This window comes from Pseudarthrobacter sp. LMD1-1-1.1 (assembly GCF_040676255.1).
GTDB lineage: Bacteria > Actinomycetota > Actinomycetes > Actinomycetales > Micrococcaceae > Arthrobacter.
Genome location: NZ_JBEGHP010000001.1, coordinates 1 through 226,473, shown reverse-complemented (window position 1 = coordinate 226,473; position 226,473 = coordinate 1). Strand labels below are relative to the sequence as shown.

The window sequence follows — 226,473 nt, the reverse complement described above, 5'->3', positions numbered from 1 at the left end:
ACCAGCGGTCGGCGTCCAGTTCCTCCTCGTCCACGATGGCGGTGACGCCGTGCACCAGCGGGGCGATAATGCCGTAGGACGTGCCGGTCACCCAGCCCGGATCGGCGGTGCACCAGTAGATGTCGTCCGGGTGCAGGTCCAGCGCGAAGCGGCCGGTGGCGTAGTGGGCGGCGACAGCGTCGTGGACGTGGATGGCGCCCTTGGGCGTGCCGGTGGTGCCGCTGGTGAAGTGCAGCAGGGCCATGTCCTCGGGCTGGGTGTCTGCGATCTCCCCGATGGGGTCAGCCTGGGCCAGGAGTTCGGCCAGGTCCAGGGTTTCCGGTTCGGGGCTGCCGTCGGCGTCCACCAGCAGGACGTGGCGGAGGTCGGGCAGGGAGTCCCGGACCGGCGCCACCTTCCTGCGGTACAGCGCCCGGGTGGTCAGCAGTACCCGGCCGGCCCCGAGGTGCAGCCGCTGCCGGACCGGCTCGGGGCCGAAGGCTGAAAAGAGCGGGCAGAAGACGCTGCCGTTCTTGAAGGTGCCCAGCACGGCGGTGTACAGCCCGGGGCTGCGGCCCAGGAGCGAAAAGACCCGGTCGCCGCGCCCCACCCCCAGGCCCTGCAGCACCGCCGCGAACCTGCCGGACCCGTCCGCAAGGCCGCCGTAGGTCAGGGACCGGGTGCCGCCGTCGGCCATCACGAACCGCAGGGCCTCCTTGCCGCCGCGGCCTTCCGCCACGTGCCGGTCCACGGCCTCGTAGGCGATGTTCAGGCCCCGGCCTCCGGGCAGCCCGGCCAGCGCCTGCCGTGCCTGGTCCCAGCTGAAGTCCCGCCGGGCGGCATCGTAATCCAGCAGGTTGGGCCGGACCGGGAAGGCGGCCACGTCCTTGGTGATGGCAGACCAGCGCGTGGCACCCTCAACTCCGGCGGTCATGGTGCTCCTCTGGTCCATCATGTTCCTTTGGTTGGGGCTAGAACCCCGTGGGCTCGGTCTCGAACTCGGGTTCCCCCGGCTGGTATTCGTGGTGCAGCGGCCGCAGCGCCTCGGTCCGCGGATGCCAGAACAGGGCGTCGTAGCGGTCCCCCATCCGGGTGGGCACGTCGTCGGGCGTGGCCAGGGAGTGGGCCAGGCCGCGGATCTGGGCGGCTTCCGCCGCGCGTTCCGCCCCCCGTTCCTCCCAGCGGCCGGTGCCGGTGTTGCCGGTGGAAGCGTTCATTCCTTGGCCTCCGGCGCGTGCCGCCCCACCGGGGAGGGCAGGAGGTAGTGCCGGAACCAGTCCGAGGCAAGCGTGGCCGCCATGGCAAGGGTGCCGGGTTCCTCGAAGAGGTGTGTGGCGCCCGGGACGATCTCCAGCCGGGTGGGCGCCTGCAGGAGCGCCATGGCCTGCCGGTTGAGGGCCAGCACCTGGGTGTCGGCGCCGCCAACAATCAGGAGGGTGGGGGCTTTTACGGCGGCGAGGCGGGGTCCGGCCAGGTCCGGCCTGCCGCCGCGGGAGACGACGGCGGCAACCTGGGCGCCGGGTTCGGCTGCGGCCCACAGTGCAGCCGCCGCGCCGGTGCTGGCGCCGAAGTAGCCGATCCTGCCCGCGGAGCCATCGTGCCGCGCCTCCAGCCAGTGGGTGGCGGAGGACAGTCGGCGGGCCAGCAGGGCGATATCGAACACGTTGGCCCGGTTGACCTCCTCCTCGGGCGTCAGGAGGTCAAGGAGCAGCGTGCCCAGGCCGGCGCCGTGCAGCACCGAGGCGACGAAGCGGTTGCGGGGGCTGTGCCTGCTGCTGCCGCTGCCGTGGGCAAAGAGGACCGTGCCGTCGCACCGGGCCGGCAGGTAGAGGCTGCCGCGCAGGACCGCCCTTCCGTCAGGGATTTCGACGTCGTCCTCCAGGCTGCCGTCTCCCCGGTAGCCGTCGCCGTGGTGTGCCGGGGCGGCAGCGGCGTCCAGCAGCTGCACCACCTCGCTGTCCTCGGTGGGTGAGAAGTCCCGGTAGTAGTAGCCCACGGCCTGGAAGTCCTGGGGCGAAAGGAGGCAGACGACGTCGTCCGGTTCCTTGAGCTCCACAATGGCGCGGGCGGGGGCAACGGGAACGGCAAGGATGACCCTGGCAGCGCCGAGATGCCGGGCCACCTGGCAGGCCGCGCGGGCGGTGGAACCGGTGGCGATGCCGTCGTCGACAATGACCACCGTGCGCCCGGCAAGGTCGATCCGCCGGCGCCCCTGCCGGAACCTGGCCACCCTGCTTTCCAGCAGGGCGCGTTCCTGGCGCTCCACCTGCTGCAGGTCTTCCTGGGAGACGCGGGCCATGGAGATGGTGCGCGGATCAAGGACGCGGACGTTGCCCTCCCCGATGGCCCCCATGGCCACCTCGGGCTGGAACGGAACCCCCAGTTTCCGCACCACGATCACGTCCAGCGGCGCTTCGAGGGCTTTGGCTACCTCGAACGCCACGGGGACGCCGCCCCTGGGCAGGCCCAGCACCACGACGTTCCGGCCGCGCAGGGCGGCCAGCCGCTTGCCCAGCCGCCGCCCGGCGTCGGACCTGTCATGAAACGAAGCCATCGCCGTCACCCGTTGTGTGTGATTTCTTCCCCGGGCAGCGCGGCCACCGCGGGGTTCCATGTCATCCGGAGGACGAAATGGGCGTCGGAACTGCTCTTGGCAATCACCGCCCCTGCGTCCCCCGCGAGCTTCACGCCGAACTCGATCTGGATCTGTTCGGGGGTGAGTTCCGCCATGGCCTCCAGTGCTGCGCGGGCAGCGGGGCGGACGCTGGCAAGTGCATCTTCCAGGCGCCTGCCCGTGTCCAGGATCCCCTGTTCGTTGCGCGCGGGATGATCCACGCCGTAGCTGTTGTCCGCAGCCTCAACGAGCACGGTTCCGGATCCTACTTCGTAGCGCAGCACTTCGGTCATGGCGGATTCCTCCTGCTAATGCGAGACGCGGTAGGTGTGGCGGAGGTCGGTGCTGGGCTTAATGGCCACTGCTGTTACCACCAGTGCCACCGCCCCTGCGATCCATGACGTCCAGGCTGCGCCCGTTGCGCCCGTGTATGTCCCGAGCCATGGCGAGAGGACCAGTCCTGCGGCGAGGACGGCCTGCACGTATTCCATGGCCGGAGTTCCCGGCATGGCCAGGTTGATAATGCCGCTGACCACCAGGAGCCCGCCGAAGACGAGCATCAGGGTGGTGGACATGTTTAGCTGCCGCGTGAACAGGACCGCCACCGCGGTGAAGAGTCCGGCGGCGACCGCTACATAGTCCTGCCACCGATACCACTTTTTCACTGAACTTTCCTTTCTGATGTGGGCGGGACGCGTTGTGCGTTTCCAGCCCGCGGGCCTCAGCTTCCCGCGATTTAAGTCAACGCCTGCCGGTCATCCGCTTGTAGGGCAGAAAGACCTAGGGCGGTCCGGCACCTGCCGGTGCACCTGCGCGCACCCCGATTCCCTGCCAACTCACAGCAATTGCCCGTGCAAAACGCGGTTACGGTGTGCAAGAGTGGCGGCAGCGCTGGGGCGCAAGGTGAAGAACAGACCGCGGAGGCCGCCCGTGAACCGAAGATCAGCCCATCCCTCCGCTCCCCTGCGGCCTCCTTCGCCCGCGCTGCTGCCCGTGCTGGCGCTGGTCCTGTCCGCGCTGGTGGCATGCCAGGCGCCCACTCCGGCACCGGCTCCGCAGACTGCCACTCCATCCGGCGGCGCCACCCCGTCATCCAGTACGTCGGCACCACCGAGTGCGTCGGCAGCACCCACGGCAGGCGCAGACTCCACGGCACAGCCGGGGGACGCGGCAAAGCCCGCCGGAATGCCCCGGCACATCTTCGTGATCAACCTGGAAAACAAGGGGTACGGCACTACCTGGGGCGACAATTCCCCCGCGCCGTACCTGTCCGGAACGCTCCGGAAGAAGGGCGTGCTGCTGAAGAACTACTACGGGATCGCCCACAACTCGCTGCCCAACTACCTGGCCCAGATCTCCGGACAACGGCCCAACGACAGCACGGAACTGGACTGCCACACGTACACCGAGTTCAACGCCACCGGCACTGATCCGGACGGGACGTTGCAGGGCGACGGCTGCGTCTACCCGGAGGACACCCAAACCGTGGCCGGGCAGCTGGCCGCGCAGGGCAAGACGTGGAAGGGCTACATGGAGGACATGCAGCAGCCGTGCGAGCACCCGGTCCTGGGCGGGGCGGACAACCACATCAAGGCCACGCCGGAGGAGCAGTACTCCACCCACCACAACCCCTTCATGTACTTCCGCTCCATCACGTCGTCCCCGGACTGCGCCAAAAACGTGGTCAACTTTTCCGCGCTCAAGGACGACCTGAAATCCGTGGACACCACCCCCAACCTGGCCTACATCACGCCCAACCTGTGCCACGACGGGCATGACGGCACCTGCGCCGACGGCTCTGACGGCGGCCTGGGGACAGCGGACGACTGGCTCAAGAAGCAGGTCCCGGCCATCCTGGCGTCACCGGCGTACAAGCAGGACGGCATGCTGGTGATCACCTTCGACGAGGCCGAGGGCGACACCACCGGCCCCTCTGAGGGCGACCCGGGAGTCCCCGCCGGGGGGACGGCCGGAGGACGGGTGGGGGCCCTGGTCCTCTCCCCTTTCGCGGCTGCGGGCACCTCCTCGGACCGGCCCTACAACCACTACAGCCTGCTGGCCACCATCGAGGACCTCTTCCATCTCCCGCGCCTGGGGCTGGCCGGTGATCCCGGCGTCAGGACGTTCGGGGACGACGTCTACCGGAAGGAATCCTAAGGTGGCGCTTTCAGGAAGCGGACGACGCCGGGCCGTCCTGGCAGGTGCCGCGGCGGTGGCTTTGGTGATCGTCGCCGTCGTCCTTTCCCTGGCGTTGCGCGGCGGCCCACCGGCCGCAGACCCGCCGGCGTCGGACGCGCCCGCAACAGCCGCGCCCACCGCCGGCGCCCCGGCCACCGCGGCTGCGGTACCGGGAACTGCTGCCGCCGACCCCAACGGGATCGGCAAGATCAAGCACGTAGTGATCATCACCCAGGAGAACAGGTCCTTCGACAGCTACTTCGGGACGTACCCCGGGGCCGACGGGATTCCCATGAAGGACGGCAAGCCCACGGTGTGCGTTCCGGATCCCGCCGAGGGTGGCTGCGTAAGGCCCTTCTACAACTCGGCGGACAGCAACGCCGGCGGCCCGCACAGCCACGCCGATGCCACCGCCGACATCAACGGCGGGGCGATGGACGGATTCGTGGCGCAGGCGGAGAAGGGCCTGTCCGGCTGCGGCGCCGCCAGCACCAAGTGCCAGTACAGCACCACCATGCCCACCGATGTGATGGGCTACCACGACGGACGGGACCTGCCCAACTACTGGGCCTATGCGCAGAACTTCACGCTGGAGGACCACCTGTTCGCCTCCGCCGCCTCCTGGAGCCTGCCGGCGCACCTGTACCTTGTCTCGGAATGGTCGGCCAAATGCACCAAGGCCGGGGACCCGTCGTCGTGCGTGAATGCCCTGCAGGACCCGGACCCCGAACCGGAGCCGCAGATCATCAAGGACACGCTGATCGGCAAGTGCCAGGCCGGGATGGACCTGGATCCTTGCCGCGAGGCCCTGGAGGCTGCCGGCATCGACCCGGGCCTCGCCGCACAGATTGACCAGCTCATCGGCACCAGCTGCAAGCCCACCGATTCCTACGCCATCTGCCAGGCGGCGGTGGATGCCGCCCCCATGTCCGATGACCTGAAGAAGAAGCTCACCGAGGCGGCCAAGAAACTGGAACTGCCGGACTACGCCTGGACCGACCTGACGTTCCTGCTGCACAAGCACAACGTCCCGTGGGCCTACTACGTGTTCAACGGCACCGAACCGGACTGCCGCAATGACGCCGCCACCTGCGATCCGGTGAAGCAGGACGCCAAGACCCCCGGCCTGTGGAATCCGCTGCTGTACTTCGACACGGTCAAGGAGGACGGCGAGCAGGGCAACATCAAGCCGCTCAGCGGTTTCTACGATGCCGCCAGAAAGGGGACGCTGCCGGCAGTCACCTGGGTGGCGCCCACGGACAAAGTCAGCGAACACGCGCCTGCGAAGATCAGCACCGGGCAGGCCTACGTTGCCGGGCTCATCAACGCCGTGATGAGCGGCCCTGACTGGGACAGCACCGCCATCTTCCTCAACTGGGACGACTGGGGCGGCTTCTATGACCACGAAAACCCGCCGGTGGTGGACAACAACGGCTATGGGCTGCGCGTCCCGGGCCTGGTGATCAGCCCCTATGCGAAGAAGGGGTTCGTCGACCACCAGGTCCTCAGCCAGGACGCCTACTTCAAGTTCATCGAGGACGATTTCCTGGGCGGCGAGCGCATCGATCCCGCCACGGACGGCAGGCCGGACGCCCGCCCTGATGTCCGCGAGAACAACCCCCAGCTGGGCGACCTGGCACAGTCCTTCGACTTCACCCAGGCGCCGCTGCCGCCGCTCATCCTGCCCAACGCCACCACCTACTGACGCCGGGCCTTCCGTCCGGACGCGGCCGGGTTACGTGGCAGCCCCCTCTGCGGGATTTGCCGTGCGCGGCTCGGTGTCAGGTTGGCGCGCTTCCTCCGGTACTGCCTCAGCCTGGAGCACGGCCGGGCGCTCTGCCGGAACGGCGGCGGCCGCGGTGCCGGCGGGGGCGGGCTTGATGTTCTGGTTGACATGGAAGAAGTTGTCGGGGTCGTACTTTGCCTTGAGTACGGCAAGCCGCGCGTAGTTCGAGCCGAGGGTGTCCTCGATCCTGGCCTGGTCATCTGCGTCCTGGAAGTTAAGGTAGCCGCCGGCCTCCGAGAATTCGTGGAGCGCGGTCCAGTACTCCCGGACCCAGGCGATGTTCCTGTCGTTCTCGGACGGATCGGGCCACTGCGCCGCGATAACAGGCGCGAAGTCCACGTCACGGTAGGCGAAGGCGGTGGCCTCGGGAGCTACGCGCCTCACGGCGCCGTCGATCGGATAGAAGTGGTTGGCGGAGTGGACGCTGGGAATGCCAGGAGCATATGCGACGGCGGTGCGGAGGGCGTCATCGCTGAGGGTGCGGAGGAAATCGGCCTTCCAGTAGCCCTGCAGCCCGGGGACGCCGCTGAGGCCGTCGAACATGATGTTCAGTGCCGGGTACGGCATCGGGGCGAAGAAGCTTCCCAGCACCTGCCCGGCGTCAAGCATTGCCTGCCAGTGCGCGGGGCCGGCGTCAAGGTCGCCGGTCCACATTCCTGCGATCACCGCAACGGGCTTCCCATGCCATTCCTCGGGAAGGAACGGCACCGGAGGACCTTGGTGGAATCCCAGGAAGGCGCCCATTTCGTCCGGTTCGGCAGCAATCCACTCGCGGTAGGCCGCCCCAACTTCGGCTCCGGTCGCTGCATCGAAGAACATGATTCCCACATGGACCATGTCCACGGGGTGCAGGCGGAACTCCATCGACGTGACCACGCCGAAGTTGCCGCTGCCGCCGCGGAGCGCCCAGAACAGGTCGACGTTTTCGGCTTCGCTGGCAGTGACAAAGGTTCCGTCAGCAAGGACGACGTCGGCGGAAACGAGGTTGTCGCAGGACAACCCGTACTTGCGGGACAGGTACCCGATGCCGCCGCCGAGGGTCAGGCCGGCGACGCCGGTTGAGCCGATGATGCCCCCTGTGCTTGCCAGCCCGAATGCATGCGTGGCGTGGTTGTAGTCTGCCCACGTTGCGCCGGGTTCCACCCGGGCCAGCCGCGCCGCGGGGTCAACGCGCACTCCCCGGCGGGCCGAGAAGTCAAGGACCAGGCCGTCGTCGACCGTTCCAAATCCTGGCGCACTGTGCCCGCCGCCGCGTACGGCAACTTCAATTCCCAGGCCACGGGCGAAGCGTACGGCCGCCAGAACGTCCGCGACCTGGGACACCTGGAGGACCGCTGCGGGACGACGGTCGATCATCCCGTTGTAAACATGGCGTGCGGCCTCGTACTCGGCGTCGCCGTCTTCGATAACCTGCCCGCGGACCTGTTCGCGGAGCACGTCGAAACGATCGCTACCCATCACAACTCCATTTTTGCGTCGGAGACCAAGGGCAGCCGGCTCCATCCGAGGCCCAGCGGGCGCCAGCATGATGATGCTTTCGGTATACGCCCGGGCCCGAAGAGGGTCAAGAGCGATCCGGTGCGCCCGGCCGGGGAGATCGTAGGGGCGGTGAGGGCGCTAGGGCGTGGCGATCGTGCAGTCCGCCGCGTCCTCCACCACGCGCTCCAGGTCACCGGTGCGGTGCAGGACCTCCATCTGCCGCATGGCGCCGGTGCCGTCGGCCAGCAGCCTGTCCATCAGTTCCTCCACCCGCTGCAGGTCACCCGTGTCCTCCAGCGCCCGCCGGATGTGGTGCAGCAGTGAATTCACGACGGCGAGCGCGGGCGCCGGGCGGTGCGTTTGGGGATCCAGCAGCTCACCCCGCAGGCCCCACCGGCTTGCCTTCCAGCCTGCCAGCCTCAGCAGGGCCGACGGGACGGATACGGGGTCGGTCCCCTCCCGCCATTCCCTGGCAGCGGTTTCCACCAGGCCCCGGGCTATTCCCGCCAGCAACACCGTGTTTTCCGGGCGCAGGCAGACGTCTGCCACGCGGATCTCCACCGTGGGATAGTGCCGGGAGAGCCGGGCATCGAAGTAGACCATGCCCTCGTCCATGGCGACGCCGGTGCTCACCATGTCATGGACCAGTTGGTGGTAGGCGTCCGGGGTGCGCAGGAGTTCCAGCGGCCCGGCGGACGGCCAGCGGTTCCACACCTGGGAGCGGTAGCTGGCGTAGCCGCTGTCCTCGCCGTGCCAGAACGGGGAATTGGCGCTCAGCGCCACGAGCACCGGCAGCCAGTTCCGCATCCGGTCCAGCACGGCCACGGCTTCCTCCGGCGACTCCACCGAGACGTGGATGTGGCAGCCGCAGGTGAGCTGCTCCCTGGCGGTCAGCCCGTACTCCTCCATCATGGCCCGGAACCTGGGCAGCTGCACCGGATGGGGATCGGCCGGGAGCGGGGAGGTTCCCAGCGCTGCCACCCTGACGCCCACGTCCTCGGCCGCCTGCTGGGCAAGGGCGCGGCCGGCCACGATGTCCTGCTCGAGTTTTGCCAGGGTGGCGTGCGGCGGGCTCACCACCTCGATCATTTCCTGCTGGAACTCGGCCGTCAGTACCGGCCCGGACGCGGCCTCCAGCGGACGGACGTAAAGGTCCAGGAGGGCGCCTGCCATCGGGACGGCTTCCCCCGTTGCGGGGTCCACCAGGAGCAACTCCTCTTCGATGCCGAACGTCCGCCTGCCTGCGCCCGCGCCGCCGGTGCCGTCATTGCCGTAGGTGTCCATCGCCGTCGTCCCTGTCCCCTGCGTCGTTGCAAGTTCCTTCCCGGAGCATGGCAGCGTGACCGCCCCGTTCACCAGGACGTCCATGCCCGCCATACGCCGTCGGAAGGAAACAATAATAAGCACCCTTATCAATAAGGGGGAAGGGGTGCCGCCGGGGTCTCCGCTGTACTTCAGACCTACCCCCGGGTAGATTTGGACTGTGACGGGCGCCATACCCGTCCTCCCGGGCCCTTCTGCAAAGGCCCAGCGGGAGCAGCTGCTGTAGCCCAACGGCAGCGCCTTATGCAAGAGCGAAAGAGCCAAGCATGTCGGCCTCGCATTTCCAGCAGTTCCTTGATGAAGCAACCACGCCCGATCCCTCCGGCGATTCCCCCCTTGGCCCCGATTGCCTTTACGGCCTCTATGTCAGCTGGGCGGCGCTGCACGGCCTGAGCCCCAAGCCGGACCAGGCATTCCGCGCCGGGATGCTGCGCTGCGGCGTGGACGTCCGGAACTCCCGGCTCAGGATGACCGGCCCTGCCGCGGCCGACTACATCCTCAGCAGCTACCCGGCCGTCGCGTAATGGGCGGTACTTGGGAAGCCGGGTCAGGGTGATGCCCGCAAAGCCCTGACGAAGGGCGCTTTGCCCAGGGGTGTGCGTTCGAGCCGGTCCACCGCCTGCACGTCCACGGAAAGGCCGGCCACCCCTGCCGCCTCCAGTGCTGACGCCACGGCCGTGCGCACCCCCTCAAGGGAGGCTCCGGGCAACAGGCCTGTGACCAGGACGCGTAGTCCCGCGGCCTCCTGGACTACCTGCCACCCTGAAGCTGCCACGTCGTCGAGCACCAGATGGAAGACGTTGGGATGGATGCTGACGGCGCCTTTCCTGCCCGGCAGCCGGAGGACGTCCTCAAGGCGTCCTTCAACGTCCTCAAGCAGCTGGAAGGACCGGCCGCAGGGGCAGCCGCGCCCGTCCAGCCTGATGGTGTCCGACATTTCGTAGCGGATCAGCGGCAGGGTGCGGGAGAACAGCACGGTCACCAGCAGCTTCGCCCCGGTGGTTCCCGGCGGCACCGGGTTGCCTGCGGGGTCCACCGGTTCCACGATGACCAGGTCCTCGTACACGTGGCGGTTCCGGTAAGTGCAGGGGGAAGCGATCCCGGCTGTTTCGGTGGCGGCATAGACATCGAACGGGGCGGTTCCCCACGCCGCCTGCATCTCGGCCGCAGCCTGGGCGGTAAGCACTTCGGAGGCCGACATGATCCCTTGCGGTGCAATATGCAGCCGCCCCTCCCGCTGCTCGGCCGCCAGCGGCCCCAGGGCTGAGGCGTATCCCACCAGCACCCTGGGCTGGAACCGGTTGAGCGCGGCCACTGTCTGCTCCATGGGTGCCGTGACGTCCAACCGGAGCGTGGGGACCAGTCGGGACCGGACAGAAGCGCCCACGACGGCGGACTGGTGCGTGGGAACCCGTGAGCTGACCAGTGCCGTCTTCAGTGGCCGCCTCGGATTGAGGGCGATCCCGGCCCAGTCGTTGGCCCGCGCATAGGATGCCAGGACCGATGCCCACTCGGAGCGGTTCCAGGCGAATATCCCCCGCCTCCCAGTGGTCCCGGCCGTGGCCGCAATCCACCAGCGCCCCCTGAACGGCCGGCCGGGATCACCACAGCTTGCGGTGGGGCCACGCACGTGGTCTTCTAGGTCGGCGAGGCTTAGGTCCGGGGTGGTTATCGCTTCATCAAAGTGCTCCATGAGGTCCGCTTTGGTGACGGACGGCAGTTCCTGCAAGGGTGCGTCGTGCAGTCCCGCGTGCCGGTGCCGGTAGAACTCCGAGCCGGCATAGGTTGCCGCGCGCAGCCGGTGCAGCGCCTGTTCCTGGTGGGCGGCGATCCGCGCTGGATCCCACCCGTCCCTCCGGCGCCATGCCGCCCGCAGGGACAGCACCTGCGAGAGGAGGCGGACGTTCATGGCAGGCTGCCGCATCGAAGCACGGGCGGCCCGGCGCCCTCGCCTAACTCCCCGTGGCCCGTGTCGTCGTCCCAATACATCATGGCCCTGCCCCTTCCGGCCTTGAAGTCGCAACACTCCCAGTGTTGATCTTCCGCTGCCCGCCCCTGCAGCGTCAGGGTCATAGGTCCCCGCACATCGGCGAACCAGGGACGCACCTCCGACGTGCCTCTTCAAGCCTTTCGGTAAGGGGATGCAAACCTTTGTGGCGCAGGGGGCGCTGCGGTGTTTTACTGCCAGCATGTCTGAAACCCTCAAGCTCAACCGCAACGAGCCCCACGACAGCAGCGTCGCAGCACGCCTGAACTGGCTGCGTGCCGGTGTACTGGGCGCGAACGACGGTATTGTCTCGGTCGCGGCTACCGTGGTGGGCGTCGCGGGTGTGACCAACGACCTCGCCCCCATCCTGGTGGCGGGCACGGCCGCGGTGGTGGGCGGTGCCGTGTCCATGGCCCTGGGCGAATACGTTTCCGTGAGCAGCCAGAGTGACAGCCAGCGCGCGCTGATCGAAAAGGAACGCCAGGAGCTCAGGGACGATCCCGAGGGCGAACTGGACGAACTCGCCCACATCTACCAGGCCAAGGGGCTGAGCGAGGCCACCGCCAGGACCGTTGCCGAGGAGTTGACGGCAAAGGACGCCCTGAAAGCGCACCTGTCCGCCGAACTGAACATCGACGAAGAAGAAGTGGTCAGCCCCTGGCATGCCGCGTTCGCCTCCGCCATCGCATTCACCGTCGGCGCCATCCTCCCCATGCTGGCCATCATTTTCCCGCCGGAAGAAGCCCGGATCCCGGTCACGTTCGTCGCCGTCATCCTGGCACTGGCCCTCACCGGGACCGTCAGCGCCAAGATCGGCGGAAGCTCCAAGCGCAAGGCCACCATCAGGCTGGTGGTGGGCGGTGCGCTGGCCATGGCCTTCACCTTCGCGGTGGGCAGCCTGCTGGGCACCACCGGCATCGCCTAGCAGCCCGTCACTCCACCCGTCCCGCTGCCAGTCCGTACGGCCCCAAAACCCCTTCACATCAGCAACCTCCGCGCGTAGGGTGAACCACACAGCCACTGGTCCTTTGGGGCCTGCGGTGGGCTCATGCAGTTGGGCTTCGGGAGCATGCCGGAGGGACCACAGGTGGGTAAAAGACCATTGAAGAACCGCATGCGGCGCTTCGCGGCACTGGCCGCGGGCCTTCTGGCCCTGCCCGCGCTGACCTCCTGCTCCGACCTGGTTTCCCGCGGCTTCCTCCCCGGCGCCCGTGACACCACCAACAACACGGAACTGATCACCGACCTGTGGGTCAACTCCTGGATCGCTGCGCTGGTGGTTGGCATCATCACCTGGGGGCTGATGATCTGGGTCATCGTGGCGTACCGGCGCAGGAAGAACACCGTCGGATTTCCGCCGCAACTGAGCTACAACCTCCCCCTTGAAGTCTTCTACCTGGCCATTCCATTGATCGTCATCGGGGTCCTGTTCGTCTTCACGGACCGGGAGCAGCGGGCCATCGACGAGCGCTACCCCAACCCGGACGTAGTGATCGACGTCTTCGGCAAACAGTGGTCCTGGGATTTCAACTACGTCAAGGAGCAGGTCCACGAGGACGCCGGACAACAAGCCCACCTGACCGGTGGCTATGGCGCCCCGGACCGGCTGCCCACGCTCTACCTTCCGGTGGGCAAGAAGGTGGAACTGCACCTCCAGTCCCGTGACGTGCAGCATTCCTTCTGGGTGGTGGATTTCCTGCAGAAGCGCGACCTCTACCCGGGCCACGAACAGTACAACCCCTACATCAGCATCACCCCCAACCGCACCGGCGAATACATGGGCAAGTGCGCCGAACTCTGCGGCGAATACCACTCGGAAATGCTTTTCAAGGTCAGGGTGGTCACCCAGCAGGAGTACGACAGCCACATCGCCGACCTCAAGGCAAAGGGCAACACCGGAAACCTGGGCACCGACTTCGACAGGGCGCCGATATCAGCCCCTGCACCGCAGGCCCTGGAACCAGCACAGTAAAGGACGGCACTGTAATGACCACCACAGGGCAGAGAATGGGCGGAACCGCGGCCACGGCTGCGCCGGCAGTGGTCCGGCGCCCCAAGGGCACCATTGTGGTCAACTGGATCACCTCCACTGACCACAAGACCATCGGGTACATGTACCTGATCTCGTCCTTCGTGTTCTTCTGCGCGGGCGGTGTCATGGCGCTGCTCATCCGCGCCGAACTGTTCGAACCCGGAATGCAGATCCTGCAGACCAAGGAGCAGTACAACCAACTGTTCACCATGCACGGCACCATCATGCTGCTGATGTTCGCCACCCCGCTGTTCGCCGGGTTCGCCAACGTGATCATGCCGCTGCAGATCGGCGCGCCGGACGTCGCGTTCCCCCGCCTCAACGCGCTGGCGTTCTGGTTCTTCCTGTTCGGCTCCACCATCGCCGTCTCCGGCTTCATCACCCCGCAGGGCGCCGCGTCCTTCGGCTGGTTCGCCTACGCGCCGCTGTCAAACACCACGTTCACCCCGGGCATCGGCGGTGACTTGTGGGTCTTCGGCCTGGCACTGTCCGGCTTCGGCACCATCCTGGGCTCGGTCAACTTCATCACCACCATCATCTGCATGCGTGCCCCCGGCCTTACCATGTGGCGGATGCCGATCTTCACCTGGAACACCCTGGTGACCGCGATCCTGGTCCTGATGGCCTTCCCGCCGCTGGCCGCCGCCCTGTTCGCCCTGGGCGCGGACCGGAAGTTCGGTGCCCACATCTTTGATCCCTCCAACGGCGGCGCCATCCTTTGGCAGCACCTGTTCTGGTTCTTCGGACACCCCGAGGTGTACATCATCGCGCTGCCGTTCTTCGGGATCGTCTCGGAGATCTTCCCGGTGTTCAGCCGCAAGCCCCTGTTCGGCTACAAGGGCATCGTGTACGCCACCATCGCCATCGCGGCCCTCTCGGTGACGGTCTGGGCCCACCACATGTACGTCACGGGCGCGGTGTTCCTGCCGTTCTTCGCGTTCATGACCATGCTCATCGCAGTGCCCACCGGCGTGAAGTTCTTCAACTGGATCGGCACGATGTGGGGCGGCTCCCTGACCTTCGAGACGCCCATGCTGTGGAGCATGGGATTCCTGGCCACGTTCCTCTTCGGCGGCCTCACAGGCATCATCCTGGCCTCACCGCCCATGGACTTCCACGTCTCGGACTCCTACTTCGTGGTGGCGCACTTCCACTACGTGGTGTTCGGCACCGTGGTGTTCGCCATGTTCGCCGGGTTTTATTTCTGGTGGCCCAAGTTCACCGGCACAATGCTCAACGAGCGTCTGGGCAAGATCCACTTCTGGATGCTGTTCCTGGGCTTCCACGCCACGTTCCTGATCCAGCACTGGCTGGGCGTCCTGGGCATGCCCCGCCGGTACGCGGATTACATGCCGGAGGACAACTTCACCTTCATGAACCAGTTCTCCACCATTGGGTCCTACCTGCTGGGCGCCTCCCTCATCCCGTTCTTCTGGAACGTCTTCATCACCTGGCGGGCCGGGAAGAAGGTCACTGTGGACGATCCCTGGGGCTTTGGCGCGTCCCTTGAGTGGGCCACGTCCTGCCCGCCGCCGCGCCACAACTTCACCTCGCTCCCCCGCATCCGGTCCGAGCGCCCCGCCCTGGACCTGCACCATCCCGAGCTGAGCATCCGGCTCCATCCCTCAGAGAACGCACCGGCGGAGAGCATCCTGGGGGCGGCCGATATCGGGGAACGCGACGTCCACGATCCCAACCCGAACAAATAGCGGGGCCTCTGCCGCAGCCGGCAGAACCTCGATAATTACGTCACGTAGTGTTTTCGTAATTGATGTGAACCTCGTCACTTAAAGCGCTTTCCGGCTTGGTGCTTAGGTTTGCCTACCCTACAGTTTCCTGACATAGGCAACATTCGTGTTGCCTAATAGGACTTAGGTTCAGCAGACTTTTTTCCCCACCGAAAGCAGCCTCAATGAAGATCCGCAACAGCGCGCTGGCCGGCATCGCACTCGCCGCCACCGCAGCTCTCGGCCTGACCGCCTGCGGCGGCGGCACTCCTGCCGGCGGCACCTCGTCGTCCGCGTCCAACGGCGCCGCCTCCGGCGAGATCACCGTGTACAACGCCCAGCACGAAAGCCTCACCAAGGAATGGGTGGATGCCTTCACGGCGGAAACCGGCATCAAGGTGACCATGCGCCAGGGCTCGGACACTGAGCTCTCCAACCAGATCATCCAGGAAGGCCAGGCCTCCCCCGCGGATGTGTTCCTCACGGAAAACTCCCCCGCGATGACGCAGGTTGAGAACGCCGGCCTGTTCGCGGACGTCAACAAGGACACCCTGGCCCAGGTTCCCGCCGAGTTCGCACCGTCCACCGGCAAATGGACGGGCATCGCCGCCCGCTCCACCGTCCTGGTGTACAACAAGACCAAGCTCACCGAGGACCAGCTCCCCAAGTCCATGCTTGACCTGGCCAAGCCTGAATGGAAGGGCAAGTGGGCCGCATCCCCCACGGGCGCAGACTTCCAGGCCATCGTTTCAGCGCTGCTGGAGCTGAAGGGCGAGTCCGCCACCGAGGAGTGGCTGAAGGGCATGAAGGAAAACTCCAAGGCCTACAAGGGCAACAGCACGGCCATGAAGGCGGTCAACGCCGGTGAAGTGGACGCCGCCCTGATCTACCACTACTACTACTACGGCGACCAGGCCAAGACCGGCGAGAACTCCAACAACGTCACCCCGTACTACTTCAAGAACCAGGACCCGGGCGCGTTCCTGTCCGTATCCGGCGGCGGCGTGCTCAAGTCCTCCAAGAACGCTGCCGCTGCGCAGGAGTTCCTGAAGTTCATCACCGGCAAGAAGGGCCAGGAAGTCCTCAAGAACGGTACGTCCTTCGAGTACGCCATCGGCTCCGACGTTCCCGCCAACGACAAGCTGGTTCCGATCAAGGACCTGCAGGCTCCCAAGGTTGACGCCGCCAAGCTCAACTCCGAAAAGGTCACCGATCTGATGACCCAGGCAGGACTACTGTAATTCCGTGACCTCCGATCTATCGGCTCCCCCCAGGGCGGGCACGACGACGGCGGGCCGGGGCACCAGCCCCCGCCCGCCTTTCGGCGTTTCCGCGGTGTCCGTCCTGGCGGTGCTGATCGCCCTCTTCTCCCTCGTCCCGCTGGGGTACGTGGCCTACATGACGGTGGCAACCGGGTGGGATACCGCCGTCGGCCTCATCCTGCGGCCCCGCGTGGGCGAACTGCTGCTGAATACCCTGCTCCTGATGGCCGCCACCATCCCGCTGTGCCTGCTGCTTGGCGTGGCGGGTGCCTGGCTGGTGGAACGGACCAGGCTGCGTGGCCACCGGGTGTGGGCCGTGCTGCTGGCCGCCCCGCTGGCCGTCCCGGCGTTCGTCAACAGCTACGCCTGGGTCTCGGCCATCCCGTCGCTGGGCGGCCTGGGTTCGGGAATCCTGATCTCCACGCTGTCCTACTTCCCGCTGGTGTACATCCCGGCCGCAGCCACCTTGAGCCGGCTGGACCCCGCCATTGAGCAGTCCGCCGCGGCCCTGGGGCTCGGTGCCTGGCGGACCTTCTTCCGCGTGGTGCTCCCCCAGCTCAGGATCGCCCTGACCGGCGGGGCGCTGCTGGTGGGGCTGCACCTGCTCGCCGAATACGGCGCATTTGCCATGATCCGGTTCGATACCTTCACCACCGCGATCATGACCCAGTACCAGTCCACGTTCAATGGCGCGGCCGGAAACATGCTGGCCAGCGTGCTGGTGTTCTTCTGCCTGCTCCTGCTGCTTGCCGAGGTCCGCAGCCGCGGCTCCGCGCGCTACGCCCGTATCGGGTCCGGCGTGCAGGCCAAGGCGCTGCGCCTTCCCCTGCACGCGTACCAGGTCCCGGCCCAGCTCTTCCTGCTGGCGCTGACCGCCCTGGCCTTCGGACTCCCGCTGTACTTCGTGCTGCGCTGGATCCTGGCCGGCGGAGCGGACGTCTGGACAGCATCCGAATTCCTCCCGGCGCTGGTCACCACGTTCACCTACGGGCTCGCCGGCGCCGCTGCCACCACCGTGGTGGCCTTCCCCATGGCGTACCTCGCCGTGCGCCACCCCGGCTGGTTCAGCAAGTCCCTGGAACTGTCCAACTACGTCACCAGCTCCATGCCCGGAATCGTGGTGGCGCTGGCGTTCGTTACCGTCAGCATCCGCATGGTGCCCGGGATGTACCAGACGGCGGGGCTGCTGGTTGCGGCGTACGTCCTCCTGTTCCTCCCCCGGGCCCTGGTGAACCTGCGGGCCGGACTGGCACAGGCCCCCAAGGAACTGGACGAGGCCGCCCAGGCGCTCGGGAAGCCGCCGCTACTGGCCTTCATCCGCGTCACCCTGCGGCTCACCGCCCCTGCAGCAGCCGGCGGGGCAGCCCTGGTGTTCCTGGCCATCGCCAACGAGCTCACTGCCACCTTGCTCCTGTCCCCCAACGGCACCAGGACGCTGGCCACCGAGTTCTGGAGCAAGAGCAGCGAGATCGACTACGCCGGCGCCGCGCCCTACGCGCTGCTGATGATCCTGCTTTCCGCCCCCATGACCTACCTCCTCTTCCAACAGTCCAAGAAAGTAGCCGGACAGTGACAGCACCATCAACCCGCAGGCTGCCCGAGCCACGGGTGGCACCCTCGGTGGCCGCAACCACCAACAGCCATCTGCAGATCACGGACGTCACCAAGAACTTCGGATCACAGGCGGTCCTGAGGGGCGTCAACCTGTCAGTGGCCAAGGGCGGAACCACCGCCATCGTTGGCCCCTCCGGTTCGGGCAAGACCACCCTCCTGCGGCTGATCGCCGGGTTCGAGCACCCGGACACCGGGACCATCTCGCTCAACGGCACCACCGTGGCCGGTGACGGCGCGTGGCTTCCGGCGCACAAGCGGCAGATCGGGTACGTGGCCCAGGACGGCGCCCTGTTCCCGCACCTGACCGTGGGCCAGAACGTGGCCTTCGGCCTCAACGCGGCCAAGCGCGAGGGCGGCCGCCGCGCGGTCAACGCCCGCGTGGCGGAGCTGCTGGAGATGGTGTCGCTGGATGCTTCCATGGCCAAGCGCCGGCCGCACCAACTCTCCGGCGGCCAGCAGCAGCGGGTTGCCCTGGCCCGGGCCCTGGCCCGCGAACCGGAGCTGATGCTCCTGGACGAGCCGTTCTCCGCCCTGGACGCGGGCCTGCGCGTCGCCACCCGCCGCGCCGTGGCCAAGGTCCTGGCCGAGGCCGGCGTCACCACCATCCTGGTAACCCACGACCAGGCCGAGGCCCTCTCCTTTGCGGACCAGGTGGCCGTGATGCGCGGCGGCAAACTGGCCCAGATCGGCAACCCCTTTGTGGTCTACACCCGCCCCGCGGACCGGGCCACCGCGGAGTTCCTGGGCGACGCCGTCATCCTGGACGCATGGCTGGAAGGGACGCTGGCCACCTGCTCGCTGGGCGCGATTCCCGTGCGCCGGCCCCCGGCACAGGGACGCGTGCAGCTGATGCTGCGGCCCGAACAGATCCGCATTGCCGAGGACGGCCCCATCCGCGGAGTGGTGGTGGACACCGACTACTTCGGCCCTGAGACCACCGTGCGGCTGAAGCTGAACGTGCCCAAGGAAGTGGCGGAGCACGCCGACCACCGCTACCCGGGCGGCGGCGAAGTGATCACCATCAGGCACTGGAACGCCTCGATCGCCCGTCCGGGCATGGAGCTGTGCCTGCGGGTGGTGGGCGAAGCCGTTGCGTTCCCCACGGACGAGTAGTCCTCCTCAGCCTCAGGCGTCACAGAAAAAACACCGGGCGGAAACACTGCCGCAACCTGTCCACGGCAAGCTGTGCTTACGGGGATTCAACAGCAGGAGGCAGCCATGGAGGCACAAGGAATACGCACCGCCCAGCTCCGCATCGGCGACCAGATCGAGGCATGGCACCGGGGCAGGCTTTTCCACAAGGGCCGGGTGACCGACGTCGTCCCGGCCCTGGAACTCTTCTGGATCCTGGACGCCCGGACCGGCGCGCGCAAACTGCTGGACCCGGAGGCCCTGGAGATCCGCCACGTGGACCCTCCGGTCAAGCTGGAGGTTTCCGCCAAACCGCAGCCGCCGGCCAAGCCCCTCGCCACCGCCTAGCGCGGGAGCGTCAGGTGCGCTCCTGGTAGACGTCCGGGACGCCGTCGTGATCGGAATCCACCTGCTCCAGCTCTTCAGCGAGCCGGTACTGGCGGTTGCGGGTGCGCAGGACAACCGTTGCCAGCAGCGCAGCAACCAGCGACGCGGCCAGGATTCCCACCTTGGCATGGTCGTCGTGGAGGCTGCCGTGGCCGAAGCTGAGCTCTGCCACCAGCAGGGAGACGGTGAATCCGATCCCTGCCAGCAACGCAACGCCGAACACGTCGATCCACTTGAAGGAGCTGTCCAGGCTTGCCCTGGTGGCTTTGGTCAGGACCCAGGTGGTGCCCATGATCCCGATCGGCTTGCCCAGGACCAGGCCCAGGATGATGCCCAGCGCCACGGGATCGGACAGGGCCGACCCCAGGCCCTCCCAGCCGCCAACGGCCACGCCTGCGGAAAAGAAGGCGAAGATGGGGACGGCCACGCCGGCGGAGATGGGCCGGAACCGGTGCTCGAAAATCTCTGCAAGCCCGGGGCCGGCTTCGGGGCCGCCGGAGGCCTGCGACCGGATCACGGGAACGGCGAAGCCCAGGAGTACGCCGGCCACGGTGGCGTGGATGCCCGACGCGTGCACCAGGGCCCAGGTCACGGCACCCAGCGGCAGCAGGATCAGCCAGGCAGCGGCTGCGTGGCGGCCGAAGAACCGGCGGTATTTCTGGGCCAGGAAAGCGTAGATGGCCAGCGGGATGAGCGCCAGGAGCAGCGGCACGGCCTGGATATCGCTGGAGTAGAAGACCGCGATGATGGTGATGGCAATGAGGTCATCCACCACGGCCAGGGTCAGCAGGAAGATCCGCAGGGCGCTGGGCAGGTGCGAGCCGATGATGGCCAGGACCGCGACGGCAAACGCAATGTCCGTTGCCGTGGGAATGGCCCAGCCGCGGAGCGTTTCCGGACTTGAAAGATTGACGACGGCGTAAATCACCGCCGGGACCGCCACGCCTCCCACGGCGGCCGCCACCGGCACAATCGATTTGCTCAGCTGCCGCAGGTCGCCGGCCACGAATTCGCGCTTGAGCTCCAGCCCCACCAGGAAGAAGAAGATGGCCAGCAGCCCGTCCGCTGCCCACGCCCCCAGGCTCAATTCAAGGTGCCACGGTGCGTAGCCCACCTTGAAGTCCCGGAGGGAGAAGTAGCTGTCCGACGCCGGGGAGTTGGCCCAGATGAGCGCGATGACCGCAGCAGCCACCAGGAGGGCGCCGCCCACCGTCTCCTTGCGGAGGATCTCACCGATCCGCAGCGCTTCGGCGTAGCTGCCGCGCGAAAAGACGGTGGAGCCAAAGAACGTGTTCCGGCGTGGGGTGGGCGGGGTGGAGTTCATGCGGGCGTCCTTAAATCCGGGTTCGACAAATCCATGCCGACCAGACTTCCCGGCGCACCTCCATCCATCCTACGGGGAACGGCACTAACCCGCGCGGCGCCCCCCGGTGTGGACCGGCCGGCCGTGCAGCTGGATGGCCCGCACGGCCCGGTCCAGGTAGGTGCGCGCCTCAGGGGAATTGGCAAGTTGTACCAGCTCCGCCGCCACCACCACGAGCTTGACGTTGCGGTGGCTGCTGGTGCTCACCAGCATCTGGAACGCGTCATCGGAGCCAAGCTTCAGCTGGCCCATGAGGATTCCCCGGGCCTGGTCGATCACCGTACGGGTGGCCGTGGCACCTGCTACTGCCTCCCGTGCTGTTTGTTCAGTTTCGCGCTGCAGCGTCCGGCTGAGGTCCACCATCACGCCTTCGAGCGCCACCACCGACCCGTCCGGGCCGAGGACTGCCTCTCCGGAGGTCAGCACGCGCCGGGTCCTGCCCTGGGCATCGACGAGCCGGTGGTACATGCAGAAGAACCCGCCGGTGGTGGAAACCTGCGCCACGATTTCCTCGCACCGCTCACGGTCATCCGGGTGTTTATGCGCGAAGAGCAGTTCCATGGTGGGCACCACCTCGCCGCGGTGGTAACCGTGCAGCCGGTACATCCCGTCCGACCAGTGGAAGGTCGGCCCCGCCGGTTCGATGTCCACCCTGAAGGTGCCGGCGTCACTTTCGCTGTCCCCGAGGGCACTCGAATACGTGTACAGGTCGCTGAGCTCCGTCACAGGTCCACCTCCCGCGGATACGCCAAACCCCCAGCGGGCCGGCTCTGTCCTCGCTCCTTCCAGTATGGTCGCCCGCGGCAACAGAAGGTAGTGCGGTAGGTCCTATGGAAGTCCCGGGGGAAATGCCCTATGGTGCTTGACCCAATATACCCCCAGGGGGTATATTGTGGGTGTTGTCAGTGAAGTGGTATGTCCCGGCCGGTGCCTGCACCGGACTTTCACAGCCGTTCAACCCCAGCACCCCTTGATTCCCTCAACGGATTGGAACTGACATGAACACCGGGAACCGTCCCCAGCTCCCCCTCGCCTCCTCCGGCTGCAGCTGCTGCGCCCCCGCCAGCGCTGCGCAGCCGTCCGGCACCCTGACTGCGCCTGCCACGCAGGTCTCCCCTGTCGGCGTCGTCAATGCCCACGCCGAATCCTCCACGCCACGGACTTACGCGGTGGCGGGCATGACCTGCGGGCACTGCGTCCGCTCCGTCGAAACCGCAGTTTCCGCCGTCCCGGGCGTCACCTCGGCCTCGGTGGACCTGGTGCCTGGCGGCAGCTCCCCGCTGGCCGTCATCGGATCGGCGCCCGACGCCGACGTGCGCGCCGCCATAGAGTCCGCCGGCTACGCCCTCGCCTGAGACAGCCAGCGTCCCGGAACGCCCCCACATTCCCCAGCCCCCGGACCAGGTCCGGGCAGCGCTTGCCTCCAAGGAGGACCAATGCAGGACCAGCAGCACACGCAGCATTCCACCGGCGGCCATGAGCACCACTCGCCGCCCAGCGGAACGCTAACGCAGCCGCCGGCGCACGGTGCCGGTCACGCCCAGCACGGCGCCCACAACGACGACGACCACACCGTCCATACCCACGGCCAGCACGCCGGACACAGCACCGCCATGTTCAAGAACAGGTTCTGGCTGACCCTGGCCCTCGCTGTTCCCGTGGTCTACTTCAGCCCCATGATGGGCCACCTCCTGGGCTACATGCCGCCGGAGTTCCCCGGCTCGGCCTGGATCCCGCCAGTCCTGGGCACCGTCATCTTCCTCTACGGCGGCCAGCCGTTCCTCAAGGGCGGCCTGCAAGAGCTGAAAGACCGCACGCCGGGAATGATGCTGCTGATCGCCATGGCCATCACCGTGGCGTTCGCTGCGTCCTGGGTCACCAGCCTGGGGATCGGCGGCTTCGACCTGGACTTCTGGTGGGAGCTGGCACTGCTGGTTGCCATCATGCTGCTGGGCCATTGGATCGAGATGCGCGCGCTCGGGTCCGCGCAGGGCGCACTCGATGCCCTGGCCGCGCTGCTGCCCGACGAGGCCGAACGCATCACGGACAACGGCACTGAAACCGTTCCCGTGTCTGAACTCAGCCCCGGGGACCTGGTCCTGGTCCGGCCCGGCGCCCGCATGCCGGCCGATGGCAGCGTGGTGGAGGGGCAGGCCGAATTCGACGAGTCCATGATCACCGGTGAATCCAAAACCGTGGCCCGCGGCGCAGGGGACACGGTGGTGGCGGGAACGGTGGCCACGGACAGCAGTGTCCGGGTCCGGGTCACGGCGGTTGGGGACCAGACCGCCCTGGCCGGGATCCAGCGCCTGGTGGAGGAAGCACAGGCCTCCTCCTCACGCGCCCAGGCCCTGGCGGACCGCGCCGCGGCGTTCCTCTTCTACTTTGCCGCCGGCGCCGGTGTCCTGACCTTCATCGCGTGGACGCTGCTGGGCAGCGTTCCGGAGGCCGTCACCCGCACCGTCACTGTGCTGGTGATCGCCTGCCCGCACGCCCTTGGGCTGGCGATCCCGCTGGTGATCGCCATTTCCACGGAACAGGCCGCCCGTGCCGGGGTGCTGATCAAGAACCGGATGGCCCTGGAGCGCATGCGCACCATCGACGTGGTCCTGTTCGACAAGACCGGCACGCTGACCACCGGCGAGCCGGAACTGAAGGATGTTGCCGTAGCTGGCGGAGCGGATGCCGACGCCGTACTCGCACTTGCTGCCGCGGTGGAGTCCGACAGCGAGCACCCTGTCGCCAGGGCCATCGTGCGGGCCGCGAAGGCACGGAACCTGGCACTGCCCGAAGCCACCGGCTTCACCTCGCTGACCGGCCGCGGCGTGCGGGCCAGCGTGGACGGCCGCACGGTGCACGTGGGCGGGCCGGCGCTCCTGCGCGAGCTCGGCGTCGTCGAACCTGACTCTTTGGCCGCCAGTACGCGCACGTGGATGGACCGCGGCGCCGCCGTGCTGCACGTGGTGGACGACGGCGGCATCCTGGGTGCGGTGAGCATGGAGGATGCGGTGCGGCCGGAGTCGCGGCAGGCCGTCTCGGCCCTGCAGCGCCGCGGCATCAAGGTGGCCATGGTCACCGGGGACGCCCACCAGGTGGCGCAGGCCGTGGCCGCGGACCTGGACATCGACGAGGTGTTCGCCGAGGTCCTGCCCGCCGACAAGGACAAGAAGGTGGCCGAGCTGCAGTCCCGCGGGCTGAAGGTGGCCATGGTGGGCGACGGCGTCAACGACTCCCCGGCCCTGGCCCGGGCCGAGGTGGGCATCGCCATCGGCGCCGGAACCGACGTCGCGGTGGAATCCGCCGGCGTGGTGCTGGCCGGAAACGATCCCCGTGCCGTGCTGTCCATGGTGGACCTGTCCCGCGCCAGCTACCGGAAGATGTGGCAGAACCTGGTGTGGGCCACCGGATACAACGTCCTGTCCGTGCCGCTGGCCGCCGGCGTCCTGGCCTTCGCCGGGGTGGTCCTCTCGCCTGCGGCCGGGGCTGTGCTGATGTCCGCGTCCACCGTGGTGGTGGCCCTGAACGCACAGCTCCTCCGTCGCCTGAAACTGAACCCGTCCGAGGTACGTTGAGCACTGCAGACCGAATGGAAGGAGGGACGGCCATGACCACCCGCGCCGTGGCGTCCCTCTTCCGCCGTGCCTGGCTGTTCGCCGCCGCCCTGGCCGTCATCGCAGGGCTGCTGGGCATGCACGTGCTGACGTCCGGGCATGCCTCGCACGGGGCCGCTTCCCAGGGCAGCATGTCCGGGCATTCTGCCGGGCACAGCGCCGTCGCGCATTCTGATCCTGGAAGCCATGCCGGCCACGCGCTGCCGGCAGCCGGCACAGACGAACCTCAGCTTGCCTCGGCGGCCTGCGGTGATTCCTGCCCGGGTGCGCAGGAATCGGGGGCGCCCTGCATCCCGTCGGCCCCCAGCGGCCCTGTCACCCTTTCCCCGCCACAGGCCACCCTGGCCGTCCTGCCGCTGCTGCCGGCAGCCAGCCGGCCCGGCGCTGCTTACGACTACCTGCCGCCCAGCCCCACGCCCTGCGACCTGTCCATCAGCCGGACGTAAACCGGACTGCGCCTCCCATCACGGCCCAGTTCCACTACATCCCTGAAGGACAACCATGAAGACCACTTTCAAGACCCTTTCCATTGCCGCTGCCCTGGCAGCTTCTCTCGGCCTCGCCGGGTGCGCCGCCAACGCCGGCTCCGGCAGCAGCATGCCCATGGACCACGGCAGCTCCGGCGCCATGTCCAGCAGCATGCCCAGCGCCAGCAGCATGCCCAGCGCCGGCGCCGACCATAACCAGGCGGACATCATGTTTGCCCAGATGATGATCCCCCACCACTCGCAGGCGGTGGAGATGAGCGACATCATCCTGGCCAAGTCGGATGTGCCGGCGGAGGTGACCGCGCTTGCCACCAAGATCAAGGGGGCGCAGGCACCGGAGATCGAGCAGATGACCGGCTGGCTGTCGGGCTGGGGCGCGCCCACCGCCATGAGTGACCATTCCGGCCACGGCATGTCCGGGATGGTCGACGACGCCGGCATCGACAAGCTCAAGTCCGCCACCGGGACCGAGGCCGCGAAGCTGTTCCTGGAGCAGATGATCGGCCACCACGAGGGCGCCATCGACATGGCACAGCAGGAGATCGGCGCCGGCAAGTCTCCCGAAGCGGTGAAGCTGGGCCACGACATCGTGGATGCCCAGCAGGCGGAGATCACGCAGATGAAGCAGCTGCTGGCCATGCTGTAGCCGCACGTCCGCGTTCTAGCGGATATACACGGCGCGACGGCGGTCCCCGGCTTCGGGAGGCTGCCGCCGCGCCGTTGCGTGTTAAGTTGAAAGGCACGGGCCTGAGCGGGTCCGGCACCAGCTGGGAAAAGAGAACATCTCCTTGGACACTTCCGCGCCAGTACGAATCCTGACTGTCTGTACCGGGAACATCTGCCGGTCACCCGTGGCCGAGAGGCTGCTGCAGGCGGGGCTGGACCAGGTAGTGCCGGGTGGTTTCCAGGTGGCCAGTGCCGGGACCCGGGCCCTGGTGGGCGAGCCCATGCAGCCCATTTCGGCGGACATTGTGCGGACCTTTGGCGGCGACCCTGAAGGGTTCGCGGCGCGGCAGCTCACACCAAAGATCCTGCGCGGCGTGGACCTGGTGCTCACCATGACCTCAGGGCACCGCGGAGAAGTCCTCCAGCTGGATGCCTCCCTGCTCAAGCGGACGTTCACCATCCGCGAGTTCGCCCGGATGCTCGACGTCCTCGACCAGCGGGCGGCCGGTGCGGACAGCCAGCCCGCCGCCGTCGTATCCTCCCGGGACGCGTCTTCCCGGGACCCGTCTTCCGGGGACGCCGGGTCCCGCACGCACGGGTCCGACGCCGAGGGTGGGCTCGCTGCCACCGCGGCCCTGTGGCGGGGGCTGGCTGCGCGGGCCGCCGGGGTACGTCATCTCTCGCTCCCGGCGGACGCATCGGATAACGACATCGTGGACCCGTACCGCCGTGCACCGGAGGTCTACCGGGAGATGGAAGACCAGCTGGCCCCCGCGATCGTCTCCATCCTGCGGCACGCGCGCCTCAACTTCCCGGCCGGCGGGCAATAATCCCTGCGGCGGAAGAGCATCAACGCAGCATCACGGCGGCCGGGCAGGCCATTTCCCAGGTGACAGTTTGGATACTCCTGTAGCCAATTGGGGCCTGCGGGACGGACACTGATCCCACCAGTCACAATGAGGTGGAGGCGGCATGAGCATCCCAGGCGGTTCTGATCCATCCGGGCCCGGCGCCGGAAATCCCGGCCCCCGGCAACCGGGCCCAGCCGGTTCCCACCGTCCTGCCTGGATCGTTGCCCTGGGCCGGCGCCGCTGGATCGCAGCCCTGCTGGCGCTGGTGCTGGTGGTGGCCGCCGGCATCGCGGTCTTCAGCCTGAACCGGGCCGGCCAGGAAGCGCAGCCTGCAGCCACCCAGACCCAGTCGCCCAGCCCGACTCCCACACCCACACCGACTCCCACGCCGTCCGAAACTCCCCCGCCGGCCCCTGCTCCACCGCCGCCGCCTGCCCCGATCCCTGACCTGCCCGCGGCCCCGATGAACATCCTGGTCATCGGCAGCGATACCCGCGATGTCCCGGCACGCGAGGCCGCAGCGCATACGGCAGCCACCGGTGAACCCCAGGACCAGCGGGCGGACACGCTCATGGTGGTCCACGTCCCTGCCGACCGGCGGAGCCTCTACCTCATCTCCATCAACCGCGACAACTGGGTGGACATCCCCGGGTTCGGCAGCGCCAAGATCAACGCCGCGCTGCAGTACGGCGGCATTGACATGCAGACGGCAACGGTCCAGCAGCTGCTGGGAATCACCATCGACCACACCCTGATGCTCGATTTCGGCGGGTTCAAGATCCTGGTGGACGGCCTGGGCGGGATCGACGTCAATGTCCCGATTCCCTTCCAGTCCACCATCGACACCGAGCATGTCTTCAGCGCCGGCGTGAACCACCTCGATGGCCAGGCTGCGCTGGAGTTCTCCCGCGAGCGCCATGCCTTCACCGACGGCGACCTCCAGCGTGTCCGTGACCAGCAGATCATGCTCCGCGCGATCCTGGGCCGCCTCACGGCAGGCGGCGCCCTCAATGACGTGAACGCGGTGCGGTCGCTGGTTGATTTCGCTTCCTGCTGCCTCACGGTGGACAGGGGCTTCGATCCCCTTCAGGCCGCAATGCTGGCGTACAGCCTGCGGAACCTCGATGTGAACGCCATCGGCACCATGACCCTTCCCACGTTGGGCTCCGGCTTCGTGGCCGGGCAGTCCGTGCTGTTCCCGGACTACGGAGGCATCGCCGCGGTGGGCGCGGCCTTGCGGGAGGGCCGGATCGCCGACTTCGCGAAGCCCTAGCCCGGGTGGGGCGCTGCGGCCGCCTGCTGTTCAGCCGCGCCTCACCCCGGGTTCACCCGACCGCCAGAATTTGTGTGCCGCCCCGGGAAAGCCTGAGGACATGACTGAGTCTTCCCAGGCAGGGGTTTCCCGCCGCACCATCGTCAAGAGTTCCGTCCTCGCCGCCGCGCTGGCCTCCGTTCCCGCAGCCAACGCAACGGCCGCCACCCAGACTCCCGCCGGCGTCGCGCTGGTCCGCAACCGGCTCACCGTGCCCAGCGGCATCGCCACCGGCGACGTCACCTCCGATTCCGCCGTCCTCTGGTCCCGTGCCTCGGGCGCCGGGCGGATGACGGCGGTCCTGCGGGCAGTGGACGACGCCGGCCAGGTCCTGCGCGGGCGCGGCGCCTTTGAGCGGGTCCTCCGCGGGCCCCGCGCCACCCAGGCGTCCGACTTCACCGCCAAGATCCACGCCGGGAACCTGCCGTCCAACACCCGGTTCGCGCTGGAAATCAGCTTCGAGGACGACGGCGGCGCGGCCGGCGAGGCGGTCAGCGGCAGCTTCCGCACGGCACCGGACGCCGGGACGGTCAACGGCAAGGGCCGCACCGGCGGGACGAGCAACGGGGGCGAGGTCCCGGCGTCGTCCGCGCAAAGCTTTGTGTGGACCGGTGACACGGCCGGCCAGGGATGGGGCATCAACGAGGAGATCGGCGGCATGCGCGGCTACCGTGCCATGCACCAGACCCGCCCGGACTTCTTCATCCACTCCGGCGACACCATCTACGCCGACGGCCCCATCGCCGAAACCGTGGTGGAAAAGGATGGGCAGGTGTGGCGGAACCTGGTGACGGAAGAGGTGTCCAAGGTTGCCGAGACGCTCACCGAGTTCCGCGGCCGTCACCGCTACAACTCCATGGACGCCAACATGCGCGCCCTGTTCGCGGACGTGCCGGTGATCGCCCAGTGGGATGACCACGAGACGCACAACAACTGGTACCCCGGCCAGATCCTGGACGACTCCCGCTACACGGTGGGGGGCGTCAACACCCTCGCCGCCCGCGGACGACAGGCCTGGCAGGAGAACATGCCCATCGCGGACAGTTCGGCCCTTTGGCGTCCAGGAACTTTCGACGACGCCGGCACGTACCAGCCGGCCCGCATCTACCGGAAGATCTCCCGCGGCCCGCAGCTGGACATCTTCTGCCTGGACATGCGGACCTACAAGTCTCCCAACACCGACGGCAAGGAACCGTACGCCACCGCCATCCTGGGCCAGGAGCAGGTGGACTGGCTGGTCAGCGAGGTCTCCAAGTCCAAGGCCACCTGGAAGGTGATCGCCAACGACCTCCCGCTGGGAGTGGTGGTCCCGGACGGCCCGGTGAACCAGGAGAGCCTGTCCAACCGCGACGCCGGAGCCCCGCTGGGCCGTGAGCTGGAAATCGCCGGGGTGCTGAGTGCCTTCAAGCGCAACGGCGTGAAGAACACGGTGTGGCTTACCGCGGACGTGCACTACTGCGCCGCCCACCACTACTCGCCCGAACGGGCCGCCTTCACCGACTTCGATCCGTTCTGGGAGTTCGTGGCCGGCCCCATCGCGGCAGGTTCCTTTGGCCCCAACTCCATGGACGCCACGTTTGGCCCCGAGGTGGTGTTCTCCAAGACCGGACGCTTTGCCGGCGAGTCCCCGCGCGACGGCGAGAACCAGTTCTTCGGGCACGTCCAGCTCGGTGAGGACAACAGCTTCACCGTGAGCCTCCGCAACGCCAACGGCGGCACCGTGTTCTCCAAGGTCCTGACGCCCGAGCGGTAACGCCGGTTCCATCCCGTTCTGATGCGATGGCGACGGCGGCGCGCGCACCCACGGTGCCCTGCCGCCGTCGTCCGTTATTTTCCGCCGCCCCCGGGTACGCCGTTGGTAGTGTTCCTGAATTCGGCACGGCATGAGGCACGGTTTTGCACGGCGAGGATGGGGTGGTTTTGTGAACGGTGGATCTTCGAACGACGACGGCCTGACGGAGGCGGTCCAGGAGGCCGGGGCGGTGGAGCTGCTGCTGATCCGGCATGGCGAGAGCGAAGGCAACGTTGCGGCCACCGAGGCGCGTGAGGCCGGCGTGGAGGTCATCCAGGTTCCTGCCCGGGACGCGGACGTGGACCTGTCCGGAACGGGAAGGGACCAGGCCGAGGCGCTGGGCACCGCGCTGGGACGGATTGCCGGGGAGTTCCGCCCGGACGCAGTGGTTTCCTCCCCCTATGCGCGTGCCCGGCAGACGGCCGAGATTGCGGTGGAAACCGCCGGCTGGCCGTTGGAGGTGCGCATCGACGAGCGGCTCCGCGACCGCGAGCTCGGCATCCTGGACCGGCTCACCCGGCTGGGCGTCGAGAACCGCTACCCCGAGGAATCCGAGCGCCGGGAATGGCTGGGCAAGCTGTACTACCGGCCGCCGGGAGGGGAATCCTGGGCCGACGTAGCGCTGCGGCTGCGGTCGGTGCTGGCGGAACTGAACAACCTGGGCACCGGCCACCGGGTGATGCTGGTGTGCCACGACGCCGTGATCATGCTGTTCCGGTATGTCCTCGAAGGACTCAGCGAGAAGGAACTGCTGGACCTCGCGGCCACGGAAGCCATCCTTAACGCCTCGATCACCCGGTTCGTCCGGCCCTCAGGGGTGGGCCCGTGGACGCTGGAAAGCTTCAACGTGGCCGACCACCTGGCGGAGCAGGGCGTCACTGTCACCGAGCACGCGGGAGACACCAGTGTCCGGCCGCGGTGACTCCTCCGGCGCCACACTGGTAGCGCCGTCACTCCTGCGCGAATGGCCGCTGCCGGCGCCGGGCGCGGACAAGTACTCTCGCGGGTCCGTGCTGGTGGTGGGCGGCGCCCGGGCCACTCCCGGTGCTGCGCTGCTGGCCGGGGTTTCGGCCCTGCGCGCGGGGGCCGGGAAGCTCACACTGGCGGTGGCGGAATCGGTGGCCGTGCAGCTGGGGGTTGCCTTGCCGGAGTGCGGCGCCATTGGCCTGCCGGAAACTCCGGGGGGATCCGTCAAGCCGGAGCTGGCGCCGATAGCCTCCTACCTGGACCGGGCGGACGCCGTGCTGGTGGGGCCGGGGCTGGATGATCCGGACCTGGCCCGCGGACTGCTCGAGGCGCTGCTGGAACGCGAGGCAGGCCGTGACGGAGCCCCCGACTCTGACGGCACGGAACGGGCCGCCGTCGTCCTCGATGCCTACGCACTGGGCGCCCTGGTGCAGCTCGAGGACCAGCTGGACCCCTGGCGCGGCCGGCTGATCCTCACCCCGAACCCCACCGAAGCCGGCATCCTGCTGGGACGGGACGTGGCGGACCTCGAAAAGGACCTCGCCGAGATCTCCGCCCGGTACGGCGCCGTGGTCAGCTGCCAGGGACTGATCGCCCGGCCGCCCGGCCCGGACCCGGACGAACCCGAACTCTGGAAGATCACCACAGGCTACGGCGGCCTGGGGACCTCCGGCAGCGGCGACGTCCTGGCAGGGGCGATTGCCGGGCTCCGGGCCCGCGGAACCACCGGCGCCCAGGCGGCCTGCTGGGGTACCCACCTGCACGCGGCGGCAGCGGACCGGCTGGCCAGCAGGCTGGGGCCGCTGGGATTCCTGGCCCGCGAACTCGCCGATGAACTGCCCGCCCTGATGCTGGAGCTCAGCGTCTGACGCAAGTCCCCGGACGCGTGGATGGCCCCCGGCCGAAGCCGGGGGCCACCGTGGCGGGAGGTTAAGGCCTACGCTGCCGGTGCGCTGTCTGGCGCTGTGGCGTGCACAGAATGGCGATTCGCCCCAAAAAGGCAGTCAACAGATGAGCCCGTCTCCCGGTCCTGTGTGAAACTAAGCGGCGATTTCCTGCTTTGCCCCCTTCGTTTCGATCTCGATCTTGCGCGGCTTGGCCTTTTCGGCGACCGGGATGCGCAGCGTCAGGACACCTGCGTCGTAGCTGGCCTTGACATGTTCGGTGTCCAGGGTGTCGCCCAGGATCAGTTGGCGGCTGAAGACGCCGCGCGGCCGTTCAGAGGCGACCAGCTCGATGTCCTTGCCCGCCGGGTCCGGGCGTTCGGCCCGCACCGTCAGGACATTCCGTTCAACATCCAGGTCCACCGAGTCCACCGAAACACCGGGCAAATCGAAGGCCACGACGAATTCCTGGTCCTCGCGCCATGCATCCATCGGCATCGCCGCCGGGCGTGCAGCCGTGCCGAGGACCTGCTGGGCCAGCCTGTCCAGCTCGCGGAACGGATCGGTTCGCATCAACATGGCTTCCCTCCTCGTAAGAGATGGTCCAACACAGTTTCCGTATCAGCCGATCTGTAGTGGCTGATATAGATTTTTTAGCACTGGAGGAGTAAGTCTGCAAGAGTTTGCGGCAGCGGATTCCGGTGGTTTTCCGGCCCTTGCCCAGGCACGGAAAAGGGGCCTTCCACCTGCGCATACGCAGCCGGCGGAAGCCCCCTTCCAAGGTTTGCGGTCAGTCCCTGGTGGGGTCCGGACGGAGCGGAGCGGGGCCCGGGTCCGGGACGGGCAGCGGCCCCGGTGACGGTGGTGCGGGGAACGGGTTCGGGGACGGCGGGCCGGGCGGGCGCGGCTGGGTGGGGTCCGGGGACGTGGGCTCCGGGCCAGGTTCGGGCGGAAACGGCTCTGGTTCGTGCACTGGCGGGATGGTCATGGAACTTCCCCTCTCACACTGGGCGGATCATACTGGCAAATCACGCATAGGGCGGACCTGCCTTGAACTGACCAGACTACGCTTGCCATCCCCCCGCAACCACCCTTCCCCTCCCCCCCCCTTGCTCCATCAGTTGTGGGTTCCTAAACACCGGTTTTGGAAGCCATAAGTGATGGAGCATCACGACGGCGGGTGGTTGCCACCGTGTGCAGCCTTCAGTCCGCGGCACCCACCAGCCGCAGCCACGACCCAAGCTCGCCAGGGTCGGCCTCACCGCAGCGGTAGCCGACGTACCCGTCCGGGCGGACCGCCACCACGCCCCGCCCAGGGTGGCTGGTGAGCCGGTGGACGTGGACCAGTGGCGAACCGGGACCCGCAGGGAAAGCGGGCCCGGCACCCAGTGTGCCCGGCGCGGCGTCGCGCTCGAACAACAGGTGGATGCCCGGCACCGCGGTCAGGTCGTGAAGACGGGCCACCCGTCCGCCCACGGAAGCGGGCCCGTCCGGCAGCCGCTCCCCAGGCCTCGGCCATCCGCCGGCCCCGGGCATACGGTCTCGTGATATCGCACTGCCGCGGTAGTTCACGAACGGCTGGGCCAGCAACCTGATGCCCTTGGAAGTGAGCCACCGCCGGCGCAGCAGCAGCGGCAGCACCGGCGCGAAGACGGGCAGGGCGCTCCGGACCAGCCGGGCCACCGGATGCGGCGAGGCTTCGCCGAAGAAGATCACGTGCGTCAGCGCCAGTACGCGCCGGGCCGCCAGCCGCCGCTCCTGCCCGTAGCTGTCCAGCAGTTCCGGAAGCGGCGTACCCGCGGACGAGGCGAAGCCCAGCTTCCAGCCGAGGTTGAGGGCATCCAGGATGCCGTTGTTCATGCCCTGGCCGCCGGCGGGTGAGTGGGCGTGCGCGGAATCACCGGCCAGGAAGACAGGACTGGCGCCGAAGGTGCTGGCAATCCGGTGCTGCAGCGGAATCTGCGCCGACCAGCGCACCTCGCTGACCGCAGCACCCAGGCCGGATCCACTCAGTCCCGATTCCCCCACCAGCCGGGCCACCTCCTCTGCGGAAACGGGCGGACCCAGCTGGCCGAACCGGGCTCCCGGCGCCGGGGCTGCCGGACGGGTTGCCAGCATTCGCCAGGTGGCACCCTCGCCCAGCGCGAACAGGAATACCAGCCCGGCGGCGCCGACGGCCACGTGCAGCAACCCCTCGTCGAGGGAGCCATCAAGTTCAAGGTCGGCCATGACCGCTTCCACTCCGTACGGGCCCCCGCGCCACTGCGCACCGGTCAGGCCCCGGACAGTGCTGGACTGCCCGTCGCAGCCGGCCAGGAACCGGGACACGTGGTGCTCCGCCAGGTTGCGCCCCAGGCCGCCGGCGGGATGCAGCTCCGCGCGCACCAGGCTTTGCGTGGACGCCAGGGCTGGCTCCCGCTCGAACCCGTGGAACTCAACGCCCCAGTCCACGTGGATCCCCCGGGCCTGAAGCGCCAGGCAGAGGACGTCCTCGACGTCGGCCTGCCGGACCAGGGTGAGGTGTGGGAAGGCCGTGTCCGGGAGGTCCGCGTGGCCCAGCCGGGCTTCGACAACGTGCCGGCCCAGGTGGATGCGTGCCTCGGGAGTGGTGTCGGCGCGGTTGAGCAGCTCATCGGTCACCCCCAGCGGGCGCAGGCCCTCGAGCGCCCTGGCGTGCAGCATCATGGCGCGGGACGGACGCGCCCTGTTCGCGCGCCGGTCCACCACCCGCACTGTTGCGCCGTGGGCGTGGGCCTGGAGGGCAGTGGTGAGTCCGGCGGGACCAGCGCCCACCACCAGGACGTCGCTGTCCGCCGTCGTACCTTGACCGGGTGGCATGGGCGGCGGATGTTAGTCGGGGTTGAGGAGCCGCCACCAGGCGTGGTCCGCCTGGGCAGCGGCCGGCATCGCGGCGGGATTGGCGAGCACCTCGTCGCGGCGCAGTCCGGGAAGCACCTTGTAGCTGATGGACCCGGGGACGCTGACCAGTTCCAGGACGCGCCACAGGGCTGCGGCGTACTTGCGGGCGCGTTCGGGACCGTCCCATTCGTACAGCCCGCGGTAGGCGCCGAAGGTGTCGTGGGCGCACCAAAGCTTGGAGACAAACCCCGGGAACCCCACAAAGAGCGGGGTGTTCATCAGGCTCTCCGCCTCGAACAGGCGGTGCGCCCTGCCGCGGACCAGCCGGAGGGTGAAGGCCACCACCAGGACGCAGGGCTCGGCGGGCCGGCGGTCGACGGCGGTCTCCCGGTAGACCCGCGCGGTGCTTCCGTCGGCGAACCGCAGCACCCTGCCAACATTGTGTTTCGGAAGATGGACCTGCCGGCGGACCAGCATGGCACAGGACGCCGCCACGCAGCGGGCCACCGCCAGCCATGCCTGGGCCCGGGGAGCGGGTCCGGATTCCACGGTCATGGTGCCTCCTGTCCTCGCAACGCCCTTCCAGCCTGCCGGGCCGCGGGGCAGGCACCCAGAGTCTTTCGCCCCTTTCGGCTCCCCCGGTAGCGAACGCCCTGCGGGGTTGCCGGAGGGGGTCTATATATTGAATCCATGACCTCCACTTCCCTGCAGGATTCCACCGGTACTGCGATCCCAGCGCCCCCGGTTGCCAAGAAGATCCCCACCGAGCGCACCCACCACGGGGAGACGTTCGTGGACAACTACGAGTGGCTGCGGGACAAGGAGTCGCCGGAGGTAGTGGAGCATCTCCGGGCCGAAAACGCCTACCAGGAAGCCGTCACGGCGCACCAGGAACCGCTCCGCGAGGCCATCTTCCAGGAGATCAAGGGCCGCACCCAGGAAACCGACCTGTCCGTCCCGCACCGCAAGGACGGCTGGTGGTACTTCAGCCGTTCCGCGGAGGGCAAGGAGTACGGCATCCACTGCCGGGTGAAGGCGCAGGACACCGGGGACAAAGTGGCCGACTGGACTCCGCCGGCAGTGGAGGCAGGGGTAGGGATTCCCGGCGAAGAGATCCTCCTCGATGGCAACGTGGAGGCCGAGGGCAAGCCGTTCTTCTCCGTGGGCGGTACCGCCGTCACCATTGACGGCAACCTGTACGCCTACGCGGTGGACAACTCCGGCGATGAGCGGTTCACCTTACGGATCAAGGACCTCCGCACCGGCGAACTGCTGCCGGATGTCATCGAGAACATCTTCTACGGGGTTGCCTTCTCCCCGGACGGCACCCGCCTGTTCTACACCGTGGTGGACGAGTCCTGGCGCCCCTACCAGGTGAAGGCGCACGTCCTGGGCACCCCGGTGTCCGACGACGTGGTGGTGTACCAGGAGGACGACGCCGCCATGTGGCTGGGCTTCGAGCTGTCCGCGGACCGGCGCTACCTGATGCTGGGCATCGGCTGCTCGGAGTACAGCGAAACCCGGCTGCTGCGTTTCGACGATCCCACTGCCGCCGTCACCACTGTCATTTCGCGCAACGAACGCGTCCTGTACGAGGCCGAGCCCTTCCTGCTCGACGGGCAGGAAAAGATCCTGCTCACGCACAACCGCGGCGCCATCAACTCCATGGTCTCCCTGGCTGACCCCGCCGAGCTGGAAAAGCCGCTCTCGGAGCAGACCTGGCGGACCGTCGTCGGGCATTCCGATGACGTCCGCGTCAACGGCGCGGGCGTCACCGCCACGCACCTGATCGTGTCTATCCGCAAGGACACCATCGAACGCGTCCAGGTGATGGGGCTGCCCGGCCTGGGCACCCCCGCCCAGCAGGCACCGGTGGAACCGGCCTTCGACGAGGAGCTCTACACTGCGGGCGTCGGCGGCTCGGACTACGAAGCCCCCGTGATCCGGCTGGGCTACACGTCCTACTTCACGCCGTCGCGCATCTACGACTTCGTGCTTCCCACGCCGGAGCAGCCGGCCGGCGAGCTGCTGCTGCGCAAGGAAAGCCCGGTGCTGGGTGGTTACGACGGCAGCGACTACGTGGCCACCCGGGAGTGGGCCACTGCCGGCGACGGCACGCGGATCCCGCTGTCGGTGCTGCGGCACAAGTCCGTCAAGCAGGATTCGACGGCGGCGGGCCTGGTGTACGGGTACGGCTCCTACGAGATGAGCATGGATCCAGGCTTCGGCATCGCACGGCTGTCGCTGCTGGACCGCGGCGTGGTGTTCGTGATCGCCCACATCCGCGGCGGCGGGGAACTGGGCCGGCACTGGTACGAGGACGGCAAGAAGCTCACCAAGAAGAACACCTTCACCGACTTCGTGGACGCCACCGACTGGCTGGCAAACTCCGGCTGGGTGGACCCTGCACGGATCGCGGCGCTGGGCGGCTCGGCCGGCGGCCTGCTGATGGGCGCCATCGCCAACATGGCGCCGGAGAAGTATGCGGCGATCGTGGCGCAGGTGCCGTTCGTGGATCCGCTCACCAGCATCCTGGATCCCGACCTGCCGCTGTCCGCGCTGGAGTGGGAGGAATGGGGCAACCCCATCACGGATCCGCAGGCCTACGCCTACATGAAGTCCTACTCGCCCTACGAGAACGTGCGGGAGGTGGCCTATCCCAGGATCGCCGCCGTGACGTCCTTCAACGACACCCGCGTCCTTTACGTCGAGCCGGCCAAATGGGTGCAGGAGCTGCGGAACAAGACCACGGGGTCCCAGCCGGTTGTCATGAAGATCGAGATGGATGGCGGCCACGGCGGCGCGTCCGGCCGCTATGTGCAGTGGCGTGAGCGGGCCTGGGACTACGCGTTCATCGCCGATGCCCTGGGTGCCACCGAGCTGATTCCCGGGGCCGGCCCCAGGTAGGCCCGGGCTGAGCCAGGCGGAGGCTTCCAGCCGCCGTCGAACGCTGGCCGCTGCCGGGTGATCAGGGCTGCGGGTGTTCGGCCATCCATTCCGCCAGGGTTTCGAGGTTGGCCCGGACAGTCCGGCCCTGGGCCCTCTCCACCAGCGGGTCGGCCAGCTTGCCGAAGATGCCCCCGAGGCCGGACGCAGCATCGATCCGCTGGGTGACGCGCGTCCCGCCGTCGGCAGGCTCCAGGGTGAACGTCACCGTGAAGTCCAGCTTCCCTTCCACCGATTTGGACACCATGCGCCGGGGCGGATCAAACTCCTTGACCTCAACGGTCCAGTCGAAGTGCCGTCCCATGACTTTGCTGGTTCCCCGGCCGTGGGTGCCCACTCCCACGGGCCCTTCGCCGACCCGTTCCGACGAGGTCACCGAGGAATCGTAGACAGCGACATTGTCGAAGTTCGACAGGAAATCGAAGACCTCCTGCGGTGGCCGGGCAATGACGACGCTTTCTTCTACAACAGGCACAGCATTCTCCTTTGAGAGCACCTGATGCCGGCCGGGCGTGGCCGGCAGGGACAGCATGGCCCTGGACGCGGCCGGTGTCAATGCCGCCATCCCGTGGTGCAGGCGGCCGGGCCCGGGGTTCGGACACGTAGCTGCCAAAACAACGTAATCATGCTTACGATTGGCTCCGGGGACGCCCGCCGGGGCGGCAGCCGGGCCGCAGAGCGGCACAGACCCACCGCATCACCCAGCCAAGGAGTGCAGATGTCGCTGAGCAAGGGAACGCATGTGGAGTGGAACACTTCACAGGGCAAGACGCACGGCAGGATTGTCGAAAAGAAAACCAGCGACTTCGAGCTCGACGGCAACACGCACCGCGCCAGCGAGGATGAGCCGCAGTACGTGGTCGAATCGGACAAGACGGGCGCCCGGGCAGCGCACAAGGCATCTGCGCTGACCGAGAAGAAGTAGTCCCGTGGCTGCCCAGCATGAGGTAGTGATTATTGGCGGCGGCAATGCCGGCATCTCCCTGGCGGCGCGGCTGCAGCGCTACGGCGTCAAGGACGTGGCCGTGATCGAACCCCGGGACCACCACCTCTACCAGCCGCTCTTCTCGCACATTGCCGGCGGCCGGGCGCAGGCCCAGGAGGCCATCCGGCCGCAGCAATCCGTCATCCCCCAGGGCGTCACCTGGATCCGGGATGCCGCCGTCGGGGTGGACGCGATGGCCAACACCGTCAGCCTGGAATCAGGGGCCCGGGTGGCTTACGGGCAACTGGTGGTGTGCCCGGGACTGCAGTACGACTGGGACGCGGTGCCGGGGCTGGCCGAGGCCGTGCATTCGCCGCACGGCGCATCCCATTACGAGTTCGACCTTGCTCCCAAGGCTTGGACGCTGCTCAGCGCCATGACCTCCGGGACAGCTGTCTTCACCATGCCGGCGGGGCCCATCAAATGCGGCGGCGCCGCCCAGAAACCCATGTACCTGGCCTGCGACTACTGGCGGGAACAGGGGGTCCTGGACAAGATCAGGGTGGTGATGGTGCAGCCCTACCCCACCGTGTTCGGGGTACCGGAGGTGGACCGGGAACTGGACCGCAAGATCGCCGAGTACGGGATCGAGCTGCGGACCAACAGTGAGCTGGTGGCGGTAAGCCCGGCCGGCCGCCGCGCCACCATCCGGGACCACGCCGCGCACACCACGGAGGACCTGACGTACGACGTCCTCAACGCCGTCCCGCCGCAGTCGGCCCCGGACTGGCTCAAGGCCACGGACCTGCCGGCTCCCGGGGACGCGGGCGGCTTCGTGGAGGTGGACCGGCAGACGCTGCGGCATCTCCGGTACCCCAACGTATGGTCCCTGGGCGACGCCGCGGGTACCACAAATTCCAAGTCCGGCGGGGCGCTGCGCAAGCAGACCAAGGTGCTGGCGAAGAACCTGGTGGCGGCCCGCAAGGGCAAACCGCTGCGCGCCAGGTACAACGGCTACTCGGTGTGCCCGTTCACCGTGTCGCGGGACACCGTGGTGTTCGCCGAATTCGATGACCGCTACCGGCCCATGCCCACCATCCCGCGGGTACCCACCTGGAACGAAAGCAAGCTGTCCTGGGTGGTGGACCGGGACCTGTTCCCCAAGATCTACTGGAACCTGATCCTCAAGGGCCGGGCGTAGGGGCTAGCTGCGTGAACCGATCCGCCACTCATCGGCAAGGATGGCGTAGACCAGTTCGGTGGCCCACTGTCCCTTGTAGTGCCATTTGTCGATGTGCCGCGCCTCCAGCCGCATGCCCAGCCGGTCGCACAGCGACGCGGACACCCCGTTGAGCTCGTCGAGCCGGGCCTCGATCCGGTGCAGGCCCAGTTCCTCGAAGCCCAGCCGCAGCACCGCATTGGCCGCCTCGGTGCCGTAGCCCCTGCCGCGGGCCGCGGGCGCCAGCGTCCATCCCACTTCGGCCTGCCCCCGGCCCGGGAGCCATTTAAGCACCACCTCGCCCAGCAGGCCCGGCTGATCAGCGGCCTCGATGGCGAGCGCAACCCAGTCGCCTTCCTTTTCGAAGACAAAGTTGGCGTACCGGCCCACCCGCTCCATGGATTGGGTGTACGTCTTGGCGGGGCCGGGGAGGAACCGGGCGGTCTCCGGCAGCGAGTGGTAGGCGTGGAAGGCGTCCAGGTCGCCGCCATCGAACCGGCGCAGGACAAGGCGCCCGGTGCGGATGGGCAGGTGGATCTCAGGCATGGTGGCGGCTAGCTGCCGGAACCTACGACGGCGGCAGTCGCCTCCGCGATGGCGCGCTCCTCGTCAGTGGGAACCACCAGGACGGGGATCGCGGAGGACGGCGTGGAAATGACGCGCGGTTCCTTGGACCGGCGGGCGTTCAGGCCGGCGTCGAGCTCGATTCCCAAGGCGCCCAGCCGGTCCGCCACGTGTGCCCGGAACTGCTGCGAGTTCTCGCCGATCCCGGCGGTGAATACCAGCGCCTTGGCGCCGCCGACGGCAACGTGGTAGCCGCCGATGTACTTGGCCAGCCGGTAGGACGCCACCGCGAGTGCCATCCTGGCCTTCTCATCGCCGGACTCGGAGGCCTCCACCACGGAGCGCATGTCATTATTGCCGGCCAGGCCCTTCAGCCCCGATTCCCGGTTCAGCATGGTGTCGATGTCCTCCGGCGACCACCCGGCCCGGCCCAGGAACACCAGGATGGAGGGGTCCAGGTCGCCGGAGCGGGTGCCCATCACCAGGCCCTCGAGCGGAGTGAAGCCCATGGAGGTGTCCACGGAGCGTCCGCCGCGGATGGCCGTCACTGAGGCGCCGTTGCCCAGGTGGGCGATGACGCCGTCGAACTCCTCGATGGGAAGGTCCAGCAGCACCGCCGACCGGCGCGCGACGTACTCGTGCGAGGTGCCGTGGAAGCCGTACCGGCGGATGCCGTGGTTGGTGTAGAGCTCGTCCGGGACGGCGTAGCGCCAGGCGTGCTCGGGCAGGGTGCGGTGGAAGGCGGTGTCGAACACAGCCACCTGCGGCATCTTGGGCCATTTCTTGGTGATGGCCCTGATGCCCAGCACGTTGGCCGGGTTGTGCAGCGGCGCCAGCGGGTTGAGCCGCTCGATGGCGCGGGTGATCTCGTTGTCCACCAGGACGGGTTCAGCAAACCGCTCGCCGCCGTGGACCACGCGGTGGCCCACCGCCGCCAGCTCGAGGCCGCCCAGTTCGCGGTGGATGGCGGCGTCCACCTGTTCCAGCGCCTCCGCATGGTCCCGCGGGCCCTCAATCTCGCCGTCCCCGCCGCCGCCGTTGCCCATGCCGATCTTCTCGATCAGTCCCTCGGTGAGCACCGTCCCGGCGGCCACGTCCCGGACCTGGTACTTCAACGACGACGAACCGGAGTTGATGACGAGCACGAGCATGCGGGGCCTCCTCAGCCTGGCGTCTGCAGTTCAACCCCACTATATGTGGCGCGGCTAACGGTCAGTCAGCAGCAGCGTGTTGCCGTCCGGGTCCTCCGCGGTGAAGAAGCGGCAGACGTCCGGGGAACCCCCAACGGGACCCACCGGAACACCGTCTTCCGCAAGCCTTGCGCGCGTTCCCTCCAGGTCATCGACCAGGAAGTTGCAGGTTGCCCACGCCAGGCCGGGCTCGGCCTTGATGCCGCTGTCCGGGCCCATCAGGGTCACCGATGCCTTTCCTTCCCCGTTCAGCACGGCGGAAAAGGTGTTGGCCTCTGCGATAGTGAGGCCCAGCGTGCGGCTGTACCAACCGGCCGCTGATTCGGGGTTCCGGACGGGGATGAACGCTGTGGAGATGGCTGTACCAGGCATGACTGCGATGCTAGCGCTACTTCGCCGAACGTCCCTGGACGAGCGTGAAATCCTCGTCTTCACCATTTCGGACGGGAAGATCAGGGAAGCGCAGGGTTTCGGAAGGCTTGCCAAAAATATCATCAGCATGCTTACTATAGATGCAGTCGATCGGAAACGGCTGCGAACGGAAAATCGAGAAGGGTGCGCTCAGCGAACGGGGCGCACCGTTTTCGTGACCGCGGGGTTCCTTGCGGAGTGGCGCAGCCTGTGCATAGAGTCGGCAAACAAGGCTGGACCACGCCGAGAGGACAATTCCATGACGAACGAGCCCAATTCGATCGACGAGAACGACCCCACCAACACGGGATCCAGCAGCACCGCCCCGCTCGACGCGCAACCCGATTCCGGAAGCAAGAGCGATCCCACCGGGGTGGAGGGCGCCAACCCGGCACTGGACGACACGGGCAACCTCAAGGCCGCCGAAACCGGGGAAGCACCGGAGGCTCCCGAAGACCGGGAAGGACTGGACCTCACGCCGCAGGGCCTCTCCGACGAGCCGGCCAAGCAGGAAGACCCGGACAGCGTGGCCAAGCCGGACAACAGCTGACAGCACCACACGCAAAAGGACGACGCCGGCACCCACCAGGGTGCCGGCGTCGTCCTTTGCCACTAACGGGCCAGACGGGCGCCCTGCCCCTGCCCTAGCTCCTGGCCCTGCGTCGCCAGGTAGTCGAAAAGCTGGCGGAGGCCAAACGTCCAGGCCGGGAGTTCCTCGCACGGGCCCACCCGGTTGACCAGGGCACCGAGGTGGCGGCTGCGGATGGTGACGGTGTCGCCGTGCTTGTGGGTGAAGCCCTGGCCCGGTTCGTCCCGGTCCTGCGTGGGCGCAAAGAGGGTCCCCGTGAACAGCGCGAAGCCGTCCGGATACTGGTGGTGCTTCCCGTAGGTGGCGGCCACGAGTTCCTCGAAGGGCCTGCTGATCCGGGACACACTGTTCCGCCCCTCCAGCAGGTACCCCTCCGGGCCGTCCACGCGGAGCAGGATCTCCTCATCGCGCAGCGTGTCCAGGGTGAAATTCCGGTCGAACAGCCGGATGAACGGCCCCAGGGCGCTGGAGGCGTTGTTGTCCTTTGCCTTGCCCAGCAGCAGGGCGCTCCTGCCTTCCACATCGCGCAGGTTCACGTCGTTACCCAGCGTCGCGCCCACCACGCGCCCGCCGGACGTGGCAATGAGCACCAGCTCCGGCTCCGGGTTGTTCCAGGACGAAAACGACGGGATGCCGATCTCCGCCCCCAGTCCCACTGATGACAGGACCGGCGCCTTGGTGAAGACCTCCGGGTCCGGACCGATCCCCACCTCCAGGTACTGCGACCACAGCCCTTCGGCAAGGAGGACCCGCTTGGCTTCGGCCGCCTCCGCCGATCCGGGCCGCAGGTCGGCGAGGCTTCCGCCCAGGGCCCGGCCCACCAGCTCACGCACTTCAGCAGCCCGTGCGGCGTCGCCCGCGCAGCGTTCCTCGATGACCCGTTCGATCATGCTGTCCACGAACGTGACGCCGCAGGCCTTGATGACCTGGAGGTCGATGGGTGCCAGGAGCCTGGTTTCGGCGGCATCCACCGTCCTGCCGTCCCCGGCCAGGGAGGCATTGACGACGTCGGCCGTCGCCCAGCGGGGTTCGGCCAGGTCTGGATCCAGGAGGGCAGAGCGGACGGCGGCGGCGGGGTCCGGCAGTTCGAGCAGGCCGGAGACCGTGGTGGCCAGACGGTGCAGGTCGAAGACGGTCCCTCCGCTGACGGCCACCACGCGCGGACCGCCCGTTTCACCATCCCAGACCCGGCCGATGAGCAGCGCGGCGTCGGCGTCCTCGGGTAGCACGGAACGGACTGCCGCGGGTTTCGGACTCACTGGTACACCCCCGTCCCGGCCCCGTCACGGGAGGCGTCCGGCGCAGGGTGCCGCCAGACGCCGTCGACCCTTTGCGGGACCTGCCACGGATTGCTGTCCTGCAGGGGTTCGGGCAGCCGCGTTGCGGGGAACGACTGGTACGCCACCGGGCGGAGGAAGCGGCGGATGGCCGCCGTCCCCACGGAGGTGGTGTTCGAGGTGGTGGCCGGGTAGGGGCCGCCGTGGTGCTGGGCGTAACTGACCGTCACACCGGTGGGCCAGCCGTTCCAGAGGACCCTCCCGCTGAGGTCCGCCAGCCGGGCAGCGAGTTCGGAGACGTCGTCGTCCTCTTCTGCCTGCAGCGTGGTGGTCAGCTGACCTTCGAGCAGCGCCGCCAGCTCCGGCAGCTCCGCCTGGTCCTGGTACTCCACCACCAGGCTGGCGGGGCCGAACATTTCCTCTCGCAGCAGCGCGGGGTTCTTTCGGACCTCCTCCGCCGTGGTGCGCAGGACCGTGGGCGCGGGGTGCTCCGCAAAGTCCCCTTCCAGCAGGACTTCCACTCCCCCGCTGTCCCGGAGCGTGGTGACGGCGTCGGTGTAGCCGGCGTGCAGGCGGTCGCTGAGGAGCCGGGCGGGACTGAATCCTGCCAGCGCCTCCCCCAGCTGGTTGCGGAGCTCCTCCGTGTCCCCGGCGGGGACGAACAGCAGCCCGGGCTTGGTGCAGAACTGGCCCATGCCCAGGGTGAAGGAACCGGCATAGCCCTTGATGATCTCCGACCACCGGGCTGACCACGCGCCGGGCGCCACGAAGACGGCATTGATCCCGCCCAGTTCCCCGAAGAATGGGATGGGCTCGGGGCGCGCCGCAATCCTGGTGAGCAGGGCACGGCCGCCGGCGGTGGAGCCGGTGAACCCGATGGCTTTGACCAGGGGGTGGTCAACAAGGGCCTCCCCTGCCTGCCGGCCGGTCACCATGGAGAACAGGCCCGACGGCGCCCCGGCAGCTTCCAGGGCATCGGTCACCACCTGGGCGGTGCGGGCCGCAAGTTCGCGGTGGGCGTCATGGGCCTTGTGCACCACGGAGCAGCCCGCCGCCAGGGCCGAGGCACTGTCCCCGCCCATCACGCTGAACGCGAAGGGGAAATTGGAGGCACCAAATACCCCCACCACGCCGAGGGGCACGTTGTACCGCCGGAGGTCCGGCCGCGGCCCCATGCCCCACGCGGGGTCGTCGTGGTCGATGGTGGCATCGAAGTGCTCGCCGCGGCGGATCTCGTCCGCGAACAGCCGCAGCTGGAAAACGGTGCGCTTGAGCTCGCCCTCCAGCCGCGGGGTGCCCAGGTGGGTTTCCCGGACGGCCGTTTCCACCAGCCCGGAAGCATCCTGCTCCAGCCCGGCGGCGATGGCTTCGAGCCAACCCGCGCGGGTGTTGGGGTCCACGGTCCGGCCCTTTTCAAAGGCGGATGCTGCGGCTTCGACGGCGGCGTTCACTCCTTCGCTCATTGGACCGCTCCGGCAGGGGCCAGGGCTGCACCGGTGACGGCGGCGCGGTCGCCCACTTCTTGCCATCCGGCGCCGTTGGGGAATTCCCAGCGGGTGCGGGAGGCGCTGAGCATCTCCGCGCCGGTGCCGGGCAGTTCCGGTGCGGCATAGCGGCCGTCGACGATCCTGACGGGTTCCGCGAAGTGCTCGTGCAGGTGGTCCACGAATTCGATCATGCGGTTTTCCTGGCTGCGGCCCACCACGGCGTAGTCGAAGAAGGAGAAGTGCTGGACCAGCTCGCACAGGCCAACGCCGCCGGCGTGCGGGCAGACGGGCACCCCGAATTTGGCGGCCAGCAGCAGGATGGCGATGTTCTCGTTGACGCCGGCAACGCGGGTTGAGTCGAGCTGGAGCACGTCGATGGCGCCGGCCTGGAGCAGCTGCTTGAAGACGATGCGGCTCTGCACTGCTTCACCGGTGGCCACCCGGACCGGTGCAACGCCCCTGCGGATCTCGGCGTGGCCCAGGACGTCGTCGGTGCTGGTGGGTTCCTCGATCCAGTAGGGGTTGAATTCTGCCAGCTGATTGACCCACTCGACCGCTTCGGACACCTCCCACCGCTGGTTGGCATCAATGGCAATGGGCAGGCCGCCTACGGCTTCGCGGGCCAGGGCCATGCGCCGGCGGTCGTCATTGATGTCCCCGCCCACCTTGAGCTTGATCATGGAGAACCCGTCGGCTGCGGCCTCCTTGCTGAGCCGGACCAGTTTCTCGTCGCTGTAGCCCAGCCACCCCGGAGAGGTGGTGTAGGCGGGGAAGCCGTCGGCCTTGAGTTCGGCGGTGCGCTGTTCCTTGCCGTCCTGGCCGGCACGGAGGATCTCCAGTGCCTCCTCCGGGCTGAGGGCATCGCGGATATGGGTGAAGTCCACCACGCTGACCAGTTCCTCGGGTGTCATCTCACTGAGGAGGAGCCAGAGGGGCTTGTTTTCCCGGCGGGCACGGATGTCCCACAGGGCGCTGACCAGGGCGCCGCAGGCCATCTGCGTCACGCCCTTTTCGGGGCCCAGCCAGCGGAGCTGGGAGTCATGGATGAGGAGCCGGGAGGCCGCGCCCAGGTCACCGATGAGCTCGTCGATCTCGCGGCCCACCAGCAGACGGGCGTAGGCGTCGATGGCTGAGGTCAGGATTTCGTTGCCGCGGCCGCAGCTGAAAACGAAGCCGTGGCCCTCGTCGCCCGCATCGGTGCGGATTACCACATAGGCGGCCGAGTAATCAGGGTCTACGTTGACCGCGTCGGAACCGTCGAGCTCAAGGGACGTGGGGAAGCGGACGTCCTGGGTGTTGATGGACGTGATGGAAGGCATGGATCTCAACTTTCGGAGCGGAACTGGAGAAGGGAAAGATTCGATTCCTATACGAATTTATAAAATCATATAGGACACGTGATCTACGTCAACCCCCGACCGCGCCGGCCTGCCCCGCCAACGCAGCAGCCCCGGCCGTCCGGGGCCGGGGCAGTTCGTCGAGAGCTAGGTGATGATGTGCGTGCGCGGCGGTCCGCTGTCCTCCAGCGGGGCGAGCTCGACCTCAAAGGCCTGAGCAAAGCGGTCAAAGGAATTGCGGATATGCGTCGTCATGGCCGCCTCCGCCCCCTCCGGATCACACGCCTCGATAGCCTGCCTCACCGCCGTATGCTCAGCCACCGTAATGGCCCCGTCCACATCCGCCGGGTACAGCCGGAAGGTGTGCAGGTGGCAGTGGGTCTGGGCAAAGGCATGCCGGACCACGGGGTTTCCGGAGGCGGCAAGGATGGTGTCGTGGAAACGGGTGTCATGGGCCACCAGGTCCTGCCGGAGGTCCTTGCTCCGCTTCATGGCGCTCCGGAAGCTGCCCAGTTCCTTCTCCAGGGCGCCGGCCGGATTGGCGAGGCGGTCAACAGCGGCCGCGCGGGCCGCCCACGGTTCCACGAGGAGCCGGAATTCAAACAGCGAGCGCAGTTCCGGCAGGTCCAGCAGCGGGGTGGTGCTGTATCCCCGGCCGGGGTTGTAGACCACCAGGTTGTCGCCTTCGAGCCGCTGCAGCACCTCGCGGACGGGAGTCTGGGACACCCCCAGGCTGCGGGCGACGGCGTCAATGTTGATCCGGGTGCCGGGCGCTATCTCGCCTTCCAGGATTGAGGCACGCATCGCCGAATAGACGTCGGGCACGGCGGCCTTGCCGCGGGAGGTTTCGGACGGTTGACGTGGGGGCACGCGGTTACCTCTTGCATTGGTTTGGACTTGCTGCGGAGCGTGGACATGGCCTTTTCGGCCGGGAGTCGCTTGGGGGAATCATAAGCCACACCCCGCCACAGGCTTCATGGAAGGGCTTTTTTGGAAGGGCACTTGATCCCGGTCACACTTTCTATATGATTAACCCGATTCCTATACGATTTTGGCGCTGAGATCTTCCGCGTCTCCCCCTCCCGCCCGTGCGCCCCGCACCCGAAGCCATGTATAAGTCGAAGGAGACCGCATGACTACGCTCGGAAGTAAGACCTCCGTTACCAATCCATCCCGGCAGCCCCGCCTCATGACCCGCAAGCGCTGGGTCATCATCTGGCTTGCCTTCATCGGCCTCAGCATCAACTACCTTGACCGGTCCAGCCTCAGCGTCGCCCTGCCCTTCATGGGCAAGGACTTCGAGCTCAGCGCCACCCAGCAGGGGCTGATCTTCGCTGCCTTCTTCTGGGCCTATGACTTCTTCCAGCTCGCCGCCGGCTGGTACGTGGACAAGGTGGGTCCCCGCCGCTCCTTCTCCCTGGCCGCACTGTGGTGGTCCGTCTTCACCATGGTGACGGCGGCAGCCTCCAGCTTCTGGTCCCTGTTCGCCGCACGGTTCCTCCTGGGCGTCGGCGAAAGCCCCGCACCCAGCACCGCCGCCAAGGTGGTGGCCACCTGGTTCCCCGTCCGGGAACGCGCCTTCGCCACCAGCATCTGGGACTCCGGGTCACGGGTCGGGGCCGTCATCGCACTGCCCATCGTTACCCTGATTGTCGCCTTCACCTCCTGGCATGCGGTCTTCATCATCATCGGCATCCTTGGAATCATCTGGGCCGCCGTCTGGTGGAAGTACTACCGCAGCCCGGAGGAGCACACCGGCGCGAACGCGGCAGAGATCAGCTATATCCAGGAAGGCGGCGCCCGCGGCGCGGCCAGTGATGACGAAAGCGCAGCCAAGCTGCCCTGGCGTTCGCTCTTCAAGTACCGCACCATCCTCAGCATGATGTTCGGCTTCTTCTGCCTGAACAGCGCCATCTACTTCTTCATCACGTTCTTCCCCAGCTACCTGGTCAAGGAACGCGGCTTCGACCTCCTCAAGCTCGGCTTCTTCGGCGCCATCCCCGGCATCTGCGCGGTCCTGTTCGGCTGGCTCGGCGGATACCTGGCCGACCGTGCCGTCCGCGCAGGTTCACCGGTCAGCAAGGTCCGCAAGACAGCCATCGCCGGCGGCCTGGCCGGCGGCTCGGTCATCATGTTCGCCGCATTGGTTCCGGAAGCCTGGATGGCCTTGGCCCTGCTGTCCGTCGCCTACTCCAGCCTTACGGTGGCCGCGACCGGCATCTGGTCGCTGCCGGCCGACGTCGCCCCCAGCTCGCGCCACGTCGGCTCGATCGGCGGCCTCCAGAACTTCGCTTCGAACCTGGCCGGCATCTTCACGCCCATCCTGATCGGCGTGCTGGTGGACCAGACCGGATCCTTCGTGGCACCGCTGGCTGTGATTGGCGCAATCTCCCTTATCGGCGCGGCCAACTACCTGTTCGTTATCGGCAGGATCGAGCCGCTGAAGGTCAAGGCAGCCGCCTAGGGATCCACTTCCCAGCCCACTAAATGGACGACGCCGGCACCCGCCAAGGTGCCGGCGTCGTCCTATTTGCCTGGTCTCCTATGAGGCCGGTGCCTCCGCCGTGGCTTCCGCCTGCGCTGGGGACTGTATTTGCGCTGGAGCCTGCGCTGGGGCCTGTGTTTGCGCTGGGGACTGGGCCTGGATGGCCGTGATGGCCACCGTGTTCACGATGTCCTCAACCGTGCAGCCGCGGGAGAGGTCGTTGACCGGTTTCCGCAGCCCCTGCAGGACCGGCCCCACCGCCACGGCCCCGGAGCTCTGCTGCACGGCCTTGTACGTGTTGTTGCCGGTGTTCAGGTCCGGGAAGATGAACACCGTGGCCTGGCCGGCCACGGAGGAACCCGGCATCTTGGACGCGGCGATGGAGGCGTCCACGGCGGCGTCGTACTGGATGGGGCCTTCCACGGCGAGGTCCGGGCGGCGCTCGCGCACCAGTTCGGTGGCCTGCCGCACCTCGTCCACGGCCTCGCCCGCGCCGGAGCCGCCGGTGGAGTAGGACAGCATGGCCACCCGCGGTTCCACCCCAAATTGGGCGGCCGTCTCGGCCGAGGCCAGGGCAATGTCGGCCAGCTGCTCCACGTTCGGGTCCGGATTGACGGCGCAGTCGCCGTAAACCAGCACCCGGTCCGGCATCAGCATCAGGAACACCGAGGACACGATCTTCACGCCCTCGCGCGTCTTCACGAACTCCAGGGCCGGCCGGATGGTGTGCGCGGTGGTGTGGGCGGCGCCGGACACCATCCCGTCCACCACACCCAGCTGGACCATCATGGTGCCGAAGTAGCTGACGTCCTGCATGATCTCCAGCGCCTTGGGCAGGTCCACGCCCTTGTGCGCCCTCAGCTCCGCGTACTTCTCGGCGAACTTCAGCCGCAGGTCGGAGGTGGCGGGGTCGATGACAGTGATGCCGGACAGGTCGATGCCGTTGGCGGCTGCCAGCTCCCGGACGTCGGACTCCGGGCCCAGGAGCGTCAGGTCGCAGACGTCGCGGCGGTGCAGGATCTCGGCGGCCCGCAGGATCCTTACGTCCGTCCCCTCCGGGAGCACCACGTGGCGGCGCTGGGCCCGGGCCCGCTCGATCAGGTCGTGCAGGAACCGCAGCGGCGTCATCCGTTCCGCCCGCGGCAAATGCAGCCGCTCCACCAGTTCGGCCTCGTCCACCCGGCGGGACCAGAGGCCCAGCGCGGAGGCCACCTTGCGCCGGTGCCCCGACCAGATTTCGCTGCGCACCTCTGACACCCGGCGGGCCGTCTGGTAGGTGTCCTCGTCCGCGGCAAAGACAGGGAACGGCGCCTGCGCCAGGAGCGGGTAGATGTTGGCGTCCGGGGCCAGGCCACCGGTGAGGATAAGCGCCGACGCCACCGGAAATTCGCGCGAGAAGGACGAGGCCAGGCACGCCACCATCACGTCCGCCCGGTCCCCCGGCACGATCACCAGGGCGCCCTCGTCCAGCACGTTCAGGAAGTTGCCCACGTTCATCGCGGCAACCTTGATGTCCTTGACGTCCCGCTCCATGTCCGGCGTTCCCGCGATCTGGCGGACGCCCAGCGCCGCAGCCACTTCCCCGGTGGTGGGGCGGGCGATCTCCTCCAGCTCCGGCAGGATGTACACCGGGCGGCCGGAAGCGCCGGGTTTCAGGGCAGCCGCGATGGCGTCCAGGTCGCTGGCGCTGGCCCTGTTCACCATGATGGCCAGCAGCGCACACCGTTCGGCGGCCAGTTCCTTGCGGGCAACTTCAACGGCGGCAGCGGTCTCAGGGACGGTCCGCCCCTTGGCGCCCACCACGGCCACAACGGGCGTGGCCAAGTTGTTCGCCAGTCGGGCGTTGAGGTCGAACTCGACGGCGGAGTCCTGGCCCACCAGGTCAGTGCCCTCCACGATCACCACGTCGCAGTGGCGCGCGATGTCGGCGAAAATCTCCACGCACCGGGCATCAATTTCCGCCCGGTTTCCTTCCGCGAGGAGAGTGCGGACCTCGTCGTAGGTCAGGCCGCCGCGGCATCGCTCGTCATCCAGGGCGAACCGGGCCTTCATCAGGGCCACCATGGGGTCATCGGCAGCCGAGGGCCCGTGGACCACCGGTTTGAAGAAGCCGATCCTGTCCGCGTGCCGGTGCAGGGTGTCCGCCAGGCCAAGGGCCACAAGGGACTTGCCCGAGCCGGGGGTGGTTGCGCTGACATAGATGCCTTTGGCCATGGTCCGCCCTTTGCTGTTCTTGCTGGTGCCGGTACCCCCATCCTTGCACCTCGCGGCTCTGCGCGGGGCGCCTGACCCGGCGTCGACTGCTCCGTAACTGCCGTTTTGAGCGCTGAAAAAGGCAGTTACGGAGCAATCGATGAAGGGGCGCCCCGGCCGCGCAAAGTGTGTCCCGGCGTCGCGCCTTATCCCGCCTCCCCTTGACACCGGACCCCCTCATGGGATTACCTAATGAACATTCGGTAAATAAAGCTGGAGGCAATGACGCATGGCTGAAACGACACTTTCCGGGGCCACCCACCCCATCCTGGAAAACGACTACGCCTCCGAATGGATGGGGATTGAGGTCCTCGCCCTCAGCGACGGCCACGCCACCATCCGGATGACGCTCCGGCAGGAAATGCTCAACGGCTTCGGCATGGCCCACGGCGGAATGATCTTCGCCTTCGGCGACACCGCCTTCGCTCTCGCGTGCAACCCCATCCACCCTGCACCCGGCGAGGAAGGCACCATCACCGTCGCTTCCGGCGTCGACATCAACTTCCTCAAGCCCGCCTTCCGGGGCCAGGTGCTCACCGCAGTGGCCGACCGCCGCTCCAGCGCCGGCCGCAGCGGCCTGTACGACATCCAGATCTTCGCCGCCGACGCCGCTGCGCCGGCCGCCGAAGGCCAGCCCAGTTCCAGCACCCCGGGCGAGCTCATCGCCGAGTTCCGCGGACGCAGCCGCACCATCCCCAAGAAGTAGGAAAATCATGACCCTGCATGCCCCCGAAACCCCCGCCGCTGCCGTTTCCACCCAGGACACCGCTGCCGGAATCGACCCTGGCCTGGACCGCGAGGAAACCATCTCCCGCGACGAGCTCGAAGCCCTCCAGCTCAGCCGGCTGCAACACACCGTGGCCTACGCCTACGAGCGGGTCCCGCTGTACAAGCGCAAGTTCGACGAGGCCGGCATCCACCCCAACGACCTGCGTGAACTCGAGGACCTGGGCAACTTCCCCTTCACCACCAAGGACGACCTGCGGGAGGAATACCCGTTCGGCATGTTCGCGGTGCCGCAGAATGAAGTGGCCCGGATCCACGCCAGCTCCGGCACCACCGGCCGGCCCACCGTCGTCGGCTACACCAAGCAGGACCTGGCCGACTGGGCCAAGCTGGTGGCCCGCAGCTTCCGCGCCTCCGGCATCCGCCCCGGCATGAAGGTCCACAACGCCTACGGCTATGGCCTGTTCACCGGCGGCCTGGGCGCCCACGCCGGCGCGGAAGCCCTGGGCTGCACCGTGATCCCCATGTCTGGCGGCCAGACCGAACGCCAGATCCAGCTGATCCAGGACTTCAAGCCGGACGCCATCCTGGCCACACCCACCTACCTGCTCACCATCGCCGACGCCATGGCGCACATGGGCATCGACCCCGCCTCCACCTCCCTGAAGTTCGCCGTGCTCGGCGCCGAGCCGTGGACCCAGGAGATGCGGCACGAGCTCGAGGTCATGATGAACATCAAGGCGTGCGACATCTACGGCCTGTCCGAGGTCATGGGCCCGGGTGTCGCCGGCGAGTCCGTGGAAACCCAGGACGGCAGCCACATCTGGGAGGACCACTTCCGCCCCGAAATCATCGACGCCTTCAACCCCGTGGCGGGCAAGGAGAACGTCCTGCGCGACGGCGAGCACGGCGAGCTGGTCTTCACCTCGCTCACCAAGGAAGCGCTGCCGATCATCCGCTACCGCACCAAGGACCTCACCCGCCTGCTGCCCGGCAGCGCCCGTCCGGCGCACCGCCGGATGGGCCGCATCACCGGCCGCAGCGACGACATGATCATCCTGCGCGGCGTGAACCTGTTCCCGTCCCAGATCGAGGAAATCGCCCTCCGCATCCCCGAGCTGAGCCCGCACTTCCAACTCGAACTGACCCGCCCGGAAGGGCAGCGGATGGACCAGCTGACGGTCCGGATCGAACGGCGCGACGCGGTCACCGTTGAGCAGAGCACGACGGCGGCACGCACCCTGAAGGAGCAGATCAAGATCCACGTGGGTTCTTCGTGCACCGTGAACGTGGTGGAGCCGGGCTCGCTGGAGCGGTCCAACGGCAAACTGCGCCGCATCTACGACATGCGGCCGAAGGCATAACGGAAGATGCCGCCGGGCACAGCCGATGCCGGCCGGGCTGCGGCCCGGCCGGCGCCGGCTCCCGGACCGACCGACCGTTCGTGAGAAACTAGCCACTATGCCCAGCACCACCGAAACTTCCAGCCCCGGCTCAGCCAACGGAACAGCAAAGCGCGGCCGCCCCGGCTACGACCAGCAGTCCGTGCTGCGCATCGCCGTCGACGTCTTCAACCGCCATGGCTACGACGCCACCTCGATGGGGATCCTGGCGGACAACCTGGGCATCTCCAAGTCCGCCATCTACCACCACGTGCCGTCCAAGGGCGACCTCCTCAAGCTTGCCCTTGACCACGCCCTGGGCGGCCTTGAGGCCATCCTCGAGCAGCCGGAGGCCACTTCAGGGGCTGCCGACGCCCGACTGGAGTTCGTGCTCCGGCAGACGGTGGCCGTGCTGGTGGACCGCCTGCCATTCGTCACCCTGCTGCTGCGACTGCGGGGCAACACGGAAATTGAACGGGACGCCCTGGAACGCCGCCGGACCTTCGACCACAAAGTGGCCGTACTGATTTCCGCCGCGCGCGATGAGGGCTCGCTCCGCCAGGACATCGATCCCCGGACCGTCACCCGTCTCCTGTTCGGCATGATCAACTCGATCGTGGAGTGGTACAAACCGGGCGGCTCCCTCTCCCCGCAGCGACTGGCCGACGACGTCATCACCATGGCGTTCGACGGCCTCCATGCGGACGTGTAGGCCGCGCATCCACGGGCCCGCGGGCAACTAATAAGCGTGCTTGGTATTTGGCGGGCTCCCCGGCTACGGTGGTAGAAAGCCATCGTCCGCAGGGAGGTCCTGAATGAGCCAGGCCAATGATCCACGGCGTTCATGCCGGCCCCCGACAGTACTCGCGGGCGGACTCCTGACCGCAGCCCTGGCACTTAGCGGCTGCACCGGCTCGCCTGCTCCCCCAACCCCTGGCACCTCCTCCCCAGGCCAGCCATCGCCGTCGGCCCCGGCCTCCGGGACTTCCGCTTCGGCAGCGCCAACCGCCGGCGCAGGCCCGGACTCCGGAACCGCAGCCGGCAACCTGCCCCAGCTCGTGGAAAACCTCTCCCCATCAGTGGTCACCATCTTCACCCAGGGCGGCCTGGGCAGCGGCGTGGTCTACTCCGCCGACGGACTGATCCTCACCAACGAGCACGTGGTCCGGGGCGCAACCACCGTGGAGGTCGGATTTGCCGACGGGCAGCGCGTGGAAGGGACAGTCAAAGCAAGCGACGCCGTGACGGATCTGGCCCTGGTGCAGGCCAAGCGCACCGGCCTGCCGAAACCCACGTACCAAAGCACCCTGCCCAAGGTAGGCGAAGGCGCACTGGTCCTGGGTTCCCCGCTCGGATTCGAGAACACGGCCACCGCAGGCATCATTTCCGGGCTGCACCGTTCCATTCCAGGCTCCGCATCCAACAGCCTCTCCCTGGTGGACCTCATCCAGACGGACGCACCCATCAGCCCCGGCAACTCCGGCGGTGCCGTGATCAACATGCGCGGCGAGGTGATCGGCATCAGCGAGGCGTACATCCCGCCGTCAGCCGGGGCGGTCTCCCTTGGCTTCGCCATCCCGGCCGCCACCGCAGTAGACGTGGCGGAGGAACTGCTGGCCAACGGCACCGCCAAGCACGCCTACCTGGGCCTCACCCCGGGCGAACTGACGGCCCAGATCGCCGCCCAGCTGGGCATCCAGGGAGGATCCGGAGTGGTGGTCCTCGCCGCGGACACGGACGGCCCGGCAGGCAAGGCAGGAATCCGCCCCGGGGACGTCCTGCAGTCCATGGAGGGCGTTGAGCTCACCACGCCCGAAAAGCTCCTGGCGGAACTGCGCAAGCGTAACCCCGGCGACACCGTAGGCTTCAAGGTCAAGCGGGGCGACCAAAACCTGGATATCAAGGTTGACCTCACCGACCGGCCTGCCACTACAACCACCCGATAGGAAGGAAGAAACATGAGCCACCCCAAGGAAGAACCGGACCCAGGATACATCGTCCCAGACCCGTCCAAGCTCCGTGAGGACATTCCCGGCGACGCCGGCGACGAGGCCAACGCGATCCGCTTCAGCGAGGAGCAGGCCCTGATCGAGGAACAGTCGCACGGCATCCGCCCCGACACCTACAGCGTTCCGGCAGGCGGCCCCACCATGGACGAGGCCCGCGGCAACATGGACCTCTCCGACCGCAGCGAAGACGGCCGCGGCACCGGACGCGAGGATGACAGCAGCGACGACGGCCTGCACGGCGGCGCCGAAAGCTGACCTCCGGACAGAGACAAGCAGCAGGGGTGCCCCGATCCGACCCGGGCACCCCTGCTGCTGTGTTTAACGGCGGAGCCGCGTTTGCCGACAGGCCTAGACCTGGTACTCCAGCTTCCCGCTCAGGTTCTCGTGGACGCACAGAATGTTGTGCTCGGTGTCCATGAACCACGCGCACTTTTCCGAGCCGGTAGTGCAGATATGGTTCTCCGTCTTGAGGTTGGGCAGGTCGTAGTCCTGGAAAATGACGCCCCGTGCCTCCATGTCACGGACGGTTTCCTCGATATCGGCGACCTCAAAGCTCAGCGCGGTATGGTACGAGTGCCTGCCATCCGAGACCGGCATCAGCTGCAGCAGCGGACCGCCGTCGGCGCCGAGCAGTTCGCTTCCGTCCTCCGTTTTGCCACGGTGCGGGAGTCCCAGCTTTTCCGTGTAGAAACTGCGGGCGCGGGCTGGGTCATCAACCGGCAGGATGGTTGTGGCTGTGTTCATTCTCAGGGTCATTGGGCCACCTCCTACGGGCAGAATCTTACGCCCGGCAGGCCCAAAAAGAACCGCCCTCAAACGCCCCATCACTTCCCGCCCACCAAACCCAAACGCCCCATCACTTCCCGCCCACCAAACCCAAATGCCCCATCACTTTCCTCAGGGAAGTGATGGGGCGTTTGGGAAAAACCGGCAGGAAGTGATGGGGCGTTAGGGGTTTACTTCTCGACCAGGGTGAGGACGTCGTAGGTGGCCACGATCTCGTCGTTCTGGTTGGTGAGGACGGCGTCCCAGGCCACCTCGCCGTATTCGTCGGTTTCGCGCGGGGTGATCTTCTTGGCGGTGAGGGTCACCCGGATGGAATCGCCGGCGGCAACCGGGTTGATGAAGCGAAGGTTCTCCAGGCCGTAGTTGGCCAGGACAGGGCCCGGTGCAGGCTCCACGAACAACCCGGCGGCCCAGCTCAGCAGCAGGTAGCCGTGCGCCACGATGCCCGGGAAGAACGGATTGGCTTCCGCTGCTTCCTGGTTGGTGTGGGCGTAGAACGTGTCCCCGGTGGAGTTGGCGAACGCGCTGATGTCCTCCAGGGTGACCTGCCGCAGGTCGGAACGGACGGCGTCGCCGATCCGCAGGGTGGACAGGTGCTTCCGGAACGGATGCGCGCCCTCGGTCTCCACGGTGAAGTTGCGGTCGGCCCCGGTGTGCCACACACCGGTGACCGCGGTGAGCATGTTCGGGGAGCCCTGGATGGCGGTCCGCTGCATGTGGTGCAGCACGGACCGGATGCCGCCCAGTTCCTCGCCGCCGCCCGCGCGTCCGGGGCCGCCGTGGACCAGGTGGGGAACGGGTGAGCCGTGGCCGGTGGAGGACCGGGCGTCCTCGCGGTTCAGCATCAGCACGCGGCCGTGGTGCGCGGCGATGCCGGTGACCAGTTCACGGGCAACGTCCGGATCGTTGGTGCAGACGGAGGCCACCAGCGATCCGCCACCGCGGGCGGCGAGGCGGACGGCGTCCGCCAGGTCCTTGTAGCCGATGACGGAGGACACCGGCCCGAATGCCTCCAGCGAGTGGATGGCTTCAGCTTCGGGGTTGTCCCAGTTCAGGACCACGGGAGCCATGAAGGCCCCACCGTCCACTACCCCGGTGGTTCCGTCGGCGGAGGTGACCGACGGCGAATCGAGCGTTCCGTACGCCAGCTCACCGCCGGCGTCGAGCATTGACTGCACGGCAGCGCGGACGTCCTCCAGCTGTTCCACCGACGCAAGGGCGCCCATGGTGACGCCTTCGCCGCGGGGGTCACCCAGGACCACGCGCTCGGCGATGCGCTTGCCGATGGCTGCTGAGACGGCGGACACCAGCTGCTGCGGCACGATGGCCCGGCGGATGGCGGTGCATTTCTGTCCTGCCTTGACGGTCATCTCGGTGACCACGGACTTGACGAAGGCGTCGAATTCCGGGGTCCCCTCCACGGCGTCAGGGCCCAGGATGGCGGCGTTCAGGGAGTCGGTCTCGGACGTGAACCGGACGCCGCCCTCCACCACGTTCGGGTGGGACTTGAGGGACTTGGCCGTGGAGGCGGACCCGGTGAACGCCACCAGGTCGCGGTAATCCAGTACATCCAGGAGCCCGCGGACGGAACCGGAGATGAGCTGCAGCGACCCCTTGGGCAGGATGTTGGACTCAACGATGGCCTTGACCACGGCGGCGGCAACATAGCCAGTGGGGGTGGCCGGCTTGACGATGGTGGGGACGCCTGCCAGGAAGGCGGGGGCAAACTTCTCCAGCATGCCCCAGACCGGAAAGTTGAAGGCGTTGATCTGAACCGCGACGCCGGGGATGCGGGTGTAAATGTGTTCGCCGGCGAAGGAACCGTCCTTGGACAGCACCTCCATGGGGCCGTCCACCACCACCTGGGAGTTGGGCAGCTCGCGCCGGCCCTTGGAGCCGAAGGTGAAGAGGACGCCGATGCCGCCGTCGATGTCCACCATGGAGTCGATCTTGGTGGCGCCGGTCTGGAATGAGAAGTTGTAGAAGTGCTCACGGCGGGCGTTGAGGTACTGCGCCAGCTCCTTGAGCTTGAGGGCGCGCTGGTGGAAGGTCAGCTTGCCGAGTTCAGTCTGGCCGGTGGTGCGGCCGTACTCCACGACGGCGGCGAGGTCCAGGCCTTCCGTGCTCACCTTGGCCAGGACCTCCCCCGTGCTCGCATCCCGGACGGGGACCGCGGAAGCCGAGGAGCCGGCGTCGGGCGTCCACCATGCGTCCATGACGAAGCTGGGCACTGTCTCCACGGTGTCGACCGTGGCCTGGGGAGCTGTGGCTGTGGTGGTCATCGTTGACGGTCCTTCCAACAAGGGGGCAGGCAAACAGGGCGGCCATTACTGACCGTCCGTTCGGTAATATATTCACCATACATGAAGTGCCGTGCTGCACACTAGAAGGCCAGGACCGAATTGGCCACCCAAAGGAGAACGCATGAACGCCCCGTCGCCCCAGGATGCTTCCGATAACCAGCATGAGCTCTGGAAAATCACCCTCGGGGAGCTGGACGAGAAGATGGGCGTAAAAATCCTGGAGGAGTCGGTGGAGCGCGTGGTGGCCACCATGCCCGTGGAGGGCAACCGGCAGTCGTTTGGGCTGCTGCACGGCGGCGCCTCGCTGGCCGTGGGCGAGGCGGTGGGGTCCTGGGCGGCCGTCATCCACGCGAGCACCATGGGCAAGACGGCGGTGGGCGTTGACGTTTCCGCCACGCACCACCGTTCCGCACGCGAGGGCCAGGTGACCATTACCGCCACGCCCATCCACCTGGGCGGGACGCTGACCACGCACGAGGTGCTCATCACCAACGAGGCCGGCCAGCGGCTGTGCACGCTGCGCATCACCAACCTGCTGATGAAGCGAAAAAACTGAAAAAAATCCCCGGCTGTGCATCCATGGGCGGCCTTCCAGAGGTATTAAGCGTGTCAGCATCACCAGCCCGGATACCGGGCATCCCCCAAGGAGTTCGACATGCGCAAAATAACCTACGCCGCCGGAGCACTTTCCCTAGCTGCTTCACTGGCCTTCGCCGCTCCCGCCCAGGCCGGCAACTGGCACCACGATGACGACCCCGCCCTGCTGTCCGTCCTGCACGGGGTACCCGGCCTGACTGTGGATGTCTGGGTGAACGGCGAGCTCACCCTTGATGACTTCACGCCCGGCACCCTGGCCGGACCGCTGGAACTGGCCGCCGGCGATTACCAGATCGCCATCACCGCTTCGGACGCCACCAGCGCCGACAATCCGGTGATCGGCCCGGTGGATGTGCAGCTCGACGAGGGCCGCAATTACACGGCAGTGGCGCACCTTGACGCCGGCGGAGCCCCCACGGCGACCCTCTTCACCAACGACACCAAGGCCCCCGGCAATGACACGAAGGGCAAGCTGACGGTCCGGCACGTCGCCGCAGCGCCCGCGGTGGACGTACTGGCCGGCGGAACCGCCGTAATTGAAGGCCTCAGCAACCCGGACGAGGCAACCCTGAAGCTGAAGGCCGGCACGGTTTCAGCCTCGGTGGCAGCGGCAGGGACCACCGACCCCGTGATCGGCCCTGCTGACATCACCGTCGAAGCCGGGAAGAACACCATCGTCTACGCCTGGGGAAGCCTGGCGGACGGCACGCTGGACGTGGCTGTCCAGGTGGTTGACGGCAAAGAGAGGTGCGGCGGGCGCCACTGAGGCTACCGCAACCGGGAGGCGCGAAGCGCCATTTCCTCGGCATCGCTACGGGCCGGTCCTTGTAGGCCGGCCCGTAGCGGCTACCGCGAAGGCCGCCGGTTCCGCCGGCGAACAAGCACCGTCAGCAGAATCCCGACGGCGAGGACGCCCTCGGCAGCAGCCGCTGCGGGGATGAGCCCGGCTGATCCCGTGTAGGCCAGGCCGCCGCCGGCGCGATCACCGTTTCCGCCCGTGTTGGCAAGGCCCGCAGGAGCGCTGGGAGCGGGGCTGGTTGCCGGCGGAAGTACGACGACGGGACTCGCCGACGGCGGGGCAGGCGACGGGTCTGCGGGGGCCGGGTCGGTCGCGGCCGGGGTGATCGGGTCGGTCGCGGCCGGGGCGGGTGTGGCCGGGGCAATGTTGCCTGGTGCGGGGCTTGCCGGTGGCTCAGTCGGTGCCGGGCTTGCCGGCGGGGCGGCCGGTGCCGCTGCAGCGGACGCAAACTCAAAGCTGTTGGCACCCGACCGGCTGTACCCGTTCACGGTTTCTGCCGTGAAGCGCAGCGTGTCCGTACCCTGCGGCGCCGTGAAACTCCATGTCCCGTCATTATGCACGGGCACCTCGAACGGTTCCTTAGCCTGGAACGTGACCCGGACCGTGGATCCGGCGGCGACCGCAGATGCCGGAGCAGCGGGAACCTGGCCGCTGATCACCTGGCCCGGCTGGTAGGCCTTCCCGGGTGCGGGGGCCGTGACGGCAGGCTTGTTGAGGAATACTTCCAGCTGGTAGCCGGGCAGCACGGCAAGGGCATCCTCCAGGGTGGCTGCAATGGCCCGCGTCTGGACGCCGTTCTGGCTTTCGGCACCGGTGTGCGTACCAACGGCAAAGTTGCCGCTGATCCACGGGCCGCCGGAGTCGCCGCCCGCCGACGTGACCGTCGATGAATCGAAGGCACGGACCGGCCGGAGGTCGTTATCGTAGTTGGGCGGAACACTCTTTTGGCCCGGCATCATCCAGATGCCCACCGCATCCACCGTGCCGCACTTCCAGCCGGACGTCCGTCCGGACCTGCAGACGTCCTGGCCCTGGAAGGGCGCTATGGTTCCCACGATCCTGACAGGATCGGGCGTCCTGGAGTTGCCCCAGGTAGTGGTGGAAGGCTCAGGGTTCACGGAAGGCGCGATGTCCTGGATGACGGCGATGTCGGTCCCAGCCACGGATCCGTCTGCCGCTGCCGAGTTCCCGGGGCCGCCGAACTGGCTGAACCCGAAGCTGCCCAGGGGTGACAGCGGAGGCAACGGCTGAGGCGTCAGGGCGCCGGGCCCGCTCGCGGGCGCCCACCCGGGAGGTTCCACTGACGCCTGCCGCGCCAATCCATCCCTGGCACAGTGTCCGGCGGTCAGGACGAGCGGCAGCCCGGCCGGACTGAACGCGCTGAAACCGGCTGAACAGATGGCGGCGCTGTCCACGTAGTATCCCTGGCCGCCGAGGAGGTCCCCCTCGGTCTTGAGGGAAGCACCCTTCTCCAGTTTCACGTTGGCGTACCGCGCAACGAACTGTGCCGGCGTCATTTTGCCGGTTCCGAACGGCTGGCCGGCGGAAGGAACCGGGTCCGGCTGGTTGCCCGGGGTCCCGGACTCTGCGATGTTGACGGACCCGGCCCGGATGACGAAATGACCGTCGGTGTAGGCAACCGCCTGGAGGCCCTGGGTGCCAACGTCGCGGACGTAGGCCTTGTACAGCTGGTCGAGGTCGGCTGCGACCAGCCCGTTCGCCGGCGGAGGTGTGTCCTTGACCGCCGGGGAGGCGGTGGGGACAGCCGGCGTGGCCGGGAGGGTGACCGTCGGGGGAACCAGTACAAAGGCGGCCGGGCCGGAGCGGTTCAGTTCATCCACCGCGGCCTGAAGCTCCGGACCGTCGCCTTCCACCCTGATGTTGCCGGCTTTCAGGCTGATGCCAACGAAGCCAGGCAAAGCCCGAAGGGTGGGCGCGGCGCCGGCGGCCCGCCGGCCGAGTTCACCGGCAGCATTGAATTCGGCCACGCTGATGCCAAGATCCCGGCGAAGCGCTTCAGCAAGGCCTGCCTCGGAGGGTCCACCCGCGTTGACAGGAGCAGTCGGGGCGCCGGAAACCGCCTCGTTGCCCGTAGCCGTGCCGGCGGCGCCGGAGCCCTGGGGCGCAGGAGCCACCATGGGGCTGCTAGTTGTGGCCGGCGCCGGAACAGCCACTGCGGGGCCGGCAGCCAACCCGGACGACAGCACTACGGCGGCTATGGCTCCTGTCGCGGAGATTCTCTTCATGGGGGTTCGCCGTTCCACTCATCCGCGCCTGCGTGCAGGCGCCCTGCGACCGCGGCCGCCGACATCAAATATCAACAGCCACATCAGTAACTTAGGTCACAAGGGTATCTTTCGGCATGCCAAGGCGGAAACGGAATCCAGCTCCGCTTCCCGCAACCCGTGCGCCAGGAGATAGCCACGGGTTCCGAGGTCACGGACAAATGACACCACCGCGAGCCCGCGCCGTTCCAGCAGGGGCTCAAGCTCCGGCCCGGTCAGGTACCGCTCCCGGCCGTGCGGCGGACCATGGGTGCGGTAGCGCTCGTTGATCCCGCGGGCCGCCCGCCGGTAGCCCTCGGCAATAGCCTCGTCCGAGTCACCAGCCAGGTCCTGGACCATGGCCGCGATCAAACCGCTCCGGTCACGGCCGGCGGCGCAGTGCAGCACCACATCCCCTTTGGGCGCGGCGAGGGCAATGGCCCGGAAGACGCCCACCAGTTTTTCCGGGAAAAGGCGCGCATTCTCGGCGTAGTGCGCGGGGTCGTTCAGGTAGGGACCGGTGACGGCGGTAAACCGCGGATCCTCCGGTTCCTCCGTGGGTGCCTGCACCACGTCGATGCCCGCCCAGGCCGCGGCCGGCACCTCGGGGTCATTGCTCCGGCGCCGCGCCTCAACTGCGTTGCGGAGATCGACGACGGTGCGGACGCCGTCGTCGAACGCCTCTTTCCACCCCGCTGCGGTGAGCCATTCGCGGCGTCCCATCCGGTAAATGCCGCCCGAAATGCGCCATGCGTTTACAGCTCCATCCCAGTCCACGGACGTGCCCTTCTTGCTCATCCGCACAGCTAACCACACGCCCCTGAACGGCGCACTGCACAGCAACGGACATTTCACCAGGGCACAAAGGCCTGCTGACCGCCGCGCAGGGTGGCAATACTGTGGCACCTACGTACCTGCTCGCGGTGTCCAATGAGGTCATTGTTCAAAGAGGTAACTGTTCAAAGGGGAAATTCATGGCAAGTCCAGCATTACAGCGGCGCCGTCCGGCTTTCGCAGCCGCCCTCGCAGCCCTGGCAATCACCGCCGGCATGGCAGCGGCCCCGGCCCAGGCTGTGGACAAAGAGAAATACATTGCCCTGGGGGATTCCTATGCCGCCGGACAAGGGGCCGGTCCCTACCTGGACAGCTGCTATCGCAGCGACAACGCCTATTCCGAGCTGGCAGACGTGGATAAAACCGTCCAGCTGGTGGTCAATGCTGCGTGCAGCGGGAAGACCACCTGGGATGTGGTGAACACCCAGCTTCGCCAGCTGAACAAGAGCACGGAACTGGTGACCATTACGGCGGGAGGCAACAACCTGGGCTTCGGCCAGATCATTACCTCCTGCGGTGCTGCGCTTTCTGATCCCGCGGCCGCCCCTGCCTGCGACGCGGCTACGTCCGCCGCCGCGGCAATGATCGGGAGCGGGCAGCTCACCCGCGATGTCATCTCGATGATCCAGAGTGTCAAGGCCGCAGCCCCCAATGCCCGGATCGTTGTCACGGGATACCCGTACCTCTACGATCCGGTGGCCCCGAACCCCGCGGATCCACTGTCCCTGTTCATCAACCAGGCCACCCTTCTGGCGGACGGCCTGGACGCCTCCATCGCAGCGGCCGCCGCTGCCACCGGGGCGCAATACGTCGATGTCAGGGCCGCGTTTGCCGGGCACGGCGTCAACTCCGCAGATCCCTGGATCAACCTGGACCTTGCCAACCCCGCAAGTCCGGACAACTTCCATCCCAACGCCGCGGGCTACCAGGCCTACTTCGCTGCGCTGAGCAGTTCGGGCGTCTACTCCGCTCCCTGAGCACGGTCAGCGCCCGGGGTGCGTTCCGCATCCTGGGCGCGGCGGCCCAGCCGGTATTCCAGCCCGGCGCGGACGGCAGGCCATTCGTGCTCCAGGATGGAGAACACCACCGTGTCCCGGAGGGTTCCATCGCTGGTCCGTGAATGGCTGCGGAGCACACCGTCCTGCTTGGCGCCCAACCGGGCAATGGCTTCCCGCGACTGGTGGTTCAGCCAGTGCGTGCGGAACTCCACGGCGGGGCAGCCCAGCGCCTCGAAGGCATGCCGGAGCAGCAGGAGCTTGGAGTCGGGGTTGGTCCCTGTCCCCTGCACCGAGGCCGCATTCCACGTGGATCCGATTTCCACGCGGGGTGTGGCGGCGTCGATATTCATGTACGTGGTCATGCCGATGATGCGGCCCGGGCCACCTGTGCCCGGATCAATCAGCCGGGTGGTGAAGGGCAGCATGGATCCCTGCTCCTGCAGGGTGAGGCGGCGCCTGATCTCCGCCGCCATGGCGTCCGGCGCGGGCACGGACGTGTACCAGAGCTTCCAGAGTTCGCCGTCGCTGGCTGCGGCCAGCAGGCCGTCGTGGTGTTCCTCCGCGAGCGGCTGCAGGATTACGTGGCGGCCGGTCAGGGTAAGGGGTTCAAGGAAAGTCACTGCACCAGCCTAGGCCCGCGGGCCGCGCGGGTTACGCTGGGGCAAGCACCACGACGTCGAGCGAGGGAGTTATTGTGTCAGGAACCAACCCGGATCCCGAGGACGACAAGATCACCGGCCTGGAGCCTGGCGGCGGGGTTCCGCCGGGCGAAACCCCGCCGGGGGAAGCCTCCACCGCCGGCCCTCAGGGCCACGAGGAGCGCGGCACCGGGAAGGGCACCCAGTTCCTGTGGATCGGCATCATCGGCGTCGTAGTCGTGCTGTGCCTGCTGTATTTCATCGGCTACATCGTGGGCTTCTTCGACTAGGCCCGCTTCCGGACGGCAGGCAGCCTAGCTGGGCCAGTCGAAGAAGCCCTTGCCGGTTTTGCGTCCGAGTTCTCCGCGGGCCACTTTGTCCTTGAGGATCTGCGGGGGTGCAAACCTATCGCCAAGGGTGGAGTGGAGGTATTCGGCGATTCCCAGGCGTACGTCCAGGCCCACAATATCCGTGGTTTTGAGCGGGCCGGTCGGGTGTTTGTAGCCCAGGACCATGGCATTGTCGATGTCCTCAGCGGAGGCCACTCCTTCCTCCACCATCCGCATGGCTTCCAGTGCGATGGCCACGCCCAGGCGTGAGGAGGCAAAGCCGGGGGCGTCATTGACCACGACGGCGGTCTTGCCGAGTGCCTCCACCCAGGTTTTCGCCGAGGCAGCAAGTTCGGGAGACGTGCGCTCCCCCAGCACCACCTCGATAAGGGTGGATGCCGGCACGGGGTTGAAGAAGTGCAGGCCCAGGAAGTTCTCCGGCCGCTTCAGTTCACGGGCCAGGCCGTTGACGGACAGCGATGACGTGTTGGACGCCATGAAGGCATCCTCCGCCAGCCGTTCCTCGATGCCGCGCAGCGCGGTGACTTTCAGGTCCCAGTCTTCGGGCACTGCTTCCACCACCAGCTGGCGGTCCTTGAACGCGTCGTAGTCGGTGCTGACGGTCAGCCGGGTCACCAGTTCTTCGAAGTTGGCATCCACCGCCCCGCGTTCAATGCTTTTCAAGGCTGCGGACTCCACCCGTTCCTGGGCAGCTTCGGCGGAGACGTCGTCGCGCTCCACCACCAACACGTTGGCGCCCTTGATCAGGAAGGCGTGGGCGATGCCCGCGCCCATGCGGCCGCCGCCCAGCACGCCGACGAGGGAGGGAAGGCCGGGGGCTACTGATGAATTACTCATGGTCTACTTTCCATCGGCGGGGTTGGCGGAGGCGGCTGCCTTCTTCGCTGCATTGCGGTCCAGGAACGCCTGCATCCGGTCGAATTTGGCCTGCGACTCGAAGAGGATGCCCTGGGCCAGCTGGTCGATCAGCGGGTGCGCTTCCGCGGGGGCGTGGAATACGGATTTGGTGATGCGGACGGCCAGCGGGTCCTGCCGCCCGATCCTGTTGGCCAGGCTGTGGGCAGCCTCCAGGAGTTCTGCCGGATCGTGGATTTCCGTGATGAGGTTGGCCGCTTTGGCTTCTTCGGCGCCAAGGACCAGCCCGGCCAGCAGGATCTGCTTGGCCAGCGGCTCGCCGACGAGTTCCCTGAGCCGCCAGCTGGCACCGGCCGCCGCAAGGATTCCGAGCCCTGTTTCCGGGTTGCCGATCCGCACGTTGGGGGTGCCGATGCGGAAGTCCGCGGCGTAGGCGAGTTCCGCGCCGCCGCCCAGGCAGTAGCCGTCCAGGGCCGCGATGACCGGCATGGGCAGCTTGGCGATCCGGACGAAGATGGTGGAGTTGATGCCCTGCAGTGCATCGTCGCGGCGGCGTTCGCGCAGCTGGGCAATATCGGCGCCGGAAGCGAAGACCCCGTCCACGCCGGCGATGATCAGTACCTTGGGGTTCTGTTCCAGGGCCGCGCAGACAGTGTGGAGTTCGTCCACCATCTGCTGGTCGATCGCGTTCTTCACCTGGGGACGGTTGAGCAGCACCACCACCCGGTCCTCGCGCTCCTCCACCAGGAGCGCGGAGAAGTTTTCTGCCGCCAGGTCCACCGCGGCCGCCATCAGATTTTCTCCAGCAGCATCGCCGTGCCCTGGCCTACGCCAATGCACATGGTGGCCAGGCCGATTTTCGCGTCTTCGCGTTCCATCCGTCCCAGCAGGGTGATGGCGATCCGTGATCCGCTGGAACCCAGCGGGTGCCCCAGGGCGATCGCGCCGCCGTCGCGGTTCACGATCTCCGGTTCCAGTCCAAGCCGGCGGATGCAGGCCAGGGACTGCGTGGCAAAGGCTTCATTGAGTTCGACGGCGGACAGGTCGCCGACGCTCAGGCCGCTCCGCTTGAGCACCTTCTGGGTGGCGGGGACCGGGCCGATGCCCATGATCTCGGGCTCGCAGCCGGCAGAGACGCCGTCGATGATGCGGGCACGGGGGGTAAGGCCCAGCCGCTCGATGGCTGCTTCCGAGGCGATGATGATGGCGGAGGCGCCATCATTCAGGGACGAGGAGTTCCCGGCCGTCACCACGGAACCGCCGTGCGCCACGGGCTTGAGCTTGGCGAGCACGTCCATGCTGGTACCGGCGCGCGGGCCCTCGTCGGTGTCCACCACGGTCTCTGACTTGCGGGTCTTGACCGTGACGGGCACGATTTCGTCCTTGAACCGGCCGGCCTCGATGGCGTCCAGGGCAAGCTGGTGGGACCGGACGGCGAATGCGTCAGCGTCCTCACGGGAGATGCCGTCCACCCGGGCTACTTCCTCCGCCGTTTCCGGCATGGAGTAGGTCATCTTGCCGTCCCGGGACAGGCCGCCGTGCTGGAAGTGGGGATTGGTGAACCGCCAGCCGATGGAGGTGTCGAAGATCTGGCCCGGCTTGGCGAACGCAGCAGTAGGCTTCTCCTGGACCCAAGGGGCGCGGCTCATGGACTCCACGCCGCCGGCGATGACGATGTCAGCGGCTCCGGCCTTGATCATGTGGCTGGCCTGAATGATGGCACTGAGGCCGGAAGCGCAGAGCCGGTTGACCGTGATTCCCGGAATATGCAGGGGCAGCCCGGCCAGCAGGGTGGCCATGCGGGCCACGTTCCGGTTTTCCTCCCCCGCGCCGTTCGCGTTGCCCAGGATGACTTCGTCGATGCTCTCAGGATCCAGGCCGGCGCGTTCCACGGCTTCCCGGACGACAAGGGCCGCAAGATCATCCGGCCGGACGGAGGACAAGGCGCCCCCATACCTGCCTACGGGCGTTCGGACCCCACCAACAAGGAAAGCCTGCGGACCTGCGGTTGCAGCCATGGAAACACCCTTCACGCGATAAACAGCAGTGTCATCGGCGGCCGGCGCAGCGACATTTCCCACTTACCGACCGTTCGTTCTGTAAATGGTACACGGGCAGCCCCGGCCGCGCATCCGGTTACAGGACCCTCACCCCAAGATGCGCAGCGATCAGCGGCGCCAGGAGCCCCAACTGATACTCATCGATCACGAGCCCGGACAGGCTGCCAAGGCCGCTGACCCGGCGGAACTCCGTGCCCCTGATGTCGAAGTCCTTCAGCCTGGCACCCGTGAGGTCAAGTGATCCAACGGTGCAGTCTTCCAACCGCACGCGGGTGGCGCCGGCACCCCCCAGGTCCAGTTCGTTGATGATGCACCCACTGATGAGCACGTCCGCGAGCTTGGCGCCGCGGAGGTTGAGGTAGTCCAGCTTGCCGCCATCGATCCGAACGGACTGCCAGCCGCTTTCATACAGTTCAGCCGAGCCCAGGCGCGGGTTGCGAAGCTCCACGTCGCGCCAGATACTGCGGGCACCCTGGAAGACCGGCGCATACGCCTCCGCCAGGAGGCAGTCACGGAACGAGGTGCCGCGGAGCTGCGCCTCATTGAAAGAGGCAGCATCGAACCGGCACTCGGCGAATACGGCCTCACCCAGGTCAAGGCCATCCAGGGCGGCGCGGTTGAACCGCAGGTTTTCGTACCGGTCCCCGCGGCGGAATACCGGATCCTGCAGTTCTTCGAGATCCTGCAGTTCCACGGCGGAAAGCCGGGGCGGGGCCACCTTGGCCGCCGCCGTGCCACGTCCTTTATCCATAGGCCGAGCCTAGTGCCGCTGCAGCCAGCCGGCCGCAACTGCAACAGGGTACTTGAAATAGTAAGCAAGCTTTGTTTATGGTGAAAGGGCACGGTTGATCGACGGAAACGAAAGGAGGCCGGAACCATGGGCCTCGGAGACAAGATCAGTAACGCGGCAGAGGACCTTGGCGGCAAGGCCAAGGAAGCTGCAGGCAACGCGACCGACAACGACCACCTGAAGGCAGAAGGCCAGGCCGACCAGGTCAAGGCAGACGCCAAGAAGGTGGGCGAAAGCGTGAAGGACGAGTTCAAGCGCAACTAGTCCTTGCTGCTGCAGCCGCAGCGAACGGCGTGCTGCAACAGCCCAAAACGGCGGCGGATCCAATGGATCTGCCGCCGTTTCGCTGTCCACCCACCATCGATTGCTGAGTAGATGCCGTTTTGGGGCCTCAAAACGGCAGTTACTCAGCAATCGATGGGGTTCACCAGCCGCTGCGGGTTGGGGTGTGCCCCTTCCGGGAATCTTCGGGCATGGCCATCTCGGCCCGGACACCCAACAGCCGGACAGCGTTGCCGGGTTCGATCTTTGAGACCAGGCCAAGCACCCCTGCCAGCACCAACGCGGGATCGGAGGTCTCGGGGATCTTCCGCGCGTAAGTCCTGGTGGTGAAGGGAACGTAGCGGACCTTCAACGTCAGGCCGATCACCGGCCTGCCTTCGGCGGCAACATCCTCCAGGACGTGCGCAGCCAGCTCCCGGACGGCGTCCTCAATCTGCGCCCCGTCGGTCAGGTCCCGCTGGAAAGTGGTTTCGCGGCTGTGCCCGCGCGCCACCCACGGGGTGTCATCGACGGTCCGGGAACCGTCACCCCGTCCCAGTTGCGCGTACCAGGGCCCCATTTTTGGACCGAATTCGGGAACCAGGTCATCGGGGTTGGCCGCTGCCAGTTCGGCAACGGTCGTGATCCCCAGGGTGGCGAGCCGGCGGGACACTGCTTTTCCCACACCCCAGAGGTCGATGGTGGGCCGCTCCCCCATGACCTCAAGCCAATTCCCTTGCGTGAGGCGGAAAACGCCCGCGGGCTTGCCGAACGTCGTCGCGACCTTGGCACGGACCAGGGTGTCCCCGATGCCGACGCTGCAGTGCAGCTGGGTTTCCGCCAGGACTGCCTCCTGCAACCGGCGGGCGAAGGCTTCGGGATCGGCCGTCTCAAGCCCGACGAATGCCTCGTCCCAGCCGAGCACCTGGACGGTGGTTCCCGGCTGGGCACGCAGGACCGCCATCACCTTGTCAGATGCTTCCAGGTAGGCCTCGTGGTCCACCGGCAGGATGACCGCATCGGGCACTTTCCGCGCGGCGATGCGCAGCGGCATTCCGGAGCCCACGCCGTAGGCCCGTGCTTCGTAGGACGCAGTTGACACCACTGCCCGCTCCGTGGGGTCGCCCCGGCCGCCCACGATCACCGGCCTGCCCGCAAGCTCGGGACGGCGCAGAACCTCGACGGCGGCGATGAACTGGTCCAGGTCCACATGCAGCACCCACTGTTCGCTCACAAGCCCCAGTCTGCCCCCGCCATGCAGCGTGCACCACCCCGCCTCCCGCCGTCGAATACCCCGGGGCACAAACGCGGGACATCCCGGGCACCGCCGGTTAGCCTTGGCCCATGACGAACGTAGACCTCAGCGCTGCGGGCGCGGCTGCCGGCGGCTCCCCCTCCCTGCACGGCTACCTCGCCGTGCCTGTTGGACAGGGGCCGTTTCCCGGCGTCGTGATGATCCATGAAGCGTTCGGCCTGGACGACCAGACCCGGCGGCACGCGGACCGGCTGGCCCGGGCCGGGTACCTCACCCTGGCCGTGGACCTGTACAGCGACGGCGGTCCGCGGCGTTGCCTGGTGGGAACCATGCGCGCCATGGCGGCCCGTACGGGGCGTCCCTTCACCGACATCGCCACGGCCCGTACCTGGCTCGCGGAGTCTGAACTGTGCAACGGCAAAACCGGGGTGATCGGCTTCTGCATGGGCGGCGGGTTCGCCCTGCTGGTGGCGCGTGACGGGTTCGACGCCGCTTCCGTCAACTACGGCCGGCTCCCGGGCAAGCAGCAGCAGGAACTGGAAGACGCACTGCGCGGTTCCTGCCCTATCGTGGCCAACTACGGCGGCGCGGACAGGTCCCTGAAGGGGGCTGCGGCGCGCCTCGAAACTGCGCTGGACCAGTTGGGCATCGAGCACAGCGTGAAGGAGTTTCCCGGCGCCGGGCATGCCTTCCTCAACGACGAAGAAATCGGGCCGGTTCTCCTCAGGCCGCTGATGCGGGTCATGGGCGTGGGGCCGGACCCCAAGTCAGCCCCGGAGGCCTGGCAGCGCATCGAGGACCACTTCGCCAGGTACCTGAAGGACTAAGCAACAGCAGAGGGGCTGGACCTGTCCGGCACTCCGTGGAAACGCCGACGGCGGGCCACCCACTGAAGGGGCGGCCCGCCGTCGAACATTGTCCGGAAAGCGTTAGCTGAAGAGCTCGCTCTTAGGCTCGTTATTCTTGACCTTCTGCCAGCCGAGCCACAGGAGCACGGCGAAGAACGGGATGGTGCCCAGGGTCCAGAGGCCCAGGTAGAACACCTCGCCGGTGGCCTTGTCCGTCATGGTGTCGAAGCCGATGAGGATGGTGATGGCGAGCAGGCCCAGCAGTCCGGCCCAGCTGGTCCACGGCGAGCCGGGCATCGGCAGGGTGGAGGTGATGCCCTTGCGGCGGCGCAGCACGATCTGGCTGGCGAAGATGGCACCCCAGCAGAAGATCACGCCGATCGAGGCGCTGTTGAGCGCCAGGTCGAAGGCGTGCGAACCGCCCAGCCAGATATTCAGCAGGATGCCCACCAGGTAGAAGGCCGCGATGGCCAGGATGGCGGCATACGGGACGTGCCGCTTGGACATTTTGGTAAGCCACTGCGGGGCGTGGCCGTTGTTGGCCATGGTGCGGAAGACCCGGCCAATGGAGTACAGGCCGGAGTTGCACGAGGACAGCGCGGCGGTGATGACGATCATGTTCATCACATCGCCCACCCAGCCCAGGCCCATCTGGCCGAAAACGGTCACGAACGGCGACGTGCCGGCCTTGTACTGGTCGGACGGCAGCAGCATGGCCAGCAGCAGCACGGAACCGACATAGAACACCACGATGCGCAGGACGACGGCTCGGATCGCCTTGGGCACTTCGCGCTCCGGCTTTTGCATCTCGCCGGCAGTGACTCCGACCAGCTCGATGCCGTTGTAGGCGAAGATCACGGCGTTAAGGACCAGGACCATCACCAGCGCACCCTTGGGGAACATGCCGCCGTCGGCTGCGAAGAGGTTGGCCACCGAGGCATGCCCGGTGCCCACCTGGGCATTGGTGACCACCATGAAGGTGCCCACGGCCAGGAAGATGACGATGGCGCCGACCTTGAGGCAGGACGCCCAGAACTCGAATTCGCCAAACGCCTTAACGCTCAGCAGGTTGACCGCCACCAGCAGAGCCAGGGCCGCGATGGCCGAGGCTTCCACGGGGACGTTGGGGAAGAAGAACTGGAAGTACAGACCGATGGCGATGAGCTCCGCGATGCCCGTCATGCCCCAGTTGATGAAGTACATCCAACCGGACAGGTAGGCGCCCTTTTTGCCGAACATCTCCCCCGAATAGCTCACCAGGGAGCCGGAGGTCTGGCGGTACATGATGAGTTCGCCCAGGGCCCGCATGAGCAGGTAGGCGATGACGCCGGCAATGGCGTAGGAGAAAATCAGGGCCGGCCCGGTGGAGGCCAGGCGTCCGCCGGCTCCCATGAAGAGGCCCACGCCGATGGCGCCGCCCATGGCGATCATGGTGACGTGGCGGCGGCCCAGGGTCTTGCTGTAGCCCTCTGCGCTGAGGGACGGGTCGACGGCGGAGGATGGCGCCGTGCTGTTCTTGAGGTCTGTGGGGGTACTTTGAGGCACAACTGTTCCTTGTGGGTTGGGGGTTGGCCGCATCCGGTCTTCGTATGATCGAGCTCACAAAATTCGGCCTTTAGGCCTTGGGGCCAGCAGATGTGAGGGTGGATCGGCCGAACTGCCGAAGCTTCACGCGACCTGACCATCTTACAAGACGGTCCGGGGTGGTACGTGACGCGCACTACACCCCGGCGCCCGGCGCTAGGCTGGGGGCATGGCAACAGCCCACCGCTTACCGCCCGCCCCGCAACCCCAGCTGTACCGGTTTTCACCCCTGGACCTGGCCACACTGTGCCTCTACGTTGCCATTGCCGGGTTCTTCGCGGTGGCCGGCAATGTGCTGGCCCCACTGCTCCGGCTGGTGGCCCCGTCCCCGGCAGCAGCCTCTTATGCCGTGAACCTGCTGTTCTATGCCTCCGTGGGAATACTCGCGCTCCTGGCCGCCCGCCGGGTGGTGGCGCGGGACCTTAGAGTGCTGGGGACCCGGCCCTGGTTCACCCTGCTGATGGTGCCGGCAGCCGTGATCGCGATGATGATCCTGACCGCCGTCGTGGTGGCCGCGAACGGGCAGGTTCAAACCTCCGCCAACCAGGCCGGGCTGCAGGCGCTGATGCAGCAGGTCCCCGCGTGGCTCATGGTGCCTTTGCTGGTGGTGGTGGGTCCGTTCGTGGAGGAGTACATCTTCCGCCACCTGCTCATCGGCAAGATGTCCAGGCGCGTGAACGTCTGGATCTGCTGCGCCCTGTCCGTGGTGCTGTTCGCCGCGCTGCACATCGTGGGGCAGGAGGCGCTGACCCTGACTGCCCTGCTCCCCTACCTGGCCATGGGTGCCACCCTGGTGTCCGTCTACATGTGGACCGGGAAGAACCTCATGTTTTCCTACTTCGTGCACGCCGCCAAGAACCTGCTGGCCGTGATCCTGGTTTACGCCATCCCGCCGGAACTGTTCAACCAGATGCAGAACGTCCAGGCCTAGGCGCGCGCACAGGACCTTCCGCAACGCCCCGGCCGCCCTTACCGTGGACGGATGGGACTAAACATCCAGATCGTTGTCGATTGCGCCAGCCCGCATGAGCTGGCCGACTGGTGGGCCGAAACCCTGCAGTGGGCGGTGGAACCGCAGGACGCAGGCTTTATCCGCTCCATGATTGAGCAGGGCTACGCCACCGAAAACCAGACCACGACGCACCGCGGAAACCTGGTGTGGAAGGACGGCGCCGCCATCCGGCCACCGGAGGAGATCGAGGCCAAGGATCCGCAGCGGCGCATCCTGTTCCAGACCGCACCCGAGGGAAAAACGGTGAAGAACCGGGTGCACTGGGACGTCCGGCTGGACGGCAGGGACAAGGATGAGGTGCGGCGCGAACTCGAGGCACGCGGGGCTTCCTTCCTTTGGTCTGCTCGGCAGGGACCGCATTCCTGGCACACCATGGCGGACCCCGAGGGCAACGAGTTCTGCATCAGCTAAGCACGATTACTAGACTTGGACGGTGAGCAACCAGATCCCCGCCCCGGTGTCCGATGTCTTCGATCCCACGCGCTGGCGGGTGGTTTCCGGCTTCGAGGACTTCCAGGACATGACCTACCACCGGCAGGTGGAGCGGGATTCCGGGGGCGGCTGGGTGCGTGACCTGCCCACGGTCCGGATCGCGTTCAACCGCCCGGAGGTCCGTAACGCGTTCCGGCCCGGCACCGTGGACGAGCTCTACCGCGCCATGGACCACGCCCGGATGACGCCGGACGTCGCCACCGTCCTGCTGACCGGCAACGGCCCCTCCCCCAAGGACGGTGGCCACTCCTTCTGCTCCGGCGGCGACCAGCGGATCCGGGGCCGGGACGGCTACCGGTACGCCGACGGCGAGACCCAGGAAACCATCGACCCCGCCCGGGCCGGCAGGCTGCACATCCTTGAAGTCCAGCGCCTGATGCGCACCATGCCCAAGGTGGTCATCGCCGTCGTCAACGGCTGGGCGGCCGGCGGCGGACACTCGCTTCACGTGGTTTCAGACCTCACCATCGCGTCCCGGCAGCACGGAAAGTTCAAGCAAACGGACGCCACGGTGGGAAGCTTCGACGCCGGCTACGGCTCGGCGCTCCTGGCCCGGCAGGTGGGCCAAAAGACCGCCCGCGAGATCTTCTTCCTGGCCCGCGAATATTCCGCAGAAGACATGGTCCGCATGGGCGCGGTCAACGAGGCCGTGGACCACGAACGCCTGGAGGAGGTGGCGCTCGAGTACGCAGCTGACATCGCCCGGCAGTCCCCGCAGGCCATCCGCATGCTGAAGTTCGCGTTCAACCTTGCCGATGACGGCCTGGCCGGCCAGCAGGTGTTCGCCGGTGAAGCCACCCGGCTGGCCTACATGACGGACGAGGCTGTGGAGGGCAAGGAGGCCTTCCTGCAAAAACGCGACCCCGACTGGTCACGCTTCCCGTACTACTTCTAAGGCAGGACGGCAATGAACAGCGAAGCCTCACCCAGCACCGCCCACGGCGGCCCGCTCAACATCGAACCGGCCCTGAAAGCCCTCGCGGCCGCCCTCCACGGCGAGGGCCCCGCCGTCGAACTGTCCGTTGGACCGGACGGCGAACTGGTGGTGGGCCACGTGGAGACCCCCGGTTGCGACGACGCCGTGGCCGTGGTCCGCACCTCCGGTTCCACCGGCACGCCCAAGGCAACCCTGCTGACCGTGGAGTCCCTGGCGGCATCCTCGATGGCCACCGCGCTGCGGCTCAAGGGCGAGGGCCAGTGGCTGCTGGCCCTGCCCGTGCAGTTCGTGGCCGGCATCCAGGTGCTGGTGCGGTCCCTCTTTGCCGGGACCCGGCCATGGGTGATGGACATGTCCGGCGGCTTCACCCCGGAGGCCTTCACGGCGGCCGCGCTGGAACTCACGGACAAGATCCGCTTCACTTCCCTGGTTCCCACGCAGCTCCAGCGGCTCCTGGACGATCCTTCGCCGGACACGCTTGCCGTGCTCCGCCGTTTCAACGCCATCCTGCTGGGCGGGGCCCCTGCATCCCCGGCCCTGCTGGACGCCGCCCGCGACGCCGGAGTCCGGGTGGTCACCACGTACGGTTCCGCGGAAACCTCGGGTGGGTGCGTGTACGACGGCTACCCCCTGGAAGGCGTCTCGGTCCGGGTGGCGGAGGACGGCCGGATTCTGCTGGGCGGGGACACCGTGGCTGCCGGGTACATCGAGGCCCCGGACGAGGAAACCGGAACATTCTTCGAGGAGGACGGGGTTCGCTGGTACCGCACCAGCGACCTCGGCACCATTGACGACGACGGCCGGCTCACCGTGCTGGGCCGGGCGGACGACGTCATCATCACCGGCGGCGTCAAGGTCTCGGCCGGCCACGTGCAGGAGCAGCTGGAAAAGTCCGACGCCGTCGCAGCGGCTTTCGTGGCGGGCGTCCCTTCCGCGGAATGGGGCCAGGCGGTGGCGGCCTACGTGGCGCTGGCACCCCATGGTGCCGCCGGGATCGGTACCGCCGGTGAAGCCGGACCCGGGCAGGAGGCCGGGGACCCCGGCGTCGTGCTTCAACAGCACTGGCAGCGGCAGCTGGGGGTGCTGGCGCCCAAAACGGTCCTCACCGCGCCTGCCCTGCGGATGCTGCCCAATGGAAAACCGGACCGGCTCGCCATGGCCGCCGAACTCAGCTCCCGGCACGGGGGAAAGTAGAGTGGACCTGCACCACCGCGGCCGGTGCACACGTTCCATCCAGCCGTCTTACCGAAACAACACGAGGTACTAACCGTGGCAACAGCCGCCCAATGGATCCAAGGCGCCCGACTCCGGACGCTGCCGGCAGCGATCGCGCCGGTGCTGATCGGCACCGCCGCCGCCTACGAAATGGACTCGTTCCTCCTGCCCAATGCGATCCTCGCGGCGCTGGTGGCGCTCCTGCTCCAAGTGGGCGTGAACTTCGCCAACGACTACTCGGACGGCATCCGCGGGACGGACGATGACCGGGTGGGTCCGCTGCGGCTGGTGGGCTCCGGTGCCGCCAAGCCCGAACACGTCAAGTGGGCGGCGTTCGGCGCCTTCGCCCTGGCCATGGTGTTTGGCCTGGTCCTGGTGGTCCTCACCCAGGCATGGTGGCTGATCCTGGTGGGCCTGGGCTGCGTCATGGCCGCGTGGGGCTACACCGGCGGCAAGAACCCCTACGGCTACATGGGCCTGGGCGACCTGTTCGTGTTCGTCTTCTTCGGCCTGGTGGCCACCCTGGGCACCACCTTCACCCAGGCAGGGCACATCAGCCTGTCCGCGGTCATCGGCGCAATCGGCACCGGGCTGATCGCCACCGCACTGCTCATGGCCAACAACGTCCGGGACATTCCCACCGACATGCAGGCCGGCAAGAAAACCCTGGCCGTGCGGCTTGGGGACAAGCACGCGCGCGAAAGCTACGTCCTGATGCTTGCCGTAGCCATCCTGCTGGTGGTGATCCTGGCGCCGGGACGGCCGTGGATCCTGATCGTGCTGCTGCTCATTCCGGCCTGCCTGATGCCGGCCTGGCTGATGATCAACGGCCGCAAGCGCAAGAGCCTGATCCCGGTCCTGAAGCAGACCGGCCTGATCAACCTCGGCTACAGCGTGCTGTTCTCACTGGGGCTGGTCCTCAGCCACGGGTTCTAGCGCTTCTTGCCGCTGCCCTTGGCGTTGTTGATGGTGATGTCCGGGTTGGCGTCCAGCAGGGCGTCCTCGGCGTTGGCGTCCTGGACCTCGCCGGCGGAACGCATCGGCTTGGCCTTCCCGGAGAAGCGGTGCTGCAGGGCTGCCGAGGCGGCGTCGCGCTGCTTCTGGAAGAACAGGTAGCTGATGGCAAAGGCAATGAGTGCGGCGCAGATAACCGCCATCAGCGCCCCGACCTGCAGGAGCGCGAACAGGACAAACAGGGGCACGAAGATTGCCAGGCGGATCAGGGAGTATTTCAAAAAGGCCACTATTCAAGTTTAGCCGCCCCGGCCAGCAGCCCCTGCGCGTCCTGACGATAGACTTAATGGCATGCTCTTCCGTGTGGCTTTGGCCGTCGCAGTCCTCGTCATCTTTGTGTATGGCCTGGTGGACGTGATCCGCACTGAAGGCCGCCTGACCCGGGGCATTTCGAAACCCGCGTGGATCATCGTGCAGATCGTCCTCCCCCTCCTCGGCGCCGTGCTGTGGCTGCTGATCGGCCGGCCGCGCGGCACTGCGCAGCCGCGGCCCAGCTACCCGCACCCCACCGCCCCGGATGACGACCCGGACTTCCTGCGCAACCTGGAGGCACGCCGCCGCAACCAGGCCGAGGCCGAGCGGCTGAAGAAGCTGCGTGACGAGCTGGAGTCCAAGGCCAAGGAGGACGGCGGGAAGCACCCGCGCGGCACGGACGAACACGATACCGACGGACTGAAATAACGCCCATGGCGTCCCCGTCCGGAGGAGAAGAGCGGCGGCTGTCCGCTCCCCCACCGAGGCCCGGCCTGTCCTACTCAGCGCCACCGCCCATCCCGGTCACTCCCCCTGTGCCGCGGACTGTCCGCACCGCCCGGTCGCTGTGGCTCTTCAGCTTCGCCGCCGGGCTGGCAGTCCTGCTGGGCTCCTTCGTGGCCCGTGACTCCAACCTGCAGCGGCTTCGCGGAGTGGTGGCGGACATGGCCTCGGGAAGCGACGCCGGATCGGTGGGAACCGCAGCGAACATCGTGTTCTGGGGCAGCATCGGCGCCCTGCTCCTGGTGACCCTGCTGGAGGCCGCTGTACTGGCCGCAGTAATGGGCCGCCGGACCTGGGGCCGCTGGGCCCTGGTGCTGCTGCTGGCCGGCCATCTGCCCGTCATGGTCCTTGCGTCCGCGTTCCTGGTCCCCAGTGGCGCCGCGGGCAGTTACGTGGTGATGCTGTGGGGCGCCGAACTTCTCCTGGCCTTCGCCGGGCTGGTGCTCCTGTTCCTGCCGCCAGCGGGAGCCTGGCTAAAGCGTCAGCGTCCGCGGGGCTGAGCCGCCCGTCCTTGCCTTGCCGGCCGCACTATGCCGATTGCGGCTGCCGCGTCCTGCCGGTGCAATCGGCCAGCACGCCCTCGCAGCTGCGGATCACCACCCGGCAGGCCTCCACGGCTGACCGTGCAGTCAGGGGGCTTTCAGCGACCGCGCGCCAGCGGCCCAGCACCTGGCGGGCCTGCGCCGCCAGGACCTCCGGAGGCGAATCGGAGGGCACGCCCAGCCGCTGTGACGCCGCGGCGCCCTGGCCTCCGATGAGCCGTTCAGCTTCCGCCGCCAGTTCCGGAGCAAGTTCCACCCCTGTGGTCCGCAACGCCGCCAGCAGCCGGAGCTCGCGGAATTCGTGCGCGCCGGCCTGCAGCCGCTCGAGGGATGCCGCCAGCTGCTCCGTTCCCTGCCGCGGCCGGCTGGCCAGGAGGTCTTCCACCGCTGCCAGCGCGGTCCTGGCCTTCAGCGCCCCCGCCCTCGCCTGGAACTGGCGGTCCAGCAGCTCCAGCAGCGGGTCCAGGCCGCTGCGCCGGGCGAGTTCATGGGCCAGGGCTGTTGGCTCCCCGAATCCGTTGCGGACCAGGACCATGGCGAGCCGGATGCCGAAGAGCCCGTAGCGCTCCAGCAGTGATGTCCGGGCCTCTTCCGTCAGTCCGTCCGGTTCAGCGGAGCGGCGGAACCTGTCGGCGGAAAGCAGCATCCGTTCGCGCGCGGCGCGGTCCAGGGTGGCAAGCAGCTGGAGGGCCTCGAAGTCCGCCTGGCGCAGGGTGCGGGCGCTTTGCGCCAGGAGCCCTGCCACCGGGACAACGCCCAGGGCCAGCTTCCGTAGGTTGGGGTCCCGGCTGTACCGTTCCGCGATGGTGCCGGCGGACAGCAGGGAGTCGATGCGGCCGGCTCCCACCTCATCGGCCCGGGACAGCACCGCGATGGCGTTGACGGTGCCCGAGCGTCCCGCCCCGATGTCTCGGAAGGATTCCAGGAACCGGAAATCGGATTCGTGCAGGTGCCGCATCAGGTAGATCACGGCATCGGCCTCCGACGGCGTATCCTCCGGGGTCAGGAACCGAATAGACCGTGCCGACACATCCTGGGAAAGGGAAGCGATGCCGGGGGTGTCGATCAGCGTCATGGCCTTCAGCGCCGGCGACGGCCATTCGACGTCGAGGCGCTCCACCTCCTCCGCACGCACGCCGTCCAGGACGAAGACCAGGCGCCCGTCCACGCGCTTCAACGGGAGGTTCCGGGGCAGGCCGTCCGTGGGGTGCAGGGTGATGCGGGGGGTGCGTCCATGCCGGTACCAGGTGACAATCCGGGTGCATTCGCCGGTGTCCGTGGGCGCGATCTCCTCGCCGATGATGGCGTTCAGGAGGGTTGATTTCCCTGCTTTCACCATGCCGGCAACGGCAATCCGCAGGGGCTCGGCCAACCGCTGCGCGTAGCCTTTCAGTGCCTGGACGGCGTCCGGGTCATCCGCATAGGCCTCCAGCGCTTCGCGGATCAGTGCCGCCGCTCCGGCTGTGGTGGACGCCGTCATCCCACCCCTGCCGCGGTACGGGTTCCGGCGGCGGCAACCTCCGCTGCCACCGCTTCCGCCGCGCGGTGCAGCGCGTCCACCCGCTTGAGCTCGGCCCTGATGTCCCGGATGCGGCCTTCCTTCTCCTGGGCATACGAGTTGGCTGCCTTTTGGGCTGCTGCCACCGAGTCCGACAGCGACCGGTGGTATTCATCGGCGATCTCGGTGAAATGGTCCCTGATGGTCCGCTGGACCAGGCGCAGCCTGTCCTTCAGCTGCTTGCCCACCTGGAAGGTGACATCGTCCAGTTGGCGCCTGACCAGCGCTTTCGCTTCGCCCTGACGGCGCTTCAGCCGCGTTTCCTTGTCCTCACGGTAGGCCTTGCGACCCAGCAGCAGCCCGGCACCCACGGACAGCGGATTGATCAGGGCCATCCCGAAAATCCCGGTCAGGAGGCCAAACATCAGGACGCCGCCATAGGATCCCCGCATGCCGATGAGGACTTTTTGGATCGGGTTCACGCGGCCGGGATCCAGCCCGGGCATCTGGTCCACCGGGTCCAGGGCGTCCCCGGAGTCGGACACGTGCAGGACGGGCAGTGACACCTCGTCTGCGGCGAAGTGCTCAGCCACCTGCGCGGCCAGCCATTGCGACCGCTCGCTGGTCCAGACAAAGGTGTCCGAGACCGCCGCGGCAACGCACTCTTCGAGCCACGCGGAAAACTGCGTCCAGACAGGACCGGGGTCGCCCTGGTCGATGGCGTTCTCGGCTTCCCGTTGGATCCGGCGCAGGCGGTCGCGGAGGTCGTATTCCATGTCGGCGATGAGATCGTTGATGCCGTCGCTGAGCGTCAGCTGCCAGCGCGCGGACCGTTTCCGCAGCTCGTCCGCCTCCGTTTTGGCCTGCTCCAGGGCTGCGAGCATCTGCGGCGTGCCGTCGGGGTTCTCCAATGCGTCCAGTTCGGACTGCAGGGACAGGCGCAGGTTTTCGGTGACGGAGAGCAGGTCCTGGCTGACGGAGCGGCGCTGGATGCGCTGCGCCTTGCCCACAATGTCGTTGCGCAGGTGGGACACCAGGGCTGGGAAGCCTGATTCGGCGTTGAGCTCGGCGTCCTGGAGGCGTGAGGCCTCGAGGCGGAGGTCTGCGGACAACGCGAACAAGGGGATGTCCGGTGACACCTGGTCCAGGTGGTTCCTGTCCAGCTCTTCAACCCGGCGCCAGTCCGGGTACAGGTCCGTTTTGGAGAGGACGGCGGCAACGCTGGGGGTGATCCGCATGGCCTGGCGCAGGAACCGCAGTTCCGGTTCCGTGTATTCCTGGGAGGCGTCCGAGACCAGCAGCATGGCATCCGCGGTGGGAAGGGCGGTGAGGGTGGTCAGCGTGTGGGTGGAGCCCATGCCGCCCACACCCGGGGAGTCGATGATGGTCAGGCCCCCAGTGAGGACGCGGCGGGGCAGGCAAACTTCCGCGGCCGCGAGCTTCCGGCTGTTTCCCGGGTTGCCCTGCTCGGAGACGAGCGCCGGCAGCTCTGACAGCTCAATGGGCCGGCGCTCGATGCTGCCGTCCCCGCCGTCGCCCGCAGGGTTGGCCGCCTGGTTGCCGGCCTGGTTGTCCGCCGTGGGGACCAGGACGGCGGCCGAGGCCGGTTCGCCGTAGCGGACGATGGTGGGCAGCGACGTGGCAATATCGTCATCCACCGGGCACACCGGGGCGTTCACCAGGGCGTTGATGAGCTTGCTCTTCCCCTGCTTGAACTCCCCCACCACAATGACCCTGATGCTGGGGTCCTGCAGCCGGACCATGGCCTGGCCCAATCTCCTGCGCAGGTCCTCGCGGTCCCCGGCACCCACCAGCTGCAGGCCCTGCTCCACGAGCTTGGCCAGCTGTCCGGCCGTCATGGGCCCCGCCGGCCGTGCCGGTTCTGCATCTGCCACCGCCTCTCCCCCCCTGCCCCAGTGCCGAAAAGATCTGTTCCCGTGAGGCGGATCCGGGCGGTTCCCCTCACGGGAATAGCGTGTTACAGCACGGTGGAGTCGTCAACCACCGAATCGTCGATGGTGGCGTGGTTGTCCAGGTCAACATCCGTGTGCGTGGAGTTGTCCTCCGTGAAATCGAGCTGGTTGTCCGCCACCACCAGGTTGTCTTCAACGATGCTGGTGGCGGGGTTGTCCTGGAACGAGTCGTCCACGTGGACATCCACCGCGGTAGTGGTGGAGCTGTCCTGGTTGAAGGAATCCTCAACCAGGGTGGAGGTGTCCTGGTTGTAGGAGTCGTCCACCGCCACGGAGTTGTGGGTGGAGTTGTCGGAATTGTCGTTGAACGAGTCCCGGACGTCCACGTCCACGTCGGTGCTGGTGGAATGGTCCGAGTAATCTGTGTGGTGGGAATTGTCGGAGTTGTCGTTGAAGGAATCGTCCACGTCCAGGCCGAGATCGGTGTTGAAGGAGTCGGAGATGTCCGTCTGCTCGTTGCCGATGCTGACGTCGCTGCCGGCATGGATGGAGTTGTCCGTGGAGTTATCGGTCGAGTGGTCGGTGTTGTAGGAGTCCCTGACGTTGTAGGAGTCCCGCACGTTGTTGGAGTCCCTGACGGCGGCGTCATCACCGGCGGCCACGGCCTGGTCGCCGGAGGCCACCACGGCATCGTTGTCGAACCACTGCTCCACGTCCCCGTGCGCCCAGATGTTTTGGTTGACGGACTGGTCGGTAATGGTGACGCGGTCATCCAGCATGGTGGTGTTGGTGGTGTAGGAGAAGTGGTTCACCACGTGGTGGAGCTGCTGGACCGCGTGGGCGTGGTCGTCCTGGTCATAGCCGGCGCCCCCCTGCCCGGCAACCGCCCCTCCGCCGTGGAGGGCGGAGGTGCCTGCGCCGTGGCCGCCCAGCGTCCCCGTCTGCCCGGCCCACACACCGTTGCCGCCGGTGGTGTGCTCCCGGGCGAAGGAGGTGGCATTGACGGTGATGGGAGCGTAGTCGAGGACCACCGGCATGGCGGCGTCAACGTCAGCCGAGCACACGTTGGCCAGGCCGTGTTCCTGCAGTGCCCTCTCCGGGTCATCCAGGAACTCCTGGATCGCCTCCCGGTCGCCGAAGAGCTGCATCAGGAACTGAACAAGGTCATTTGCGAGTGTTGGCATATGCGTGGTCCTCACATCTTCGTGGAGTTGTGGATCATCCGGTGTACGTATCCGGTTGCTTCAAACCTAGATTCGCCGCCGGGGACGGTGCATCGGGCGCTTTCCCCCTACCCCCGGGCGCTGTTCCGGGGCACTGGCACCCCCGTGTCTAGGGGGGTTAGGGGTTATTCCTGCTGCGGATTCAGCGGCTGGGAATGTTCCACGCCAAGGGCCAGGCGCAGACGGGCCAGCAGGTCGGAACGGTTTTCCGCTCCCAGCCGGCGCCGGATCCTGGCAATGTGGTGCTCCGCGGTCCTGGGCGATATGTAGATTGCCTCGCCGATCTCCCGGTAGGTCTTGCCCTCAAGCACCAGCCTGGCCACTTCCTTTTCGCGCTCGCTCAAACCGGAGGCGTCGGGCTGCCCCGCTTTGCCGGCGTCGGTACCGGTTCCTGCCTGCACCTCCGCCGCCCCTGATGCTCCGGCAGCAGGGCTGCCTTGGGGGTGAAGGTCCCGGGCACAGGAGAGCAGGCGCATCATGTCCCGGCGCTCGTCGGCCCGGGCGGCAGCGTGCCCGGCCAGCCGTGCACCCTCCCAGGGCATCCCCACCGCACCGAGCAGCCGGGCAGCACCCTCCACATCGGCGGTCCGGAACCGGCCGGCGAGCACCGAGACCCAGGCTTTGCCGGCCGTGGCGAGCACCGCGGCAAGCTGACTGTGGGCAGAGGCCCGCGCCAGTGCCGTTGCGTGGGGAGCAAGATCGGCGGGGCTTTCATTCAGCAGCGCAGCCTGGACGGCGGACCAGTGCAGGGGAACGGACCACAGGGCAGGACCACCCAGGCGGCCCAGCAGTTTCCAGGCGTCCTCCAGGTACTGCGCCACCCGGCGTGTCTCGCGCAGCCGGGCCGCGGCGATCAGCAGTTCGCCCCACGGCAACAGGTTGTAGAGGTCCACCGAGGTGTGGAGCATGGCTTCGCGTGCCCGTTCCCATGCCCTGAGCAGCTCCGGCACGTCGCCGTTCCGGCGCGCAAGCCCCACCTCCAGGGCGGCGCACATGAACTCGTCGCGCGGGACCAGCGGCCAATGATTGGCTTTGGCCGCTTCCGTGGCTGCCAGGCGGGCGTCCTCGAGTTTGTCCTGCATCATCGCCGCCCAGGCCTGGAGCAGCAGGAGCCTTGGCTGGGCGGCGTTGCCGCCGTGTCCGGCTGCGGCTGCCGCCTTGCAGACCGTCTCCGCCAGGTGCGGCTCACCGCTCTGCAGGGCCAGCAGGGCTGCCAGGGCCGCCGGTGTTTCCGGCAGCGGAAGGGCCGTGCCCGCCGAGTTCAGCATGTCCGAGGCATGGATCAGGATGGAGATGCCCTGTTGCGGCTTGTCCCCCAGGGAGGCCAGGATTCCCTGTCCGGTCTGGACCAGGGCGGCCGCAAGCAGCGTCGGCGAGGCCGCCGGAGCATCGGGCCGGAAGAAGGCCTCCGCAGCCGCCCGGTCACCGGCGCCGATCATGGCGACGGCGGCAAGCGGTGCGGAGGGGCCCACCCGTCCGGGACCAAGCCAGCTGTATACGTCGGCTCCGCGGGCCAGCATTCCCCGCTGCGCCCAGACGGAGGCAGCGACATCGGCTCCGCGGCGCACGTCCGGCGGGTCCGGGCTGACCAGGAGCGCGTCGATGATGCGGGCCGCGGCGTCCAGTTCCCCGTCGCCGGCTGCGGCCTGGGCGCGCCTGGCTGCGGTGGCCAGCGGGTCGGCGCCGGCCAGGAGTGCTTCCTCGTAGAGTTGGGACGCCAGCCTGGGGTCATTCTCCAGCACGGCGTTCCCAGCCTGCTCCAGTTCCGCGGCCACCCGTGGATCGGCAAGGCCTCCCCTGGCCAGCTCGCGGGCGAGGTTCCCCAGCGGCTGTCCTGCGGATGTGAAGACGGTTACGAGCTCCCGCTGGAGCGCGTGCACCTTGGCCGTGGGGGTGGCGGTCAGGAGGGCGTGTTGGGCGGTCCCCACCACCGTGCCGTCCGGCCGCAGCAGGCCTGCGGCTTCGGCGCGGTCCACCAGGGCATCAAGGTCCTCCACCGTTCCGCTGATGAACTTGTGCTGGAGGTCTGCCGGAAGCGGTCCCGGCAGGGCGAAACCCACCGAAAGTGCCAGCAGCAGCTCCCGGACCGCAGCGTTTGCACCCTTCAACTGCTTGGCCATCAGCTCCGCGGCGTGGGGCGGATGGCCCTGGTGGTCAGGGGCGGTGAGCAGGGGTACGGGCCGTTCCGCCCGCTGGATGTGTCCGTCCATGTCAGGCCCCCGGAGAGGTGGTCGTGGCCGTTGCGACGGCAGTGTCCGTCGGAGTCACGGTGGACTCCTCCGGCGTGGGTGAAGGTGCAACGGTCGGGGTGGGCGTTAGGTCGGCCGTGGGGGACACGAGCGGGTCACCCGTGGGGGCCGGAGCCGCCATGGTGGTGGGCAGGATGGTGGGGGTCGCTCCCCCGGTGGTGGGGGAAGACGTCCCGGGGTCGGCGGGAGCTGTTCCGGAGCCAAGCGTGGGGTCGACGGTCGTGCCGGGCGAGGATGTGCCCGGCGGCGGCGTCGTCGGTGTTGGCGTGGCAGTGGACGTGGGCGGGGCGGTTGTTGGGGCCGGGGTGGCAGTGGGGGCAGGCGCGGTAGGGACGGGTTGCGTGGTGGCCGTTGGCGTTGCGGGGCCTATGGTGGCTGAATCGGGAACGATGACTGTCCCCGGAGTGCTGCCCCCGGCTGCTGACGGCGGATCCGCTGCAGGGGCTGCGCCGGCGGCCGCAGGCCTACCCGCCGTGGCGCCGCCGGCCGCGGCCTGGCTGCTGGTGGGTGAGGCGGACACGTCGAGCCCGGGCTGCTGCGCGATTGGCTTTTTGGCGCTGGCCTCCACGCCCGCGAGCGGCTGGGGCGCGCCAATGGCTGCTGCTCCTCCCCCTCCACCTGGTGTTTCCGCCCCGCCGGTGCCTGCGGATCCGCCGTCGGTGCTCGCTCCGGCCTGCGGTACGAACATGGCGGTGAGGCTTCCGAAGCCGTCGGGGCTCTGCGCGGCAGTGGCGGTGAGGACCGTCAGGAGGGCTGCGGCAGCGGCAACAGCCGTGACCCGGACGGTGGGTTTCGGGGCATGTGCCCCTCTTTCCCCCCGCCGCGCAGTCCGGACGGCCCCGTGCCCCGCGCCGGCGTCAGCCGTCGTCGCATATTTGCGTGACCAGCTGGGCAGGGCTGGTCCGGAGGGTGCCGGTGGCACTGCGGAGGGCACGACGGCGGGCGGCGCCGCTGCGGCGGACGTTTCAATTCCTGCCGCGTCAGTTTGGGGCGCTGCCGCTTCTGCGCGGGCTGCGGCGTGCGCGAGAAGCGCGGCCACGGCCGCGCCGAGGCAAATGGAGGACTTGGGATCCGCGTCAACGGCGATGGGCCGGTCCAGTTCCTCCGACACCACCTGCGCTACCAGGGGGATCCGGGACGAGCCGCCAATCAGCAGCACCGCGGACAGGTCTGCCGGTTCCAGGTGCAGCTGGGCCAGGGAGCGCTCCAGCGCGTCCACCGTTTCCCGTACGGGCTCTTCAATCAGGGCCTCGAACTCGGAACGGACCAGGCGGATTTGCTGCTGGACGCCGGGCAGGAGCACGGGAATGCTTGCCTCGCTGTCGGAGGACAGGGCTTCCTTGGCCTCCACGCATTCGCGCCGGAGGCGGGCCAAGGCCCCGAGGGCAGCGGGGTCGGCGGGGTCGAGGTCTGCCAGGGCGGTGCCGGAGTGCCCGGCAACATAGCTGAACACGGCGGCGTCGAAGTCGGCCCCGCCCAGGTCTTCGATGCCCTCCGGACGGCCCAGCAGTTCGAAGCGGCTGCTGCCGGACTTCCGCAGGACCGCGGTATCGAAGGTGCCGCCGCCGAGGTCGTACACCGCGATGGTGCTGCCCTCCTCCACCCGCACCTGCGAGGCGTAGTGCAGCGCCGCGGCCTCGGGTTCGGGAAGGAGGGTGACGTTTTCCAGGCCGTGGGCGGCGAGGGCGGTGCGGATGACGGACAGGCGGTGGCTGCCCCAGGCAGCGGGGTGGGTGAGGTAGACGGCCGACGGCGGGCCCCCCTCGCGTTCGGCGGCGCGGTCTGCCACCCAGCGGGCCATGGTGGCGAAGACGTCCTCCGGCTGCAGCGCCAGGGTGCCCAGGATGATGGGAACGTCGTCGCCGATGCGGCGTTTGAATTCCCGCACCACGCGTTCCGGCGAGTCCAGTCCGCGGCGTTCCGCGACCTCGCCCACCAGGACAGTGCCTTCCTCCGGGAAGTACACCACGGAGGGAACCGATGCTCCACGCGCGCCCAAAGGCAGGCACTCAGGCGCAGCGGAGGGACCTTGGTGAAAACGAACAACGGCGGCTGCCGTGAAACTGGTCCCGACGTCTACGGCGAGAGCGTAGCTCATGGTTACCTCGGAAGGCTGGCGGTCCACATGCAAGCTTCATCACAGTGAACGTCACCAACGTAGCATTTCCGACGGACCCTCGGACAGCCCTGTTGCTACATCGAATGGTTATTTAGCGGCCAGTTGCCGCGATGCGGGTGGATTCCCCGCCCAAGGCCCGGAAAGGGCCCGTTTCTAGAGGCCGGAGTAGGAGTGGAGCCCATTGAAGAACTGGTTCACGATGGTGAAGTTGAAGATCACGCACAGGTAGCCCACGATCGACAGCCACGCGGCGCGTGTCCCGGTCCAGCCGCGGGTGGCACGGGCGTGCAAGTAGCCTGCGTAGACAACCCAGATCACGAACGTCCACACCTCTTTGGTGTCCCATCCCCAGAACCGGCCCCATGCCTTTTCCGCCCAGATGGCACCGAACATGAGGGTGAAGGTCCAGCCGATGAAGGCGATGGCGTTGATCCGGTATGAGAGGTTTTCCAGGCTCAGCGCGGAGGGCACCAGGCGCATGAAACCGAGCTTGTCGGCGCCGCCGGCTGCAACGGTCTTCTGCCGGTGGGACTGCACCAGCTGCAGGGCGGACATCGCGAACGTCAGGGTGAACAGGGCCGAGGAAAGCACGGCAATGGATACGTGGATGACCAGCCAGTAGCTCTGGAGGGCGGGGACCAGGTGGCCCACGGGGGTCCAGAAGGCCACCGAGGCAGCCACCAGCATGATGATCACCAGGCCCACCACGAAGGTACCCAGGAAGCGCAGGTCGCGCCGGATCAGCGAGAGCAGGAACACGGCCGCCACCAGGAACGCGCCGGTGGTGAGGAACTCGTACATGTTGCCCCACGGCACGCGGCCCGCGCCCAGGGCCCTGGTGACCACGCCGGCGCCGTGGATGAGGACGGCGAGGGTGGTCAGGGCCACGGCGACCCGCGCCGGAACCCGGCGCTCCGTGGCGTACTTCATGTCGCCGTCGGCCGTTACGACACCGCCTGCCCCGGCGTCGCCGGCCTTGGCAGCGGACGACGACGGACGCTCGGCCCGGTCGGCGGGCCCGTCCAGGCGCGCCCCGGCAGAGCCGGCGCCAACACCGGCGGCCACGGGAACCTTGGTGGCAGCCCCGGCCTGGGCGGCCTTCAGGTCAACTGCGCGCAGGGCCTTGCTGCTCTTGGCCAGGTCCCAGGCGAAGGCAATGAAGGCCACTGTGTAGGTGCCCGCCGCCAGCAGCATGAAGAGTTCGCTGTACTGGCCCATGGTTTCGTTGATTCCAAATGGCATTACTGGTCCTTTTCGGGCCCGGTGGGGCCTGCTGGGGTGGTGACGGAGCCTTCGGCCTTTTCGGCGGAGCCTGCGACATTATCGCCTGTCCGGCTGGGAGTTTGCTGGGACGGGGCAGTATTTTCGGGGGCAGCAGCGTCAGGCGCGGCCTCGTCGTCCAGCTGCCACTCGGTGGCGAACAGTTTCCGCAGCGCGGCCGCCTCGCCCGCCAGCCGGTGGTCCTCGCCGCGGGCCAGCAGCCCGTATTCCACCATGGTGCGGCCGTCGTCAGCGGTGCCGGTGCGCACCCAGACGCGGCGGCGGTTGACGTAGAGCGAAAGGATCAGGCCGGCCACAGCCAGCAAGGCGAAGATCAGGGCGTACAACTGCCCGGGGTTGTGGTGGATGTCCACGCCGATGTACCGCTTCACGCCGTCAAAGCTGATGCTGCCCTTGCCGTCCGGGAGGGTGTAGGTGGAGCCGGGCGCCAGCGTGATGCCCCCGGCGGCCAGGTTCCTGGCGTTGAGCGGGGTCAGGTTCTTGACGTCCAGTTCGAAGACGTTCTGCGGAGCACCCTTGTTCAGGCCCAGGTCGCCGTAGTAGGAGTTCAGGGTCAGCTGCGGGTTGAAGAGCTCAGGGTCGGCGCTGAAGGAGACGTTCTTGTCCGTCACGAACGCGGTGGGGAGGAAGAAGCCCACGAAGCCCAGCTGGTCCGGCTGGGCGTCGGGGACCTTGATCACCACGGAGGAGTAGTAGTTCTCGCCCTGCAGCTTGGCCACCACCGGGCCCTGCATGGCCACGTTGCCCGCCCCGTCCCGGATGGTCACCACCGGCGCGTAGCCGTTGCCCGTGAGGTAGATGCTGGTGCCGCCCAGGCTCACGGGGTCGTTGACCTTCAGGATCTCCTGCTTGGGCGGAGCGTCCGGGTTTTCCTTGGTGGTCACGGTGGCGGCGAAATCGATGGGCTGGCCGAACTTGCCCCGGGACTCGCGGTCGAAGGTGATGTTGAACTTGTCCAGCTGGAGCGAGTACGGCTGGAGCTGGCTGGACTGGAAGTTGGTGCCCGGGTTGAACTGGTCATAGCCCACCAGGGTGTTCACGAAGGTGTCGCCTTCCACCAGGATGCGCTGGCCGCTGTATCCGAACAGGCCGCCGGCGGCCACGGACACCAGCACGCCGATGAGCGAGGTGTGGAAGACCAGGTTGCCCACTTCCTTCATGAAGCCGCGTTCGGCACCCAGGGACGGAAGGGCGCCGTCGGCATCCCTGACCTCCACCCGGTAGCCGCGCTTGCGCAGCAGGCCGGCCGCACCGTTGATGGCGTCCGACGCCGGGACGGCGGCACTGGCTGGGATCACCAGGGTGCCGTATTCCGGCAGCCTGGAGAGGCGCTGCGGGGTCCGCGGCGGCTGTGAGCGCATGGCCTTGTAGTGGGCGATGGCCCGCGGCACCACGCAGCCGATCAGGGAGATGAACAGCAGGAGGTAGATCGCGGAGAACCACGCCGAGGAGTAGACATCGTAGAGCTGCAGGGAATCGAGCAGCTTGCCGTAGTCCGGGTGGTCCTTGATGTATTGGGTCACCACGGCCGGGTTTGCCGGCCGCTGCGGGAACAGTGATCCGGGGACGGCGGCGACGGCGAGGAGCAGCAGCAGGAACAGCGCGGTGCGCATGCTGGTCAGCTGGGTCCAGGCCCACCGGAGCATGCCCTTGGGTCCCAGGGCCGGGAGGGCAGCCTGGGCCTTCGCCTCTGCGACAGGGGCGGATTGCTTCTTCTTTACGTTCACACGCTCGCTCATCAGATCGGCAACTTCACATCGGTTTGGAACCAGTACTGCAGCCCGGTCACCCAGGCACCCCACACGCCGGTGGCCATCAGCAGCCCGAGCACCACCAGGACCCCGCCGCCGGTCCGCTGGATGGCCAGGCGGTGCTTGCGGAAGAACGCCATGACGCCCATCCCCCGGCGCAGGGCCAGCGCGATCAGCAGGAACGGGATGCCCAGTCCCAGGCTGTACACAAAGGCAAGGAAGGCGCCCTTGGCGGCGGAGGATCCGCCGGAAAGGCTCAACAGCTGCACGGCGGAGTACGTGGGGCCGATGCACGGGGCCCAGCCCAGGCCGAAGGTCAGGCCCAGCAGGGGCGCTCCCCAGAGCCCGGCGGGCGGCTTGGCATGGATCTTCGCGTCGCGCTGCAGCCAGCTGAAGCCGCCCATGAAGACGATGCCCATGATGATGACCAGGATCCCCAGGAGCTGGGTGATCCAGGCGTTCTGGCTGCCCGTGATCAGGGTACCCAGCTGGCCGAATGCGCCGCCCAGCAGGACGAAGATCACCGAGAAGCCCAGGACGAACAGCCCGATGCCTGCCAGCATCCGGCCGCGTTTCTGCTTTTGCAGGTCCACTCCGCTCAGTCCGGTGACATATCCCAGGTAACCGGGCACCAGGGGAAGGACGCAGGGGGAAAGGAAAGACACAAGTCCGGCGAGCAGGGCCACCGGAATTGCCAGCAGGAGGGAGCCACTGAGGATGGCTTCGGCGAAGGGGCTGTTCACGGTCCCGGCCTGTCCCTATTCCGCCACGGCGGCGGTGATGAGGGCTTTCAGGGTGCCCTTCTCGATTTCGCCGAGGACGCGGGAGGCCACCCGTCCCTGCTTGTCCAGCACCAGGGTGGTGGGCACGGCCCCGGGCGGCACCAGGCCGGACACGGACAGCAGGACGCCGCCGTCCTTGTCGTCGAAGCTGGGGTAGGTGAGGTTGAAGGTCTTTTCGAAAGCCTCTGCCGTGGGCTTCTCGTCCCGGAGGTTGACGCCGAAGAACTGCACGCCCTGGTCCTTGAACTCCTGGTGCAGTTCCTCAAGGAGCGGCGCTTCCACGCGGCAGGGGGCGCAGGCGGCAAACCAGAAGTTCAGGACGCTGACCTTGCCCTGGAAGTCGGCCGGGGTGACCGCGGCGCCACTGAAGAGCGCGCCCTGGATCTGCACGGCTTCCTTGCGGTCCCCGGCGGCGAACTCGGTCACGGAGCCGTCGCCGGCAACGTAGTTCTTGTTGTCTCCCGCCTTGGCCTGCTTGGCCAGCGCATCCTCCTGGGCACAGCCGGAGAGGCCAAGGGTCAGCGCGGTCAGGGCCATGCCGCCTGCTGCAAGCATGCTGCGGCGCGAGGGAAGGTTGTTGTTGCTCACTGCTAGGCTCCAGGGGTGCTGGCGGCACCGGGAAGAAGGGACGCCGCGGGTTCGCTGTACTCGACCCGCACCAGCGAGCCGTCGTCGTCGAACACCAGGGACGTGACGGATGTCAGGGTGCACTGGCGCTTGCGCGGGTCATGCCACAGCGGCCGGCCCTCCGCGCTCAGCCGTGCCGCCCAGATGGGCAGCTGGTGGCTGACCAGGATGGCCTCGGGGCCGGCGGCGCCGAAGTCGCCGGCTGCCAGTTCGATGGCCTTCAGCCGGGCGTCCTGGACGGCAGCCGCCACCCTCGCGGCCTGCTGCTTGTACGGCTCGCCCCATGACGGGCGCAGCGGGTTGACCAGGCGCGGCCAGTGCCTCGGCCGGCGGAGTTCGGCTTTGGTGACCTTCATGCCCTCGAAGTAGTTTTCCGCTTCGATGATGCGCCCGTCGGTGTGGATCTGCAGGTGCAGCGCCTCCGACGTCGGCCGCGCGGTTTCCTGCGCACGGTCCAGCGGCGAGGCGGCCAGGTAGGTGATCCGGGCGCCGCCCGCGGCACGCTCGCGGAAGTGTTCGGCAAGCATCCGGGCCATCTCCTGCCCCAGTTCAGAGAGGTGGAATTCCGGGAGCCGTCCGTAGAGAACGCCGTCGGGATTGTGGACCTCGCCGTGGCGGAGCAGATGGACAGTGGCTTGGGGCATGTTTACCAGTTTCTCAAAGATGGCGTGCGATCCGAAATCTTCCGCACGTGCTTTCTACAAAGAGTAGAACTCCAGTTTCTGAAGAAATGTTCCGAAACCGGGAACAAAAGATGCAAACGCATGTTTATACTGGATGCAGCAAGTTAGTTGAGACTTCAACCGATGAAGGTTCAACCGCACGACCCCAGCAGCATTCACACCAAGGAGCAACATCATGGCACTTCCCGCAGACGTCACCACCGGCACCTGGACCCTGGACAACTCCCACAGCGAGATCGGCTTCACCGTCCGCCACGCGGGCATCAGCAAGGTCCGCGGCCAGTTCAAGGAAGCCGAGGCCACCCTGGACCTCGCCGAGAACGTGGCCGACTCCAAGGTCAACGCCACCATCAAGACCGCCAGCTTCGACTCCGGCGACGTCAACCGCGACGGCCACGTCCGCGGCGAAGACTTCTTCGACGTCGAGAAGTTCCCGGAAATCTCCTTCGTTTCCAACTCGATCGTCCCCAAGGGCGATGCCTACGAACTCCAGGGCGACCTCACCATCAAGGGCGTCACCCGTCCCGTGGCCCTCGAGACCGAGCTCCACGGTGTGGCCGTCGATCCGTTCGGCAACACCCGCGCCGGCCTCACCGCCGAAACCACCATCAGCCGCAAGGACTTCGGCCTGACCTGGAACGCCGTCCTCGAGGCCGGCGGCGTGCTGGTTAGCGACAAGGTCGCCATCAACCTGGAACTGGCCTTCATCGCCCCCGCGGCATAAGTTTCCCCGTTCACGGCACCCCGGTACCAGGCCATCCCGGCCCGGTACCGGGGTGCCGTGTTTAACCAAGGGCCTTTCCCCCGGGTTCACCTGCCGGCCGCGGGCGTGGATCCCGCCTGAATCACCCACAACGCCACCCGCCGGGGGTACGGTGGACTTAAGCCACGCTGGGGGGAAGGCTGAGGACCGATTCCCGGCAGCCTACCTGGATCCCGACCTGCAGAAGGAACGCCATGAGTACTCCTCCCGTCCCGCCTCCCGCGCCCCAAGACCCCCACTCCGGCAATGGCCAGCCAGGGAACGGCCAGTCCGGTAGCCAGCAGCCCGGACCACAGCAGCCCCGCTACGGCCAGAACGCGCCGCAGTATGGCCAGAACGCTCCCCAGTACGGGCAGAACCAGCCCCAGTACGGTTCCCAACCGCCCGCAGCGCCGCAGTACGGGCAAAACGCGCCGCAGTACGGTTCCCCGTACGGGCAGAACGCTCCGCAGGCCCCGGGCTACGGCCAGAATGCACCCCAGTACGGGCAGTCGCCGTATGGCCAGTCCCCTTACGGCCAGTACCCCTCGGAGCAGCCGCAGCCGGCCGGCAGCAACGGCGTCCCCCAGCTGGTGAACATCGCGTTCTGGCTGCTGATCGCGGCCACCGCGATCTATGTCATCTCCATCCTCGTCAACCTCACCCAGCTGGATGCCCCGCAGTTCCGGCAGGAATTTGAACAGCAGGTCCGGGCCAGCGGGGCGGACATCACCTACGACGACATCAAGCCCTTCATCGCCGGCTCCCTGGTGGTCTTTGGCATCATCGGCGCCGCCCTCTACCTGCTGGTGGCCTTCTTCATCCGCAAGGGCAAGAACTGGGCCCGCATCCTGGGAACCGTCTTTGCTGCACTGTCGGTCTTCGGCCTGTTCGGAATCCCCTCCTTTGCAACGATCGGGACCGTCCTGGGGATCGCCGCCATCGTCCTGCTCTACCTCCCTGCCGCTGCCCCCTACTTCCGGAAGCAGCAGCCCTTCGCCAACCCGTATTCCGGTGGCTTCGGCAACCCTTACGGGCGCTGACCACCAACCACAGAACGCAGCGGCGGCCCGGGATGTCCAGCATCCCGGGCCGCCGCCTTTAAACCGTGCCCCTAGGCTGTCTGCCCCGGCGCCTGCGCCCGCTGGGCGTGGTAGGCCAGGATCTGCAGCTCCGTGGCCATGTCCACCTTGCGGAGGTTGACCCCTTCCGGAACCTGGAGCATTACCGGTGCGAAGCTGAGCACGCTGTGCACGCCCGCCGCCACCACCCGGTCGCAGATGCCCTGCGCCACCGCCGCAGGAAGCGCCAGCACCACCATGTTGGCCCCGGTGCGGTGGAGGACGGTCTCAAGGTCCGCGACGTCGCTGACCCGCAGCCATCCCACCTCGTTGCCCACCACCATCTGGTCCGCGTCGAAGATGGCCACCACATCGAAGCCACGCGATTCAAAGCCGCCGTAGCGTGCCAGCGCCTTGCCCAGGTTTCCGGCTCCGACGATGGCCACTTTCCAGTCATGCGTGAGCCCCAGGGCCGCGGCAATGTGGCGGCTGAGGTACTGGACCTCGTACCCCACTCCCCTGGTGCCGTAGGACCCCACGTGGGACAGGTCCTTGCGCAGCGTTGAGGAACTGACGCCGGAGGCTTCCGCCAAAGAGTCAGAGGAGACGCGCTCAACACCCTCGGCCAGCAGCGTGTTCAGGGCCCGGAGGTACAGGGTCAACCGGGCCACGGCAGCAGGGGGAATTTGCTTTGCCGGTGCACCCGCGGCATCCGGGACGCCCGGGACAGGCTGGGACGTTGAATCCAAGGACGTCACTCGCATCCCCCTAATTGGCCATGGCGCGCTGCAGGACGCGTTCCAGCCGGGCTTCGTCGATCTTCCAGAAGTCGCGCTGCACCCCGTCAACCAGGACCACGGGGATCTCTTCGGCGTAACGCTCCCGCAGTTCGGGCTGGTTGTCCACCAGCTCTTCGCTCCAGGTAAGGCCCAACGAGGCAGTGACCCGGCCGACGGCGTCGCGCGCCTCCTCGCAAAGGTGGCAGTCAGCTTTGGTGACCAGGACGACGCGGGGGGTAGCCATGGCTTAACGGTATCGCCGTTCGCGCCGTGCGGGTGACGCCGACGGCGGCCAGCGGGTGGATTGACTAGACTCAAGTCCATGCCCGAGGAGAAATACGTCGCCGTCGTCACGCGGCCGGTTGCTGCGCCGCAGCCCGGTGAAGCGGCGTTTTTCGATGTGGACAATACTTTGATGCGCGGCGCCAGCCTCTTCCACGTGGCGCGGAAGATGCACCAGCGCGGCGCGTTCACCCTGGCCCAGGCGGCCGGATTCGCGTGGAAGCAGTTCAAGTTCGTGGCGCGCGGTGAGAATATCGACGACGTCCATGCGGTCCGTGATTCGGCCCTGACGCTGGCCGCCGGCATCACCGTTGACGACATCAAGGCCCTCGGCGAAGAAGTCTACGACGAGATGATCGCATCGCGGATCTGGCCCGGCGCCAAGGCGTTGGCGGAACAGCACCTGCGGGTGGGCCGCCGCGTCTGGCTGGTGACGGCCACCCCCATCGAAGTGGCAACAGTCATCTCCACCCGGCTGGGGCTGACCGGAGCGCTCGGGACAGTAGGTGAGGTGTCGGACGGCATGTACACCGGGCGCCTGGTGGGGGACATCCTGCACGGCTCGGCCAAAGCCGTAGCGGTCCAGGGAATTGCGGACCAGGAGGGCCTGGACCTCAAACGCTGCTGGGCGTACAGCGATTCCTACAACGACGTGCCGCTGCTGTCACTGGTGGGACACCCCGTGGCCATCAACCCGGACGCCAAGCTTCGCCGGCACGCCCGGGACCGGAACTGGCCCGTTTATGACTTCCGCGCGGGCCGCCGCGCTGCCACGCTGGGCCTCAAGGCAGCAACCTTCGGCGGCGCTGTCTACGGCCTCTGGAAGGGCTTCGCCCGCATCCGCGGTCCCCGGGCATAAACCACCCTGCCGCAGCCAAAAGCCTGCAGTCTAAACCCTGAAGACAAAAAAATGCCCGCCGCCTTTGGAAGGCGACGGGCATTTCCACGCTGTTCGAAGTATCTCTACTTCTTGTTGCGGCGCTGGTGACGGGTCTTGCGAAGCAACTTGCGGTGCTTCTTCTTGGCCATACGCTTGCGACGCTTCTTGATAACTGAACCCACGAAAGTTCCTTACAAACTAGATGCAGTACCTGCCTGATGGGGAATGTCCGCGGACAAAGCTACGAACTGAACAACTGACAGATTCTTACAATGACGTAAAACGTTCCTTAACAGGGTACCGCTTATCGGGGGCGGCTCGGGACAGGCCGCCTCAGGCGGTCTCGGTGTGGCCGTCCACAACAGCACCTTTGAGGTACTGTTCGACGGCGTTTTCGGGGACACGGTAGGAGCGGCCGAAGCGCACCGCGGGCATTTCGCCTGAGTGAACCAGGCGGTAAACAGTCATTTTGGAGACGCGCATGACCTCGGCCACTTCAGCCACGGTCAGGAACTTCGCGTTGGAGAAGTTCTGTTCTGCCGACATTTCCCTATTTTCCTTTGCTGACGGATGGACAACAGTGACCCCAGGTACGTGCCAATGCGGTGTTCCGATGCTGAGCCATCCACCAACCACCTAAACAGATACTCTAGATGTTCATGTGGCAGATGTGAAAGTAGTGTTTCCCCTATTTCGCCCCCTAATTCGAGGCCCGGCGTTTCCGTGCCGACGCCGCCAGCTGCTCCAGGACTGACGCGGAAACATCCCAGTCCATGCAGGCGTCGGTAACGCTCTGGCCGTAGACCAGTTCCGCCCGTCCCGCGGCGTGTTCCGCAACGTCAAGGTTCTGGGCGCCGCCCACCAGGAAGCTTTCCAGCATCACACCGGCCACTGCCCGGGCCGCTGCGCCGCCTTCCTCAAGCTGGGCACCGATCTCCAGCGCCACCTCAGCCTGCCGGTGGTGGCTCTTGCCGCTGTTGGCGTGGCTCGCATCAACGATCAGGCGGGGGTTGAGCCCCTTGCCCGCCAGTTCGGTGGAGGCGCGTTCCACATCGGCCGCCGAGTAGTTGGGGCCCTTCCGGCCGCCGCGGAGGATGACGTGGGTGTCGGGGTTTCCTGCCGTTGCCACCAGCGCGGCCCGGCCTTCGCCGTCGATCCCCAGGAAGGCCTGGGCCGCCGCGGCGGCACCGCAGGCATCGATGGCAACCTGCAGGCCGCCGTCGGTCCCGTTCTTGAAGCCAATGGGCATGGAGAGCCCGGAAGCCAGCTGGCGGTGGATCTGGCTCTCGGTGGTGCGGGCACCGATGGCTCCCCAGGAGATCAGGTCCGCCATGTACTGCGGGCTGATCGGCTCCAGGAATTCAGTGGCGGTGGGCAGGCCCAGCGCCGTGACCTGCTGCAGGAATTGCCTGGCGGTGCGCAGGCCGGTCACCATGTCATGGCTGCCGTCCAGCCGCGGATCGTTGATCAGGCCCTTCCAGCCCACCGTGGTGCGCGGCTTCTCGAAGTAGGTCCGCATGACGATCAGCAGGTCTTCCTTGTGCTTCTCGGCCTGGCTGACCAGCCGGCGGGCGTACTCCAGCCCGGCCTTGGGATCGTGGATGGAGCAGGGGCCCACGATGACCAGCAGGCGGTCGTCCACGCCGTCCATGATGGCGCGCACTTCGTCGCGTCCGCGTTCGACGACGGCGGCCTCCCGGTCCCCCAGCGGCAGTTTGGTGAGAAGCGCCGACGGGGCGGGCAGCGCAGTGAATTCGCTGACGCGCAGGTTGGACGTGGACTTGGTGGCGCTGGCGGGGGCGGCTGCTGTTGCGGTGCTCATGTTCGGGGTCCTGTTCCAGATGGGAAGCGGGCCCGGATTTCAGAACCCGCCGGAGAAACGGCGAAGGGCAGAGAATGATCTCTGCCCTGTTGGCTCTGAAGGAAGTTGGATGCGTGTCAGTTAGACGCGGGCCCCTCCAGAGCCAACGAAAAATACGCATACCAACGGTTAGTCATGGAAGAGACCATAAACCCGGCACGCGGCGGCCGCAAAATCGGTTGCGTCACATTCCGGCGCCGCAGCCTACCCCAGGAGCTTCCGCAGGAACTGCAGCTGGCGGACCCAGTGGTGTTCCTGGCCGCCCTCATGGTTGTTGAACCGGTACACCTCAATGTCCTTCACGGCACCGGTGGCCGATGAGGCGTCGGTGCCGGTCCCGTAGGCGTTGTAGCTGGCGAACACCGTGGACGGCGGGCAGATGTCATCCATTTGCGCAGCCGAGTACAGCGCCGGAACGGTGGCCCAGCGGGCCAGGTTGACGCCGTCGAAATAGTTCAGGACGCCAAGTGCGGCGTCGTAGCGGTCCCGGTGCCGCGCCAGGAACTGGGCGATCTCCGGATAGGGCCCCCGCGGAGTGATGTCGATGGCACGGGGAAAGTCCTGCAGGAAGGGGACGTCGGGCAGCGCGGCGATGACGCCGTCGAGCCGTCCCGCGGTGAGCCCCGCCGTGGCCACCACCAGGCCACCGCCCTGGCTGACACCGGCCAGCACCACTTTGGCGGGATCGACGGCGGGGTGGGCCTGGGCAGCCTCCACCGCGCGGAAGGCGTCCACGTAGACACGGCGGTAGTAGTAGTCCTCCCGGCTGGCGATGCCCCTGGTCATGAGGCCCGCGTGCGCCACATCCCCCGCGGAGGGGTGGGGATCCGCGGTGTCCCCCAGCGTGCCGCCGTACCCCTGGCCCCGGGTGTCCATGATCAAGTGTGCGTACCCGGCCTGTGCCCACCGTGTGTCCTGGTTGGCCAGGCCGCGGCCGCCGGAATAGCCAATGTAGTTCACCACCACCGGCAGCCTGACGCCTGCCTCCCGGTTGGCCGGCAGGTGCAGCCAGCCTTTGACGGGCGCGCCGCCGAAGCCGGAGAAGGTGACGTCGAACGTATCGATCACCGTGAGGTAGTTGTCCACCGGTTCGAAGGTTGCGTCGAGCGGAAAGGCCCGCGCTTCGTCCAGGGTGGCATCCCAGAACGCCTTGAGGTCACCCGGCGGTGTGACCTCGGAGGTATAGCTGCGGAGCTGGGACAGGGGAAGGTCGAAGAGGGGCATTCCTAATTCACGCATCCTTGGCGCGCAGCGACAAGTGGCTGGTACCGGTCCAGGCTGGTCCCGGTGGCGACTATCCGGCGGAGCTCGGCCAGCCCGCCGTCGACGGCTCCGGCGGCCCGTGCCTGGACCAGCACGTTGCCCAGGGCGGTGGCTTCGACGGGTCCGGCCACCACCGGGCGCCCGGTGGCGTTGGCGGTGAGCTGGCAGAGCAGGGTGTTCTGGGAGCCGCCGCCCACCACGTGCACCACGTCCACTTCACGGTTGGCGAGGCGTTCAGCAGTGGTGATGGTCCTGGCGTAGCCGGCCGCGAGGCTGTCCATGATGCAGCGGGTGATGGCCGCGGGATCATCGGCCAGGACCTCGCCGGTACGGCGGACCGCCGCGCGGATGCGCCCTGGCATGTTGTCCGGGGCGATGAAGTACGGGTCGTCGGCATTAATCCGCGGCCCGCCGACGGGGAGGGCCGCAGCGGCGGTGAGCAGGGCGGCGAGGTCGGGCTGGAAGCCTTCACCGGCCCAGGTGCGCTGGCATTCGCTCAGCAGCCACAGTCCGCCCACGTTCCGCAGGTAGCGGATGGTGCCGTCCACGCCGCGTTCATTTGTGAAGTTGGCTTCCCGGCTGGCCCCGGTGAGGACCGGATGCTTCAGTTCCAGCCCCACCAGGGACCACGTGCCGGAGGAGATGTACGCGAAGTTCTCCCCGCGGCCACCGTCTGCCACGGCGGGAACGGCCACGACGGCGGAGGCAGTGTCGTGCGAGCCCACCGCCACCACAGGGGTCTCCGGCGGGAGGTCCACTTGCCCGGCGATGTCCGGCAGGAGTGTTCCGACGGTTTCGCCGGGCTGGATCAGCGGCGGGAACAGGTCCTTCCGCAGTCCCAGCGTCGCGAAGAATTCGGTGGCCCATTCCCCCGCCACGGCGTCAAACAGGCCGGTGGTGGAGGCGTTGGTGGCCTCGGTCCGCCGCACCCCGGTGAGCAGGAACGCAATCAGGTCCGGGATCAGGAGGGCCTGCAGCCCGTCCAGGTCCTTCTCAGTGGCCAGCTGGTAGATGGTGTTGAACTGCAGGAACTGCAGCCCCGTGGTTTGGTACAGGCGGGCGGGGTCCAGCTTGGCGTGGACGGGCGCGACGGCGGTCCTGCTGCGGTCGTCGCGGTAGCTGTACGGCTGCGCCACGAGGTTCCCCGCGCTGTCCACAAGCCCGTAGTCCACGGCCCAGGTGTCGATGCCAACGCTGGCGATCTTTTCGCCCCGGGCTGCCGCCGCCGCGGCGGCCGCACGGAGTCCCGCCAGCACCTCCGCGAACAGTGCGTCGAAGTCCCAGCGGAGGCCGCCGTCGCGCTCCACCACTCCGTTGGGGAACCGGTGGACGGTTTCCAGCGCCACCCCGTCCCGGGAGACGCGGCCCAGGATCACCCGCCCGGAGGAGGCGCCGATGTCGACGGCGGCGAACACCCCACCCTCGGCGTCGAGTGGCAACGTACTCACCGCAGGAAGGCTGCCGCCACTCCGGCGTCCACGGGAATGTGCAGGCCGGTGGTGTGGGACAGTTCGTTGCTGGTGAGGACGGCGGCGGCGTTGGCCACGTGCTCGGGCAGGACTTCGCGCTTAAGCAGGGTGCGCTGCGCGTAGTACTCGCCCAGCTTTTCCTCGTCCACGCCATAGACCGCGGCACGTTTGGCGCCCCAGCCGCCGGCGAAGATCCCGGAGCCTCGGACCACACCGTCGGGGTTGATGCCGTTCACGCGGATGCCGTGCTCGCCCAGCTCGGCGGCGAGCAGGCGCACCTGGTGGGCCTGGTCTGCCTTGGTGGCGGAGTAGGCGATGTTGTTGGGGCCGGCGAACACGGAGTTTTTGGAGGAGATGTAGATGATGTCCCCGCCCATGCCCTGCGCGATCATGACCTTCGCCGCGGCCTTGGCCACCAGGAACGAGCCTTTTGCCATGACGTTGTGCTGGAGGTCCCAGTCCTTTTCGGTGGTTTCCATCAGCGGCTTGGAGATGGACAGGCCGGCGTTGTTGACCACCAGGTCCACGCCGCCGAACGCCAGGACAGCAGCGTCGATGGCCGCGGACACCTGCGCCTCGTCGGTGACATCTGCCTGGACCCCGATGGCGACGTCGGCACCGCCCAGCTCCTCGGCGACCTTTTGTGCGTTTTCAAGGTTGAGGTCGGCAATGACGACGCACGCGCCGTCGGACGCCAACCGTGTGGCGATGGCCTTGCCGATGCCGGACGCGGCACCGGTCACCAGGGCAACCCGGGTGGCGTGGGATTTCGGCTTGGGCATCCGGGCCAGTTTGGCTTCCTCCAGCGCCCAGTACTCGATGCGGAACTTTTCGGATTCCTCGATCGGGGCGTAGGTGGAGATGGCCTCCGCGCCGCGCATGACGTTGATTGCGTTGAGATAGAACTCGCCGGCCACCCGGGCGGTCTGCTTGTTCGCCCCAAAGGAGAACATGCCCACGCCGGGGACCAGCACGATGGCCGGATCCGCGCCGCGCAGGGCCGGACTGTCCGCGTCCTTGTGCCGGTCGTAGTAGGCCTGGTAGTCCTCGCGGTAGGCGGTGTGGAGTTCTGTGAGCCGTGAGATCGAGTCCTCGATGGAGGTGTCGGCCGGCAGGTCCAGGATCAGCGGCTTGACCTTGGTGCGCAGGAAGTGGTCCGGGCAGGAGGTCCCCAGGGCGCCCAGCCTTGGGTGCTCCGCGGACTCCAGGAAGTCAAGGACGACGGCGTCATCGCTGAAGTGCCCCAGCTGCGGCCTGTCCGTGGAGGCCAGGCCGCGGATCACCGGTGCCAGGGCTGCGGCCTTGGCACGGCGTTCGGCTTCGGGCAGGGCCGCGTAGCCGGGAAGCCTGGCACCGAAGGGCTCGGCCTTCCCATTCTCTGCAATGTACTTTTCGGCCTGGTCGATGATCCACAGCGAGTTCTGCTCTGCTTCTTCGCTGGTGGCGCCCCAGGCGGTGATGCCGTGGCCGCCCAGGATGGTGCCGATGGCCTGCGGGTTGGCGTCCTTGATCGCGGCGATGTCCAGGCCCAGCTGGAAACCGGGACGGCGCCAGGGAACCCAGACCACCTTGTCACCGAAGATCTTGGTGGTCAGCGCCTCCCCGTCCACAGCCGTCGCAATGGCGATGCCGGAGTCCGGGTGCAAGTGGTCAACGTGCGCGGCGTCCACCAGGCCGTGCATGGCAGTGTCGATCGATGGGGCGGCCCCGCCTTTGCCGTGCAGGCAGTAATCGAACGCGGCCACCATCTCGTCTTCCCGTTCCACGCCCGGGTAGACATTCTTCAAAGCGTTCAGCCGGTCCAGGCGCAGCACCGCAAGGTTCTGCTCCTTCAGGGTGCCCAGGTCACCGCCGGAACCCTTGACCCAGAGCAGCTGGACGTCGTCGCCCGTGACGGGGTCCTTTTCGGTGCCCTTGGCGGAGGTGTTGCCGCCGGCGTAGTTCGTGTTCCGCTTGTCCGCGCCAAGGCGGTTGGAACGGGAGATCAGGTCTTCCACAGTTTTGTTCGTCATAGCTGAATCAGGCGCCCCATCCGGCTTGCTGGCCGCCCACGCGGTCCTCGTTGATCTGTTTCTGGTAACCGCTCGCCTTGAAGGCGGCGATCGGGTCCGCGGGCAGGCCGCGGGATTCACGCCACTCGGCCAGGATGGGCCGGACGTCGGTGTAGAAGGCATCGTTGAAGATGCCGTTGGCGGCCAGGACATCGCCGGCACGCTGCGCTTCGCCCAGGGCGGCCGTGTCCACCAGCAGGGCGCGCAGCGTCATTTCCTGGACATTGAGCACGGAGCGGATCTGGCCGGGGATCTTCTCTTCCAGGTTGTGGCACTGGTCCAGCATGAGCGCCACACCGGAGTCCTTGCCGTACCCGCCGCCCCGGATCACTTCGTGCATGATGCGGAACAGCTGGAACGGGTCGGCGGCACCCACGATCAGGTCGTCGTCGGCGTAGAAGCGGGAGTTGAAGTCGAAGGAACCCAGCTTGCCCAGGCGCAGCAGCTGCATCACGATGAACTCGATGTTGGTGCCCGGCGCATGGTGGCCGGTGTCCAGGCAGACGAACGCCTTCTCCCCCAAGGCCAGGGTCTGGGCGTAGGAGGTGCCCCAGTCCGGCACGTCCGTGTGATAGAACGCCGGCTCAAAGAATTTGTACTCCAGCACCAGGCGCTGCCCATCCCCCAGGGCCGCATAGATCTCCTGCAGGGACTCAGCCAGCCGGTCCTGGCGGCCGCGGATGTCATCCTGGCCCGGGTAGTTGGTGCCGTCCGCCAGCCAGATCTTCAGGTCCTGCGAACCCGTGGCGTGCATGATGTCGATGCACTCGAGGTGGTGGTCGATGGCCCGGCGCCGGACGGCCTGGTTGGAGGAAGTGAGGGAGCCAAACTTGTACTCATCATCCTGGAAGGTGTTGGAGTTGATGGTGCCCAGGCCCACGCCCAGCCCCGCCGCATACTCCCGGAGGGCGGAGTAGTCGTCCACCTTGTCCCACGGGATGTGCAGCGCCACAGTGGGGGCCAGGCCGGTCAGCTCGTGGACCTTGGCGGCGTCCGCCAGCTTCTCCTGGACCGTCCGCGGCGTGCCGGGCGTGCCGAACACCTTGAACCGCGTACCTGAATTTCCATAGGCCCACGAAGGGACCTCGATGGCAAGCTCCCCGAGCCTGCCCAGCGCCGTTGCTACGTCGTTCATGTTGGTTCTTTCCGGTGTTGAGCGTCTGTCTGATGCGTTTGGTTGGTGCCCCGCTGCTGGAGCGTGCCTGCTGGCAGTTGCCTGCTGTTCCGGTGCGCCGGTGGTCCTGCGTCCCGCGTCCTGCCGGTCAGCCTGCGGGGGGCTGTGCCGCCAGCTGGCTGTTGAGATTGAAGACTTCCTCCAGCACCTGGAACCCTTCGTCGGGCGCCTGGCCGGAGTCCTCGAACAGGGTTGCCATCTCGGCCTGCCAGCGGGCGTTCACCTCCGTCAGGGCCATGCGGGCGCGGACGGCGTCAAAGTCGTCGCACTCCACGTACCCCACCAGGAGCCCGTCCCCGCCCAGGAACAGGGAGTAGTTGTGCCACCCCGCCTCCTTGAGGGCGTTCAGCATTTCCGGCCACACTGCGGCGTGCCGGCGCCGGTATTCATCGATCAGCGCCGGCTGGACCGAGGAACGGAAACACACCCTCATCCGGACTCCTCCTCAAACTTCCCAAAGTTTTGAATCGTTTCATTGGTACGATTCAAAGTACTCTTGGAGTTGAGCAGGTGTCAAGCAATGGCAGAAACTTTTGATTACCCGCGCGGAAGCTCCCGCGGCGGGCAGGTCGGCACGGAGAATCGATGAACCGCACAGCCAGTATCAAGGACGTGGCCACCCACGCGGGCGTGGCCGTGGGGACGGTGTCCAATGTCCTCAACTATCCCGACAGGGTGTCCGACCGGACCAAGGAACGGGTCCTGCGCTCCATCGACGAACTGGGGTTTGTCCGCAACGACGCCGCCCGCCAACTCCGTGTTGGCCACAGCCGCACCATCGGGCTCATCGTCCTGGACGTAGGCAACCCGTTCTTCACCTCCGTGGTCCGCGCGGCGGAGGACGCCGCAGCGCTGCAGGGAAGCGCCGTCCTGCTGGGCGACAGCGGCCACAATGCCGGCCGCGAGGCGAATTACATTGACCTCTTCCAGGAGCAGCGCGTGCAGGGCCTGCTGATCTCGCCGGTGGGCGATGTAACGGAAAGGCTGGACCTCCTCCGCGAGCGCGGCGTGCCAACGGTCCTGGTGGACCGGCTGGCTGACGAGTCCAAGTTCAGCTCGGTAGCCGTGGATGACGACGCCGGAGGCTACCTGGCTGCCCGGCACCTGCTGGACACCGGCCGCCGTCGGCTGGCTTTTGTTGGCGGCCCCATGTCCATCCGGCAGGTCGCGGACCGGCTCCAGGGGGCCCAGCGGGCCGTGAAGGAGGAGCCGGACGCCAGCCTCGAGGTGCTGGATGCTGAAGGGCAGACCGTCCTGGCTGGGCGCAGCGTCGGCGACATGCTGGTGGAGCGCGGGCGGGCTGAACTGCCCGAGGGGATTTTCTGCGCCAACGACCTCCTGGCCCTGGGCGTCATGCAGTCGCTCACTATGACGCACACGTTCCGGATCCCGGAGGACGTGGCGCTGATTGGCTATGACGACATCGACTTTGCCATCTCCGCGGTGGTTCCCCTGTCCTCCATCCGCCAGCCCACCGAACTGCTGGGCCGGACAGCCATCGAACTGCTGTCCGAAGAGGTGGAGTCCCAAAATCCCGTCCACCGGTCCGTAGTGTTCACGCCGGAGCTGGTGGTCCGCCAGAGCACGGCCGCGCCGGCCGCCGGCTGATCAGCCGGGCGCCCTACTTTCCCGTCTGCTGCAGCCACTTCATGGACTCGTCCCGGGACGTGAAGAAGCGGGTAGGGCAGGGCGGATTATGGACTCCCAGGAAGAAATTCGCGATGATCCGGTCCACCGGGCTCGATCCAAGCAGGGCAATCCGGTTGGCGGCGCAGGGGATGGAGAACACCGAGCGGGCCTGGATGCTGACGTTCTCCGTGGTGGCCATGTCCACCAGCATTGGATAGTTGCCGTCCCCTGCTATGCGGTTCACCGCAGCCATCGCCGCCTGTGCGTCCTCGACTTCTATGCGGACTTTGGGCTCCCACATGAGGTGGATGACGCCGTCAGCGCGCAGTTCCACGGTTCCCTTGCCGCCGTCGACCATTATGGGCTCCATACCCCGCCTCCCTCCAGTGGGCAGTTCCTGAACCCCTCTATCTTGCACCAGGCCGCCCGGCCAAGGCGTCCTGGCGCCCGACAAACACTGCCGCAACCCCAACTTGACTACTCAGCATGCTTACTAATAGGTTGATCGACGTGCCCGTGGCCTGGATCACCATCCGGAGCTGCGTGTCGCGGCCCGACAGGGCTGCATCTGAAACAAGTGCATTTGAAATAACCAGTTCCGCCGGGGTTCTCCATGGGGGCGGAGCCTCGGGGGGTTCAGAGCGCCGCAACCCGGCGCTGAAAGGATTTACCGAAAATGCGAACAAAGGTCTCAGCTTCAGTCACTGCCATTGCCCTCTCCGGCGCCATGCTCTTCGGCATGGCAGGCCCGGCGACGGCAGCAGCACCCGCCGCTCCTTCTGCCGCTTCCCAGTCATCCCAGACAGCCAACGTCACTGGAACCATCAACCAGACCATTGACGGCGTGGGCACCTTCGTGGGCTCGTTTACGCCATCCAACTTCAGCGTCCAGAACGGCCAGCTGACCGTCACCGGCTTGGTGCAGGGCACCCTCACCGATCTTGCCGGCTTGGCCACTCCGGTGAGCCAGACCGTGACCACCACGGCTGCTGCGGCCCCCACCACCAACGCCGCGACGGCCACAGGAGGCGGTTGCGACGTCGTGAACCTGGTCCTCGGGCCGCTGCACCTGGACGTCCTGGGGCTCAATGTCGACCTGAACCAGGTGGTCCTGGACATTGTTGCGCAGTCGGGAGCGGGCAAACTTGTCGGCAACCTGCTCTGCGCCGTCACCGGGCTCCTTGACGGCGGCAATGGCCCCAGCGGCCTGGCCAACCTGCTCAACCGGCTGCTGGGGCTCTAGTTCCCGGCAGTCCACAAGGCAGCAAGATGGGCAGTCCCCCGGGACTGCCCATCGTCGTTTTCGCCTAAATCTTCGCCACCACCAGGTTGCGGTAGGCCGCCCGGAGCGGGGCCATCTGCCGGAAACCAATCCGGCCGCCGCCGAGCACCTTCGACGACGGATCCTGCCACTTGAAGAGCAGCAGCCCATTGATGGAAAACGCCGCCAGGGGCCCGTCCTTCACCAGTTCCAGGCGGTAGAAGTCCGTGGCATCCTCCGCGGGCGGCAACGGGTCCGCGCCCTGCGCCACCAGCTCGAAGCCGGCACTTTTGCGCAGGTTGCAGGTGCGGAACGCGCGCTCGGACGGGAACTTGTGGCGGAAATAGGAGACGTGCAGGGCATCGATATCACCCGAATGGTACTGGGGGTAGTAGCCCGTCCTGGGCGCGAGGGCCGGGCTGAAGAGGTCCTGCCCGCGGTGTCCGGTGGCCGCGAAGAACAGCATGGCCAGGCCCGGCTCGGCGAGCGGGCGGAATTCCCAGCTGATGCGGATGCCGTCCGGGAAGTTCTCCGGGCACCACAACGTCCAGTGCGCGTGGTCGCCGAATTCCTGGTCGTCCAGCGCACCGGAGAGCTCCAGGGAACCCTCGTGGCTGCCGCCGCGCAACGGCCCTTCCGCTACCCATCCAGCCACGTCATCGGGCCCCGCCAGCGGGTTGCTGTAGAGGATCCGCTCCCTGACCGCTGCGGCCCCCACTAGGCGCGTCCCGCCGTCGTACTCATTCCCCAGGTGCCGGCCGGCTCCGCCTCTCCAGCCGGCCCGTACCCCAGCCGGCGCAGCTGCCGCGCCACCTCCCCGGCCACCAGCGAGGCACCGTGCCGGGAGAAATGCGTATTGTCCGCCAGGCCGCCCGGCCAATGCGCATGCTCCCCCGGCGCGAAGTGGCAGAAGAGCTCCCTCGATCCGTCCCGGCCCAGCCGGAGATACAGGTGGCGGGTCCACGCGTTGAGGTCCACCACGGGGACCCCGAGCTCCTGCCCCAGTTCGCGGACCACCTCCGGATAGTCCTCCAGGCTCTCTGCGAGGACGTCCGACGACGGCCCCTCCCCCGGGTGCCTGGCGTCCAGGAAGTGCCGGCGCTCCACGGAGGTGCACAACACCACTGCCGAGCCCCGGGCGCGCACCTCCCCCACCATGGTTCGCAGGTTGGCCGCGTAGCCGGTGCGGGCGGCCAGGTGCGGCTTCTTCTGGTCGTTGTGGCCGAACTGGATGAGCACGGCATCGTCCGGGCCTGCTTCGGTGAGCAGCTCCGCCCAGAGCCCCTCAGTGCGGAAGGATTCGGTGTCGGCGCCGCCCTTGGCGAAGTTGTGTACCGTGCCCCACGTGCAGGTGAAGGGTGCCAGCTGCGCTCCCCAGCCGCTCATGGGGAACTCGTGCGTGGGACAGTTGGCAACGGTGGAATCTCCGGCCAGCAGGATTTTCATGGTGGTTCTTTCCTTTGATGCCCGCGGGCAGAGTCAGCCTTTGACGGAGCCGATGAGCATGCCCTTGGCGAAATGCTTTTGCAGGAACGGGTAGAAGATGAGGATGGGCAGGGTGGCCACCACGATCACCGCGAACTTGATGCCTTGCTCCGGCGGGATGTAATTGGGGTCCACGTTGCCCGTGCCCAACAGGTCCGACGCCGCCGTAACCTGGCGCAGGTACATCTGGAGGGTCCACTTGGAGTTGTCGCTCAGGTAGAGCAGGGGCGACATGAAGTCGTTCCAGATGCCCACGGCGTAGAACAGCGCGAAAGTGGCCAGGACCGGCTTGGACAGCGGCAGCAGGATCCGCCACAGGATCCCGATCTCGGTGGCGCCGTCCATCTTGGCCGATTCCTCCAGTTCGGCAGGGAGTTCCTGGAAGAAGTTCTTGATGATGATCAGGCTGAACGGGTTGATGGCCGCCGGCAGGATCAGGGCCCAGTAGGAGTTGAGCAGGCCCAGGTCCTTGACCAGCAGGAACGTGGGGATCATGCCGCCGGAGAAGACCATGGCAAAGACCACCAGGGACAGGATGGCATTCCTGCCCCGCAGGGTTTTCTTGGCCAGCGGGTAGGCCATGGTCACGGTGAAGGCCAGCTGGACCAGGGTGCCCACCGCGGTGACCAGAATGGTGGTCACCAGGGCGCGCACGAACGCCGGGGTGGCGAAGATGTATTCGTAGGAGCCCAGGGTGAACTGTTCGGGCCAGACGAAGAATGCCCGGCGCGTGATCTCGGCTTCGGTGGCAAACGATCCGGCGAAGACGTACACGAACGGCAACAGGGTGATGAGGCCGATCAGGGACAGGAAGACGTAGTTGGCGACGTCAAAGATACGGCCGCCGCGGGTGTTGTGGATTTTCATGGCTAGAACAGTCCGCTCTGGTTGAATCGCTTGGCCAGCCAGTTGGTGCCGAAGATCAGCACGATGCCCACCAGCGATTTGAACAGGCCCACGGCGGTGGAGTAGCTGTAGGCGCCCTGCGTGATGCCTACGAAGTAGACGTACGTGTCAAAGACATCCGCCACCTCACGGTTCAGCGCGTTGGTCATCAGATAAATCTGTTCGAACCCGGTGTTGAGCATCTGCCCGATGGCCAGGATCAGCATCACGATGATCGTGGAACGGATCGCGGGAAGCGTGATGTGCCAGACGCGCCGGAACCGGCCCGCGCCGTCGATGATCGCGGCTTCGTACTGGTCCTGGTCCACAGTGGAAAGGGCGGCCAGGAAGATGATGGTGCCCCAGCCGGTGTTCTTCCAGATCTCCTGCAGCACGATCAGTGGCCGGAACCAGGCGGGATCTGACAGGAAGTCGATGTGCGTGCCCATGGCGTTGTTCAGGAACTGGAACAGCGGCCCGATGTCCAGGGCAAACAGCAGGAAGCTCAGCGACGCCACGATGGTCCAGGACAGGAAGTGCGGGATGTACACCAGTGTCTGGACCGTGCGCTTGAGGATGGACAGCCGGACTTCGTTCAGCAGCAGCGCCAGGATGATGGTCAGCGGGAAGGCCACCCCCAGGTTCAGGAAGGCCAGGATCAGGGTGTTGCCCAGCAGCCGCGGGAAGTCCGGGTTGGCGAAGAAGTCCTCGAAGTTCCGGAACCCCACCCACGGGCTGCCGTTGACGCCCAGGAACGGGACGTAGTCCTTGAAGGCGATGCTGACACCGTACATGGGGGCGTAGCGGAACACCGCGAAGTACACCACGCCAGGCAGCAGCAGAAGGTACAGCCATTTGTAGTGCGCGAAATGGACGGAGAACCTGCCCCCGTTCGGGGGAGCGGGAGCGGTCCTGCGCGTCCGCTCCCCGGCGAGGGTGTCAATGACAGGGGCTGCCATTTACTTGTTGTCCTGCCAGAGCTTGTTGATTTCTTCCTTGACCTTGTTGCCGCCGCTGGTGTCCCACAGCTTGATGGCATCCTTGAGGCCCTGTTCATCGATCTGTCCGGCCAGGTACTTGATCCGGGCGTCGGCCACAATGTTGTCCAACTGGGCACCCTTGGCCACATAGGTGGCCGAAACGTAGGGTGCGGCCGGGTTGTAGACGGCGCTCTTGAGGTCTTGGGCCATGACGTCGGTCCGCTTGTCGAAGACCTGCTGCTCGTAGTCGGAGGCCTGCTTCACCGGGTAGAACTCGTTGCCGGCAACGTTCATGCCCAGCTGGGCGTAGCTCTTGATGTCGGTGGTGACGGCCTTGCCCTCCGGCGTCTCCGGTTTGATGGTGGCGGCCTTGCCGGCCTCCACCGTAAAGTTCACGCCCTCGATGCCGTTGTTCAGCAGGACCGCAACATCCTTGCCGTTCATGGTGTTGAGGAAGGCCAGGACCTTGTCCAGTTCAGCCTCGCTCTTGACGCTGGCCTTGGGGATCGCAAGGAAGCCTGAGTAGCCGTCGGTGGGGTGGGCGTGCAGTTTGCCGTCCGGGCCTTCGAGGTTGCCCACGAAGCCCACTTTGTTCTGGAAGTTGGTGGGGTCTGCCTGCTTGAAGAGGTTGATGAGCACGCTCACCCGGGAATCGACGTCGACGATGATGCCGCCCTTGCCGTTGAAGAACGGCTCGTTCCACTTGGTGCTGTCGAAGGTGGCGAAGTCGGGGTTGATGAGCTTTTCGTCAACCATCTTCTTGATGAAACGGTCCGCCTCGAGGAACTCGTCGGTTTCGAAGCTGGGGATAAGCTTCCCGTCCCGCTCCGTCCAGCGGTTCCCGGCGCCGTACCATTCCTCGATCAGGTCGTAGGGGCTGTTGGTGCCCAGCGCACCCCACTTGGGGATGGTGATGCCGTAGGTGTCATTGACGCCATTGCCGTCCGGATCCTGCTCGGTGAAGGCCTTTGCCACCTTGTACAGGTCCTCCGTGGTTTTGGGCGGCTGCAGGCCCAGCTTGTCCAGCCAGTCCTGCCGGAACATGACGGCCGCACGCATGGGGGAACGGCCGCGGAAGACGCCGTAAACCTTGCCGTTGACGCTGGCGTTCTTCTGGATGTCCGGGAAAGTGGTCTTGAGGTTGGGGTACTTGTCCAGCTTGTCGGTGAGGTCCCAGAACGCGCCCGCCTGGGCGTTCTTGACGAAGCCGGGTGTTTTGCCCTGGATCACCATGACCTGCGGAATGTCGGATCCCGCCAGCGTGATGTTGGTCTTGTCCTCGTAGGAGGCGTTCGGCGCCCAGTTGATCTTGACCTGTTTGCCGGTGAGCTCCTCCAGCTTCTTCTGCACCGCGCCGTCCGCTGCAGGCGGCTGGGCCTCCAGGAATGGGGCCATGATGGACACCGAAGTGAGGTCCGCGGCCGGGGCGTCCCCGCCGCTGCAGGCGGTGAGGGACAGCGCCGTGGCCGTTACGACGGCGGCGGCCAGGGAGAGTTTGCGATGGATCATATGTCGTCCTTTTCCACTTCTTTGGGGTTTGTTGGGCCGGCTGGCCTACGGTTTTGATACGTTTCATTCCTGCGTCCGCCCAGGGCAGCGCCCACCGTCGGCAACCAACGGCGGGGAGCAGCGTCAGGCGGTGGCCCCCTGCAGGGCGGTGCGCGCGGCAGGCTCCCCCGCTGCGGCCACCGACTCGTCATTGGCCGCGAAGAAGCGGTCACACAACCAGCCGGTGAGGTAGAGCCAGGCCCCGATGCTGAAGAACGGAACCAGGCCCGGAAGGCAACTGCTGGCGTAAAGTACCGCGGCGGAAACGAAGAGCAGGATGACCGTTCCCGCCAGGTGCCGCACGGCGAACCGGGACGACATCAGCAGGTACTGGAACAGGGGCAACTCGTACCGGGCATACATGGGGAACACGTAGCAAACGGCCCCCGCCAGGAAGATTGCGGCAACCAGGATGCCGACGGCCATGAACTGCGCCAGGACTCCCCTGCCTCCCGAAAAATAGTTCCAGTTCAGGACAAGGGCCGCCGCGGCGGCCATGACCGGAAGCGCCAGGGCGTTGGCCCGGAGGAAGTTGCGGAAGTACGCGGAGGCAAACCCCCGCAGCAGCGGAACAGCATCGCCTGCGGCCCGCTTGCGCACCGCAATCTGTGCCGCGGCGGTGGCCGGACCTGCACCAAAAATGCCAAAACCCAGCAGGGTGAAGGCGATCCACAGCAGGTTCAGGCCGGCGATCCACACGAGCGTGTCAAAAAATGAGTAGGCGCGCGCACTGAAGGTCCCGGACAGCATGGCACGGCTCCCTTCTGTTCTCCATCGTTGCAGAGGCGAAGCGGAAAGTGTCCCGCATCACGCCGGTAATCGGTTTCTCGAAAATGTAGACCCACCGTCCGTCCACGGTCAAGCGGAATTTTGAATCGTTACATAGCTGGACGGCGACTTGCCGTGTGCCGCACACTAAAAGGTGGAAAGCGCTTGCTGACTCGATGCACGCGCAGATGATGCCGGTGCCCGCAAGGCGGGAGCCGGTGGGCAGAACGGAGAACCATGGAAACGGCAACGGAAGCCGCCGGCAGCGCCGCCGCGGCTTCAGCAACAACCCCGGCACGGGTTGCACTGGTGGGAGTGCACGGCTTCGGCACCCACCACCTGCGGAACCTCCAGCGCCTGCAGGCGGCAGGCAGTGTCAGCCTGGTCGCCGTGGCGGACCCGCAGCCCCCGGCACCCGGCGCCCTCCCGCCGTCGGCCGCCGTCTACCCGGGGCTCGAGGAGCTCCTCACCGCCACCCGGGACCTGGACCTGGTCATCGTGGCCACACCCATCCAGACGCATGCCCCGCTGGCCCTGGCCGCCCTGGCCACTGACGCTGAGCTGTACCTTGAGAAGCCACCCGTCGCCTCCCTGGCCGACTTCAACCGGTTGTGCACGGCAGCCGCCAGGTCCGGTCGCGGGGTGCAGATCGGCTTCCAGAGCCTGGGCTCGCACGCGCTTGGAGCCATCGAAGAACTGCTCGCCGCCGGGACCATCGGAACACTGGAGGGCATCTCCGCCACCGGCCGCTGGGTCCGGGACCGGGCCTACTTCACGCGCTCCCGTTGGGCAGGAAAACGCAGCATTAATGGTGTGGATGTGGTGGATGGCGTGGCCACCAACCCCTTGGCGCACGCGGTGGCAACCGCCCTCCGGATTGCCGGGGCGCGCACCACAGCAGACCTCGCATCAGTGGAAACCGAGCTGTACCGGGCCAATGACATCGAGTCGGATGACACCTCCGTGATCCGGATCCGCACCGCCTCGGGCCTGCCCATCACCTGCGCCCTGACCATCTGCGCCGCGGAATCCATTGAACCGTACGTCACACTGCAGGGTTCGGCCGGCACGGCGGTGTTCCACTACACCGAGGACCGGCTGACGGTGGAGACGGTGGCCGGGCGCACGGAGGAAACCTTCGGCCGGGACGACCTGACGGAGAATCTCCTGGCCCACCGCGGCCACGGCGCTCCGCTGGCCAGCAGCCTGGCGGACAGCGGAGCCTTCATGCTGGTGCTGGAAGCCATCCGGACCGCACCGCCGCCCGCCCCCATCGATCCCGCCTGCGTCCGCTGGGAAGGCGAAGGAGACGCTGCGCATGCCGTGGTGGTAGGCATCGAGGAAGCCCTGGAGCGCGCCGGCCGGCAGCATGCCACGTTCAGCGAAATTGGGCTCCCCTGGGCTGTGACCGCGCCGGTGGCCTTCGACATCCCCGCGTCCTGATGCGGTTCAGGACCCGGCGGCGCCGCCGGGTCCTTCACTCCGCGCGGCAACACCCCGGCGCCGTCCGTGGCGCCACAGGAGCAGGCCTACCACGGCCGCGGAGAGCATGCCCAGTCCGCCGGTGACCACCAGCCCGGTCCGGACGCCGAACTGTTCCGTCAACCAGCCCGCCAGGAGGCCGCCGCAGGCGTGCCCGCCCAGCAGGAGCGGAAGGTACAGGGCCATCACCCGGCCGCGGATGGCAGGCCCGGCCTCGAGCTGGACGGCCGTGGCTGCGCTGGTGAGGAACAGCAACGTCATGATGCCCACCACAGCCAGCATCGCCACAAACAAAACCAGGGTGGGCATCAGGGCGGCCACCAGCTGGGACAGCCCAAAAAGCCCCGCCGCGGCCACAATGCCCCTGCGCCCCATGGTCCCCAGCCGGGCTGCCAGGAGGGCACCGGCCAGGGCGCCACCGGCGCTGACCATGTTGAAGAGGCCAAAGCCCTCCACGCCGTTGTGCCACACGTCCTGGGCGAAGGCCGCGAGGACCACCGGCCCGTTCATGCCGAAGGCGCCCAGCAGGCCGGCCAGCAGGATGAGGAGCAGCAGGCGCGGGCGTTCACGGACGTAGCGGAAGCCGGCAAGCACCTGCCCGCGGCCCCGCTCGGCGGGTGTACCGGGATGCAGTTCGTGCGGCCGGATGCCGGCGATCAGGCCCAGCACCACTAACCCGATCACTGCGTTTGAGGCGAAGGCGGCGGCCGGCCCTGCCTGCGCGATCAGCACGCCGCCCAGCGCGGGGCCGGCCATGGCGCCCAGCTGGGCGAGGGCGTTGTTCAGTCCGATGGCGGGACGCAGGGCGGCGTCGCCCACCACCTCATTGACGAAGACCTGGCGGGTGGGCTGGTCAACCGCCGCGGTGATGCCCAGCGCCATGCAGCTGGCGTAAACAACCCAGACCGTAATGGTGCCGCTGGCAGCCCAGGCCGCCAGCCCAAGGCCGAGCAGCACAATGACGGACTGGCACACCATCATGATCCTGCGCTTGGGGAAGATGTCCACCACCAGGCCGGCAAGCGGCCCCACCACGAGCATGGGCAGGAACTGAAGGGCGACGGCGGCCCCCACCGCTGCCGGGCTCCCCGTCAGTTGCAGCACCAGCCAGTCCTGCGCCAGCCGCTGCATCCAGACGCCAAGGCTGCCGGCGAGCTGCATGCCCAGGAAGAGCCGGTAGTTGTGCTGCTTAAGGGGGTGGAACCAGCGCGGCTGGCTGATACCCGGGCGTGCAGACGGTGCGGGGCGGGTGCGGCGGGACGGCACGGTCAGCGTCGGGCGCGGCTGGAGCGCAGTTTCACTGCGGCGGCGGCAAGGATCAGGGTACCGGGGACCACGACAAAGAGCGCGGCGAGCATCCAGACAAACACCACGGCGCAGAACAGGGCGGCCGCCAGGAGCAGGGACCCCGTCCAGTCGCGCAGGGACACGTCCTTACCCACCTGGAGGGCCTGGTGCCAGGTGTCCTTGCCCGTGGCACCGGAAGCCGTGGCGTCGGACCAGGCGGATGCGGTGCGCAGGAGCAGGATGGCGCCGCAGCCGGCGAGTATCAGCGTGGCTGGAAGGACCACTTCGCGGCCCGGCAGCTGCCCCACCCATGCGAGCAGGAGGTTGAGGACAATCACGACGCCGGCTCCCGCCGTCGTGATTCCCAGCTTCCAGCTGCCCGGCAGGGCAGCCTTGAACAGGCTCCACAGCCCCCGGACGGAATCGTCCCTGCCATTGAGGTGCCGTTCAAGGTGCGCGGTCCCGGCCGCGTAGGCGGCGGGGATGGTGGCCAGCGGTATGGACAGCACCAGCACCAGCACCCCCGCCAGGAGGGTTTCGGAGAACAGGGCGAACCGGTTCACCGGGATTGGTTCGTGGCCTGGGGCGGATGTGGTGCTGTCCATGGCGCTCATTGTCCTTTGCCTAGCCCTTCAGTCCCTGGGTGGAGACGCCTTCGACGATGTAGCGCTGGAAGATCAGGAAGAAGATCAGCACAGGCAGCAGGGCCAGGACGGACATGGCGATCATGGCGCCGTAGTCGGAGGACTGGGTCTGGTCCACGAACAGCCGCAGGGCCAGCGGCAGCGGGTACTTGTCCGGGGTGTTCAGGTACAGCAGCGGGCCCAGGAAATCGTTCCAGCTCCAGATGAAGGAGAAGATGGAGGTGGAGATGAGGGCCGGCTTCATCAGCGGCAGCATGATGGATCCAAAGATCCGGGCGTGCCCCGCCCCGTCGATCCTGGCGGCTTCATCCAGTTCCGCGGGCAGGCCGCGCATGAACTGGACCATCAGGAAGACGAAGAACGCGTCCCCGGCCAGGAACTTGCCGATCAGCAGCGGGACGTAGGTGTCCACCAGGCCCAGCTGCTGGAAGATGATGTACTGCGGGATGATCACCACGTGGAAGGGCAGCAGCAGGGTGGCGATCATCATGCCGAAGAACAGGCTGCGGCCGGGAAAGTTGATCCGGGCGAACGCGTACGCCGACACGCTCGCGGACAGGATGGTCCCGACGACGGCGCCGAGGGCCAGGATCAGCGAGTTGGTGAAGAACTGCAGGGTGGACACCCCGCCGATCCCCTCCATGGCGGTCACGAAGTTATCGAAGCTGAAGTTGTTTGACCACAGCGACGTGTTCTGGCCGCCGATCTCCGAGTTGGGCTTGAAGGACGAGGCGATCATCCACAGGCCGGGGTAGAGGACGATGGCAGTGAGGACAAGGGCCACCAGGTGGAAGATGGCGCTCTTGGCCCGTTTGGCCCCCACCGATTCGGATTTCGGGTTGTAGGCCGGGGCGGCGGCGTCCGGGGTGGACTGGGTGGGCGTTGCCGTGGTTGTCATTTTGAATCACCGCTGTAGTGGACCCAGGACTTGGACGTGCGGAAGAAGATCAGGGTGATGATGCCCACCACGATCACCAGCAGCCATGCCATGGCCGAGGCGTAGCCCATCCGGAAATCGCTGAAGCCCCGCAGGTACAGGTAGAGGGTGTAGAAGAGGGTGGATCCGGCGGGGCCGCCGTCACCGTTGGAGATGATGTAGGCCGACGCGAAGATCTGGAACGCGTGGATGGTTTCCATGAGGAGGTTGAAGAAGATCACCGGGGAGAGCATGGGCCAGGTGATGTTGAAGAACTTGCGCACCGGGCCGGCACCGTCCATTGACGCTGCCTCGTAGAGCTCACCGGGGATCTGCTTGAGGCCGGCCAGGAAGATCACCATCGGGGCGCCGAACTGCCACACGGTCAGGAGAATGAACATCGGCATGGTCATCGAGGGGTTGCCCACCCAGCCGCCCAGGTTGATCCCGAAGAAAGACAGGCCCTGGTCCACCGGCCCGGAATCGCCGAACATGGCCTTCCAGACGATGGCGATGGAGACGGACGCACCGATCAGGGACGGGGCGTAGAAGGCAGAACGGTAGAAGCCCTGGCCGCGGCGCTTGCTGTTCAGCAGCATGGCCACCGCCAGTGCCGCCGCGAGCTTCAAGGGGGTACCGAACACCACGTAGCCCACGGTCACGCCCACGGACTGCAGGAAGCGTTCGTCCTGGAACAGGGTGGTGTAGTTGTCCAGGCCGATCCACTTGGGCGGCTCGAACAGGTTGTAGTTGGTGAAGGACAGGTACAGCGAGGAAATCATTGGCCCCACCGTGAGGGCAATGAATCCCAGCAGCCAGGGCAGCAGGAAGGTATAGCCGGCGCGGGCGTCCGAGCCCCGCTGCCGCGACTTGCGCGGCAGCGGGGAACCGGACGACGCCGGGCGCCTGCTCAGGGTTGGGGTTTGAGTCACAAGATCATTCCGTCAGTCGTAAAACCTGGGTGGGAGTGCACGGCGCCGGATCAGGCGTTCTGCTTGATGAGGTCTTCGGCTTCCTTGAACCACGCGTCGACGGCTCCGTCAACCGTGAGCTTGCCGTAGTTCAGGTCGGAGGCGATCCGGCCGAACGACGCTTCCAGCGTGCCGAAGCCAACGATGGGCGGCTCGGGAGCGTCCTTGAGGTACTGCGCAATTGATTTCTCGTAGTCCACCACGAGCTTGTCGGCGCCTTCGAACGTGGTGCCGTCGCGCTGGGTCTTGGAGGCCGGAACGCCGCGGGAGGTCTTGAAGATCTGGCCTACTTCGGGGTCGTTGACCATGAAGTCGATGAAGCGGGCGGCGGCGTCCTTGAACTTGGTCTTGGCACTGGCCACCATCAGCATGGAGGGCTTCAGGAACAGGCCCAGGTTGTTCGGGTCGTCCGACGGCACCGGAACAAGCTTGAGTGATTTGGCCCCGCTGTCGGCCAGGTAGCCCGCCATGAAGTTGTCCCAGGTGACCTCAGACGCTGTGACGTTGGAACCGAAAGGCGACTTGGGCTTGAGCTGGGTTACCCTGTCTTCCGGGACGAGGGCCTGCGTGCCGCGCAGCTTCGAGTTGAGGTTCCACCAGCTCTTCAAGTCGTCCTTGCTGAAACCAAGCTTCCCATCGCTGTTGAAGGCCTGGATGTTCTTCTGGCGGAGCCAGATGTTGAACTGCCACCACACGCCCGTGAAATCCGTGGAGCCGAACAGGGTCCCGTTGCCCTTGTCCCCTACCTCCTTCAGGAATGCCTGGTATTCCGACCAGGTCCAGCTGCCGTCCGGCTCCGCTATGCCCAGGGAGGCGAGTTTGGCGGGGTCGTAGTAGACGGCGAAGGCGTTGGTGCTGGTGGGAATGCCGTAAGTCTTGCCCTTGATCTGGCCGGAAGGCAGGAGTGACTTTTCGAAGGCGTCAGTGTTGATCTTGACCGTGCCCAGGTCCAGGAGCTGGTTGCGCTGGCCGTAGTCCCGCAGGTAGGACAGGTCCCACTGCATGACGTCGGGAAGACCGCCGCCGGCCGCCTCTGTGGCGCGCTTCTGCCAGTAGCCGGCGAAGTCCGTGAAGTTGCCGTTGACCTTGATGTCCGGGTTCTTCGACTCGAAGAGGGCAATGGCTTTGCGGGTGCGCTCGGCGCGGTCGTCGTTGCCCCACCAGGTGTAGTTGATGGTGACGGGTTTGTCGGCCGATCCGGTCTGGCCGGAAGAGCTGGATCCGTTCCCACAGGCCGACAGGGCTGCGGCAGATGCGGTGCCGATGGCCACGGTTGTGAGGAAATGCCTTCTGTTGATCACGGGAGCCTCCTTGCTCGATGTGTGTTGCCCTTCCGCTCCGCCTACAACGTGAGTAGTGAGCTGGCTTACACGGCTTCTGAAACGATACAATATCGGCATTCCCGGAATTGGGCAAGCGTTTTCCAAACGTCTGGCCAATGCCCCCGTTCCGCCTTGCGAGCAGACAAAGGAGTTACATGACACAGCAGGAAACCAGCTCCCCTTCGAGCGTTTGGAACAGGGTTGAGGGCCTGGCCTTCGGAGGTGATTACAACCCTGAGCAGTGGCCGGTGAGCATCCGCCTGGAAGATCTGGACCTCATGCGGGAAGCTGGCGTGAACTTCCTCAGCGTGGGGATCTTCTCCTGGGCGCTGCTGGAACCCGCCGAGGGGCAGTATGACTTCGGGTGGCTGGACGACGTGATGGACAACCTCGCAGGGATCGGCGTGAAGGTGGCACTGGCCACCGCCACGGCCGCTCCCCCTGCCTGGCTGGTCCGCAAGCACCCGGAGATCCTGCCGGTCACGGCTGACGGGACCGTGCTGGGACCGGGCTCGCGGCGGCACTACACGCCGTCGTCGTCCGTGTACCGGCGCTACGCCGCGGGCATCACGCGCGTCCTGGCCGAACGGTACAAGGACCACCCCGCGCTGGCCCTGTGGCACGTGGACAACGAACTGGGTTGCCACGTCTCCGAGTTCCACGGGGAGGAGGACGCCGCGGCCTTCCGTGCCTGGCTGGAGCGCCGGTACGGGAACATCGATGCGCTCAATGCCTCCTGGGGCACGGCGTTCTGGTCCCAGAACTACGGTTCCTTTGACGAAATCCTGCCGCCGTCTGTCGCCCCGTCCACGCTCAACCCGGGCCAGCAGCTGGACTTCCAGCGGTTCAGCTCCTGGGCCCTGATGGACTACTACCGGGACCTCGTGACGGTGCTGCGCGAAGTGACGCCGGACATCCCCTGCACCACCAACCTGATGGCCTCCAGCGCCACCAAGTCCATGGACTACTTCGACTGGGCCAAGGACCTGGACGTCATCGCCAATGACCACTATCTGGTGGCCGCTGACCCCGAACGGCACGTGGAACTCGCGTTCAGCGCGGACCTGACCCGCGGCATTGCGGGCGGTGACCCATGGATCCTGATGGAACATTCAACGTCGGCCGTGAACTGGCAGCCGCGCAACCAGCCCAAGATGCCCGGTGAGATGCTGCGCAACTCCCTGGCGCACGTGGCCCGCGGCGCCGACGCCGTCATGTTCTTCCAGTGGCGCCAAAGCTTCGCCGGCTCGGAAAAGTTCCATTCCGCGATGGTGCCGCACGGCGGACGGGACACGCGGGTGTGGCGCGAGGTGGTGGAGCTGGGCGCCGCGCTGAAGCGGCTGGAACCGGTGCGCGGTTCGCGGGTGCAGGCCCGGGCCGCCATTGTTTTTGACTATGAGGCGTGGTGGGCCAGCGAGATCGATTCGAAGCCCAGTATCGACGTGAAGTACCTGGACCTGCTGCGGGCGTTCCACCGCGCCCTGTTCCTCCGCGGGATCTCCGTGGACATGGTGCACCCGTCCGCGTCGCTGGATGGGTATGACCTGTTGCTGGTGTGCACGCTGTATGCGGTTTCGGATCGGAACGCCGCCAACATCGCTGCGGCCGCCGCAGCCGGGGCCACGGTGCTGGTGAGCTACTTCAGCGGGATCGTGGACATGCAGGACCACGTGCGGCTGGGCTGCTACCCCGGGGCGTTCCGCAACCTTTTGGGGGTGCGCGTGGAGGAGTTCCACCCGCTGCTTGCCGGGTCACAGCTTAAGCTCAGCGACGGGACGGTTTCCTCGGTGTGGAGCGAGCATGTCCATCTGGCCGGCGCGGAAGCGGTGCAGACCTTTACCGGGTACCCGCTGGAAGGAGTCCCTTCCCTTACCCGCCGGGCCGCGGGTTCCGGGGCGGCCTGGTACCTGGCCACCTTCCCCGATCCCGAGGGCATCGAGGCCGTCCTTGACCGGCTGCTCGCCGAGTCGGGCGTCACGCCGGTTGCCGACGCCGATCCCGGGGTGGAGCTGGTCCGCCGGATGGCCGCCGACGGACAAAGCTTCCTGTTCGCGACCAACCACACGCATTCGGCTGCCTCGGTTTCCGCCACGGGCACCGACCTGCTGACGGGCGAGCCATTCAGCGGTTCTGTTGCGCCGGGCGCCGTGGCAGTGGTTGCGGAGGGATAGGCAACCGCGCGTTCGGGAACGTTCGACGGCGGCCGGTTGCGGCGCGATCCAGGGGTACGCCTTCCGCGGGGGTGCGTTTTCCACATAGGGGTTTGAGCGAGCTGGGATTGTCAGAGGGTGCTGGAAGACTCTGGTTATGGAAGCGGTTGTGTGGGCGGCAGCAGTACTGAAGGCGGAACCTCAGGTGCCTTCCATCGCTGACGTCCTGGACCTGCTCGCCCGCGTCCCGGTCCCTGCGGATGGTGCGGGCATGATTGATCAGATTCGTGGGTTGGAGGATCTGAAGTCCCTGGCCGGTGCCCGGCAGGCTGATACCGCTGTCGCTTTTGATTTATCCCAGCGGCGGGAGCAGGCCGAGGCCGGGGTCCCGGCCTGCGAGCGGGGCGCCGGGGTCGCGGCGCAGATCGCGTTGGCCCGGCGCGAGTCCCCCGCCCGGGGTTCCCGGTTGCTCGGCCTGGCCAAAACCCTCACCGGCATGCCGCACACGTTCCAGGCGTTCCGGACCGGCCTGTTGAGCGAGTGGCGGGCCACGCTGATCGTGAAAGACACCATCTGCCTGAGCACCGAGGACCGGGCCGGGGTGGATGAGGAACTCGCCGCCGACACCGGCGCCCTGAACGGCCTGGGCGACAGGGCCATCATCGCCGCGGTCCGCGCCGCCGCGTACCGGCGGGACCCCGCCTCGGTCGCGAAGCGCGCCAGCCGGGCCGTGGGCGAGCGGTGCGTGAGCCTGCGCCCGGCCCCGGACACCATGACCTGCCTGACCGCGCTGCTCCCCGTCGCCCAGGGAGTCGCCGCGTACGCCGCGTTGTGCCGGGACGCCGACACCGCACGCTCGAACGGTGACGAGAGGTCCCGGGGGCAGGTCATGGCGGACACCCTCGTCGAACGCGTCACCGGCACCCCCGGCGGCGTGACCGGGGTTCAGATCCAGCTCGTCATGACCGACCACACCCTCCTGCAGGCCGGCGCCGAACCTGCACGGCTGCCCGGCTACGGCACCATCCCCGCCGAACAGGCACGGCACATCGCCCTCACTGGCGGATCCCCCGTGGCCACGGCCCCGGCGGCTGGGCCGGCGGGTGCGGAGGAACTGAAGCTGTGGGTGCGCCGGCTCTATACCGCTCCCGGCACCGGCGAGTTGGTGGCGATGGACTCCACAGCCCGGCTCTTCCCGGCAGCGCTGAAACGCTTCCTTCAAATCCGGGACAACACCTGCCGGACCCCCTACTGCGACGCCCCGATCAGGCACGACGACCATGTCGTCGCCTGGCACGACGGCGGCCCTACAAGCACCCGTAACGGGCAGGGCCTCTGCGAAGCCTGCAACCACACCAAAGAAGCCCCCGGCTGGGCCGCACAAACCGTCCCCGGCCCGCGGCACACGGTAGCGACCTGCACCCCAACCGGCCACACCTACCACTCCACCGCACCACCACTGCCCGGAACCGGCATGGGTAAGCGGCTCAATGAACAGCTTCTGCACGGGGAGTCCTCCCCACCCTGCCCTCCGGCACGAACCCTCTCCGTCCAGGTCCTGGGGCGGGTCCTGCCGTCCGAACCGGTCCGGCGTCCGGCTGAACCGGAACGACGACATAACGAGCTTCGGACCAGGCGAAGGGAACGCGCCGCCCCATAAAAGCTGCGCCATGGAACGCGGCTGCTGAATTCCACCACCCCGCCCGGGCAGCCTGACAACGGCGCTTTAAACAGCTCCACCCCGGAAGGAACCATGGGTTCCTTCCGGGGCAGAGCTGCCACCCGCCGTCGGACGTCTGTGATGAGGAGGCACCATACAGACGGTCCGGAGCCGTGTCGGCGGGGTGGGGACTAGCTGCTGATGGCGGACTTCATTTCATCGGTCGCCTTCTTGCCCGCATCCTCCGGGGACAGCCGCTCGAAGAGGACTTCGGAGGTATAGCGCTTGATGATTTCCTGGATGGCGCCCGCACCCTTCGGCGGCGGCGCCGGCGCCTCACCGAGCTCGTCCTTGATCTGGTCGATGAAGTTGACCACCTTGACGTCAGCCGGGGTCAGTTTCGGCTGGATGGCCGCCCGGACCTCGGAGTTGGGGTAGACGCCGCGGTCTGCAAGCAGGGCCTCGCCGGCCTTGACGTTATTGGTGAGGAAGTTGATGAACTTGGCGGTTTCCTGCGGGTGCTTGGTGCGCGATGATGCTGACCAGAACTGCGAGGCCTTGTACCAAAGCTCGGTGTCCGCGGACGATCCAGTCTTGGTGGGGAACCGCAGGATCTTCAAGTCCCCGCCGCTCGCCTTTTCCAAGGCCGGGGCCTGGTTGGACCACCAGAAGGCCATGCCGTTCTTGCCTGTTGCCAGTCCGCTCTGGTCAAGCGGGGCAGCCTCGGCCTCCACCACCTCGGATGCGGACGGCACTGCCTTGTCCTTGCTGAGCTTCTTCAGGAAAGCCCACCACTCGGCGATGTCGCCCGGCTCGAAGCCCAGCTTGCCGTCGGACGTATACAGCGACTTGCCGTCCTGGCGGAGCCAGACTCCCAGGGAAGCCTCGTCCGTTCCGTAGGCCGCTGCGCCATAGGTGCCCTTGGGCGACTTTGCAGTAATCTCGGCGGCGATCCGGCCAAAGTCCTCCCAGGTCCACTTGGTATCGTCCGGAAGCGGGACTCCGGCAGCCTGGAAGACGGCGGGGTTGGCCAGTATGGTTGCAGCATTGATGCCGGCGGCGATGCCGGTCAGCCCTTTTTCGCCCTTGCCTGCGTTCAGTGCTGCCTCGTCCAGCTTGGACGTGTCGATGTCGTACTTGGACAGGTCCAGAAGGGCACCCCGGCTTGAGTATTCCGTAATGTACTTTTCGTCCATCTGGATAATGTCGGGGGCATCGTTGGCCGCCACCTGCGTGGCCAGTTTGTCCCAGTAGCCGCTCCAGTCTCCAAACTCCGGCTTGATCTTGATCTTGGGGTTTTCGGCCTCGAACTGCTTGATTGCTTCCTGCGTCAGCTGCGCGCGCTTATCGCCGCCCCACCACGAGAAGCGGAGCTCGACGGTGCCATCCGCGTTCTGCGGGGCGGCTCCTCCACCGCAGGCACTGAGGGCCATGACGGCGGCGACGGCGGCGGCAACCGCGCCGGCCTTGCGGGTCCGGACACTGCGGGTTTGGACACGGCGGCGTTGGGGGTTAGGGCCTGAAGCGGGTGCCCCTGCTGTCTGCTTGGCAGCAGACGCAGGACGGGGAAAAAGCGGCACTGTGTACTCCGATCTTCGTTGATCCAGGTGCGGGTGATGGTCTCAGCTGTGTGGTTGAGGAGGGAACTCGGCGGCGGGACAGCGGCCTATCGGCTGTGCGCAGGTCCCTGAAAGCGCTTTCTGCTACAGATACTACAAGTTCGCTACTTGTAATACAAGATAGTCATGGCCGATGCCGGGGAATCTTTCGCCCAATGGCGAACGGCCCGCCACCAGGGCGGGCCGTCCGGACCGGCATCGTCTTCGCGGGCTACTTGATGCCCGTGGTGGCGATGCCCTTGATGAGGAACCGCTGGCCAAAGAGGAAGACCAGGAAGACCGGCAGCAGCGACACAATGGACATGGCGAACAGGGAACCCCAACTCGTGGCCGACTGGGAATCCACGAAAGCCCGGAGGGCCACCGGAACGGTGAACATGTCCGGATCGGTGAGGTAGATCAGGGCACCAAAGAAGTCGTTCCAGGTCCAGATGAAGGTGAAGATGGTAGTGGTGGCCAGCGCCGGCACCATCAGCGGCAGGATGACCCGAAGGAAGATGCGCGGATGTCCGGCACCGTCGATTCGTGCAGCTTCATCAAGTTCGCGCGGAATACCGCGGATGAACTGAACCATGAGGAAGACGAAGAACGCGTCCGTGGCCAGCAGCTTGGGCACCAGCAGCGGCCAGAAGGTGTTCACCCAGCCGATCTGCGAGAACAGGATGTACTGCGGGACGATCACCACGTGGAACGGCAGCATGATGGTGAGAAGCATGATGCCAAAGAACAGCTTCTTTCCCGTGAACTGGAGCCGGGCAAAGGCGTAGGCGGCCATGGAACAGGAAACGAGGTTTCCCAGAATGGAGCCGATCACCACGATGGCCGAGTTCAGCATGTAGTGGCCAAAGGGGTGGGTCAGGGCTGACCAGCCGGAGGTGTAGTTGCTCATTTCCAGGCTGTTGAGCCAGAGGCCCGGCTCCCGGAAGATCATCTCGTTCGGCCGCAGCGACGACACCACCATCCACAGGAGTGGATAGATCATCAGCGCGCCGGCCAGGATCAGGATGCCGTGCTTCATGAGTGATTTGCCCCGCTGGGCCCGGCTGAAGGCCAGGGTTCCCCGGGACTCGCGGACCCGCGGCTTGCGGTTGTTAGGCTTGCCGGCACCCGCGGTCTTCTTGTCCGCGGCGGGCAGCGTCTCCAGGTTAGTCGTCATAGAAAACCCAATACTTAGAAGCGATGAAGTTGATGGCGGTAAAGACGCCGATGATGAGCAGCAGCACCCATGCCATGGCGGACGCGTAGCCCATGTCGAACTGGCCGAAGCCCTTTTGGTACAGGTACAGGGTGAAGAACATGGTGGAGTCTGAGGGCCCGCCGTTGCCGCCGGAGACGATGAACGCCTGAGTGAAGGACTGGAAGGAACCGATGATCTGCAGCACCAGGTTGAAGAAGATGATCGGGCTCAGCATCGGCATGGTGATCCGCCAGAACTGCTGGAGCGTGCTGGCACCATCCACTTTGGCGGCTTCGTAGTACATCGCGGGGATCTGCCGCAGGCCTGCCAGGAAGATGATCATGGGTGCGCCGAACGTCCAGACGTGGAGCAGGATGATCGATCCCAAAGCGGTGCTGGGATCCGAGATCCAGCCCGGCCCCTGGATTCCAAACATGGCCAGGACCTGGTTGACCAGGCCCGTGGTGCCAAATATCTGCTTCCACAGGATGGCCACGGCAACGGATCCGCCCAGGAGGGACGGCAAGTAGAACACCGAACGGTAGAACGGGAGGCCGCGGAGGCCCTTGTCCAGCACGAGGGCAATGAGCAGTGCAACGGCGAGCTGCAGGGGGACGCCGACGAAGACATAGGTGAAGGTGACCCGCAGCGAGTTGTGCAGCCGGGCGTCACTGAGCATCCGGGTGAAGTTGTCCAGCCCGGTCCATTCCGGCGGCTGGAGCAGGTTGTAGTCCGTAAAGGACAGGTAGAGGGACATCAGCATCGGGCCGATGGTGATGGCCACCAGGCCCACCAGCCATGGCAGCAGGAAGATGTAGGCGGCCTTGTTATCCCGCCTGTTGGCCTTCTTTTCCTCGGCGGTGACTCTGCCCTTCCGCCGGGTAATGGAGCTGAGCTCGCTGATGGCGCTCACCGAAGCTGCTCCGTCCGAGACAGGCACACTGCGTCCGGCGCCAGGGCCGGACGCTGCGTCCTGGGGATGTGTTTTGCGGCCATGTGGTCTCCTTTGGTCATCGTGGCCTCCACGTTGCGGTCATCGCCAGGCGATGGGGTGTGCGGCACCTCCGGCACGGTCAGCTGCCGCCGTAAAAGGCTGCGGATTCCGGCGCCGCGGGTGCCTTCGAAAATGCGGCTCCGTACCAAAGTAAACGCTTTCTTGACTCCTGTATAGCCCTTTGTTAGTTTTTGAGAAACCGTTTTCTGCTGGACGCATCACTCCACCCTAAATGAGAAGCCGAGGGGCACAACAATGAAGTTTGGTCTCAGAAAATCCGCCGTCGGAGTAACCGGCGCCATTGCCGCCCTGGCCATTGCCCTGACCGGCTGCGGCAACAGTCCCCAGGCGGGAAAGGTGGGGACGGCGGAAGATCCCGTCACCATCCGGTTCGCCTGGTGGGGCAATGACTCCAGGGCCAAAACCACGATGGAGGTCATCAAAGCCTTCGAAGCCGCCAACCCCACCATCAAGGTCCAGGGCGAAAACACCGAATACAGCTCCTACTGGGACAAGATGGCCACCCAGATCGCAGGTGGAACAACGCCCGATGTCATTGCCATGAGCGGCGCTTACCCCAGTGAGTACGCCAGCCGCGGCGTCCTGCTGAACCTGGACAAGGTCAAGGACCAGATCGACACGTCGAAGTTCGCGGAAGGCACCGTGGACCTGGGCAAAATCGATGGCAAGCAGTACACCATCACCGCAGGCGTCAATTCCATGTCGATGGTCCTGGACCCCGAGGTGTTTGAAGCGGCAGGCGTCCCCATGCCGGATGACGAAAAGTGGACCTGGGACGACTACGCGCAGATCGCCGCCGAGATCACCAGTAAATCCCCTGCCGGCACGTTTGGCACCACCCCCATGGCCAACGACTCCTTCCTTGCGGTCTGGGCCCGCCAAAACGGCGAGGACCTCTACACCGACGACGGGAAGAAAATGGGCATCAGCGAGGACACCCTGACCCGCTGGTTCGAGCTCAACAAGAAGCTGATGGATACCGGCGGCGCCCCTTCCGCATCACAGACGGTGGAGGACGGGTCCGCGCAGCCCGAGATGACCCTGATGGGACAGGGAAAACAGGGCATGAAGATCTCCTGGAGCAACCAGATGACGTCCTATTCCGGGGCGCCCCTGGTCATGGCCAAGCTGCCCGGCGAAAGCAAGCAGCCCGGCGCCTGGCTCCGGTCCTCGATGGAATACGCCATCTCATCCAAGTCCGCACAGCCCAAGGAAGCGGCCCTCTTCATCAACTACCTGGTCAACAACATGGACGCCGCTTCAAAAATCAAGAGTGACCGCGGCATGCCCGCCAACACCGAACTCAAGGCCGGCATCACTCCCCTGCTGAAGGAAACCCAGCAAAAGGAAGCCGCCTACCTGGACCGCATTGCCGCCCTCAAAGTCCAGGCCCCCAAGCCGTTCCCGGCGGGATCATCGGCAACCATGGAAGTTTTGAACCGTTACAACACGGATGTACTCTTCGGGAAGATCTCTCCGCGCGACGCGGCCAAGGGCATGATCTCCGAGGTAAACCAGAACCTCTCCTGACCGCAGCGCCCCACGGCGGCAGCAGGCAGGACCATCACCGAAAGGAGCCGGCCACATGACTCCAGCACGGCCCAGCGCCATCGCGGGCTATAACGACTGGCCGGCCTACGTAAGAAACAACCCGCGCCATCAGGCCCCAACCGCCGCGGCGCAGGAGCTTTCGGACGCGCTGGGCGTACCGGGCGCGGGCGCACTGCCGGAGGTCACGGTGCACTGGGAGGAAACGTACGACGGCGCCACCACCTCCCAGCTCAGCTGGCAGTTGGGTTTCGGGCCACGGACTACGGGCTGGCTGGTGCGGCCGGCTGGACGTCCCGGTCCCCTGCCGGGCGTCCTGGCTCTCCACTGCCATGGCGGCAACAAGTTCGGCGGCGCGGACCGGCTGGTGGACCTCCCGGAAAGCCACCCGTCGGCGGCCGCCGCCCGTGCCGGGCTCTATGACGGGCGGGCCCTGGCCACGGACATCGCCCGCCGCGGTTTCGCAGTGCTGGCCCACGACACCTTCGCCTGGGGCAGCCGCAAATTCGACCTCTCAACGCCGCCGTGGCGGACCGCCGCCGCAGCGGCGGCGCGGCAGGCGCAGTGGCGGGAGGACGGCGTCGTACCCACCGACGCCGACCAATACAATGCCGCCGCCGGCTTCCACGAGGACACCGTGGCCAAGGCCGCAGGCCTGCTGGGCACCAGCCTGGCCGGCATGGTTGCGTACGACGACCTCGCAGCCCTGGAAATCCTGGCAGCCCTGCCCGGGGTCGACCCGGAGAACCTGGGCTGCATCGGGTTCTCGGGCGGAGGTGGCCGGTCGCTGGCCCTGGCAGCCCTCAGTCCCCGAATCCGGGCCGCAGTGGTGACCTGCATGATGACCACCTTCGAGTCCCTCCTCCCCGCCTACCTGGATGCGCACTCGTGGCTGCTGCAGACCCCCGGGCTGTGGAGGCTGGGCGATTGGCCGGAGCTTACCGGCCGGTCAGCGGCCGCCCGGTTCCTGGTGCAATACGCTCTGGCGGATGAGCTCTTCCCGGAGGACGGGATGCGCCAGGCGCACCACCTGTTGGAATCCCTGCACGCCGGTACGGACAAATACACAGGCGCCCTTTGGCCCGGGGGGCATGTCTTCACCGGGCCCATGCAGGACGAAGCACTCGAATTCCTGGCCCACACCCTGGCCCTCCGGCCCATCTACAACACATCCCAAGGACCGTTATGACCACACAGCCCTCCGCCGCCGCGGACCAGCCGCAGCAGCAGGCCGTTTCCCCAGCCGTCCCGCGGGTAGCCCTGGTGGGCGTGCACGGCTTCGGCGAGCGCCACCTTGCCAACCTGTCCCGGCTCGAACAGGCCGGCGCCCTGGAACTGGTGGCCGTCGCCGATCCCAACCCGCCGCAAGCCGGCACCCTCGCCGCCCCGGTGGCTGTGTTCCTCGACTTGGATGGACTGCTGGCCGCCCGGCCGGGGGTCGACGTCGTCATCATTGCCACGCCCATCCAGACCCATGCCCCGCTGGCGGTAACCGCGCTGGAAGCCGGGATGGACGTCTACGTCGAGAAGCCGCCTGTGGCCTCCCTGGCACAGTTTGAAGAGGTCCTTGCCGCTGCCCGGAAAAATGGGCGGCTGGTCCAGGTTGGCTTCCAGAGCCTGGGGTCCCACGCGTTGCCTGCCATCACGGAGATGGTGGCAGCCGGGGATGTCGGCACCGTCCTGGGCATCAGCGCCACCGGCCAGTGGCTGCGGACCAAGGCGTATTTCAAGCGCTCGCGCTGGGCCGGGAAGCGCACCCTGGACGGCACCGATGTGGTGGACGGCGTGGCAACAAATGCGCTGGCCCACGCCGTTGCCACTGCACTCCACGTCGCCGGCGCCCGCACCCTGGCAGATGTGGCCTCCGTGGAAACAGACCTGTACCGGGCCCACGGGACCGAAAGCGACGACACGTCCGTACTCCGCATCCGCACGGCCAACGGAGCCACGGTGCTGTGCGCCCTGACCCTCTGCGCCCCGGAACAGCAGGATCCCACCGTGACCGTCCACGGAACCCTGGGCGACATCACGTTTTCCTACACAAAAGACGAGGTGGTCATCACCACTGCCGATGGCGAACGCCGCGAGACATATGGCCGCACCGACCTCCTGGAGAACCTGCTGGACGCCCGCACTACCGGGGCGCCGCTCCTGTCCGCGCTGCAGGACACCGCCGCCTTTACCGCCGTCCTCGAAGCCATCCGCACCTCCCCCGCGCCCGCCCCGATCGACCCCGGATCCATTTCCTGGGAAGGCGCGGGCGACGACGCCCACCCGGTGGTCCAGGGCATCAGCGACCTCATCGGACGGGCCGTCAAAGCGCAGGCAACGTTCGCCGAGCTCGGTGTCCCGTGGGCGCGGGCCATTCCGCCCGTCCGCACAATGACCGTGGACGGACGGCCGGTGGCGGACTGCCAGGATGGCAGCCACATCCGCGCGGTCTCCTCCCCGCGGCCCTACCTGCACCCCGTCAGGACCCTGGGCGGCACCGTGGTGACGGACCACCAGCCGCTGGACCACGTATGGCACCTTGGTGCCGGCGTGGCCCTGCAGGACGTGGACGGCGTGAACTTCTGGGGCGGCCGCACCTATACCCGGGAGGCCGGAGCGTACGTCTGGCGCCCGGACCACGGCACCATCAGCGCCTCGGCCGTACAGCAGACCGATGCGGCCGGCGGGCACGGGGGCACGCTTCAGGAAACCCTGAGCTGGAACGGCCCGGACGGCGCCCCGATCCTCCTGGAGGAACGCTCCTGGGCGTGGTCCGGCGTCGCGCCCTCCACGTGGCGCCTGTCCCTCGACTTCGCCCTGTCCCCTGCCGGCAGTACGCCTGTCAGCCTGGGCAGCCCGGGCTCCAATGGCCGCTTTGAAGGCGGCTACGGCGGCTTCTTCTGGCGCCTGCCGGCCTGCGACGCCGCCACGGTCTGGACGCCCGATGGCAGTGGCGAGGCGGAGACCCACGGCAGCGTCACGCGCTGGCTCGCGTGGTCGGGAACGTTCGACGGCGGCCCGGCCACCCTGGTGTTCGTGGCCCCGGAAAGCTGCACGGATCCGTGGTTCGTCCGCGTGGAGGGCTACCCGGGCGTAGGCCAGTCGCTGGCATGGGAGGCGCCCGTCATCGCCCAACCAGGCGAACCGGTCCGGCGGAGCGTCACCGTTTTTGTGGCCGACGGCAACCTGGCCACAGCCGATATCGAAGCACTGATCAACCACCAGGGGGACCCGTCATGACCCAGACAACAACCGCAGCCGCTCCCCCGCAGGAGGCACGGCTGGCTCCCGGGTCACCGGCGGACCGCACCGTCAAGCGCCAACGGGTGGTGGACATCCTGGACGCCGCCGGGCGCGACTCGCTGCTCCTCACCACCAATACCGCGTTGACCTGGTACCTGGACGGCAGCCGGGTCCACATCAGCCTGGCCGGCGATCCCATCGCCGCCCTGCTGGTGGACCGCGACGGCGACCACCTGGTGACGTTCAACAACGAAGCCGGCCGGATCGCCGCAGAGGAGCTCCCGCTGGGGGTAAACCTGCACACCGTTCCCTGGCACGCCAACCTCCACCAGGCCGCCGCCGCGCTTGGCACTGGTTCCCGGCCACCCCTGGGCGAAGGCGATGTCGCTGCCCAGCTGCGGGCCGCCCGCCAGCAGCTCCTCCCGGCGGAGAGTGCCCGGTACTCGCTGCTTGGCGCCGAGCTGGCCGGCATCATGACGGACGTCCTGTCCGCCGCCCGTCCGGACACCACGGAATTCGGCCTGGCCTCGGCGCTGGCCGCCCGCGTGGTGGCGGCCGGCGCCGAACCGCTGGTGCTGCTGTGCAACGGCAGTTCCCGCAGCGGCTTCCGGCATCCACTGCCGACGCATGCATCCCTCGGCCGGCGCGCCATGGCCGTCGTGTGTGCCCGCCGGGATGGCCTGGTGGCCAACATCACCCGCTGGGTAAGGTTCGACGCCGGCCCCCCGGAAGAGCGCGACGCCGAGGCCCGCATCGCCGCAGTGGAAGCGGACATTTTCGACGCCACGGTTCCGGGGGCGCGGCTGGACAGGATCTTTGGGGAGATCCAGTCCGCCTACGTGCGCCACGGTTTCGGGGCGGACCAGTGGGAGCAGCACCATCAGGGTGGTCCTGCCGGTTATGCGGGGCGGGATCCTCGGGTCACCACAGATGTCTCCGACACCGTGGTGCTGGACCAGGCCTTCACCTGGAACCCGTCCGGGCCCGGCGTCAAGATCGAGGACACCGTGCAGCTCACGGAGTCCGGGCTTCACGTCCTCACCGTGGACCCACGCTGGCCGGCAGCCACGGTGAACGGCCTGGACCGGCCCCTCACCCTGCAGCTGTAGGCAGGCCGCCAGGCACACAGAAAACCCCGGGACCGAGGTCCCGGGGTTTTCCGTTGGTGGTTGGGCTTACGGGTTCCTGGGGCTAGGGAAGCTGCAGTTCGCCGTCCACGCGGCGCGGGACGCGCAGCGGGTTGACCTCCCGCAGGGCCGGGTGCAGCACTTCTTCCGGGGCTTCCTGGTAGGCCACCGGGCGCTGGAACCTGCGGACCGCCGTGGCGCCCACGGACGTGAACAGCGAGGTGGTGGCCGGGTACGGTCCGCCGTGCTGCTGGGCCCAGTTCACGGCAACGCCCGTGGGCCAGCCTTCGAACAGGACCCGGCCGGCGAGCCCGGACAGCTGCTCCACGAGCGCACCGATCTCCTCGCCGGGCTGGGCATGGAGTGTGGCGGTCAGGCTGCCCGGCACCTTGGCCAGGACCGCCGACAGTTCCTCCTGGTCCGCATACTCGATCACCATGGTGGTGGGGCCGAAGCACTCCTCCAGGAGCTGCTCCGGGCGTTCCAGCACCTTTGCGGCAGTGGTGGAGAAGACCACCGGCGCCGCACCGTTGGCCGCAGCATCCTGGTCCACGGTGCCGCCCACCACGTCCACGCCGTCCACCGACGCAAAGCTGCGCAGGCCGTCCGGGTAGGCCTCGGCGATGCGGCTGGTGAGCATGCCGTGGGCCGGCTTATCCTTGCTCGCCTCCGCAACGTGTGCTGCGAACCCCGTCCCGGCAGGGATGAATACGACGCCCGGCTTGGTGCAGAACTGGCCCGCGCCCAGGGTGAAGGAGCCGGCCAGCCCCGCGGCAAGTTCGGAGGAGCGGGCCTGCAGGGCTGCCGCGGTGATGACCACGGGGTTCAGGCTGCCCAGTTCCCCGTAGAACGGGATGGGGTCGGGGCGTGAGGTGGCAAGGTCGAACAGGGCACGGCCGCCGGGGATGGAGCCGGTGAAGCCCACGGCCTTGATGGCAGGGTCCTGGACCAAGGCTGTGCCCACCTCGCGGCCGCTGACCAGCGCGAACAGGCCCTCGGGTGCACCGGCGCCGCGCAGGGCCCCGGACACGATTTCAGCGGTGCGTTCCGACAGGCGCAGGTGCCCGGAGTGCGCCTTGACGATCACGGGGCAGCCGACGGCGAGGGCTGAGGCGGTGTCTCCGCCGGCCACGGAGAAGGCGAACGGGAAGTTCGACGCAGAGAAGACGGCAACGGGGCCGATGGGCTTGAGGATCCGGCGGAGGTCCGGCTTTGGCGGGGTGGCTGACGGATCCGCGTGGTCGATGATGGCCTCCAGGTAGGAGCCCTCGGTGATCACGCGGGCGAACAGGCGCAGCTGCCCCGTGGTCCGGGCCACCTCCCCCGTAAGGCGCGGCACCCCCAGGCTGGTCTCGGCGTCCGCAATGTCCACCAGCTCGGCGGCGTTGGCATCCAGGGCGTCCGCTACCGCGTTCAGCCAGCCGGCGCGTTCGGCGTCGGTCGCCGCGGCGGAGGTCCTGGCCGCTTCCGTGGCGGCAGCGGTGAGCTCGGACAGGGAAAGGGTTGCAGTTGTCACGTCAGGTACCTGTTCGTCGTCGTTCGGAAAGTAGTGGTCACAGCGCCTCCCGGAAGCGGAGTCCCAGCCCCTGCCGGTCCGCCGTCGCCAGCCTGCTGTTATTGAACCGGACCGGTGACGGGCCGGCCAGGAGGCCAAGCTGTTCGAAGGATGCCTCCTCGACGTCCTCCACCATGGTGGGCTCCGCCAGGGTCAGGGCCAGCTGCCCGGACAGTTCCGGCAGCAGGTGCGGCATGACCTTGATGCTGTGGGTCCGTGCCAGCTCCACGATCCGCCGGAACGGGGTGATGCCACCCACCCTGATGATGTTGGGCTGGATGATGTCCACCGCCTCCGCCTCGATGAAATCGCGGAACCGGTAGATGGTGTGCAGGTTTTCGCCCAGGGCTATGGGCACCGGCGAGTGTTTCCGGAGCCTCCGGTAGGCCCAGAGGTCGTCCGCGCGGAGGGGTTCCTCCAGCCAGTCCAGCCCGTACCCGGCGAGGACGTCCAGGGCGCGGAGGGTGGTGGGCAGGTCCCACCGCTGGTTCGCATCGATCATGAGCCGGCGGTCCGGGCCCAGCACGGTGCGGACGGCGGCAACCCGTTCTGCGTCCTCACGGAGGTCCGGCTTGCCCACCTTGATTTTCACGGCTCGGTGGCCTGCGGCGACCCAGCGTTCGGTCTGTGCCACGAGCTCCTCCAGCGTGTAGTGCAGGTTCACCCCGGAGCCGTACACCTCCACCGAGTCCTGCCGCTGGCCGATGAAGCCGGTCACCGAGGTGCCGGCACTGCGCGCCTGCGCATCCCAGAGGGCCAGGTCCACGCCTGCCATCGCGATGGTGGTGAGTCCCCCGCCACCGGCCTCGTGCAGCCGCTTCCACAGCGCGTCCCACACCGGCTCCGGCGCAGCCGGAAGGCCGGTGACAAAAGGTGCGATGTCGCAGTCCAACAGTGCCTTGACTGCCTGGGGACCGATGGTAGGTGTCCAGGAGAAGCCAAAGCCCGTGCCGCCGTCGTCCGTGTGAAGCTCGGTGGCGATGACGTGGTTCTCCGGCGCCTCCACACCCCAGCTGCGGCGCAGCGGAACGGTGAGGAGCCTGGTGGACAGTCCGGTGATACGGGGAACGGTGCGGACGGTTTCCGCCGCCGGTGCGCTCATCAGCGGCCGGCCAGCTCGTAGCCCCTGGCGAGGATGGCCTTGAGCTCCACCAACTGCTCCGCGTTGGGATCCACCAGCGGCGGCCGGACGGACCCGACGGGAAGTCCACCCAGCCGCAGGCCGGCCTTGATCAGGGAAACGCCGAACCCGGGCGTCTGGTCGCGGAGGCGTACCAGGGGTGCGTAAAAGCCCTCGAGCAAGGCGTTGCGCCGGTCCTCGTCCCCGGAGACGTAGGCGTCGTAGTAGGCCTTGGCGATTTCCGGGGCCATGGCAAACGCGGCCGAGGAATACAGCGGGATGCCCAGCCCGCGGTAAGCGCCCTGCGTCAGCTCGGCGGTGAGCAGGCCGTTGAAGAATGCGAAGTCTTCCCGGCCGGAGGCCCTGACAGCGGACACGATCTCCTGGGCCAGGCCCACATCTCCCAGGCCATCCTTGAAGCCGATGACCTTCGGATTGGCAGCGAGCTTGGCCATGGACGCGGCGGTGAACCTGGCGTTGCCGCGGTGGTAGACGATGACCGGCAGGCTGCTGGCATCCGCCACGGCCTCGATGTACGCCACCAGCCCCTCGGTGGGTCCGGTCACCAGGTAGGGCGGAAGTACCAGGAGGGCGTCGGCGCCGGCCTCCTCGGCGGCGCGGGCGGCGGCGAGGGCGTGGCCCAAGGGCCCGCCGGCACCGGCCACCACGGGGACTTTTCCGGCGACAACCTCCACGGCAGCCGCCACCACGGTGCGGACCTCGTCGATGCTGAGGGCATGGAATTCGCCGGTGCCGCAGGCGGGGAACACGCCGCCGGGTCCGAAGGGAAGCCGGGAGTCGATGTGTTCCTTGAGCATTTCCACGTCAACGGCGCCTTCGGCCGTGAACGGGGTGACAGGGAAGAACAGTACGCCGTCGAATTTCATGGTGTCTCCTTGCCTCCGCCGCCGGCGGTAACCAGGGCGGTGGCCTCGTCGTTGAGGGTGGGCTTCAGTTCGGTGCGCCAGCTGCGCCTGGGCTGCCAGCCGAGCAGCTCCCGGGCCTTGGCTATGGAAAAAGCGGGGCTGGTGCCGGTCAGGCCGGAGCTCAGCGCGTCGCTTCCCGGGAGGAATGCGGGCATCAGCTCCGCGAGCGGCGCCGTTGCGAGCGCGTCAGCTGCCCCCACGAAGAAGGTTTCCCCGTTGGGAATGTCTTCCATCTTCTGCAGCAGCACGTCCAGGAAGTCCGCAACGTCCCGCGCATCCACATAGTTGAACAGGGCCGGCGCGGAGAGGGCCGGGTCGGCGAGGCGTTCGGCGAGGGTGTGCCCCTGCTGCGTCGGGGCCCCTTCCCATTCTTCCGGCGAGATCACAAAGCAGGGCCGGAACGCTGCATAGCGGATCTTCTCCCCCTGGGCGGCGGCGAACATCTGCACGGTTTGTTCGGCAATGTGCTTGGACAGCGCGTAGGCGTTCCAGGGCTTTGGCGGCGTGCGCTCGTCCAGCGGGAACGACGGCGGCAGCCAGCCGGCCGGGCAGCCGTAACCAAGGACGGTGGGGCTGCTGGCCGTCACTACCTTGGGGACGCCCAGCTCCGTCGCCGCACTGATGACGGCGAAGGCGAGCCGGGTGTTGGTGGCGAAGATGACGTCCTCGGGCGCACTGAACGGTACGGCGATCGCTGCAAGGTGGATGACGGCGTCGGGCCTTGACGCCCCTATCAGCCGCAACGCCTCACCCGGGGCAAGAAGGTCGGCGGTTTCCTGCACGACGCCGGGCGGCAGCAGTTCCGCGGGCACGGCCTCGCGGTCCACCGAGATGACGTGGTGGCCGGCCTGGGCCAGCCCGGCCACCACGCTGCGGCCCAGGCGGCCGGAGCCGCCGGTGACAAAAATCCTCATGGTCTTCCCTACTTCCCGCGGCGGAGATCGACGCCGAGGTCCAGGTCCTCGACCCGTACGGGCAGCGACGTCTCCAGGGACCGGTTCCCGGCGATGCCCACGGACACAGAGCGCAGCCCGTCCAGGTAGCCGGAGGGGCGGCCCAGCGGGTCTTCGCCCGGACCGTTGAAGAGGTCGGAAAGCAGCAGTTCGTCGCCGCCGCCGTGGCCGCCCTCGCCGTTGATGATGGGCACCTCATAGGCAGCGTCCCAGTGGCGTTGGACCACCAGGCGCTCGCCGTTGCGGCGGACTGCGTCCTCTTCCTCAACCGGCGTTGCGCTCGGGTCCACCACGGTCTTCTGGTCGGTGCTGTGCCGGACGGCGGCACGTTCCACCACTTCAAGCTCGGCGCGGCCCTCGGTTCCGTTGACCGCGACCCGGTAGCCCTCCCAGGGGCTGTGGGCATTCAGCGAGTAGCTCAGCCGCGGTCCGCCCTGGTATTCCACCACCAGTGCCAGGTTGTCCTCGATGGTGATGCCACCGGTGAAGACATCCTGGTCGCGGCGGTAGCCGTCGTAGTGCTCGTTGTCCAGGAACAGCGCTTTGAGCCGTTCATCTTCCCTCAGGTCCAGCGCAAAGGGGTCCTTATCCGCAGTGGGGGCATCGGCGTCGGGCGTTCCGCGTTCGGGGCGGGGTCCAAGCCCGCGCTCGGCAGCGTTCTTGTCGCCATAGAACTTCAGCCCACCAGAGGCGAAGACCCGCTCCGGCACGTCGTCGATCCACCAGTTGACCAGGTCGAAGTGGTGGGAGGCCTTGTGGATGAGGAGGCCGCCGGAGTTCTTCTTTTCGCGGTGCCAGCGGCGGAAGTAGTCCGCGCCGTGCACGGTGTCCAGGACCCAGCTGAAGTCGACGGAGGTGACCTTGCCGATCACGCCGCTCTGGATGATTTCCTTCAGCGCGCTGTTGCGTGGCGAGTAGCGGTAGTTGAAGGTGACCACCACGTTGCGGCCGGTCTCGTGGACGGCGTGGACGATGCGGCGGCAGCTTTCGGCGTCAATGGTCAGGGGCTTTTCGACGACGACGTCCGCACCGGCCCGGAGCCCTTCCACGATGTAGTCGGCGTGCGTGTAGTCCGGCGTGGTGACGATGATGCGGTCGATGTTGTTCGCCTGGACGAAACCGGTGAGCTGGGCAGGGTCGAACGACGCCACCGGTCCGGGCGCGCCCAGTTCCTGGATGAGCTTCTGGTAGAACTCCACGCGTCCGGGGTTCACGTCCGAGAAAGCCACCAGCTCGGCGGTGTCCGCGTGCTTGCCGTAGATGGCACGGATGTACATCTCGGAACGGCCGCCGGTGCCGATCAGGGCAATCCGGGCTTTCCCGCCCTTCCGGGCGGCGGTGCCTGCAGCGGCAGCGGTCTCAGCGCCGGCGGCTCTGCCGGTCTCTGAAGCAGCTGCGGCCGACGTGGTCTCGGCTGTGTTGACCATTGGGGTCCCTTTCGAAAAAGCTCATGTCCCGCGGTGGGGCGGCGGTGTTCCGGCAGCGGTACTGTGCTGCACCGTGGCGGAGGGCTGAGAAAGCGTTTTCTCATTGCTCTATAAGAGTTTTATCAACCCGTCGGCAGATCCGTCAACCACTTCCAGAAAAGGAAGAAAGCGGTTTCCCGGCCTTCCGCATGCAGCACCGGCAGCGCCGCCGGGAAAACGGCCGGGAAAAGGATAGAAATCGGTTTCCCACTCCCGTATATGCTGTCTTCCAAAGCACCTGCCATGAAGGCCGGAGCCCCTGGACGCCAAGCAGTCCCGGGGGGCGCCGGCCGACGGCGCAAACGAAGGGTTCCCTATGGCCAGGAAATCGGCAAGCGGCCGGATCGGCATCGCGGATGTCGCCGTCAAGGCGGGAGTCTCCCACGCCACCGTTTCGCGTGTCATGAACGGCAACTTCACCGTGGACCCGGACATCGCGGCCAGGGTCCGGGCGGCAGCCGCAGAGCTGAAGTACCAGCCCAACCCGGTGGGCCGCAGCCTGGCGCTGGGCAAGACGGACACCATCGGCATCGTGGTCCCGGACCTGGCCAACCCCACGTTCCAGGCGATCCTCCGCGGCCTGAGCCGGGCCGCTGCGCAGGACGGCTACCGGGTCCTCATTGCAGACTCGTTTGAAGTGTCCAGTGAGGAATCCATCCTGGCGGGTGAAGCGCGGCGGCGCTGCGACGGGCTGGTCCTCTGCGCCCCGCGCATGACTGACGCGGAACTCGAGGAGATTGCACCCTCACTCCACCCGCTGGTGCTGATCAACCGCACCACCACGGCGCCGGGAGTCCCCAGCCTGGTGGTGGACTACGGCCAGGGCGTCCAGGACATCGCCGAACACCTGGTGGAACTCGGCCACACCCGCCTGGCCTTCCTGGCCGGCCCGCCCCGCAGCGCCTCCAACGAGATGCGGCTCAAAGGCCTGGAGACATTCAAGGCAGCCCACCCCGAAGTGGACGTCACCATGCTGGAGGGCGGATCGGACTTCGACACCGGACATGGGGCCGTGGATGCCGTCCTGGCCAGCGGGGCCACCGGAATCCTGGCCTTCAATGACCTGGTGGCCATGGGCCTGATGAGCGGCCTCCATGAGCGGGGCCTGGACGTCCCCGGCGACATCTCGGTGACGGGCTTCGATGACATCCCCTTTGCCAGATATACGACGCCGGCGCTCACCACCGGCGCCGTCCCCATCACCAAGCTGGGCGAGCAGGCATGGCACCAGCTCCGGGCGCTGATCCGCAAGGAAGGGAACGACACCCCCGGCGGCCGCTACCAGCCGCGCCTGGAAGTCCGGGCCAGCACGGGACCGGCAAAGGCGCCGCGCAGCACGGTCCACGGCTGAGCCGTGAAATAACCCCTGCCGGAAGTCCTGACGGCCCGCACCGCCGCGAACTGCCACCGGCGAAGCTTTTTGACCATAGGAGGAGCCATGACCCACACCATCCAGCCCAACAACCCGGAGGCTACCCCGGCTCCGGAGGCCACGGACGTCCCCGCAGCCCCGGCACCTGCCGAGGCTCCGTCGTCGGCTGCCCTTCCCGGCTTGGTGCCTCCAGCACTCAAGCGCCGCGTCCCCAAGTACTCGGACCTGGCGCCCCTGGTGCAGTTCAAGAAGCCCGGATTCAGCAAGGCTGCCCGGTTGCAGCGGGCCAGCACCATTTGGGAACTCCGCGACATCGCCAAACGCCGCACCCCGAAGGCGCCCTTCGACTACACGGACGGCGCCGCCGAGGAGGAAATCACCCTCCGCCGCGCCCGCCAGGCATTCCTGGACATCGAGTTCCGTCCGGGCATCCTGCGGAACGTCTCCAGCATCGACCTCAGCACAGAGATCCTGGGCAAGCCGTCGCGGCTGCCGGTCGGCATCGCCCCCACCGGCTTCACCCGGATGATGCAGTCCGAGGGCGAGTACGCCGGCTCCCAGGCCGCGGAAGCCGCCGGCATTCCCTACACGCTGTCCACCATGGGCACCGCCTCCATCGAGGATGTGGCCGCCGCCGCGCCCAACGGCCGCAACTGGTTCCAGCTGTACCTGTGGACGGACCGGGACCGCTCGCTGGAACTGATCGAACGCGCTGCCAGGGCAGGCAACGACACCCTCATGGTCACGGTTGACACCGCCGTGGCCGGTGCCCGGCTCCGGGACGTCCGCAACGGCATGACCATCCCGCCGGCGCTGACGCTCAAGACCGTCCTGGACGCCTCCTACCGGCCGGCCTGGTGGTTCAACTTCCTGACCCATGAGCCCCTGACGTTCGCCTCACTGTCCCGCTACACCGGCACGGTGGCGGACCTGATCAACTCGATGTTCGATCCCACCCTGACCTTCGGGGACCTGGACTGGCTGCGGGAAACCTGGAAGGGCAAGCTGGTTGTCAAGGGCATCCAGACGGTGGAGGACGCCCGCCGCGTGGTGGATCACGGCGCCGACGGCATCATCCTGTCCAACCACGGTGGACGCCAGCTGGACCGGGCCCCTATCCCGTTCCATCTGCTCCCCGAGGTCAGGCAGGCCTTCGCTGCGGACAACGCCACGGCGGCTATCATGCTGGACACCGGGATCATGAGCGGCGCGGACATCGTGGCGGCGCTGGCCCTGGGCGCCGACTTCACGCTGATCGGCCGCGCCTACCTTTACGGACTGATGGCCGGCGGCCGCGCAGGCGTGGACCGGACCCTGCAGATCCTGGAAAAGGACATGGCCCGCACCATGGCCCTCCTGGGTGTCAGCCGCGTTTCCGAGCTCACCCCGGACCACGTGCGGCTGCTGGCCAGGTAGGCCCTGCTTCTTCCGGCCGAACCCTACTTCTTGCGTCCGAATTTCGGCAGGTTGGGGAGGCTGGCCAGCAGGTCGGCCGCCTTGGTGGCCGCCCGGCCAACGGTGCGTCCGATCTGCTGCGGAACGGTGTCGTCGCTCAGCGGGGCGGCTGTCCCGCCAGGAATCACGACGGCGGGGCTCAGCTCGGCGCCTTCCCGCACCAGCAGGGGCGCGGGGACCTCTTCCCGGGGTTTCTGCGACACCGCCGGCTGCACCGTCCTGGGGGCCGGCGGCAACGAAGCGGCCGCAGCGGCAACGCCCTCCTGCAGGTGGGCGGGGACTTCCGGGGCGGCCTCTGCCTGCGCGGCTGCTGACGGGACTGCTGCTGACTGGTCCGCGCCGGACGGTGCGGCGGCGGCGCTGCCGCCGGTGCCGACGTCGAACGTTTCCAGCCAGCTGGCGATGCCTTCCAGCGGTCCCCGGTTCAAGGCGTAGTACCGCTTCTGGCCCTGCGCCCGCATGCTGACCAGCTGCGCTTCACGGAGGACTTTCAGGTGCTTGGAAATGGTGGGCTGGCTCGCCGCCAGTTCCTCCACCAGTTCCCCCACGGCTTTGTCTCCTGCCCGAAGGGCCACCAGGATGTCCCGCCGGGTGGATTCCGCTATGACGGCAAATACGTCGTCTGTCACCATGCCTCCCACCCTAGCGACATATACGTCTAAAGGCATCAACTATTTCGGCGGCGCGAAGTTCCGGCTTGACTAGTCGAACCAGGGATCCAGTCCGTGCAGCGGGAACACCGCCTTGCGGGTGGCCATGACGGTGCGGTCCACGGCGTCATTGGGGTCGAAGCCCACCTCCCAGGACCGCCACCAGAGCTCTACGTCATCCCCCATCAGGGCGGGCGCTTCCCTGCCGAACTTCTCCATCACGTACTGCCGCCAGTCCGCCGGAACGGGGGTCCGCAGCGGTACCGGCCGCCCCGCGGCGATGGCCACCAGGTGGCTCCAGGCCCGTGGCACCACATCCAGTACGTTGTAGCCTCCGCCGCCGGTAGCGATCCAGCGGCCGCCGCAGTACCTTTCGGCCAAGTGCCCGACGGCGTTCGCTGCCTCGCGCTGGCCGTCCACGCTGAGGTTGAGGTGCGTGAGGGGATCGCTGCGGTGCGAGTCGCAGCCGTGCTGGCTCACGATCACCCCGGGTTCGAAGGCACCCACCAGTTGCGGCACCACGGCGTAGAAGGCGCGCAGCCAGCCGGCGTCGGAAGTTCCTGCAGGCAAGGCGACGTTCACAGCCGTCCCCTCCGCCGCGGGGCCGCCCACCTCGTTGGCGAAGCCCGTGCCGGGAAAGAGGGTCAGCCCCGTCTCGTGCAGCGAGATCGTGAGGACCCGGGGATCGTCCCAGAAGATGTTCTGAGTGCCGTCGCCGTGGTGCGCGTCGACGTCGATATAGGCCACCTTGCCCACCCCGCCATCGAGCAGTTTCTGCACGGCAAGGGCGGCGTCGTTGTAGATGCAGAATCCGCTGGCGCGCTCCCGGGCGGCGTGGTGCATGCCGCCGCCGAAGTTCACCGCGTGGACAGCCGAACCATCCAGCACGCGCTGGGCCGCCAGCAGCGAACCGCCGGCCAGGCGCGCCGCGGCCTCGTGCATGCCCGCGAATGCCGGATCGTCCTCGGTTCCCAGCCCGCGCGACTCGTCCGGCCGGGAAGGGTCCGTACTGACCCGGCGGACTGCTGCAACGTAATCAGCGGAGTGGACGGACTCCAGTTCCGCGTCCGATGCGACCTCCGGGGCTGCAAGGTCAACGTGGTCCAGGTCGAAGAGCCCCAGGCTGCGGGACAGGCGCGCGGTCAGGTCCATACGCTCGGGCGCCATGGGGTGGCCGGGCCCAAAGTTGTAAGCTGTCATGTCAGGACTCCACGCCACCATCGTTGGCGGCGCGGGCTGGCTGAGTCCGGGCAGGTATGTCATCAATCACAGGCTACCCGAGCCCGCGCTGCCGCCGGCCCGGCCATGGCGCGGGCTTTAGTGGTTTACTACTGAAGGAAGCCGTTTCAACCGAGGAAAACCCACACATGACGCAAAGCCAGTCGAGGCCCCGGACTCCGGCCCCCTGGCACCCCCCGGCGCAGGAGCGGGAGGGCCTCTGGATCTTCACGCGGCTGCGCGACTTCATTGACGACATCGCCAACACCTCCCCCGCACGGCTGGCACTGACCGCGTTCGCCGCTGTGTGCACGGTATTCACCTTCCTGCTGTCCCTGCCCGTATCGTCGGCTGACGGAACACCCACCCCCATCCACCAGGCGCTGTTCACGGCCGTCTCAGCCGTGTGCGTCACGGGGCTCACGGTGGTTTCGACGGCGATCCACTGGTCCTTCTTTGGCCAACTGGTGATCCTGGTGGGCATCTTCATCGGCGGCTTGGGCACGTTGACGCTGGCATCGCTGCTGGCGCTCATGGTGAGCAAGCGGCTGGGTGTGCGCGGCAAGATCATTGCCGCGGAATCCATGAACAACGCCGGCCGCCTGGGCGAAGTGGGCACGCTGCTGCGGATCGTCATCACCACTTCCGTAGTCATCGAGGGCATCCTGGCGCTCGCCCTGGTCCCGCGCTTCCTCACCCTGGGCGAACCGTTCTGGCAGTCTGTCTGGCACGGCGTCTTCTATTCCATTTCGTCGTTCAACAACGCCGGCTTCACGCCGCACTCGGACGGCATCGTGCCCTACGAGACGGACCTGTGGATCCTGATCCCCCTCATGGTGGGGGTCTTCCTGGGCAGCCTGGGGTTCCCGGTGGTGATGGTCCTGCAGCAGAACGGCCTGAACTGGAAGAAGTGGAACCTCCACACCAAGCTCACCATCCAGGTCTCCCTCATCCTGCTTGCCGCGGGCACGCTGCTGTGGGCCCTGATGGAGTGGGACAACGCCCGGACCATCGGGCCCATGGCCATCGGCGACAAGATCACCCATTCCCTTTTTGCCTCGGTCATGACGCGTTCGGGTGGATTCAACCTGGTGGACCAGAATCACATGGAATCCACCACCAAGCTGCTGACTGACGCGCTGATGTTCGCAGGCGGCGGGTCGGCGTCGACGGCGGGCGGCATCAAGGTGACCACCATCGCCGTGATGTTCCTGGCCATCGTTGCCGAAGCCCGCGGCGACGCCGACGTTAAGGTGTACGGCCGGACCATCCCGCAGGGCACCATGCGGGTGGCCATTTCCGTGATCGTTGCCGGCGCCACGCTTGTTTCCGTCTCCGCCTTCCTGCTCCTGCAGTTCAGCGGCGCATCGCTGGACAGGGTACTGTTTGAGACGATTTCGGCCTTCGCCACGGTGGGCCTGAGCACCGGCCTCAGCGCGGAGGTTCCGCCCGAGGGCGTCTACGTCCTGACAGCCCTCATGTTCGCCGGCCGCGTGGGCACCGTGACCCTCGCCGCTGCACTGGCCCTGCGCCAGCGCAGCCAGCTGTACCACTACCCCGAAGAGAGGCCGATCATTGGCTAGTTCCACAGACGCCCCCCGGCGCCCCGCCCACAATGCTCCGGTACTGGTCATCGGGCTGGGCCGCTTCGGGTCATCCACCGCGGAGCAGTTGGTCAAGCAGGGCCGGGAAGTGCTCGCCATTGAACGGGACCGGAACCTGGTGCAGAAATGGGCACCCCTCCTGACCCATGTGGTGGAGGCTGATGCCACCAACATCGATGCACTCCGCCAGCTGGGCGCCCAGGAGTTCAGCTCCGCCGTCGTGGGCGTGGGCACCTCCATTGAGTCCTCGGTACTGATTACCGTGAACCTGGTGGACCTGGGCATCGAGCACCTCTGGGTCAAGGCCATCACTCCGTCGCACGGCAAGATCCTGACCCGGATCGGCGCGAACCACGTCATCTACCCCGAGGCCGATGCCGGAGTCCGCGCCGCGCACCTGGTCTCCGGGCGCATGCTGGACTTCATCGAGTTCGACGACGACTTTGCCATCGTGAAGATGTACCCGCCGCGCGAGACCGTGGGCTTCACCCTGGACGAGTCAAAGGTCCGCTCCAAGTACGGAGTGACCATCGTGGGCGTGAAGTCCCCGGGTGAGGACTTCACGTACGCCCGGCCCGAGACCAAGGTGTCCTCCCGGGACATGCTCATCGTCTCCGGCCACGTGGACCTGCTGGAGAGGTTCGCGGCCCGGCCGTAGCCGGCCACGCCTGGGAATCAGCCGAGCTGCCTGGTGATCTCCGCTGCCCGGTCGGCGGCGGCGCGGGCGCCGGCGGCAATGATCGCGGGGATGCCCTGTTCGTCAAAGGTGGCAATGGCGCGTTCGGTGGTGCCGTTGGGGCTGGTGACGGCCTTGCGCAGCGCTGCGGGATCTGCCCCGGGCTCGGCCAGCATGAGGCCGGCGCCGGCCACTGTTTCGCGCGCCAGCAGGAGGGACAACTCCCGGTCCAGGCCCAGCTCTTCCCCTGCGGACGCCATGGCCTCGGCAAGGTAGAACGCGTAGGCAGGACCGGAGCCGCTGATGGCCGAGAGTGCATCCACCTGCTCCTCGGGGACCTCAACCACGGTTCCTGCGCCCTGCAGCATGTCTTTGACCATCTGGAGTTGTTCCGGAGTGCAGTGCGTGCCCGGCGAAACCGAGACGACGCCGCGGCCCAGCTTCGCGGGGGTGTTGGGCATGGTCCGGATCACCGGCTGCCCCGCGGGGAGTGCAGCCTCCAGCTGGGCGATGGACACGGCCGCAGCCACACTGACCACCACGGTGTCGGGCGAAAGGGCCGGGCTGATTTCCTTTGCCAGGTCCGCGATGCCCACGGGCTTGACGCCAAGGATGACTACGGCAGATCCCTTGGCGGCCTGTTTGTTGTTGTCAGGTTCTTCCTCGCCGGCGATGGCGGTGATCCCGTGGTACCGCTCGGCCAGTTCCGCGGCGCGACCGGCGCGGCGGACCGTGGCCACCACATCCCCCGGGTCCTTCCCCGCCTCCAGCAGGCCGCCAAGAATGGCTTCGTTCATGGATCCACAGCCAAGGAATGCGATTCGGTTGCTCATGCCTCCATCATTGCAGTTGCGAGGCATTCACAGGCAACTCCCATCTTCAGCGCAGGCAGCACACAACTTGGGGTCCTAACGTAGTTATTACCTCATTGAGGGTGCGAGTGATGCGGCAGGCATGGGGATGCCTGCCAAGGGCACCGGTGGCACGGCAGCAGGTTTTCCCCCATTTTCCTGTTGCCGGCCCCGGTGCTTCCGCTTTTAAAGAACCTGCTGCGAAGCAGGCTGGACCCCTGTGGCTAGACTGCTGCGTCCACCGGCCGGGAAGCGGCAACATGGGGCGCCGGCTCCAGGGGTCCGGCAAAGACCAGCTGGTCCAGGCGCCGCAGGATGAGCCCTTCGCGGAGCGCCCAGGGGCAGATGCGGAGCTTCTTGAACTTGAACATTTCCAAGGCTGCCTCGGCCACCAAAGCGCCGGCAAGGAGCTGATGGGCGCGCGCCTCGGAAACACCGGGAAGGTGCAGCCTGTCTTCCGAACTCATGGCCGAGATCCTCTGGGTCCAGATGCCAAGGTCGGAGGCGTGCAGTTCCCTCTTGACGTACGGCCCTTCGGCGCTGGGGGCGGCACCGGCGATGCGGGCCAGGGAGCGGAAGGTCTTGGAGGTTCCGGCCACCACGTTGGCCCGGCCCAGGCCGTCGAATTCGCGGACGGCAGGTTTGAGCGTGGCCCTGATGTACCGCCGCAGTTCCTTGACGCTTTTGGCCGACGGCGGATCCTCGGCGAGCCAGTCCCTGGTGAGCCGGCTGGCGCCCAGGGGCACCGAGGTGGCTACTTCCGGAAGTTCATCCTGGCCGAACGCCATTTCAAACGAGCCGCCGCCGATGTCCAGGTTCAGGATGGGACCGGCTCCCCACCCGTGCCAGCGACGTACAGCGAAGAAGGTCATGGACGCTTCCTCGCTGCCTGTCAGCTCCTGGAGGGTCACCGTGGTTTCGTGCTTGACCCGGGCCAGGACGGCTGGGCCGTTGGTGGCTTCGCGGATGGCCGAGGTACAGAACGCCAGGAGGTCCTCGGCCTTGTGCCGGGCCGCGAATTCCCAGGCTTCCAGCACGAACTCGGTCAGCTCGTGCTGGCCCTCGTCGCTGATGCTGCCATCCGGTTCCAGGTACTGCACCAGGGACAGCGGCCGCTTATGGGACGCGAACGGGACCGGCTGCGCGCCCGGGTGGGCATCCACCAGGAGCAGATGGACAGTATTGGAACCAATGTCGAGGACGCCTAGACGCATGGGGACATTATTGCTCGTCGGCGCGCTTGAAGTCGCGCCGGATGTTGGCAACGCCCTCGGGGTTGATCTCGAAACCGTAGGCTGCGCCGGGGTTGATCACCATGCCCAGCTCATCGCCGATATTGGCGATGATGGCAGCGCCCTGCGTGCCCAGGACGTTGGGGGCGGCTTCCAGGTACTGCTGGTCCACCCGGCTGGGGTGCGAGAAAACGGCAAGGACGGGGTCGCCGTCGGCGTTGGCAAGGACCAGGGGCTCCACCTGGGAGTCGATGCCCTCAACCGTGTCCGAGCTGATGATGTAGACCTCGCTGTTGAGGAAGGACAGGATGACGTCCACCGGGTCGGCGTCGGGCTGTCCGCCGGTGGCGAGCTTCTCCTCGAGGTCGTTGAGCGGCTGGAGATCCGTGTGCGCGGGCTGTTCAGTCATTCCCCTAGCCGATCACGATACGGTGGCCGGCGCAAACGCGCCGGCCACACGCCTACTTCTTGGCCGTTGCCTTCTTCTTCGCGGGCGCCTTGCGGGTGGCGGTCCGCTTGACCGGGCCCTTGGCGCGCTTCTCTGCCAGCAACTCCACGGCCTGTTCCCGTGTGAGTTCCTCCAGCGAGGTGGCACGGGGAACCGTGATGTTGGTGATGCCGTCGGTGATGTAGGGCCCGAACCGGCCCTCCTTCACCACGATGTTCTTCTCGGATACCGGGTCCGGGCCGAACTCCGCCAGCGGCGGCACCGCGGCACGGGCGCCGCGCTGCTTGGGCTGCGAGTAGATCTCCAGGGCCTGTTCCAGGGTGATGGTGAAGATTTCCTCTTCGGAACCAATGGAGCGGGAGTCAGTCCCCTTCTTCAGGTAGGGCCCGAACCGGCCGTTCTGCACCGTGATGAGGTTGCCTTCGGCGTCCTCCCCCAGTGCCCGGGGCAGGCTCATGAGCTGGAGCGCCTCGTCCAGGGTGACGGACTCCACGGTCATCGACTTGAAGAGCGACCCCGTGCGGGGCTTTGCCTTGACGGGCTTCTTCGGCGGCTTGGGCTTGCCGTTCTTGTAGTACTCCACCGGCTGGTTGGCCAGTTCCTCGTCGGTCATCTCAGGGATGATCTCGGTGACGTAGGCGCCGTAACGGCCGTTCTTGGCCACCACGGTGTGTCCCGTATGCGGATCGGCGCCGAGCACGCGTTCCTCCGGGGCCGCCGTCTCCATCAGCTCGATGGCCTTGGCCGCGGTCAGCTCATCCGGAGCCAGGTCCTCGGGCACGTTGGCGCGCGCCGATTCCACGATCTCGCCCGTCTTCGGGTCCACCACGGCGGCAGAGCTTTCCAGGTAGGGACCGAACTTGCCCACCCGGAGCGTGATCTCGTCGGTGATCGGGATCGAGTTGATTTCCCGGGCATCGATCTCGCCCAGGTTGTTGACGATGCTCAGCAGGCCCGGATCGGAATCCTCGCCGAAGTAGAAGTGCCGCAGCCAGGAGGCGCCGGCTTCCTGGCCATTGGCGATCTTGTCCAGGTCGCCTTCCATGTCGGCGGTGAACTCGTAATCCACGTAGTCGGAGAAATGCTGCTCCAGGAGCCGGATGACGGAGAAGGCGATCCAGCTGGGCACCAGGGCTGAACCCTGCTTCCGGACGTAGCCGCGGTCCTGGATGGTGGAGATGGTGGAGGCGTAGGTGGACGGGCGGCCGATGCCCTTCTTCTCCAGCTCCGCGGTCAGCGATGCTTCCGTGTAGCGCGGCGGCGGGGACGTCTCGTGGCCCACGGCCTGGACGTCCGCGGCCGTCAGGGAGTCATCCTTGGCCACATTGGGCAGCCGGCGTGCTTCGTCGGAGTCGTCGTCGCCGCGGGTCTCGTCCTTGCCTTCCTCGTAGGCGGCGAGGAAGCCGGGGAACGTGATCACGGTGCCGGAGGCGGAGAATTCCGCGTCCCGGCCATCTGCGGAGACGGCGCCCAGGCGGATGGTGGCCGTTGAACCCTTGGCGTCGCCCATTTGGGAGGCGACCGTACGCTTCCAGATGAGCTCGTACAGGCGGAACTCATCGCCGGAGAGCTGCTTGGCGACCTGGGCAGGCGTGCGGAAAGAGTCACCGGCGGGGCGGATGGCCTCGTGCGCTTCCTGGGCGTTGGCGGCCTTATTGGAGTAGACGCGCGGCGACTGGGGAATGTATTCGGGGCCGTACAGTTCGGAGGCCTGGCGGCGGGCTGCCGTGATGGCCTCATCGCTCAACGCGGACGAGTCCGTACGCATATAGGTGATGTAGCCGTTTTCGTACAGCCGCTGGGCGATCTGCATGGTGCTCTTGGAGGAGAAGCGCAGCTTGCGGCCGGCCTCCTGCTGCAGCGTGGAGGTAGTGAACGGCGCGGCGGGACGGCGCGTGTACGGCTTGGTGTCCACCGAGCGGACGCGGAAGTCGGCGTTCTGGAGGCCGGCCGCCAGGGACGTTGCCAGTTCCTCGTTGAGGTGGGCCACGTTCCGGGACGTGAGCTCGCCGTTGTCGTTGAAGTCGCGGCCCGTGGCTACCTTGGCGCCGTCCACGGCGGCCAGCTTGGCCTTGAACGAGCCGGACTCGGCGCCGAACTGGCCGGTCAGGTCCCAGTAGGAGGCAGCCTTGAAGGCCATGCGTTCGCGTTCGCGGTCCACCACCATGCGGGTGACCACGGACTGCACGCGTCCGGCGGACAGGCCGCGGGCCACCTTGCGCCAGAGGACGGGTGAGATTTCGTAGCCGTAGAGGCGGTCCAGGACGCGGCGGGTTTCCTGGGCGTCCACCAGGTCCTGGTCCACCTCGCGCAGGTTGCCCATGGCGCGCTGGATGGCTTCCTTGGTGATTTCGCCGAACGTCATCCGGTACACCGGGACCTTGGGCTTGAGTACTTCCAGCAGGTGCCACGCGATGGCCTCGCCCTCGCGGTCCCCATCGGTTGCGAGATAGAGTTCGTCGGCGTCCTTGAGCGCGGCTTTGAGCTCGGTGACCTTTTTCTTCTTGTCCGGGGACACCACGTAGTAGGGCTTGAAGTCGTGTTCAATGTCGACGGCGAACTTGCCGACGGAGGTTTTCTTCAGCTCGGCAGGGAGTTCGGACGGCTGCGGCAGGTCCCGGATGTGACCAATGGAGGCCTCTACGATGAAGCCCTCGCCGAGGTACTTGGCGATGGTCTTGCTCTTGGCCGGAGACTCCACAATCACGAGTTTCTTGCCGGTTTTGGCCTTGCTTGGCACGGTGCTCCTACAGAAAAAGGTTGCTGGGGCAGATGAGCCCATGTTCGCCTAGTTCACCATATTTTGGGGAATCGTGCGCATTCATGTGGAAAAGACGGGGCTCTGTTGAGGGCTTGAGGGGGCTTATTCCACGGCGGGATTTCCGGCCGGGACCAGGAAGCCGTCACGGACCAGGTTGGCAACGTCGGCGAGCAGCGCACCCCGGAAAGTCCCGGCGTCGAACCCCTCCCCGCCGCCCAGGAGGGCCTCCAAAGCCCCGGCGATCTGCCCGGCGGTGAGGTCGCCGTCGCATGCGGACACGAAGCCTGCCAGCTCCGTGCTCATCAAATTGGTGCGGCGCAGCCCGGCACCCTGCCGGAGCAGGATCACGCCGGGGTGTTCGGCGCCCGGGCGCTGGTGGCGCTCCTCGGTGACGTCCTCCGCCACGAGCAGGTGCGTGGCCGCAAGGTCATGCGCGGCGAGCCAGTCGGCGCGTTCGACGGCGGCACCCAGGTGGGGGCCGATGGGCTGCTCGATGGGGTACGTGATTTCCTCGAAGCGGCTGATGGCGGCAGCGCGGCCGTCAGCGGGGCGGCGCAGCCAGACCATGCCGAAGCCGATGCCGGCAACGTCCCGGGACCCGAAATCGGCAAGGTACTGGGCATACGCCTCCCGGTAGTGCTGCCGGTCCCGGGACTCCGAGGCGTCCCGGAGCCAGGTTTCGGCGTACTGTTCCGGGCTGACCTCTTCACGTTGGATGAACCAGGCGTCCGTGCCCTGCCGCACCCAGGATTTTGGCCGCTCCTCCCAGCTGCTGCCGGCGGCGACTTCCCAGTTGCCCAGCATCTGGGCCCAACCGCCGGGCTCCAAGACGCCGGGCAGGGCGGCCACCAGGGAGGCGACGATCCCGTCGCCCGGGAGGCCGCCGTCGCGGTAGGTGAATTGGTCCGCCGCGTCCTCGCCGGGACTGCGCGGGGTGATGACGAACGGCGGGTTGGAGACCACCAGGCCGAACTCTTCCCCGGCCACCGGCTCCAGGAGCGAACCCAGGCGGAGGCTGACCCGGTCCTCGAGGTGGTCCGGGTCGACGGACAGCGCCTCCGCGTTGAGCAGGATGTTGAACCGCGCGTAGGCCAGGGCACGTTCGGAGATGTCGGTGGCGGTCACGTGCTGGCAGTGGTGCAGCAGGTGGAAGGCCTGGATGCCGCACCCTGTCCCCAGGTCCAGCGCGCGCTCGGTGTGGCGGCGGATGGTGGTCTGCACCAGGGTGGTGGATGCCTGCCCGATGCCAAGGACGTGGTCATGCCGGAGCACCCCGGCCTGCTGGTGGGCGGCGAGGTCGCTGGCCACCCAGAGCTCCGCGCCGCCGCTGCCGTCCTCATTCTTGTCCCAGCCGTACGGCCGGAGGTCAGCCTTCGCCGTAAGGAGCCCGGAGCCGGGGACGGGCTGCACCAGCCCCAGTTCAAGGAGACCGTCGGCGCCGGTGCCCGGCAGTGCGGCGTCGAGCGTTTCCTTTTCCTGCGGCTCTGCGAGGAGCCACAAGCGGACGACGGCGGCCAGCGGCGCCGTGCCGTTGTCGGCCCGCACAGCATGCTCAACAGCGAGCACCGCGGGGATGATCTGGTCCCTGTTCAGCGCGGCCGAGGCCGCCGGGCCCAGCAGCCGTGCCACGCCGTCAAGCGTGTAGTCCAGCCCGCGCAGGTCCGCGGCGAGGGTGGAAAGCAGCGCGGGGAGGTCGCTGCGGGGAGCGTCGGCGGTGTTTCCGGCGGTGAACTCATAAGGGGATCCAGGCATCGCTCAAGTTTAGTCCGGCGTGGCTGCGGGGTACGGTGGTCACATGCCTTCCCGCCTTCCCCTCCTTCCGCGCGCCCGCACGGCGGCCGCTGTGGTCCGCCGTTCGCTGCCGGTGACGGTGGTGGCCGCGGCTCTCTGCCTGGCCGTGGCGGGGTGTTCACCCGTGAACTCGGTGGAGAATGCGGATGTTCCCAAGTGGCGGGCCACCGCCCTGCCCTCTACGCCGGCGGGTGTTGTGCTCCTGGATTCGGGGAAGATCCTCAACCGGGACCGCATTGTGCAGGAGGCCGCCAGGGTGCCCGCCGGCAGCTATGTACTCACGGCGGTGTGCGAAGGGACCGGCAAAGCCTTCTTCGCCGTGTCCCTGGACGGCAAAGCCGTGACGGAAGCAGGAGCAGCCTGCAACGGCCGGCAGGAAACCACCAAAATTACGCTGCCCGCCAGCGGACGGGTCGAAATCAGCAGTTCCAGCGTGGACGCTCCGCTGCTCTACGCCTACCAGCTGGCACCGGCGAAATAAGCCCTCTTCCGGCTCTGGCCCGCCGCCCGCTGCGGGCTTAGAGTCTGACTATGCCCAGCGTGCGGGGAATCTCCGCGCCCCTTCCCGAAGGGACAGCACGGGCGCCCCTGGCACCGAAGCCGGGAGCCGCCGTCGCCCTTGGACTGGTGCTTGCGGCAGGTGCACTGGCCGGCTGTGAATATACGTACGACGACGGCAGGGCCGGCAGCGCGCAGGGCACCGGGACTGCTGCGCCGGCGCCTGCGTTCACCCGCGACCCGCTGCAGCAGGATCCGGTGGGCGCGGCGGAGCTGGGTGACTGGGTGTCCCGGGCCCTTCCGGGTACCACCGGTCCCGTGGTCCAGGCCGACGCCGGGCTCCTGGCTGCCGGGGAGGACCGGCTGGTCGCGTCGCCGGTGCTGGACACCGGGACCTATATTTTGTCCATCGCCTGCCGCAGCCAGCGCCGGGTGACCTTCACGGTCCGCACCGAGACCCTCACCTTGGTGGACCTTGCCCTCCGGTGCGGCATCAACCGCGAGAACGTCATTTACCTGTCAACGGACAGTGTCCTCACGGTCCGGGTGGAGGCGAGGACCGCGGCGAACTACGCGTTCCGGGTGCACAGGCTCTAAACCGGGATGACGGGCGGGCATCACGCTCCCCCCAGCCCGGTTGCGGTGGGGCTCAGGCCGCCGCGCAGCCGTCCGGGCAGCGGAGCGTCTCCGGGCTGGCGGCGCAATCGGCGCAGTACAGCGTGAGGGTGCGGCAGCTCGGGTTGGAGCAGTTCTCGAATTTGCTGGTGGGCGCCGAGCAGCGGGCGCACTGGCCGATGGTCTTGGCGTCCTCGCTGAATTCCAGGTGCATGCGCTTGTCAAAGACGTACAGCGAGCCCTCCCAGAGCCCCTGGTCCTTGAAGGCTTCGCCGTACCGGACGATCCCGCCGTCGAGCTGATACACCTCTTTGAAGCCGCGGTTCACCATCAGGCTGGAGAGCACCTCGCAGCGGATGCCTCCGGTGCAGTAGGTCACCACGGGCTTGTCCTTCAGAGAGTCGTACTTGCCGGACTCCAGCTCCTTGATGAAGTCATGGGTCGTGGCGACATCCGGAACCACCGCGTCCTTGAAGCGGCCAATCTGCGCTTCGAAGGCGTTCCGGCCGTCGAAGAACACCACGTCCCCGCCTTCCTGCTTCCTGGCTTCCACGAGCTCGTGGAGCTCCTCCGGCTTGAGGTGTTTTCCGCCGCCAACCACGCCACCGGCGTCGACCTTGAGTTCGCCGGGCGCGCCGAAGGAGACAATCTCGTCCCGCACCTTCACGCTGAGCCGGGGGAAGTCCTCCGCGCCGCCGTCGGACCATTTGACGTCGATTCCCCGGAACCCGGAGTACTCGCGGGTGGTCTTGACGTACTGTTTGACGGCGCCGATTTCCCCGCCCACGGTGGCATTGATGCCGTCCTTGGAAATGAGGATGCGGCCGGTCAGTCCCAGCTTTTCGCACAGGGCACGCTGCCAGAGGCGGACGGCGTCCGGGTCAGCTATGGGGGTAAAGCCGTAAAAGAGCACAATCTTGTTCAAAGCCACGTATTTAAGGGTACCGGCTGCTTTAAGGTCAGCGGCTGCGCTGCAGGGCCGGCCCGGCCCGGTCGTATCACAATTGCATAAGCACTTCGGCACCCCCTGTTGCTTGTGATCGGGCTGGAATAGTGTTCTTGCCATGAGCCCGGAAACCCTGGTTGAAGACATCACTGGCCTGCTCGAAGTGTGGGTTGCCGGCTGGGCCGGATGTCGCGGCTACCGGACCTCCACGGAGGGCCGTTTCCCCGCTGCGCTCCGCTCTGACACCAGCGGCGAGTGGGAAATTTTCGCATCCGAACCCACCGATGACGAGTTCGCCGCCCTCGCGGCCAGGACTGCGGAATCCCCGGCGCGGGTACTGACCATCCTTACCAACGACCCCTCACGGTACGCCGCCCTGGCAGCCCGTCAGGGGCTGAACGTCACGTCCGATTCGCAGACGATGATGATCGTGGACATGGAGACGCAGGACGCCGAGGACCCCTGGCTGTCCGACGACGACCTGAGCCTGTCCACATACGAGCAGGACGGCGTGCATTACGCCGAGGTCCGCTCCGGAGACGCCCTCGCGGCCAGTGGCAGGGTGTTCGTGGTGGGTGACACCGCAGTGTTCGACAAGATCATCACCGAACCGGCGTTCCAGCGCAGGGGCCTGGGCAGTTTCATCATGCGTGCGCTGGCGGCCCAGGCCTTCGGCCATGATGTCCGCGCCGGGTTGCTGCTGGCGTCCCTGGACGGGCAGAAGCTCTACTCCCATCTTGGCTGGACCACGGTGGCCCGGGTCCTGATGCTCTCGGCATCCCACGACGGGGCGGACCTCTCCCTGAGCTGAACGGGTTCAGCTGGGCCTGCCGTTTGTTTTCCCCGTTGGCGAACCTCGGGCGGGCGGCACAGTTACGGGTGGAAGAATGGTGGGGTGAACCCCCATGACTCCCTGATTCCTTTACTGGGCCGCGGCCCGGAACCGGAACAGCTGCGTCATGTCCGCACCATACCGGCGCGGGAGGCAGTCCACGCGCCCTGGCCAGAATGGGTTCATCCGGACATTGCTGCGGCGTACGGGACGCTGGGCATCCTTGAGCCGTACCGGCACCAGGTTGACGCGGCCGATGCAGCGCATTCGGGCCAGCACGTTGTGGTGGCTACCGGCACTGCGTCCGGAAAGTCCCTGGCGTACCAGCTGCCGGCGTTGGATGCGATCCACCGGTCCGAGCTCCGCGTGCTCGCGGACCCGGGCAAGATTCACGACGACGGCGCCGTCACCCTTTACCTCTCCCCCACCAAGGCGCTGGCGGCGGACCAGCTGAACGCCATCCGCGCCCTGAAGCTGCCCACGGTCCGGGCGGAAACCTACGACGGCGACACCGACCCCTCTGCCCGCCGGTGGATCAGGGACCACGCCAACTTCATCCTGGCCAACCCCGACATGCTGCACTTTGGCATCCTTCCCAACCATGCGTGGTGGGCCGGTTTCTTCCGCCGGCTTCGCTACGTCATCGTGGACGAGGCGCACAGCTACCGGGGCGTGTTTGGCTCACACGTGGCCAACCTGATGCGGCGGCTGCGCCGGATCTGCGCCTATTACGGTGCGGGAACGGCGTTCCCCGAGCCCGTGTTCATCGCTGCCTCCGCCACCGCGTCCGAGCCCGATGTCTCCTTTTCCCGCCTCATCGGGGCGCCCGTCAAGGCGGTGTCCCGCGACTGCTCGCCGCACGGGGCCACCACCGTGGCGCTGTGGGAACCGGCGCTGACCGAGGTCAGAGGGGAGAACGGCGCGAAGGAGCGGCGGACGGCCGTGGCCGAAACCTCCGACCTGCTGGCCAACCTGGTATCCGCCCGGGTCCGCACCATCGCCTTCATCAAATCCCGCCGCGGCGCCGAGACCATCTCCGCGATTACCAAGCGGCTCCTTGACGAGGTGGATCCCAGCCTCCCGCAGCGGGTTGCCGCCTACCGGTCGGGGTACCTGCCGGAGGAACGCCGGGCGGTGGAGAAAGCCCTGCGTTCGGGCAAGCTGCTGGGTGTTTCGAGCACGTCTGCGTTGGAACTCGGGATCGACATCTCGGGCCTCGATGCCGTCCTGGTGGCTGGCTGGCCCGGTACGCGGGCATCGCTGTTCCAGCAGATCGGCAGGGCCGGCCGGGCGGGCCAGGATGCCATTGCGGCCTTCGTGGCCAGCGATGACCCGCTGGACACTTTCCTGGTGAACCATCCCGAGGCCATCTTCGACGTGTCGGTGGAGGCGACGGTCTTCGACCCTTCCAACCCCTATGTTCTGGGACCGCACCTGTGTGCGGCAGCCGCCGAGCTTCCCTTGGGGCCGGGCGAGCTGGACCTCTTTGGGCCCACCGCTGAAATGCTCCTGGACCGGCTGGTTGCCCAGGGCTACCTCCGGCGGCGGCCCGCGGGCTGGTTCTGGACCCACTCGCAAAGCGCGGCGGGGATGGTCAACCTGCGGGCAGACGGTGGGGGCCCGGTCAGCATCGTCGACGCCGAGACGGGTTCCCTCCTGGGGACCATGGACTCGCCGCAGACGCACTACCAGGCACACACCGGGGCCGTGTATGTCCACCAGGGCGACACCTATGTGGTGGAGGACCTGAATGAAGACGACCACTGTGTCATGGTCCGCCGGGCCAACCCCGACTATTACACGACAGCACGCGACGTAACCCAGATCGAGGTCCTGGACACCCTGCGGACCATGCAGTGGGGCGACGTGACCGTCCACTTCGGCGACGTGAAGGTCACCACCCAGGTTGTCTCCTTCCAGCGCAAGGCCCTGATCTCCAATGAGGTCCTGGGCGAGGAGCCGCTGGAACTCGGTGCACGGGAGCTCTTCACCAAGGCGGTGTGGTTCGTGGTGGACAACCGTTCGTTGACCGGGGCCGGCCTCATCGAAGCGCAGTTCCCGGGCGCCCTGCATGCCGCGGAGCACGCCGCGATAGGACTTCTGCCGCTGGTGGCCTCCAGCGACCGGTGGGACATCGGCGGGGTCTCCACTGCCCTGCATGCCGATACCGGGGTGCCCACCATTTTCGTGTACGACGGGCACCCCGGCGGAGCCGGCTTTGCCGAACGGGGATTCGACAAAGCCATGGTCTGGCTGGCAGCGACCCGCGATGCCATCAAGGCCTGCGAGTGCGATGCCGGCTGCCCGTCCTGCGTGCAGTCCCCAAAATGCGGCAACAAGAACAACCCGCTGGATAAGGCCGCCGCGGTTACCCTCCTGGACGTGCTGCTCAAGGACGCCACAGAAGCCACGCCGGTGGACCTGGAAGCCAGGAGCTGATTCCCCGCCCGGAGACGTGCCCTTCGATGGCCCATCTCCCCCGATTCCCTGGCCCTACGGCGGAGGTCCTGCCCGGGCCCGTCCCGTCGCGGCACCCAGCAGTGCGCGCTCCCCGAGCTCAGTGCGCACCTCAATCGTCTGTCCCGGGCCCGCTGAGCAGCTGAGGACCGTGGCGGAGTGCCGCGCCGCCACCTCAACGGCCACCGCGCAGGGATCCCCCGTGGTGATGCCGCGGAGGGCATCCGCCGCGGCGAGAGCTGCCAGGTCCGCTGCTGCTGCCGCCCTGCTCGCGAGCACGGCTGACTGGGCCAGCAGCAGCATGACGGCCATGGCCGTCATGACCACCAGCGCCAGCCCCGCGGCCAGGACCGTTCCCGACCCACGTTCGCGGCCATCTGTGGCGCCTTGTGGACTCTGACCGGGACCAAAATTCCGCCGCCCTCCCCGGGCGTACCGGCGTCTTGTGGCGTGCCGGCGCCCGGGTGCAGCACGACCGGACCCAGCACAGGGATGGCCGGTCCCAATCGTGGGGTGTCGCCGCCCGTGGTCACCCATCACCTGACGCCCCCGGCATCGCCCGATCCGTCGCCGCTGCCGGCGGCGCCGGTCCCCGCAGTCTCGCTGCGTGTTGAGGCACGGGCGGTAAGGGTCCATGGGATGGAAGTTCCCAGGGGTCCGGGCACCCGGTCAGTGACCGTGACCCTGAACCAGCCACCGTCGGCGGCAACTGTCGCGGACGCCGAACTGCCGGCGAGCATCCTGACGGTCCGTTCCACGGCTGCGGGGTCATCGCCCCTGGCCACGGCCCTGGCGCCGGCCCGGGCTCCCTCTTCAATACGCAGCTGAGTCATGCCCGCGGCGGCTCCGGCGAGCAACATGGCCAGGAGTGCCAGCACGGCCGGCAATGCCACGGCGAACTCTGCCGTTACGGTGCCGCGGGCGTCGCCCGTCTTGCCTGCCTGTTCCTGGTGACCGTAGCTGGAGCCCACACCGCCGGTCACCGCTTCAAGAGTCTTCCGGGACGTCAACAGTCCTGCCGGACGCGTCACGGCAGCGCCAGGGCGGTGCGGATGAGGTTCAGCAGGAAACCACGCACTTCATCGCTGCGGAGGATGAACACGAGCAGCCCGGCAAAACCCACCGCGGCCAGGGTGGCAATGGCGTAGACAGAGACTATGTGAAGTTACCCGCTCGAATACGGGTAAACCCCCGCGATTGCGTCAACAATCCGGGGGCGTGGTTACCAGTGATTAGGACCGGCAACATGAACGATTCTACAGCCCGCGCCGTACGGAGCGCAGTGCAATTCCTCTTCCACACGCTTATCGTGCTGGCATTCTTCTTCGTCCCTTCCGCGCTAGTGACGCTGGTCTTCGGGACCGCGGCGTGAGGGGCCACAAGGCCGTAGCTTTCGAGCGCGGCACATACGGCCACGACGGATCCCAAAAGGGCTACGCGGCGCGCTGCGATACCTGCGGCGTCGTGACCTTCGGCGGATTCCGCACCAAGACCGACGCAAAAGCCGCACTAGAGCATGTATTGCCAGCGGCGCCAGACGCAAGCCACTAATTCCCGTCCCGCTTCGCTCTCCCTCCTGAGCGCGGCGGCCGGGATCCAATCAAGGGGCGCTGTTCCTTGGCTGGTTCCAGGCTTCCGCCTGCGTCGTTCCTGCTGACCTAGACGCAAAACAGTGTCAGCCCGGTGTTTAGACCTCCCTTAGCCGCCCTACCGGGGGCGGAGCGACTGCCACGGCCGTGCAGCCGCGTTGAGCGCCCAGCCTGCCCCGATACCTTGGGCGGGCTACGGGCGTTGGAATGTCGCTGACGGAGGCGGGGGCGGCGGGTTTCGTGACGGGATGAGGGACTATGACAAGCCAGCCCGTTAGGTCCGTCTTATTCCTTGAAAGTCAGCACCAAGCGTTACTCTCACTGCATCCGCTGGGGATGCGGGAAACACATATAGGGGGAAGGTCTCACCATGACTACAATCACCATGCCCAACACTGTTGGGGAGCTCTTTGAACAGGCCATAGCAAGGGGCATGCAGCCGTCAGAGTACCTGGCAGAGTTGGGGCCAGTACCGATGCCGCCGGCCGGTTTCACCCTGGATCCATCCAGCGATGGCGACTATGCCCTCTGGTCCGGCCCGACATTCGAGGGCAAGGGCTGGAAGGTAACAACAGACTGGACCGTGAGCGAGGGTGTCACCTTCTATGTTGACGGCGACGGAGACAACGCCATCCAGGGCGCAGAGGCGGCCAAGATCGCCGCTGCCTTGGCGGAAGTCGCTGCACTGAAGTAGCACGACCGTGCCATAAAACGAAAGCGGCCCCGGCGTCTCCTAAGAGATACCGGGGCCGTTCCTTGTTGCCTTAGCCTTTGGTCACTTCTCTAACTTGCACGCCGGCATCTCGGCAGGCCTGGGCGAGTGAGTCCTTGATGGAGTAGGCCGGCGTCTTGCTGAGCTTGGAGATAGACGGGGAATCTTCCACGCCATTCCGGATACCGTCAGTCTTTGCCGTGGCGGCTTTAGCTCCGATTTCGAAAAGGATCATGTTCATTGCCGTGTTGGTGTCCGTGGCTTTGTCCCTGGCTTTGTCCAGCATCGTGCAGGCGTCGTAGCCGGCTGGATCCTTGTCCTTGAAAGACTGCGAGCATCCGGCTAAAGCCATGGCTGAGACGATAAGTAATGCGGCGACTTTGCGCATTTTTCCCCCAATTTGTGCATGTAATGGACTGAAGCGTACCCGCGCCAGGCAGCGCGGGCTATGGTTTTCATCCGCCATTACGGGAAGTCGTTAGGCCGGAAACTGCCGTCTAGGATCGCGGCCCAAACTGCTGGCGCTCGTTCAAAGCCGTACATCTTGCCTCCGGCCGCCCTGACGCGGCGACAAGTGCCGCCCTTGAACCATGCCCGGACCTCACCGCGAGGCGACGGCAGCACACGCTGCACCACACGGTTAGGATCATCCACGCCCACAAAAACAGGTGCCACAGCATCCCGCCTGGCGAGCCTCCTACTGCTCATGACGGATTACCCAGCCAAGCGAGAGCATCCCAGCCGGGGTAAGCCCTAGCTGCCCTCCAAGGTGCCGCATTTCCTGGGCCTGCCATGCTGACGCCGAGCCCTCATAAACAGACCTTGCATGGCACACGTAGGCCGCTACAGCGGGTATGAAACTGTCGTCCCATTCGTTAGCCTGCGGTGATTTCCACAGATTCCGCCACAATTTCTTATCTTCCGGGGACCAATTGCCCGATTTTGGCAGCGATGGAACGGGAAGCGTGCAGCCTTCCGCTGGCAGTTCGATAAGCCCGGAACGTGCGCCAGGGCTGCGATGGCGGGAATTTGGCTTAGTTGGGTTCGCTTTCGGGCCAGGCATTCACCGGCCTCCTTCCTGTTGAGGCCAACCGCTTTGTAAACATCCTTTTCACCTCCCCGGCGGGTCGGAGGGGTGTGTTGCCCCGCCTCCCCCCGGTGGGTGTCTGTGCCGTCGTCGTCATGGTGTGGGCCAGTCGTCGCGGTGGGCTGCTTTCCCGGCGGCACTGAGGTTGCACCGTGCACAGCTTGCACCTAGGTAGCCTGTCCTGTCTTCCGTGTGATCTAGATGCCATGCGGCGCCGGGTTCGATGAGGTTGCCACAGCGTGCACAGCGCACGATGCCTGCTGCTACTGCGGGGGCCAGTGCCTTGCGTGCGTTGATGTGCTGTGTTCCGTACCCGCGTTGCGTTGATGTACCTCTTGCCTTGTCAGCTTCTCGTGCGTGTGTGGTGCAGAGTCCGCCGCTGGTGATCGCGGGGCAGCCAGGCTTGGCACATACCTTCTTGGCTCTTGCCATGTCCTACTCCCTCTCTCGTGGTGTGTGGTGCGAGGCGGCTGCACTGTGGGATGCAGCCGCCTCGCTGGTCTGCTTGGTGGTTACTGTGCTGCCCGTGCTGCCATCTCGAAAGCGAGGGAGCTATCCTGTTTGCTCTCCGCGATGCGTGCAGCTTCGGCCCGTGCTTGCGCCTGCTCCGTCCTGGTGCGTGCTGTGTCTGCCAGCTTCTGGGCTTCGGCCTTGGTGTTGAGATGGAGGGTGAAGCCTGCGCGTGCGAGGTTATGGAGTCCGTGGCCTACTCCGGTGTACTCGGCTTCTGCCTGCCACAGTTCGGCCTGTGTGTGCTGCCCGGTGATGTAGTGGAGGTACGGGCTGGTGTTGTCCCTCTCGGCTTCAGCGATGACGGCGCGTGCGTTGGTGATCTGCATCATCGTTGCTTTGGCTGCGGCGAGGTTGTGCCAGGCGTTGACTGCTTCCATGCCGGCGTTGAGGATGTCCCGTTCGTTGGCGTCGGCGGCGAAGTGTTTACCCGCGGTCTGGATGATGGCTGCTGCTTCGTCAAAGGCGGGGCGCAGGGCTGCTACCAGCTTGTCTGCGTGGGCTTTGAGTGCGCTGAAGTAGATGTCGTTGACGGCTGACTGTGTGCCTTCCGCTGCGGTGTGGATCCGTTCGGCGGCCATGATGGAGATGGCGGAGTCGGTGAGCTTCGCGGCGATGTTCTTGGGCGTGATGGTCCCTGAGAGGATCCCGTCGTGCAGGTCCTGGATTGCCGGGGTGTTGGTGGCTGCGAGGGCGGCGTTAGCGAGGGCTGAGGCGTCCTGGCATTCCTTGGGCAGGTCGATACCAAGGCCGGCGAAGGTACGGTCGATACGGCGGATTTCTGCGAACATGGGGTTTCTCCTACTGGTTGATGGTTGCGCCGAGTTTGGCGGCTATTGAGTTGGTGAGGGCGTCACTGTTGAGCGCGTACGGTTCGGGACTACTTGAGGTTTCCGGCGCTTCTGGTGCTGTGGTGGCGAGGCATGGGCCGTCGCCGCGGTTCAGTGCGCAGATGACCATTTGCCGGGTGTCGGTGCACTCGCACGGGTTCATACGAGGGGCCTCTCTAGCTGGTCGATGATTTCGTTACTGAGCCGTGTGGCGTCTTCCACGGTCAGGATGGTGAGGCATGCCTTGTCGCGGAAGATCACGACGGACGGTTCCTTGGCGCCTTGCGGGGTTTCGATGATGCCGGCGCGGGCGTGGGTGGCTGCGGATCCGTCGATGTTCTGCCAGTACCGGTGCGGGTAGGAGATGAACGGATTGCTGTTCACTTGCCCTCCCGGTGCGCTGCTAGGGCGTCTGCAATCTGGTTGGCGAGGCGGAGCGCTTCGGGTACCGGCAATACGCCTTGAATGATGCTGGCTTGGCGGATCATGACTGCGGGTTCCTTCCCGCCGTCTGGGGTAAGGAGTACCGCCGGCTTAGCGCGGAAGCTGGCAGCTCTGCGGACGTTGGTTTCGTAGCGCTCTGGAAGCGAAGCGAACATTAGTTCTCCTCATCGTTGGTTAGGTGGAGGGTGTAGCCGATGGCTCTTGTGCCGGGGATGGTTCCGCGTTCGGCGCCTATGGAGTCGTAGAGCTGTTGGGCGGTGGTCATACTCGGAAGGGTTGCCCCTACTAGGGCTTGGACGCCTTGCCGTTGGCAGTTGCGGGCGAAGGTCAGGAGCATGGCCTTACCGATTCGGCGGCCCTGGTATTCGGGGGCGACTGCGAGCCGTGAAACTTCCATCTGCCCCGTTCGTGCCAGCCGTCCGTAGTAGGTGCCGGCGGCTGCTGCTGTGAGGGTGGCGGCTATGGTGCCTTGGTCGGCTGCCACGATGACTAGGGCCTCTTCGCTGCGTTCCTTGACTGTCTCGGCGCTCTCACTTGCCAGGACTCCCGCCACGGGGTGCGCGGCGTTGAGTAGGCGGGCGATGGCTGGGAAGTCACTGGGCACTGCGGGGCGGAGTTCAAGCCCTTGGCTGCTCATGCGTTCACCGCTTTGAGTAGGGCGGGGATGGTGGCCTGTGGGAAGACAAGCTGTGTGAGTGCTCCACTGGTGAAGACTTCCGCGCCGGGGATCTTCCCGGCTGCGGTGATGAATGCCTGTTCCGCGTCGTTGTTGTTGCGGAGGCGGATGAACGCGGCTTGCCGGCGAAGGATGGTTTCGTAGTTCATCGTGTTCCGGTCGTGGCCGTTGATGATGCTGCCGTAAGACTCCGGGCTTATCGCGGTGATGGTTTCGTGCATGTTGATGCACGAGTCTGTGGTGCGGATCCCTGCTGCGGCGAGGGCGGACAGCAGGGGGTGTAGCTCGGCGTCCACTTCTACTGTCAGGCCTTCCGCGGTGGTGAGCGTGAGGGCCTGGTGCACTTCCGTGTGGCGCTGGCAGGCTTCGCAGTCACAGGCGCGGAACGATGGCATTAGGGCTTGGGCGGTGCGGAGGATCACGTCTGACTGTTGTTCGGTCCACTGCCATTTGACCGACGCCGGGTCTATCACGTCGTGCGGATCCAAGATGTCGTCTTTGTTGATGTGTTCGGAGAATCGCAGTTCCGGGCCGATTACTCCCAGCCTGCGGGCGGAGTAGCGGAGGATGGCTTTCTTGGACATTCCTAGGGGGCGCTGCTGCTGGTATTCGGCGTAGCTTGGTGCGGCGTCGGCTATCTCGAGTTCCCGTTTCACCATGGCGACCATGCCGGCGCATTCGATCCGGGATCCGACTTCGGCGGGTTTGTGGAATCCGGCCTCTTTCACGCTCTCGTCAAAGGGGTGCAGGTCTGCATCCCACATGTGGCAGCCGAACATGCCGCCGTCCTGGGATACCCCGCGCCAGAGTTTGGCGAATTCGCCGTCTGTGTATTGGATCCCTAGCGGGTGTTCGCGGTGGCGGTTCTCTACTCGGAACGGGCATTCTCGGCAGTTCTGAAGCTTCGCCGGTTCCATGGGGCGCTCTGTGCCGTGGGTGCTGTTGCAGGCGTCTGACATGGGCTTATTCCTGTTCTGCGCTGGTGACTGGGAGGACAGGCTCCGGGTTGCCCGCTGCGTCCACAAGATCGATGGCTTTGCTGGCCGTGATGGGTTCATTCCAGGGGATGCCGCGCTTTATCGGGGAGGGGCGGCCTGGTGCGGTTGGTGTCGGTGCCTGGAAGGTAAGCGGCGCGGGGGTGATGGGTTCGGGGGTCTGAGTGGTCATTGTGGCTCCTAGCGCAGGTACATGACGGTTGCGGAGATGCTGGCTTGGTTCGCGGTTGAGGCGGCCCATTCGGCGGTGCCGGTGCGGGTGGCTACCCCTACAGTGATTTCTTGGCCGTCCGTGAGGCCGGTAAGGGTGGTGTTGAATGGGGCGGCGAGGCTGGCGCCCAAGCCTGCCGGGGCGGCTGTGTAGAGTTCGCCGCCGTTTACGCCTTCCACGACTGCGGAGACGTAGAGGTAATCACTGGCCGTGGTGCTGTTCTCTCCCATGCCCGTGGCGGTTGCCATGACGATGGCTTGTGTCATGCCTGTTGGGACCGTGAGGGTAACGGATGCCCGGACGGTTGAGGTTGTGGTGATCGCTTCGCCGTCGATGCCGTTGCTTGCCGTGTCGATCTGCACCGGGCTAGCGAGTGCGTCATTCTGGACGCTGCCGGCGGGAAGGTCCAGGCTGCCGGTGATGGTCATGGGGCCGTTTACCGTCTGGTAGCCCTCCACGACCATGCCGCCTGCCTTGGGCTTGATGCCCATGGGGCCGAACGGGTTAGCGGCGGCGAGTTCCCGCATGGAGCGTTTGAGGTCGGTTATTTCCCTGGCTATCCAGTCTTCACCGCGGGGGTTGAACATTCCTGGCTGTGGCATGGTCTATTTCTCCTGATTCGTGGGTTCGTCGCCTGGCTCGTAGATGGCGAGGCGGGTTTCTGCTTCGATGGCTCGTGCTTGCCAGTGGCGGAACTTGTCGTGTTCTTCGAGGGCCTTGGCTTTGTAGATTTCGCAGAGGTTCAAGAGGTCTTGGCGTGAGAGTTTCAAGGGCGTTCCCGTTCCTGCCTTGTTACTGAGGAACGGGGAATGATTGATGTTCCTGTTCCTGCACCCTGTGTGTCAGGAACAAGGAACACGCTCACTGCTGCCCCTGCTGCTTGAATACCCGCATGGCTGCCGTAGCTCGGTCATTGCCCCAATTGAGGCGTTCCCTGGCTTCCCGGACGGTGGTGGGCGGTGGATCCAGTGCCTTTAGTTCTGCGAGGTCCACCGCTGGGATTGCTTCCGGCATCCGCTCCCCGTCCTGCGCTGCGAAGACTGCGAAGTTGCCGTCTGGGAAGAGCTTGAACGTGCCGCCTAGGGGCTCTTTATCCCCGCGTGGGGAGTTGGAGCGTAGGCCGCCGTGGCGGTCCTTCTTGACGTTCAGGTAAGCGGCTCCGCCGTGGCCGGGAGTGAAAGCATCCTTGACCGTTACGCGGAGCATGGTCCCGCCGGCTGCCCTTGATTTGGCTGCTGTTCCAGTCGGTCCCTGTGCTTTGGATTCGGTGTTCTTGGCTACGTGGTCAATCGCTATTACTGCTGCCCCTGCCATGGCTAGCGGCTTCAGCACCGAGGTATGGGCGATGGTGAAGTCGTCTGGGCTGTTTGAGTTGAGGCCCATGGTTGGCATGAGTTCCCCGATACTGTCTAGGACTGCAACGCCGGGGTGCCATGCCTTCAGGTCCGCTACAGCTTCCATGAGGTCTTGCCGGTCTTCGGGTTCCTTGTAGCGGAACCTGTCCAGGTCTCCGAGGATTGGCGCGGGGGCTCCAAGGTCAAGCAACCTAGCGGCGATGCCCTCCATGCCGTTGTGGTCCATGTCTAGGAACACTGCCCGTCCGCCCTTGTTGAGGCATTCCACGATGGCGGCGAGGGCTACGAATGTTTTGCCCGATTCAGGTTCACCAAACAGGATGTTGACCTGGTTTGCGTAGAACATGCCGATTCCATCCACGCGGCGGAGTATCGAGGGGGTAGGCGCTGGGGGAAGGTTGCCGGCGAGTAGAGCGGCGATGTTCCCGTATCCCACCTTGTTCCTTGTTCCTGACATAGGGGGTGGAGGAACAGGAACAGAGTTTTGCTGGTGTTCCTGGTAGTCGTCTTCGGAGATGTTGAACTCTTCCATTGCGGTCAGGAGGTCCATGGGGCGTCCTCCTTGCTGTACGTCCCATACCGGCCCGGGGCTTCGGTCTGGAGCAGGTAACGCCTGATTTCCCAGTGCACCCAAGAGGCGAGGGTGATGCATGGGCCTGTGTAGGGTTGGCGCCTCACTTGGTCACCGCCTTATCGATGGCAGCGGCGCGGAGCAGGATGGTCGTCTTGCGGACCATCTCCGGTGTTGGCGCGGGCCAGGAGGCGACTGTGGCGGCTATGTGGGCGGCGAGCTTGTCAGCGGCGGCGGCCTTCATAGCGTGGCCTACTTCTTGAAAGCTGCGGCCACTTCGGCAGCATCAAAGCGGATAATTCGAGGGCCTAACCTGTAGGCCTTCAGCGTTCCGTCATTGATGCGCCGGTAGATCGTTGAGCGACTCACGTTGTGATCGCGTTGGAGGTCTGCGATAGTTAATTTCGGATGGCTCATTTGCTGTCCCTTGCATTTCTATCTTGGCGGATATGTCATGCAAACCTGATCTCCGAATCATTGGCGTGATTCCTTGATCTTGGAGCCCGTCCGGCTTTAGTTCTTTGGTGGAGCTACCGGGCGGGTTCCTCTGCTTGCCTAAGAGTTAGTCTGGCACACGGTGGAACTATTCCCGCAACACCTATTGCCGCATTCCTGTGCAGTGGTCGGCGTTTCTTGTGGACTGGCGACACGACTCTTTCAACAGCCTTGTCAACAGCGCGAAATAGGACAATTCACGCTGGCGCAGGCTACGGCACGCTAGCGCACGCTAGAGCATCCGGATTGAACACGACAGGGCAAGCACCCTTGGGGGTTCTGACAACGCTTCACCTGTGGATAACCTCTAAGATGCCGTGACCAAATCGTTATGTTTGATAGCGCCTAAGGTGGCCCACGCGGCGGAAAGTAGGGCCAATCGGCCCAGCGCCTTATGAGGTCATGTGGTGCGGGAACATGTCCACAGTGGAGGGGTCGAACTCGCCGCGGAAGGGGCCGGACTGCTTCAGGGTGATGCTGAACGCGCTTCGGAGTAGTTCCCGCTGCATCTCCGTGCCGGCCTGAAGGAACAATTCCCCGGCATTCTCAGCAAATGCGAAATTAGCCATAACGCGGCTGCCAATATTCGCGGCTGCGGTCTGCTTTATCGCTTCGAGCTTTTGCTCAATTTCGCGGCTGCCCTCGATGAGCTGGCTTTCGGAAATAAGCCCTTGGGCGAACATTCGGGCAAGTGAGTTTTTCCGTGCGATCAATTCCGCTATGTCCGAGGATTCGCCGGGGGCTTCTTTGTCGGCGAGTAATTGCGCGTCGGCCAGAACGGCCGCCTTATAGTCGGGCCGATCCAACCATGCCGCGGCCATCCTCAGTACGTAGTCATCCAGGTTCGCCATTGCCCGGTTAGCGTGGCCCGGAACGTACTTGCCGCCCTCCTGGTGGATCTTGCAGCGGTAGGACCGTCGATGCCCCTCCGCTCCAAAGCCCGTCATGTACCGGCCGCAAAAGCACTTGGCTATCCCGCTTAGCAGGTACTTGAACTTGGCTTCTGACTGCTGCGGGCGTTCCGGGCTCGTCAGTACCGCCTCGCACTGCCGGAACGTTTCCAAGGGCACAATAGCCGGCCATGAGTCGGCCACCACTTCGCCATGGAAGGTCATTAGTCCGGCGTTGCGGGGCCGGAGGAGGACGCGGCGGACTTGGGTGGTGTTCATGGGTGTTCCGGACAGGCTGACGGCTCCGGCGTCCGCCCATGCCCGCGTTACGCCTATCAGCGACTTTCCCGCGATGATGGCGAGAGTCCCGTCCAAGATGTGCTTAGCCGCGGTGGGCTCAACTTCGATGCCGGCGGCAGTCTTCTTCCATCCCCAAGGAACGCGGCCGCCTAAGAACTTCCCCTTCGCTGCTGCTTGGGCTTTCTGGGCTGCGATCCGTTCGCCCTTGTGGTCTGACTCGTGTTGCGCCCATGCGGCCACGGTCTTAGCGACAGCCTGGCCGGTGGCAGTTGCGAGGTCCAAGAGGCCCGCGGTCACCTGGTGAGTGACGACGCCACGGGGCCGGCAAATGTCGATGTAGCGTTCAAGCTCTCGGGACCGGCGCATGAGCCTATCGGAGTGGTAGCAGACTACGGCGTCGAGCTGCCCGGCTTGGATGTCGGTAAGCATCTGCTCATAGGCGGGCCGGCGCCGTCCTGAGTACGCGCTAATGTCGTTGTCCGTGTAGACCTCTGTGACTTCGAGCCCAAGTGACTGGGCCAGCTCGCGGCATAGCTGCTCTTGGCGTTCCACGCCTAAGCCCTGCCCTTGCTGGTCGCGGCTGATACGTGCGTAAATGGCCGCCCTGGTGCCCTTGGATTTGTTCACAGCACCATTCTATCGAGCTAGTAACTTGACACAATGGCGGTGTATTCGGCTGTTGCCATGCCGGCTTCCGAGCCCAGCAACCCTACGCTGCGCCGCATCCTGGGGGTGCGGCCCGCAGCCGGGTACAGCTCCACCACGTTGCCGGGCGGCGGGAAGGACGCCGCTGGAAAGGACGTACCTGAGGCCGGTGCCTGCGGAACGAGTGCGCGACTGACAGTTGTGTTGGAAGCAAGGGCACGGGATGTGGCACGGGATGTGTATTGCGTCCCGACCGCGTTGCCACGGCTGCGGGCCGGCCCCATGGCCATCGGCCTGGAAGCGGTGGCCATCTGCCTGGAAGCAGCGAGTTCGGACATTCCGGCGGAGTAATTACGGCGGTAGTGGTTGGTGGACATCTGGTTTCCTTTCCATGGGCGCCGGTGGTTTTCCCGGCTGTCTTGACTCTTCCCGGCGGAGTTGTTGCGGGTAAGGGAGGGTGTGGGCTAAGTGGAAAAGCTGGGCTGCTCCGGCGCTGTGGAGGAGGGGACGGACAGCGCGGCCGGCATAGCGGGACAGGCTGGGAACCAGGAAACCGAGGGCACCGGGACAGACTGGGAAGCGGGAGCCGGGGCACCGGGACAGACTGGGAACCGGGAGCCGGGGCACCGGGAAAGGCTGGGAACCGGGGCCCGGAAGCGGCGGGGCTGGCAACGAGCCGGATTGTGAGGAGCCAGCCGGTTAGGAACCGGACGGTAACAGGGCCAGCAACACCGGAACGACACCAAGGCAGATGAAGGCCGGGAGTGAGCACAGGCCCAGGGGAACCACCAACTTCACCCCGAGCGAAGCGGCCCGCTTCTCCGCAGCCCGAAACCGCTCCCGGCGGAGCCTCGCAGCCTGGGCGTACAGAATCGCTGACGACGGCGCGCCCGTGAGTGCGGCGAAGCCCAGCGCGTCCCGCAACTCCAGGACTTCGGGCAGCTGTATTGCGGAGCTGCGCCATGCCGTCTCCCAGTCGGCCCCAATGGCCAGCGCCGAGACCACAGGCCGCAGGGATTCCCGGTACTGCGGGGCAGCCGAAGCAGCCACCAGGTCAAGCGCCCGGCCAATGCCGGCGCCGGCATCGAGCATGGCCGCCACCAGCTCCAGCATCATGGCCGGATCCTTCAGCCCGCTGCCGGAACTCGCTGGCGCCCCTTTGGTGGCTGCCGTCGGTTGTGCCCCTGCAGCGGCAGGAAGCAGGAGGCGCAGCCGTTGGCGCGGCCTGGCGTGGCTGGAACAGGCAAGCCAGGCGCTGGCCGCGAGCAGCAGGAACAATGCCAGGCCTGGAGCCCACCCCTGGGTCATGGCACTCATGCCCCTGCCGCCGCCGAAACCAGCCGGGCAGACCATGCCCTTCCCGTCACGGTGAGGACCACCCCGCCGAACAAGGCGGCCAGTCCCAGGGGTGTTCCCAAGAGGGTAGCGAGGGGATCCACGCCGAGGGCGGCACCGAGTCCAAGACCCATCAAGGGGAGCCAGGTCAGGAGCCGGACGGTGGCTTTGGGCCCTGCGAGAGCCGTCTGCCGGGCCGCGTCTGCGTCATCCTCCGCTTCCAGCTGGGCCGCGAACCGGGTCAGTACGTCGGCGAGCGGACACCCGCTGGCCTCCGCAATGTCAAAGCAGGCGGCCAGCTCCAGCCAGGTCCTGGCCTCCCTGTCCCGGGGCTGGAACGCTGTGGAAACCGCGCGCCGGATGGATTCCGAAACGGGAGCTCCGGTCGCGGCGGCAGCACGCGCGGATGACAGAACCGCAGCTGATCCCTCTGACAGCATCGCCCCGGACACGGGTGCACGCTCTTGAAGCTGCTGCCCGTTTCCGCCATCGCCGTAAACCGTCCACAGCTCGTCCCACAACCGCCCCGGCGTCCGTCCGCCCCGGAGCAGTGCCGCCAGCTGCTGCACCACCAGGGTCACGCCCGGCCCCCGCGACAGTGCCGCGCTCCTGCCGGCCGCCTTGCCCCACGGCAGTACCAGGCCTCTCCTGACCCCCTGCGTGCTCTTCTTCCTGCCGGTTGCCGTGCGCAGCCGGGAAACCGCGTCCAGGGGCGGGTTGAGGAGCAACAGCATGGCACTGCAAAGAAGCACCGTGAAAAGGACCGTCACAGGGTTGCCCCGGGGTCCATCCCCAACCGGGCCGCCAGCGCCGGCCACGCCGGACCCGTGATACCTGACTCCTTAATGGCCGGCACCACGGTCAGTCCTGCCGGGCCATCGGCGATGAGTCCAACGCACAGGACTTCCCGGCACTTCGGGGTCCTGCCGACATGGATGACAACGTCGAGGGCGCTGGCGGCCTGAAGCCGCACGGCCTCCGGGCCGAGCCCGGCGAGCGCGCCGAGGGCGTTGAGCCTGGCCGGGACCGCGGCTGCCGTGTTCGCGTGGATGGTTCCGCCACCGCCACTGTGCCCGGTATTCATCGCCGTCAGGAGCTCACGGACTTCAGCGCCCCGGCACTCCCCCACCACCAGCCTGTCCGGACGCATGCGCAACGCCTGGCGGACCAGCTCCCCCAAGTCCACGGCGCCGCCACCTTCGAGATTCCCGTGACGTGATTCGAGGGCCACCACATGGGGATGGACAGGGTTGAGTTCGGCCGCATCCTCGATCAGGACCAGCCGCTCTTCCGCGGAACAAAGGCCCAGCAGGGTGGACAGCAGCGTGGTCTTACCGGAACCCGTGGCACCGCTGACCAGGAAACTCAACTTCCTCTCCACTATCCTCTCCAGCACCGTCTGCACACACTGGCCGAACATGCCGCCCGTGCGCAGCTCCGCCATGCTGAAAACCCTCTCCCTGCGGATCCGGACGCTCAGCAGCGTCCCGGACGTGGACACCGGCGGCAACACGGCGTGGACACGGTAGCCGCCGGCAAGCCTGACATCGACGCAGGGCGACCCGTCATCCAGGCGGCGCCCGCCTGCAGCCACCAGCCGGCAGGCCAGCGCGCGCAGTTGGGTCTCGCCATCGAACACGACAGGTACGCGCTCGATGCCCCTGCCACGGTCCACCCACACGGAATCGGGAGCGTTGACGAAAATGTCTGTGACGGCAGGATCCCTGGTGAGCTCCTGCAGCGGTCCCAGTCCATTGAGTTCGGCACTGATCCGTTCCACCGCGGCCAGCGCTCCGGCGGCGCCCAACAGCTTGCCAGTGGCCTGGACAGCAGCAGCGACGCGCGACGGTGTTACCGCTCCAGCCTCGGCCATCATCGACTCACGGACGGATTCCAGCAGCCCGGAATCAACGGCCCGGCCAGTACCGGCTGCCTCACCGGCCCGCGCCTGGCGGGCGGCCTGGTTCGCTTCAAGGATCCGGGCACTGCGCCGGGCACCCAGGCCCCCGGACCCTGCAGCGCTGCCTGTATCGGGAGCTGGAGGCGGAGCTGAGGGTGTACCCGACGGCCGCCTCATGCCACATCCCCCGCCTGCAGGTCCTCGCCGAGCCAATCGAGCACCGTGGCGCCGAAATGCCGGATGGTCCGCCGCTTCCCAAAGTCCAGCAGGCGCCCCGCTTCCATGGCTACCGGGACGGCCCGCAGTTCGGGGATGCGGCCCTGCACGGGCAACCCTACGGCGTCAGCAATCAGGGAACTGTCCAGCGCAGCACCTTGCCGGCCCCGCACCAGCAAGGCAGCCTCCACGGGCGGAAGTTCCTGCAGCAGGCGTACCGCCGCGACCGCTGCCTTCAGCTGCGCCGGCACCACCACCATGATCCGGTCGCAGTCCCAGGCCACCGTATGGAGCGGCTCCGCGCCCCTTCCCACATCCACAACGACCAGCTCAAAACCACGGTGGGCAGCATCGAGCACACCCGCTGCGGCGGCAGCAGGGACAGGGACCGGCTGCTCCCGGGTGGCAGGCCAGGACAGGAAGGAAAAACCTCCAGCCACGGGCAGGGAGTCGGAGAGCTGCAGGGGATCGATGCTGCCCCTTGCCTCCGCGAGGTCCGGCCAGCGCAGTCCGGGGTTGTCCTCGGCAGCGAGCGCCAGTTCCAGGCCACCGCCCCAGGGGTCCCCGTCAACCAGCAGGACGCGTGCCCCCAGCCCTGCCGCGGCCTGGGCTATCCAAATGGCGGCGGTGGTTGCCCCCGCCCCGCCGCAACCGCCCGTGATGCCAAGGACCAGGCCGCCGGGTCCCGGCGAGCGCGACCGGCTCAGATGGTCCGCCAGCCAGGCAGCGGCATCGGGCAGCACGGCAACGCGTTCGGCGCCCAGGGCGGCGGCGAGGTGCCAGAGGCTGTCCCCTTCGCCGTCGAGGCCCACCATGACAGCAGGGGTGCGCCGCCGCGGTGGCAGCTCCCGCACATCGCTGCCCACCAGGACGGCCGATGCAGCGTCCCAGTACCGTCCGCCCTCCAATGCATCCGGAACGACGCGCAGCTGGGCTCCGGCGGCTGCCACGATGCGCTCCACTTCGGCGCGGAGGACCCCCGATGAGGTAACCAGCAGCACCCCGCCCGCACCGCCCGGTGCTGAACCGCCCGGCGGTGAACCGTCCGGCAGCCAGGCGGCGCCGGACGCCGGGTTGTCCGGCAACGCAGCGCGGGAGGGTGATCTCCGGCCTGGTGGCCGCCGGAAGGAATCCGTGGCCTGCCCCGGCGCGGGGTGCGGTGCATTCAGTTGGTGCCTGCTCATGCAGCCACTCTGCCGCTGCAACCAAAGCCCGTTAAGGGGGCACCTCCCCTATGTGGACAAACAGGGCCACCACTCCCGGCAGGGCACAATGGGAACATGTACCTGCTGCTTGCCGCCCACCCCCGCGGTGCGGCACTGCAGGAACTGACACAGGCAGGCGACCACCAACCGGCCAACCCCGGGCCCCGGCTGGTGGCACCCGGCGAGCTTGCCGCCGTCGTCCGTGAACTGGAAGCCCGGCGCCCCGGCGGACAGCCGCCCCGGTGGATCTGGCACCGGACGCAGGACTGGTACCCCGCGCTGCTCGCCTCCGGTGTGGAGGTGGAGCGCTGCTACGACGTCACCCTCTGCGGCAACATCCTGGCCTTCTCGCAGTTCAGCGCCCATACCGATTACGCCAGGAATACCGACAGGGTCCCTGTGGAGGATCCCATGCTCCCGCCAAAGGCTCTGCTGCCGCCGCGTCCCCCAGCGGACCAGGGAGCGCTGTTCGACGATCCGGGTGCCGGACCGGCCCCGGGGTGGGGACTTGAGGACCTCCGCGCCGAATACGCGGCCCAGCAGGCCGCCCTGGCCGGCGTGGAGATGGAGGAAAACCGCCGACACCGCCTCCAGCTGCTGCTCGCGGCGGAGTCGGCAGCCGCCATGGTGGCTGCCGAGATGCAGCACGCGGGCGTTCCGTGGCGGGAGGACCTGCACGAACAGATCCTGGTTGACCACCTGGGGCCCCGCCCGCCCGCCGGACAGCGTCCGCAAAGACTCGAGGCGCTTGCTGCGGAACTGCGTACCCTGCTCAACTCCCCGGGGCTCAACCCCGACTCGCCGCAGGACCTGATGCGGGCCCTGCACCGCAACGGCATCGAGGTGAAGAGCACCCGGAAGTGGGAGCTCAGGGAGTCCAGCCACCCTGTCATCGAGCCGCTGCTGGAATACAAGAAGCTCTCCCGCCTCCACACGGCCAACGGCTGGTCATGGCTGGACGCCTGGGTGGACGGTGGCAGGTTCCGCCCCGAGTATGTGGTGGGTGGAGTGGTTTCCGGGCGCTGGGCGTCCCGGGGCGGTGGCGCACTGCAGATTCCGCGCCAGGTCCGCGGAGCGGTCCATGCAGACCCGGGCCACAAACTGATCGTGGCCGACGCCTCGCAGCTGGAACCGCGCGTCCTGGTGGCCCTCGCGCAGGACTCCTCCATGGCTGAGGCCGCCCGGGACCAGGACCTCTATGCCGGCATCGCCGCCAAGGGCTTCGGCGGGGACCGGGCCAAAGCGAAGATGGCGTTGCTGGGCGCGATGTACGGCGCCACCTCCGGCGAGGCCGGGCGGCTGATGCCGCAGTTGGCGCGCACCTATCCGCGCGCCGTCGACTTTGTGGAGCGTGCGGCGCGGGCGGGTGAAGCCGGCGGAACGGTGACCACGCGGCTGGGCCGCAGCAGCCCGCCGCCCTCGGAGCGGTGGTTCCTGAGCCAGCGCTCCACCACCGCCGAAGAGCAGCGGCGGGCAGAGTCCATAGCCCGGTCCCGGGGGCGTTTCACCCGGAACTTCGTGGTCCAGGGCTCCGCGGCGGACTGGGCGGCGTGCTGGCTCGCGGAATTACGACGGCGGCTGCGCACCCTTCGGACAGCGGGCACCGGGGGCAGCGGCGGGACGGTCCGGGCCGAGTTGGTCTTCTTCCTGCACGATGAGGTGATGGTGCATGCGCCCTCGGACAGGGTTGACGCCTGCATCGCCGCCATCGAGGAATCGGCCGTGGCGGCAAAGGAGCTGTTGTTCGGGCGGATCCCGGTGGAGTTCCCGGTGAGCCTCGCCGTCGTCGACTCCTACAACCTCGCCAAATAGCGGTCCTGGCGGGCGCCGGATACCTGCCCATGAGATGCAAGGTAACCTACCCGGCAGTAGCTCGACGGGCAGGGTGGCGGAGGTTACAGTCGGAGGCGGTGGCTGAAGCAGACCGGTCCACACGCTGATGCAACGACGCATACCAGGGAGGTCCCCGTCCATGGCGGGAAGATTTGAAATACACCGCACAGGCGACGAGTCGTACCGGCTGCGGCTCACCGACTCCGAGGGCAACACCGTTGCGGTTTCGCCAACCTTCAAGTCCCTGACCATGCTCCGCGACGGCATCAAGGCCATGCGCGAGAACGCCGCCACCGGCATCGTGGTGGATTTGCGCCGGCAGGCCTGAGGTTTAGACCCCGATCGGATGCAGCCGGTTCCGGTCCCACGGAACGGACCAGCCGAGCTGGTCGAAGAGGCCACTGAGCACAATGCCGGTGAAGCCCCACACCACCACCCCGTTCACCGTGAACGCGGGGCTGTCGAACGTCCGCCCTGCCCGGTGGACGGTGGCCATCACCCGGTTGTCCGGGTCCAGCAGGTCCCGCACCGGGACGCGGAACACCTGGGCGGATTCACCATAGTCCACCACCCGGACCGGTGAGGGTGCCTGCCACCACCCGAGCACCGGCGTCACCAGGAAGTTGCTGTGCGCCAACCCCAGCTCCTGGAGCGTGCCCAGCACTTCCACGCCGCTGGAATCCAGCCCGGTTTCCTCCTCGGCTTCCCGGAGCGCGGCCTCCACCGGGGTTTCGTCCCTGTCGATGCCGCCGCCGGGAAAGGCCACCTGGCCCGGATGGGAACCCAGGGTGTGGGCGCGTTCCAGGAGCAGGACGTCGAGGTCGGCCGGCGCAAGTGGCTTGCCGGACGCGGCCGGGACGTCGTCAAGAACGCCAAAGAGCATCAGCACCGCGGCCCTGCGGGCGCGTGCCGCGTCGACGGTCAGGGCCGCCCAGCGCGGATCAGGAGGGCCGGCCGTTCCGGTTTTGGCCCGCCGGACCAGCCCGGCGAGGTCTTCGCGGGCGCTCACGGGGTCCTCTTCTGGGAAGCCATCCGGATCTCTGCGGCCCGGTGCTGTTCTGCCAGGTACTGCTCCAGCAATGCCTCGCTGCCGGGGGCAAGTTCGTATTTGAGGAGCTTGGCCGCCTTGACGGGGTCGGTCTCGCCCAGACCGTAGCTGGGGCACCAGTTGGCCACCGGACAGGCGCCGCAGGCGGGTTTCCTGGCGTGGCAGACCCGGCGGCCATGGAAGATCACCCGGTGGGACAGCATGGTCCAGTCCCTGCGCTCGAACAGCTCCGCCACGTCCTGTTCAATCTGGACGGGATCCTCTGACTGGGTCCAGCCGAACCGCTTGGCCAGCCGGGCGAAGTGCGTGTCAACGGAGATGCCCGGAACGCCGAAGGCGTTGGCGAGCACCACATTGGCGGTTTTGCGGCCCACTCCGGGCAACGTGACCAGTTCCTCCATCCGCCCGGGCACCTCGCCGTCAAAGTCGTCCACCAGCCGCGTGCACAGTGCCTGGACGTTCTTCGCCTTGGCACGGAAGAACCCGGTGGGCTTGAGGATGGCCTCAAGCTCCGTGGGGTCCGCCTCCGCCAGGGCGCGGGCATTGGGCCACCGCGCGAACAGTACTTTGGTGACCTGGTTGACCGTCACGTCGGTGGTCTGGGCGGACAGGACGGTGGCCACGAGCAGTTCGAACGGATTGCGGAAATCCAGTTCCGCGTGGGCGTACGGGTATTTCTCGGCCAGGGCCTTGTGGATGCGCCGCGCCCTCCGCTTCAGCGCCAGGACGGATTCGGACGAGACCACGGGCATCCCTGCGGCCTGGCCGGTCTTGGTGCGGGCCCCGGCCACCGGCGTCAGCCGCGCTCGATGTTGCTGAGGTCGCGCAGCACGCCCAGCCGTCCATCGGTGTGCTGGACCAGGAATTCGTGGCCGCGGTCCTCAAGTGCCAGCACCCAGCCGCCGGGTTCAATCACGAACGCGGGGGCACCGGTGCGGGGGTCGAAGGCGGTGCGGTGCTGGGCAACGGCAAACCAAAAGGCCTCGTGGATCGGCTGCCCGTCCATCTCGTCGTGGCGGCTTGCCGGGTCCACCGTTGCCCCGATGGGCTGCTCGGCGCGGACCTGCTGGTGAACGGCGGTGGCAGCCGGCGGCTCCCACGCCGCCTGGGGGGCATGGGCTGCGGGGACATCCCCGTGCTGGGTCTCCTCCGCAACGGGAGCAGAAGCAGGGCGGACGACGTCGGCTGCCTGGGTGGGCGGGCCGGCGTTCACCGCGGGGGCAGGGCGGACGATGTCGGCTGCCTGGGTGGGCGGCCCGGCGTCCACTTCAGGGGTCCGTTCCGACGTTTCGGGGGCGGCCGCGGACGGCGACGACGCGGACGCGGCAGGCCCGTGGGCACCGGAAGCGGCGGCCGCGGCACCGGCTCCTGCAGCTGCAGCTCCGGCGGTTCCCGCGTTTGATGTCCCGGCGGCAGCCACCGGTACGGCAGCGGTAGCGGGCGGCTGCGCGGAACGGACGGGCTCAGGGCTGTGGCCGGCAGATCCCGGCTGGACAGCGGAGGAGCCGGCACCGGCACCCCCGAAGATGCCGGCGCCCTTGAAGCCGCCCTTGGACTGGTTGGCGCCGGTCTCCGGTTTGGCCGCTTTAGGGGCCCGCGGCTTCCGGGTCGGGACCGCGGCTTCGCGGGCCACGACATGCGCCGGCATCTCGGGCCGGTCCTTGAAGTCACCGGACAGATAGGGCACGAAACGGCCCAGCACCGTGGCAGTGAACAGGATCAGGGAGCCGATCAGGCCCACCAGCAGTGTGGTCCCGTATCCGGAGGCCACCGACAGGAAGAAGAAGGCGACGGCAAAGGAAGCCACCACGGAGGCGAACTGGTCGATGGAGAGCGAACCCACGCGGATCCGGGTTGCAGGGGCCAGCCGGCGGGCGGCGAACAGGGCACTGGCGAACAGCGGCAGGATGATGCCCAGCCCCAGGAAGAACAGGTTGTTCAGGTTCCACAGGTTGTACCGGGCACCAAAAAGGGGCAGCAGGGACGCGACAAACAGGATCAACGTCCCGGCGAAAACGGCCAGGTCCCGCACAGTGAACGGACCGAGGACGGCATGGTTGGCGTTGGGGTCGATCTTTCCGGAGGCAGCGTTGCGCCCTGCAGCCTGTCCCTTGGCGGCGCCGGCGGCGGCCGTCGGGTGACCTGGTCCCACAGCGGCGGATCCGGAGCCTCCGGGCCCCGGCTCGGTGTCCGGGGCCGTTCGCTGGCCGAAGCTCTGCTGGTTCATTCTGCTCTCCTTAGCGTGGCGGCACCGGGCCCGGTCCGGACCCGAAAACCGTGCCGTCTTGACATGCGGACCGGGCCCGTCCAGGCACTGTTTGCGCCTGGGCGGAGCGGTCCGAAATGAAGTCACAATTCCATCTCAGCCTAGTCAACAGCCTGGCAGATCACTAGCTGGAGCAGGCCTCCGTGGCCCTGGGAGGAGTAATGAAGACACCATTCACCGCTTAAAAAATGCCGCTCATGGCCGCATGTGTGACGGGGAGCACAGAGGGCGAGCGGCAAGCATTAGGCTAGGTTGCGGAACAGCTCTTTGCGGTACGCCCGCCCGGCTGGAGCCCAATGCCGTGCCACACGGAGGGCCCTGCCGTGCGGGTGTCCCGCGCGGCAAAGATCGATGAATGATGAGGTTCACATGTCCCAGGACACTCCCAGCTCCACGGCCACCGTTCCCTCCGCTTCCGCCCAGCCGGCAGGTCAGCAAGGCCACCAGGGCGATGCTTTTGCGAACCTGCTGCATGAGACCCGGGCCTTCCCGCCCTCCCCGGAATTCGCGGCCAACGCCGTTGTCACCGCCGCCGAGTACGGGGAAGCGGATGCCGACCGGCCGGCGTTCTGGGCAAAGAAGGCCCGGGAACTGCTGACCTGGAGCAAGGACTTCACCCAGGCGCTGGACTGGTCCAATCCGCCCTTCGCCAAGTGGTTTGTGGGCGGTGAACTCAACGCCGCCTACAACGCCCTCGACCGCCACGTCGAAGCCGGCAACGGTGACCGTGTGGCCATCTACTTCGAGGGCGAACCCGGCGACACGCGGACCTACACCTACGCGCAGCTGACCGAAGAGGTGAAAAAGGCGGCCAACGCCTTCGAGTCCCTGGGCGTGGCCAAGGGTGACCGCGTGGCCGTGTACCTGCCCATGATCCCGGAGGCCGTCATTACCCTGCTGGCCTGCGCCCGGATCGGCGCGGTCCACTCAGTGGTGTTCGGCGGTTTCTCCGCCGAAGCACTGCGTTCGCGGATTGACGACGCCGAGGCCAAGCTCGTTGTCACGGCGGACGGCACCTACCGGCGCGGCAAGCCCAGCCCGCTCAAGGCCGCCGTCGATGACGCCCTGGCCCACGACGGCCATACCGTGCAGAACGTGGTGGTGGTCAAGCGCAACGGCCAGGACGTGGACTGGAAGGAAGGCCGCGACCACTGGTGGGCTGACACCGTGGGCACGGCAACGGCCGAGCACACGGCGGTGGGCCACGATTCGGAACACCCGCTGTACATCCTCTACACCTCGGGCACCACGGGTAAGCCCAAAGGCATCCTGCACACCACCGGCGGCTACCTCACCCAAACGGCCTACACCCACAAGGCGGTCTTCGACCTCCACCCGGAAACGGACGTCTACTGGTGCACGGCCGACGTCGGCTGGGTCACCGGACACTCCTACGTCGCCTATGCGCCGCTCATCAACGGCGCCACCCAGGTGATGTACGAAGGCACCCCGGACTCCCCGCACCAGGGCCGCTGGTGGGAGATCGTGGAAAAGTACAAGGTCTCCATCCTCTACACCGCGCCCACCGCCATCCGGACCTTCATGAAGTGGGGTTCGGAGATCCCGGCGAAGTACGACCTCTCCTCGCTCCGCGTGCTGGGCTCAGTCGGTGAACCCATCAACCCCGAAGCCTGGATGTGGTACCGCAAGGTCATCGGCGGCGACAAGGCACCCATCGTCGATACCTGGTGGCAGACCGAGACCGGCGCGCAGATGATTGCCCCGCTCCCCGGAGTCACGGCCACCAAGCCCGGCTCGGCGCAGGTGCCGCTGCCCGGGATCGCCGTGGACGTTGTCGACGAAATGGGCCAGTCGGTCCCGAACGGGCACGGCGGCTTCCTGGTCATCCGGGAGCCCTGGCCGTCCATGCTGCGCGGGATCTGGGGTGATCCGGAGCGCTTCAAGGACACCTACTGGTCCCGGTTCGAGAACATGTACTTTGCAGGCGACGGTGCCAAGAGGGACGAAGACGGCGACATTTGGCTGCTGGGCCGGGTGGATGACGTCATGAACGTCTCGGGGCACCGGCTCTCCACCACCGAGATCGAGTCCGCCCTGGTGAGCCACCCGGCCGTGGCGGAGGCCGCCGTCGTCGGTGCCACGGACGAAACCACCGGCCAGGCCGTGGTGGCGTTCGTCATCCTCCGTGGCGACGCCGCCAACAACGGTGACGCCACCGTCCAGGAACTGCGCAACCACGTGGGCAAGGAAATCGGGCCGATCGCCAAGCCCAAGAACATCCTGGTGGTCCCGGAACTGCCCAAGACCCGGTCCGGCAAGATCATGCGCCGCCTCCTCAAGGACGTGGCGGAAGGCCGCGATCCGGGCGACGCCACCACCCTCTCGGACCCGACCATCATGCAGCAGATCGCAGCGTCGCTGCGGAAGTAGCGGTATCCGTTTGGCGACGGCGCTGCCCGGCCTGGGTGGCGCCGTCGCCGTATGCTGGGAGCAAACCTGTAATACCAATGAAGGAACCCGCTCACATGCTTGCAGCTGCCCGACACCAGGCCATTGTGGATGCTGTCCAGCGGGAGCGGGTGGTGCGGGTTTCAGACCTGGCCGCGCAGCTGGGTGTGTCGCTGATGACGGTGCGGCGGGACATTGAGCAGCTTGAAGAGGGCGGGAAACTGGAGCGCATCCACGGTGGGGCGAAACTTCCCGGTGATGCCAGTGCCCATGAGCCCGGCTTCGAGTTGAAATCCACACAGTTGACGGCGGAGAAGCGTGCCATTGCCGTGGCCGCTGCGGGGCTGGTGCAGGAAGGCATGGCAGTTGGCTTGAGCGCAGGCACCACCACGTGGGCGCTGGCCCGGGAATTAACCGGCGGCCCTCGCATCACCGTGGTGACCAATTCGATGCGGATTGCCGATCTTTTCCACCCCGGCGGGTCCACCGTGATCCTGATAGGCGGCGAACGCACGCCGTCGGACGCCCTGGTTGGCCCGATCGCCACCGGGGCCCTCAAGCAACTGCACCTGGACGTCCTGTTCCTGGGCGTCCACGGAATGGATGCAGACGCCGGGTTCACCACCCCAAACCTGCTCGAAGCCGAGACGGACCGTGCGTTCGTGGCAGCCGCACGGAAGACGGTGGTCCTTGCCGACCACACCAAGTGGGGCATGTTGGGCATCAGCTCCATCGCAGCACTCGATGACGTGGATGAGGTCATCAGTGATGCCGGGCTCAGCGCCGAGGCCCAGCGCGTCCTTGGCGAACGGGCCAAGCTGCGTGTAGTGGCCGCGTAAGCGCGGTCAGGCTGATCCGCGCCACATGATGGTGGTCTCGAGGACCCGCGGCGTGCCCGGCAGCCCCTGGAGCTGTGCCAGGACGAGTTCAGCGGCGGTGCTCCCCAGAAGGTCAGCCGGCTGGCGGACGGTGGACAGCTGGGGCCTGCAGCGAAGGGCCCAGCTGCTGTCGTCGAAACCTACAATTCCCACATCCTCCGGGACGCGCCGCCCGGCCTCCTGCAATGCCGTCATGGCTCCGGCGGCCACGGCATCCGAGGCCGCGAAAACTCCGTCCAGGTGGGGAGCGCGCCGGAGCAGTTCCTGCATGCCTTCCAACCCGGCAGCGTAGGTGTACAAGGGGTATTCCACCACCAGGTTGGGGTCAAATCGGTCGCCCATCGCGGCCCGGAAGCCGGCAAGCCGGTCCTTTCCTGAGTCGCGGTCCAAGGCACTGGCGATCATGCCCACCTGTTCCCGCCCTGTTTCCAGCAGCCTTTTGGTGATGCTCCGTGCGGCCTCAGCGTTGTCAATGGCGGCGTACGGCAGCGCGGGGGTCCCTTCCGGGTGGCCGACGAAGGCCGCAGGCAAGCCAATGTCCGCTATGGCTGCCGCAATGGGATCGGACGCGCGCGCTGAGATGATGACGGCCCCGTCGACCAGGCCGCCCCGCAGGTAATCCGCCACCCTGCGGCTGTCACGGTCGGAATCAATGATCAGCGAAACCAGTTGGTAGTCAGCCTTCGACAGCACCTCGTTGGCGCCCAGCAGGATGGAGCCAATATTGGGGTCTTCGAACAACAGCGAGTGGGGTTCGTGAATGATCAGCCCGATGGCCCGGGATTCCTGGGTGACCAGGTTGCGGGCTGCGTTGTTGCGGACGTATCCCACCCGGGCGATGGCTTCTTCGACGGCCTGTTTGGCCTCGTCGGAGACGTATTTTTCCCCGTTCATGACCCGTGAGACGGTCCCCCGGGAAAGCCCGGCGGCGTTCGCGACATCGTTGATGGTGGCGCGGCGGGCACGGGTGCGTGTCAGCGACATATTTGTACTGTAGCGGAGTCTGGACGGGGTACGTCCTCCCGCAGGCATTGACACGGCCCGGACCGCCGCCGTACTCTGGGAACGTTCCCAGATGACCTGCATCACTATTTGCGTCGCCGCTCTGGGAACGTTCACAGAGATCGTTGAGACAACAGCGTCCAAGAGCAGGGGCTTCCCCGTCTTGCACGTTTGCCGCAAGCCGAAGGAGCAGGGTTGAGCCCCACCAAAACGTCAGTTGCCGAGCTTTCCGGGAACGGACAGCTCGTTTACGGCTGCGACTACAACCCCGAGCAGTGGGATCCCGCCGTCTGGCAGGAAGACGTCCGGCTCATGAAAGAGGCGGGGGTCAACCTCGTTGCGGTCAACATTTTCGGCTGGGCCGAACTGGAGCCCTCCCCCGGGACCTACTCCTTTGAACGTCTCGACCAGGTGTTGGATTTGCTGCACGCCAATGGCATCGGGGCCAACCTCGGCACCGGGACCTCGTCCACCCCTGCGTGGCTGACAACCCTGCATCCGGAAATCCTCCCGGAGTCCGCAGCAGGAGTCCGGGCATGGCCGGGCGGCCGGCAGGCATGGTGCCCCAGTTCCCCGCGCTACCGGGAGTATGCCCTCCGGCTGGTGGACGAAGTAGCACGACGGTACGGCACGCACCCTGGAGTACGGCTGTGGCATGTTTCAAACGAACTGGGATGCCACAACGCCCTGTGCTACTGCGACGTCTCCGCCGCTGCGTTCCGCACCTGGCTGACTGCGCGCTACGGCACCCTGGATGCCCTCAACAGCGCCTGGGGCACCGCCTTCTGGTCCCAGCGCTACTCCGCCTGGGAGCAAATCCTGCCCCCGCGAATCACGGTCTCCACCAACAACCCCACCCAGCTGCTCGACTTCCACCGCTTCAGCTCCGACGAACTGCTGGGCTACTACCAGGCGGAGGCGGACGTGCTGGGGAAGCACAGCAGCATCCCGGTCACCACCAACTTCATGGTCGCCGCGCACATCCGCAACCAGGACTACTGGGCGTGGGCGCCCCACATGGACATCATCGCCAACGACCACTACCTGGACCACCGGCTCGAGGACCCCACGGTGGAGCTGGCCTTCGCCGCAGACGCCACCCGCGGACTTGCCCAGGGCGAGCCCTGGCTGCTGATGGAACATTCCACCTCTGCCGTGAACTGGCAGCCCCGCAACATTGCCAAGGCCCCGGGCCAGATGCTCCGCAACTCACTCACCCACCTGGCGCGCGGGGCGGACGGACTCTGCTTCTTCCAGTGGCGGGCCTCCGTCCAGGGCAGCGAAAAATTCCACTCGGCCATGCTCCCCCACGCCGGAACAGACTCGCGGGTCTGGCGGGAAGTCAAAGAGCTCGGCCACATCCTCGAAAAGCTCGCCGGGGTGGGCGGCACCACGGTGAAGGCCGAAGCTGCACTGGTTTTCAGCTGGGAAGCGTGGTGGGCCTACGACCAGGAGTCACACCCTTCCTCGGACGTACGGTACTTGGACCAGGTGCACTCCCTCTACAAAGCGCTCTGGGACAACGGCATCACGGTGGACATCGTGGCCCCCGGCTCTGACCTCTCCGGCTACAAGCTGGCACTGGTTCCCGGACTCTACCTCGTCCGTGAACAGGAATCCGCGGCCCTGACAGACTTTGTCAGCAACGGAGGCCACGCCGTGGTTACCTACTTCAGCGGCATTGTCGACGAAAACGACACAGTACTGACCGGCGGCTACCCGGGCGCGTTCCGGGACCTCCTCGGCGTCCGCTCGGAGGAATTCCTGCCCATGCCGCCCGGACAGCTCCTGCCGCTGGATACCGGAGCCACGGCCGCCCTGTGGGCCGAGGCCCTGCGCCTGGAGGGCGCGGAGGCAAAAGCGTCCTTCACTGAGGGCCACCTCACCGGCACCCCGGCGGTGACCCGCAACCGGTACGGCGCCGGGAACGCCTGGTACATCGGCACAGTGCTCGATCCCCAAGCCCTCCGCGATGTTGTGGCCGGAGCCGCCGCCGAAGCCGGTGTCGCTGTGCAGGTAACCGCGGCAGGGCTGGAAGTCATTGCCAGGTCAGACGCGGAGCACACGTACACCTTCCTTATCAACCACTCGGACGATGAGCACAAATACCCTGCACACGGATACGAACTGATCGCGGGGGAAGAAGTCTCCACCGCCGTCGTCATTCCTGCCGGCACCGTGCGCGTCGTCCGCAGCTTCAGCTCAGCACCCCCAACCACTGGCCGCATCACCGGCCTTAAGGATGATGAAAGTGACTAGACACCAAACTGCTCCGGCAATGGCCGCGGGGGCACCGCCAGCCCGGAAACCCAGGACGTCGGCCGCCCAGCGCCGCGCCGTCCTCCTGTTCGTTGCGCCGTTCGGGCTGCTCTTCCTGGCCTTCTATGCGGTGCCGATCGTCTTCGCTGTGGTCCAATCCCTCCTCACCGTGGAACGCAAGGGCACCTTCGGACCTCCGCAACAGGTCTTCGGCGGACTCGTCCAGTACCAGCAGGTGTTCCAGAACACCGAATTCTGGGAATCCGTGGGCCGCGTTCTGCTCTTCGGAGTGGTCCAGGTGCCGATCATGCTCGGTCTTGCCCTCCTGTTTGCCTTGCTGCTCGATTCGCCCCTCCTGAAGGGTAAGAAGTTCTTCCGGCTGGCATTTTTCGCCCCCTACGCAGTACCGGGCGTTATCGCCGCGATCATGTGGGGCTTCCTCTACTCCCCGTCGCTTTCCCCCTTCGGCGCCGTTACGTCACAGGTAAACTTCCTCTCCGCGGACCTGGTTCTCTGGGCCATCGCAAACATCGTGACCTGGGTCTACGTCGGCTACAACATGCTGATCATCTACTCGTCGCTGCTGGCCATCCCCACGGAGATCTACGAGGCAGCAAAACTGGACGGCGCCAGCAACCTGCAGATCGCCTGGTGGATCAAGATACCGCTCGTGGTTCCGGCCATCATCCTTACCGGAGTGTTTTCCATCATCGGGACCCTCCAGCTCCTTGCCGAGCCGCAGACCCTTCGCAGCTTCAGTTCCGCCATCAGCAGCACGTTCACTCCGAACCTGGCCGTCTACACAACGGCGTCGGTGCCGAACTACAGCCTGGCAGCAGCGTTCTCCGTGGTGCTGGCGCTGGCCACATTCGTTCTTTCCTTCGTCTTCCTCAAGGCGACCCAGCGGAAGGTTTCCCAGTGAGCGCAGCAACAGCCGTGACCACAACCAAGAAGACGTCCCCCGTATCCGGCAGCCCCCGGGGCCCGCGGCACAGCATCATGTCACGCGGTGCGGCGATGCTCATCATGGGTGTCTTCACGCTCTACTTCCTGACCCCCATCTGGTGGCTGCTGGTCTCCTCCTCCAAAACGGGAGGGGACATCACCGGCACGGCGCCGCTCTGGTTCACCGCGGACTCCATCCCCACGTTCTTTGCCAACCTTGGCAACCTCTTCACCTACAGCGACGGTGTCTTTGGCCGGTGGCTTCTGAACAGTGCGCTCTACGCCGGCCTCGGCGCCCTGCTGGGCACCGTCATCGCCGCCATGTGCGGCTATGCCTTGGCCAAGTACGAATTCCGCGGCCGGGAGGCCATCTTCAACGTCGTACTCAGCGGCGTCCTGGTCCCCGCCACAGCCCTGGCCCTCCCCCTGTTCCTGATCTTCAGCCAGGTGAAACTGACCAACACCCTCTGGGCCGTCTTCCTGCCCAGCCTCGTCAGCCCGTTCGGCGTCTACCTCGCGCGGATCTATGCCGCTGCAAGTGTTCCCACGGAACTGCTGGAGGCTGCGCGCCTCGATGGTTCCTCGGAAGCCAGGACGTTCTTTACCGTGTCCACCCGCCTGATGGCTCCCGCCCTGGTCACCATCTTCCTGTTCCAGTTCGTCGCCATCTGGAACAACTTCTTCCTGCCCCTGATCATGCTGCGGGACCAGGCCCTGTTCCCGGTCACGCTGGGACTGTACGCATGGAACAGCCAAATCAGCCAGATTCCGGAGCTGCGGGTCCTGGTCATCGTCGGCGCCCTGGTGTCGATCCTTCCGCTCATCGCGACGTTCCTGGCGCTGCAGCGCTTCTGGAGCAGCGGCCTGGGCGCCGGCAGCGTCAAATAACCCCCTGCAGATTCCCCCCATTACACGTCCCGCGGCGCCCCGCCCCGGTACACCCACCCCACTAATAAGGAATAGAAATGCGCGTGCGTTACGGAAAAGCCACTGCCGCCTTTGCCATAGTCTCGGCGCTGTCCCTTGCGGGCTGCTCCAGCGGCGGAAGCACCTCCGCGTCCCAGGACACGTCCTGCAAGCCCTCCTCCGGACCGGTCGAATTGTCATTCACCACCTGGGTACCCGGCATGGACAAGGTGGTGGACCTCTGGAACAAGGACCACCCGGACATCAAGGTGAAGGTCCAGACGGGCCCCAACGGCAACTCGGGCACATACCAGAACTTCTTCAACCAGCTGCAGGCCGGCAACGCCCCGGACCTGGGCCAGATCGAATACGATGCGCTGCCGAACTTCCGGGTCCAGGACGGCCTGGAGAACATAGCCGCATGTGAGGGAGTAGCCGGCGCCAAGGACAAGTTCGTCGACTGGACCTGGGGCCAGGTGACGTTCGGGGAGGACAAGGCCGTCTACGCGATCCCGCAGGACAGCGGTCCAATGGCGATGTTCTACCGGGCCGACCTCTTCAAGGAGGCGGGCATCAAGGTCCCCACCACGTGGGACGAATATGCTGCAGCAGCTGAGCAGATCAAGGCCCGCGGCTCCTACATCACCAACTTCCCCCGCAGCGACGTCAACTGGTTCGCCGGCAATGTCTGGCAGGCGGGCGGGCAGTGGTTCTCCAACGCCAACGACAAGTGGGAAGTCAACCTGACCGGCAAGGAGTCCGAGAAGGTGGCCAACTACTGGCAGAAGCTGCTGGAGAAGGGCCAAGTATCCACCCTTCCCTCCTTCTCCGATGAGTGGAACGCCTCCTTCAACAAGGGCCAGCAGTGGACCTGGGTTTCTGCCGTTTGGGGCGCCTCAACCCTGCAGAGCGGAGCGCCGGATACGGCCGGGAAGTGGGCGGTTGCCCCGATGCCGCAGTGGGAAGCCGGCGGAAAGGCCGCAGGCAACTGGGGAGGTTCCTCCACCGCAGTCCTGAAGGGCTCAAAGCACCCCTATGAAGCGTCCAAGTTCGCCCTGTGGTTGAACACCGATCCCGAGGCGCTGGCGCTGGCCAATAAGCTCGGCGGCCTCTACCCCGCCGCGAAGTCGGCCAAGGACCTGGGCGCCTTCTCCGGCGGCGTGGACTACTTCGGCGGCCAGAAGATCTACGACGTCTTCGCCGACGCGTCCTCCAACGTGAACCCCAATTTCACCTGGGGGCCCACCATGACCAAGACGTACACTGACGTTTCCGACGGTTTCGGCAAGGCAACGGGCGGCAGCGGTACCCTTCTGGATGCCCTCAAGAATGGTCAGGCAAAAACCATCGAAGCCCTGAAGTCGCAGTCCATCCCCGTCAAGGAGTAACTGCAGGGCTCCCCATGAGGGAAGATTCCCTCACCAAAAAGGTCACCATCCCCGCGGCCGGCGGGGATGGTGACCTCTTGGTTTAAGGGCAGCCGCAGGACTGCCGGACGTGAAGCTTTGTGGGAAATATGTTGTGTTTCGGTTTTCCCCCGCGCCGGGCCTCCACCAGGGCGTTGACGGCGGCCTCCGCCATCGCAGCCACGGGCTGCTCCACCGTAGTCAGGGGCGGCCAGGAGTATTCGGCTTCAATCGATCCGTCGAAGGACACCACTGCGATATCCCCCGGAACTGCCAGCCCTGCCTCATGGATAGCCCGCAGCAGACCCACTGCCTGGGTATCCGAGGTGGCGAAGATGGCTGTTGGCCGGTTGATCGAGGCGACCAGGCGCTGGCCGGCCGAATAGCCGCCGGGCCAGGTGAATCCGCTGTAGACGACAGGTCCTTCCTGCAGCCCGGCCTCCTGCAGGGCCTGGCGCCAGCCCACCTCACGGCCATCCATGCTGCCCGAAACGTTGGTGCCCATGGCCAGTCCAATATTGGTGTGCCCGTGGCCGATGAGGTGCTCGACAGCGATCCGGGCTCCCGCAGCCAGGTCGACCCCGATGCTGTTGAAACCCGGGGCATCCCGTTCCTGGTTCAGCAGTACCGCCGGGATGTCCGCCGTTTCAAGCGCTTCGAGGTCCGGTTCGAAGAGGACACTGGCAAGCAGCACTCCATCCACCTGGCGGGCGGCAAGGTTGCGGATGTTGCGCCGCTCCTTGGCCAGGTTCCCGTCTGAGTTGCTGAGGACCAGGGCGTAGCCCAGATCCGCGGCGGCATCCTCGACTGCGTGGGCGAGCAGGGAGAAGAAGGGGTTTGTATTGTCCGGGATGATGAGCCCCAGGGTCTCGCTTGAGCCCAGCTTGAGTGCACGGGCCGCCGCATTGGGCCGGTATCCGAGGACGCGGATGGCGTCCTGGACTTTTGCTTCGGTGGCCGGCGCCACCTTCTTGGGGCCGCCATTAACCACGTAGCTGACGACGGCGGTGCTGACGCCGGCATACCGCGCAACGTCCTTGCGCGTCACAGGGCCGCCACGGGGAGCCTTTACTGCCGGTGATGTCATGGTCTCCATGCTAGCTACGAGTCGGCCGGGGCATCGCCAAAGTCGCGGATGGGCAGCCGGGCGCCGTTCTGCCGGGCCGATTCGTGGGCGACGATCCCGGGGAGGGTGAAACGTGCGGCCACCCAGGCGTTGACCGGGGGCAGCGTCCGGTTGTTCACCGCGGTGACGAAGTCGTCCACCAGGAAATGATGGCTGCCCTCATGGCCGTTGGGCGCTCCCTGGAACTCCACGGGCAGCCGTCCCGCGTCGTGGACCGGGGAGAGTCCCGACACGAACGCGTCCCGAAGCTCCGGCGCCACGTGGGCCAGGGACGGATCGTCCAGGGACATGCTGGGACGGGTTTCCATCTGCTCCGAGATGTCGTGGACGTCCTGCTTGTCCTGCCAGACGGTGACCTTGGCGAGCTGTTCGAAACTGGCCTCGGTGCCGAAGAACCGGAACCGGGATTCTCGGATGTGCGACGGATAACCGACGCGGCGCATTTCGTTGGTGCGCATCACGCCGCCGTCATTCAGTTCGAAAAGCGCCGTGGCGTTGGAGAAGTCGTTGCCGAACATGCTGACGTCCTTGTCGAACACGCCGTCGTTCCGCTGGTCGCTGACCCCCACGCAGCTGACGCTGACGGCGTGGGCCGGGACTGCCCCGAGCACACCGCCGATGGCGTGGGTGGGGTAGAGCATGGGCGGATAGCTGGCCGTCTCTTTCCACCGGTCGCCGCCGCTGTACTGGTAGGCGTCATAGAAGCCCAGGTCCATGTCGTGGACGTAGTCACCCTCGGAGTAGAAGATCCGCCCGAACCTGCCGGCCGCGTGCTGTTCGCGGGCATAGACGGTGGCCGGGTTGTAGTAGCTGGTCTCCCCCATCATGTAGACCAGACCGGTTTCCCGGACGGCTTCAATGATGCGCTCGATTTCGTCCTCTGACACTGCCATGGGGACCGCAGAGTAGACGTGCTTGCCTGCACGGAGGGCGCGTTCCACCAGCGGACCGTGCGTCCAGCGCTGCGTGAAAATTGCCACCGCATCGATGTCAGAGGCCAGGAGCGCGTCAAAGTCCGGCAGTACACCGGCGAGTTCGAGGCGTTCGGCCACTGATTCCGCACGTGCGGGCAGCTTGTCGACCATGTGGACTGCGCTGATGCCGGGGTGCAGGTTGAACAGGTGCGCGAACTGGCCGCCGAACTGGCCTGCGCCCACGATGCCGATGGAGAACGTCATTGTTTGCCTTCCGATAGGGGTTTGTCCGAGTGTTTCACTCGGATCTACTCGAGTCAATATCCATAGAATGGCGAAAATACTTGGTGTAGAAACATTTCGACGTAGGCATTGCCGAGCTAAATCTACTCGTGTAGATTACATCGCAGCTTGTTACTTCCATCACACTCGCCGAAAGGGTCGACGATGACCACCCTTACCAGGAACGCCAGCCCGGCAGCCCACACGGTGCACCGGCCACTGAAGCGCCGGGGACAAAGCGACCTGAAGACCGCACTGTTCTTCATCGCCCCCGCAATGATCGGATTTATCGCCTTTTACCTGGTGCCCACGCTTCGCGGCATCTACCTCAGCTTCACCGAATACAGCATCCTCGGGGATCCCACCTGGATCGGGACCGCCAACTATGAGGCCATCGGCAAGGATCCCCTTTTCTGGAACGCCCTCGCGGTCACCACGCAGTACGTCCTGATCAACATCGTCCTGCAGACGGCGCTGGCCCTGGGCCTGGCCCTCCTGATGCACCGCGTGGCCAAATCAACGTTCATCCGGGGGACCCTGCTCCTCCCCTACCTGATGGCCAACGTGATCGCCGCACTGCTGTGGTTCTGGCTGCTGGACTACCAGATCGGCATCGTCAACTACTTCATCGATGCCCTGGGCATGCCCAAGGTAGCTTTTTTCGGCAGCGAAGAATGGGCCATCCCCACGCAGGCCCTGATCAACACCTGGCGGCACATGGGCTACACCGCACTGCTGATCTTCGCCGGCCTGCAGGCCATCCCGCACCATGTCTACGAGGTTGCCAACCTGGACGGCGCCTCCCCATGGCAGACGTTCCGGAAGATCACCCTGCCCCTGCTGCGCCCGGTCCTGGCCCTGGTCCTGATCGTCACCATCATCGGTTCCTTCCAGGTCTTCGACACCGTCGCCGTCACCACCCAGGGCGGACCGGTCAACGCCAGCCGCGTGCTGCAGTTCTACATCTACCAAAAGGCCTTCACGGAATCGGACTTCGGTTACGGGTCCGCCCTGGCCGTCATCCTCTTCGTCATCCTCGCCCTGGTGGCCTTCATCCAAATGAAGTTCCTCAAGGGCAATGAATCGGACCTGGACTAAGGACGCCCCATGACCACCGCAAGAGTCTCCGCCCCCGCCCGGCCGGCCGCCCGGCGTCGCCCGTTCAACTGGCGCCGCGCCGGCGCCTGGGTCCTCGTCGCCATCGCCGTCGCCGTCTCCGTCCTCCCGTTCTACTGGGTCCTGCGGACCGCGCTGTCCACCAACGGGGCCCTGGCCTCCAACGCCACCAACCTGCTCCCCGCCGAGTTCAACCTGGGTGCGTTCCAGCGCGTCTTCGGCCTGCAGTCCCCGGAGGAAGCCGTGGCCGACGGCGGTTCCGGCGCCCAGATCGACTTCTGGTCCTACCTCCGCAACTCCGTGCTGTTCGCCTCCATCACCACCATCGGGGCCGTGTTCTTCAGCGCCATGGCGGCGTACGCGTTCGCCCGGCTCCGCTGGCGGGGACGGAACGCCGTGTTCAGCCTCTTCCTGGCCACCATGATGGTGCCGCCGATCTTCACGGCCCTGCCCAACTTCCTGCTCATCAAGAACCTGGGCCTGCTGAACACCATGGTTGGCCTGGTGCTGCCCTATATCTTCATGACCCCCTTCGCCATCTTCTTCCTCCGCCAGTTCTTCCTGAACATGTCCCGCGAAGTCGAAGAAGCGGCAATGCTCGACGGCGCCAAGCACCTCCGGATCTTCTTCCAGATCATCCTGCCCAACGCCGCAGCCCCGCTCGCCACACTTGCCCTGCTCACCTTCATCGGCCAGTGGAATGAATACTTCTGGCCCCTGCTGGTGGGCCAGGACGAATCCGTCCGCGTCCTCACCGTGGGCCTGGGCGTCTTCAAGTCCCAGTCGCCCCAGGGTGCACCGGACTGGTCCGGCCTCATGGCGGCAACCCTGGTCTCGGCCCTTCCGGTCCTGATCCTGTTCGCCGCCTTCGGCAAGAAGATCGTCAACTCCATCGGCTTCTCCGGCATTAAGTAACACCCCTCAGCTCCCCAGCTCCCTGACCCCGGCCGCGCCATGGCGGCGCGCCCGGAAGCACACCCTGAAAGGACCCTCATGAACAAGAAGAAAGCACTCGGTTCCCTCGCTGCAGCCGCGGCCGCCGTCCTGGCACTCTCCGCCTGCGGAAGCGGTGGCTCCGCCGAGCCCGGCAAGGGCGAGATCAACTACTGGCTCTGGGACGCCAACCAGCTCCCGGCCTACAAGCAGTGCGCCGACGACTTCCACAAAGCCAACCCGGACATCACCGTCAAGGTCACCCAGCGCGGCTGGGACGACTACTGGGGCACCCTTACCAACGGCTTCGTCGCAGGCACCGCGCCGGACGTCTTCACCGACCACCTGGCCAAGTACCCCGAGTTCGTCAAGAACAAGCAGATCCTCGCCCTGGATGACGCCGTCAAGAAGGACAACATCGACACCGGGATCTACAACTCCGGCCTGGCGGACCTCTGGGTGGGAGAGGACGGAAAGCGCTACGGACTGCCCAAGGACTGGGACACCATCGGCCTGTTCTACAACACCAAGCTGGCAGCGGACGCAGGCGTCACCCCGGAGCAGATGGCCACCCTGACCTGGAACCCCCAGGACGGCGGCACGTACGAAAAGACCATCGCCCACCTGACGGTGGACAAGAACGGCAAGCGCGGCGATGAGCCCGGCTTCGACAAGGACAACGTGGCGGTCTACGGTCTTGGCCTCAATGGCTCCGGTTCCGGCCAGGGCCAGACCGAATGGAGCTACCTGACCGGGACCACCGGCTGGACGCACACGGACAAGAACCCCTGGGGCAAGCACTTCAACTATGACGACCCCAAGTTCCAGCAGAGCATCGACTGGTTCGCAGGCCTGGTGCAGAAGGGCTACATGCCCAAGCTCGAGACCACAGTGGGCGCCAGCATGGCGGACACCTTCGCGGCCGGCAAGTCCGTGATCAACGCCAACGGCTCCTGGATGATCGGCCAGTACACCGGGTACAAGGACATCAAGGTCGGCATCGCCCCTACCCCGACGGGTGTGGACGGCAAGCGCTCCAGCATGTACAACGGGCTGGCTGACTCCATCTACGCCGGCACCAAGAAGCCCGAAGCCGCCGCCAAGTGGGTCGAGTACCTGGGTTCCGCTGCCTGCCAGGACGTGGTCGCGGCCAAGGCCGTCGTCTTCCCCGCCATCAAGTCCTCCGCAGACAAGGCCGTCGAGGCGTTCAAGGCCAAGGGCGTGGACGTGACACCGTTCAGCCAGCAGGTCAAGGACGGCACCACTTTCCTGTTCCCCATCGCGGACAAGGCAGCCAAGGTTGACGGCATCATGAAGCCGGCCATGGACGCCGTGGTCTCGGGCAAGGCCCCGGCCAGCTCCCTGACCCAGGCCAACGACCAGGTCAACGCCCTGTTCAAGTAGCCCCTCCACGTGGCTGCGTATGTGGTCGCAACCACCCCGACCGGGTGCCGCCGCCCCCTCGCGGCGGCGGCATCCGGCTACCCTGTCCCCATCCCTTAACGTTCAGCGCACAGCATCATCACGAAGAGAGACTTTCCTATGGACCCCCTGTACCTCCGTTCCGCCGGCACCAGCCTGCTGGTCAGCTTCGACAGCGGGGAGGCCGAGGTCATCCACTGGGGCGCCGCCCTGGGAGCAGACGTGCCGGACCTCGGCATCCTGGGCGCTCCGGTGGGGCACTCCTCCATTGACGCCCACGTTCCCGCCGGCCTCCTCCCCTCGGCCGCTTCCGCCTGGCGGGGCCGGCCTGCCCTGCGCGGCCATCGCATCACCGCCGGCGCCGCCGGCTTCGACTTCTCGTCCCGCCTCCGCGTCACCTCCGTGAACACTGAGGGCGCCGCCGCCACCATCGTGCAGGCCGACGCCGACGCCGGGCTCAGTGTCTCCTCCTCCCTTAAGCTTCACGACGGCGGCCTGCTGGAACTGCGCCACACCGTCACCAATGACGGCACCACCCCGTTCCAGGTGGACGAGCTGGCCACCGTCCTCCCGGTGGCACCGGACGCCGTCGAACTCCTGGACCTGACCGGGCGCTGGTGCCGGGAACGCCACCCGCAGCGGCACCGGATCCAGCAAGGCACGTGGGTCCGGACCGGACGGCACGGCCGCACCGGCCACGATTCCTCCCTGCTGTTCGCCGCCGGCACCCAGGGGTTCGGCAACCGGCATGGCAAAGTCTGGGCGACGCACCTGGCCTGGAGCGGCAACCACGAACAGTTCGCGGACACCATCGGTGACGGCCGGACCATGATCGGCGGCTCGGAGCTGCTGGGCCCCGCGGAAGTCACCCTGGAACCGGGTGGCAGCTACACCACCCCGGCACTGTTCGCCGCCTACTCGGACCGCGGCCTGGACGGCATCACCGAAGCCTTCTACAGCTGGTTCCGCTCCCGCCCCCACCACGTGCTGCCCGCCGCGTCCACCGGCCTGCCCGCAGGCAAACCGCGCCCCGTGGTGCTCAACACGTGGGAGGCCGTGTACTTCGACCACAACCTGGACACGCTGATTGAACTGGCGGAGTCCGCGGCCGGCCTGGGCGTGGAGCGCTTCGTGCTTGACGACGGCTGGTTCCGGGGCCGCCGTGACGACCACGCCGGGCTGGGAGACTGGTATGTCGACGGGACCGTCTGGCCGGACGGGCTGGCCCCGCTGATCAACGCGGTCACCTCGCGTGGCATGGAGTTCGGGCTGTGGGTCGAGCCGGAAATGGTGAACCTGGACTCGGACGTGGCCCGGGCGCATCCGGACTGGATCGTGGGCCCCTCCGCCGCCGCGCACAAGGACGGCGGCCGGCTTCCCCTGGAGTGGCGCAACCAGCACGTCATCGACCTGGTGAACCCGGAGGCGTGGCAGTACGTCTTTGACCGGATCGATGCGCTCCTGGCCGGGAACAACATCAGCTACCTGAAGTGGGACCAGAACCGTGACCTGGCCGAACACGGCCACGCCGGCCGCCCCTCGGTCCACGCACAGACCCTGGCCGCGTACCGCCTGTTTGACGAGCTCCGGAAGGCCCATCCCGGCGTGGAAATTGAGAGCTGCTCTTCCGGCGGCGGACGTGTCGACCTGGGCATCCTGGAGCGGACCGACCGTATCTGGGCTTCCGACTGCAACGACGCGCTGGAGCGGCAGACCATCCAGCGCTGGACCGGTGCGGTGGTTCCGCCCGAATTGGTGGGCAGCCACATCGGCCCCACCACCTCGCACACCACGGCCCGCACCCACGACCTGTCCTTCCGGGCCATCACGGCACTGTTCGGTCATTTCGGCATGGAGTGGGACATCCGAAGCGTCCAGGGCAAGGACCGCGAAGAGCTGCGGCGCATCGTGGGGCTGTACAAGGAGCACCGGGGCCTGATCCACAGCGGCCGCCGGGTCCACGCCGACCTCGCCGACGACTCATTGCTCCTGCACGGTGTGGTGGCCGGTTCTGCCGGGGACGGCATCGACGTCCAGGAAGGGACGACGGCGGCGCTGTTCGCCCTGGTCAGCACGCGCACCTCGGCAGCGGAGGCACCGGGCCGCATCGGCATCCCGGGGCTCGACGCCGGCCGCAGCTACCGGGTGGAAGCGCTCTTCCCCACCACGGACGACGCCGACCATGCCCACACGTTCACGCAGGTCGAGCCGCCCGCCTGGCTGTCCGGCGGCGCAGAGGCCAGCGGCAGGTTCCTGGCAGAGGTGGGGCTGCCCATGCCCATCCTCAACCCGGAGCACGCAGTACTGCTGAAGGTCACGGCCCTCTGACATCCATTGCCGCGTACTTGTCGTTTTGGAGCTTCAGAACGACAAGTACTCAGCAGTCGATGGTGTATGCCGGCGTAAGAATGCGCGGCAGGGAGGGCCAACCGATAGATTTGCAGGCATGATTGAAGCCTCCTCCACTGTCGAAGCCGGCCGCGGCACCATCCTCGTAATCAATGGCCCCAACCTGAACATGCTGGGTACGCGGGAGCCGGAAAAGTACGGCACCTCCACCCTTGCCGACGTCGAACAGCTGGCTGCGGCCGCCGGGAAGAACTACGGATTCGCCGTGGAGTGCGTCCAGTCCAACCATGAAGGCGTCCTGCTGGACGCCATCCACGCAGCCCGGGGCACCGCCGTGGGAATCGTCCTGAACGCGGGCGCCTTCACGCACACCTCCGTGGCACTTCGTGACGCCCTGGCAGCCGTGCAGCTTCCCGCCGTCGAGGTTCACATCACCAACGTGCACCAGCGGGAGGAATTCCGGCACCACTCCTACCTGTCGCCGGTCTGCGCGGCAGTAATCGTGGGCGCTGGAGTGTTCGGCTACAAGCTCGCCATCGACTACCTGGCCGAGGTCCTGTAGCCGGAGCGACGCGGTGCCCTCACGTCTGGATGCAGTGCCCTATTTTTGGATGCACTGCCCGGAGGAGACGGGTGAGGCCAGCGACGGCGCCTGCTCCGCGACGGGGTCCAGGTCATTCATGGTGATGGCGAACCCCACCTCGGCGTCCGAGGTTGCCTTGGCGAAGATTACGCCTGCCACCTGGCCGTCGGTGGTGAGCAGCGGGCCGCCGGAATTGCCCGGCTGGACGTCCCCGGCAAGGCGGTAGATGTCCTCCGGCGCGGGATTGTTGCCGTAGATGTCCGGGACGAGGACGGTGGCGATGTCCTGGACGGTGGCGGGCTTGGACTGGAACGGGCCGCCGTGCGGGTACCCGGCGAACGCAGCCTGGCTGCCGCCGGGCAGGTCGCGGCTCAGTTGCAGCGGCTGGGACGGCAGGTTGTCCACGGCCAGGACTGCAAGGTCGCGCCGGGTGTCGAAGTAGACCACCCGTCCGGGCATGGCGCCGCCGTCGGGCATTTCCACCACCGGCTGCGACACGCCGGCCACCACGTGCGCGTTGGTTACCACGCGGTCTTCCGAGACGACGAAGCCACTGCCGGTCTGGTTCTGGCCGCATTCATAGGCCGTGCCCGCGATCCTCAGGACGGACTGGGCAGCCCTGTTGAGTGCGGGTGTATTGGTGCTGGTGTTGGGCACCTGGACGGCCTGGCCCTGGTCCAGGCCTTCGAGCAGGGTGGGGATGCCGTTGCCGATCACCGTGGACCGCAGCTCCGCCATGGTGGCCTTGACCGGGGTGGGCGTCAGCCCGTCGATGAAGCGGATCACCTTGGATTCAGCCAGCTGCTGGGACACCACGGGCACGCCGAGGGAGCTGACGCTGAATGCCAGCATGGACATCACCAGGGCGGAGACTACAAGGTTCAGCGCCCCGCCCACCAGCCGGTCCACCGCCCGGAGCGGCCTGATCCGCACCACGCCGCGGAGTTGGCGCCCCACCATGGTTCCCAGGCCGTGCCCCAGTGCCATCAGGACGACGGCGGCAGCGATGATGGCGGTGAGCCTCCACCCGGAGTCCTCAACGAAGGTGCTGACGAGCGGGACGGCAAAGAAAGCGGCAATGGCGCCGGCGGCAAAGCCTGCGAGGCCGCCGACAGTGACCAGGAACCCATTGCGGAGGCCGTAGACGAGGTATGACAGCAGCGCCAGGATCAGGACAATGTCCAGGACAGTCAGGCCGACCACAAAGGCTCCTTATTTACAGTTGAACCCCCATTCTAGTGGCGGACGCTGACAATCTTCTGCGGGGTGCAGCGGCCTCCGGCGGACCGTCGGCGGGCTGCCTGCGGGCGTTTCCCATGCCAAGTTCGTCACAGAACCTTGAAAATTCTGAAACAATGGCAAAAGCGCCCACAGCCGATACTTTTACTCAGGAGATTTCATGGACATCGAGGTACTGCGCCGAGCACCCCTTTTCGCCACGCTCGACGACGACGCATTCCGGCTGCTGACGGACGAACTCACCGAGGTGGACCTTTCCCGCGGCGCATCAGTGTTCCGTGAAGGTGACCAGGGTGACCAGCTGTACTTCATCGTCTCCGGCAAGGTGAAGCTCGGCCGCACGTCCCCGGACGGCCGCGAGTCGCTCCTGGCCATCCTCGGCCCCGGCGAGCTCTTCGGCGAGATGGCGCTGTTTGATCCCAGCCCCCGCACCGCCACAGCCACCGCGGTGTCCGAAACCCGGCTGGCCGGGCTCAAGAACGAGAGCCTGAACGCCCTGCTGCGCACCCGCCCCGAGGTCTCGGCCCAGCTGCTGCAGGCCCTGGCCCGCCGCCTGCGCCGCACCAACGACTCCCTCTCGGACCTCGTCTTCTCGGACGTCCCGGGCCGCGTGGCCAAGGCCCTGCTGGACCTTGCCGACCGCTTTGGCCGTCCGGCCACCGACGGCGTCCTGGTGGCGCACGAGCTCACGCAGGAAGAACTGGCACAGCTGGTGGGTGCCTCCCGCGAAACCGTCAACAAGGCCCTGGCCGAGTTTGTCCAGCGTGGCTGGCTCCGGCTCGAGGCCCGCGCCGTGGTGATCCTGGACATGCAGCGACTCCGCCAGCGCTCCCGCTAGGACCATACAGAAAAGGCCGCCCCACGGGGCGGCCTTTTTTGTTGCGCGGATGCGGGAGTCAGTTCTTCACCACGTCCAGTTCGACGACGGCCCACGACAACGCAGGAAGGCTGAGCCGCAGCTCAGAGCCGTTTGCCTTGGCACCCTCCAGCGGCTTCAGGCCCACGCGGTCCTGGTTATCCTGGTTGTTGATGGTGAAGCGGTCGCCGCCGTCAGGGATTTCCAGTACTTCCGCCCTGACCACCCGCTGTGCGTCGAAGCCCCGCAGGCTGACCTCCACGTCCGCCGCCTCCTCGAGCCCGCGGTTGGCGAGGAATAAGGCCACCCGGCCCGTCTCCTCATTCCAGGTGGCGCTGACATCGACCAGGTCCGTATCGCCAAACCGGGTATTGGTGTACTTGTCGGAGTCGACGGACAACCGCAGGATCTGGCCCTTCGCCAGTTCCGCCATCCTGGAGAACGGGTGGAAGATTGTTTGCCGCCAGGCCGGACCGTTCTCCTCGCTGAAGATGGGGGCGATGACGTTGACCAGCTGCGCCTGGTTGGCGATCTTGACCCGGTCGCCGTGCCGGAGCAGGGAGTTGAGCAACGTTCCGACGACGACCGCGTCCGTCACGTTGTACTTGTCCTCGATGACCCGCGGGTGTTCACGCCAGCCGGCCTTGGTCACGTTGTGCGGCTGGTCCTCCGTGTCCAGGCCCCGCTGGTACCAGACGTTCCATTCGTCGAAGGACAGGTTGATGTGCTTCTTGTGCTTGCCCTTGGCCCGGACCGCGTCGGCGGTGGCAATGACCGATTCGATGAAGTAGTCGGTGTCGACGGCGCTGGCCAGGAAGCTGCCGACGTCCCCGTCATGCTCCTGGTAGTAGGCGTGCAGTGAAACATAGTCGACTTCGTCGTAGGCGTGGGTCAGGACGGTCTGCTCCCAGGCTCCGAACGTGGGCATCCGTGAGTTGGAGCTTCCGCAGGCCACCAGTTCGATGTCCGGGTCGACGAACCGCATGGCCTTGGCCGCCTCCTGGGCCAGCCGGCCGTACTCTTCCGCCGTCTTGTGGCCGATCTGCCAGGGGCCGTCCATTTCATTGCCCAGGCACCAGAGCTTGATGTTGAAGGGGTCCTTGTGGCCGTTTTTGGCGCGCAGGTCCGAAAGGCGGGTGCCGCCCGGGTGGTTGGCGTATTCGACGATGGCGCGGGCGGCGTCCACTCCCCGGGTGCCCAGGTTGATGGCTTCCATAATTTCGGTACCAGCCTGGCGGGACCAGTCCACGAACTCGTGAAGGCCGAAGGCGTTGGTTTCCAGGGTGTGCCAGGCCCCGTCAAGCCTGCGCGGCCGGTCTTCGCGGGGGCCAATTCCGTCTTCCCAGTCATAGCCGGAGACGAAATTGCCGCCGGGATAGCGGACCACGGTGGCGCCGAGCTCCTTGACGAGCTTGAGGACGTCCTGGCGGAAGCCGTTTTCGTCGGCCTCCGGGTGGCCCGGTTCGTAGATGCCGGTGTAGACGCAGCGGCCCATGTGCTCCACAAAGGAGCCAAAAAGACGCCGGGGCACTTCGCCGATGGTGAAGTCGCGGTCGAGGGTGATTCTGGCGCGGGACATAAGAATGATCTCCTTGGTTGAACGTCAGGCAGGTGGTGGAAAGCGAAGGTGGGCGTCAGGTGCCGGCGAGTCCCGTCGTCGCAACGCCCTTGATGATCTGGCGCTGGAAGAACAGGAAAAGCAGGATCAGGGGCAGGGCCGCGAGCAACGCGGACGCCATGTTCTGGGCGTACTGGATGCCGTAGGCGCTTTTGATGGTCTGCAGCCCCACGGGGAGGGTCAGGACGGACCCGTCGTTGGTGGCGATGAACGGCCAGAGGAAGTTGTTCCAGGCGCCGATGAACACGAAGATTGCCACGGCCGCGAGGATGGGGCGGGACAGCGGAAGGATGACCTGGAGGAAGATCCGCATCCGGCTGGCGCCGTCCATGACCGCGGCTTCTTCGAGTTCCCGCGGGATCTGGTCGAAGAACTTCTTGAGCACGAACACCATGGCGGGGTGGATGACCTGCGGCAGGATGATGGCCCAGGAGGTATCGATCATGTGCAGTGCCACCATTTGGTAGAACAGCGGAATGATCAGGACCGGCGGTGGAACGATGATGGACGCGATGATCACGGTCATCAGGACCTTCTTGCCCCGGAAGTCGATGCGGGACAGCGCGTAGGCCACCAGCGCTGAGATGACCAGCGTGATCACTGTGATGGCTGCCGAGGTGTACAGGGAGTTCCAGGTCCAGAGCGGGATGTTGCCGTCCTGGAACACCTTGACGAACGCATCGGCGGTGAAGCCCGACGGCGGGATCCAGCTGATCTTCGGAGCGGCGGCATCAGTTTCGCTCTTGAAAGCGGTGACGGTTGCCCAGGCGAAGGGCACCATCCAGAGGACGGCCAGCAGGGCGGCGACTGCCAGGACGGCAATGCGGCCGGGGCTCATCCCGCGGCCGTTCCTGCCGCCGGCGGACGGCGTGGCCGTGGAGGGAACAGGGCGGGCGAGGGTTTCAGTTGCCATGGCTATGCACTCCTGCGGCGGGTGATGAGGAACTGGATGACCGAGACAGCCACGATCAGTCCGAAGAAGATGTAGGAGATGGCTGCCGAGTAGCCCAGGCGGTATCCGGTAAAGCCGGTTTCGAAGATGTACTGCACCACGGGCCGGGTGGCGCCGCCGGGGCCGCCGGCTGTCATTTGGTAGACCTGGTCGAAAATCTTCAGCGAGGCCAGGATCTGGAGGAGCACGATCATCACGGTGGTGGGGGCCAGCTGCGGCAGGGTGATGGAGAAGAACTGCCGCCAGGCACCGGCGCCGTCCAGCGACGCCGCCTCATAATGCTGGGCGGGGATGTTCTGCATCGCCGCCAGGTACAGGAGGAAGTTGAAGCCCACCGTCCACCACAGTGTGGCGATGACGATTGCCCACATCGCGACGCCGGGGTCGTTCAGCCACGCAACTTTCGGCAGCCCTATTTTGGCCAGCGAGTCGTTGATCAGGCCCAACTGGGGGTTGTACATCCAGGTGAAGAACAGGGAGACAACGGTGGAGGCCAGCAGGTACGGGGCAAAGTAGGACAGCCGCCACAGCCATTGCGCGGGCAGTCCGACATTGACCAGGGCGGCCATGACCAAGGCAACGACCACCAGCGGCACAGTGCTGATGACCGTGAAGTAGAGGGTGTTGCCCAGCGAATGCCACATGTCGGAGTCGGCGAGGGCTTCGCTGTAGTTCGCCAGCCCAATCAGGCTGTCGTTGGCGCCGGTAAGGGACTTGCCGGTCAGGCTCATGTACAGCCCGTAAAGGAGGGGCCAGACGAGGAAGACCAGGAAGAATGCCAGGAACGGTGCGGCGAACGCCCAGCCGTTGAGGTTGTCCCTGCTTCCCTGGGAACGGGACCCGGCGGTCCTGGACCCCGTCTGCCTGGACAGTCTTTGGCGGGACAGCCCGGGCAGCGAACCCGCCGGACCCTCGCTGTTGTGTGATGTTGCTACGGAACTCATTTGGACTCCTGTGTCGCTTGGCGGTTCAAACCGGGTTGGGACGGGAAAGCAGGGTGTTGGTGCGCCGCACGAAGGCATCCCAGCCATCAGTTGCCTTGTCGCGGCCGAGGAGCACGTTCTGCACGGTCTCCGCAAAGTACGTTTGCCAGTCGGAGCCCGATCCGCTGAACCAGGCCTCCGGGTCGTAGGCGATGATGTCTGCGGCGTTGGCGTAGTGGATCTGGGGCGTGAGTTCGCGGTAGGCCTGGGATTGCACCACCGGCTGGAAGGCGGGGATATGTCCTGCCTCGGCCCACGACAGCGAGCCCTTGAGGATGTCGCTGACGAATTTGTAGACGTCGCGGCGCTTGGCGTCGTCGACGTTCAGCTGCCGGGGAAGCACGAAGGAATGCGAGTCAGCGTAGGCGGCCGGCGTTCCGAACAGCGTGGGGATGGTGGCGGCGTCAACGGGCAGGTTTGCCTTCTTGAAGGTGGGCAGCTCCCAGACCCCGCTGAAGAGCATGCCTGATCCCCCGCGGGCGAATTCCGCGATGCCGGTGCTGATGTCGCCGCTTTGCGCCGCGATGGTGTCATCGAACAGGGAGGTCATGAATTCCAGGGACTCAACGGCGGCCTCGTTGTCGGCCACCATTGGCTTGCCGGGGGTCAGTTCCATGCTTGCCCCGTGCTGCCGGTAGAGGGTGTAGAAAAGGCGCCACATCTGTGACCCGCTGCCGAGGTACCCGAAGGACAGACCGTGCGCCTGGGTCACTTTCTGCATTTCCCGCGCGATGCTGATGAAGTCCTGCGGGGACTTCGCTTCCTGCAACTGCCCGTTGCTGCCAAGCAGTCCTGCCTTTCCCGCCACGTCACGGTTGTAGAACATGACAAAGGGGTGCGAATCCAGGGCGATGGAGAAGACTTTGCCGTTGTTCTGGCTCTTGTCCCAGATCCTTGGCGCGAAGCTCAGGCTGGTGACGCCGAACTCTGACAGCAGGTCCAGGTCCCATGGGTCGATCAGGCCGCCGGGCGCATAGCCGGGAACGCGGCTGGCATGCATGATGGCCAGCTGCGGCGGACGGCCGCCGGCCGATGCCATGGCCAGCTTGGTGTAGTACGGCGGCCCCCAGGCAAGAACTGTCGGGTGCACCTTGAACGCCGGGTTGGCGTCGTTCACCTTGCTGATCATGTTCTGCATCTTGATGCCGTCGCCACCGGACAGGAGATGCCAGAACTGGATATCCCTGGGGGCCGCGGCGGAGGCATTTCCGCCGCACCCGGACAAGGCCGCCGCGGCGAACACGCTTCCCAACGCTGCGGTTCCGGACAACAGCCGGCGCCTGGACAGTTGCCTGTCGTCGAAAAAATCAAACTGCTTCACCCGTCACTCCTTTGGATGGGTCCGCTGAAAGTCATTCCGTTGCCACAACCGTTGCTGCCGGGTGTCCCTCATCGCAGTCCTGCAGGCTCCGGTGTGACGCAGGCCTCACATTACATCGATGTAATGTGTCCCGCAACGAAAAATTGTTAGCGTTCGCAAAGTGATCCCGCGGTCTCGCTTCGAGGCCAAGCCAGTGGCCGGCGCTGCGTGCAGGGCCTAGGAAGAGGTGCTTTCCCGCTCCACGACTTCGTAATCGACGGCCACCACCCGCTGCGGGCCCTCGCGGTCCTGCATGCGTTCGGTGAGGAGCCACAGGGCCTCGCTGGCCACCCTGCGCTTGTCGAACGAGACTGTGGTCAGTGACGGCACCGCGTACTTCGCATCCGCGATGTCGTCGAAACCGGCAACGGCCACATCGTCGGGAACCCGAAGGCCGCGCTTCCACAACACGCTCAGGGCACCGATCGCCATGGAATCGGTGAAACAGAACAGCGCCTCGGGCACCGGGTGCGCGTCAAGGTAGGCGGAAAGAGCATGGGCTGCCGTATCCGGGCTCCACTTTTCGCACGGGATGATCAACGAGTCGTCCCAGGGGATGCCGAGTTCGCCAAGCGCGGCCTGGTACCCGCGGGTGCGGAGGACGGCTGCCGCGGAGCCCCTGCCCTCGGCGGCGCCCAGGACCGCGATACGCCGCCTGCCCGTCCTGCCGAGCGCCAGTGTCATGTCACGGGCGGCGGCGACGCTGTCCACCCACACACGGTCGGCCAGCTTCTGGGACACTTCCCCAAGCAGGACCACGGGAGGCAGGGCGACGCCCACCTTGACGGCACTCTCGTCCAGCACCACGGGGTTGAGGATCAACCCGTCTATCAGGTTGGAGCGCGCGCGGGACATCAATTCGTACTCGCGGGTGGGATCGGATCCTGTCTCCTCGATCTGCACGCTCCAGCCCTGTTCATGGGCTACTTCCACCACGCTGTGCGCAATTTCGGCAGAATACGGCGTGGCCAGGTCCGGCAATGCCAGGGCAATGACGCCAGACCTGCCGTTGCGCAATCCCCGGGCCGAGAGGTTGGGCACGTAATCCAGTTCCGCCATGGCCTGCTCCACCTTGAACCTGGTGGGGGCGCTGACGGGAACAATTCCGTTCATGACGTTCGAGACCGTCTTTGGCGAAACCCCGGCGAGGCGCGCGACGTCCTTGACCGTTGCGCGCAAACGCGCCCCCTTGCTCCCGGTGTGGTTTTGCTGACGAGTTTATACTCCGGCCCGGCGAAGCATCAGCGCTCGCGCTGGTGGTCCCCCGCCACAGTCTTGGCCGCTTCGACTTCAAGCATGAGCCTGCCGCCCTCTTCGACCAGGACCGGCTGGTACACGTGCGGCTTGCGCTTGTAGCTCAGATACGCGATGCAGCCGTTGGCCGTCGCCATCTTCTCGAGCATGATCTCGGAACCCGGCACAAGCAGTTCGCCCAGGGGCCGGCCCACGGTGTTCTCCTGGCCTGCCTCGTCACCGAGCTTGCTGGTGTTCCGCTCCTGGACCACCTCCGCGGCGTTCACCCACCTGCCCCACACGCCTTTGCCCTCAAGCAGCGACGGTTCCTGGCCAAGCGGCTGGGTGGCCGCAAAGTAGCGGGTGTCGAACCTGCGGTGTGCAAAGTCGGGGCTGCGCCAGTTGACCAGGGACTTGAGCAGGTCGGTGCGCAGGGAGAGCCCGCGCTTGCCCAGCACCTGGGCCAGGGTCTTCTCCTGGTCCGCAACCGCAACGCGTGCACGCATCCATTCGGAGGTTGAGGTGGCTTCGACCGTATTGGACATGTCCGGGCCGGCCAGCAGGATGCCTGTTTCCTCGAAGAGCTCCCGGATGGCGCCCACCACGTGGCGCCGCGCCAGCCCGACGTCGTCCGTTCCCATCTGCTCAGCCCAGTGCTGGGGCGACGGGCCCAGCCAACCCATGGGCTCGTCGTCGGACGGGTCGAGGGACCCGCCGGGGAACGCGAGGACCCCCAGCGGCGAGGAGCCGGGCCGGTAACCCAGCCACGTCTCCAGGCCGGTGGGGGAATCACGCAGGAGGACGACGGATGATGCGTAACGGGCGGCCCTGGGGGTCCGCTCGCCGTGTTCGAGCCAGCTTTGTGCTGCCCCTTCAAGATCCTGGGGCAGTGCAAAAAGGCGTCGTGCGAGGTGAGGCAAGGGAAGTGTCCGGTCTTAGCTGAATTCGGCGATCAGCTCGACCTCTACGGGAGAGTCGAGCGGAAGAACGGCAACGCCGACGGCGGAACGTGCGTGCTGCCCGGCGTCGCCAAGGACGCGGCCCAGCAGTTCCGAAGCGCCATTGACAACCGCGGGCTGGCCCGTGAACGTCGGGTCCGAGGCGACGAATCCCACAACTTTGACGATGCGGGTGATGCGGTCAAGGTCCCCGATGACGCTCTTGACGGCAGCCAGTGCGTTGACCGCGCAGACAGCCGCGTAGCGCTGGGCGTCCTCCGGGGAAACGGTGGGTTCGTCGGCGAACCCTTCCGTACCGGCGGACACCTTGCCCGTAGCTTCGAGTTTGCCGTTAATAAACGGCAGCTGGCCCGAGGTGTAGACGTGGCTGCCGGAGACGACGGCAGGGACGTAGGAGGCTACCGGGGCGGCAACCTCGGGAAGGGTGAGGCCAAGTTCGGCGAGGCGCTGTTCGACGGCGGATGCCGGCGCCGTTGCGGCGCTGGACTGGGCTTCTGCGGGGGTGCTCATGCTACTGCTTCTCCCTCTTGAGGTAGGCGACAAGGCCGTTGCCGTCAGGTCCGGGGACTACCTGGACGAGCTCCCAGCCGTCCTCTCCCCACTGGTCCAGGATCTGCTTTGTGGCGTGGATGATGAGCGGAATCGTCGCGTACTCCCATTTGGTCATGAGAGAAAGCGTAGCCCTTGCCGGTAAAGTGGAAAACATGGCGACTCGCAACAACCCCTTATTCGACACTGCCACCACACTGGGTAAGATCCTTCTTTTCCTTGGTGTGAGCGCGATTTGCGGTGTCCTCGTGGCGGGCCTGCTGGTCCCTGCCGCCGCCGTCTCCGGCAGCGCGGCAAGCGGTTCCATCGATTTCTTCGATTCCCTTCCGGCGGAACTGAAGGTTGATCCGCCGAGCCAGACCACCAGGATCCTTGCTGCCGACGGCAGCGAGATCGCCAGCGTGTACACAGAGAACCGCACAAAGGTTCCGCTGGACCAGATTTCGCCGAACATGAAGAATGCCATCATCGCGGTGGAGGACAGCAGGTTCTACGAGCACGGCGGTGTGGACACCACCGGCATCCTCCGCGCGCTGGTCGCCACCGCCCGCGGCAACAAGCAGGGTGCGTCCACCATCACGCAGCAGTACGTCAACAACGTCCTCAACGCCAACCTCGCAGCCGCCGGCGAAGAGGACCAGATCAAGCTCAACGGCGTCAACAAGGGCGTGGGCGACAAGCTCCGCGAAATGAAGCTCTCCATCGCGCTGGAGAAGGAGTTCACCAAGGACCAGATCCTTGAGGGCTACCTGAACATCGTGTTCTTCAACCGTGACGCCTACGGCATTGAAGCGGCGTCCCACTACTTCTTCAGCACCACCGCCAAGGACCTGACCCTGCCGCAGGCGGCGCTCCTGGCAGGCCTGGTAAACAGCCCCTCGGCCTTCGATCCGATCACCAACCCGGAGAAGTCCAAACAGCGCCGTGACTTGGTGCTGGGCCTGATGAAGGACCAGAACAAGATCACCGCGGAGGAGTACCAGGCCGCCGTGGCCACCCCGGTGGAGCCCAAGGTGACCCAGCCGAAGCAGGGCTGCGCTTACGCCGCGTCCGCCCCGTACTTCTGCGACTACATCCTGCACCTGCTGGAGAACAACCCGGCGTACGGAGCGGACGTCAAGGAACGCCAGCGCCTGATCTACGGCGGCGGCCTGACCATCACCACCACCCTTGACCCCAACGCCCAGGCCACGGCCCAGGAGCAGGTCAACGCCGCCACCGGGGCCAACCCCGATAAGTGGGGCTCCTCGATGGTGTCTGTGCAGCCGGGTACTGGCAAGATCGTCTCGATGGCCCAGAACACCACGTTCCTGCCCGGCCAGGGCTTTGATTCCCAGTTGAACTTCAATGTGGACAAGCTGGACAAGGACGGCAACGACCTCAACGGCGTGGGCGGTTTCCAGCCCGGATCCACCATGAAGCCCTTCACCTTTGCTGAGTGGCTCAATGAGGGGAAGACCATGAACACCGTGGTCAACGCAGCCCAGCGGGTCTATCCGCTCAACTACCCGTGGAAGAACACCTGCGGCAAGGTCAACGGCGCGTACAACACGGCGCAGAAGTCCTTGGGCGCTGCGGACGACCTCCAGAACGCTGAGCCGCAGTGGTACCGCCCGCTCACCGTCCTTGAGGGCCTCTACAACTCCATCAACACCGTGACGTTCGCGTCGGCAGCGCAGCTGGACTTCTGCGGCATCCAGAAGATCGTCGACGCCGTGGGCCTGCACAGCGGACTGCCCTCGGCAGACGGCAGCGAACCGCACCCGAAGGTGGACATGATGACGCTGGGCAACCTGCTCGGTTCCACCCAGACGTCACCGCTCACCATGGCCAGTGCATTCGCCACGTTTGCAAATGACGGCAAGTACTGCGAGCCCATCGCCATCACCTCGGTTGTGGACGCCACCGGCAAGCAGCTCCCGGCGCAGTCCAGCAGCTGCCGCGATGCCGTCAAGCCCGAGGTTGCCCGCGGCGTGAACTACGCGCTGCAGGAAGTCATGAACCAGGGCTCCGGCTCCCTGATCCGGCCGCGCCTTTCGACCAAGACCAGCTTCCCCATCGGCGCCAAGACCGGTACCTCCAACAACAACGGTTCCACCTGGGTTGTCGGCCATACCACCGGCCTGGCCACTGCCGCCTGGTTCGGTGACCCCCTGGGCGGTCAGAGCCGCGCGGGACAGAACATCACCGTCAACGGCAAGTTCTACCCGGGCATCGACGGTTACATGATCGCTGGGCCGATGTTCTCCAACTTCATGACCAAGATCGCTCCGGCGTACGGGACCAACCCGTTCCCCGCGCCTCCGAGCAACATGATCAACGGCACCACCCGGAACACCACCCCCGCCACCACTGCGCCGCAGGCTACCCAAGCCCCGGCCCCGTCAACGCAGGCACCCCAGGCTCCCGCCACCCAGGCGCCGGCACCGGCCCCCAGCAACAACGGCAACGGCAACGGCAAGGGAAACGGCTAAACACGCATGAATATCGATAGCCTGGCAAGCCGCGCCCGTTCAATCGGGCGCGGCTTTGCCGTCACTGCCGGAGCCGGGGCAGCGGCCGGAATGGCCGCTTTCGGGTACGGCCTGTGGGAGAAGAACCAGTTCGTCCTCCGCGAGGAAACCCTGGCCATCCTCCCGCCCGGCAGGGCCCCTTTCCGGATCCTGCACCTGAGCGACATCCACTTCGTGCCCGGGCAGAAGAAGAAGGCTGACTGGCTTGGTTCCCTGGCCGACCTCCGGCCGGACCTGGTGGTGAATACAGGCGACAACCTCAGCCACGTCAAGGCTGTGGACCCGCTGCTGGATGCCCTGAAGCCGCTGCTGCGGTTCCCCGGCGTCTTCGTCCCGGGTTCCAACGACTACTTCGCACCCAGCCCGAAGAATCCCGCGTCCTACCTGCTGGGACCGTCCAAGGTGAAGCCCAAGCCGGTTGCCCTGGACTGGCCGCGCCTGCGTTCAGGGTTCGGCATGAGTGGCTGGGTGGACCTGACCAACCGCCACCAGTCGGTTGTCCTCAACGGCATGCGCTTCGATTTCTCCGGCGTCGATGATCCGCACCTGAAGCGGGAAAGGTATGCCGGCTGGCCTCGGGGAACGGTCAACCAGGATTCGAATGACCACCTCCGGATTGCGGTCATCCATGCGCCGTACCAGCGGGTGCTGGACCACTTTACGGAAGACGGCGCAGACCTGCTGCTGGCCGGCCACACGCACGGCGGCCAGCTGTGCATCCCCGGTTACGGCGCCATCATCGCCAACTGCGACATTCCCACCTGGCGCGCCAAGGGCCTCAACGACTGGTCAAGCAACGGAAGCACGACGCCGGTCAACGTCTCGGGCGGGATCGGCACCTCACGTTTCGCCCCCGTCAGGATTGCCTGCAAGCCGGAAGCCGTCCTGCTGACCCTGACCTCCCCCAGCTGACCTTCGCATTACAGAGTGCAATAGATGGGGAAGCCGCCAGCGGGCCGCGGCATCCCTGTGAATCGTCTCACTCCATGGCTTAGGGTTGTTGCTAGAGGAAACTACATTCGTTTTAGAGCTTGAGAAGCGGGCATGGCCAAGCAGACTCCCTTTTTCCGATCCATCAGCCGTCTTTATCCGCACGTCCGGCCGATTATCCCCAGGCTTTTGCTCGGCCTCCTCTGCGCACTCCTGGCCAGCGTGGTGGCCTTGACCATCCCCCAGGTGCTGCGGGTCCTGGTCAACACTGCCCTGCAGCCCGGGGGTTCGGCGGAGGCAGTCTGGACCTCTGCAGGCGTCATCCTGGTACTGGGCGTCGCCGAGGCGGGACTGGTGGCCCTGCGCCGGCAGTTCGTGATCAACCCCGCCACCACCGTGGAAACGCGGATGCGGGTGTCGCTCTATGACCATCTCCAGGAACTGACCGTCTCCTTCCACGACCGCTGGGGCTCCGGGCAGCTGCTGTCCCGGGCCATGACCGACCTGAACTTCCTCCGGCGGTGGATGGCCTTCGGTGCCATCATGCTGGTGGTCACCACCCTTACCGTGGTCATCGGCATCGTGGCCATGTTCGCAATGAGCTGGCAGCTGGCCCTGATCTTCCTTGCCGCCGCCGTTCCCATCATCATCAACAGCTTCCGGTTCCGCACCCGGTTCAGCAAGGTTGCCAGACGCAGCCAGGACCAGGCCGGCGACCTTGCCACCACGGTGGAGGAATCCGTCCACGGCATCCGCGTGCTCAAGGCGTTTGGGCGGAGCCGCGAAGCCCTGGAGAATTTCAACGAGCAGGCTGAGGAACTGCGGCAGACGGAGATTGAGAAGGCACGCCACCAGGCAACGTTCACCCTGGTGGTCACCTTGCTTCCCGAGCTGGCGCTGGGTGCCGGCCTGGTGGTAGGTGTCATGCTGTGCGCCAGCGGCGAATTGAGCATCGGCTCCCTGGTAGCCTTCTTCGCCACTGCGGCAGTCATCGCCTCCCCCGTGGAGTTCTCCGGCATGCTGCTGGCCATGGCACTTACCGCCAAGACCGCCGTCGACCGACACTACGAAGTGATGGACACCCGGAACACCATCACCAGTCCCGCGGAGCCCCGGCGGCCAGGGGAACTGGCCGGTGCGCTCCACTTCACCAACGCCACCTTCGCTTTCGAGGATGCCCCGGACAAGCCGATCCTCAAGGACATCAACCTCGACGTCAGGCCCGGGGAAACCATGGCCCTGGTTGGCATCACGGGCAGCGGCAAAAGTGCGCTGATCCAGCTGGTGCCGCGCCTGTACGACGTCACCAGCGGGGCCATCAGCATCGACGGCGTGGACATCAGGGACTTCGAGGTGGAGGAACTGCGCAGGATTGTGGGGGTGGCCTTCGAGGACACTACGCTCTTCTCCAACTCGGTGCGGGACAACGTCCTGCTCGGCGCGCCCGTCCGCTCCGAGGAGGTCCTGGACGAGGCCCTCGACGTGGCGCAGGCCCACTTCGCCTACTCACTGCCCCAGGGCGTGGACACCCTGATCGGCGAGGAGGGCCTGAGCCTGTCCGGCGGCCAGCGGCAGCGCATCGCCCTGGCCCGGGCCATCGCCGCCCGTCCGCGCGTCCTGGTGCTGGATGATCCCCTGTCCGCCCTGGATGTCCACACTGAGGAACTGGTCGAGGCACGCCTCCGGGAGGTTTTGGCGGACACCACCACTCTCATCGTGGCCCACCGGCCGTCCACGGTGGCCCTCGCTGACCGTGTGGCGCTGCTGGAAAACGGGCGCATCGCCGCGGTGGGAACGCACGCCGAACTGCTGGGCCGCAACCAGCACTACCGCTACGTCATCGCCAGCCTGGACCGGGAGCCGCGGGACCTGGACACCGAACTGTCGGCACTTGAGGACCAGGCTGAGGAAGTGACCCGATGACAACCGCATCGTTCGGCACAGCCAACGAAGACAACGCCCACCTCACCAAGGCGGAGAGCCGGGCAGTACGACGCCGGTCGCTCGCCTTGCTGGGGTCGCTGATCCGTCCCGTGCGGGTACGGTTCTGGCTGACGATTGCCATGGTGGTGCTTTCCCAGGCCGCGCGGGTGGCGGGTCCTGCCCTGATCGCCTTCGGCATCGACCACGCCCTCCCCGCCCTCCAGGCCGGCAACAACCTCCCGCTGGTGTTCACCGGAGTCGCTTACCTGCTGGCAGCGGTCGCGACGGCGGGACTGACCGCCCTGTACGTCACCTCCACCGCGCGGCTCAGCCAGGCCATGCTGCTGGACCTCCGGGTCCGCGTGTTCCGCCACACCCAGCGGCTCAGCCTGGAGTTCCACGAAAAGTACACCTCCGGCCGCATCATCGCGCGCCAGACCTCTGACCTGGAGGCGCTGCGGGAGCTCCTTGACTCGGGCGTCAGCTCGCTGGCCTCCGGAATATTGTTCATGGCCTTCACCGCCGCCACCATCTTTGCGCTGGACTGGCGGAGCGGGCTGCTGGTGGTGGCCGCCGGCGTGCCCATGTTCTTCCTGTCGCGCTGGTACCAGAAGCACTCGCAGATCGCCTTCCGGGAATCACGCGTGGTCTCTGCCCGGCTGATCGTGCATTTCGTGGAAACCATGACCGGCATCCGCGCCGTGAAGGCCTTCCGCAAGGAGAAGGAGAACTCGGAGCGCTACGGGAAACTGGCAGAGGACTACCGGCTGGTGACCGTCCGCTCCATCAACCTCAACGGCATCTTCCAGCCCGGCCTGGTGCTGATCGGCAACGTCTGCGTCGCCGTCGTCCTGCTCTTCGGCGGGTTCCGCGTGCTGGGCGGCGGCCTTGCCGTGGGCGTGCTCCTGGCCCTCATCCTGTCCACCAAGCGGTTCTTCCAGCCCGTGGACCAGATGGCCATGTTCTACAACTCGTTCCAGAGCGCGCAGGCGGCCCTGGAGAAGGTCTCCGGACTCCTCGAAGAGGTGCCGACGGTCCGGCCGCCCAAAAACCCGGTTGCCCTGCCCAGCGCCACCGGGCGTATCGACTTCAACGACGTCGAGTTCCGCTATGGCGACGGCCCCGTGGTGGTGCCCACCCTGGACCTGCACATCCCCGCCGGTCAGACCGTGGCGCTGGTGGGCCAGACGGGTGCCGGGAAATCGACCCTCGCCAAACTCATCGCCCGGTTCTATGACGTCACCTCCGGCACGCTCACCCTGGATGGTGTGGATCTCCGGGACCTGGCCACGTCCGACCTCCGCCGGAACATTGTCATGGTTACCCAGGAAGCGTTCCTCTTCAGCGGTTCCGTGGCGGACAACATCGCTTTGGGCAGGCCGGAGGCGTCACGCGCTGAAATCGAAGAGGCTGCCAGGGCAGTGGGAGCACACGAGTTCATCCTGGAACTTCCGGAAGGCTACGACACGGACGTCAACAAGCGCGGCGGCAGGGTCTCCTCTGGCCAGCGCCAGCTGATCAGCTTTGCCAGGGCATTCCTGGCGCGGCCGGCGGTGCTGATCCTGGATGAAGCCACCTCCTCGCTGGACATCCCCTCCGAACGCCTGGTGCAGGCCGGACTGGCCAGGCTGCTGGCCGGCACGGAGGCAGCGCGGAGGACTGCGCTCATCATCGCCCACCGCCTTTCCACAGTGGAGACGGCGGACCGGGTCCTGGTGGTCCACGACGGCCGGATCGTGGAGGACGGCACGCCCGAAGAACTCATTGGCGGGGGCGGCCGGTTCGCTGACCTGCACGGGGCGTGGAAGGATTCGCTGGTTTAGGGTTCCCGCGGGTGCCCGGCGTCCGGATTTCGCATCGGGACCCTCGATCGGCTATCCTTGTAAAGTTGCTTTTGCAGCGGATCGGGATGTAGCGCAGCTTGGTAGCGCGCTTCGTTCGGGACGAAGAGGTCGCAGGTTCAAATCCTGTCATCCCGACCATAACGAAAAGAGGGTCTCCATGCGGAGGCCCTCTTTTCTATATCTCGATGTGGTTACGGCAAATCCCCCAGCGAGTGTCACCGGCACTTAAAAGGAACGGCCCCGGAGCTGTTGCTCCGGGGCCGCCTTCGCCTCCTTTTGTGAGGAAGCTATTTAGACGGGGTCAGGCCAGTTGCCGGTGTAGGTGACGTAGCTTGTGTCGGTGGTGGTGGTGCTCTTCTTGTCGTTCTTCACCTTGCCGGAAACAGGATCAGGCCAGTTGCCGGTGGCTACAGCTACATGCTCGGAGTCGGCAAGGGAACCTGCCGCCAGAACGGCCGGGGCGGCCGCCGAAAATGCCAAGGCACCAGCCAGAACGGCTGCCGCTGCAATCTTCTTCAACATATAAGTTCCTCAATACGAGTCGGATTCGTTACAAAGCCAGCACTGTCCTTGTTGACACACATTGTAAAATGTTTTCCACAGGGGCTGTCAAGCCCCCGTGCACGAAGTCCGGAAGAGGAGGAGTCCCGTGGGCAATGGATTCGGGGAAAAGCTCAGGGCGGAGCGGCTCGAGCGGGGCATGACCCAGGCTGAGCTGGGCAAAGACCTTTATTCACCCAGCTACATCTCCCTACTCGAAACCGGGCGTCGTGAGCCAACGGCCGAGGTCATTGAGGAATTAGCCCGGAGGCTCGAATTGGCGCCGAAGGCCCTGGAAGCGTGGAGCCAACCCATCTCCGTCAGCGACGCTGAATATGTTCTCGCGGGCCTGTATGCCCGCCAGGCCTGGGACCTCAGGGATTACCCCTTGGCGGCCAGTCATGCGGCCTCCGCCGCCCAAATAGCACTCGAAGGCAGGAACACGAGCGCCTGGTGGAACATGAGCTACATGCAGGCGGAGTGCCTGCTGAAACATGGAGATCTGCTCGAGTGCCGGCAGTTGACCGAGAGGCTTCTGGAACACCCGATGGCACGGGAGTCCGCGGGGCTGGGGGCGCGTGCCCGCCAAATGCTGGCTGTGGTGTACCAGCGCCAGGGCCAGCTGACAACAGCCGTCGATCTCGCCACTGATGCCGTAGCGGTCGCGCAGCAATTGTCCAAGGGCTCAATAATCACTGTCGGCGCATACAGGGCACTGATTGGTGCCTTGGCCGAAAGTGGCCGCCTCGACGATGCCTGGAAGTACTGTCAGGATCTGCTTGGACAAGTCGATGAAGACGCCATGACGCAACTGGCCGGAGAAGTCGCTTGGGTGGTCGGCAATGTGGCGTTCATGCGCCACGACTACACCGAGGGCGTGAAGCACCACGAGCGGGCGGCCCGCCTGCTCTCCCCCGCCAATGACATTGAGTTGTGGGCGCGGTTCAACAAGGCGTCTGCGGCAGTCAGGCTTTCCTCAGGCATCGTCGAGCCGGAAACGCTGGCTGCGATCGAGCGCGCGGAGCTGGCGTTCTCCATTGTCAACGGCACCAAGAGCGACGAGCTCGAAGTCGCCTTCATCCGCGCACGATGGCTCTATTTGACGGGGGACATTGTCGCCGCCGTCGAAAAACTCCGCGAAATCCACGCGGAGCGTGCAGAGCTCGCCAAACACACCGCGGGTGAAGTTTCGCTCCTCCTGGGCAAGTCACTCAAAGCATCCGGAGAACTCGATGAGGCACTCGTGCATCTGGAAGAAGCCCGGAAAGCCTTCGCTACAGCCGGTGCGCAGGACCGGGTGCAGCAGGCGCTGGACGCCATCCTTGAAATCAAGCTGGCGCAGAAACGCGCGGCCGCGTCCTCAAAAGCCAGCTGACCACAGGGCCCGCAAGCCAGAAGGCCAGTCAACCGAAAGACCAATTAACTCAAAAGCCAGGCAAGCCCACGGACGGCGGGCTCACCTGGCTTTTGGTTACTTCCTAGGAAAAGGTCTTTCCGGTGATCTTCTCGTACGCCTCGACGTACCGGCTGCGGGTACGGTCCACCACGTCTGCCGGAAGGGCCGGCGGCGGGGTGTCGGATGACTTGTCCCAGCCGGATTCGGCCGAGGTCAGCCAGTCACGCACGTACTGCTTGTCGTAGGACGGCTGGGCCTGTCCCGGCTTGTAGGTGGCTGCGTCCCAGAAGCGCGAGGAATCGGGGGTCAGCACCTCGTCACCCAGGGTGATCGAGCCCGAGACGGCGTCGTACCCGAATTCCACCTTGGTGTCCGCCAGGATGATGCCGCGCTCCCGGGCGATCTTTTCCGCCGTCGTGTAGATCTTCAGGGTCAGCTCGCTGAGGCGGCCGGCGATGTCGTCCCCCACCAGGGCCACCACGGCGTCGTAGGTGATGTTCTCGTCGTGCTCGCCGATCAGTGCCTTGGCCGACGGGGTGAAGATCGCGTGCTCCAGCCGGGATCCGTCCACCAGCCCCTCCGGCAACGGGATGTTGCACACCGTTCCGGACGCCTTGTATTCCACAAGACCGGAACCGGTGAGGTAGCCGCGGGCAATGCACTCCACCGGGAACATGTCCAGCTTCTTGCAGATCATGGCCCGGCCTTCAACCTCGGCCGGAACACCGTCCTCAACGGTGGAGCCTAGCACGTGGTGTTCAACGCCCAGCTGGTCGAACCACCAGAGGCTGAGCTGGGTAAGGATGCGGCCCTTGTCGGGGATTTCGCTGGACAGCACGTGGTCGTAGGCGCTGATGCGGTCGCTGGCCACCACCAGCACGCAGTCCTGCCCAAACCGCTGAAGGACGGCTTCGTCGGCGGGCTCGTAGAGGTCGCGGACCTTGCCGGAATAGATGTGCTTCCAGCCGGGCAGGTCCAAGGTGTCGGTGGCGTAGCCGCGGTTCTCGGGAGTAGTCATGTCAGGCCTTTGCTTTCACGATGGGCATGGAGCCCGTGGCGCCGTAGGGCACCTTGATTTCGCCGCGGGCGGCCTTGCGGGCGATGTCGCTGCGGAACTGCGAGCCTTCCAGCTGAACCAGCTCCACGCCGTCGTACGCCCGTTCGCGCGCCTCCACCAGGTCGCTGCCCAGGGCGACGACCGCCAGGACGCGGCCGCCGGCCGAAACCACCTTGCCGTCCCCGTCCAGGGCGGTTCCGGCGTGGATGACGTGCACGCCGTCCAGGGCTTCCACCTTCTTGAGCCCGCGGATGCGGTCGCCCGTGCGGGGCTTGTCCGGGTAGTTCTCGGAGGCAATGACGACGGCGACGGCGGTTTCCTTGGCCCACCGCAGCTCTTCTGCCTTGTCCAGTTCGCCCTTGGCCGCCGCCATCAGCAGCGCACCGAGGGGGGTCTTGAGCCGGGCGAGGACCGCCTGCGTCTCGGGGTCACCGAAACGGACGTTGAATTCGATCACCCGGGTACCACGGGAGGTGAGGGCCAGGCCGACGAACAGGACGCCAACGAAGGGGGTTCCGCGGCGGGCCATTTCATTGACCGTGGGCTGGGCTACCCTTTCGAGGACTTCCTGCACCAGGCCCTCGGGGGCCCACTCGAGCGGGGTATAGGCACCCATGCCGCCGGTGTTGGGCCCTTCATCGTTGTCGAAGATGCGCTTAAAATCCTGGGCGGGCGAGAGCGCCACGGTGTTCTGACCGTCGCAGAGGACAAAGAGGGAAACCTCGGGGCCGTCCAGGAATTCCTCGATGACCACGGAGCCGCCGGCGTCGAAGCAGGACTGGGCGTGGGCCAGGGCTTCGTCACGGTTCCTGGTGACCACTACGCCCTTGCCGGCAGCCAGGCCGTCGTCCTTCACCACGTACGGGGCACCAAAGGTGTCCAGGGCGGACGCTGCTTCCTCGGCGTTGGTGGCCACAAGGGCCATGGCAGTGGGGACGCCGGCCTCCGCCATGACCTCTTTGGCGAAGGCCTTGGAGGCCTCCAGCTGGGCGGCAGCCTTGCTGGGTCCGAAGACGGGGATACCGGCTTCACGAACGGCGTCGGAGACACCCGCAGCCAGTGGAGCCTCGGGGCCCACCACCACCAGGTCCACGGCGAGCCGGGTGGCCAGTTCCGCAACCGCATCGGGATCGTTGCCGTTGATGTTGTATGTGGGGACCAGCTTGCTGATCCCGGCATTGCCGGGCGCCGCGTGGACTTCGGACACGTTGGGGTCGGCAAGCAGGGAGCGGACAATGGCGTGTTCGCGGCCTCCGGGGCCAATGACGAGTACCTTCACAGTGTCCAAGGGTACTTTGTGCACCCTTTCCGCTCCTAAGCTGTGTCCTTGCCCGCCCGGTCAATCCGTGCCGCCCGCCGCTCCGAACCATACACATGACAAAGCTTCGAAACCGGATTACGGGCCCCGCCCCTCTGGCCGCACTGGCAGGCGTGGTGGCGGCCGCCGTCGTACTTGCCGTTGCGGAGCTGATCGGCGCATTCTTCACCGCCCGGGCAACGCCCCTGTTTGCCTTGGGCTCGACGTTCATCGACTTCACCCCGCCGTGGATGAAGGACTTTGCGATCGCCACCTTTGGGACCAATGACAAGGCCGCCCTGTTCGTGGGCATGGGCCTGACCATCGCTGTGCTGGCCTGCATCCTGGGCGTGGTGGCCTACCGGAAGTGGGCTCTGGGAGTCCTGGGGGTCCTGTTCATGGGGGCCGTGATCGTGGCCTGCGTGGTGACCCGCTCCGGCGTCAGCGGCGCGGACGCCATCCCGTCCATTCTGGGAACTGTTGCCGGCCTGGCGGTCCTGCGCCGGCTCATGGTGCCGCTGTGGGGGCTGAAGACGTGGCCTGAAGCGCCGGCGGACCAGGCGGACGACGACGACGCCCCGCAGCAGGGTGCGGGCACCAACCGCAGGCGCTTCTTTGCCACTGCCGGGGTTACCGCGGTGGCCGCCGGTATCGCCGCCACCGGCGGGAGGCTCCTGGGTGCCGCCCGCAGCAACGTCGCCAAGGCACGCGAAGCGCTCACGCTGCCGGCGCCGGCAAAGGCGGCGTCCCCCGTACCGGCCGGGGTCCAGTCCCCGGTCCCGGGCGTCACCCCGTGGCTGACACCCAACAACGACTTTTACCGCATCGATACGGCCCTGAGCGTCCCGGAAATCAACATTGATGACTGGCAACTGCGCGTGCACGGCCTCGTGGAGCAGGAGATCACGCTCACCTTCAAGGACCTGCTGGACGCACAGCTGATCGAATCCCATGTGACCCTCACCTGCGTGTCCAACCCGGTGGGCGGCAACCTCGCCGGCAACGCCAAATGGCTGGGACTTCCCATCCGCGAGGTCCTTGCCCGCGCCAAGCCCAAGGACGGTGCGGACATGGTGCTGTCAAAGTCCATCGACGGTTTCAGCGCCTCCACTCCCCTGGAGGTCCTGCAGGATGACAGGGACGCCATGCTGGCTATCGGCATGAACGGCGAACCGCTGCCGCTGGAGCACGGCTACCCGGTGCGGATGGTGGTTCCCGGGCTCTACGGCTTCGTCTCCGCCACCAAGTGGGTGGTGGACCTGGAGGTCACCCGTTTCGCGGACAACAAGGCCTACTGGACCGAGCGTGGCTGGTCCGAACGGGGTCCCATCAAGACCATGGCCCGCGTGGATGTGCCCAAGTCCTTCGCCAAAGTGCCGGCCGGGAAGGTGGCCGTGGGTGGTACCGCCTGGGCCCAGACGCGCGGCATCGCCAAGGTGGAAATCCAGATCGATAACGGCGACTGGGCGGAAGCCACGCTTTCCACCGAGGCTTCCACCGTCACCTGGCGCCAGTGGTCCTACGAGTGGGATGCCACGCCGGGCCCGCACTACATCAAGGTCCGCGCCACCGACGGCACCGGGGAGGTCCAGACGGACAAGCGTGCCGATCCGGTCCCCGATGGCGCCTCCGGCTGGCAGTCGGTAATGGTCACGGTTCAGTAGAAGGTCACCGTTCAGTAGATGGCCACTGTTCAGTAGATGGCCACTCCCACGTAGATGACCACGGTTCGGCAGGGGCTGGCCCATAGACTGGCCGTATGCCGCACAATCCGCACGCAACCTTTACCGTGGACTCCGCCGTCGAACTGGCTGTGATTGAACGCAGCGGCTTTGTGGAGTCGCGGCACATCGGTTCCGCCGTCCTCCTGTCCGCCGACGGCGCGGTGGTGACCGAGCTGGGCGACATCAATACGCCCATCTACGCCCGGTCCGCCCTGAAACCGTTCCAGGCGCTGGCGTCCATGCAGTCCGGCGTTCCGCTGCGTGGCGCCCAGGTGGCCATCGCGTGCGGAAGCCACACCGGGTCCCTGGACCACATGGACGTGGTGGCTGGAATGCTCAAGGCGGCCGGTGTCCGCGAAGACCAGCTGCAGTGCCCGGAAGCGTGGCCGCAGGACGAAACGGCCCGGAACTGGCTGGTGCGCTCCGAGAAGGGAAAGTCGCGGCTGGCCTACAACTGTTCGGGAAAGCACGCCGCTTTCCTTTGGGCCTGCACGGAGAACGGGTGGGATACGCACAGCTACCTGGAGCCCAACCACCCCCTGCAGCAGCGGGTCCGCAGCGTCATCGAGGAATACACCGGCGGGAAGATCGCCCATCTTGGGATTGACGGCTGCGGCGCCCCCGTAGCGGCCGTTTCCCTCAAGGGCCTGGCCCAGGCATACTCACAGCTCGCCAAGGCCCCGGGCGACCACAGCTACAGCGCCAGGGCCGCAACGATCGCCACGTCGATGCTCGATTATCCGTGGGCCGTCCAGGGCCGCGGCGAAGCCAACACCGTGGTCATGGACGAGCTGGAGATCATCGCCAAGATCGGGGCCGAGGGTGTGCTCGCAATGGCCACGCCCCAGGGGGTCTCGGTCGCCGTGAAAATCCTGGACGGGAACATCCGGGCAACCTCGCTGGTGGCCCTGACCTTGCTTGCCGCTGCCGGCGCGGTCGAGATCCCGGGGGTTGCCAGCGCCTTGGAGAAGGTGGTGGAACCCGTGCTGGGCGGCGGCCGGCCGGTCGGCAAGATCCGGTTGGGGCCGGCGGTTTCGGCACTCCTGGACTGACACCCGTCTCCACCCGACGCGAAAGGAAGACTGAGAGCATGGCCGTAGCCCGCCGTCGTATTGACGTCCAGGAAGGCAAGGCAGCGCTGAAGGCATGGCTGGAAGCTGCGCAGCCGCCGTCGGGCACTCCCCTGCCTCGGACCGTCCTGGCCACTGCCGTGCGGTACTCCCTGGAGGAGTTGACGGCGCGGGCGCCGGGCAACTCGGTCGAAGTGCGGGTTCCGCCCTTTGGCGTCACCCAGTGCGTGGAAGGCCCACGGCATACGCGCGGGACCCCACCCAACGTCATTGAGTGCGACGCCGCCACCTGGCTTGCCATGGTCACCGGCCGGATGGCGTGGGCGGACGCGGTCGCTGCCCACAAAGTGGCGGCGTCCGGCCTGCGTGCGGACCTCTCGGCCCTGCTCCCCCTCTAACCTGGCCCCACCCGCGGGTCAGATGGAACGGGCAGCCGGATCCACCTCGGCCGGGCGCGCCGCTGCATGCGGGACCCGGTTCTGCAGCCGGGTGGACAGCGCCGCCACCACGGCAAAAGCAAAAGCGCCGAGCGCGATCAGGACCGACATCACGGCGACCGTGCCGTAGCCGGCAGCCCTCGGATCAAGGAATGGGTACGGGTACCAGTCCACGATGGGGCCCCGGACCAGGCTGTAGGCAAGGTAGAGCATCGGAAACGAGAGCCACACCAGGGAGGTCCGGACCGGGATCCGGGTCCGGGGCAGGTCCACCAGCCAGTCGATGACCATAACGGTGGGGATGGTGTAGTGCAGCACTACATTGATCCACGGGATGGGTGTGTTCACGTCCACGTCACTGAGCAGCAGGCTGTACGTGATCCCGGTAATGGTCATGTAGACGGTGGCGGCGCCGCGGAGCAGCTCGAGCCACCGCGGGCTGCTGCCTTTCCACGCGTACCAGCCCGCGGTCGCCAGGGTCACGAAGGCGATGATGTTAGACTCGATGGTGAAGTAGCTGAAGTAGTTTCCGGCTTTGGCCCCGGGCACGTTCTGGACCAGGTGCAGGAACTGGAACAGCACCGCCACGAAGCCCAGCAGTGCGAACCAGAAGCGGAAAAGGGCCAGTCCCCTGTTTGCGGTCATGGCCTGATCCTAGGGCCTTCTTTATGGCCGGCCCCGCAGCACTGCCCGGGGTGGCTACCCGCGTCCGATGAAGGGCATGCCCGCGGCGGTGACCACTAGCGAGCCCACGCTGGCCGAGGCGGGCATGTTGGCCATCATCAGCACCGCGCGCGCCGCGTCCGCCACCGGGAACATGGGTTCCACCTTGCGGCTGCCGTCCGCCTGCAGCGCCCCGGAGCCGACGCCGATGGTGTCCATGATCTCCGTGGCCGTGTTGCCGATGTCGATCTGCCCGCAGGTGATGCCGTAGCCGCGGCCGTCCAGTTCAATGCTCTTGGTCAGGCCGGTCATGGCGTGCTTGGTGACGGTGTAGGCCACAGTCCTGGGGCGTGGCGAATGCGCGGAGATGGAGCCGTTGTTGATGATCCGCCCGCCCTGCGGCTCCTGCGCCTTCATGGCCCGTACCGCTGCGGCGGCACACAGCATGGATCCCGTGAGGTTCACGGCCAGCGTTGCGTTCCAGTCCTCCAGGCTGATTTCGTCCACACCGGCCGCCGGGCCAAAGACGCCGGCGTTGTTGAACAGCACGTCCACCCGTCCCCACTGTTGCGTGGCCGCCTCGAAAAGCCGTTCGACGTCGTCGGGCCGGGTGACGTCGCACGGCACCACCAGCGCGTCCGGGCTGCCATCCGCGGTTTCCTTCAGCTGCGCCTCCCGGCGGCCGGCAAGTGCCACGCGGTAGCCGTCGGCCAGCATCTGCCGGGCAACCTCCCTGCCGATGCCGGATCCGGCCCCGGTGACGACGGCTACTCTTCGGACCTGCTGGGGGGTGCTCACGGTGTTCTCCTGGCTCAGAGCTGTGCCGGCACGGCCGGCGTGTTCAGTGGCCAGCCTATGACGGTCTTGGGCCTTGGGGCAGCGAAGGTCCGCACCTTGGAGGTGGACAGGCGCATCCTGACCAGTGATTCAGCGATGGTCACCGCGGCGGCCACACCGTCCACCACGGGAACGCCGGCCCGCTGCCTGATCTGTTCGTCCAGCCCGGCCATGCCGCCGCAGCCCAGGACGATGACCTCGGCCTTGTCCTGGGTGACCGCCAGCATGGCCTGGTTGATGATGGCTTCCACGGCGCGGTCCGGTTCCTCCTCAAGCTCCAGCACGGCCATGCCGCTGGCCCGGACTGAGGCGCACCTGGCGTCCAGCCCGGCCAGCTTCAGCCGGTCCTCGATGAGGGGAACCGTGCGGTCCAGGGTGGTGACCACGGAGTATTTGTGGCCCAGGAACATGGCCGTGCTGGCGGCGGCCTCCGTGATGTCCACCACCGGCACGTCCAGGAGCTCCTGCAGCCCTTCGCGGCCGTGTTCGCCGTAGCCGGCCTGGATAACGGCGTCGAACGGTTCCGGGTAGGACGTGACGGCATCCATGACGGCGATGGCAGCCAGGTAGCTTTCGAAGTTTCCTTCGCAGGAGTCCGCGCCAAACCTCGGGGTGATGCCGACGATTTCCGTCCCGGCTGCGGCCACGCTGCGTGCAGAGGACGCAATCGAGTCGGTCATCGACGAGGTGGTGTTGACGTTTGCGACGAGTATGCGCATGGGAAGGTCCTTTGTCCTGCGGCTCAGTGGGTGCTGGCGACGGCGATGGCCTCGCCGTCGTGGTCCACGAGTCTTTGGTTGCGGTCGGCGATGAAGAAGTAGAGCGCCGCGGCGATACCGGCGGCAAAGAACCAGGCGAACGGCGCCGCGGCGGCCAGCCCCGGAACGAAGGCGATGAGGAGGGCCAGGACGGCAGCGGGAACCATGGCGATGATCGCCCTGGGGTTGACGCCCTTTTTGTAGAAGTACGCCCCGTCCGGGGACGCCGTATACAGTTCCGGCACGTTGACCATGCCACGCCGGATCAGCCAGTAGTCAGCCATGACGACGCCGAACAGCGGGCCGAGCAGCGCACCGAGGCCGCCGAGGAAGTACACAATGACCAGTGGGTTGTTGTAGAGGTTCCAGGGCAGGATGAGAAGGCCGATCGTGGCCGAGACCATCGCCGCCTTGCGGAAGTTGAGCCGCTTGGGGAACAGGTTGGTCAGCGCATAGACGGGGGCCACGAAGTTGGCCATCAGGTTCACAGCGATGGTCAGGATCAGCAGGGCAAGGCAGGCCAGGACCAGGAACAGCGTGTTGGGGATGGTCTGGACGATGTCCGACGGGCTCTTGATGATGGTGCCGTTGATCTTGAACTGGCCGCCGGCCATCACCACCACAATGGCTCCGAAGAGCAGCATGTTGATGGGGATGCCCCAAAAATTGCCGCGCACTACAGCCTTCTTGGATACCGCGGAGCGGGTGAAGTCGCAGAAGTTCAGGACGAAGGTGCCGTAGATGGACACCCACAGGGCGCCGCCGGCGAAAATAGTGAGCCACATTTCCGGCCCTTCCAAGGCCTTGTCCGAGGACCAGGCAATGCTTCCTCCTGCTTCCACGAAGATCCAGACGGCCATCGCGGCCATGGTGGCAAGGATGACGGGGCCGGCGAAGGCCTCGTACTTGCGGATCATTTCCATCCCGAAGCTGACGATCACCAACTGGACCACCCAGAGGGTCACGAATGCCATCCAGCCCAGCGTGGACAGGCCCAGGATGGAGTCTTTGTCCACGTCTGCCAACGCAGGAAACATGGCTACGAGCATCACGCGGAACACCACGGAAGCGAGGTACGTCTGGATGCCGAACCAGGCCACAGCCACGGCACCGCGGAGGAGGCTGGCAATCTGCGCTCCCCTGATACCAAAGCTGATGCGGCTCATGACCGGAAAGGGAACACCGGTTTTGACGCCCATGAATCCGGAAAGCGTCAGGAGTCCGAACAGCAGCGCCGCGCCAATGCCGAGCGCCATGAGGATCTGCCACCCACCCAGGCCCAAGGCAAACAGTCCAATGGCAAAGGCGTAGTTGCCCAGGCTGTGCACGTCATTCGCCCAAAGGGTGAAGATGCTGTAGCTGGTCCAGCTGCGGCCGGCGCGCTTGGTTGGGGCAAGATCGGAGTTGTACAGGGAAGGGCTGATGGCCGTGCCCGAGGCGGCGCTGGCTGATTCGCAGAGGGCTTCAACGCTGCCGGCGGGATGTGCTGCAGGAGCTGACGGCACTGTCACGCCCTGCTCAGCATCAACGCCCGCCGTGGGAGGGGTTTGCATAGGGGTCTCAATTCTTTGGAGTATTCCGTGTGGTGAGGCCGACCTGCGTCGTTTCTGTTATTCCACATTGCGGAAACGAGATATTGAATAGTGAAATAAGAGTATGACCCGGGTCACTGCGGGTCAAGTGCCGCAGGGTGCCCAGCCCGGTCACAATGCGTTCCTTCGGGGCCGCGCGCGGCAATCCCCGCGCTGGTGGCACCCATCACGTTGACCGGCCGACAGGCTGGCAGTAATCTCATCTAGCAATAATATTTTCTCGCAATACGAAAATATTGCCTAATGCATTCAATGACGAAAAGAGGCTGCCGTGGCTGCAGGAGAAGATACCTCCCATATCCTCAGCGGGTTGACTAACCAGCTGCCTGATCGTGATCCGGAAGAGACTGCCGAGTGGGTTGAGTCCCTGGACGCGTTGATCAGGGAACAGGGCACC

Annotated in this window: 213 protein-coding genes, 1 tRNA gene and 1 pseudogene (1 of these 215 only partly in view); 87 read left to right on the top strand and 128 right to left on the bottom strand. The window is 66.7% G+C overall.

All coding sequences use genetic code 11. The features are described from left to right. The 5 genes in view from acsA to MRBLMD1_RS01055 are tightly spaced (at most 19 nt apart) and all read right to left on the bottom strand, a layout consistent with a single transcriptional unit that may run on beyond the window. Positions 1-931: the 5' portion of an acetate--CoA ligase gene (gene acsA, locus MRBLMD1_RS01075; RefSeq protein WP_364396639.1), read on the bottom strand. The gene continues 923 nt to the left of window position 1, outside the view; the window shows 931 of its 1,854 coding nt (coding positions 1-931); its start codon is at positions 929-931; the stop codon falls past the left edge of the window. 19 nt (positions 932-950) lie between these two features. After that, positions 951-1,196: a hypothetical protein gene (locus tag MRBLMD1_RS01070; protein ID WP_364396636.1), complete on the bottom strand. Its 246-nt coding sequence runs from the start codon at positions 1,194-1,196 to the stop codon at positions 951-953. Then, positions 1,193-2,533: a phosphoribosyltransferase family protein gene (locus MRBLMD1_RS01065; RefSeq protein WP_159633271.1), complete on the bottom strand. Its 1,341-nt coding sequence runs from the start codon at positions 2,531-2,533 to the stop codon at positions 1,193-1,195. Before MRBLMD1_RS01065 ends, MRBLMD1_RS01070 begins: the two co-directional genes overlap by 4 nt. Before the next feature lie 5 nt (positions 2,534-2,538). Then, positions 2,539-2,886, bottom strand: coding sequence for a CU044_2847 family protein (locus tag MRBLMD1_RS01060; protein WP_159633274.1), 348 nt, complete (start codon positions 2,884-2,886; stop codon positions 2,539-2,541). Between the two features lie 15 nt (positions 2,887-2,901). Beyond that, positions 2,902-3,258, bottom strand: coding sequence for an SPW repeat domain-containing protein (locus MRBLMD1_RS01055; protein ID WP_159633277.1), 357 nt, complete (start codon positions 3,256-3,258; stop codon positions 2,902-2,904). Between the two features lie 265 nt (positions 3,259-3,523). On the opposite strand from MRBLMD1_RS01055, the gene MRBLMD1_RS01050 reads away from it, so the two are divergent. Beyond that, positions 3,524-4,750 carry an alkaline phosphatase family protein gene (locus tag MRBLMD1_RS01050; protein ID WP_364396632.1) on the top strand — a complete coding sequence of 409 codons (1,227 nt, stop codon included), beginning with the start codon at positions 3,524-3,526 and terminating at the stop codon, positions 4,748-4,750. A gap of 1 nt (position 4,751) precedes the next feature. Next, a complete protein-coding gene (locus tag MRBLMD1_RS01045; protein ID WP_364396629.1) occupies positions 4,752-6,476 on the top strand; it encodes an alkaline phosphatase family protein in 1,725 nt (574 codons plus the stop codon). Positions 6,477-6,506: 30 nt separating this feature from the next. Here MRBLMD1_RS01045 and MRBLMD1_RS01040 read toward each other — a convergent pair whose 3' ends face one another. Beyond that, entirely contained in the window at positions 6,507-8,015 is a 1,509-nt protein-coding gene (locus MRBLMD1_RS01040) for an FAD-binding oxidoreductase (RefSeq protein WP_364396626.1), read from the bottom strand. Positions 8,016-8,174: 159 nt separating this feature from the next. Next, the gene (locus MRBLMD1_RS01035) at positions 8,175-9,320 is read right to left on the bottom strand and encodes a carboxylate-amine ligase (RefSeq protein ID WP_414703668.1); all 1,146 of its coding nucleotides are present in this window, start codon (positions 9,318-9,320) and stop codon (positions 8,175-8,177) included. Positions 9,321-9,625: 305 nt separating this feature from the next. Here MRBLMD1_RS01035 and MRBLMD1_RS01030 point away from each other — a divergent pair, with 305 nt between their 5' ends. Then, positions 9,626-9,883, top strand: coding sequence for a hypothetical protein (locus MRBLMD1_RS01030; RefSeq protein ID WP_224026932.1), 258 nt, complete (start codon positions 9,626-9,628; stop codon positions 9,881-9,883). A gap of 23 nt (positions 9,884-9,906) precedes the next feature. Here MRBLMD1_RS01030 and MRBLMD1_RS01025 read toward each other — a convergent pair whose 3' ends face one another. Next, complete coding sequence (locus MRBLMD1_RS01025) at positions 9,907-11,268, bottom strand: phenylacetate--CoA ligase family protein (protein WP_364396620.1); 1,362 nt, start codon at positions 11,266-11,268, stop codon at positions 9,907-9,909. Between the two features lie 280 nt (positions 11,269-11,548). Between MRBLMD1_RS01025 and MRBLMD1_RS01020 the strand changes: the two genes are divergently transcribed. The 7 genes from MRBLMD1_RS01020 to MRBLMD1_RS00990 all read left to right on the top strand — a co-directional run bounded on the left by MRBLMD1_RS01020 (position 11,549) and on the right by MRBLMD1_RS00990 (position 19,460). Then, complete coding sequence (locus tag MRBLMD1_RS01020; RefSeq protein WP_255173135.1) at positions 11,549-12,271, top strand: VIT1/CCC1 transporter family protein; 723 nt, start codon at positions 11,549-11,551, stop codon at positions 12,269-12,271. Positions 12,272-12,460: 189 nt separating this feature from the next. Then, complete coding sequence (locus tag MRBLMD1_RS01015; protein WP_159635819.1) at positions 12,461-13,318, top strand: cytochrome c oxidase subunit II; 858 nt, start codon at positions 12,461-12,463, stop codon at positions 13,316-13,318. Positions 13,319-13,332: 14 nt separating this feature from the next. Beyond that, positions 13,333-15,087: a cytochrome c oxidase subunit I gene (gene ctaD / locus MRBLMD1_RS01010; RefSeq protein ID WP_414703652.1), complete on the top strand. Its 1,755-nt coding sequence runs from the start codon at positions 13,333-13,335 to the stop codon at positions 15,085-15,087. Between the two features lie 203 nt (positions 15,088-15,290). Beyond that, entirely contained in the window at positions 15,291-16,346 is a 1,056-nt protein-coding gene (locus MRBLMD1_RS01005) for an iron ABC transporter substrate-binding protein (protein WP_224026934.1), read from the top strand. Positions 16,347-16,350: 4 nt separating this feature from the next. Then, positions 16,351-17,940, top strand: coding sequence for an ABC transporter permease (locus tag MRBLMD1_RS01000; RefSeq protein ID WP_364396615.1), 1,590 nt, complete (start codon positions 16,351-16,353; stop codon positions 17,938-17,940). After that, a complete protein-coding gene (locus MRBLMD1_RS00995; RefSeq protein WP_201302465.1) occupies positions 17,937-19,094 on the top strand; it encodes an ABC transporter ATP-binding protein in 1,158 nt (385 codons plus the stop codon). Before MRBLMD1_RS01000 ends, MRBLMD1_RS00995 begins: the two co-directional genes overlap by 4 nt. Before the next feature lie 105 nt (positions 19,095-19,199). Continuing rightward, positions 19,200-19,460: a hypothetical protein gene (locus MRBLMD1_RS00990; RefSeq protein ID WP_224026936.1), complete on the top strand. Its 261-nt coding sequence runs from the start codon at positions 19,200-19,202 to the stop codon at positions 19,458-19,460. A gap of 10 nt (positions 19,461-19,470) precedes the next feature. On the opposite strand, the gene nhaA is transcribed toward MRBLMD1_RS00990, so the two are convergent. Continuing rightward, on the bottom strand, positions 19,471-20,823 hold the full coding sequence (gene nhaA, locus MRBLMD1_RS00985) for a Na+/H+ antiporter NhaA (protein WP_364396611.1): 1,353 nt from the start codon (positions 20,821-20,823) through the stop codon (positions 19,471-19,473). A gap of 84 nt (positions 20,824-20,907) precedes the next feature. Then, the gene (locus tag MRBLMD1_RS00980; protein ID WP_159633305.1) at positions 20,908-21,588 is read right to left on the bottom strand and encodes a PAS and ANTAR domain-containing protein; all 681 of its coding nucleotides are present in this window, start codon (positions 21,586-21,588) and stop codon (positions 20,908-20,910) included. Between the two features lie 272 nt (positions 21,589-21,860). Here MRBLMD1_RS00980 and MRBLMD1_RS00975 point away from each other — a divergent pair, with 272 nt between their 5' ends. The 9 genes from MRBLMD1_RS00975 (at position 21,861) to MRBLMD1_RS00935 (ending at position 31,417) form a co-directional block, all read left to right on the top strand. Beyond that, positions 21,861-22,217, top strand: a complete 357-nt coding sequence (locus tag MRBLMD1_RS00975; protein ID WP_159633307.1) for a heavy-metal-associated domain-containing protein — start codon at positions 21,861-21,863, stop codon at positions 22,215-22,217. A gap of 81 nt (positions 22,218-22,298) precedes the next feature. Beyond that, positions 22,299-24,434 (top strand): heavy metal translocating P-type ATPase, encoded by a 2,136-nt coding sequence (locus tag MRBLMD1_RS00970; RefSeq protein ID WP_364396606.1) that lies wholly within the window; start codon positions 22,299-22,301, stop codon positions 24,432-24,434. Positions 24,435-24,466: 32 nt separating this feature from the next. After that, on the top strand, positions 24,467-24,919 hold the full coding sequence (locus MRBLMD1_RS00965) for a hypothetical protein (protein ID WP_224026939.1): 453 nt from the start codon (positions 24,467-24,469) through the stop codon (positions 24,917-24,919). A 55-nt stretch (positions 24,920-24,974) separates the two neighbouring features. Further along, entirely contained in the window at positions 24,975-25,607 is a 633-nt protein-coding gene (locus MRBLMD1_RS00960) for a DUF305 domain-containing protein (RefSeq protein WP_364396603.1), read from the top strand. A 142-nt stretch (positions 25,608-25,749) separates the two neighbouring features. After that, complete coding sequence (locus MRBLMD1_RS00955; RefSeq protein ID WP_364396600.1) at positions 25,750-26,457, top strand: low molecular weight phosphatase family protein; 708 nt, start codon at positions 25,750-25,752, stop codon at positions 26,455-26,457. A 142-nt stretch (positions 26,458-26,599) separates the two neighbouring features. After that, positions 26,600-27,751 carry an LCP family protein gene (locus tag MRBLMD1_RS00950; protein ID WP_364396597.1) on the top strand — a complete coding sequence of 384 codons (1,152 nt, stop codon included), beginning with the start codon at positions 26,600-26,602 and terminating at the stop codon, positions 27,749-27,751. Positions 27,752-27,851: 100 nt separating this feature from the next. Further along, positions 27,852-29,543: an alkaline phosphatase D family protein gene (locus MRBLMD1_RS00945; RefSeq protein WP_364396595.1), complete on the top strand. Its 1,692-nt coding sequence runs from the start codon at positions 27,852-27,854 to the stop codon at positions 29,541-29,543. 169 nt (positions 29,544-29,712) lie between these two features. Next, positions 29,713-30,504: a histidine phosphatase family protein gene (locus MRBLMD1_RS00940; RefSeq protein WP_364396592.1), complete on the top strand. Its 792-nt coding sequence runs from the start codon at positions 29,713-29,715 to the stop codon at positions 30,502-30,504. Next, complete coding sequence (locus MRBLMD1_RS00935; RefSeq protein ID WP_364396589.1) at positions 30,488-31,417, top strand: NAD(P)H-hydrate dehydratase; 930 nt, start codon at positions 30,488-30,490, stop codon at positions 31,415-31,417. The genes MRBLMD1_RS00940 and MRBLMD1_RS00935 overlap by 17 nt, the downstream gene beginning before the upstream one ends. A 171-nt stretch (positions 31,418-31,588) precedes the next feature. On the opposite strand, the gene MRBLMD1_RS00930 is transcribed toward MRBLMD1_RS00935, so the two are convergent. The 4 genes from MRBLMD1_RS00930 to MRBLMD1_RS00915 form a co-directional block, all read right to left on the bottom strand. Continuing rightward, positions 31,589-32,011 (bottom strand): Hsp20/alpha crystallin family protein, encoded by a 423-nt coding sequence (locus MRBLMD1_RS00930; RefSeq protein ID WP_159633328.1) that lies wholly within the window; start codon positions 32,009-32,011, stop codon positions 31,589-31,591. Between the two features lie 211 nt (positions 32,012-32,222). Continuing rightward, positions 32,223-32,420, bottom strand: coding sequence for a hypothetical protein (locus tag MRBLMD1_RS00925; RefSeq protein ID WP_364396586.1), 198 nt, complete (start codon positions 32,418-32,420; stop codon positions 32,223-32,225). Positions 32,421-32,635: 215 nt separating this feature from the next. Then, positions 32,636-34,270, bottom strand: a complete 1,635-nt coding sequence (locus tag MRBLMD1_RS00920) for an FAD-dependent monooxygenase (RefSeq protein ID WP_364396584.1) — start codon at positions 34,268-34,270, stop codon at positions 32,636-32,638. Between the two features lie 12 nt (positions 34,271-34,282). Further along, positions 34,283-34,846 (bottom strand): hypothetical protein, encoded by a 564-nt coding sequence (locus tag MRBLMD1_RS00915; RefSeq protein WP_364396581.1) that lies wholly within the window; start codon positions 34,844-34,846, stop codon positions 34,283-34,285. Between the two features lie 135 nt (positions 34,847-34,981). On the opposite strand from MRBLMD1_RS00915, the gene MRBLMD1_RS00910 reads away from it, so the two are divergent. Continuing rightward, positions 34,982-37,198 (top strand): S9 family peptidase, encoded by a 2,217-nt coding sequence (locus MRBLMD1_RS00910; protein ID WP_364396579.1) that lies wholly within the window; start codon positions 34,982-34,984, stop codon positions 37,196-37,198. 61 nt (positions 37,199-37,259) lie between these two features. On the opposite strand, the gene MRBLMD1_RS00905 is transcribed toward MRBLMD1_RS00910, so the two are convergent. Next, positions 37,260-37,712 (bottom strand): SRPBCC family protein, encoded by a 453-nt coding sequence (locus MRBLMD1_RS00905; RefSeq protein WP_159630921.1) that lies wholly within the window; start codon positions 37,710-37,712, stop codon positions 37,260-37,262. Positions 37,713-37,955: 243 nt separating this feature from the next. On the opposite strand from MRBLMD1_RS00905, the gene MRBLMD1_RS00900 reads away from it, so the two are divergent. Both MRBLMD1_RS00900 and MRBLMD1_RS00895 read left to right on the top strand, forming a co-directional pair. Continuing rightward, positions 37,956-38,162 (top strand): DUF2945 domain-containing protein, encoded by a 207-nt coding sequence (locus MRBLMD1_RS00900; protein WP_043452340.1) that lies wholly within the window; start codon positions 37,956-37,958, stop codon positions 38,160-38,162. A gap of 4 nt (positions 38,163-38,166) precedes the next feature. Next, on the top strand, positions 38,167-39,363 hold the full coding sequence (locus MRBLMD1_RS00895) for an NAD(P)/FAD-dependent oxidoreductase (RefSeq protein WP_159630917.1): 1,197 nt from the start codon (positions 38,167-38,169) through the stop codon (positions 39,361-39,363). A gap of 3 nt (positions 39,364-39,366) precedes the next feature. Here the strand turns inward: MRBLMD1_RS00895 and MRBLMD1_RS00890 are convergent, their stop codons facing one another. The 3 genes from MRBLMD1_RS00890 to MRBLMD1_RS00880 are packed head-to-tail and all read right to left on the bottom strand — an operon-like array spanning position 39,367 to position 41,507. Continuing rightward, positions 39,367-39,927, bottom strand: a complete 561-nt coding sequence (locus tag MRBLMD1_RS00890) for a GNAT family N-acetyltransferase (RefSeq protein WP_364396575.1) — start codon at positions 39,925-39,927, stop codon at positions 39,367-39,369. Positions 39,928-39,935: 8 nt separating this feature from the next. Next, complete coding sequence (locus MRBLMD1_RS00885) at positions 39,936-41,096, bottom strand: acetate kinase (RefSeq protein ID WP_159630913.1); 1,161 nt, start codon at positions 41,094-41,096, stop codon at positions 39,936-39,938. 54 nt (positions 41,097-41,150) lie between these two features. Continuing rightward, entirely contained in the window at positions 41,151-41,507 is a 357-nt protein-coding gene (locus tag MRBLMD1_RS00880; protein ID WP_224026950.1) for a VOC family protein, read from the bottom strand. Positions 41,508-41,805: 298 nt separating this feature from the next. Here MRBLMD1_RS00880 and MRBLMD1_RS00875 point away from each other — a divergent pair, with 298 nt between their 5' ends. Continuing rightward, positions 41,806-42,096, top strand: coding sequence for a hypothetical protein (locus tag MRBLMD1_RS00875; RefSeq protein WP_159630909.1), 291 nt, complete (start codon positions 41,806-41,808; stop codon positions 42,094-42,096). A gap of 62 nt (positions 42,097-42,158) precedes the next feature. Here the strand turns inward: MRBLMD1_RS00875 and MRBLMD1_RS00870 are convergent, their stop codons facing one another. The 4 genes from MRBLMD1_RS00870 to MRBLMD1_RS00855 form a co-directional block, all read right to left on the bottom strand. After that, positions 42,159-43,394, bottom strand: coding sequence for a fumarylacetoacetate hydrolase family protein (locus MRBLMD1_RS00870; RefSeq protein WP_364396571.1), 1,236 nt, complete (start codon positions 43,392-43,394; stop codon positions 42,159-42,161). Next, positions 43,391-44,875 carry an aldehyde dehydrogenase (NADP(+)) gene (locus tag MRBLMD1_RS00865; protein ID WP_159630906.1) on the bottom strand — a complete coding sequence of 495 codons (1,485 nt, stop codon included), beginning with the start codon at positions 44,873-44,875 and terminating at the stop codon, positions 43,391-43,393. Before MRBLMD1_RS00865 ends, MRBLMD1_RS00870 begins: the two co-directional genes overlap by 4 nt. Beyond that, positions 44,872-46,218: an L-fuconate dehydratase gene (locus tag MRBLMD1_RS00860; protein WP_159630904.1), complete on the bottom strand. Its 1,347-nt coding sequence runs from the start codon at positions 46,216-46,218 to the stop codon at positions 44,872-44,874. The genes MRBLMD1_RS00865 and MRBLMD1_RS00860 overlap by 4 nt, the downstream gene beginning before the upstream one ends. 165 nt (positions 46,219-46,383) lie before the next feature. Next, the gene (locus tag MRBLMD1_RS00855; RefSeq protein WP_236560719.1) at positions 46,384-47,106 is read right to left on the bottom strand and encodes a GntR family transcriptional regulator; all 723 of its coding nucleotides are present in this window, start codon (positions 47,104-47,106) and stop codon (positions 46,384-46,386) included. 262 nt (positions 47,107-47,368) lie between these two features. Between MRBLMD1_RS00855 and MRBLMD1_RS00850 the strand changes: the two genes are divergently transcribed. Further along, positions 47,369-48,700, top strand: a complete 1,332-nt coding sequence (locus MRBLMD1_RS00850; RefSeq protein WP_364396568.1) for an MFS transporter — start codon at positions 47,369-47,371, stop codon at positions 48,698-48,700. Positions 48,701-48,778: 78 nt separating this feature from the next. On the opposite strand, the gene pta is transcribed toward MRBLMD1_RS00850, so the two are convergent. Continuing rightward, on the bottom strand, positions 48,779-50,935 hold the full coding sequence (gene pta / locus MRBLMD1_RS00845; RefSeq protein ID WP_364396566.1) for a phosphate acetyltransferase: 2,157 nt from the start codon (positions 50,933-50,935) through the stop codon (positions 48,779-48,781). A gap of 268 nt (positions 50,936-51,203) precedes the next feature. Between pta and MRBLMD1_RS00840 the strand changes: the two genes are divergently transcribed. From MRBLMD1_RS00840 to MRBLMD1_RS00820, 5 genes are all read left to right on the top strand, one after another. Further along, positions 51,204-51,680 carry a hotdog fold thioesterase gene (locus MRBLMD1_RS00840; RefSeq protein ID WP_159630898.1) on the top strand — a complete coding sequence of 159 codons (477 nt, stop codon included), beginning with the start codon at positions 51,204-51,206 and terminating at the stop codon, positions 51,678-51,680. 7 nt (positions 51,681-51,687) lie between these two features. Then, the gene (gene paaK, locus MRBLMD1_RS00835; RefSeq protein WP_201302390.1) at positions 51,688-53,064 is read left to right on the top strand and encodes a phenylacetate--CoA ligase PaaK; all 1,377 of its coding nucleotides are present in this window, start codon (positions 51,688-51,690) and stop codon (positions 53,062-53,064) included. 97 nt (positions 53,065-53,161) lie between these two features. Beyond that, on the top strand, positions 53,162-53,794 hold the full coding sequence (locus MRBLMD1_RS00830; RefSeq protein ID WP_364396563.1) for a TetR/AcrR family transcriptional regulator: 633 nt from the start codon (positions 53,162-53,164) through the stop codon (positions 53,792-53,794). Positions 53,795-53,897: 103 nt separating this feature from the next. Continuing rightward, complete coding sequence (locus MRBLMD1_RS00825) at positions 53,898-55,028, top strand: S1C family serine protease (RefSeq protein WP_364396560.1); 1,131 nt, start codon at positions 53,898-53,900, stop codon at positions 55,026-55,028. A gap of 12 nt (positions 55,029-55,040) precedes the next feature. Continuing rightward, the gene (locus MRBLMD1_RS00820; RefSeq protein WP_364396557.1) at positions 55,041-55,346 is read left to right on the top strand and encodes a hypothetical protein; all 306 of its coding nucleotides are present in this window, start codon (positions 55,041-55,043) and stop codon (positions 55,344-55,346) included. A gap of 93 nt (positions 55,347-55,439) precedes the next feature. On the opposite strand, the gene MRBLMD1_RS00815 is transcribed toward MRBLMD1_RS00820, so the two are convergent. Further along, the gene (locus MRBLMD1_RS00815) at positions 55,440-55,835 is read right to left on the bottom strand and encodes a VOC family protein (protein ID WP_364396554.1); all 396 of its coding nucleotides are present in this window, start codon (positions 55,833-55,835) and stop codon (positions 55,440-55,442) included. Positions 55,836-56,047: 212 nt separating this feature from the next. Next, a complete protein-coding gene (gene paaZ / locus MRBLMD1_RS00810; protein WP_364396551.1) occupies positions 56,048-58,159 on the bottom strand; it encodes a phenylacetic acid degradation bifunctional protein PaaZ in 2,112 nt (703 codons plus the stop codon). A gap of 142 nt (positions 58,160-58,301) precedes the next feature. Between paaZ and MRBLMD1_RS00805 the strand changes: the two genes are divergently transcribed. Next, positions 58,302-58,736: a PaaI family thioesterase gene (locus tag MRBLMD1_RS00805; RefSeq protein WP_159630886.1), complete on the top strand. Its 435-nt coding sequence runs from the start codon at positions 58,302-58,304 to the stop codon at positions 58,734-58,736. A gap of 99 nt (positions 58,737-58,835) precedes the next feature. Then, entirely contained in the window at positions 58,836-59,543 is a 708-nt protein-coding gene (locus MRBLMD1_RS00800) for a DUF4397 domain-containing protein (protein WP_364396548.1), read from the top strand. Positions 59,544-59,623: 80 nt separating this feature from the next. Here the strand turns inward: MRBLMD1_RS00800 and MRBLMD1_RS00795 are convergent, their stop codons facing one another. Together MRBLMD1_RS00795 and MRBLMD1_RS00790 are read right to left on the bottom strand one after the other, a co-directional pair. Next, complete coding sequence (locus MRBLMD1_RS00795; protein WP_364396545.1) at positions 59,624-61,822, bottom strand: peptidase; 2,199 nt, start codon at positions 61,820-61,822, stop codon at positions 59,624-59,626. Positions 61,823-61,918: 96 nt separating this feature from the next. Continuing rightward, on the bottom strand, positions 61,919-62,638 hold the full coding sequence (locus MRBLMD1_RS00790; protein WP_159630880.1) for a tyrosine-protein phosphatase: 720 nt from the start codon (positions 62,636-62,638) through the stop codon (positions 61,919-61,921). A gap of 176 nt (positions 62,639-62,814) precedes the next feature. On the opposite strand from MRBLMD1_RS00790, the gene MRBLMD1_RS00785 reads away from it, so the two are divergent. After that, the gene (locus MRBLMD1_RS00785; RefSeq protein ID WP_364396542.1) at positions 62,815-63,651 is read left to right on the top strand and encodes an SGNH/GDSL hydrolase family protein; all 837 of its coding nucleotides are present in this window, start codon (positions 62,815-62,817) and stop codon (positions 63,649-63,651) included. Here the strand turns inward: MRBLMD1_RS00785 and MRBLMD1_RS00780 are convergent. Next, on the bottom strand, positions 63,636-64,292 hold the full coding sequence (locus MRBLMD1_RS00780; RefSeq protein ID WP_364396539.1) for a GNAT family N-acetyltransferase: 657 nt from the start codon (positions 64,290-64,292) through the stop codon (positions 63,636-63,638). The two genes, MRBLMD1_RS00785 and MRBLMD1_RS00780, sit on opposite strands and share 16 nt — an antisense overlap. A 74-nt stretch (positions 64,293-64,366) precedes the next feature. On the opposite strand from MRBLMD1_RS00780, the gene MRBLMD1_RS00775 reads away from it, so the two are divergent. Then, positions 64,367-64,600: a DUF6480 family protein gene (locus MRBLMD1_RS00775; RefSeq protein ID WP_307489107.1), complete on the top strand. Its 234-nt coding sequence runs from the start codon at positions 64,367-64,369 to the stop codon at positions 64,598-64,600. A 24-nt stretch (positions 64,601-64,624) separates the two neighbouring features. On the opposite strand, the gene MRBLMD1_RS00770 is transcribed toward MRBLMD1_RS00775, so the two are convergent. The 4 genes from MRBLMD1_RS00770 to MRBLMD1_RS00755 form a co-directional block, all read right to left on the bottom strand. Further along, a complete protein-coding gene (locus MRBLMD1_RS00770) occupies positions 64,625-65,497 on the bottom strand; it encodes a 3-hydroxyacyl-CoA dehydrogenase family protein (protein WP_364396536.1) in 873 nt (290 codons plus the stop codon). A gap of 3 nt (positions 65,498-65,500) precedes the next feature. Continuing rightward, positions 65,501-66,307 (bottom strand): enoyl-CoA hydratase/isomerase family protein, encoded by an 807-nt coding sequence (locus MRBLMD1_RS00765; RefSeq protein ID WP_364396533.1) that lies wholly within the window; start codon positions 66,305-66,307, stop codon positions 65,501-65,503. After that, positions 66,307-67,533: a thiolase family protein gene (locus MRBLMD1_RS00760; protein ID WP_364396530.1), complete on the bottom strand. Its 1,227-nt coding sequence runs from the start codon at positions 67,531-67,533 to the stop codon at positions 66,307-66,309. Before MRBLMD1_RS00760 ends, MRBLMD1_RS00765 begins: the two co-directional genes overlap by 1 nt. 118 nt (positions 67,534-67,651) lie before the next feature. Then, a complete protein-coding gene (locus MRBLMD1_RS00755) occupies positions 67,652-68,326 on the bottom strand; it encodes a pentapeptide repeat-containing protein (protein ID WP_364396527.1) in 675 nt (224 codons plus the stop codon). Positions 68,327-68,452: 126 nt separating this feature from the next. On the opposite strand from MRBLMD1_RS00755, the gene MRBLMD1_RS00750 reads away from it, so the two are divergent. Further along, positions 68,453-68,629, top strand: a complete 177-nt coding sequence (locus tag MRBLMD1_RS00750) for a CsbD family protein (protein ID WP_159630868.1) — start codon at positions 68,453-68,455, stop codon at positions 68,627-68,629. Between the two features lie 160 nt (positions 68,630-68,789). On the opposite strand, the gene MRBLMD1_RS00745 is transcribed toward MRBLMD1_RS00750, so the two are convergent. Further along, entirely contained in the window at positions 68,790-69,845 is a 1,056-nt protein-coding gene (locus MRBLMD1_RS00745; RefSeq protein WP_364397972.1) for a DNA polymerase IV, read from the bottom strand. Between the two features lie 125 nt (positions 69,846-69,970). Here MRBLMD1_RS00745 and MRBLMD1_RS00740 point away from each other — a divergent pair, with 125 nt between their 5' ends. Further along, complete coding sequence (locus MRBLMD1_RS00740) at positions 69,971-70,708, top strand: dienelactone hydrolase family protein (RefSeq protein WP_364396524.1); 738 nt, start codon at positions 69,971-69,973, stop codon at positions 70,706-70,708. Positions 70,709-70,810: 102 nt separating this feature from the next. Here the strand turns inward: MRBLMD1_RS00740 and MRBLMD1_RS00735 are convergent, their stop codons facing one another. Beyond that, positions 70,811-72,274 carry an amino acid permease gene (locus tag MRBLMD1_RS00735; RefSeq protein WP_275179928.1) on the bottom strand — a complete coding sequence of 488 codons (1,464 nt, stop codon included), beginning with the start codon at positions 72,272-72,274 and terminating at the stop codon, positions 70,811-70,813. Positions 72,275-72,482: 208 nt separating this feature from the next. Between MRBLMD1_RS00735 and MRBLMD1_RS00730 the strand changes: the two genes are divergently transcribed. The 5 genes from MRBLMD1_RS00730 to MRBLMD1_RS00710 all read left to right on the top strand — a co-directional run bounded on the left by MRBLMD1_RS00730 (position 72,483) and on the right by MRBLMD1_RS00710 (position 76,905). After that, positions 72,483-73,244 carry a CPBP family intramembrane glutamic endopeptidase gene (locus MRBLMD1_RS00730; protein ID WP_307489123.1) on the top strand — a complete coding sequence of 254 codons (762 nt, stop codon included), beginning with the start codon at positions 72,483-72,485 and terminating at the stop codon, positions 73,242-73,244. Between the two features lie 51 nt (positions 73,245-73,295). Then, entirely contained in the window at positions 73,296-73,736 is a 441-nt protein-coding gene (locus MRBLMD1_RS00725; protein ID WP_159630860.1) for a VOC family protein, read from the top strand. Between the two features lie 22 nt (positions 73,737-73,758). Further along, positions 73,759-74,712: a 1,4-dihydroxy-2-naphthoyl-CoA synthase gene (locus tag MRBLMD1_RS00720; RefSeq protein ID WP_159630858.1), complete on the top strand. Its 954-nt coding sequence runs from the start codon at positions 73,759-73,761 to the stop codon at positions 74,710-74,712. Positions 74,713-74,724: 12 nt separating this feature from the next. Next, positions 74,725-75,948: an AMP-binding protein gene (locus tag MRBLMD1_RS00715; RefSeq protein ID WP_159630856.1), complete on the top strand. Its 1,224-nt coding sequence runs from the start codon at positions 74,725-74,727 to the stop codon at positions 75,946-75,948. Positions 75,949-76,023: 75 nt separating this feature from the next. Then, a complete protein-coding gene (locus tag MRBLMD1_RS00710; protein WP_159630854.1) occupies positions 76,024-76,905 on the top strand; it encodes a 1,4-dihydroxy-2-naphthoate polyprenyltransferase in 882 nt (293 codons plus the stop codon). Here MRBLMD1_RS00710 and MRBLMD1_RS00705 read toward each other — a convergent pair. Next, entirely contained in the window at positions 76,902-77,213 is a 312-nt protein-coding gene (locus MRBLMD1_RS00705; RefSeq protein WP_201302388.1) for a DUF4229 domain-containing protein, read from the bottom strand. The two genes, MRBLMD1_RS00710 and MRBLMD1_RS00705, sit on opposite strands and share 4 nt — an antisense overlap. A gap of 61 nt (positions 77,214-77,274) precedes the next feature. Here MRBLMD1_RS00705 and MRBLMD1_RS00700 point away from each other — a divergent pair, with 61 nt between their 5' ends. After that, the gene (locus MRBLMD1_RS00700) at positions 77,275-77,664 is read left to right on the top strand and encodes a PLD nuclease N-terminal domain-containing protein (RefSeq protein WP_364396517.1); all 390 of its coding nucleotides are present in this window, start codon (positions 77,275-77,277) and stop codon (positions 77,662-77,664) included. A gap of 5 nt (positions 77,665-77,669) precedes the next feature. Continuing rightward, entirely contained in the window at positions 77,670-78,239 is a 570-nt protein-coding gene (locus MRBLMD1_RS00695; RefSeq protein ID WP_364396514.1) for a hypothetical protein, read from the top strand. Between the two features lie 28 nt (positions 78,240-78,267). On the opposite strand, the gene MRBLMD1_RS00690 is transcribed toward MRBLMD1_RS00695, so the two are convergent. The 10 genes from MRBLMD1_RS00690 to MRBLMD1_RS00645 all read right to left on the bottom strand — a co-directional run bounded on the left by MRBLMD1_RS00690 (position 78,268) and on the right by MRBLMD1_RS00645 (position 92,368). Further along, a complete protein-coding gene (locus tag MRBLMD1_RS00690; RefSeq protein WP_364396511.1) occupies positions 78,268-79,761 on the bottom strand; it encodes a dynamin family protein in 1,494 nt (497 codons plus the stop codon). Then, entirely contained in the window at positions 79,758-81,638 is a 1,881-nt protein-coding gene (locus MRBLMD1_RS00685) for a dynamin family protein (protein ID WP_364397970.1), read from the bottom strand. Before MRBLMD1_RS00685 ends, MRBLMD1_RS00690 begins: the two co-directional genes overlap by 4 nt. 119 nt (positions 81,639-81,757) lie before the next feature. Next, a complete protein-coding gene (locus MRBLMD1_RS00680; RefSeq protein WP_364396508.1) occupies positions 81,758-82,876 on the bottom strand; it encodes an IniB N-terminal domain-containing protein in 1,119 nt (372 codons plus the stop codon). A gap of 164 nt (positions 82,877-83,040) precedes the next feature. After that, positions 83,041-85,125: a LuxR C-terminal-related transcriptional regulator gene (locus MRBLMD1_RS00675; protein WP_364396505.1), complete on the bottom strand. Its 2,085-nt coding sequence runs from the start codon at positions 85,123-85,125 to the stop codon at positions 83,041-83,043. Position 85,126: 1 nt separating this feature from the next. Continuing rightward, positions 85,127-87,262: an Hsp70 family protein gene (locus MRBLMD1_RS00670; protein WP_364396502.1), complete on the bottom strand. Its 2,136-nt coding sequence runs from the start codon at positions 87,260-87,262 to the stop codon at positions 85,127-85,129. Positions 87,263-87,436: 174 nt separating this feature from the next. After that, a complete protein-coding gene (gene ccsB, locus MRBLMD1_RS00665; protein WP_364396499.1) occupies positions 87,437-88,525 on the bottom strand; it encodes a c-type cytochrome biogenesis protein CcsB in 1,089 nt (362 codons plus the stop codon). Next, positions 88,525-90,303, bottom strand: a complete 1,779-nt coding sequence (resB, locus tag MRBLMD1_RS00660; RefSeq protein WP_364396496.1) for a cytochrome c biogenesis protein ResB — start codon at positions 90,301-90,303, stop codon at positions 88,525-88,527. Before resB ends, ccsB begins: the two co-directional genes overlap by 1 nt. Next, positions 90,303-91,058, bottom strand: coding sequence for a cytochrome c biogenesis CcdA family protein (locus MRBLMD1_RS00655; protein WP_364396493.1), 756 nt, complete (start codon positions 91,056-91,058; stop codon positions 90,303-90,305). Before MRBLMD1_RS00655 ends, resB begins: the two co-directional genes overlap by 1 nt. A gap of 15 nt (positions 91,059-91,073) precedes the next feature. Next, complete coding sequence (locus tag MRBLMD1_RS00650) at positions 91,074-91,652, bottom strand: TlpA family protein disulfide reductase (RefSeq protein WP_159635196.1); 579 nt, start codon at positions 91,650-91,652, stop codon at positions 91,074-91,076. Positions 91,653-91,687: 35 nt separating this feature from the next. Beyond that, positions 91,688-92,368, bottom strand: a complete 681-nt coding sequence (locus tag MRBLMD1_RS00645; RefSeq protein ID WP_364396490.1) for a histidine phosphatase family protein — start codon at positions 92,366-92,368, stop codon at positions 91,688-91,690. A gap of 214 nt (positions 92,369-92,582) precedes the next feature. Here MRBLMD1_RS00645 and MRBLMD1_RS00640 point away from each other — a divergent pair, with 214 nt between their 5' ends. Further along, positions 92,583-93,131 (top strand): YceI family protein, encoded by a 549-nt coding sequence (locus tag MRBLMD1_RS00640; protein ID WP_159630834.1) that lies wholly within the window; start codon positions 92,583-92,585, stop codon positions 93,129-93,131. Between the two features lie 233 nt (positions 93,132-93,364). Next, positions 93,365-94,192 carry a hypothetical protein gene (locus tag MRBLMD1_RS00635; protein ID WP_159630832.1) on the top strand — a complete coding sequence of 276 codons (828 nt, stop codon included), beginning with the start codon at positions 93,365-93,367 and terminating at the stop codon, positions 94,190-94,192. Positions 94,193-94,263: 71 nt separating this feature from the next. Here the strand turns inward: MRBLMD1_RS00635 and MRBLMD1_RS00630 are convergent, their stop codons facing one another. Together MRBLMD1_RS00630 and MRBLMD1_RS00625 are read right to left on the bottom strand one after the other, a co-directional pair. After that, positions 94,264-94,968: a redox-sensing transcriptional repressor Rex gene (locus tag MRBLMD1_RS00630; RefSeq protein ID WP_364396486.1), complete on the bottom strand. Its 705-nt coding sequence runs from the start codon at positions 94,966-94,968 to the stop codon at positions 94,264-94,266. 10 nt (positions 94,969-94,978) lie between these two features. Further along, entirely contained in the window at positions 94,979-95,233 is a 255-nt protein-coding gene (locus MRBLMD1_RS00625) for a glutaredoxin family protein (RefSeq protein ID WP_159630828.1), read from the bottom strand. A 78-nt stretch (positions 95,234-95,311) separates the two neighbouring features. On the opposite strand from MRBLMD1_RS00625, the gene MRBLMD1_RS00620 reads away from it, so the two are divergent. Beyond that, positions 95,312-96,130 (top strand): HAD family hydrolase, encoded by an 819-nt coding sequence (locus MRBLMD1_RS00620; protein ID WP_159630826.1) that lies wholly within the window; start codon positions 95,312-95,314, stop codon positions 96,128-96,130. Between the two features lie 104 nt (positions 96,131-96,234). Here MRBLMD1_RS00620 and MRBLMD1_RS00615 read toward each other — a convergent pair whose 3' ends face one another. The 8 genes from MRBLMD1_RS00615 to MRBLMD1_RS00580 form a co-directional block, all read right to left on the bottom strand. Then, a complete protein-coding gene (locus MRBLMD1_RS00615; RefSeq protein WP_003792170.1) occupies positions 96,235-96,333 on the bottom strand; it encodes a 30S ribosomal protein bS22 in 99 nt (32 codons plus the stop codon). A 151-nt stretch (positions 96,334-96,484) separates the two neighbouring features. Next, the gene (locus MRBLMD1_RS00610) at positions 96,485-96,697 is read right to left on the bottom strand and encodes a helix-turn-helix domain-containing protein (RefSeq protein ID WP_043452394.1); all 213 of its coding nucleotides are present in this window, start codon (positions 96,695-96,697) and stop codon (positions 96,485-96,487) included. 154 nt (positions 96,698-96,851) lie between these two features. Beyond that, positions 96,852-97,973 (bottom strand): 3-deoxy-7-phosphoheptulonate synthase, encoded by a 1,122-nt coding sequence (locus MRBLMD1_RS00605; RefSeq protein WP_159630824.1) that lies wholly within the window; start codon positions 97,971-97,973, stop codon positions 96,852-96,854. 243 nt (positions 97,974-98,216) lie between these two features. Continuing rightward, positions 98,217-99,236 (bottom strand): acetylxylan esterase, encoded by a 1,020-nt coding sequence (locus MRBLMD1_RS00600; RefSeq protein ID WP_364396481.1) that lies wholly within the window; start codon positions 99,234-99,236, stop codon positions 98,217-98,219. Positions 99,237-99,238: 2 nt separating this feature from the next. Next, positions 99,239-100,723: a rhamnulokinase gene (locus MRBLMD1_RS00595; protein ID WP_364396478.1), complete on the bottom strand. Its 1,485-nt coding sequence runs from the start codon at positions 100,721-100,723 to the stop codon at positions 99,239-99,241. Then, complete coding sequence (locus MRBLMD1_RS00590) at positions 100,720-102,756, bottom strand: bifunctional aldolase/short-chain dehydrogenase (protein ID WP_364396475.1); 2,037 nt, start codon at positions 102,754-102,756, stop codon at positions 100,720-100,722. The genes MRBLMD1_RS00595 and MRBLMD1_RS00590 overlap by 4 nt, the downstream gene beginning before the upstream one ends. A gap of 7 nt (positions 102,757-102,763) precedes the next feature. Then, the gene (rhaI, locus tag MRBLMD1_RS00585) at positions 102,764-103,930 is read right to left on the bottom strand and encodes an L-rhamnose isomerase (protein ID WP_364396472.1); all 1,167 of its coding nucleotides are present in this window, start codon (positions 103,928-103,930) and stop codon (positions 102,764-102,766) included. 127 nt (positions 103,931-104,057) lie between these two features. Continuing rightward, positions 104,058-104,402 (bottom strand): L-rhamnose mutarotase, encoded by a 345-nt coding sequence (locus tag MRBLMD1_RS00580; protein WP_159630814.1) that lies wholly within the window; start codon positions 104,400-104,402, stop codon positions 104,058-104,060. A gap of 152 nt (positions 104,403-104,554) precedes the next feature. On the opposite strand from MRBLMD1_RS00580, the gene MRBLMD1_RS00575 reads away from it, so the two are divergent. Next, a complete protein-coding gene (locus MRBLMD1_RS00575; RefSeq protein WP_159630812.1) occupies positions 104,555-105,577 on the top strand; it encodes a LacI family DNA-binding transcriptional regulator in 1,023 nt (340 codons plus the stop codon). Between the two features lie 13 nt (positions 105,578-105,590). On the opposite strand, the gene MRBLMD1_RS00570 is transcribed toward MRBLMD1_RS00575, so the two are convergent. Further along, positions 105,591-105,968, bottom strand: coding sequence for an STAS/SEC14 domain-containing protein (locus tag MRBLMD1_RS00570; RefSeq protein ID WP_364396468.1), 378 nt, complete (start codon positions 105,966-105,968; stop codon positions 105,591-105,593). Positions 105,969-106,274: 306 nt separating this feature from the next. On the opposite strand from MRBLMD1_RS00570, the gene MRBLMD1_RS00565 reads away from it, so the two are divergent. Next, on the top strand, positions 106,275-106,841 hold the full coding sequence (locus tag MRBLMD1_RS00565) for an ABC transporter substrate-binding protein (protein WP_364396465.1): 567 nt from the start codon (positions 106,275-106,277) through the stop codon (positions 106,839-106,841). A gap of 64 nt (positions 106,842-106,905) precedes the next feature. Here MRBLMD1_RS00565 and MRBLMD1_RS00560 read toward each other — a convergent pair whose 3' ends face one another. The 6 genes from MRBLMD1_RS00560 to MRBLMD1_RS00535 form a co-directional block, all read right to left on the bottom strand. Continuing rightward, positions 106,906-107,577, bottom strand: a complete 672-nt coding sequence (locus MRBLMD1_RS00560; RefSeq protein WP_364396462.1) for a DUF1961 family protein — start codon at positions 107,575-107,577, stop codon at positions 106,906-106,908. After that, positions 107,577-108,305: a rhamnogalacturonan acetylesterase gene (locus MRBLMD1_RS00555; protein ID WP_364396459.1), complete on the bottom strand. Its 729-nt coding sequence runs from the start codon at positions 108,303-108,305 to the stop codon at positions 107,577-107,579. Before MRBLMD1_RS00555 ends, MRBLMD1_RS00560 begins: the two co-directional genes overlap by 1 nt. A 33-nt stretch (positions 108,306-108,338) precedes the next feature. Then, the gene (locus tag MRBLMD1_RS00550) at positions 108,339-109,211 is read right to left on the bottom strand and encodes a carbohydrate ABC transporter permease (RefSeq protein ID WP_364396456.1); all 873 of its coding nucleotides are present in this window, start codon (positions 109,209-109,211) and stop codon (positions 108,339-108,341) included. Positions 109,212-109,213: 2 nt separating this feature from the next. Next, positions 109,214-110,188, bottom strand: a complete 975-nt coding sequence (locus MRBLMD1_RS00545; protein ID WP_364396453.1) for an ABC transporter permease — start codon at positions 110,186-110,188, stop codon at positions 109,214-109,216. After that, positions 110,189-111,718, bottom strand: coding sequence for an extracellular solute-binding protein (locus MRBLMD1_RS00540; protein WP_364396450.1), 1,530 nt, complete (start codon positions 111,716-111,718; stop codon positions 110,189-110,191). A 123-nt stretch (positions 111,719-111,841) separates the two neighbouring features. After that, a complete protein-coding gene (locus tag MRBLMD1_RS00535) occupies positions 111,842-112,507 on the bottom strand; it encodes a YesL family protein (protein WP_364396447.1) in 666 nt (221 codons plus the stop codon). Positions 112,508-112,762: 255 nt separating this feature from the next. On the opposite strand from MRBLMD1_RS00535, the gene MRBLMD1_RS00530 reads away from it, so the two are divergent. After that, entirely contained in the window at positions 112,763-113,968 is a 1,206-nt protein-coding gene (locus MRBLMD1_RS00530) for a Gfo/Idh/MocA family protein (protein ID WP_364396444.1), read from the top strand. Positions 113,969-113,974: 6 nt separating this feature from the next. Here the strand turns inward: MRBLMD1_RS00530 and MRBLMD1_RS00525 are convergent, their stop codons facing one another. From MRBLMD1_RS00525 to MRBLMD1_RS00505, 5 genes are read right to left on the bottom strand one after another with little or no spacing between them, the layout of a single operon-like run. Further along, positions 113,975-115,273 (bottom strand): MFS transporter, encoded by a 1,299-nt coding sequence (locus MRBLMD1_RS00525; RefSeq protein WP_364396441.1) that lies wholly within the window; start codon positions 115,271-115,273, stop codon positions 113,975-113,977. Positions 115,274-115,275: 2 nt separating this feature from the next. After that, positions 115,276-115,908 carry a Poxvirus protein I5 gene (locus MRBLMD1_RS00520; protein WP_307489175.1) on the bottom strand — a complete coding sequence of 211 codons (633 nt, stop codon included), beginning with the start codon at positions 115,906-115,908 and terminating at the stop codon, positions 115,276-115,278. A 10-nt stretch (positions 115,909-115,918) separates the two neighbouring features. After that, positions 115,919-116,836, bottom strand: coding sequence for a carbohydrate ABC transporter permease (locus tag MRBLMD1_RS00515; protein ID WP_364396438.1), 918 nt, complete (start codon positions 116,834-116,836; stop codon positions 115,919-115,921). Further along, positions 116,833-117,786, bottom strand: coding sequence for a carbohydrate ABC transporter permease (locus MRBLMD1_RS00510; protein ID WP_159630789.1), 954 nt, complete (start codon positions 117,784-117,786; stop codon positions 116,833-116,835). Before MRBLMD1_RS00510 ends, MRBLMD1_RS00515 begins: the two co-directional genes overlap by 4 nt. A gap of 50 nt (positions 117,787-117,836) precedes the next feature. After that, positions 117,837-119,126 carry an ABC transporter substrate-binding protein gene (locus MRBLMD1_RS00505; RefSeq protein WP_159630787.1) on the bottom strand — a complete coding sequence of 430 codons (1,290 nt, stop codon included), beginning with the start codon at positions 119,124-119,126 and terminating at the stop codon, positions 117,837-117,839. 176 nt (positions 119,127-119,302) lie between these two features. On the opposite strand from MRBLMD1_RS00505, the gene MRBLMD1_RS00500 reads away from it, so the two are divergent. Together MRBLMD1_RS00500 and MRBLMD1_RS00495 are read left to right on the top strand one after the other, a co-directional pair. Further along, positions 119,303-121,318, top strand: a complete 2,016-nt coding sequence (locus tag MRBLMD1_RS00500) for a beta-galactosidase (RefSeq protein ID WP_364396434.1) — start codon at positions 119,303-119,305, stop codon at positions 121,316-121,318. Between the two features lie 136 nt (positions 121,319-121,454). Next, positions 121,455-122,957, top strand: coding sequence for an HNH endonuclease (locus tag MRBLMD1_RS00495; protein ID WP_364396431.1), 1,503 nt, complete (start codon positions 121,455-121,457; stop codon positions 122,955-122,957). Between the two features lie 191 nt (positions 122,958-123,148). Here the strand turns inward: MRBLMD1_RS00495 and MRBLMD1_RS00490 are convergent, their stop codons facing one another. The 3 genes from MRBLMD1_RS00490 to MRBLMD1_RS00480 form a co-directional block, all read right to left on the bottom strand. After that, a complete protein-coding gene (locus MRBLMD1_RS00490) occupies positions 123,149-124,537 on the bottom strand; it encodes an ABC transporter substrate-binding protein (RefSeq protein WP_414703651.1) in 1,389 nt (462 codons plus the stop codon). Between the two features lie 250 nt (positions 124,538-124,787). After that, a complete protein-coding gene (locus MRBLMD1_RS00485; protein WP_159630781.1) occupies positions 124,788-125,732 on the bottom strand; it encodes a carbohydrate ABC transporter permease in 945 nt (314 codons plus the stop codon). Continuing rightward, the gene (locus MRBLMD1_RS00480) at positions 125,722-126,666 is read right to left on the bottom strand and encodes a carbohydrate ABC transporter permease (protein WP_159630779.1); all 945 of its coding nucleotides are present in this window, start codon (positions 126,664-126,666) and stop codon (positions 125,722-125,724) included. Before MRBLMD1_RS00480 ends, MRBLMD1_RS00485 begins: the two co-directional genes overlap by 11 nt. A gap of 336 nt (positions 126,667-127,002) precedes the next feature. On the opposite strand from MRBLMD1_RS00480, the gene MRBLMD1_RS00475 reads away from it, so the two are divergent. Genes MRBLMD1_RS00475 through MRBLMD1_RS00460 form a run of 4 tightly spaced genes read left to right on the top strand, consistent with a single transcriptional unit; the run spans position 127,003 to position 132,659 of the window. Further along, entirely contained in the window at positions 127,003-128,298 is a 1,296-nt protein-coding gene (locus MRBLMD1_RS00475) for an ABC transporter substrate-binding protein (RefSeq protein WP_364396428.1), read from the top strand. Between the two features lie 55 nt (positions 128,299-128,353). Beyond that, positions 128,354-129,505: an acetylxylan esterase gene (locus tag MRBLMD1_RS00470; protein WP_364396425.1), complete on the top strand. Its 1,152-nt coding sequence runs from the start codon at positions 128,354-128,356 to the stop codon at positions 129,503-129,505. Beyond that, positions 129,502-131,547 carry a DUF6807 family protein gene (locus MRBLMD1_RS00465; protein ID WP_364396422.1) on the top strand — a complete coding sequence of 682 codons (2,046 nt, stop codon included), beginning with the start codon at positions 129,502-129,504 and terminating at the stop codon, positions 131,545-131,547. Before MRBLMD1_RS00470 ends, MRBLMD1_RS00465 begins: the two co-directional genes overlap by 4 nt. Beyond that, on the top strand, positions 131,544-132,659 hold the full coding sequence (locus tag MRBLMD1_RS00460; RefSeq protein ID WP_364396419.1) for a M24 family metallopeptidase: 1,116 nt from the start codon (positions 131,544-131,546) through the stop codon (positions 132,657-132,659). Before MRBLMD1_RS00465 ends, MRBLMD1_RS00460 begins: the two co-directional genes overlap by 4 nt. Before the next feature lie 82 nt (positions 132,660-132,741). Here MRBLMD1_RS00460 and MRBLMD1_RS00455 read toward each other — a convergent pair whose 3' ends face one another. The 6 genes from MRBLMD1_RS00455 to MRBLMD1_RS00430 all read right to left on the bottom strand — a co-directional run bounded on the left by MRBLMD1_RS00455 (position 132,742) and on the right by MRBLMD1_RS00430 (position 138,942). Further along, on the bottom strand, positions 132,742-134,193 hold the full coding sequence (locus MRBLMD1_RS00455) for an aldehyde dehydrogenase (NADP(+)) (protein ID WP_364396416.1): 1,452 nt from the start codon (positions 134,191-134,193) through the stop codon (positions 132,742-132,744). A gap of 37 nt (positions 134,194-134,230) precedes the next feature. Continuing rightward, complete coding sequence (locus MRBLMD1_RS00450; protein WP_364396413.1) at positions 134,231-135,334, bottom strand: mandelate racemase/muconate lactonizing enzyme family protein; 1,104 nt, start codon at positions 135,332-135,334, stop codon at positions 134,231-134,233. After that, complete coding sequence (locus tag MRBLMD1_RS00445; protein ID WP_364396410.1) at positions 135,334-136,239, bottom strand: 5-dehydro-4-deoxyglucarate dehydratase; 906 nt, start codon at positions 136,237-136,239, stop codon at positions 135,334-135,336. Before MRBLMD1_RS00445 ends, MRBLMD1_RS00450 begins: the two co-directional genes overlap by 1 nt. Continuing rightward, complete coding sequence (locus MRBLMD1_RS00440; protein ID WP_224027006.1) at positions 136,236-137,192, bottom strand: NAD-dependent epimerase/dehydratase family protein; 957 nt, start codon at positions 137,190-137,192, stop codon at positions 136,236-136,238. Before MRBLMD1_RS00440 ends, MRBLMD1_RS00445 begins: the two co-directional genes overlap by 4 nt. Before the next feature lie 8 nt (positions 137,193-137,200). After that, positions 137,201-138,658: a Gfo/Idh/MocA family protein gene (locus MRBLMD1_RS00435; protein WP_159630759.1), complete on the bottom strand. Its 1,458-nt coding sequence runs from the start codon at positions 138,656-138,658 to the stop codon at positions 137,201-137,203. Positions 138,659-138,780: 122 nt separating this feature from the next. Next, the gene (locus MRBLMD1_RS00430) at positions 138,781-138,942 is read right to left on the bottom strand and encodes a hypothetical protein (RefSeq protein WP_364396406.1); all 162 of its coding nucleotides are present in this window, start codon (positions 138,940-138,942) and stop codon (positions 138,781-138,783) included. Positions 138,943-139,013: 71 nt separating this feature from the next. Between MRBLMD1_RS00430 and MRBLMD1_RS00425 the strand changes: the two genes are divergently transcribed. Beyond that, entirely contained in the window at positions 139,014-140,048 is a 1,035-nt protein-coding gene (locus tag MRBLMD1_RS00425; RefSeq protein WP_364396403.1) for a LacI family DNA-binding transcriptional regulator, read from the top strand. An 87-nt stretch (positions 140,049-140,135) separates the two neighbouring features. After that, positions 140,136-141,485 (top strand): alpha-hydroxy acid oxidase, encoded by a 1,350-nt coding sequence (locus tag MRBLMD1_RS00420; protein ID WP_364396400.1) that lies wholly within the window; start codon positions 140,136-140,138, stop codon positions 141,483-141,485. Between the two features lie 23 nt (positions 141,486-141,508). Here MRBLMD1_RS00420 and MRBLMD1_RS00415 read toward each other — a convergent pair whose 3' ends face one another. After that, positions 141,509-142,156, bottom strand: coding sequence for an ArsR/SmtB family transcription factor (locus MRBLMD1_RS00415; protein ID WP_364396397.1), 648 nt, complete (start codon positions 142,154-142,156; stop codon positions 141,509-141,511). Positions 142,157-142,225: 69 nt separating this feature from the next. Further along, positions 142,226-143,437: an acetoin utilization protein AcuC gene (locus MRBLMD1_RS00410; protein WP_159630753.1), complete on the bottom strand. Its 1,212-nt coding sequence runs from the start codon at positions 143,435-143,437 to the stop codon at positions 142,226-142,228. 104 nt (positions 143,438-143,541) lie between these two features. On the opposite strand from MRBLMD1_RS00410, the gene MRBLMD1_RS00405 reads away from it, so the two are divergent. Together MRBLMD1_RS00405 and MRBLMD1_RS00400 are read left to right on the top strand one after the other, a co-directional pair. Then, a complete protein-coding gene (locus MRBLMD1_RS00405) occupies positions 143,542-144,975 on the top strand; it encodes a TrkH family potassium uptake protein (protein ID WP_159630751.1) in 1,434 nt (477 codons plus the stop codon). Continuing rightward, positions 144,968-145,654 carry a potassium channel family protein gene (locus MRBLMD1_RS00400; RefSeq protein ID WP_026265713.1) on the top strand — a complete coding sequence of 229 codons (687 nt, stop codon included), beginning with the start codon at positions 144,968-144,970 and terminating at the stop codon, positions 145,652-145,654. The genes MRBLMD1_RS00405 and MRBLMD1_RS00400 overlap by 8 nt, the downstream gene beginning before the upstream one ends. A gap of 17 nt (positions 145,655-145,671) precedes the next feature. Here the strand turns inward: MRBLMD1_RS00400 and proC are convergent, their stop codons facing one another. The 5 genes from proC to MRBLMD1_RS00375 form a co-directional block, all read right to left on the bottom strand. Continuing rightward, positions 145,672-146,505 (bottom strand): pyrroline-5-carboxylate reductase, encoded by an 834-nt coding sequence (gene proC / locus MRBLMD1_RS00395; protein WP_159630749.1) that lies wholly within the window; start codon positions 146,503-146,505, stop codon positions 145,672-145,674. 242 nt (positions 146,506-146,747) lie between these two features. Continuing rightward, positions 146,748-147,737 carry a Ppx/GppA phosphatase family protein gene (locus tag MRBLMD1_RS00390; RefSeq protein ID WP_307489217.1) on the bottom strand — a complete coding sequence of 330 codons (990 nt, stop codon included), beginning with the start codon at positions 147,735-147,737 and terminating at the stop codon, positions 146,748-146,750. Positions 147,738-147,744: 7 nt separating this feature from the next. After that, positions 147,745-148,164, bottom strand: coding sequence for an SseB family protein (locus tag MRBLMD1_RS00385; RefSeq protein WP_159630745.1), 420 nt, complete (start codon positions 148,162-148,164; stop codon positions 147,745-147,747). 52 nt (positions 148,165-148,216) lie between these two features. Then, positions 148,217-150,943: a type I DNA topoisomerase gene (gene topA / locus MRBLMD1_RS00380; RefSeq protein WP_364396390.1), complete on the bottom strand. Its 2,727-nt coding sequence runs from the start codon at positions 150,941-150,943 to the stop codon at positions 148,217-148,219. Positions 150,944-151,066: 123 nt separating this feature from the next. Beyond that, on the bottom strand, positions 151,067-152,716 hold the full coding sequence (locus MRBLMD1_RS00375) for a DUF7059 domain-containing protein (RefSeq protein WP_364396387.1): 1,650 nt from the start codon (positions 152,714-152,716) through the stop codon (positions 151,067-151,069). A 43-nt stretch (positions 152,717-152,759) separates the two neighbouring features. Between MRBLMD1_RS00375 and MRBLMD1_RS00370 the strand changes: the two genes are divergently transcribed. Further along, positions 152,760-153,236: a hypothetical protein gene (locus tag MRBLMD1_RS00370; RefSeq protein ID WP_364396384.1), complete on the top strand. Its 477-nt coding sequence runs from the start codon at positions 152,760-152,762 to the stop codon at positions 153,234-153,236. 50 nt (positions 153,237-153,286) lie between these two features. Continuing rightward, positions 153,287-153,850, top strand: a complete 564-nt coding sequence (locus MRBLMD1_RS00365; protein WP_307489223.1) for a hypothetical protein — start codon at positions 153,287-153,289, stop codon at positions 153,848-153,850. A 52-nt stretch (positions 153,851-153,902) separates the two neighbouring features. Here MRBLMD1_RS00365 and MRBLMD1_RS00360 read toward each other — a convergent pair whose 3' ends face one another. Then, positions 153,903-154,799 (bottom strand): rhodanese-related sulfurtransferase, encoded by an 897-nt coding sequence (locus tag MRBLMD1_RS00360; protein ID WP_364396381.1) that lies wholly within the window; start codon positions 154,797-154,799, stop codon positions 153,903-153,905. A gap of 133 nt (positions 154,800-154,932) precedes the next feature. Between MRBLMD1_RS00360 and MRBLMD1_RS00355 the strand changes: the two genes are divergently transcribed. Together MRBLMD1_RS00355 and MRBLMD1_RS00350 are read left to right on the top strand one after the other, a co-directional pair. Then, positions 154,933-155,625, top strand: a complete 693-nt coding sequence (locus tag MRBLMD1_RS00355; RefSeq protein WP_307489227.1) for a GNAT family N-acetyltransferase — start codon at positions 154,933-154,935, stop codon at positions 155,623-155,625. Between the two features lie 84 nt (positions 155,626-155,709). Continuing rightward, the gene (locus tag MRBLMD1_RS00350) at positions 155,710-158,085 is read left to right on the top strand and encodes a DEAD/DEAH box helicase (RefSeq protein ID WP_364396377.1); all 2,376 of its coding nucleotides are present in this window, start codon (positions 155,710-155,712) and stop codon (positions 158,083-158,085) included. Between the two features lie 54 nt (positions 158,086-158,139). Here the strand turns inward: MRBLMD1_RS00350 and MRBLMD1_RS00345 are convergent, their stop codons facing one another. From MRBLMD1_RS00345 to MRBLMD1_RS00335, 3 genes and pseudogenes are all read right to left on the bottom strand, one after another. Next, on the bottom strand, positions 158,140-158,640 hold the full coding sequence (locus MRBLMD1_RS00345; protein ID WP_277999695.1) for an Rv3654c family TadE-like protein: 501 nt from the start codon (positions 158,638-158,640) through the stop codon (positions 158,140-158,142). Continuing rightward, positions 158,640-159,134 (bottom strand): TadE family type IV pilus minor pilin, encoded by a 495-nt coding sequence (locus tag MRBLMD1_RS00340; RefSeq protein WP_308209027.1) that lies wholly within the window; start codon positions 159,132-159,134, stop codon positions 158,640-158,642. The genes MRBLMD1_RS00345 and MRBLMD1_RS00340 overlap by 1 nt, the downstream gene beginning before the upstream one ends. Beyond that, positions 159,131-159,250 (bottom strand): annotated as a pseudogene (locus tag MRBLMD1_RS00335) (DUF4244 domain-containing protein); the annotation flags it as partial. The pseudogene MRBLMD1_RS00335 and the gene MRBLMD1_RS00340, both read right to left, overlap by 4 nt. A gap of 99 nt (positions 159,251-159,349) precedes the next feature. Between MRBLMD1_RS00335 and MRBLMD1_RS00330 the strand changes: the two are divergent. Beyond that, positions 159,350-159,475 carry a hypothetical protein gene (locus MRBLMD1_RS00330; RefSeq protein ID WP_364396374.1) on the top strand — a complete coding sequence of 42 codons (126 nt, stop codon included), beginning with the start codon at positions 159,350-159,352 and terminating at the stop codon, positions 159,473-159,475. A gap of 587 nt (positions 159,476-160,062) precedes the next feature. Then, on the top strand, positions 160,063-160,386 hold the full coding sequence (locus tag MRBLMD1_RS00325; RefSeq protein WP_364396371.1) for a hypothetical protein: 324 nt from the start codon (positions 160,063-160,065) through the stop codon (positions 160,384-160,386). A 70-nt stretch (positions 160,387-160,456) separates the two neighbouring features. Here MRBLMD1_RS00325 and MRBLMD1_RS00320 read toward each other — a convergent pair whose 3' ends face one another. The 19 genes from MRBLMD1_RS00320 to ssd all read right to left on the bottom strand — a co-directional run bounded on the left by MRBLMD1_RS00320 (position 160,457) and on the right by ssd (position 173,862). Then, complete coding sequence (locus tag MRBLMD1_RS00320) at positions 160,457-160,870, bottom strand: hypothetical protein (RefSeq protein ID WP_364396368.1); 414 nt, start codon at positions 160,868-160,870, stop codon at positions 160,457-160,459. 1,133 nt (positions 160,871-162,003) lie between these two features. Beyond that, positions 162,004-162,792: a hypothetical protein gene (locus tag MRBLMD1_RS00315; protein WP_364396365.1), complete on the bottom strand. Its 789-nt coding sequence runs from the start codon at positions 162,790-162,792 to the stop codon at positions 162,004-162,006. Between the two features lie 10 nt (positions 162,793-162,802). Beyond that, entirely contained in the window at positions 162,803-162,994 is a 192-nt protein-coding gene (locus tag MRBLMD1_RS00310) for a hypothetical protein (protein ID WP_364396362.1), read from the bottom strand. After that, complete coding sequence (locus tag MRBLMD1_RS00305) at positions 162,991-163,215, bottom strand: hypothetical protein (protein WP_364396359.1); 225 nt, start codon at positions 163,213-163,215, stop codon at positions 162,991-162,993. Before MRBLMD1_RS00305 ends, MRBLMD1_RS00310 begins: the two co-directional genes overlap by 4 nt. Next, positions 163,212-163,430, bottom strand: coding sequence for a hypothetical protein (locus MRBLMD1_RS00300; RefSeq protein ID WP_364396356.1), 219 nt, complete (start codon positions 163,428-163,430; stop codon positions 163,212-163,214). Before MRBLMD1_RS00300 ends, MRBLMD1_RS00305 begins: the two co-directional genes overlap by 4 nt. After that, positions 163,430-163,912, bottom strand: a complete 483-nt coding sequence (locus MRBLMD1_RS00295) for a GNAT family N-acetyltransferase (RefSeq protein WP_364396353.1) — start codon at positions 163,910-163,912, stop codon at positions 163,430-163,432. Before MRBLMD1_RS00295 ends, MRBLMD1_RS00300 begins: the two co-directional genes overlap by 1 nt. Then, on the bottom strand, positions 163,909-164,910 hold the full coding sequence (locus MRBLMD1_RS00290) for a hypothetical protein (RefSeq protein ID WP_364396350.1): 1,002 nt from the start codon (positions 164,908-164,910) through the stop codon (positions 163,909-163,911). The genes MRBLMD1_RS00295 and MRBLMD1_RS00290 overlap by 4 nt, the downstream gene beginning before the upstream one ends. A 4-nt stretch (positions 164,911-164,914) precedes the next feature. After that, on the bottom strand, positions 164,915-165,118 hold the full coding sequence (locus MRBLMD1_RS00285; protein WP_364396347.1) for a hypothetical protein: 204 nt from the start codon (positions 165,116-165,118) through the stop codon (positions 164,915-164,917). Positions 165,119-165,126: 8 nt separating this feature from the next. Next, on the bottom strand, positions 165,127-165,759 hold the full coding sequence (locus MRBLMD1_RS00280) for a hypothetical protein (protein WP_364396344.1): 633 nt from the start codon (positions 165,757-165,759) through the stop codon (positions 165,127-165,129). A gap of 3 nt (positions 165,760-165,762) precedes the next feature. Further along, positions 165,763-165,927 (bottom strand): hypothetical protein, encoded by a 165-nt coding sequence (locus tag MRBLMD1_RS00275; RefSeq protein WP_364396341.1) that lies wholly within the window; start codon positions 165,925-165,927, stop codon positions 165,763-165,765. A 91-nt stretch (positions 165,928-166,018) separates the two neighbouring features. Further along, positions 166,019-167,062, bottom strand: coding sequence for an AAA family ATPase (locus MRBLMD1_RS00270; RefSeq protein ID WP_364396339.1), 1,044 nt, complete (start codon positions 167,060-167,062; stop codon positions 166,019-166,021). A 124-nt stretch (positions 167,063-167,186) separates the two neighbouring features. Next, the gene (locus MRBLMD1_RS00265; RefSeq protein WP_364396336.1) at positions 167,187-167,327 is read right to left on the bottom strand and encodes a hypothetical protein; all 141 of its coding nucleotides are present in this window, start codon (positions 167,325-167,327) and stop codon (positions 167,187-167,189) included. A gap of 8 nt (positions 167,328-167,335) precedes the next feature. After that, complete coding sequence (locus MRBLMD1_RS00260; RefSeq protein ID WP_221386050.1) at positions 167,336-167,500, bottom strand: helix-turn-helix transcriptional regulator; 165 nt, start codon at positions 167,498-167,500, stop codon at positions 167,336-167,338. A gap of 470 nt (positions 167,501-167,970) precedes the next feature. Further along, positions 167,971-169,395 (bottom strand): recombinase family protein, encoded by a 1,425-nt coding sequence (locus tag MRBLMD1_RS00255; RefSeq protein ID WP_364396333.1) that lies wholly within the window; start codon positions 169,393-169,395, stop codon positions 167,971-167,973. Between the two features lie 17 nt (positions 169,396-169,412). Then, the gene (locus tag MRBLMD1_RS00250) at positions 169,413-169,790 is read right to left on the bottom strand and encodes a hypothetical protein (RefSeq protein WP_364396330.1); all 378 of its coding nucleotides are present in this window, start codon (positions 169,788-169,790) and stop codon (positions 169,413-169,415) included. A 322-nt stretch (positions 169,791-170,112) separates the two neighbouring features. Beyond that, positions 170,113-170,721 carry a type II secretion system F family protein gene (locus MRBLMD1_RS00245; protein WP_364397966.1) on the bottom strand — a complete coding sequence of 203 codons (609 nt, stop codon included), beginning with the start codon at positions 170,719-170,721 and terminating at the stop codon, positions 170,113-170,115. A 5-nt stretch (positions 170,722-170,726) separates the two neighbouring features. Further along, the gene (locus tag MRBLMD1_RS00240) at positions 170,727-171,482 is read right to left on the bottom strand and encodes a type II secretion system F family protein (protein ID WP_364396327.1); all 756 of its coding nucleotides are present in this window, start codon (positions 171,480-171,482) and stop codon (positions 170,727-170,729) included. Between the two features lie 32 nt (positions 171,483-171,514). Continuing rightward, on the bottom strand, positions 171,515-172,825 hold the full coding sequence (locus MRBLMD1_RS00235; protein ID WP_364396324.1) for a TadA family conjugal transfer-associated ATPase: 1,311 nt from the start codon (positions 172,823-172,825) through the stop codon (positions 171,515-171,517). Further along, a complete protein-coding gene (ssd, locus tag MRBLMD1_RS00230) occupies positions 172,822-173,862 on the bottom strand; it encodes a septum site-determining protein Ssd (protein ID WP_364397964.1) in 1,041 nt (346 codons plus the stop codon). The genes MRBLMD1_RS00235 and ssd overlap by 4 nt, the downstream gene beginning before the upstream one ends. 282 nt (positions 173,863-174,144) lie before the next feature. Here ssd and MRBLMD1_RS00225 point away from each other — a divergent pair, with 282 nt between their 5' ends. Together MRBLMD1_RS00225 and MRBLMD1_RS00220 are read left to right on the top strand one after the other, a co-directional pair. Continuing rightward, positions 174,145-175,881, top strand: a complete 1,737-nt coding sequence (locus MRBLMD1_RS00225; RefSeq protein ID WP_364396321.1) for a bifunctional 3'-5' exonuclease/DNA polymerase — start codon at positions 174,145-174,147, stop codon at positions 175,879-175,881. A 160-nt stretch (positions 175,882-176,041) separates the two neighbouring features. Continuing rightward, complete coding sequence (locus MRBLMD1_RS00220) at positions 176,042-176,230, top strand: YegP family protein (RefSeq protein ID WP_255173254.1); 189 nt, start codon at positions 176,042-176,044, stop codon at positions 176,228-176,230. Between the two features lie 3 nt (positions 176,231-176,233). Here the strand turns inward: MRBLMD1_RS00220 and MRBLMD1_RS00215 are convergent, their stop codons facing one another. The 3 genes from MRBLMD1_RS00215 to MRBLMD1_RS00205 are packed head-to-tail and all read right to left on the bottom strand — an operon-like array spanning position 176,234 to position 179,177. Then, complete coding sequence (locus MRBLMD1_RS00215; RefSeq protein WP_159630722.1) at positions 176,234-176,911, bottom strand: NUDIX hydrolase; 678 nt, start codon at positions 176,909-176,911, stop codon at positions 176,234-176,236. Further along, the gene (gene nth, locus MRBLMD1_RS00210) at positions 176,908-177,702 is read right to left on the bottom strand and encodes an endonuclease III (RefSeq protein WP_275182157.1); all 795 of its coding nucleotides are present in this window, start codon (positions 177,700-177,702) and stop codon (positions 176,908-176,910) included. The genes MRBLMD1_RS00215 and nth overlap by 4 nt, the downstream gene beginning before the upstream one ends. 44 nt (positions 177,703-177,746) lie before the next feature. Then, the gene (locus MRBLMD1_RS00205) at positions 177,747-179,177 is read right to left on the bottom strand and encodes a hypothetical protein (protein WP_364396317.1); all 1,431 of its coding nucleotides are present in this window, start codon (positions 179,175-179,177) and stop codon (positions 177,747-177,749) included. Between the two features lie 408 nt (positions 179,178-179,585). Here MRBLMD1_RS00205 and acs point away from each other — a divergent pair, with 408 nt between their 5' ends. Further along, positions 179,586-181,607, top strand: coding sequence for an acetate--CoA ligase (gene acs / locus MRBLMD1_RS00200; RefSeq protein ID WP_364396314.1), 2,022 nt, complete (start codon positions 179,586-179,588; stop codon positions 181,605-181,607). A 95-nt stretch (positions 181,608-181,702) separates the two neighbouring features. Beyond that, a complete protein-coding gene (locus MRBLMD1_RS00195) occupies positions 181,703-182,464 on the top strand; it encodes a DeoR/GlpR family DNA-binding transcription regulator (RefSeq protein ID WP_275182139.1) in 762 nt (253 codons plus the stop codon). 6 nt (positions 182,465-182,470) lie between these two features. On the opposite strand, the gene MRBLMD1_RS00190 is transcribed toward MRBLMD1_RS00195, so the two are convergent. Then, positions 182,471-183,487, bottom strand: coding sequence for a LacI family DNA-binding transcriptional regulator (locus MRBLMD1_RS00190; RefSeq protein WP_364396311.1), 1,017 nt, complete (start codon positions 183,485-183,487; stop codon positions 182,471-182,473). A gap of 213 nt (positions 183,488-183,700) precedes the next feature. Between MRBLMD1_RS00190 and MRBLMD1_RS00185 the strand changes: the two genes are divergently transcribed. From MRBLMD1_RS00185 to MRBLMD1_RS00170, 4 genes are all read left to right on the top strand, one after another. Further along, positions 183,701-185,764, top strand: coding sequence for a beta-galactosidase (locus tag MRBLMD1_RS00185; RefSeq protein ID WP_364396308.1), 2,064 nt, complete (start codon positions 183,701-183,703; stop codon positions 185,762-185,764). Then, positions 185,751-186,686, top strand: a complete 936-nt coding sequence (locus MRBLMD1_RS00180) for a carbohydrate ABC transporter permease (RefSeq protein WP_414703650.1) — start codon at positions 185,751-185,753, stop codon at positions 186,684-186,686. The genes MRBLMD1_RS00185 and MRBLMD1_RS00180 overlap by 14 nt, the downstream gene beginning before the upstream one ends. Positions 186,687-186,763: 77 nt before the next feature. Further along, positions 186,764-187,597 carry a carbohydrate ABC transporter permease gene (locus tag MRBLMD1_RS00175; RefSeq protein WP_159635169.1) on the top strand — a complete coding sequence of 278 codons (834 nt, stop codon included), beginning with the start codon at positions 186,764-186,766 and terminating at the stop codon, positions 187,595-187,597. A 77-nt stretch (positions 187,598-187,674) separates the two neighbouring features. Next, the gene (locus MRBLMD1_RS00170; protein WP_364396305.1) at positions 187,675-189,003 is read left to right on the top strand and encodes an ABC transporter substrate-binding protein; all 1,329 of its coding nucleotides are present in this window, start codon (positions 187,675-187,677) and stop codon (positions 189,001-189,003) included. An 82-nt stretch (positions 189,004-189,085) separates the two neighbouring features. On the opposite strand, the gene MRBLMD1_RS00165 is transcribed toward MRBLMD1_RS00170, so the two are convergent. Together MRBLMD1_RS00165 and MRBLMD1_RS00160 are read right to left on the bottom strand one after the other, a co-directional pair. After that, positions 189,086-190,108 carry a LacI family DNA-binding transcriptional regulator gene (locus tag MRBLMD1_RS00165; protein WP_307489252.1) on the bottom strand — a complete coding sequence of 341 codons (1,023 nt, stop codon included), beginning with the start codon at positions 190,106-190,108 and terminating at the stop codon, positions 189,086-189,088. A 14-nt stretch (positions 190,109-190,122) separates the two neighbouring features. Continuing rightward, complete coding sequence (locus MRBLMD1_RS00160) at positions 190,123-191,325, bottom strand: Gfo/Idh/MocA family protein (protein WP_364396302.1); 1,203 nt, start codon at positions 191,323-191,325, stop codon at positions 190,123-190,125. Between the two features lie 183 nt (positions 191,326-191,508). Here MRBLMD1_RS00160 and MRBLMD1_RS00155 point away from each other — a divergent pair, with 183 nt between their 5' ends. The 5 genes from MRBLMD1_RS00155 to aroQ all read left to right on the top strand — a co-directional run bounded on the left by MRBLMD1_RS00155 (position 191,509) and on the right by aroQ (position 197,725). Next, a complete protein-coding gene (locus tag MRBLMD1_RS00155) occupies positions 191,509-192,441 on the top strand; it encodes a carbohydrate ABC transporter permease (RefSeq protein WP_364396299.1) in 933 nt (310 codons plus the stop codon). Between the two features lie 9 nt (positions 192,442-192,450). Then, positions 192,451-193,374: a carbohydrate ABC transporter permease gene (locus MRBLMD1_RS00150; protein WP_224027029.1), complete on the top strand. Its 924-nt coding sequence runs from the start codon at positions 192,451-192,453 to the stop codon at positions 193,372-193,374. 78 nt (positions 193,375-193,452) lie between these two features. Further along, on the top strand, positions 193,453-194,796 hold the full coding sequence (locus MRBLMD1_RS00145; protein WP_364396296.1) for an ABC transporter substrate-binding protein: 1,344 nt from the start codon (positions 193,453-193,455) through the stop codon (positions 194,794-194,796). Between the two features lie 138 nt (positions 194,797-194,934). Beyond that, complete coding sequence (locus MRBLMD1_RS00140; RefSeq protein ID WP_364396293.1) at positions 194,935-197,142, top strand: alpha-galactosidase; 2,208 nt, start codon at positions 194,935-194,937, stop codon at positions 197,140-197,142. Positions 197,143-197,260: 118 nt separating this feature from the next. Beyond that, positions 197,261-197,725, top strand: a complete 465-nt coding sequence (gene aroQ / locus MRBLMD1_RS00135; protein ID WP_364396290.1) for a type II 3-dehydroquinate dehydratase — start codon at positions 197,261-197,263, stop codon at positions 197,723-197,725. A 39-nt stretch (positions 197,726-197,764) separates the two neighbouring features. Here the strand turns inward: aroQ and MRBLMD1_RS00130 are convergent, their stop codons facing one another. Beyond that, positions 197,765-198,949 (bottom strand): MarP family serine protease, encoded by a 1,185-nt coding sequence (locus tag MRBLMD1_RS00130; RefSeq protein ID WP_159630702.1) that lies wholly within the window; start codon positions 198,947-198,949, stop codon positions 197,765-197,767. 196 nt (positions 198,950-199,145) lie between these two features. Between MRBLMD1_RS00130 and MRBLMD1_RS00125 the strand changes: the two genes are divergently transcribed. Then, on the top strand, positions 199,146-199,823 hold the full coding sequence (locus MRBLMD1_RS00125; protein WP_011775987.1) for a Crp/Fnr family transcriptional regulator: 678 nt from the start codon (positions 199,146-199,148) through the stop codon (positions 199,821-199,823). A 58-nt stretch (positions 199,824-199,881) separates the two neighbouring features. Here MRBLMD1_RS00125 and MRBLMD1_RS00120 read toward each other — a convergent pair whose 3' ends face one another. The 8 genes from MRBLMD1_RS00120 to MRBLMD1_RS00085 all read right to left on the bottom strand — a co-directional run bounded on the left by MRBLMD1_RS00120 (position 199,882) and on the right by MRBLMD1_RS00085 (position 207,613). Next, a complete protein-coding gene (locus tag MRBLMD1_RS00120; RefSeq protein ID WP_364396288.1) occupies positions 199,882-201,420 on the bottom strand; it encodes an alpha-N-arabinofuranosidase in 1,539 nt (512 codons plus the stop codon). Positions 201,421-201,475: 55 nt separating this feature from the next. Then, positions 201,476-202,372 carry a carbohydrate ABC transporter permease gene (locus MRBLMD1_RS00115; RefSeq protein WP_364396285.1) on the bottom strand — a complete coding sequence of 299 codons (897 nt, stop codon included), beginning with the start codon at positions 202,370-202,372 and terminating at the stop codon, positions 201,476-201,478. A 2-nt stretch (positions 202,373-202,374) separates the two neighbouring features. Then, positions 202,375-203,298, bottom strand: coding sequence for a carbohydrate ABC transporter permease (locus MRBLMD1_RS00110; RefSeq protein ID WP_414703667.1), 924 nt, complete (start codon positions 203,296-203,298; stop codon positions 202,375-202,377). 82 nt (positions 203,299-203,380) lie between these two features. Then, entirely contained in the window at positions 203,381-204,715 is a 1,335-nt protein-coding gene (locus MRBLMD1_RS00105; RefSeq protein ID WP_364396279.1) for an extracellular solute-binding protein, read from the bottom strand. 216 nt (positions 204,716-204,931) lie between these two features. Then, positions 204,932-205,933, bottom strand: coding sequence for a LacI family DNA-binding transcriptional regulator (locus MRBLMD1_RS00100; protein WP_364396276.1), 1,002 nt, complete (start codon positions 205,931-205,933; stop codon positions 204,932-204,934). 62 nt (positions 205,934-205,995) lie between these two features. Beyond that, positions 205,996-206,907, bottom strand: a complete 912-nt coding sequence (locus MRBLMD1_RS00095; RefSeq protein ID WP_364396273.1) for an NUDIX hydrolase — start codon at positions 206,905-206,907, stop codon at positions 205,996-205,998. 15 nt (positions 206,908-206,922) lie between these two features. Next, a complete protein-coding gene (locus tag MRBLMD1_RS00090) occupies positions 206,923-207,456 on the bottom strand; it encodes a RidA family protein (protein WP_159630690.1) in 534 nt (177 codons plus the stop codon). A gap of 1 nt (position 207,457) precedes the next feature. After that, positions 207,458-207,613 carry a DUF4177 domain-containing protein gene (locus MRBLMD1_RS00085; protein ID WP_009359196.1) on the bottom strand — a complete coding sequence of 52 codons (156 nt, stop codon included), beginning with the start codon at positions 207,611-207,613 and terminating at the stop codon, positions 207,458-207,460. A 37-nt stretch (positions 207,614-207,650) separates the two neighbouring features. Here MRBLMD1_RS00085 and MRBLMD1_RS00080 point away from each other — a divergent pair, with 37 nt between their 5' ends. The 5 genes from MRBLMD1_RS00080 (at position 207,651) to MRBLMD1_RS00060 (ending at position 214,843) form a co-directional block, all read left to right on the top strand. Continuing rightward, complete coding sequence (locus MRBLMD1_RS00080; RefSeq protein ID WP_364396269.1) at positions 207,651-209,969, top strand: transglycosylase domain-containing protein; 2,319 nt, start codon at positions 207,651-207,653, stop codon at positions 209,967-209,969. A gap of 6 nt (positions 209,970-209,975) precedes the next feature. Next, positions 209,976-210,920, top strand: a complete 945-nt coding sequence (locus tag MRBLMD1_RS00075; RefSeq protein ID WP_159630688.1) for a metallophosphoesterase — start codon at positions 209,976-209,978, stop codon at positions 210,918-210,920. Between the two features lie 132 nt (positions 210,921-211,052). Continuing rightward, on the top strand, positions 211,053-212,861 hold the full coding sequence (locus tag MRBLMD1_RS00070) for an ABC transporter ATP-binding protein (RefSeq protein WP_364396266.1): 1,809 nt from the start codon (positions 211,053-211,055) through the stop codon (positions 212,859-212,861). Further along, positions 212,858-214,684, top strand: coding sequence for an ABC transporter ATP-binding protein (locus MRBLMD1_RS00065; RefSeq protein ID WP_364396263.1), 1,827 nt, complete (start codon positions 212,858-212,860; stop codon positions 214,682-214,684). The genes MRBLMD1_RS00070 and MRBLMD1_RS00065 overlap by 4 nt, the downstream gene beginning before the upstream one ends. Positions 214,685-214,766: 82 nt before the next feature. Beyond that, positions 214,767-214,843 (top strand) — tRNA-Pro (locus MRBLMD1_RS00060). Between the two features lie 153 nt (positions 214,844-214,996). Here MRBLMD1_RS00060 and MRBLMD1_RS00055 read toward each other — a convergent pair. Beyond that, positions 214,997-215,227 (bottom strand): hypothetical protein, encoded by a 231-nt coding sequence (locus tag MRBLMD1_RS00055; protein WP_364396260.1) that lies wholly within the window; start codon positions 215,225-215,227, stop codon positions 214,997-214,999. Between the two features lie 127 nt (positions 215,228-215,354). Between MRBLMD1_RS00055 and MRBLMD1_RS00050 the strand changes: the two genes are divergently transcribed. Continuing rightward, a complete protein-coding gene (locus MRBLMD1_RS00050; protein WP_364396257.1) occupies positions 215,355-216,620 on the top strand; it encodes a helix-turn-helix domain-containing protein in 1,266 nt (421 codons plus the stop codon). A 103-nt stretch (positions 216,621-216,723) separates the two neighbouring features. Here the strand turns inward: MRBLMD1_RS00050 and MRBLMD1_RS00045 are convergent, their stop codons facing one another. Together MRBLMD1_RS00045 and purD are read right to left on the bottom strand one after the other, a co-directional pair. Then, positions 216,724-217,659, bottom strand: coding sequence for a phosphoribosylaminoimidazolesuccinocarboxamide synthase (locus MRBLMD1_RS00045; protein WP_224027039.1), 936 nt, complete (start codon positions 217,657-217,659; stop codon positions 216,724-216,726). A gap of 1 nt (position 217,660) precedes the next feature. Next, positions 217,661-218,977, bottom strand: a complete 1,317-nt coding sequence (purD, locus tag MRBLMD1_RS00040; RefSeq protein WP_159635163.1) for a phosphoribosylamine--glycine ligase — start codon at positions 218,975-218,977, stop codon at positions 217,661-217,663. A gap of 95 nt (positions 218,978-219,072) precedes the next feature. Here purD and MRBLMD1_RS00035 point away from each other — a divergent pair, with 95 nt between their 5' ends. The 3 genes from MRBLMD1_RS00035 to MRBLMD1_RS00025 all read left to right on the top strand — a co-directional run bounded on the left by MRBLMD1_RS00035 (position 219,073) and on the right by MRBLMD1_RS00025 (position 222,187). Beyond that, on the top strand, positions 219,073-220,659 hold the full coding sequence (locus tag MRBLMD1_RS00035; RefSeq protein ID WP_159630676.1) for a molybdopterin-dependent oxidoreductase: 1,587 nt from the start codon (positions 219,073-219,075) through the stop codon (positions 220,657-220,659). A gap of 95 nt (positions 220,660-220,754) precedes the next feature. Further along, positions 220,755-221,771: an asparaginase gene (locus tag MRBLMD1_RS00030; RefSeq protein ID WP_159630674.1), complete on the top strand. Its 1,017-nt coding sequence runs from the start codon at positions 220,755-220,757 to the stop codon at positions 221,769-221,771. A gap of 38 nt (positions 221,772-221,809) precedes the next feature. Continuing rightward, the gene (locus MRBLMD1_RS00025; RefSeq protein ID WP_159630672.1) at positions 221,810-222,187 is read left to right on the top strand and encodes a sterol carrier family protein; all 378 of its coding nucleotides are present in this window, start codon (positions 221,810-221,812) and stop codon (positions 222,185-222,187) included. 18 nt (positions 222,188-222,205) lie between these two features. Here MRBLMD1_RS00025 and MRBLMD1_RS00020 read toward each other — a convergent pair whose 3' ends face one another. From MRBLMD1_RS00020 to MRBLMD1_RS00005, 4 genes are read right to left on the bottom strand one after another with little or no spacing between them, the layout of a single operon-like run. Then, positions 222,206-222,871, bottom strand: a complete 666-nt coding sequence (locus tag MRBLMD1_RS00020; protein WP_364396252.1) for a Pr6Pr family membrane protein — start codon at positions 222,869-222,871, stop codon at positions 222,206-222,208. A gap of 54 nt (positions 222,872-222,925) precedes the next feature. Further along, positions 222,926-223,687: an SDR family oxidoreductase gene (locus MRBLMD1_RS00015; RefSeq protein ID WP_364396249.1), complete on the bottom strand. Its 762-nt coding sequence runs from the start codon at positions 223,685-223,687 to the stop codon at positions 222,926-222,928. Positions 223,688-223,701: 14 nt separating this feature from the next. Next, positions 223,702-224,445, bottom strand: a complete 744-nt coding sequence (locus tag MRBLMD1_RS00010) for an aspartate/glutamate racemase family protein (protein WP_159630666.1) — start codon at positions 224,443-224,445, stop codon at positions 223,702-223,704. A 23-nt stretch (positions 224,446-224,468) separates the two neighbouring features. Continuing rightward, positions 224,469-226,037 (bottom strand): NCS1 family nucleobase:cation symporter-1, encoded by a 1,569-nt coding sequence (locus MRBLMD1_RS00005; protein WP_275182155.1) that lies wholly within the window; start codon positions 226,035-226,037, stop codon positions 224,469-224,471. Positions 226,038-226,473: the final 436 nt, after the last annotated feature.

Coding starts and splice junctions, on each gene's coding strand:
- MRBLMD1_RS01070 (WP_364396636.1), bottom strand. CDS start 1,196: ATGAACGCTTCCACCGGCAACACCGGCACCGGCCGCTGGGAGGAACGG.
- MRBLMD1_RS01065 (WP_159633271.1), bottom strand. CDS start 2,533: ATGGCTTCGTTTCATGACAGGTCCGACGCCGGGCGGCGGCTGGGCAAG.
- MRBLMD1_RS01060 (WP_159633274.1), bottom strand. CDS start 2,886: ATGACCGAAGTGCTGCGCTACGAAGTAGGATCCGGAACCGTGCTCGTT.
- MRBLMD1_RS01040 (WP_364396626.1), bottom strand. CDS start 8,015: ATGGGTAGCGATCGTTTCGACGTGCTCCGCGAACAGGTCCGCGGGCAG.
- MRBLMD1_RS01035 (WP_414703668.1), bottom strand. CDS start 9,320: ATGGACACCTACGGCAATGACGGCACCGGCGGCGCGGGCGCAGGCAGG.
- MRBLMD1_RS01030 (WP_224026932.1), top strand. CDS start 9,626: ATGTCGGCCTCGCATTTCCAGCAGTTCCTTGATGAAGCAACCACGCCC.
- MRBLMD1_RS01025 (WP_364396620.1), bottom strand. CDS start 11,268: ATGAACGTCCGCCTCCTCTCGCAGGTGCTGTCCCTGCGGGCGGCATGG.
- MRBLMD1_RS01020 (WP_255173135.1), top strand. CDS start 11,549: ATGTCTGAAACCCTCAAGCTCAACCGCAACGAGCCCCACGACAGCAGC.
- MRBLMD1_RS01015 (WP_159635819.1), top strand. CDS start 12,461: ATGCGGCGCTTCGCGGCACTGGCCGCGGGCCTTCTGGCCCTGCCCGCG.
- ctaD (WP_414703652.1), top strand. CDS start 13,333: ATGACCACCACAGGGCAGAGAATGGGCGGAACCGCGGCCACGGCTGCG.
- MRBLMD1_RS01005 (WP_224026934.1), top strand. CDS start 15,291: ATGAAGATCCGCAACAGCGCGCTGGCCGGCATCGCACTCGCCGCCACC.
- MRBLMD1_RS00990 (WP_224026936.1), top strand. CDS start 19,200: ATGGAGGCACAAGGAATACGCACCGCCCAGCTCCGCATCGGCGACCAG.
- nhaA (WP_364396611.1), bottom strand. CDS start 20,823: ATGAACTCCACCCCGCCCACCCCACGCCGGAACACGTTCTTTGGCTCC.
- MRBLMD1_RS00975 (WP_159633307.1), top strand. CDS start 21,861: ATGAACACCGGGAACCGTCCCCAGCTCCCCCTCGCCTCCTCCGGCTGC.
- MRBLMD1_RS00970 (WP_364396606.1), top strand. CDS start 22,299: ATGCAGGACCAGCAGCACACGCAGCATTCCACCGGCGGCCATGAGCAC.
- MRBLMD1_RS00965 (WP_224026939.1), top strand. CDS start 24,467: ATGACCACCCGCGCCGTGGCGTCCCTCTTCCGCCGTGCCTGGCTGTTC.
- MRBLMD1_RS00960 (WP_364396603.1), top strand. CDS start 24,975: ATGAAGACCACTTTCAAGACCCTTTCCATTGCCGCTGCCCTGGCAGCT.
- MRBLMD1_RS00950 (WP_364396597.1), top strand. CDS start 26,600: ATGAGCATCCCAGGCGGTTCTGATCCATCCGGGCCCGGCGCCGGAAAT.
- MRBLMD1_RS00945 (WP_364396595.1), top strand. CDS start 27,852: ATGACTGAGTCTTCCCAGGCAGGGGTTTCCCGCCGCACCATCGTCAAG.
- MRBLMD1_RS00930 (WP_159633328.1), bottom strand. CDS start 32,011: ATGTTGATGCGAACCGATCCGTTCCGCGAGCTGGACAGGCTGGCCCAG.
- MRBLMD1_RS00925 (WP_364396586.1), bottom strand. CDS start 32,420: ATGACCATCCCGCCAGTGCACGAACCAGAGCCGTTTCCGCCCGAACCT.
- MRBLMD1_RS00920 (WP_364396584.1), bottom strand. CDS start 34,270: ATGCCACCCGGTCAAGGTACGACGGCGGACAGCGACGTCCTGGTGGTG.
- MRBLMD1_RS00915 (WP_364396581.1), bottom strand. CDS start 34,846: ATGACCGTGGAATCCGGACCCGCTCCCCGGGCCCAGGCATGGCTGGCG.
- MRBLMD1_RS00910 (WP_364396579.1), top strand. CDS start 34,982: ATGACCTCCACTTCCCTGCAGGATTCCACCGGTACTGCGATCCCAGCG.
- MRBLMD1_RS00900 (WP_043452340.1), top strand. CDS start 37,956: ATGTCGCTGAGCAAGGGAACGCATGTGGAGTGGAACACTTCACAGGGC.
- MRBLMD1_RS00890 (WP_364396575.1), bottom strand. CDS start 39,927: ATGCCTGAGATCCACCTGCCCATCCGCACCGGGCGCCTTGTCCTGCGC.
- MRBLMD1_RS00885 (WP_159630913.1), bottom strand. CDS start 41,096: ATGCTCGTGCTCGTCATCAACTCCGGTTCGTCGTCGTTGAAGTACCAG.
- MRBLMD1_RS00880 (WP_224026950.1), bottom strand. CDS start 41,507: ATGCCTGGTACAGCCATCTCCACAGCGTTCATCCCCGTCCGGAACCCC.
- MRBLMD1_RS00875 (WP_159630909.1), top strand. CDS start 41,806: ATGACGAACGAGCCCAATTCGATCGACGAGAACGACCCCACCAACACG.
- MRBLMD1_RS00865 (WP_159630906.1), bottom strand. CDS start 44,875: ATGAGCGAAGGAGTGAACGCCGCCGTCGAAGCCGCAGCATCCGCCTTT.
- MRBLMD1_RS00860 (WP_159630904.1), bottom strand. CDS start 46,218: ATGCCTTCCATCACGTCCATCAACACCCAGGACGTCCGCTTCCCCACG.
- MRBLMD1_RS00850 (WP_364396568.1), top strand. CDS start 47,369: ATGACTACGCTCGGAAGTAAGACCTCCGTTACCAATCCATCCCGGCAG.
- pta (WP_364396566.1), bottom strand. CDS start 50,935: ATGGCCAAAGGCATCTATGTCAGCGCAACCACCCCCGGCTCGGGCAAG.
- MRBLMD1_RS00840 (WP_159630898.1), top strand. CDS start 51,204: ATGGCTGAAACGACACTTTCCGGGGCCACCCACCCCATCCTGGAAAAC.
- paaK (WP_201302390.1), top strand. CDS start 51,688: ATGACCCTGCATGCCCCCGAAACCCCCGCCGCTGCCGTTTCCACCCAG.
- MRBLMD1_RS00830 (WP_364396563.1), top strand. CDS start 53,162: ATGCCCAGCACCACCGAAACTTCCAGCCCCGGCTCAGCCAACGGAACA.
- MRBLMD1_RS00825 (WP_364396560.1), top strand. CDS start 53,898: ATGAGCCAGGCCAATGATCCACGGCGTTCATGCCGGCCCCCGACAGTA.
- MRBLMD1_RS00820 (WP_364396557.1), top strand. CDS start 55,041: ATGAGCCACCCCAAGGAAGAACCGGACCCAGGATACATCGTCCCAGAC.
- MRBLMD1_RS00815 (WP_364396554.1), bottom strand. CDS start 55,835: ATGAACACAGCCACAACCATCCTGCCGGTTGATGACCCAGCCCGCGCC.
- paaZ (WP_364396551.1), bottom strand. CDS start 58,159: ATGACCACCACAGCCACAGCTCCCCAGGCCACGGTCGACACCGTGGAG.
- MRBLMD1_RS00805 (WP_159630886.1), top strand. CDS start 58,302: ATGAACGCCCCGTCGCCCCAGGATGCTTCCGATAACCAGCATGAGCTC.
- MRBLMD1_RS00800 (WP_364396548.1), top strand. CDS start 58,836: ATGCGCAAAATAACCTACGCCGCCGGAGCACTTTCCCTAGCTGCTTCA.
- MRBLMD1_RS00795 (WP_364396545.1), bottom strand. CDS start 61,822: ATGAAGAGAATCTCCGCGACAGGAGCCATAGCCGCCGTAGTGCTGTCG.
- MRBLMD1_RS00790 (WP_159630880.1), bottom strand. CDS start 62,638: ATGAGCAAGAAGGGCACGTCCGTGGACTGGGATGGAGCTGTAAACGCA.
- MRBLMD1_RS00785 (WP_364396542.1), top strand. CDS start 62,815: ATGGCAAGTCCAGCATTACAGCGGCGCCGTCCGGCTTTCGCAGCCGCC.
- MRBLMD1_RS00770 (WP_364396536.1), bottom strand. CDS start 65,497: ATGAGTAATTCATCAGTAGCCCCCGGCCTTCCCTCCCTCGTCGGCGTG.
- MRBLMD1_RS00765 (WP_364396533.1), bottom strand. CDS start 66,307: ATGGCGGCCGCGGTGGACCTGGCGGCAGAAAACTTCTCCGCGCTCCTG.
- MRBLMD1_RS00760 (WP_364396530.1), bottom strand. CDS start 67,533: ATGGCTGCAACCGCAGGTCCGCAGGCTTTCCTTGTTGGTGGGGTCCGA.
- MRBLMD1_RS00755 (WP_364396527.1), bottom strand. CDS start 68,326: ATGGATAAAGGACGTGGCACGGCGGCGGCCAAGGTGGCCCCGCCCCGG.
- MRBLMD1_RS00750 (WP_159630868.1), top strand. CDS start 68,453: ATGGGCCTCGGAGACAAGATCAGTAACGCGGCAGAGGACCTTGGCGGC.
- MRBLMD1_RS00740 (WP_364396524.1), top strand. CDS start 69,971: ATGACGAACGTAGACCTCAGCGCTGCGGGCGCGGCTGCCGGCGGCTCC.
- MRBLMD1_RS00730 (WP_307489123.1), top strand. CDS start 72,483: ATGGCAACAGCCCACCGCTTACCGCCCGCCCCGCAACCCCAGCTGTAC.
- MRBLMD1_RS00725 (WP_159630860.1), top strand. CDS start 73,296: ATGGGACTAAACATCCAGATCGTTGTCGATTGCGCCAGCCCGCATGAG.
- MRBLMD1_RS00715 (WP_159630856.1), top strand. CDS start 74,725: ATGAACAGCGAAGCCTCACCCAGCACCGCCCACGGCGGCCCGCTCAAC.
- MRBLMD1_RS00700 (WP_364396517.1), top strand. CDS start 77,275: ATGCTCTTCCGTGTGGCTTTGGCCGTCGCAGTCCTCGTCATCTTTGTG.
- MRBLMD1_RS00695 (WP_364396514.1), top strand. CDS start 77,670: ATGGCGTCCCCGTCCGGAGGAGAAGAGCGGCGGCTGTCCGCTCCCCCA.
- MRBLMD1_RS00690 (WP_364396511.1), bottom strand. CDS start 79,761: ATGACGGCGTCCACCACAGCCGGAGCGGCGGCACTGATCCGCGAAGCG.
- MRBLMD1_RS00685 (WP_364397970.1), bottom strand. CDS start 81,638: ATGACGGCCGGACAGCTGGCCAAGCTCGTGGAGCAGGGCCTGCAGCTG.
- MRBLMD1_RS00680 (WP_364396508.1), bottom strand. CDS start 82,876: ATGCCAACACTCGCAAATGACCTTGTTCAGTTCCTGATGCAGCTCTTC.
- MRBLMD1_RS00675 (WP_364396505.1), bottom strand. CDS start 85,125: ATGGACGGACACATCCAGCGGGCGGAACGGCCCGTACCCCTGCTCACC.
- MRBLMD1_RS00670 (WP_364396502.1), bottom strand. CDS start 87,262: ATGAGCTACGCTCTCGCCGTAGACGTCGGGACCAGTTTCACGGCAGCC.
- ccsB (WP_364396499.1), bottom strand. CDS start 88,525: ATGCCATTTGGAATCAACGAAACCATGGGCCAGTACAGCGAACTCTTC.
- resB (WP_364396496.1), bottom strand. CDS start 90,303: ATGAGCGAGCGTGTGAACGTAAAGAAGAAGCAATCCGCCCCTGTCGCA.
- MRBLMD1_RS00650 (WP_159635196.1), bottom strand. CDS start 91,652: ATGCTTGCAGCAGGCGGCATGGCCCTGACCGCGCTGACCCTTGGCCTC.
- MRBLMD1_RS00645 (WP_364396490.1), bottom strand. CDS start 92,368: ATGCCCCAAGCCACTGTCCATCTGCTCCGCCACGGCGAGGTCCACAAT.
- MRBLMD1_RS00640 (WP_159630834.1), top strand. CDS start 92,583: ATGGCACTTCCCGCAGACGTCACCACCGGCACCTGGACCCTGGACAAC.
- MRBLMD1_RS00635 (WP_159630832.1), top strand. CDS start 93,365: ATGAGTACTCCTCCCGTCCCGCCTCCCGCGCCCCAAGACCCCCACTCC.
- MRBLMD1_RS00625 (WP_159630828.1), bottom strand. CDS start 95,233: ATGGCTACCCCCCGCGTCGTCCTGGTCACCAAAGCTGACTGCCACCTT.
- MRBLMD1_RS00620 (WP_159630826.1), top strand. CDS start 95,312: ATGCCCGAGGAGAAATACGTCGCCGTCGTCACGCGGCCGGTTGCTGCG.
- MRBLMD1_RS00610 (WP_043452394.1), bottom strand. CDS start 96,697: ATGTCGGCAGAACAGAACTTCTCCAACGCGAAGTTCCTGACCGTGGCT.
- MRBLMD1_RS00605 (WP_159630824.1), bottom strand. CDS start 97,973: ATGAGCACCGCAACAGCAGCCGCCCCCGCCAGCGCCACCAAGTCCACG.
- MRBLMD1_RS00600 (WP_364396481.1), bottom strand. CDS start 99,236: ATGCCCCTCTTCGACCTTCCCCTGTCCCAGCTCCGCAGCTATACCTCC.
- MRBLMD1_RS00590 (WP_364396475.1), bottom strand. CDS start 102,756: ATGACGAACAAAACTGTGGAAGACCTGATCTCCCGTTCCAACCGCCTT.
- rhaI (WP_364396472.1), bottom strand. CDS start 103,930: ATGAACGACGTAGCAACGGCGCTGGGCAGGCTCGGGGAGCTTGCCATC.
- MRBLMD1_RS00580 (WP_159630814.1), bottom strand. CDS start 104,402: ATGAGGGTGTGTTTCCGTTCCTCGGTCCAGCCGGCGCTGATCGATGAA.
- MRBLMD1_RS00575 (WP_159630812.1), top strand. CDS start 104,555: ATGAACCGCACAGCCAGTATCAAGGACGTGGCCACCCACGCGGGCGTG.
- MRBLMD1_RS00570 (WP_364396468.1), bottom strand. CDS start 105,968: ATGGAGCCCATAATGGTCGACGGCGGCAAGGGAACCGTGGAACTGCGC.
- MRBLMD1_RS00565 (WP_364396465.1), top strand. CDS start 106,275: ATGCGAACAAAGGTCTCAGCTTCAGTCACTGCCATTGCCCTCTCCGGC.
- MRBLMD1_RS00555 (WP_364396459.1), bottom strand. CDS start 108,305: ATGAAAATCCTGCTGGCCGGAGATTCCACCGTTGCCAACTGTCCCACG.
- MRBLMD1_RS00550 (WP_364396456.1), bottom strand. CDS start 109,211: ATGAAAATCCACAACACCCGCGGCGGCCGTATCTTTGACGTCGCCAAC.
- MRBLMD1_RS00545 (WP_364396453.1), bottom strand. CDS start 110,188: ATGGCAGCCCCTGTCATTGACACCCTCGCCGGGGAGCGGACGCGCAGG.
- MRBLMD1_RS00540 (WP_364396450.1), bottom strand. CDS start 111,718: ATGATCCATCGCAAACTCTCCCTGGCCGCCGCCGTCGTAACGGCCACG.
- MRBLMD1_RS00535 (WP_364396447.1), bottom strand. CDS start 112,507: ATGCTGTCCGGGACCTTCAGTGCGCGCGCCTACTCATTTTTTGACACG.
- MRBLMD1_RS00530 (WP_364396444.1), top strand. CDS start 112,763: ATGGAAACGGCAACGGAAGCCGCCGGCAGCGCCGCCGCGGCTTCAGCA.
- MRBLMD1_RS00520 (WP_307489175.1), bottom strand. CDS start 115,908: ATGAGCGCCATGGACAGCACCACATCCGCCCCAGGCCACGAACCAATC.
- MRBLMD1_RS00515 (WP_364396438.1), bottom strand. CDS start 116,836: ATGACAACCACGGCAACGCCCACCCAGTCCACCCCGGACGCCGCCGCC.
- MRBLMD1_RS00500 (WP_364396434.1), top strand. CDS start 119,303: ATGACACAGCAGGAAACCAGCTCCCCTTCGAGCGTTTGGAACAGGGTT.
- MRBLMD1_RS00495 (WP_364396431.1), top strand. CDS start 121,455: ATGGAAGCGGTTGTGTGGGCGGCAGCAGTACTGAAGGCGGAACCTCAG.
- MRBLMD1_RS00485 (WP_159630781.1), bottom strand. CDS start 125,732: ATGACGACTAACCTGGAGACGCTGCCCGCCGCGGACAAGAAGACCGCG.
- MRBLMD1_RS00475 (WP_364396428.1), top strand. CDS start 127,003: ATGAAGTTTGGTCTCAGAAAATCCGCCGTCGGAGTAACCGGCGCCATT.
- MRBLMD1_RS00470 (WP_364396425.1), top strand. CDS start 128,354: ATGACTCCAGCACGGCCCAGCGCCATCGCGGGCTATAACGACTGGCCG.
- MRBLMD1_RS00465 (WP_364396422.1), top strand. CDS start 129,502: ATGACCACACAGCCCTCCGCCGCCGCGGACCAGCCGCAGCAGCAGGCC.
- MRBLMD1_RS00460 (WP_364396419.1), top strand. CDS start 131,544: ATGACCCAGACAACAACCGCAGCCGCTCCCCCGCAGGAGGCACGGCTG.
- MRBLMD1_RS00450 (WP_364396413.1), bottom strand. CDS start 135,334: ATGAGCGCACCGGCGGCGGAAACCGTCCGCACCGTTCCCCGTATCACC.
- MRBLMD1_RS00445 (WP_364396410.1), bottom strand. CDS start 136,239: ATGAAATTCGACGGCGTACTGTTCTTCCCTGTCACCCCGTTCACGGCC.
- MRBLMD1_RS00440 (WP_224027006.1), bottom strand. CDS start 137,192: ATGAGGATTTTTGTCACCGGCGGCTCCGGCCGCCTGGGCCGCAGCGTG.
- MRBLMD1_RS00435 (WP_159630759.1), bottom strand. CDS start 138,658: ATGGTCAACACAGCCGAGACCACGTCGGCCGCAGCTGCTTCAGAGACC.
- MRBLMD1_RS00430 (WP_364396406.1), bottom strand. CDS start 138,942: ATGGCAGGTGCTTTGGAAGACAGCATATACGGGAGTGGGAAACCGATT.
- MRBLMD1_RS00425 (WP_364396403.1), top strand. CDS start 139,014: ATGGCCAGGAAATCGGCAAGCGGCCGGATCGGCATCGCGGATGTCGCC.
- MRBLMD1_RS00420 (WP_364396400.1), top strand. CDS start 140,136: ATGACCCACACCATCCAGCCCAACAACCCGGAGGCTACCCCGGCTCCG.
- MRBLMD1_RS00415 (WP_364396397.1), bottom strand. CDS start 142,156: ATGGTGACAGACGACGTATTTGCCGTCATAGCGGAATCCACCCGGCGG.
- MRBLMD1_RS00410 (WP_159630753.1), bottom strand. CDS start 143,437: ATGACATACCTGCCCGGACTCAGCCAGCCCGCGCCGCCAACGATGGTG.
- MRBLMD1_RS00405 (WP_159630751.1), top strand. CDS start 143,542: ATGACGCAAAGCCAGTCGAGGCCCCGGACTCCGGCCCCCTGGCACCCC.
- proC (WP_159630749.1), bottom strand. CDS start 146,505: ATGAGCAACCGAATCGCATTCCTTGGCTGTGGATCCATGAACGAAGCC.
- MRBLMD1_RS00390 (WP_307489217.1), bottom strand. CDS start 147,737: ATGCGTCTAGGCGTCCTCGACATTGGTTCCAATACTGTCCATCTGCTC.
- MRBLMD1_RS00385 (WP_159630745.1), bottom strand. CDS start 148,164: ATGACTGAACAGCCCGCGCACACGGATCTCCAGCCGCTCAACGACCTC.
- MRBLMD1_RS00375 (WP_364396387.1), bottom strand. CDS start 152,716: ATGCCTGGATCCCCTTATGAGTTCACCGCCGGAAACACCGCCGACGCT.
- MRBLMD1_RS00370 (WP_364396384.1), top strand. CDS start 152,760: ATGCCTTCCCGCCTTCCCCTCCTTCCGCGCGCCCGCACGGCGGCCGCT.
- MRBLMD1_RS00365 (WP_307489223.1), top strand. CDS start 153,287: ATGCCCAGCGTGCGGGGAATCTCCGCGCCCCTTCCCGAAGGGACAGCA.
- MRBLMD1_RS00355 (WP_307489227.1), top strand. CDS start 154,933: ATGAGCCCGGAAACCCTGGTTGAAGACATCACTGGCCTGCTCGAAGTG.
- MRBLMD1_RS00345 (WP_277999695.1), bottom strand. CDS start 158,640: ATGGGTGACCACGGGCGGCGACACCCCACGATTGGGACCGGCCATCCC.
- MRBLMD1_RS00330 (WP_364396374.1), top strand. CDS start 159,350: ATGAACGATTCTACAGCCCGCGCCGTACGGAGCGCAGTGCAATTCCTC.
- MRBLMD1_RS00325 (WP_364396371.1), top strand. CDS start 160,063: ATGACTACAATCACCATGCCCAACACTGTTGGGGAGCTCTTTGAACAG.
- MRBLMD1_RS00320 (WP_364396368.1), bottom strand. CDS start 160,870: ATGGCGGATGAAAACCATAGCCCGCGCTGCCTGGCGCGGGTACGCTTC.
- MRBLMD1_RS00315 (WP_364396365.1), bottom strand. CDS start 162,792: ATGTTCGCAGAAATCCGCCGTATCGACCGTACCTTCGCCGGCCTTGGT.
- MRBLMD1_RS00310 (WP_364396362.1), bottom strand. CDS start 162,994: ATGAACCCGTGCGAGTGCACCGACACCCGGCAAATGGTCATCTGCGCA.
- MRBLMD1_RS00300 (WP_364396356.1), bottom strand. CDS start 163,430: ATGTTCGCTTCGCTTCCAGAGCGCTACGAAACCAACGTCCGCAGAGCT.
- MRBLMD1_RS00295 (WP_364396353.1), bottom strand. CDS start 163,912: ATGAGCAGCCAAGGGCTTGAACTCCGCCCCGCAGTGCCCAGTGACTTC.
- MRBLMD1_RS00290 (WP_364396350.1), bottom strand. CDS start 164,910: ATGTCAGACGCCTGCAACAGCACCCACGGCACAGAGCGCCCCATGGAA.
- MRBLMD1_RS00285 (WP_364396347.1), bottom strand. CDS start 165,118: ATGACCACTCAGACCCCCGAACCCATCACCCCCGCGCCGCTTACCTTC.
- MRBLMD1_RS00280 (WP_364396344.1), bottom strand. CDS start 165,759: ATGCCACAGCCAGGAATGTTCAACCCCCGCGGTGAAGACTGGATAGCC.
- MRBLMD1_RS00270 (WP_364396339.1), bottom strand. CDS start 167,062: ATGGACCTCCTGACCGCAATGGAAGAGTTCAACATCTCCGAAGACGAC.
- MRBLMD1_RS00265 (WP_364396336.1), bottom strand. CDS start 167,327: ATGAAGGCCGCCGCCGCTGACAAGCTCGCCGCCCACATAGCCGCCACA.
- MRBLMD1_RS00260 (WP_221386050.1), bottom strand. CDS start 167,500: ATGAGCCATCCGAAATTAACTATCGCAGACCTCCAACGCGATCACAAC.
- MRBLMD1_RS00250 (WP_364396330.1), bottom strand. CDS start 169,790: ATGTCCACCAACCACTACCGCCGTAATTACTCCGCCGGAATGTCCGAA.
- MRBLMD1_RS00245 (WP_364397966.1), bottom strand. CDS start 170,721: ATGACCCAGGGGTGGGCTCCAGGCCTGGCATTGTTCCTGCTGCTCGCG.
- MRBLMD1_RS00240 (WP_364396327.1), bottom strand. CDS start 171,482: ATGCTGTTGCTCCTCAACCCGCCCCTGGACGCGGTTTCCCGGCTGCGC.
- MRBLMD1_RS00235 (WP_364396324.1), bottom strand. CDS start 172,825: ATGAGGCGGCCGTCGGGTACACCCTCAGCTCCGCCTCCAGCTCCCGAT.
- MRBLMD1_RS00225 (WP_364396321.1), top strand. CDS start 174,145: ATGTACCTGCTGCTTGCCGCCCACCCCCGCGGTGCGGCACTGCAGGAA.
- MRBLMD1_RS00220 (WP_255173254.1), top strand. CDS start 176,042: ATGGCGGGAAGATTTGAAATACACCGCACAGGCGACGAGTCGTACCGG.
- nth (WP_275182157.1), bottom strand. CDS start 177,702: ATGCCCGTGGTCTCGTCCGAATCCGTCCTGGCGCTGAAGCGGAGGGCG.
- MRBLMD1_RS00205 (WP_364396317.1), bottom strand. CDS start 179,177: ATGAACCAGCAGAGCTTCGGCCAGCGAACGGCCCCGGACACCGAGCCG.
- acs (WP_364396314.1), top strand. CDS start 179,586: ATGTCCCAGGACACTCCCAGCTCCACGGCCACCGTTCCCTCCGCTTCC.
- MRBLMD1_RS00195 (WP_275182139.1), top strand. CDS start 181,703: ATGCTTGCAGCTGCCCGACACCAGGCCATTGTGGATGCTGTCCAGCGG.
- MRBLMD1_RS00190 (WP_364396311.1), bottom strand. CDS start 183,487: ATGTCGCTGACACGCACCCGTGCCCGCCGCGCCACCATCAACGATGTC.
- MRBLMD1_RS00180 (WP_414703650.1), top strand. CDS start 185,751: ATGAAAGTGACTAGACACCAAACTGCTCCGGCAATGGCCGCGGGGGCA.
- MRBLMD1_RS00175 (WP_159635169.1), top strand. CDS start 186,764: ATGTCACGCGGTGCGGCGATGCTCATCATGGGTGTCTTCACGCTCTAC.
- MRBLMD1_RS00170 (WP_364396305.1), top strand. CDS start 187,675: ATGCGCGTGCGTTACGGAAAAGCCACTGCCGCCTTTGCCATAGTCTCG.
- MRBLMD1_RS00165 (WP_307489252.1), bottom strand. CDS start 190,108: ATGACATCACCGGCAGTAAAGGCTCCCCGTGGCGGCCCTGTGACGCGC.
- MRBLMD1_RS00160 (WP_364396302.1), bottom strand. CDS start 191,325: ATGACGTTCTCCATCGGCATCGTGGGCGCAGGCCAGTTCGGCGGCCAG.
- MRBLMD1_RS00155 (WP_364396299.1), top strand. CDS start 191,509: ATGACCACCCTTACCAGGAACGCCAGCCCGGCAGCCCACACGGTGCAC.
- MRBLMD1_RS00150 (WP_224027029.1), top strand. CDS start 192,451: ATGACCACCGCAAGAGTCTCCGCCCCCGCCCGGCCGGCCGCCCGGCGT.
- MRBLMD1_RS00145 (WP_364396296.1), top strand. CDS start 193,453: ATGAACAAGAAGAAAGCACTCGGTTCCCTCGCTGCAGCCGCGGCCGCC.
- MRBLMD1_RS00140 (WP_364396293.1), top strand. CDS start 194,935: ATGGACCCCCTGTACCTCCGTTCCGCCGGCACCAGCCTGCTGGTCAGC.
- aroQ (WP_364396290.1), top strand. CDS start 197,261: ATGATTGAAGCCTCCTCCACTGTCGAAGCCGGCCGCGGCACCATCCTC.
- MRBLMD1_RS00125 (WP_011775987.1), top strand. CDS start 199,146: ATGGACATCGAGGTACTGCGCCGAGCACCCCTTTTCGCCACGCTCGAC.
- MRBLMD1_RS00120 (WP_364396288.1), bottom strand. CDS start 201,420: ATGTCCCGCGCCAGAATCACCCTCGACCGCGACTTCACCATCGGCGAA.
- MRBLMD1_RS00115 (WP_364396285.1), bottom strand. CDS start 202,372: ATGGCAACTGAAACCCTCGCCCGCCCTGTTCCCTCCACGGCCACGCCG.
- MRBLMD1_RS00090 (WP_159630690.1), bottom strand. CDS start 207,456: ATGAGCACCCCCGCAGAAGCCCAGTCCAGCGCCGCAACGGCGCCGGCA.
- MRBLMD1_RS00085 (WP_009359196.1), bottom strand. CDS start 207,613: ATGACCAAATGGGAGTACGCGACGATTCCGCTCATCATCCACGCCACA.
- MRBLMD1_RS00080 (WP_364396269.1), top strand. CDS start 207,651: ATGGCGACTCGCAACAACCCCTTATTCGACACTGCCACCACACTGGGT.
- MRBLMD1_RS00075 (WP_159630688.1), top strand. CDS start 209,976: ATGAATATCGATAGCCTGGCAAGCCGCGCCCGTTCAATCGGGCGCGGC.
- MRBLMD1_RS00070 (WP_364396266.1), top strand. CDS start 211,053: ATGGCCAAGCAGACTCCCTTTTTCCGATCCATCAGCCGTCTTTATCCG.
- MRBLMD1_RS00065 (WP_364396263.1), top strand. CDS start 212,858: ATGACAACCGCATCGTTCGGCACAGCCAACGAAGACAACGCCCACCTC.
- MRBLMD1_RS00055 (WP_364396260.1), bottom strand. CDS start 215,227: ATGTTGAAGAAGATTGCAGCGGCAGCCGTTCTGGCTGGTGCCTTGGCA.
- MRBLMD1_RS00045 (WP_224027039.1), bottom strand. CDS start 217,659: ATGACTACTCCCGAGAACCGCGGCTACGCCACCGACACCTTGGACCTG.
- MRBLMD1_RS00035 (WP_159630676.1), top strand. CDS start 219,073: ATGACAAAGCTTCGAAACCGGATTACGGGCCCCGCCCCTCTGGCCGCA.
- MRBLMD1_RS00030 (WP_159630674.1), top strand. CDS start 220,755: ATGCCGCACAATCCGCACGCAACCTTTACCGTGGACTCCGCCGTCGAA.
- MRBLMD1_RS00025 (WP_159630672.1), top strand. CDS start 221,810: ATGGCCGTAGCCCGCCGTCGTATTGACGTCCAGGAAGGCAAGGCAGCG.
- MRBLMD1_RS00020 (WP_364396252.1), bottom strand. CDS start 222,871: ATGACCGCAAACAGGGGACTGGCCCTTTTCCGCTTCTGGTTCGCACTG.
- MRBLMD1_RS00010 (WP_159630666.1), bottom strand. CDS start 224,445: ATGCGCATACTCGTCGCAAACGTCAACACCACCTCGTCGATGACCGAC.
- MRBLMD1_RS00005 (WP_275182155.1), bottom strand. CDS start 226,037: ATGCAAACCCCTCCCACGGCGGGCGTTGATGCTGAGCAGGGCGTGACA.